The organism is Microbacterium sp. EYE_78 (assembly GCF_023149035.1).
In the GTDB taxonomy this organism is placed as follows: Bacteria; Actinomycetota; Actinomycetes; order Actinomycetales; family Microbacteriaceae; genus Microbacterium.
The window spans coordinates 1,241,994-1,472,679 of the sequence record NZ_JAHXMY010000001.1; the positions used below are offsets into that span (position 1 = coordinate 1,241,994).

205 protein-coding genes, 1 pseudogene and 1 riboswitch (2 of these 207 only partly in view) are annotated in these 230,686 nt (G+C 69.9%); of the genes and pseudogenes, 131 read left to right on the forward strand and 75 right to left on the reverse strand.

All coding sequences use genetic code 11. From position 1 onward, the window contains the following. Positions 1–271 carry the 3' portion of a hypothetical protein gene (locus tag KZX17_RS05905; RefSeq protein WP_248170141.1) on the forward strand. Its footprint begins 26 nt before the window's first position, so only the last 271 of its 297 coding nucleotides appear in the window; its start codon lies beyond the left edge, outside the window; the stop codon is at positions 269–271. On the opposite strand, the gene KZX17_RS05910 is transcribed toward KZX17_RS05905, so the two are convergent. Together KZX17_RS05910 and KZX17_RS05915 are read right to left on the reverse strand one after the other, a co-directional pair. Continuing rightward, complete coding sequence (locus KZX17_RS05910) at positions 255–659, reverse strand: DUF1801 domain-containing protein (protein ID WP_248170140.1); 405 nt, start codon at positions 657–659, stop codon at positions 255–257. The two genes, KZX17_RS05905 and KZX17_RS05910, sit on opposite strands and share 17 nt — an antisense overlap. 26 nt (positions 660–685) lie before the next feature. Beyond that, positions 686–1,261, reverse strand: coding sequence for an HhH-GPD-type base excision DNA repair protein (locus KZX17_RS05915; protein WP_248170139.1), 576 nt, complete (start codon positions 1,259–1,261; stop codon positions 686–688). 50 nt (positions 1,262–1,311) lie between these two features. Here KZX17_RS05915 and KZX17_RS05920 point away from each other — a divergent pair, with 50 nt between their 5' ends. The 8 genes from KZX17_RS05920 to KZX17_RS05955 all read left to right on the forward strand — a co-directional run bounded on the left by KZX17_RS05920 (position 1,312) and on the right by KZX17_RS05955 (position 7,516). Beyond that, positions 1,312–2,742 (forward strand): FAD-dependent oxidoreductase, encoded by a 1,431-nt coding sequence (locus KZX17_RS05920; RefSeq protein WP_248170138.1) that lies wholly within the window; start codon positions 1,312–1,314, stop codon positions 2,740–2,742. A gap of 88 nt (positions 2,743–2,830) precedes the next feature. Beyond that, complete coding sequence (locus KZX17_RS05925; RefSeq protein ID WP_248170137.1) at positions 2,831–3,238, forward strand: hypothetical protein; 408 nt, start codon at positions 2,831–2,833, stop codon at positions 3,236–3,238. After that, positions 3,235–3,645: a phage holin family protein gene (locus tag KZX17_RS05930; RefSeq protein ID WP_248170136.1), complete on the forward strand. Its 411-nt coding sequence runs from the start codon at positions 3,235–3,237 to the stop codon at positions 3,643–3,645. Before KZX17_RS05925 ends, KZX17_RS05930 begins: the two co-directional genes overlap by 4 nt. Continuing rightward, the gene (locus tag KZX17_RS05935; RefSeq protein ID WP_248170135.1) at positions 3,635–3,901 is read left to right on the forward strand and encodes a hypothetical protein; all 267 of its coding nucleotides are present in this window, start codon (positions 3,635–3,637) and stop codon (positions 3,899–3,901) included. Before KZX17_RS05930 ends, KZX17_RS05935 begins: the two co-directional genes overlap by 11 nt. Positions 3,902–4,105: 204 nt before the next feature. Then, complete coding sequence (locus KZX17_RS05940) at positions 4,106–4,933, forward strand: uroporphyrinogen-III synthase (RefSeq protein ID WP_248170134.1); 828 nt, start codon at positions 4,106–4,108, stop codon at positions 4,931–4,933. Positions 4,934–5,002: 69 nt separating this feature from the next. Then, complete coding sequence (locus KZX17_RS05945; protein ID WP_248170133.1) at positions 5,003–5,479, forward strand: hypothetical protein; 477 nt, start codon at positions 5,003–5,005, stop codon at positions 5,477–5,479. Between the two features lie 47 nt (positions 5,480–5,526). Further along, on the forward strand, positions 5,527–6,588 hold the full coding sequence (locus KZX17_RS05950) for an enoyl-CoA hydratase/isomerase family protein (RefSeq protein WP_248170132.1): 1,062 nt from the start codon (positions 5,527–5,529) through the stop codon (positions 6,586–6,588). A gap of 1 nt (position 6,589) precedes the next feature. Continuing rightward, positions 6,590–7,516: a nuclease-related domain-containing protein gene (locus tag KZX17_RS05955; protein WP_248170131.1), complete on the forward strand. Its 927-nt coding sequence runs from the start codon at positions 6,590–6,592 to the stop codon at positions 7,514–7,516. Between the two features lie 21 nt (positions 7,517–7,537). On the opposite strand, the gene KZX17_RS05960 is transcribed toward KZX17_RS05955, so the two are convergent. Next, entirely contained in the window at positions 7,538–9,049 is a 1,512-nt protein-coding gene (locus KZX17_RS05960; protein ID WP_248170130.1) for a hypothetical protein, read from the reverse strand. A 38-nt stretch (positions 9,050–9,087) separates the two neighbouring features. Then, positions 9,088–9,197, forward strand: a riboswitch (TPP riboswitch). Between KZX17_RS05960 and KZX17_RS05965 the strand changes: the two genes are divergently transcribed. From KZX17_RS05965 to KZX17_RS05975, 3 genes are all read left to right on the forward strand, one after another. After that, on the forward strand, positions 9,191–9,829 hold the full coding sequence (locus KZX17_RS05965) for an ECF transporter S component (protein WP_248170129.1): 639 nt from the start codon (positions 9,191–9,193) through the stop codon (positions 9,827–9,829). (Overlaps the previous riboswitch by 7 nt.) 3 nt (positions 9,830–9,832) lie before the next feature. After that, entirely contained in the window at positions 9,833–11,287 is a 1,455-nt protein-coding gene (locus tag KZX17_RS05970) for an ABC transporter ATP-binding protein (protein ID WP_248170128.1), read from the forward strand. Next, on the forward strand, positions 11,284–12,072 hold the full coding sequence (locus tag KZX17_RS05975) for an energy-coupling factor transporter transmembrane component T (protein WP_248170127.1): 789 nt from the start codon (positions 11,284–11,286) through the stop codon (positions 12,070–12,072). The genes KZX17_RS05970 and KZX17_RS05975 overlap by 4 nt, the downstream gene beginning before the upstream one ends. 139 nt (positions 12,073–12,211) lie before the next feature. Here KZX17_RS05975 and KZX17_RS05980 read toward each other — a convergent pair whose 3' ends face one another. From KZX17_RS05980 to KZX17_RS05990, 3 genes are read right to left on the reverse strand one after another with little or no spacing between them, the layout of a single operon-like run. After that, positions 12,212–12,715 carry a GNAT family N-acetyltransferase gene (locus KZX17_RS05980; RefSeq protein WP_248170126.1) on the reverse strand — a complete coding sequence of 168 codons (504 nt, stop codon included), beginning with the start codon at positions 12,713–12,715 and terminating at the stop codon, positions 12,212–12,214. A gap of 9 nt (positions 12,716–12,724) precedes the next feature. Further along, positions 12,725–13,129 (reverse strand): MmcQ/YjbR family DNA-binding protein, encoded by a 405-nt coding sequence (locus KZX17_RS05985; RefSeq protein WP_308194479.1) that lies wholly within the window; start codon positions 13,127–13,129, stop codon positions 12,725–12,727. Between the two features lie 7 nt (positions 13,130–13,136). Then, complete coding sequence (locus KZX17_RS05990; protein WP_248170125.1) at positions 13,137–13,862, reverse strand: aminoglycoside 3'-phosphotransferase; 726 nt, start codon at positions 13,860–13,862, stop codon at positions 13,137–13,139. Between the two features lie 189 nt (positions 13,863–14,051). Between KZX17_RS05990 and KZX17_RS05995 the strand changes: the two genes are divergently transcribed. The 4 genes from KZX17_RS05995 (at position 14,052) to KZX17_RS06010 (ending at position 16,997) form a co-directional block, all read left to right on the forward strand. Continuing rightward, entirely contained in the window at positions 14,052–14,813 is a 762-nt protein-coding gene (locus KZX17_RS05995; RefSeq protein ID WP_248170124.1) for an SDR family NAD(P)-dependent oxidoreductase, read from the forward strand. An 11-nt stretch (positions 14,814–14,824) separates the two neighbouring features. Further along, entirely contained in the window at positions 14,825–15,595 is a 771-nt protein-coding gene (locus KZX17_RS06000; RefSeq protein ID WP_248170123.1) for an enoyl-CoA hydratase/isomerase family protein, read from the forward strand. 38 nt (positions 15,596–15,633) lie between these two features. After that, positions 15,634–16,464, forward strand: coding sequence for an NAD(P)-dependent oxidoreductase (locus KZX17_RS06005; RefSeq protein ID WP_248170122.1), 831 nt, complete (start codon positions 15,634–15,636; stop codon positions 16,462–16,464). Between the two features lie 152 nt (positions 16,465–16,616). Further along, on the forward strand, positions 16,617–16,997 hold the full coding sequence (locus KZX17_RS06010; protein ID WP_248170121.1) for a glyoxalase/bleomycin resistance/extradiol dioxygenase family protein: 381 nt from the start codon (positions 16,617–16,619) through the stop codon (positions 16,995–16,997). 125 nt (positions 16,998–17,122) lie between these two features. On the opposite strand, the gene KZX17_RS06015 is transcribed toward KZX17_RS06010, so the two are convergent. Further along, positions 17,123–17,971 (reverse strand): Cof-type HAD-IIB family hydrolase, encoded by an 849-nt coding sequence (locus KZX17_RS06015; RefSeq protein ID WP_248170120.1) that lies wholly within the window; start codon positions 17,969–17,971, stop codon positions 17,123–17,125. Between the two features lie 46 nt (positions 17,972–18,017). Further along, a complete protein-coding gene (locus tag KZX17_RS06020; RefSeq protein WP_248170119.1) occupies positions 18,018–18,485 on the reverse strand; it encodes a GNAT family N-acetyltransferase in 468 nt (155 codons plus the stop codon). Positions 18,486–18,541: 56 nt separating this feature from the next. Between KZX17_RS06020 and mmuM the strand changes: the two genes are divergently transcribed. Beyond that, the gene (gene mmuM, locus KZX17_RS06025) at positions 18,542–19,465 is read left to right on the forward strand and encodes a homocysteine S-methyltransferase (RefSeq protein ID WP_248170118.1); all 924 of its coding nucleotides are present in this window, start codon (positions 18,542–18,544) and stop codon (positions 19,463–19,465) included. Between the two features lies 1 nt (position 19,466). On the opposite strand, the gene KZX17_RS06030 is transcribed toward mmuM, so the two are convergent. From KZX17_RS06030 to KZX17_RS06040, 3 genes are all read right to left on the reverse strand, one after another. After that, complete coding sequence (locus KZX17_RS06030; protein ID WP_248170117.1) at positions 19,467–20,885, reverse strand: glycoside hydrolase family 1 protein; 1,419 nt, start codon at positions 20,883–20,885, stop codon at positions 19,467–19,469. A gap of 97 nt (positions 20,886–20,982) precedes the next feature. After that, entirely contained in the window at positions 20,983–22,842 is a 1,860-nt protein-coding gene (locus tag KZX17_RS06035) for a beta-glucoside-specific PTS transporter subunit IIABC (protein ID WP_248170116.1), read from the reverse strand. A 221-nt stretch (positions 22,843–23,063) separates the two neighbouring features. After that, a complete protein-coding gene (locus tag KZX17_RS06040; protein WP_248170115.1) occupies positions 23,064–23,948 on the reverse strand; it encodes a PRD domain-containing protein in 885 nt (294 codons plus the stop codon). Between the two features lie 91 nt (positions 23,949–24,039). Between KZX17_RS06040 and rlmN the strand changes: the two genes are divergently transcribed. Then, the gene (gene rlmN / locus KZX17_RS06045) at positions 24,040–25,263 is read left to right on the forward strand and encodes a 23S rRNA (adenine(2503)-C(2))-methyltransferase RlmN (protein WP_248171645.1); all 1,224 of its coding nucleotides are present in this window, start codon (positions 24,040–24,042) and stop codon (positions 25,261–25,263) included. A 58-nt stretch (positions 25,264–25,321) separates the two neighbouring features. Here rlmN and KZX17_RS06050 read toward each other — a convergent pair whose 3' ends face one another. The 3 genes from KZX17_RS06050 to KZX17_RS06060 are packed head-to-tail and all read right to left on the reverse strand — an operon-like array spanning position 25,322 to position 28,172. Continuing rightward, on the reverse strand, positions 25,322–26,083 hold the full coding sequence (locus KZX17_RS06050; RefSeq protein ID WP_248170114.1) for an ABC transporter ATP-binding protein: 762 nt from the start codon (positions 26,081–26,083) through the stop codon (positions 25,322–25,324). After that, positions 26,080–27,156 carry an iron ABC transporter permease gene (locus KZX17_RS06055; RefSeq protein WP_248170113.1) on the reverse strand — a complete coding sequence of 359 codons (1,077 nt, stop codon included), beginning with the start codon at positions 27,154–27,156 and terminating at the stop codon, positions 26,080–26,082. The genes KZX17_RS06050 and KZX17_RS06055 overlap by 4 nt, the downstream gene beginning before the upstream one ends. Further along, positions 27,129–28,172, reverse strand: a complete 1,044-nt coding sequence (locus KZX17_RS06060) for an ABC transporter substrate-binding protein (protein ID WP_248170112.1) — start codon at positions 28,170–28,172, stop codon at positions 27,129–27,131. The genes KZX17_RS06055 and KZX17_RS06060 overlap by 28 nt, the downstream gene beginning before the upstream one ends. A gap of 156 nt (positions 28,173–28,328) precedes the next feature. Between KZX17_RS06060 and KZX17_RS06065 the strand changes: the two genes are divergently transcribed. Together KZX17_RS06065 and KZX17_RS06070 are read left to right on the forward strand one after the other, a co-directional pair. Next, a complete protein-coding gene (locus tag KZX17_RS06065; RefSeq protein WP_248170111.1) occupies positions 28,329–29,342 on the forward strand; it encodes an aldo/keto reductase family protein in 1,014 nt (337 codons plus the stop codon). A 16-nt stretch (positions 29,343–29,358) separates the two neighbouring features. Further along, positions 29,359–29,838 (forward strand): NUDIX domain-containing protein, encoded by a 480-nt coding sequence (locus KZX17_RS06070; protein ID WP_248170110.1) that lies wholly within the window; start codon positions 29,359–29,361, stop codon positions 29,836–29,838. 115 nt (positions 29,839–29,953) lie between these two features. Here KZX17_RS06070 and KZX17_RS06075 read toward each other — a convergent pair whose 3' ends face one another. From KZX17_RS06075 to KZX17_RS06085, 3 genes are all read right to left on the reverse strand, one after another. Continuing rightward, positions 29,954–30,487 (reverse strand): ribonuclease H, encoded by a 534-nt coding sequence (locus tag KZX17_RS06075; protein WP_248170109.1) that lies wholly within the window; start codon positions 30,485–30,487, stop codon positions 29,954–29,956. Positions 30,488–30,582: 95 nt separating this feature from the next. Further along, a complete protein-coding gene (locus KZX17_RS06080) occupies positions 30,583–30,876 on the reverse strand; it encodes a hypothetical protein (RefSeq protein WP_248170108.1) in 294 nt (97 codons plus the stop codon). Positions 30,877–31,058: 182 nt separating this feature from the next. Further along, complete coding sequence (locus KZX17_RS06085) at positions 31,059–32,036, reverse strand: zinc-binding dehydrogenase (protein ID WP_248170107.1); 978 nt, start codon at positions 32,034–32,036, stop codon at positions 31,059–31,061. Between the two features lie 66 nt (positions 32,037–32,102). Between KZX17_RS06085 and KZX17_RS06090 the strand changes: the two genes are divergently transcribed. The 8 genes and pseudogenes from KZX17_RS06090 to KZX17_RS06125 all read left to right on the forward strand — a co-directional run. Further along, positions 32,103–32,711, forward strand: coding sequence for a TetR/AcrR family transcriptional regulator (locus KZX17_RS06090; RefSeq protein ID WP_248170106.1), 609 nt, complete (start codon positions 32,103–32,105; stop codon positions 32,709–32,711). A 57-nt stretch (positions 32,712–32,768) separates the two neighbouring features. After that, positions 32,769–33,440: a GntR family transcriptional regulator gene (locus KZX17_RS06095; protein ID WP_248170105.1), complete on the forward strand. Its 672-nt coding sequence runs from the start codon at positions 32,769–32,771 to the stop codon at positions 33,438–33,440. Beyond that, positions 33,437–34,963, forward strand: a complete 1,527-nt coding sequence (locus KZX17_RS06100) for an MmgE/PrpD family protein (RefSeq protein WP_248170104.1) — start codon at positions 33,437–33,439, stop codon at positions 34,961–34,963. The genes KZX17_RS06095 and KZX17_RS06100 overlap by 4 nt, the downstream gene beginning before the upstream one ends. Beyond that, on the forward strand, positions 34,963–35,862 hold the full coding sequence (gene prpB, locus KZX17_RS06105) for a methylisocitrate lyase (protein ID WP_248170103.1): 900 nt from the start codon (positions 34,963–34,965) through the stop codon (positions 35,860–35,862). The genes KZX17_RS06100 and prpB overlap by 1 nt, the downstream gene beginning before the upstream one ends. Before the next feature lie 22 nt (positions 35,863–35,884). Next, a complete protein-coding gene (locus KZX17_RS06110) occupies positions 35,885–37,075 on the forward strand; it encodes a bifunctional 2-methylcitrate synthase/citrate synthase (protein ID WP_248170102.1) in 1,191 nt (396 codons plus the stop codon). Between the two features lie 129 nt (positions 37,076–37,204). Then, positions 37,205–43,270: a pullulanase-type alpha-1,6-glucosidase gene (pulA, locus tag KZX17_RS06115; RefSeq protein ID WP_248170101.1), complete on the forward strand. Its 6,066-nt coding sequence runs from the start codon at positions 37,205–37,207 to the stop codon at positions 43,268–43,270. 103 nt (positions 43,271–43,373) lie between these two features. Further along, entirely contained in the window at positions 43,374–45,209 is a 1,836-nt protein-coding gene (locus tag KZX17_RS06120) for a hypothetical protein (RefSeq protein WP_248170100.1), read from the forward strand. A gap of 78 nt (positions 45,210–45,287) precedes the next feature. Continuing rightward, positions 45,288–46,490, forward strand: a pseudogene (locus KZX17_RS06125) (thiolase family protein); the annotation flags it as partial. A gap of 61 nt (positions 46,491–46,551) precedes the next feature. Here the strand turns inward: KZX17_RS06125 and KZX17_RS06130 are convergent. After that, entirely contained in the window at positions 46,552–50,274 is a 3,723-nt protein-coding gene (locus KZX17_RS06130) for a choice-of-anchor I family protein (RefSeq protein ID WP_248170098.1), read from the reverse strand. Positions 50,275–50,414: 140 nt separating this feature from the next. Here KZX17_RS06130 and KZX17_RS06135 point away from each other — a divergent pair, with 140 nt between their 5' ends. From KZX17_RS06135 to KZX17_RS06165, 7 genes are all read left to right on the forward strand, one after another. After that, positions 50,415–51,191, forward strand: a complete 777-nt coding sequence (locus KZX17_RS06135; RefSeq protein ID WP_248170097.1) for an enoyl-CoA hydratase-related protein — start codon at positions 50,415–50,417, stop codon at positions 51,189–51,191. After that, entirely contained in the window at positions 51,188–51,592 is a 405-nt protein-coding gene (locus KZX17_RS06140; RefSeq protein ID WP_248170096.1) for a RidA family protein, read from the forward strand. The genes KZX17_RS06135 and KZX17_RS06140 overlap by 4 nt, the downstream gene beginning before the upstream one ends. A 230-nt stretch (positions 51,593–51,822) precedes the next feature. Next, entirely contained in the window at positions 51,823–52,245 is a 423-nt protein-coding gene (locus KZX17_RS06145) for a hypothetical protein (protein WP_248170095.1), read from the forward strand. Positions 52,246–52,260: 15 nt separating this feature from the next. Next, the gene (locus KZX17_RS06150) at positions 52,261–52,668 is read left to right on the forward strand and encodes a hypothetical protein (protein ID WP_248170094.1); all 408 of its coding nucleotides are present in this window, start codon (positions 52,261–52,263) and stop codon (positions 52,666–52,668) included. A 93-nt stretch (positions 52,669–52,761) separates the two neighbouring features. Then, positions 52,762–53,538, forward strand: coding sequence for an electron transfer flavoprotein subunit beta/FixA family protein (locus KZX17_RS06155; RefSeq protein ID WP_248170093.1), 777 nt, complete (start codon positions 52,762–52,764; stop codon positions 53,536–53,538). 34 nt (positions 53,539–53,572) lie between these two features. Further along, a complete protein-coding gene (locus KZX17_RS06160) occupies positions 53,573–54,562 on the forward strand; it encodes an electron transfer flavoprotein subunit alpha/FixB family protein (RefSeq protein ID WP_248170092.1) in 990 nt (329 codons plus the stop codon). Between the two features lie 6 nt (positions 54,563–54,568). Further along, positions 54,569–56,389 (forward strand): cytochrome b/b6 domain-containing protein, encoded by a 1,821-nt coding sequence (locus KZX17_RS06165; RefSeq protein ID WP_248170091.1) that lies wholly within the window; start codon positions 54,569–54,571, stop codon positions 56,387–56,389. Positions 56,390–56,459: 70 nt separating this feature from the next. Here KZX17_RS06165 and KZX17_RS06170 read toward each other — a convergent pair whose 3' ends face one another. Beyond that, positions 56,460–56,969: a GNAT family N-acetyltransferase gene (locus KZX17_RS06170; protein ID WP_248170090.1), complete on the reverse strand. Its 510-nt coding sequence runs from the start codon at positions 56,967–56,969 to the stop codon at positions 56,460–56,462. A 132-nt stretch (positions 56,970–57,101) separates the two neighbouring features. Here KZX17_RS06170 and KZX17_RS06175 point away from each other — a divergent pair, with 132 nt between their 5' ends. Both KZX17_RS06175 and KZX17_RS06180 read left to right on the forward strand, forming a co-directional pair. Beyond that, positions 57,102–57,662, forward strand: a complete 561-nt coding sequence (locus tag KZX17_RS06175) for an acyl-CoA thioesterase (protein WP_248170089.1) — start codon at positions 57,102–57,104, stop codon at positions 57,660–57,662. Positions 57,663–57,705: 43 nt separating this feature from the next. Next, entirely contained in the window at positions 57,706–61,461 is a 3,756-nt protein-coding gene (locus tag KZX17_RS06180) for a bifunctional proline dehydrogenase/L-glutamate gamma-semialdehyde dehydrogenase (RefSeq protein ID WP_248170088.1), read from the forward strand. Positions 61,462–61,698: 237 nt separating this feature from the next. Here the strand turns inward: KZX17_RS06180 and KZX17_RS06185 are convergent, their stop codons facing one another. Further along, positions 61,699–62,448, reverse strand: coding sequence for a hypothetical protein (locus KZX17_RS06185; RefSeq protein ID WP_248170087.1), 750 nt, complete (start codon positions 62,446–62,448; stop codon positions 61,699–61,701). Positions 62,449–62,599: 151 nt separating this feature from the next. Between KZX17_RS06185 and ddaH the strand changes: the two genes are divergently transcribed. The 5 genes from ddaH (at position 62,600) to KZX17_RS06210 (ending at position 68,218) form a co-directional block, all read left to right on the forward strand. Continuing rightward, a complete protein-coding gene (ddaH, locus tag KZX17_RS06190; RefSeq protein WP_248170086.1) occupies positions 62,600–63,475 on the forward strand; it encodes a dimethylargininase in 876 nt (291 codons plus the stop codon). Continuing rightward, complete coding sequence (gene rocD / locus KZX17_RS06195) at positions 63,472–64,692, forward strand: ornithine--oxo-acid transaminase (protein WP_248170085.1); 1,221 nt, start codon at positions 63,472–63,474, stop codon at positions 64,690–64,692. The genes ddaH and rocD overlap by 4 nt, the downstream gene beginning before the upstream one ends. A gap of 69 nt (positions 64,693–64,761) precedes the next feature. Beyond that, positions 64,762–66,450, forward strand: a complete 1,689-nt coding sequence (locus tag KZX17_RS06200) for a circularly permuted type 2 ATP-grasp protein (protein WP_248170084.1) — start codon at positions 64,762–64,764, stop codon at positions 66,448–66,450. After that, positions 66,444–67,376: an alpha-E domain-containing protein gene (locus KZX17_RS06205; RefSeq protein WP_248170083.1), complete on the forward strand. Its 933-nt coding sequence runs from the start codon at positions 66,444–66,446 to the stop codon at positions 67,374–67,376. The genes KZX17_RS06200 and KZX17_RS06205 overlap by 7 nt, the downstream gene beginning before the upstream one ends. Next, positions 67,373–68,218, forward strand: coding sequence for a transglutaminase family protein (locus KZX17_RS06210; RefSeq protein ID WP_248170082.1), 846 nt, complete (start codon positions 67,373–67,375; stop codon positions 68,216–68,218). The genes KZX17_RS06205 and KZX17_RS06210 overlap by 4 nt, the downstream gene beginning before the upstream one ends. A 9-nt stretch (positions 68,219–68,227) precedes the next feature. Here the strand turns inward: KZX17_RS06210 and KZX17_RS06215 are convergent, their stop codons facing one another. The 6 genes from KZX17_RS06215 to KZX17_RS06240 form a co-directional block, all read right to left on the reverse strand. Beyond that, positions 68,228–68,371: a hypothetical protein gene (locus tag KZX17_RS06215; protein ID WP_248170081.1), complete on the reverse strand. Its 144-nt coding sequence runs from the start codon at positions 68,369–68,371 to the stop codon at positions 68,228–68,230. A 235-nt stretch (positions 68,372–68,606) separates the two neighbouring features. Further along, complete coding sequence (locus KZX17_RS06220) at positions 68,607–69,851, reverse strand: four-carbon acid sugar kinase family protein (protein WP_248170080.1); 1,245 nt, start codon at positions 69,849–69,851, stop codon at positions 68,607–68,609. Then, entirely contained in the window at positions 69,844–71,100 is a 1,257-nt protein-coding gene (locus KZX17_RS06225) for a RuBisCO large subunit C-terminal-like domain-containing protein (RefSeq protein ID WP_248170079.1), read from the reverse strand. Before KZX17_RS06225 ends, KZX17_RS06220 begins: the two co-directional genes overlap by 8 nt. A gap of 2 nt (positions 71,101–71,102) precedes the next feature. After that, positions 71,103–73,070, reverse strand: coding sequence for a glycoside hydrolase family 127 protein (locus KZX17_RS06230; RefSeq protein WP_248170078.1), 1,968 nt, complete (start codon positions 73,068–73,070; stop codon positions 71,103–71,105). Further along, positions 73,067–73,729, reverse strand: a complete 663-nt coding sequence (locus KZX17_RS06235; RefSeq protein ID WP_248170077.1) for an aspartate/glutamate racemase family protein — start codon at positions 73,727–73,729, stop codon at positions 73,067–73,069. Before KZX17_RS06235 ends, KZX17_RS06230 begins: the two co-directional genes overlap by 4 nt. Then, the gene (locus KZX17_RS06240) at positions 73,726–76,350 is read right to left on the reverse strand and encodes an alpha-L-rhamnosidase (protein WP_248170076.1); all 2,625 of its coding nucleotides are present in this window, start codon (positions 76,348–76,350) and stop codon (positions 73,726–73,728) included. The genes KZX17_RS06235 and KZX17_RS06240 overlap by 4 nt, the downstream gene beginning before the upstream one ends. Before the next feature lie 140 nt (positions 76,351–76,490). Here KZX17_RS06240 and KZX17_RS06245 point away from each other — a divergent pair, with 140 nt between their 5' ends. Continuing rightward, positions 76,491–77,333, forward strand: a complete 843-nt coding sequence (locus tag KZX17_RS06245; protein WP_248170075.1) for an NAD(P)-dependent oxidoreductase — start codon at positions 76,491–76,493, stop codon at positions 77,331–77,333. 8 nt (positions 77,334–77,341) lie between these two features. On the opposite strand, the gene KZX17_RS06250 is transcribed toward KZX17_RS06245, so the two are convergent. The 3 genes from KZX17_RS06250 to KZX17_RS06260 form a co-directional block, all read right to left on the reverse strand. Beyond that, a complete protein-coding gene (locus KZX17_RS06250; protein WP_248170074.1) occupies positions 77,342–78,250 on the reverse strand; it encodes a carbohydrate ABC transporter permease in 909 nt (302 codons plus the stop codon). 10 nt (positions 78,251–78,260) lie between these two features. Next, positions 78,261–79,142 (reverse strand): carbohydrate ABC transporter permease, encoded by an 882-nt coding sequence (locus KZX17_RS06255; RefSeq protein WP_248170073.1) that lies wholly within the window; start codon positions 79,140–79,142, stop codon positions 78,261–78,263. 82 nt (positions 79,143–79,224) lie between these two features. Beyond that, positions 79,225–80,547, reverse strand: a complete 1,323-nt coding sequence (locus tag KZX17_RS06260) for an extracellular solute-binding protein (RefSeq protein ID WP_248170072.1) — start codon at positions 80,545–80,547, stop codon at positions 79,225–79,227. A 231-nt stretch (positions 80,548–80,778) separates the two neighbouring features. Here KZX17_RS06260 and KZX17_RS06265 point away from each other — a divergent pair, with 231 nt between their 5' ends. Then, entirely contained in the window at positions 80,779–81,795 is a 1,017-nt protein-coding gene (locus KZX17_RS06265; RefSeq protein ID WP_248170071.1) for a LacI family DNA-binding transcriptional regulator, read from the forward strand. A 20-nt stretch (positions 81,796–81,815) separates the two neighbouring features. Here KZX17_RS06265 and KZX17_RS06270 read toward each other — a convergent pair whose 3' ends face one another. The 8 genes from KZX17_RS06270 to KZX17_RS06305 are packed head-to-tail and all read right to left on the reverse strand — an operon-like array spanning position 81,816 to position 90,220. Further along, positions 81,816–83,081, reverse strand: a complete 1,266-nt coding sequence (locus KZX17_RS06270; RefSeq protein ID WP_248170070.1) for a trehalase family glycosidase — start codon at positions 83,079–83,081, stop codon at positions 81,816–81,818. Then, the gene (locus KZX17_RS06275; protein WP_248170069.1) at positions 83,078–84,811 is read right to left on the reverse strand and encodes a hypothetical protein; all 1,734 of its coding nucleotides are present in this window, start codon (positions 84,809–84,811) and stop codon (positions 83,078–83,080) included. Before KZX17_RS06275 ends, KZX17_RS06270 begins: the two co-directional genes overlap by 4 nt. Before the next feature lies 1 nt (position 84,812). Further along, a complete protein-coding gene (locus KZX17_RS06280; RefSeq protein ID WP_248170068.1) occupies positions 84,813–85,568 on the reverse strand; it encodes an SDR family NAD(P)-dependent oxidoreductase in 756 nt (251 codons plus the stop codon). 16 nt (positions 85,569–85,584) lie between these two features. Continuing rightward, positions 85,585–86,433 carry a phosphogluconate dehydrogenase C-terminal domain-containing protein gene (locus KZX17_RS06285; protein ID WP_248170067.1) on the reverse strand — a complete coding sequence of 283 codons (849 nt, stop codon included), beginning with the start codon at positions 86,431–86,433 and terminating at the stop codon, positions 85,585–85,587. Then, on the reverse strand, positions 86,430–87,224 hold the full coding sequence (locus tag KZX17_RS06290) for a TIM barrel protein (protein WP_248170066.1): 795 nt from the start codon (positions 87,222–87,224) through the stop codon (positions 86,430–86,432). The genes KZX17_RS06285 and KZX17_RS06290 overlap by 4 nt, the downstream gene beginning before the upstream one ends. Further along, positions 87,221–87,991 carry a triose-phosphate isomerase family protein gene (locus KZX17_RS06295; protein WP_248170065.1) on the reverse strand — a complete coding sequence of 257 codons (771 nt, stop codon included), beginning with the start codon at positions 87,989–87,991 and terminating at the stop codon, positions 87,221–87,223. The genes KZX17_RS06290 and KZX17_RS06295 overlap by 4 nt, the downstream gene beginning before the upstream one ends. Then, on the reverse strand, positions 87,991–88,461 hold the full coding sequence (locus tag KZX17_RS06300) for a ribose-5-phosphate isomerase (protein WP_248170064.1): 471 nt from the start codon (positions 88,459–88,461) through the stop codon (positions 87,991–87,993). Before KZX17_RS06300 ends, KZX17_RS06295 begins: the two co-directional genes overlap by 1 nt. A 1-nt stretch (position 88,462) precedes the next feature. Beyond that, positions 88,463–90,220 carry a dihydroxyacetone kinase family protein gene (locus KZX17_RS06305; RefSeq protein WP_248170063.1) on the reverse strand — a complete coding sequence of 586 codons (1,758 nt, stop codon included), beginning with the start codon at positions 90,218–90,220 and terminating at the stop codon, positions 88,463–88,465. Positions 90,221–90,391: 171 nt separating this feature from the next. On the opposite strand from KZX17_RS06305, the gene KZX17_RS06310 reads away from it, so the two are divergent. The 4 genes from KZX17_RS06310 to KZX17_RS06325 all read left to right on the forward strand — a co-directional run bounded on the left by KZX17_RS06310 (position 90,392) and on the right by KZX17_RS06325 (position 94,382). Next, complete coding sequence (locus tag KZX17_RS06310) at positions 90,392–90,982, forward strand: carboxymuconolactone decarboxylase family protein (protein WP_248170062.1); 591 nt, start codon at positions 90,392–90,394, stop codon at positions 90,980–90,982. 30 nt (positions 90,983–91,012) lie between these two features. Beyond that, the gene (locus KZX17_RS06315) at positions 91,013–91,750 is read left to right on the forward strand and encodes an FCD domain-containing protein (RefSeq protein ID WP_248170061.1); all 738 of its coding nucleotides are present in this window, start codon (positions 91,013–91,015) and stop codon (positions 91,748–91,750) included. Between the two features lie 201 nt (positions 91,751–91,951). Then, a complete protein-coding gene (locus KZX17_RS06320) occupies positions 91,952–93,811 on the forward strand; it encodes a glycoside hydrolase family 3 protein (RefSeq protein ID WP_248170060.1) in 1,860 nt (619 codons plus the stop codon). Next, a complete protein-coding gene (locus tag KZX17_RS06325; RefSeq protein ID WP_248170059.1) occupies positions 93,804–94,382 on the forward strand; it encodes a TetR/AcrR family transcriptional regulator in 579 nt (192 codons plus the stop codon). Before KZX17_RS06320 ends, KZX17_RS06325 begins: the two co-directional genes overlap by 8 nt. An 18-nt stretch (positions 94,383–94,400) precedes the next feature. Here KZX17_RS06325 and KZX17_RS06330 read toward each other — a convergent pair whose 3' ends face one another. The 8 genes from KZX17_RS06330 to KZX17_RS06365 all read right to left on the reverse strand — a co-directional run bounded on the left by KZX17_RS06330 (position 94,401) and on the right by KZX17_RS06365 (position 107,867). After that, entirely contained in the window at positions 94,401–96,173 is a 1,773-nt protein-coding gene (locus KZX17_RS06330; protein ID WP_248170058.1) for a DUF5605 domain-containing protein, read from the reverse strand. A 21-nt stretch (positions 96,174–96,194) separates the two neighbouring features. After that, positions 96,195–98,987, reverse strand: coding sequence for an alpha-L-rhamnosidase (locus KZX17_RS06335; RefSeq protein ID WP_248170057.1), 2,793 nt, complete (start codon positions 98,985–98,987; stop codon positions 96,195–96,197). A gap of 20 nt (positions 98,988–99,007) precedes the next feature. Next, positions 99,008–100,120, reverse strand: a complete 1,113-nt coding sequence (locus tag KZX17_RS06340) for a serine hydrolase domain-containing protein (protein ID WP_248170056.1) — start codon at positions 100,118–100,120, stop codon at positions 99,008–99,010. Continuing rightward, a complete protein-coding gene (locus tag KZX17_RS06345) occupies positions 100,117–102,525 on the reverse strand; it encodes a glycoside hydrolase family 3 protein (protein WP_248170055.1) in 2,409 nt (802 codons plus the stop codon). Before KZX17_RS06345 ends, KZX17_RS06340 begins: the two co-directional genes overlap by 4 nt. Before the next feature lie 73 nt (positions 102,526–102,598). Continuing rightward, positions 102,599–103,456, reverse strand: coding sequence for an ATP-binding cassette domain-containing protein (locus KZX17_RS06350; protein WP_248170054.1), 858 nt, complete (start codon positions 103,454–103,456; stop codon positions 102,599–102,601). Further along, entirely contained in the window at positions 103,453–105,339 is a 1,887-nt protein-coding gene (locus KZX17_RS06355) for a dipeptide/oligopeptide/nickel ABC transporter permease/ATP-binding protein (RefSeq protein WP_248170053.1), read from the reverse strand. The genes KZX17_RS06350 and KZX17_RS06355 overlap by 4 nt, the downstream gene beginning before the upstream one ends. Further along, positions 105,336–106,277 (reverse strand): ABC transporter permease, encoded by a 942-nt coding sequence (locus tag KZX17_RS06360; RefSeq protein WP_248170052.1) that lies wholly within the window; start codon positions 106,275–106,277, stop codon positions 105,336–105,338. The genes KZX17_RS06355 and KZX17_RS06360 overlap by 4 nt, the downstream gene beginning before the upstream one ends. Before the next feature lie 60 nt (positions 106,278–106,337). Further along, positions 106,338–107,867 carry an ABC transporter substrate-binding protein gene (locus KZX17_RS06365; RefSeq protein WP_248170051.1) on the reverse strand — a complete coding sequence of 510 codons (1,530 nt, stop codon included), beginning with the start codon at positions 107,865–107,867 and terminating at the stop codon, positions 106,338–106,340. 184 nt (positions 107,868–108,051) lie between these two features. Between KZX17_RS06365 and KZX17_RS06370 the strand changes: the two genes are divergently transcribed. Together KZX17_RS06370 and KZX17_RS06375 are read left to right on the forward strand one after the other, a co-directional pair. Further along, positions 108,052–108,732, forward strand: a complete 681-nt coding sequence (locus tag KZX17_RS06370; protein WP_248170050.1) for a TetR/AcrR family transcriptional regulator — start codon at positions 108,052–108,054, stop codon at positions 108,730–108,732. After that, the gene (locus tag KZX17_RS06375; RefSeq protein WP_248170049.1) at positions 108,729–111,140 is read left to right on the forward strand and encodes a glycoside hydrolase family 2 TIM barrel-domain containing protein; all 2,412 of its coding nucleotides are present in this window, start codon (positions 108,729–108,731) and stop codon (positions 111,138–111,140) included. Before KZX17_RS06370 ends, KZX17_RS06375 begins: the two co-directional genes overlap by 4 nt. A gap of 169 nt (positions 111,141–111,309) precedes the next feature. Here the strand turns inward: KZX17_RS06375 and KZX17_RS06380 are convergent, their stop codons facing one another. After that, on the reverse strand, positions 111,310–112,653 hold the full coding sequence (locus KZX17_RS06380) for an MFS transporter (RefSeq protein WP_248170048.1): 1,344 nt from the start codon (positions 112,651–112,653) through the stop codon (positions 111,310–111,312). Next, positions 112,650–113,096: a MarR family winged helix-turn-helix transcriptional regulator gene (locus tag KZX17_RS06385; protein ID WP_248170047.1), complete on the reverse strand. Its 447-nt coding sequence runs from the start codon at positions 113,094–113,096 to the stop codon at positions 112,650–112,652. Before KZX17_RS06385 ends, KZX17_RS06380 begins: the two co-directional genes overlap by 4 nt. A gap of 87 nt (positions 113,097–113,183) precedes the next feature. On the opposite strand from KZX17_RS06385, the gene KZX17_RS06390 reads away from it, so the two are divergent. The 3 genes from KZX17_RS06390 to KZX17_RS06400 are packed head-to-tail and all read left to right on the forward strand — an operon-like array spanning position 113,184 to position 116,000. Continuing rightward, positions 113,184–114,098 carry an alpha/beta fold hydrolase gene (locus tag KZX17_RS06390; RefSeq protein ID WP_248170046.1) on the forward strand — a complete coding sequence of 305 codons (915 nt, stop codon included), beginning with the start codon at positions 113,184–113,186 and terminating at the stop codon, positions 114,096–114,098. Between the two features lie 4 nt (positions 114,099–114,102). Beyond that, positions 114,103–115,152 carry a biotin/lipoate A/B protein ligase family protein gene (locus tag KZX17_RS06395; protein ID WP_248170045.1) on the forward strand — a complete coding sequence of 350 codons (1,050 nt, stop codon included), beginning with the start codon at positions 114,103–114,105 and terminating at the stop codon, positions 115,150–115,152. Next, positions 115,149–116,000, forward strand: coding sequence for a site-specific DNA-methyltransferase (locus KZX17_RS06400; protein ID WP_248170044.1), 852 nt, complete (start codon positions 115,149–115,151; stop codon positions 115,998–116,000). Before KZX17_RS06395 ends, KZX17_RS06400 begins: the two co-directional genes overlap by 4 nt. 13 nt (positions 116,001–116,013) lie before the next feature. On the opposite strand, the gene KZX17_RS06405 is transcribed toward KZX17_RS06400, so the two are convergent. Next, positions 116,014–116,535: a hypothetical protein gene (locus tag KZX17_RS06405; protein ID WP_248170043.1), complete on the reverse strand. Its 522-nt coding sequence runs from the start codon at positions 116,533–116,535 to the stop codon at positions 116,014–116,016. 72 nt (positions 116,536–116,607) lie between these two features. Beyond that, positions 116,608–117,444, reverse strand: coding sequence for an alpha/beta hydrolase (locus tag KZX17_RS06410; protein WP_248170042.1), 837 nt, complete (start codon positions 117,442–117,444; stop codon positions 116,608–116,610). A gap of 128 nt (positions 117,445–117,572) precedes the next feature. Between KZX17_RS06410 and KZX17_RS06415 the strand changes: the two genes are divergently transcribed. The 3 genes from KZX17_RS06415 to KZX17_RS06425 are packed head-to-tail and all read left to right on the forward strand — an operon-like array spanning position 117,573 to position 120,480. Beyond that, a complete protein-coding gene (locus tag KZX17_RS06415) occupies positions 117,573–118,328 on the forward strand; it encodes a 5-oxoprolinase subunit PxpA (RefSeq protein WP_248170041.1) in 756 nt (251 codons plus the stop codon). Further along, positions 118,325–119,878, forward strand: coding sequence for an urea amidolyase family protein (locus KZX17_RS06420; protein ID WP_248170040.1), 1,554 nt, complete (start codon positions 118,325–118,327; stop codon positions 119,876–119,878). Before KZX17_RS06415 ends, KZX17_RS06420 begins: the two co-directional genes overlap by 4 nt. A gap of 26 nt (positions 119,879–119,904) precedes the next feature. Further along, positions 119,905–120,480 carry a hypothetical protein gene (locus tag KZX17_RS06425; protein WP_248170039.1) on the forward strand — a complete coding sequence of 192 codons (576 nt, stop codon included), beginning with the start codon at positions 119,905–119,907 and terminating at the stop codon, positions 120,478–120,480. A gap of 224 nt (positions 120,481–120,704) precedes the next feature. On the opposite strand, the gene KZX17_RS06430 is transcribed toward KZX17_RS06425, so the two are convergent. Then, positions 120,705–123,329 (reverse strand): DUF4062 domain-containing protein, encoded by a 2,625-nt coding sequence (locus KZX17_RS06430; RefSeq protein ID WP_248170038.1) that lies wholly within the window; start codon positions 123,327–123,329, stop codon positions 120,705–120,707. A 308-nt stretch (positions 123,330–123,637) separates the two neighbouring features. On the opposite strand from KZX17_RS06430, the gene KZX17_RS06435 reads away from it, so the two are divergent. The 3 genes from KZX17_RS06435 (at position 123,638) to KZX17_RS06445 (ending at position 131,783) form a co-directional block, all read left to right on the forward strand. Continuing rightward, positions 123,638–127,135 (forward strand): DNA-directed RNA polymerase subunit beta, encoded by a 3,498-nt coding sequence (locus KZX17_RS06435; protein WP_248170037.1) that lies wholly within the window; start codon positions 123,638–123,640, stop codon positions 127,133–127,135. 41 nt (positions 127,136–127,176) lie between these two features. Next, complete coding sequence (gene rpoC, locus KZX17_RS06440) at positions 127,177–131,052, forward strand: DNA-directed RNA polymerase subunit beta' (RefSeq protein WP_248170036.1); 3,876 nt, start codon at positions 127,177–127,179, stop codon at positions 131,050–131,052. A gap of 101 nt (positions 131,053–131,153) precedes the next feature. Next, positions 131,154–131,783 (forward strand): hypothetical protein, encoded by a 630-nt coding sequence (locus KZX17_RS06445; protein WP_248170035.1) that lies wholly within the window; start codon positions 131,154–131,156, stop codon positions 131,781–131,783. A 13-nt stretch (positions 131,784–131,796) separates the two neighbouring features. Here KZX17_RS06445 and KZX17_RS06450 read toward each other — a convergent pair whose 3' ends face one another. Then, positions 131,797–132,417 carry a hypothetical protein gene (locus KZX17_RS06450; RefSeq protein ID WP_248170034.1) on the reverse strand — a complete coding sequence of 207 codons (621 nt, stop codon included), beginning with the start codon at positions 132,415–132,417 and terminating at the stop codon, positions 131,797–131,799. A 233-nt stretch (positions 132,418–132,650) separates the two neighbouring features. Between KZX17_RS06450 and KZX17_RS06455 the strand changes: the two genes are divergently transcribed. From KZX17_RS06455 to KZX17_RS06525, 15 genes are all read left to right on the forward strand, one after another. After that, positions 132,651–133,793 (forward strand): ABC transporter, encoded by a 1,143-nt coding sequence (locus KZX17_RS06455; protein ID WP_248170033.1) that lies wholly within the window; start codon positions 132,651–132,653, stop codon positions 133,791–133,793. Then, entirely contained in the window at positions 133,793–134,263 is a 471-nt protein-coding gene (locus tag KZX17_RS06460) for a DUF6121 family protein (protein WP_248170032.1), read from the forward strand. The genes KZX17_RS06455 and KZX17_RS06460 overlap by 1 nt, the downstream gene beginning before the upstream one ends. A 65-nt stretch (positions 134,264–134,328) precedes the next feature. Next, positions 134,329–134,988: a spermidine/putrescine ABC transporter substrate-binding protein gene (locus tag KZX17_RS06465; protein WP_248170031.1), complete on the forward strand. Its 660-nt coding sequence runs from the start codon at positions 134,329–134,331 to the stop codon at positions 134,986–134,988. Positions 134,989–135,025: 37 nt separating this feature from the next. Further along, positions 135,026–136,456, forward strand: coding sequence for a DUF5684 domain-containing protein (locus KZX17_RS06470; protein WP_248170030.1), 1,431 nt, complete (start codon positions 135,026–135,028; stop codon positions 136,454–136,456). 289 nt (positions 136,457–136,745) lie between these two features. Beyond that, positions 136,746–137,114: a 30S ribosomal protein S12 gene (rpsL, locus tag KZX17_RS06475; RefSeq protein WP_018187369.1), complete on the forward strand. Its 369-nt coding sequence runs from the start codon at positions 136,746–136,748 to the stop codon at positions 137,112–137,114. Positions 137,115–137,119: 5 nt separating this feature from the next. Beyond that, positions 137,120–137,590: a 30S ribosomal protein S7 gene (gene rpsG / locus KZX17_RS06480; RefSeq protein ID WP_018187368.1), complete on the forward strand. Its 471-nt coding sequence runs from the start codon at positions 137,120–137,122 to the stop codon at positions 137,588–137,590. Positions 137,591–137,668: 78 nt separating this feature from the next. Next, positions 137,669–139,783, forward strand: coding sequence for an elongation factor G (gene fusA / locus KZX17_RS06485; protein ID WP_308194476.1), 2,115 nt, complete (start codon positions 137,669–137,671; stop codon positions 139,781–139,783). 146 nt (positions 139,784–139,929) lie between these two features. Next, positions 139,930–141,120, forward strand: a complete 1,191-nt coding sequence (tuf, locus tag KZX17_RS06490) for an elongation factor Tu (protein WP_018187366.1) — start codon at positions 139,930–139,932, stop codon at positions 141,118–141,120. A gap of 310 nt (positions 141,121–141,430) precedes the next feature. Beyond that, positions 141,431–143,395 (forward strand): hypothetical protein, encoded by a 1,965-nt coding sequence (locus tag KZX17_RS06495; protein WP_248170029.1) that lies wholly within the window; start codon positions 141,431–141,433, stop codon positions 143,393–143,395. 146 nt (positions 143,396–143,541) lie between these two features. Continuing rightward, positions 143,542–143,757: an Rv0909 family putative TA system antitoxin gene (locus KZX17_RS06500; RefSeq protein WP_248170028.1), complete on the forward strand. Its 216-nt coding sequence runs from the start codon at positions 143,542–143,544 to the stop codon at positions 143,755–143,757. A 205-nt stretch (positions 143,758–143,962) separates the two neighbouring features. Then, the gene (locus tag KZX17_RS06505) at positions 143,963–145,066 is read left to right on the forward strand and encodes a glycosyltransferase (RefSeq protein WP_248170027.1); all 1,104 of its coding nucleotides are present in this window, start codon (positions 143,963–143,965) and stop codon (positions 145,064–145,066) included. After that, positions 145,063–146,064, forward strand: coding sequence for a glycosyltransferase (locus KZX17_RS06510; protein WP_248170026.1), 1,002 nt, complete (start codon positions 145,063–145,065; stop codon positions 146,062–146,064). The genes KZX17_RS06505 and KZX17_RS06510 overlap by 4 nt, the downstream gene beginning before the upstream one ends. Further along, positions 146,061–147,305, forward strand: a complete 1,245-nt coding sequence (locus tag KZX17_RS06515) for a lipopolysaccharide biosynthesis protein (RefSeq protein WP_248170025.1) — start codon at positions 146,061–146,063, stop codon at positions 147,303–147,305. Before KZX17_RS06510 ends, KZX17_RS06515 begins: the two co-directional genes overlap by 4 nt. Beyond that, on the forward strand, positions 147,302–148,411 hold the full coding sequence (locus KZX17_RS06520) for a glycosyltransferase family 4 protein (protein WP_248170024.1): 1,110 nt from the start codon (positions 147,302–147,304) through the stop codon (positions 148,409–148,411). The genes KZX17_RS06515 and KZX17_RS06520 overlap by 4 nt, the downstream gene beginning before the upstream one ends. A gap of 71 nt (positions 148,412–148,482) precedes the next feature. Next, positions 148,483–149,847: an O-antigen ligase family protein gene (locus KZX17_RS06525; protein WP_248170023.1), complete on the forward strand. Its 1,365-nt coding sequence runs from the start codon at positions 148,483–148,485 to the stop codon at positions 149,845–149,847. Here the strand turns inward: KZX17_RS06525 and KZX17_RS06530 are convergent. Then, positions 149,823–150,782, reverse strand: coding sequence for a glycosyltransferase family 2 protein (locus KZX17_RS06530; RefSeq protein ID WP_248170022.1), 960 nt, complete (start codon positions 150,780–150,782; stop codon positions 149,823–149,825). The two genes, KZX17_RS06525 and KZX17_RS06530, sit on opposite strands and share 25 nt — an antisense overlap. 20 nt (positions 150,783–150,802) lie before the next feature. Then, a complete protein-coding gene (locus tag KZX17_RS06535; RefSeq protein WP_248170021.1) occupies positions 150,803–151,777 on the reverse strand; it encodes a glycosyltransferase family 2 protein in 975 nt (324 codons plus the stop codon). A gap of 237 nt (positions 151,778–152,014) precedes the next feature. Here KZX17_RS06535 and KZX17_RS06540 point away from each other — a divergent pair, with 237 nt between their 5' ends. From KZX17_RS06540 to rplQ, 33 genes are all read left to right on the forward strand, one after another. After that, positions 152,015–154,042 carry a cellulase family glycosylhydrolase gene (locus KZX17_RS06540; protein WP_248170020.1) on the forward strand — a complete coding sequence of 676 codons (2,028 nt, stop codon included), beginning with the start codon at positions 152,015–152,017 and terminating at the stop codon, positions 154,040–154,042. A 28-nt stretch (positions 154,043–154,070) separates the two neighbouring features. Continuing rightward, complete coding sequence (locus tag KZX17_RS06545; protein WP_248170019.1) at positions 154,071–155,996, forward strand: DUF4012 domain-containing protein; 1,926 nt, start codon at positions 154,071–154,073, stop codon at positions 155,994–155,996. 101 nt (positions 155,997–156,097) lie between these two features. Next, entirely contained in the window at positions 156,098–157,576 is a 1,479-nt protein-coding gene (locus tag KZX17_RS06550) for a sugar transferase (RefSeq protein ID WP_248170018.1), read from the forward strand. Between the two features lie 348 nt (positions 157,577–157,924). Continuing rightward, positions 157,925–158,233 (forward strand): 30S ribosomal protein S10, encoded by a 309-nt coding sequence (gene rpsJ, locus KZX17_RS06555; RefSeq protein ID WP_018171443.1) that lies wholly within the window; start codon positions 157,925–157,927, stop codon positions 158,231–158,233. Positions 158,234–158,244: 11 nt separating this feature from the next. Beyond that, positions 158,245–158,904, forward strand: coding sequence for a 50S ribosomal protein L3 (rplC, locus tag KZX17_RS06560; RefSeq protein ID WP_248170017.1), 660 nt, complete (start codon positions 158,245–158,247; stop codon positions 158,902–158,904). Between the two features lie 2 nt (positions 158,905–158,906). Then, positions 158,907–159,569 (forward strand): 50S ribosomal protein L4, encoded by a 663-nt coding sequence (gene rplD / locus KZX17_RS06565; protein ID WP_248170016.1) that lies wholly within the window; start codon positions 158,907–158,909, stop codon positions 159,567–159,569. Continuing rightward, complete coding sequence (gene rplW / locus KZX17_RS06570) at positions 159,566–159,865, forward strand: 50S ribosomal protein L23 (RefSeq protein ID WP_248170015.1); 300 nt, start codon at positions 159,566–159,568, stop codon at positions 159,863–159,865. Before rplD ends, rplW begins: the two co-directional genes overlap by 4 nt. 24 nt (positions 159,866–159,889) lie before the next feature. After that, on the forward strand, positions 159,890–160,729 hold the full coding sequence (gene rplB / locus KZX17_RS06575; protein ID WP_248170014.1) for a 50S ribosomal protein L2: 840 nt from the start codon (positions 159,890–159,892) through the stop codon (positions 160,727–160,729). A gap of 12 nt (positions 160,730–160,741) precedes the next feature. Beyond that, positions 160,742–161,023, forward strand: coding sequence for a 30S ribosomal protein S19 (gene rpsS, locus KZX17_RS06580; RefSeq protein WP_248170013.1), 282 nt, complete (start codon positions 160,742–160,744; stop codon positions 161,021–161,023). A gap of 39 nt (positions 161,024–161,062) precedes the next feature. Beyond that, positions 161,063–161,458 carry a 50S ribosomal protein L22 gene (gene rplV, locus KZX17_RS06585; protein WP_248170012.1) on the forward strand — a complete coding sequence of 132 codons (396 nt, stop codon included), beginning with the start codon at positions 161,063–161,065 and terminating at the stop codon, positions 161,456–161,458. Continuing rightward, positions 161,458–162,207: a 30S ribosomal protein S3 gene (gene rpsC, locus KZX17_RS06590; RefSeq protein ID WP_248170011.1), complete on the forward strand. Its 750-nt coding sequence runs from the start codon at positions 161,458–161,460 to the stop codon at positions 162,205–162,207. The genes rplV and rpsC overlap by 1 nt, the downstream gene beginning before the upstream one ends. Then, the gene (gene rplP / locus KZX17_RS06595) at positions 162,207–162,626 is read left to right on the forward strand and encodes a 50S ribosomal protein L16 (RefSeq protein ID WP_248170010.1); all 420 of its coding nucleotides are present in this window, start codon (positions 162,207–162,209) and stop codon (positions 162,624–162,626) included. Before rpsC ends, rplP begins: the two co-directional genes overlap by 1 nt. After that, a complete protein-coding gene (rpmC, locus tag KZX17_RS06600) occupies positions 162,626–162,940 on the forward strand; it encodes a 50S ribosomal protein L29 (RefSeq protein ID WP_282443345.1) in 315 nt (104 codons plus the stop codon). Before rplP ends, rpmC begins: the two co-directional genes overlap by 1 nt. Then, complete coding sequence (rpsQ, locus tag KZX17_RS06605; protein ID WP_248170009.1) at positions 162,940–163,272, forward strand: 30S ribosomal protein S17; 333 nt, start codon at positions 162,940–162,942, stop codon at positions 163,270–163,272. The genes rpmC and rpsQ overlap by 1 nt, the downstream gene beginning before the upstream one ends. A 3-nt stretch (positions 163,273–163,275) precedes the next feature. Beyond that, positions 163,276–163,644, forward strand: coding sequence for a 50S ribosomal protein L14 (gene rplN, locus KZX17_RS06610; protein ID WP_248170008.1), 369 nt, complete (start codon positions 163,276–163,278; stop codon positions 163,642–163,644). Between the two features lie 2 nt (positions 163,645–163,646). Next, positions 163,647–164,006, forward strand: a complete 360-nt coding sequence (gene rplX, locus KZX17_RS06615; RefSeq protein ID WP_248170007.1) for a 50S ribosomal protein L24 — start codon at positions 163,647–163,649, stop codon at positions 164,004–164,006. Between the two features lie 2 nt (positions 164,007–164,008). Beyond that, on the forward strand, positions 164,009–164,599 hold the full coding sequence (gene rplE, locus KZX17_RS06620; protein WP_248170006.1) for a 50S ribosomal protein L5: 591 nt from the start codon (positions 164,009–164,011) through the stop codon (positions 164,597–164,599). Between the two features lie 134 nt (positions 164,600–164,733). Continuing rightward, positions 164,734–165,132 carry a 30S ribosomal protein S8 gene (gene rpsH / locus KZX17_RS06625; protein WP_248170005.1) on the forward strand — a complete coding sequence of 133 codons (399 nt, stop codon included), beginning with the start codon at positions 164,734–164,736 and terminating at the stop codon, positions 165,130–165,132. 6 nt (positions 165,133–165,138) lie between these two features. Further along, complete coding sequence (gene rplF, locus KZX17_RS06630; RefSeq protein ID WP_248170004.1) at positions 165,139–165,675, forward strand: 50S ribosomal protein L6; 537 nt, start codon at positions 165,139–165,141, stop codon at positions 165,673–165,675. A gap of 2 nt (positions 165,676–165,677) precedes the next feature. Further along, complete coding sequence (rplR, locus tag KZX17_RS06635) at positions 165,678–166,037, forward strand: 50S ribosomal protein L18 (protein ID WP_248170003.1); 360 nt, start codon at positions 165,678–165,680, stop codon at positions 166,035–166,037. After that, complete coding sequence (rpsE, locus tag KZX17_RS06640; RefSeq protein WP_308194475.1) at positions 166,034–166,720, forward strand: 30S ribosomal protein S5; 687 nt, start codon at positions 166,034–166,036, stop codon at positions 166,718–166,720. Before rplR ends, rpsE begins: the two co-directional genes overlap by 4 nt. Then, entirely contained in the window at positions 166,720–166,905 is a 186-nt protein-coding gene (gene rpmD, locus KZX17_RS06645) for a 50S ribosomal protein L30 (RefSeq protein ID WP_020098644.1), read from the forward strand. The genes rpsE and rpmD overlap by 1 nt, the downstream gene beginning before the upstream one ends. Next, a complete protein-coding gene (rplO, locus tag KZX17_RS06650) occupies positions 166,905–167,465 on the forward strand; it encodes a 50S ribosomal protein L15 (protein ID WP_248170002.1) in 561 nt (186 codons plus the stop codon). The genes rpmD and rplO overlap by 1 nt, the downstream gene beginning before the upstream one ends. Positions 167,466–167,565: 100 nt before the next feature. Continuing rightward, complete coding sequence (gene secY, locus KZX17_RS06655) at positions 167,566–168,891, forward strand: preprotein translocase subunit SecY (RefSeq protein WP_248170001.1); 1,326 nt, start codon at positions 167,566–167,568, stop codon at positions 168,889–168,891. After that, on the forward strand, positions 168,888–169,481 hold the full coding sequence (locus tag KZX17_RS06660) for an adenylate kinase (protein WP_248170000.1): 594 nt from the start codon (positions 168,888–168,890) through the stop codon (positions 169,479–169,481). The genes secY and KZX17_RS06660 overlap by 4 nt, the downstream gene beginning before the upstream one ends. Continuing rightward, positions 169,481–170,314: a type I methionyl aminopeptidase gene (gene map, locus KZX17_RS06665; protein ID WP_248169999.1), complete on the forward strand. Its 834-nt coding sequence runs from the start codon at positions 169,481–169,483 to the stop codon at positions 170,312–170,314. Before KZX17_RS06660 ends, map begins: the two co-directional genes overlap by 1 nt. 13 nt (positions 170,315–170,327) lie before the next feature. After that, complete coding sequence (locus tag KZX17_RS06670; protein ID WP_248169998.1) at positions 170,328–171,011, forward strand: thioredoxin domain-containing protein; 684 nt, start codon at positions 170,328–170,330, stop codon at positions 171,009–171,011. Between the two features lie 135 nt (positions 171,012–171,146). Further along, positions 171,147–171,368: a translation initiation factor IF-1 gene (gene infA, locus KZX17_RS06675; RefSeq protein WP_017201569.1), complete on the forward strand. Its 222-nt coding sequence runs from the start codon at positions 171,147–171,149 to the stop codon at positions 171,366–171,368. A 66-nt stretch (positions 171,369–171,434) separates the two neighbouring features. Further along, the gene (gene rpmJ, locus KZX17_RS06680; RefSeq protein WP_005050492.1) at positions 171,435–171,551 is read left to right on the forward strand and encodes a 50S ribosomal protein L36; all 117 of its coding nucleotides are present in this window, start codon (positions 171,435–171,437) and stop codon (positions 171,549–171,551) included. Between the two features lie 147 nt (positions 171,552–171,698). Continuing rightward, the gene (gene rpsM, locus KZX17_RS06685) at positions 171,699–172,073 is read left to right on the forward strand and encodes a 30S ribosomal protein S13 (RefSeq protein ID WP_065570935.1); all 375 of its coding nucleotides are present in this window, start codon (positions 171,699–171,701) and stop codon (positions 172,071–172,073) included. Between the two features lie 34 nt (positions 172,074–172,107). After that, entirely contained in the window at positions 172,108–172,506 is a 399-nt protein-coding gene (gene rpsK / locus KZX17_RS06690) for a 30S ribosomal protein S11 (protein ID WP_248169997.1), read from the forward strand. Positions 172,507–172,629: 123 nt separating this feature from the next. Then, positions 172,630–173,619, forward strand: coding sequence for a DNA-directed RNA polymerase subunit alpha (locus KZX17_RS06695; RefSeq protein ID WP_217528388.1), 990 nt, complete (start codon positions 172,630–172,632; stop codon positions 173,617–173,619). A gap of 54 nt (positions 173,620–173,673) precedes the next feature. Continuing rightward, the gene (rplQ, locus tag KZX17_RS06700; RefSeq protein ID WP_248169996.1) at positions 173,674–174,243 is read left to right on the forward strand and encodes a 50S ribosomal protein L17; all 570 of its coding nucleotides are present in this window, start codon (positions 173,674–173,676) and stop codon (positions 174,241–174,243) included. A 238-nt stretch (positions 174,244–174,481) separates the two neighbouring features. Here rplQ and KZX17_RS06705 read toward each other — a convergent pair whose 3' ends face one another. Next, a complete protein-coding gene (locus tag KZX17_RS06705) occupies positions 174,482–176,428 on the reverse strand; it encodes an acyltransferase family protein (RefSeq protein WP_248169995.1) in 1,947 nt (648 codons plus the stop codon). A gap of 198 nt (positions 176,429–176,626) precedes the next feature. Here KZX17_RS06705 and KZX17_RS06710 point away from each other — a divergent pair, with 198 nt between their 5' ends. After that, the gene (locus KZX17_RS06710; RefSeq protein WP_248169994.1) at positions 176,627–177,469 is read left to right on the forward strand and encodes a universal stress protein; all 843 of its coding nucleotides are present in this window, start codon (positions 176,627–176,629) and stop codon (positions 177,467–177,469) included. A gap of 36 nt (positions 177,470–177,505) precedes the next feature. Then, positions 177,506–178,348, forward strand: coding sequence for a tRNA pseudouridine(38-40) synthase TruA (gene truA, locus KZX17_RS06715; protein WP_248169993.1), 843 nt, complete (start codon positions 177,506–177,508; stop codon positions 178,346–178,348). Positions 178,349–178,513: 165 nt separating this feature from the next. Here truA and KZX17_RS06720 read toward each other — a convergent pair whose 3' ends face one another. Further along, the gene (locus KZX17_RS06720) at positions 178,514–179,077 is read right to left on the reverse strand and encodes a hypothetical protein (RefSeq protein ID WP_248169992.1); all 564 of its coding nucleotides are present in this window, start codon (positions 179,075–179,077) and stop codon (positions 178,514–178,516) included. A gap of 237 nt (positions 179,078–179,314) precedes the next feature. Between KZX17_RS06720 and KZX17_RS06725 the strand changes: the two genes are divergently transcribed. The 3 genes from KZX17_RS06725 (at position 179,315) to KZX17_RS06735 (ending at position 182,740) form a co-directional block, all read left to right on the forward strand. Further along, positions 179,315–179,950 (forward strand): hypothetical protein, encoded by a 636-nt coding sequence (locus KZX17_RS06725; protein WP_248169991.1) that lies wholly within the window; start codon positions 179,315–179,317, stop codon positions 179,948–179,950. A gap of 178 nt (positions 179,951–180,128) precedes the next feature. After that, positions 180,129–180,965: a fructose 1,6-bisphosphatase gene (locus KZX17_RS06730; RefSeq protein ID WP_248169990.1), complete on the forward strand. Its 837-nt coding sequence runs from the start codon at positions 180,129–180,131 to the stop codon at positions 180,963–180,965. 368 nt (positions 180,966–181,333) lie between these two features. After that, entirely contained in the window at positions 181,334–182,740 is a 1,407-nt protein-coding gene (locus KZX17_RS06735) for a glycosyltransferase family 2 protein (RefSeq protein WP_282443406.1), read from the forward strand. A gap of 427 nt (positions 182,741–183,167) precedes the next feature. Here KZX17_RS06735 and KZX17_RS06740 read toward each other — a convergent pair whose 3' ends face one another. Both KZX17_RS06740 and KZX17_RS06745 read right to left on the reverse strand, forming a co-directional pair. Further along, the gene (locus KZX17_RS06740; RefSeq protein WP_248171642.1) at positions 183,168–184,184 is read right to left on the reverse strand and encodes a response regulator transcription factor; all 1,017 of its coding nucleotides are present in this window, start codon (positions 184,182–184,184) and stop codon (positions 183,168–183,170) included. Positions 184,185–184,284: 100 nt separating this feature from the next. Continuing rightward, positions 184,285–185,295, reverse strand: coding sequence for a glycoside hydrolase family 6 protein (locus tag KZX17_RS06745; protein WP_248169988.1), 1,011 nt, complete (start codon positions 185,293–185,295; stop codon positions 184,285–184,287). A 30-nt stretch (positions 185,296–185,325) separates the two neighbouring features. Here KZX17_RS06745 and KZX17_RS06750 point away from each other — a divergent pair, with 30 nt between their 5' ends. Next, positions 185,326–186,021, forward strand: coding sequence for an endonuclease/exonuclease/phosphatase family protein (locus tag KZX17_RS06750; protein ID WP_248169987.1), 696 nt, complete (start codon positions 185,326–185,328; stop codon positions 186,019–186,021). A gap of 6 nt (positions 186,022–186,027) precedes the next feature. Here KZX17_RS06750 and KZX17_RS06755 read toward each other — a convergent pair whose 3' ends face one another. The 6 genes from KZX17_RS06755 to KZX17_RS06780 all read right to left on the reverse strand — a co-directional run bounded on the left by KZX17_RS06755 (position 186,028) and on the right by KZX17_RS06780 (position 194,567). Further along, a complete protein-coding gene (locus tag KZX17_RS06755) occupies positions 186,028–186,582 on the reverse strand; it encodes a cell wall protein (protein WP_248169986.1) in 555 nt (184 codons plus the stop codon). Between the two features lie 101 nt (positions 186,583–186,683). After that, the gene (locus tag KZX17_RS06760; protein WP_248169985.1) at positions 186,684–188,474 is read right to left on the reverse strand and encodes a DUF4012 domain-containing protein; all 1,791 of its coding nucleotides are present in this window, start codon (positions 188,472–188,474) and stop codon (positions 186,684–186,686) included. Positions 188,475–188,509: 35 nt separating this feature from the next. Beyond that, entirely contained in the window at positions 188,510–189,640 is a 1,131-nt protein-coding gene (locus KZX17_RS06765; protein WP_248169984.1) for a hypothetical protein, read from the reverse strand. Continuing rightward, positions 189,637–191,274: a cell wall metabolism sensor histidine kinase WalK gene (locus KZX17_RS06770; protein WP_248169983.1), complete on the reverse strand. Its 1,638-nt coding sequence runs from the start codon at positions 191,272–191,274 to the stop codon at positions 189,637–189,639. Before KZX17_RS06770 ends, KZX17_RS06765 begins: the two co-directional genes overlap by 4 nt. 37 nt (positions 191,275–191,311) lie before the next feature. Beyond that, positions 191,312–192,850, reverse strand: a complete 1,539-nt coding sequence (locus KZX17_RS06775; RefSeq protein ID WP_248169982.1) for a sugar transferase — start codon at positions 192,848–192,850, stop codon at positions 191,312–191,314. Between the two features lie 67 nt (positions 192,851–192,917). Beyond that, positions 192,918–194,567, reverse strand: a complete 1,650-nt coding sequence (locus KZX17_RS06780) for an ATP-binding protein (protein ID WP_248169981.1) — start codon at positions 194,565–194,567, stop codon at positions 192,918–192,920. 88 nt (positions 194,568–194,655) lie between these two features. On the opposite strand from KZX17_RS06780, the gene KZX17_RS06785 reads away from it, so the two are divergent. After that, on the forward strand, positions 194,656–195,024 hold the full coding sequence (locus KZX17_RS06785) for a response regulator transcription factor (protein ID WP_248169980.1): 369 nt from the start codon (positions 194,656–194,658) through the stop codon (positions 195,022–195,024). A gap of 2 nt (positions 195,025–195,026) precedes the next feature. On the opposite strand, the gene KZX17_RS06790 is transcribed toward KZX17_RS06785, so the two are convergent. The 3 genes from KZX17_RS06790 to KZX17_RS06800 are packed head-to-tail and all read right to left on the reverse strand — an operon-like array spanning position 195,027 to position 199,101. Continuing rightward, the gene (locus tag KZX17_RS06790) at positions 195,027–196,706 is read right to left on the reverse strand and encodes a hypothetical protein (protein WP_248169979.1); all 1,680 of its coding nucleotides are present in this window, start codon (positions 196,704–196,706) and stop codon (positions 195,027–195,029) included. Between the two features lies 1 nt (position 196,707). Next, the gene (locus tag KZX17_RS06795; RefSeq protein WP_248169978.1) at positions 196,708–197,598 is read right to left on the reverse strand and encodes a hypothetical protein; all 891 of its coding nucleotides are present in this window, start codon (positions 197,596–197,598) and stop codon (positions 196,708–196,710) included. Between the two features lie 3 nt (positions 197,599–197,601). After that, on the reverse strand, positions 197,602–199,101 hold the full coding sequence (locus tag KZX17_RS06800; RefSeq protein WP_248169977.1) for a polysaccharide biosynthesis tyrosine autokinase: 1,500 nt from the start codon (positions 199,099–199,101) through the stop codon (positions 197,602–197,604). A gap of 84 nt (positions 199,102–199,185) precedes the next feature. Between KZX17_RS06800 and KZX17_RS06805 the strand changes: the two genes are divergently transcribed. Further along, positions 199,186–199,704: a DUF4916 domain-containing protein gene (locus KZX17_RS06805; protein WP_248169976.1), complete on the forward strand. Its 519-nt coding sequence runs from the start codon at positions 199,186–199,188 to the stop codon at positions 199,702–199,704. Here KZX17_RS06805 and KZX17_RS06810 read toward each other — a convergent pair. From KZX17_RS06810 to KZX17_RS06825, 4 genes are read right to left on the reverse strand one after another with little or no spacing between them, the layout of a single operon-like run. Next, positions 199,692–199,958 carry a Dabb family protein gene (locus KZX17_RS06810; RefSeq protein ID WP_248169975.1) on the reverse strand — a complete coding sequence of 89 codons (267 nt, stop codon included), beginning with the start codon at positions 199,956–199,958 and terminating at the stop codon, positions 199,692–199,694. The two genes, KZX17_RS06805 and KZX17_RS06810, sit on opposite strands and share 13 nt — an antisense overlap. Before the next feature lie 21 nt (positions 199,959–199,979). Beyond that, on the reverse strand, positions 199,980–201,002 hold the full coding sequence (locus tag KZX17_RS06815) for a GDP-L-fucose synthase (protein WP_248169974.1): 1,023 nt from the start codon (positions 201,000–201,002) through the stop codon (positions 199,980–199,982). Then, entirely contained in the window at positions 200,960–201,988 is a 1,029-nt protein-coding gene (gene gmd / locus KZX17_RS06820; RefSeq protein ID WP_248169973.1) for a GDP-mannose 4,6-dehydratase, read from the reverse strand. The genes KZX17_RS06815 and gmd overlap by 43 nt, the downstream gene beginning before the upstream one ends. A 31-nt stretch (positions 201,989–202,019) precedes the next feature. Continuing rightward, entirely contained in the window at positions 202,020–203,291 is a 1,272-nt protein-coding gene (locus tag KZX17_RS06825; protein ID WP_282443341.1) for a glycosyltransferase family 4 protein, read from the reverse strand. A 52-nt stretch (positions 203,292–203,343) separates the two neighbouring features. On the opposite strand from KZX17_RS06825, the gene KZX17_RS06830 reads away from it, so the two are divergent. The 12 genes from KZX17_RS06830 (at position 203,344) to KZX17_RS06885 (ending at position 216,619) form a co-directional block, all read left to right on the forward strand. After that, on the forward strand, positions 203,344–203,910 hold the full coding sequence (locus KZX17_RS06830) for an acetyltransferase (RefSeq protein ID WP_248169971.1): 567 nt from the start codon (positions 203,344–203,346) through the stop codon (positions 203,908–203,910). After that, positions 203,907–205,025, forward strand: a complete 1,119-nt coding sequence (locus tag KZX17_RS06835; RefSeq protein WP_248169970.1) for a glycosyltransferase — start codon at positions 203,907–203,909, stop codon at positions 205,023–205,025. Before KZX17_RS06830 ends, KZX17_RS06835 begins: the two co-directional genes overlap by 4 nt. Next, on the forward strand, positions 205,022–206,107 hold the full coding sequence (locus KZX17_RS15185; RefSeq protein ID WP_248169969.1) for a glycosyltransferase family 4 protein: 1,086 nt from the start codon (positions 205,022–205,024) through the stop codon (positions 206,105–206,107). The genes KZX17_RS06835 and KZX17_RS15185 overlap by 4 nt, the downstream gene beginning before the upstream one ends. Further along, positions 206,104–207,420, forward strand: a complete 1,317-nt coding sequence (locus KZX17_RS06845; RefSeq protein ID WP_248169968.1) for an oligosaccharide flippase family protein — start codon at positions 206,104–206,106, stop codon at positions 207,418–207,420. Before KZX17_RS15185 ends, KZX17_RS06845 begins: the two co-directional genes overlap by 4 nt. Next, positions 207,404–208,888 (forward strand): O-antigen polysaccharide polymerase Wzy, encoded by a 1,485-nt coding sequence (gene wzy / locus KZX17_RS06850; RefSeq protein ID WP_248169967.1) that lies wholly within the window; start codon positions 207,404–207,406, stop codon positions 208,886–208,888. The genes KZX17_RS06845 and wzy overlap by 17 nt, the downstream gene beginning before the upstream one ends. A 233-nt stretch (positions 208,889–209,121) precedes the next feature. Continuing rightward, complete coding sequence (locus tag KZX17_RS06855; protein ID WP_248169966.1) at positions 209,122–210,138, forward strand: glycosyltransferase family 4 protein; 1,017 nt, start codon at positions 209,122–209,124, stop codon at positions 210,136–210,138. Positions 210,139–211,321: 1,183 nt separating this feature from the next. After that, a complete protein-coding gene (gene rplM, locus KZX17_RS06860; RefSeq protein WP_248169965.1) occupies positions 211,322–211,768 on the forward strand; it encodes a 50S ribosomal protein L13 in 447 nt (148 codons plus the stop codon). 29 nt (positions 211,769–211,797) lie between these two features. Continuing rightward, positions 211,798–212,283, forward strand: coding sequence for a 30S ribosomal protein S9 (gene rpsI / locus KZX17_RS06865; RefSeq protein ID WP_018187295.1), 486 nt, complete (start codon positions 211,798–211,800; stop codon positions 212,281–212,283). A gap of 7 nt (positions 212,284–212,290) precedes the next feature. Continuing rightward, entirely contained in the window at positions 212,291–213,634 is a 1,344-nt protein-coding gene (gene glmM, locus KZX17_RS06870; protein ID WP_248169964.1) for a phosphoglucosamine mutase, read from the forward strand. Between the two features lie 81 nt (positions 213,635–213,715). Continuing rightward, positions 213,716–214,348 carry a hypothetical protein gene (locus tag KZX17_RS06875; RefSeq protein ID WP_248169963.1) on the forward strand — a complete coding sequence of 211 codons (633 nt, stop codon included), beginning with the start codon at positions 213,716–213,718 and terminating at the stop codon, positions 214,346–214,348. Positions 214,349–215,137: 789 nt separating this feature from the next. Continuing rightward, complete coding sequence (locus KZX17_RS06880) at positions 215,138–215,710, forward strand: TetR family transcriptional regulator (RefSeq protein WP_248169962.1); 573 nt, start codon at positions 215,138–215,140, stop codon at positions 215,708–215,710. Between the two features lie 72 nt (positions 215,711–215,782). Then, positions 215,783–216,619, forward strand: coding sequence for an SDR family NAD(P)-dependent oxidoreductase (locus tag KZX17_RS06885; RefSeq protein WP_248169961.1), 837 nt, complete (start codon positions 215,783–215,785; stop codon positions 216,617–216,619). 220 nt (positions 216,620–216,839) lie between these two features. Here KZX17_RS06885 and KZX17_RS06890 read toward each other — a convergent pair whose 3' ends face one another. The 3 genes from KZX17_RS06890 to KZX17_RS06900 form a co-directional block, all read right to left on the reverse strand. Continuing rightward, the gene (locus KZX17_RS06890) at positions 216,840–217,121 is read right to left on the reverse strand and encodes a hypothetical protein (protein WP_248169960.1); all 282 of its coding nucleotides are present in this window, start codon (positions 217,119–217,121) and stop codon (positions 216,840–216,842) included. Positions 217,122–217,558: 437 nt separating this feature from the next. Continuing rightward, the gene (locus KZX17_RS06895; RefSeq protein ID WP_248169959.1) at positions 217,559–218,542 is read right to left on the reverse strand and encodes an acyltransferase family protein; all 984 of its coding nucleotides are present in this window, start codon (positions 218,540–218,542) and stop codon (positions 217,559–217,561) included. 79 nt (positions 218,543–218,621) lie between these two features. Continuing rightward, positions 218,622–220,085 (reverse strand): glutamate--cysteine ligase, encoded by a 1,464-nt coding sequence (locus KZX17_RS06900; RefSeq protein ID WP_248169958.1) that lies wholly within the window; start codon positions 220,083–220,085, stop codon positions 218,622–218,624. A gap of 109 nt (positions 220,086–220,194) precedes the next feature. On the opposite strand from KZX17_RS06900, the gene KZX17_RS06905 reads away from it, so the two are divergent. The 3 genes from KZX17_RS06905 to KZX17_RS06915 all read left to right on the forward strand — a co-directional run bounded on the left by KZX17_RS06905 (position 220,195) and on the right by KZX17_RS06915 (position 224,090). Continuing rightward, positions 220,195–221,670: an HNH endonuclease signature motif containing protein gene (locus KZX17_RS06905; RefSeq protein ID WP_248169957.1), complete on the forward strand. Its 1,476-nt coding sequence runs from the start codon at positions 220,195–220,197 to the stop codon at positions 221,668–221,670. A 273-nt stretch (positions 221,671–221,943) separates the two neighbouring features. Next, positions 221,944–222,114, forward strand: a complete 171-nt coding sequence (locus tag KZX17_RS06910; protein ID WP_248169956.1) for a CsbD family protein — start codon at positions 221,944–221,946, stop codon at positions 222,112–222,114. Between the two features lie 212 nt (positions 222,115–222,326). Then, positions 222,327–224,090 carry a hypothetical protein gene (locus KZX17_RS06915; protein ID WP_248169955.1) on the forward strand — a complete coding sequence of 588 codons (1,764 nt, stop codon included), beginning with the start codon at positions 222,327–222,329 and terminating at the stop codon, positions 224,088–224,090. 21 nt (positions 224,091–224,111) lie between these two features. Here KZX17_RS06915 and KZX17_RS06920 read toward each other — a convergent pair whose 3' ends face one another. After that, complete coding sequence (locus KZX17_RS06920) at positions 224,112–224,255, reverse strand: hypothetical protein (RefSeq protein ID WP_248169954.1); 144 nt, start codon at positions 224,253–224,255, stop codon at positions 224,112–224,114. Positions 224,256–224,507: 252 nt separating this feature from the next. On the opposite strand from KZX17_RS06920, the gene KZX17_RS06925 reads away from it, so the two are divergent. Then, entirely contained in the window at positions 224,508–229,367 is a 4,860-nt protein-coding gene (locus tag KZX17_RS06925) for a carboxypeptidase regulatory-like domain-containing protein (RefSeq protein WP_248169953.1), read from the forward strand. A gap of 50 nt (positions 229,368–229,417) precedes the next feature. Here the strand turns inward: KZX17_RS06925 and KZX17_RS06930 are convergent, their stop codons facing one another. Next, positions 229,418–230,686, reverse strand: partial view of a GMC family oxidoreductase gene (locus KZX17_RS06930; RefSeq protein ID WP_248169952.1) — the 3' portion only. The gene runs 279 nt beyond the window's last position; 1,269 of the gene's 1,548 nt are visible here — the last part of the coding sequence; the start codon falls outside the window, past its right edge; the stop codon is at positions 229,418–229,420.

Genomic DNA, 230,686 nt, shown 5'->3' on the forward strand with positions numbered 1-230,686 from the left:
CGCGTTCCTGTGCGCGATCATTGCGATCGTGCTCGCGCTGTTGGTCGGTATCCCCGCTGCGGCTGCCGTCGATCAGGATGCCGGTGGCACGCCGCGCGGCCAGGGGATCGCCGCGCTCCTCGTCGTGCTCGGACTCCGCGACGGCGAGATCGTCGATGACGGGGCGGCGTGGGTCGCCCGCGGAATGCTCGCGGCGATCGTGCTGGTGCTCGCTGTCGCGTTCCTCGTCGAACGAGCTGCGCGACCGCGCGCGGTCAATCCAGGACGGTGATCGTCGCGCCGGGCAGCTCGTCGCCGGCGATCCGGCGCTGCGACTCCGACAGGATGCCGCGCAGCACCGTCTCGTCCACAGCGTCGAAGTCCTTCACGTACAGACAGCTGGCTCCCGTCGTGTGGGGGCCCAGATCGGCGAGGGCGTCGGCGTGCGCCTCCGTCCGGTCGAGGTAGATGGTCGTCGAGGTCTTCCGCGGCGAGAAGCCGAGGACGGGCATCTCACCCTCGGTCCCGCTCGCGTACCGGTATCGACAGGCGCCGAATCCGACGATCGAGCCCGACCACATCTCGGGCTCCCGGCCCGACACCTCTCGCATCATCGCGACGAGGGCCGCGGCATCCGCCCGCCGCTTCGCGGGCGTCACCTGCGCGAGGAATTCGTCCACGTCCCGGCCGGTTCGCTCCACGTCGTTCAGCCCTTCGCGGCCTTGGCCGCCGCCTTCGCGGCGCGCTTGTGCTCGCGCACCTTCGTGAGCGACTCGGGCGAGACGATGTCTGCGACCGAGCGGAACGAGCCCTCCTCTCCGTAGGCGCCGGCCGCATCGCGCCAGCCGTCGCCGGTGAACCCGTACTGCTTGCCCAGCAGCGCGAGGAAGATGCGCGCCTTCTGGTCGCCGAAGCCCGGGAGCGCCTTCAGACGCTTGAGGACGGTCGGCCCGTCGGGGTCGTCCTTCGTCCAGAGGGCGGATGCCTCGCCGCCCCATTCGTCGACGAGGGTCTGGCAGAGCGCCTGCACGCGCGTCGCCATCGACCCCGGGAAGCGGTGCACGGCGGGCGTCTCGCCGAAGGCGGCCGCGAACTCGTCCGGGTCGGTCCCGGCGATGCCCTCCGCGGTCAGGCCGCCCGTCCGGTCGCGGATCTTCAGGGGGCCGGCGAAGGCCGTCTCCATCGCGATCTGCTGATCGAGGAGCATGCCGATGAGGAGGGCGAGGGGTTCGTCGGTCAGCAGCGCGTCGGCGGCCTCGTCGCCGGTGATGTGGAGGGCCATGCACCCATGTTCCCACCGTCGGAGCGGCGGGGGTGGGGGAGGATGGGGGCATGAGCTCCGATGCCGCGTCCGAACTGATCCGACACGCGCGCAGCGCGCGGGTGGTCGTCGTCGGCGGTGGCGTCGCGGGGCTCGTCGCGGCCCTCGAGTGCGCGAAGGTCGGGATGCAGGTCACGCTGCTCGAGCGCAGCGACCGGCTCGGCGGACTGGTGGCCTCGGCCGAGCTCGACGGCCGGATGGTCGACGTCGCCGCGGACGGGTGGCGCGTCGCCCCCGGCGACTTCGAGGACCTCATCGACGAACTGGGGCTGCGGGAGCGCGTGGTCGGGGCACGTGCGGGCGACACCTGGGTCGCGGGGTCCTTCGGGACGGCCCTGCTGCCCGAGGCATCGATCCTCGGCATCCCTGCGAGCCCGTTCGACGCGCGCGTGGCGCGCATCATCGGCTGGTCCGGGGTCTGGCGCGCCTACCTCGATCGTCTCCGCCCGCCGCTGACCATCGGCGCCGAGCGCAACCTCGGCGCCCTGACGAGCGGACGCATGGGTCGGCGCGTCCTCGAGCGCATGGTCGCGCCGCTCACGTGGGGCATCCACAGCGTGCCACCGGAGCGGGTCGACGTCGATCGCGCGGCGCGGGGGCTGAACGCCGCCCTCACCCGCACGGGGTCGCTCTCCGGTGCAGTCGCGCAGCAGCTTCCCGACGACCGATCCGCCCCGCCCGCCCGCGCCACGCTTGAGGGCGGGATGTCGGAGCTGATCGATGCGGTTTCGGGGCGGCTGGCGGACCTCGAGGTCGAGGTGCGGACCGGCGTCGACGTGACCGCGATCGACCGACGGGTCGCCGGTTTCGCGGTCGAGGCGACGGGCCTGGACCCGGATGCCGGGGGCGAGCCTGTGGAGGCCGATGCGGTCATCGTCGCGACGCCCGAACCCGCCGCGCGGCGGCTGCTCGCGCCACTCCTCGCGGACGCGGGGGGCCCGCGGCTGTCGCCCGCGGACCTCGACGTCGTGACTCTCGTCCTGGACGCGCCCGCCCTCGATGCCCGCCCCCGCGGTCACGCGGTCTACGCGGTGCCGGACACGGCGGCGGCGACCGCCGTCATCCACGCCACCGCCACGTGGCCGCACACGGCAGGCGACCCGCACGTCGTGCGGGTGACGACGCCCGCGCGCGGCGGGTCGGACGCCGAGGTCATCGCCGCGTCCACGGACGCCGCCACCGAGCTGCTGGGCGGCGACATCGGTCGCGTCACGGCCGTGCACCGTGCGACGTGGACGCCCGCGCTGCCCTCCTCCGCGCTCTCGCCCGAGCGCGACGAGCTCCGAGTGGCGCTGCGGCGCGATCCGCGCATCGGGGTCACGGGCGCCTGGATCGACGGCACCGGCATCACCCGCGTCGCCGCGGACGCGAAGACCGAGGCCGAGCGCGTCCGGTCCGCACTGCTGTGGGGCGGGTCCGCCGGCGACAGTGCCTCGGCCTGAGCCGCCTGTCAAGGGTGGATGCCTCGAACGGCATGCGCCGATACGCTGGGGCCTCGGCACCACATCGCTTCGAACGTGAGGAATCGCCATGAAGGGCAAGATCGGAATCGTCGTCGGACTGACCGCGGGCTACGTGCTGGGCGCCCGCGCGGGCCGTCAGCGCTACGAGCAGATCAAGGACGCCTACCTGCGCGTGTACAACCAGCCTGCCGTCCAGAAACAGGTCGCGAAGGTCACCGAGCTCGGCAAGTCCGCCGCCTTCGCCGTGCCGAGCGTCCTGTGGGACGGCGCCGTCAAGGTCACGCGCGCAGCGACCACGAAGGGCACGGCCGGTGAGAAGCTCGACGCCGCCCTCGACGCGTCGAAGGACGCCGCGGAGGACGTGAAGGACGCCGCTGAGACGACCGCCGACGCCGCGTCGGCCAAGAAGTCGTCGTCGAACGGCCGCGCCACCACCGGCGGTGCGACCGGCAAGAAGTCCTCGACCGCATCATGAGCACACCCCGCGGTTTCCGGGATCGCCGCGAGGCGAGCCTGCTCACCCTCGTCGGCGAGCTCCCCGAGCTCGTCAAGAACCTCATCACGGCGGAAATCGACGCCGCGAAGAAGTGGGCGACGCGCACGGGGAAGGATGCCGGCGTCGTCGGCCTCTGGTTCGTCCTGGCACTGTTCGTGCTCTTCTGGACGCTGCCGGCGATCGGGGCATTCACGGTCATCGGGCTGTCGTCATGGATGGCTCCCTGGCTCGCCGCGTTGATCCTCGTCGTCCTCGGACTGCTGCTCGTCGTGATCTTCGCCCTGCTGGGGATGCTCCGCGTCAAGCGGATGAAGAACCGCGAGAACCCCGCGAAGGCCATCAAGGCCGACGCCCAGATCGTGAAGGACGTGGCAGATGAGTTCTGATGTCCCCCGCACCGCCGTCCCCCTCGGGATCAGCGATCCGGTCGAGCGCGCCCGCGCTGAGCTGAAGGCGGCGCTGGCCGCCATCGAAGAGAAGGCGAACGTCCCCAAGCGCGCCGCGCGCGCCACACGTCGCGCCCAGGTCGAGGCCCGCAGCTTCGCCGACCGCAATCCCACCGGAGCGGCCGCTGCCGCGGTCGGTGTGGCGGTCGCCGTGGGCCTCATCGTCTGGGGAGCCGTCCGGCTGTACACCCGCTGACGGGCGACCCCCGGCATCCCGTCCTCTCCGGTCGCCGCGTCGTCGGAGGGTCCGACGCCGGGGGTATGCTCGTCCACAGGCAGCGGCGATGATGCGGATGCTGCCGGCGATGCGGTCCCGAAACGCACGTAGCCGCGTGCTTTCGTCTGTACGTCGGTCGTCTCGCATTCCGGGGTGGCCGACCGCCTACACGAGAGTCGAACCATGAACACATCCGCTGCGGCAGCACCGAAGCCCCTGAAGGGCTGGCGTGTGCTGGTGCCGCGCGGAGGTCCGTGGGGTGACAGTGTCGCCGCAGCGCTCCGGGCGCAGGGTGCGACGCCCGTCATCGCACCGCTCATCAACTTCGCTCCGTCCGAGGACCCGACCGACCTCGAGTCCGCACTCCGCGAGCTGGCTGAGGGCGTCTTCGACTGGGTGACCCTCACGAGTTCGACGACCGTCGATGTCCTGCACGCCTACCGCGCCGAGATCCCGGCGTCCACCCGCGTCGCCGCCGTCGGCGAGACGACGGCCGCCGCGCTCACTGCGGTGGGCTACCGCGTCGACCTCGTCCCCGACGACGACAACTCGGCGGCAGGCATGGCCGCGCAGCTCATCGCCCTCGAACCCGAGCCGACCCGGGTGCTGACGCTTCGCAGCGAGCTCGCCAAGCCGGTGCTGACGCGGCTGCTCGCCGAGGCTGGACACGACGTCCGCAGCGTCGTGGCGTACCGCACCGTGGGGGTGCCGGTCACTGAGAAGGTGGCGGGCGACGTCCGTTCCGGGCGCATCAACGCGATCCTCGTCACGAGCGGCTCGGTGGCGGAGCAGGTGCACGAGCAGTTCCCCGACATCCCCGCCGAGACCGTCATCGCCGCGATCGGTCCGCGCACCGCCAAGGACGCCCGCCGCGCGGGGCTCGGGGTCAGTGTGATCGCGAAGGAGCAGACGGTCGACGGCCTCATCGCCGCGGTCGGGCAGTTCCCGTTGCCCCACGCGATCGACGAGTTCGCACCGCCGACCGGCTCCATCCCCCGCCTGCAGGGCTGACCATGGCCGAGACCGGATCGTTGCCGGGGCGGCATCGGGCCGGGCGGTCCGATTTGGCAGACTGATCCCATGGTCACGCTGCTGCTGGATTCGACGCGCTTGGAGATCGCGCTCTCGTTCACCGAGCGTGCCCTGTCGTTCCGGAAGGACGACGTGCGAGTCGATCGCGCGCACATCCGCAAGGTGCAGCTGGTCGATGATCCGTGGACGTGGCTGCGCGGCGTCCCGACCCCCGGCACGGTCGTGCCGCGGACCATCGCCATGGGCGTCTGGCGCTCGGCGGGCGGCGATGACTTCGTGCTGGTGCGCCGCAGTCGGCCGTCCGTGGTCATCGATCTCGAGGGCGATCCCGAATTCCAGCGGCTCGTGCTGACGACCCGCCACGGACTGGCCCTGGTCCAGGCCCTGCAGCTCGACGTCGACGACCGCGAACCGGTCGACGTCGTCGAGCTCGCCACCACCGAGATCCCGGTCGTCCCCGCCGCATCGCCCGAGGCGACCGGGCGTCCCGGACGTCGCAGGGCGCCCCGTCCCGCGCAGGCCTGACAGGACGCTCGGCGGGCCGAGAGGCGCCTCCCGGTAACGTTGCGCGGGTGAGCGAACCCGCGGCATCCCACCTCATCGTCCGATCGGAATCGAGTGTGGGGCGCATCACGCTCGACCGCCCCCGCGCGATCAACGCCGTCGACGTCGACATGATCCGCGGCATCGCCGAGGCGCTCGATCGCTGGGAGCGCGACCCCGACGTGGCGCTCGTCCTGCTCGACGGCGCCGGTGATCGGGGCTTCTGCGCCGGCGGCGACGTCCGCACGCTCCGCGAGCAGATCCTCGCCGGCGACGAGGATGCCGCGATGGCCTTCTTCCGGGACGAGTACGCCCTGAACGCACGCATCGGCGAGTACTCGAAGCCGATCGTGGTCTTCGCCGACGGCGTCACGATGGGTGGTGGCATCGGCCTGGCGGGGCACGCGGCCGTCCGCATCGTCACGGAGAGGTCGCGCCTCGCGATGCCCGAGGTGCGGATCGGCTTCACCCCCGATGTGGGCGGGTCCTGGCTGCTCGCCCGCGCGCCGGGTCGGCTCGGCGAGTATCTCGCGCTGACGGGCGACTCGATGGATGCCGCGGATGCGATCCACGCCGGCTTCGCCGACCACCTGGTGCCGTCCGAGCGGCTGGGCGACCTGCGGCACGCGCTCATCACGCGGGCCGACCCGCAGACGCCGACCGAGATCGCCCTGCTCTTCGACGACACGGCCGGGTCGTCGCGGCTCGCAGCCGCGCAGCCGTGGATCGACGATGCGTTCGCGGCCGACACGGTCGCGGAGGTGCTGCAGCGGCTGCGCCGGCGCGAGGAGACGGATGCCGCGGCCACGGCGGACCTGCTCGAGACGCTCCCGCCCACGGCGCTGACGGTCACCCTGGCCGCCGTACGATCGGCGCGCCGCCTGCCGGGGCTGCGGGCGGCCCTCGCGCAGGAGTACGGCCTCGTGGAGTGGTTCGGGCGCACGCAGCCCGACCTCGTCGAGGGGATCCGTGCGCAGATCGTCGACAAGGACCGATCGCCGCGGTGGAATCCCGCCGCGCTCGCAGACGTTGCACCGGATCTGGCGGAGGAAGCCCTCGCCTTCACCCCGACCGCCCCGCTCTGGAGCTGATGTGTTCGACAGCCCTCTCTCCGACTCCGCCTACGAGGTGCTCGGAGTCGCCGCCGACGTCGACGACGAGGAGCTGCGTCGCGCCTACCGGCTGCGACTGCGGCAGACCCACCCCGACACCGGCGGCGACGCGGCGCAGTTCGTGCAGGTGCAGCGCGCATGGGAGCTCGTCGGCACGGCCGACGCGCGAGCGGCCTACGACCGCGGTCACGGTTTCGGCGCGACCGCCTCGTACAGCCCCGATGCGCCGGCCTGGCGTCCGCCGACCCGGCCCGCCGACACCCGTCCGAAGGCGCGCTCGTTCGGGCAGCCCGGCGGCTGGCGACGCGAGCGGTACCTCGACCTGATGCGCGAATGGGCCGGTCGCGGCGTGGAGCTGGCCGACCCGTACGATCCGGCCCTCGTGCGTCGAGCCCCGCACGAGATCCGGCGGCTGCTGGCCGACGCCCTCGCCGAGGAGGCGACCGCCCGCATCGTGTCGGAGCTGGGGATGGGGTTCACGATCTGGCACGACGTGGCCGCCGACCCGCGCGACCCGGACGTCAAGCTCGACCACATCGTGCTGAGCCCCAGCGGGCTCTACGCCGTGCTCTCGGAGGACTTCGGCGCGCCGGTCCGTACACGTCGAGGCGAGCTCATCGGCGACGCCGTCGTGGGCGCCCCCGTGGCGCAGCTCGTGCTCGCCTCGCGTGCGCTCGGCCGGGCGGCGAAGGTGAAATTCAGCGCCGCGGTCGTGGTCCTCCCCGACGACGATGTCGCCGTCGTCGCCGAGGAGCTCGGCAAGGTGAAGGGGCTCCCCGTCGTCGTCGTCGCCCGCAGCGCGCTCGCCGGCGTGCTGCGCCGCGGGGTCAGCGGTGCGCGCGAGATCGGCGGCAACGAACTGTTCGACGTGCGCACCCGTCTGCAGCACACCGTCCGCTTCGTCTGAGAGGGGCGGCGACAGGGCGGGTCAGTCCGCGACGCCGAGCAGCTGGAGCGGATGCGTCAGCCGCCACCAGGCGTCGGGGCCGGGCAGGGCATCCTGCAGGCTGACCGGCACGTCGACGCTGCCTGCGGGACCGGTGAGGGTGAGCGAACCGGCATCCGCTCCCGCATCGCGGTCATCGCCGAGATCGACCGACGGCTCGGTCTCGGCCGTCGTGCCGTTCCACAGGATGAGGGATGCGTCGTCGTCGGTGACGACCGGCGTCGCCGCTCCCCACGCGGTCGTCACGGTCGCCACCACGGAGCCGGCGGGGAGGGTCGAGGGCTGGGCGAGCTCGGCCGCCGCGGCGTCGAGCAGACGCGCCGTCTCGGCGACGCGGTCGTCATCGGTCGGCTGCGCCGCGACCGAGACGACCAGCTCGAGCTCGGTGCCCTGCGCCTCGACGCCACGGGTCGCGACGAGGTTGTACGAGCCGAGGTAGCTGCCGGTCTTGAGGCCGTCGACGCCGTCGGTGCCGAGCAGTTCGTTCGTGTTCTCGAACTCGCCCGCCCCGGGGAGCTCCGCCGACGCGGTGGCGACGATCTCGGCGATGACGGGGTTCGCGATCGCCTTCTCGGCGAGGGTGACCATGGCCGCGGGGGTGGCGACGTTGTCGCGGTCGAAGCCGGAGGCATCCGCCACCGTCATCCCGTCGATGCCGTTGTCGGCGAGCCACGCATTCGCCGCGGCGGTGTACTCCTCGATCGAGCCGAACGCGTCGGTCGCCAGGCGGTCGGCGTAGTTGCTCGCCGAGGCGATGAGCATGCCCTGCAGCATCTGATACTCGGTGAGCGAGCCGCCGTCGGGGACGTTCAGCGCGGACTGGTTCTGTGCGACGTAGGTCCAGTACTCCTGGCGGTCGGCGAAGTCGAAGTCGTACGAAGGGCCGGGGTCGCCGACCTCGAGGGGAGAGCGGTCGAGGAGCACCAGGGCCGTGACGAGCTTCGTGGTGCTCGCCATCTGCGCGGGCTCATCGGACGACGCAGCCGTGGCGAACCCGGCGACGCCGACCCCCGCTTCTCCCTCGCCGGGCCACGTGAGGGCCGATGCCGCGCCGCGCAGGGCGGTGTCCTCGGACGCCGTGACCGTCGGCTCGACCGACGACAGCGGCCACAGCAGCATGGCGGCGGTGTACGCCACCGCGAGGGCGACGACCGCGAGTGCGGGGACGGCCACGACGCGGCCGCGCACACGTCGGCGGCGGCGCAGCGGGGGGAGGAGATCGAACGAGGCCGTGGGGGTAGCGCCAGAGGCAGTGAGTCCGTCGACATCCACCCAGCCGAGCGCGATGCGTCCCGTCGTCGACAGGGGCTCGTCCTCGCGGGCCGGACCGGCGGCCGCCGAGCGGTCCACCGCCGTCAGCGCCGAGACCGGCAGCGGCGACGGCTCGCCGAGACGCGAGGTGACGGCATCGTCGGTTCCGAACTCCGCGGATCCGTCGCTGTCGGTGCGCTCCCGCATCTCGCGGCGCGTCAGAGGGGCGTCTCCCAAGGTCACCGACCCACGGTAGCGCGCCGTCGCTGTGGCTATACTCGACGCACACCCACGGGAGTCCGGTGAGCCGGGCTGAGAGGAAGCGATCCACGCTTCGACCGTCGAACCTGATCCGGATCATGCCGGCGCAGGGAGGAGAACGAAATGCACGCTGTCGCGTCCCCGTCCACGCAGACCGAGCGGACGTCCGCTCCCGGCAATCGCTTCCGCTGGCGCGTCGTCGACATCGTCGTCGCCAGTGTGCTCGGCGTGGCATCCGGACTCATCTTCCTGCTCTGGAACATCGGATACCTGGGCCCGAAGACGCTGCTCGAACCGCTCCTGCCCGGTCTCCAGGGACTCCTCGACGGGCCGTGGCTCTTCGCCGGTGTGCTCGGCGCACTCATCATCCGCAAGCCGGGCGCGGCGATCTACACCGAGACCCTCGCCGCCGTCGTCTCCGCCCTCGTCGGCAACACGTGGGGCGGATTCCTCACCATCGAGGCGGGTCTGGTGCAGGGGCTCGGCGCGGAGCTCGTCCTCCTGCTGTTCCTCTACGGGCGCTTCAGCCTCCCGGTGGCGGTCCTGGCGGGAGCCGGCGCCGCACTGGCCGGTGGCATCAACAACCTGATCCTCTGGTACGCGGGGGCCGACGCCGCCTTCACGGCGGTCTACCTCGCCTCGACGATCCTCTCCGGTGCCGTCATCGCGGGGGCGCTGTCCTGGTTCCTCGCACGCGGACTCGCCGCGACCGGCGCCCTCGACAGGTTCGCGATCGGGCGCGATGCGCGCAACCGTGTCTGAGGGATGACGCAGCCCGCCGCGGTCGAGGTCCGCTCCTGGGGATGGCGCCACGCGTCACGACGCGCGTGGGCCGTGCGGGGAGTGGACTTGACGATCGCGCCGGGCGAGCGTGTCCTGCTCCTCGGGGCGTCCGGTGCGGGCAAGTCGACGCTGCTCCACGGCCTGGCCGGCGTGCTCGGCGGCGCTGACGAGGGGGAATCGGAGGGCACGATCCTGCTCGACGGTGACGCCGCTGCGGCAGGTCGCGGTCGCGCCGGTCTCGTGCTGCAGGATCCGGACTCGCAGGTGATCCTGGCCCGTGTGGGTGATGACGTCGCCTTCGGTTGCGAGAACTTGGGTGTGCCGCGCGACGAGATCTGGCCGAGAGTCGATGCGGCGCTCGTCGACGTCGGGCTGGACGTGCCGCGGCACTGGCCCACCAAGGAACTGTCGGGCGGGCAGAAGCAGCGCCTCGCGCTGGCCGGCGTCGTCGCGATGCAACCCGGGCTCGTCCTGCTCGACGAGCCCACAGCCAACCTCGACCCCGACGGTGTCGTCGAGGTGCGCGACGCCGTCGCGCGGCTGCTCGACGGGCACGGCACGACCCTGGTCGTGGTCGAGCATCGCGTCGACGTCTGGCTGCCCGTCGTCGACCGCGTCGTCGTCCTCGTCGGAGGCGGATCGCCTGGCGTGATCGCCGACGGCAGGCCCGCGGAGATCCTCGGTGTCCACGGCGAGCAGCTGGCGCGGGCAGGCATCTGGGTGCCGGGGCATCCGCCCCGCGAGCCGGGCGCCCCGGCGTCCGCGCCGGGGGAGCTCCTCCTGTCCGCGCGGGACCTCGCGGTGCAGCGGGTCGCGGGCCACCCGATCGCCGACGGCATCGACCTCGACGTGCGTGCCGGAGAGATCCTCGCGGTGACCGGGCCGAACGGGGCCGGGAAGTCGACGCTCGGCCTGACCCTGGCCGGACTCCTTCCCCCGGCATCCGGCGAGCTGCGTGCGCAGCCCACGCTCGCGAACGGCATCGGTGCGCGACCGATCGACTGGTCCTCCCGAGAACTGCTTACCCGCATCGGCACCGTGTTTCAGGAGCCTGAGCATCAGTTCCTCTCGCGGACGGTGCGCGCCGAGCTCGAGGTCGGGCCGAGGGCACTCGGGATGCCGGCGGAGGTGATGGATCGGATCGTCAACGACCTCCTGCGCCGGATGCGGCTGGATCACCTCGCCGCGGCCAACCCGTACACGCTGTCGGGCGGAGAGCAGCGCCGACTCACAGTCGCCTCGATGCTCGCGACAGCGCCGCGGGTGCTGATCCTGGATGAGCCGACCTTCGGGCAGGATTCCACGACGTGGGCGAGTCTCGTCGCGCTGCTCTCCGAGCTGCGCGACGGCGGGTCCGCGATCGTCGTCGTGACGCACGATCTCGATGCCGTCCGCGCGCTGCACGCGCGCGAGTTCCGACTCCGGGGGCGACCGTGACACTCCTCGACGGGACCGCCAGAACCGGCGCAGTCGCTCGCATCAATCCGGTCGCGAAGCTCGCGGCCAGCGGGCTCATCGCGATTCCGCTGATCTTCACCCTGGACTGGGTGTCCGCCGCAGTCGCGCTGGTCCTGGAGTGCCTGCTCATCCCGTTCGCGGGGCTCCGGTGGACCGAGTTCTGGCTACGCACCTGGCCGGTCTGGCTGGCCGCGCCGTTGACGGCCGTGACCATCGCGCTCTACGGCGAGGCGGATGGCCGCATCTACGTGGAATGGCTGCTGATCGGGGTCAGCGACGGCTCCATCGAACTCGCCGTCGCGACGCTGCTGCGGGTCCTCGCCGTCGCGCTGCCCTCGGTCGTGCTGTTCGTGACCGTCGATCCGACGGACCTCGCCGACGGCCTCGCCCAGATCGTGCGACTGCCGGCTCGGTTCGTCCTCGGCGCCCTGGCGGGCCTGCGGATGATCGGCCTCTTCGTCGACGACTGGCGCTCCCTCGAACTCGCCCGCCGCGCCCGTGGCGTCGCCGATCGAGGGCGACTCGCGCGATTCGCGGGAATGGCCTTCGCGCTCCTCGTGCTGTCGATCCGGCGGGGCTCGAAGCTCGCGACCGCCATGGAGGCTCGTGGCTTCGGCGCCCCGGGGCCGCGCACCTGGGCGCGGACGTCGGTGTTCGGCATCCGGGAGTGGGTGCTCGTGGGGATCGGGGCGGGAATCGCGGCCGTGGCAGTCGCTGCGGCGGTGCTCGCCGGCACGTGGAACTTCATCCTCGGTCCATCCTGATCGCCGCGACTTCACCCGCGCGACCGCATCCGACGCGACGTCCGCACGATCGCCGGTGCGGATGTCGTGTCGCGCGCCGCTGCAATCGACTCCTGCACCGCGGGTCGTGCGTTCGTCGCGCGACCGGGCCGGACGGGTGTCAGAACACGAACGCGAAGCAGATCGAGCGCGGCATCGTCTCGGCGTAGGGCTCGTAGACCGGGATGCGGACGAACCCCATGGACTCGTAGAGCGCGATTGATTCCGGCTGCGGGATGCCGGTCTGCAGGATGACGCGGTCGGCGCCGCCCGCGCGAGCCCGGTCGAGCGCGGCCGTCACGAGCGAACGGGCGATGCCGCGGCCCCGCGCCGACGGGATGACGACCAGGCGCTTGATCTCCCATTCCTCGCCGAGCCGGCGGAGGATCACGTGCCCTGTCGGGCGGTCGCCCTCATCCACCGCGATCAGCGTCGCGACGACCTCGTCCGGGTGCATCGCGAGTGCGCGGGACCGGGCGGCGCGGCGCTCGGCGGGCTCGTCGCCGTGGAAGCCGTCGTAGCGGGCGCCGAGGTCGGCATCCAACTCGTCGCGCAGGGATGCCGCACGGGCGTCGTCCCACGCGACGTCGATGATCCGGGACCCGGTGCTCGTCCGTTCGCTCACCGGACGAGCCTACGTCCGGCCGTCCTCCTCGAGGCGACGCACGAGTCGTCGCGTCGCGGTCCGTCGGAAGGACGCATCGAGCAGCTCGGCGAGCTCGGTCTCGTCCGTGTCGACGAGGTCGATCCCGAGCCACCCGTACGGTCCGAGGTAGGCGGGCGTCCAGAAGCGGGGGTCCTGTCGCAGCGCGGGCTCGTCGTCCGGATCCGGCATCACCATGACGCCGGCGTCATGCCGATCGAACTCGCCCGGCCCGCGTCTCACGGAGCCGCCGAAGTACGCGAAGACCCTGGTGGTGAAGAACGCCGGCCGCCCGTGGCTGATCTTCTCCTGCGCGCCGGGCAGCGCGAGGGCGTGGCGGCGGACGATCGCCAGCAGCGGATCGTCGTCGCGGAACATCAGCGGGTGCTCGGCCACCGCCCCATCATGTCGCGTTCCAGAGGTCGCGGTAATAGGCCAGCCGCTCCTCGTCCGGCTCGACGCCGTACGCCTCGAGCAGCAGTCCGTCCCACCCCGGGCCGTAGTTCCACCCGGTGCTCATCGCCGCGATGGCGATGTCGCCCCAGCGGTCGCCGAGGCCGAGCTGGCCGAGGTCGACGTGCCCGCTCCACCGGCCGTCGTCGCCGACGAGCGTGTTCGGCACGCACGCGTCGCCGTGGCAGACGACGAGCTCGTCGATCTCCGGCGCGACGCGCAACCGCTCGGGCACGACGACGCCCCGTTCGGCCGCGTTCGCGATGCGCGACGGAACGGTCCAGTCGAAGGGGCAGGATGCCACCGGCAGCGACTCGTGCATCGCCCGCAGTCCTTCGCCGACGGCGCGCACCGCGAGCGCGGGCCGCGCGACCCAGTCGGGATGCACCGCCGACCGTCCCGTGATCGCGCGGGTGACGAGCCACTCGGTCTCGCCGTCGTCCCCCTGCTCGACGACGGTCGGGACGCGGATGTACGGCGCCGCCCAGGCCATCCGCTCGGCCTCGTCGGCCATCGAGGTCTCGAGATGGACGGGCCCGATCTTGATGTACCGGTCGTCGTCGGTCGCGAACGTCGTCCCGCCCAGCTTGTTGGTCCACACCGGGCGCAGGTCGGCTCCGCGGGCGAGACGCCGGATGATGGGCGGGACGGGGGCGTCGGGGAGCGGGATCGACATCGCCTCCCATCCTCTCGTCGGATGCAGCGGGGCGACACCCCGGCGCACCGATCGTCGCCCGACGCGCAAGCCCCGGCATCCGTCGCCGTGTCGTGCCCGGGGCGTCGGGCGGCTACCCTGGAGGCATCCCCTGACCGTGGCACCCAGTCGCACGCGAGGCGGGACCCGATACCGTTCGAAGGAGAGCGCATGGACATCGTCGGAGCATCCGCCCTCGTCACCGGGGGCGCGAGCGGCCTCGGGCTCGCGACCGCTCGCCGCCTGTCCGCGCAGGGCGCCCATGTCGTCATCGTCGACCTGCCGTCGTCCGCCGGCGCCGACATCGCGGCAGAGCTCGGCGGCACCTTCGCCGCCGCGGATGTGACGGACGCCGCGCAGGTCGAGGCGGCCGTGGCCGCGGCATCCGCCGTCGCCCCCCTGCGCGTCGCGGTGAACTGCGCCGGCATCGCCCCGCCCGCGAAGGTGCTCGCCCGCGACGGGTCGCCCAACCCGGTCGCCGACTTCGAACGGATCGTCCGCATCAACCTCATCGGCACCTACACCGTCGTCGCGCACACGGCGGCGGCCATGGCTGCGACGGAGCCCACGGCATCCGGAGACCGCGGCATCATCGTGAACACGGCGTCGGTCGCCGCCTTCGATGGGCAGATCGGCCAGCCGGCGTACGCCGCGAGCAAGGGCGGCGTGCACGCGATGACCCTGCCGATCGCGCGGGAGCTGGCGCGCTCCGGCATCCGCGTCTGCACGATCGCACCCGGGATCATGGAGACCCCGATGCTCGCCGGTCTCCCCGCGGCCGCGCAGGAGTCCCTCGGCCAGCAGGTGCCGTACCCGGCTCGGCTCGGCAGGCCGGATGAGTATGCAGCGCTTGTGGAACACATCGTCGAGAACGGTTACCTCAACGGTGAGACGATCCGTCTGGACGGATCGATCCGCATGGCACCGAAGTGAGCGGAGACCCGATGAGCGACACGATCCTGCTGCAGCGCGACGGCGCCCTCGCGCGGCTGACCTTCAACCGTCCGGCATCCCTCAATGCCATGGACTTCGAGATGGGCACCCGCTGGCGCGACCTCGCGCACGAGCTGACGGCCGACGACACCGTGGGTGCGATCGTGCTGGATGCCGCGGGCCCGGCTTTCTGCGCCGGCGGCGACGTCGTGCAGATGGCGACCTCGGGCGGCAGCGGTGGCACGATCACCGAGATGGCCGGTGTGATCCACGACGGCATCCGGACGTTCGTCGAGTCCTCCATCCCGATGGTCGCCTCGGTGCAGGGGGCGGTGGCCGGTGGGGGACTCGGCCTGATGCTGACGGCCGACTACGTCGTCGCTGCGCCGCGGGCCGTCTTCGTCAGCAAGTACGCGAACATCGGGCTGACGCCCGACCTCGGCGTCTCGACCCTGCTGCCGGCCGCGATCGGACAGCGCCGCGCGCTGCAGCTGCTGCTCACCGACACCACGATCGATGCCGCCACCGCGCTCGACTGGGGGCTGGTGGCCGAGGTCGTCGATCAGCCGGGCGACCGCGCCGAACAGATCGCGCGAGCCTGGCTCGACGGCGCGACCGATGCGTTCGGCCAGGCGAAGCGACTCGTGCGCACCGGCGCCCACCGGCCGTTCGCCGACAACCTCGACGATGAGGCGCGCACGATCGGTGCCGCGTTCGACACCGAGGGCTCGAAGACCCGCGTCGCCGCGTTCGCCGCGGCATCCCGTTCCCGTCGCAGCTGACCTCCCGCAGCCGACGCCATCATCCCGCTGGAGAACCCATGACCCTCGCCGGAAAGACCATCCTCATGTCGGGCGGCAGCCGCGGCATCGGCCTCGCGATCGCGCTTCGCGCCGCCCGCGACGGCGCGAACGTCGCCCTGCTCGCCAAGACCGACACCCCGCATCCCAAGCTCGAGGGCACCGTGCATTCGGCGGCCGAGCAGATCCGTGCGGCCGGGGGGCAGGCGCTCCCCATCGTCGGTGACGTCCGCGACGACGGCGCCATCACCGAGGCCGTGCTGAAGACGCAGGGCGAGTTCGGCGGCATCGACGTCGTCGTCAACAACGCGTCGGTCATCGACCTGTCGGGCTCGCTCGATCTCGCGGCGAAGACCTACGACCTCATGCAGGACGTCAACGTGCGCGGGACGTTCATGCTGTCGCGGGCGGCGCTGCCGATGCTCAAGGATGCCGAGAACCCCCACATCCTCTCGCTGTCGCCGCCCCTCAACCTGTCGCCCAAGTGGCTCGGCGCCCACACCGGTTACACCCTCGCGAAGTACGGCATGACGATGGCGACCCTCGGCATGGCCGCGGAGTTCGCGAAGGACGGCGTCGCCGCCAACACCCTCTGGCCGCAGACGACGATCGCGACGGCCGCCGTGCAGTTCGCCCTCGGCGGCGACCGCATGATGAAGGTCAGCCGCACCCCCGAGGTCTACGCCGACGCCGCCTACGAGGTGCTCTGCAAGCCGGCCCGCGAATACACGGGCCAGACCCTCATCGTCGAGGACGTCCTGCGGGATGCCGGTGTGACCGACTTCTCGCGCTACGCCGCGACCCCGGGAACGCCCGACACCGAGCTGTTCCCCGACATCTTCCTCGACTGACCGGTTGACCGGCGGTCGCGGATGCAACGGATCCGGGCCGACACGCCGCGGATCCCGAGCGGATGCCGGGGTGTCGCGCGCGGTCCATTGCATCCGCGTACGGCAGGCCGGGGTGCTACCGGGCCCGACCGCCTCGGCGTATCGTCCCGGCCATGACGGTGACCTCCCTGTTCCCGATCCTCGCGACGCGCGACCTGCCGCGCATCGTCTCGTTCTACGAGCAGGTCCTCGGGGCGACGATCGACTACCGGTTCCCTTCGCCGGAAGGGGAGGGCGACGCCTATGTGAGCCTCCGCTTCGGGGCTGCCGGCGCGCTCGGCGTCGGCTCGGATCCCGACGCGGCACCCGAGGTCCCGCACGACCGCATCGCACTGTGGTTCTACGTCGATGATGTGGATGCCGCGTTCGCAGCCGCCCTCCGCGCCGAGGCATCGGAGGAGCGCGCACCGACAGACATGCCCTGGGGTGAACGGGTCGCGCAGGTGCGCGAACCCGACGGCAACCTCGTGAACCTCGCCGCGCCGCCCCACTGACCGGCGGTCGCGGATGCAACGGATCTGCGCCGACACGCCGCGGATCCCGAACGGATGCCGGGGTGTCGCGCGCGGTCCATTGCATCCGCGCACGCGCGGCGGGCGCACGCGGCGCGGCGCGGGGATCAGACCAGGCCGAGCTTCACGAACGCGTTCCATACCCCGTCGTCGAGCACGTCGGTGGTGACGTTGCCGGCGCGCTCTTTGAGCGCGGGGTCGGCGTTGCCCATGGCGACGGGCGAGCCGACGACGTCGAACATCTCGGCGTCGTTCCAGCTGTCGCCGATGCCGACCGCGTCGGCGGCGTCGAGCCCGAGGATGTCGAGCACCCGCACGATCGCCGACCCCTTGGTCGTGCCGCGCAGACCGATCTCGCCGTTGGAGCCGCCGGGCAGCGGGATGCTGCCGGGGATGACGTGGAAGCGATCGCCGAGGTCGGTCTGGGCTTTGTCGACGCTGTCGGAGCGCTTGCTGATGAACGTGGTCTTCGCGATCGCGTCGAGGTCGGCCTCGGCGACGGGACGGTAGGTGACGATCGGCTTCGGCTCGACGACGTCGGTCTGCCCGAGGCGGCGGGCGTCCTCAAGGTGACGCTTGCGGCGCTCGGCGAAGTACTCGTCGAGCATCGCACCGACACCCTCGCTCGCGTAGACCGCCTGGTCGGACTGCAGGAAGTAGTCGATGTCCTCCGACTCGAAGTAGGCGATGAGCCTGTCGGTGTCCTCGCGGGGCATCGGGTCGGCGAACAGCAGATCGTCGCCGCGGACGGCGTACGCGCCGCCGTTGGTGATCGCACCGTCGTAGCCGATCTCGCGGACCTTGGGGTGGATGTCGCCCGCGGCGCGCCCGGTGCAGAGATAGACGAGGTGCCCGTTCTCGCGTGCCGTCCGGATGGCGGTGATGGTCGAGTCGGCGATGGCCGTCCCGTGCTCCAGGATGGTTCCGTCCACGTCGAGAAAGGCGATGCGCGTCATAGGACCATTCTCCCGGACGCGGATGAACGCCCGGTGCGAGCGGCGGTCAGAGCTGCTTGCGCAGAAAGACCTGCTCGGTGCCGTCGTCGCCCGGGACCCGCTCGCTCTCCTCGTATCCCTCGCGTTCGTACAGGCGCAGGTTCGCCTCGCTGAGCGAGCCGGTGAACAGCTCGGCGGTCGTCGCCCCGGCATCCCTCCCTCGCGCCTCGACGGCGGACAGCAGCGAGGTGCCGAGCCCGGAGCCTTGCTGGTCGGGGGCGATCGCGATGCGCCCGATGAGCAGCAGGTCGCCGTCGACGCGCGCGCGGACGCACCCCACGATGCGCGCGCCGTCGAGGGCGACGCAGCCGAGGTTGTCCTCGAGCTCTGCCCGGACCTCGTCGAGCGTCTGGGTGAGCGGCGGCATGTCGACCGCGTCGTAGATCAGCGCCTCCTGCACGAAGGCCGCCCGCTGCAGGGTGAGCACCTCGCCCGCATCGTCGACGGAGATGGGACGGATGCTGGGGTGAGTCACATCATCCAGCGTAATCGGCGCCCGGCGGGCGGCTGCCGGGCGCCTAGAGTGACCGCATGCCCGACCTGCGCACCGCGATCGCCGATCGGCCGCTCCTCCTCGACGGCGGACTCGGAACGATGCTCGAGACCCGCGGGCACGACCTCGCGGGGGCCCTGTGGTCGGCGGGCGTGCTCATCGACGCGCCCGGCGACATCCGGGAGGTGCACGCCGAGTTCGTCGCCGCCGGTGCCCAGGTGGTGACGACCGCCTCCTACCAGATCGGCTATGACAACCTCGGCGCGGCGGGGTACGACGCGGCGGCCGTGGACGGGCTGCTCGCGCGCTCGGTCCGTCTCGCCCGCGAGGCGGCGGGCGGCCGGGCCCGGGTCGCGGCATCCGTCGGTCCCTTCGGAGCGGTGCGCGCCGACGGCAGCGAGTACATCGGCGACTACGGGCTGACCGTCGCCGAACTCACCCGCTGGCACTGGCGCCGCATCCGGGTGCTGGCAGACGCCGCGCCCGACCTGCTCGCCATCGAGACGATCGCGTCGCCCGCCGAGGTCGAGGCCGTCGTCGCGGCGCTCGACGGCGTTGGCGTGCCCGCCTGGATCGCCCTATCCGCCGCGAGCACGGCGTTCGATCCCGCGGGGATCGCGTCGGCCCTCGCCATCGCCGCCTCCGGGGCGGAGGTCGTCGCGGTCGGGGCGAACTGCTGCCCACCCGAGCTCATCCCCGCCGTTCTCTCGCACGTGCCGGCCGGGGTCGCCGCCGTCGTCTACCCGAACAGCGGAGAGCGGTGGGATGCGGCATCCCGGACCTGGCGCGGCGAACCCGGGTCCGCCTTCACGGCTGTCGACGACTGGGTGGATGCCGGTGCCCGCCTCATCGGTGGGTGCTGCCGCACGACGCCCGCCGACATCGCGGCGCTCGCCGCCCGGCTCGCTGGTCGCGGGAACAGCGATGCGGCCGTGGCGAACCACGACCGCATCGGAGGTTGAATCAGCGCGAGAGCGACGCGCCGTTGGTGCGGATGACCTCGGCGTACCAGTCGAACGACTTCTTCTTGAAACGATCGAGCGAGCCGCTGCCGTCGTCGTTCCGGTCGACGTAGATGAAGCCGTACCGCTTGCTGAGCTGGGCGGTCGACGCCGAGACGAGGTCGATGCAGCCCCAGGTCGTGTAGCCCATGAGGTCCACGCCGTCGGCGATCGCTTCACCGACCGCCTCGAGGTGGGCCTGCAGGTAGGCGATGCGGTAGTCGTCGACCACGGTCTGCACACCGTCGACCTCGACGAGCTGGTCCTTCGCGCCCAGGCCGTTCTCGACGATGAACAGCGGCTTCTGCCAGCGGTCCCAGAACTGGTTGAGCACGAGGCGGAGGCCCACGGGGTCGATCTGCCAGCCCCATTCCGACTCCTTCAGCGTCGGGTTCTTGACGCCGCCGAAGAGGTTGCCCTCGCCCAAGACGCGCTTCGACTCGTCGGTCGTCTCGCAGATCGAGGAGTAGTAGCTGAACGACACGAAGTCGACGGTGTTCTCCTTGAGGAGCGCGCGGTCCTCGTCGGTGATCTGCAGCTCGACACCCTGCTCGCGCAGGCTCCGCAGGTAGTAGCCGGGGTACTCGCCGCGCACGTGGATGTCGCCGAAGGCGAGGTTCACGCGCTCGGTGGTGAGTGCTGCGAACACGTCGTCGGGGTTCGGCGTCAGCGGGTAGACCGGCATCGACAGCACCATGCAGCCGATCTGCGCGTTCGGTGCGAGCTCGCGGGCCACCTTGGTCGCGAGCGCCGATGCCACGAGCTCGTGGTGGATCGCCTGGTACAGGTCCGTGGGCGACAGCTCGTCCTTCGGGGTGTTGATCCCGCCCGACATGAACGGCGCGTGCACGATCGAGTTGATCTCGTTGAAGGTCAGCCAGTACTTCACACGCGCGCCATAGCGCGAGAAGAGCGTCCGCACGTAGCGCTCGTAGAACCCGATCATGTCGCGGTTGACCCAGCCGTCGTAGGTCTCGGCGAGGTGCAGCGGGGTCTCGTAGTGCGAGATCGTGACGAGCGGCTCGATGCCGTGGCGCTCGAGCTCGTCGAGGACGCGGTCGTAGAAGGCGAGGCCGGCTTCGTTGGGCTCGGTCTCATCGCCCTTCGGGAAGATGCGGCTCCACGCGATCGAGAACCGGAAGGTCTTGAAGCCCATCTCGGCGAAGAGGGCGATGTCCTCGGCGTAGCGGTGGTAGAAGTCGATGCCGACCTGCTTCAGGTTGTCGTCGGTCGGGCCGGCGCTCCGCGGGGTCATGATGCCCTGCGGCATCACGTCCTGGATCGACAGGCCCTTGCCGTCTTCGAGGTACGCGCCCTCGAGCTGGTTCGCGGCGGTCGCGCCGCCCCAGAGGAAGCCGTCGGGGAACGAGATGGTGCTCATGAGTCGCTTTCGTGTCGTGTCGTGTGTGTTCCAGGGGGACGAGGGGATGCCGGGTGCCGCCGCTTCGGGTGCGGCGGCACCCGGCATCCGGATCGGGTCAGGCCGTGACGGCCGCGGACTCGACCGAGACCGCCGTGAACAGCGGGTCGCCGTGACCGATGGGACCCGAGGCGCGGTCGGTGATCGCCGGGTAGAGCTCGCCGTTGGTGACGACGATCGGCGTGGTCAGGTCGTAGCCCGCCCGCTCGATCGCGTCGCCGTCGAACTCGACGAGCAGGTCGCCCGCCTTCACCTGCTGGCCGGTGGTGACCTTGACGTCGAAGTGCTGCCCACCGAGCTTCACGGTGTCGATGCCGATGTGGATGAGCACCTCGGCGCCGTCCGCGTGGCGCAGTCCCAGCGCGTGACCGGTCGGGAACGCGGCGGCGATCGTCGCGTCGAACGGGGCGTACAGGGCTCCGCTGCGGGGGAGAATCGCGACGCCGTCGCCGAGCGCGCCCTCGGCGAACGCGGCATCCGGGGTCTCGGAGAGCGGCAGGACGGTGCCGTCGATCGGGCTCAGGACGACGAGGTCGTTCTCAGCGGTCGCCGGGGTGGGCGCGGCATCCTCGGCGGGCTCGACGAAGCCGATGATCACCGTGAGCAGGAACGGGACGATGATCGCGACCGCGAGGCCGAGGGCGAGCATGACCATGTTCCCGTTGCCGAGGAGCGCCGGAAGGGCGAGACCCGAGGGGACCACGAAGGCCTTCGCGAACACGCCGCCGAGACCGATGATCGCGCCGCCGATGGCGCCGCCGACGATGCCGAAGGCGAAAGGGCGCTTCAGGGGCAGGTTGATGCCGTAGATCGCGGGCTCTGTGATGCCGGCGAGGAAGCCCGAGAGGGTGGCCGGAGCCGCGAGCGACTTGAGGTTCTTGTTGCGCGCGCGCACCCAGACGCCAGCCACGGCGGCGGCCTGCGCGAGGACGGCGGCGAAGACCGGGCCCACGAGCGAGATCTGGCCCGTGGTCTGGAATTCCAGGGTGAACAGCGGCACGAGGCCCCAGTGCAGGCCGAAGATCACGAACACCTGCCACAGGCCGCCCATGATGGCGCCGCCGGCCCAGGACGCGTTCTCGAAGACCCAGCCGATGCCGCGGCCGAGCCCACCGCCGAGGAGGTCCGAGATCGGGCCGATCACGACGAAGACGAGCGGAACGGCGATCAGCACGACGATCATCGGGGTCATGAAGCGCTTCACGGCACCGGGCAGGACGCGGTAGAGGAACTTCTCGGCGTGGCTCTGCAGCCAGACGATGACGATGATCGGGATGACGCTCGAGACGTAGCTGACCATCGTGAAGGGGATGCCGAAGAAGGTGAGTCCCGGCTGGCCGACGAGGCCCGCCACCGTCGGGTAGACGAGGGCGCCGGCGATGGCGAGCGAGGTCCACTCGTTCGCCTTGAAGTAGCGGGCCGCTGTGATCGACAGGGCGATCGGCAGGAAGTTGATGAACGCGTCGGACAGGGCGTTGAGGACCGCGTACGTCGACGTGTCGGTCGCGATCCAGCCGAAGGTGACGGCTGCAGCGAGGAACGCCTTCAGCAGACCCGTGCCGGCGAGCGCCCACAGGACCGGCGTGAAGATCGCCGAGATCATCGAGATGAAGCGGTTGAAGAGGTTGCCCTTCGGAGCGTCGCTCGCGGCGCCGTCGGCGGAGGCCGCGCCGAGCTTCGAGATCTTGCCGATCTCGGCGAAGACGTCGGGCACGTCGTTGCCGATGACGACCTGGTACTGGCCGCCGGCCTGGGCGACCGTCACGACGCCCGGGGTCGCCTTCACCGCGGCGCTGTCGGCCTTCGACTCGTCCTTGAGGACGAAGCGCAGGCGCGTCGCGCAGTGCACGAGCGAACTGACGTTCTCTTCTCCGCCGACGCCCTTCAGGACGCCGGCCGCGGTCTTCGAGTAGTCCATCGGGACACGCTCTTCCTTGCCGCATCGATGCGGCACATCTCGGGTGGGAACGCGCCGTGCCCTGTTTCCGGGCAACAAAAAAACCTGAACTCGTTCATCGCTCGTCGAGCGATGTGAGTTCAGGTTTTGCCTGCTGCCGCAGTAACAATCCGTCGCGTTCGCAGGTCTGCATCGGCCTGCGATCGGTCACGTTAGCATGCATGCGCATACGAGCGCCAGTGTCATCGCTCCGGAGGCGGCGGTGCGACCTGCGACGCCAGGCGCTCGACGTGCACGATGACGTACAGCAGCTCCTCGTCGGTGAGCTCGGACTCCGTGGCCGCGCGGACGTACGCCTTGACCTCCTGCGCGATCGCGAACGAGCGCGGGTAGCTGTGCTTGGCGAACTCGAAGAACGAGCTGTCGGCGCTCCGGAGCATCGAGCGCGACACGAGCCGCTGCAGCAGGAACTGCACGTGCAGGACGAACCGGGCGTAGTCGGGGCTCTCGACGTCGAGCTTCACGCCGAGACCGTTCTCGACCGTCATGACGACGTGCTGCACCCGGCGGAACAGCAGTGCGGCGGTCCCGTTGGGCTCGTCGCGGGTCGCGTTCAGCAGGTGCATCGTCAGGAAGACGGCCTCCTCCGCGGGCAGATCGGTGGCCAGGGCGGTCGAGATCGACTCCGCCATGGCCTTCGCGGCGGCGAACTCGGCGGGATGGAGGACGCGCAATTCGGGCATGTTCGCCGTGGGGATCCGGATGCCCTGCTCGAGCCGCTCGAGCACGAACTGGACGTGGTCGATGACGGCCATCGTGAGCCGTCGCCCGAGGTGGTGGCCGAGGCTGCGCTCGGCCTGGTCGACGGCGCGCGAGACTGCCTCGACGATCGCGTAGGGGGTGTCGGTCAGCATCCGCCGTTCGCGTTCGCCGTCCTCGCCCGTCTGGAGGATGAACGTCTTCTCGACCTTGGCCGGGTCGAGTGAGTCGGTGGGCTTCAGCTGGAACCCGAGGCCACGGCCCATGAGGACGCGTTCGCGGCCCTGCTCGTCGAGCGAGATGACGACGTTGTTGTTGAGCACCTTGTGCACGACCGTCCCGCGCCGCTGCGGAGCCCCTTCCGTCATGGCGACGAGTCTAGAGCCGCCCGGCATCCGCCCAGCCCCCGCCGGTACCCTGGGGACCATGACCGAGTCCACTTCCGCGCGCCCTGAGGGCATGTCCGCCGTGCGTACGACGACGCCCAAGCAGGTGCGGCCCGCGACCGAGGGGTGGACGCAGGCGAAGGATGCCGAGGGCCGCCCGCTCCTGCAGTTCGCGAGCCCCAAGCGCGGCAAGCCGCCGGTGCACCTCGCCGACCTCGATCACGATGCGCGCGTCGAGAAGCTGAAGGAGCTCGGGATGCCGGGCTTCCGCGCCGGCCAGCTCGAGAAGCACTACTTCCAGCACTACACGTCGGACCCCTCGCACATGACCGACCTGCCGGCGGGGAACCGCGAGGAGCTCGTCGGCGGGCTCCTACCGAACCTCATGACCGAAGTGCGGCGGCTCGAGACCGACGGCGGCGACACGATCAAATTCCTGTGGCGTCTGCACGACGGCGCCCTCGTGGAGTCGGTGCTCATGCGCTACACCGGCCGCATCACGCTGTGCGTGTCGAGCCAGGCCGGCTGCGGCATGAACTGCCCGTTCTGCGCCACCGGGCAGGCAGGGCTCACCCGCAACATGTCGGCGGCCGAGATCGTCGACCAGGTCGTCCGCGCCAACCGCCTCATCGCCGAGGGCGGCCTCGGCGACCCCCGCAAGGTCGGACACAAGGACGAGCGCGTCACGAACATCGTCTTCATGGGGATGGGCGAGCCGCTCGCGAACTACGCCCGCGTCATGCAGGCCGTCCGCACGATGGTCGACAAGAAGCACGGTCTCGGCATGAGCGCCCGCGGCATCACCGTCTCGACCGTCGGCCTGGTGCCCGCCATCCGCAAGCTGAGTGCCGAGGACATCCCGGTGACCTTCGCGCTGTCCCTCCACGCGCCCGACGATCACCTGCGCGACGAGCTCATCCCGGTGAATTCCCGGTGGAAGGTCGACGAAGCGCTCGACGCCGCGCGCGAGTACTTCGAGAAGACCGGCCGCCGCGTCTCGATCGAGTACGCCCTCATCAAGGACATGAACGACCACGCCTGGCGCGCCGATCTCCTCGCCGAGAAGCTCAACTCCCGAGGCCGCGGCTGGGTGCATGTGAACCCGATCCCGCTCAACCCGACTCCCGGCTCGATCTGGACCTCGTCCGATGTCGACGTGCAGAACGAGTTCGTGCGACGCCTCAACGACGCCGGCATCCCGACGACCCTCCGCGACACCCGCGGGAAGGAGATCGACGGCGCCTGCGGGCAGCTCGTCGCGACCGAGGACGATCAGGTCGCTGCCGCGTCGGTCTGACCCGGGGGCAGGCCAGCGGTCCGTCTGATCGATTGCGAACAGACCGGTGTGATCCGCCTCACTCGGGCGGTGCGAAGGCGATCGTTGGACGCCCTCCGTCGACGGTGACGCGGCAGCGGACGCCGTAGACCTCCTCGATGAGGCCGTCCGTGAGGACCTCGGCGGGCGGGCCGGCCGTGACGGCGCGGCCGGCGGCCATGACGAGCACCTCGTCGCAGAACATCGCGGCGAGGTTCAGATCGTGCAGGGCGACGACGACAGTGACGGGCAGGCTGCGCACGAGGCTCAGCAGCTCGAGCTGATGCCGGATGTCGAGGTGGTTCGTCGGCTCGTCGAGGAGCAGCTCCCGCGGTTCCTGCGCGAGGGCGCGGGCGATCTGCGCACGCTGCTGCTCGCCGCCCGAGAGTGTGTGCCACCGATCGTCGGCCTTCGTCGTCAGCCCCGCCTGCGCGAGGGCGGCGTCGACGATCTCGTCGTCGCGGACCCGGTCCGGGCCCCAGAGCGAGGCGTGGGGCGTGCGGCCGAGGCGCACGACGTCGCGGACGGTCAGGTCGACCTCCGTCGTCGCGTGCTGGGTCACGGCGGCGACGCTCCGCGCCACCTCGCGACGTCCACGGTGTCGGATGTCGGAGCCGTCGAGCAGGACGCGTCCCTCGTCGGGCTTCGCGATGCCCTGCAAGAGGCGCAGAAGCGACGATTTGCCTGACCCGTTGGGGCCGAGGAGGCCGACGACGGACCCCGGCGTCGGCGCGAGCGAGACGTCGTCGACCACGAGCGTGCCGCCGCGGCGCCACGAGACGTGCTCTGCGGTGAGACTCATGCACGCCTCCGACGTCGGACGAGAAGGGCGACGAAGACCGGCACCCCGATCAGCGCGGTGCCGACGCCCACGGGGAGCGGCACCGGTGCGAACGCGACCCGGGAGACGGCATCCACCGCGATCATGAAGATCATGCCGAGCCCGATCGTCACGGGGATCACCCGGGCGTGACGCGAGCCGACCAGCAGCCGCGCGGCGTGGGGAAGGACGAGTCCGACGAATCCGATCGCGCCGGCGACGCTGACGAGGGCCGCGGCGATCAGGGCGGTCAGGACGAGCAGCAGGATCCGGGTCCGTGCGACGTGGATGCCGAGGGATGCCGCGACCTCATCGCCGAATGCGAACGCGTCGAGCGGGCGCACCGACGCGAAGGCGACGACCGCGCCGACCAGGACGACAGCGGCGCAGAGGATGACGTCGTCCCACCGGACGCCTTCGAGCGAGCCGAGGAGCCAGAACATCACGCCGCGCGTTTCGTCGGAATCCGCGAACGCGAACACGGCGAGCGAGGTGAGCGCGGAGAAGAACTGCGTCGCAGCGATACCGGCCAGGATGAACGACGCGGTGCCCCCACCGGTGAAGCGCGAGATGACCAGGACGAGCCCGAACGCGACGAGCGCGCCGAGGAACGCGCCGCCCGAGAGAGTGAGGGCGCCGCCGCCGATCCCGAAGACGCCGAACAGGACCGCGCCGGTCGAGGCTCCGGACGAGACGCCGAGGACGAACGGATCGGCGAGGGGGTTTCGTAGGAGCGACTGCAGGATGACGCCGCAGAGCCCGAGACCGGCGCCGCACGCCGCGGCGACGAGCGCCCGCGGCAGACGCTCCTGCCAGACGATCGCGTCGGCGGCGACGCGCACGGGGATGTCGGTCAGGCCGAGATGGTTCGTCACCACGTCGCGGACATTCACGAGCGACACGTTCGCCGGCCCCAGTGTCAGTGCGACGGCGACCGTCAGGACGATGAGACCCACCGACAGTGCGACGGCGACGACGGCGAGCGGGATGCGGCGGGCCCGGCGCCGGGGCAGCGCCGCGGTGGCGGTCAGCGCCCCGCCTCGTTCTCGTCCCACCAGGTGCGGATCTTCTCGAGACCGTCGACGAAGCGGATCGACGGGTTCATCTCGGCGCCGTGCAACGCGATGAAGCGCTTGTTCGTCACTGCATCGAGCGAGCGCGTGACGGGGTCGCTTTCGAGGAAGGCGATCTTGTCGTCGAGCCGGTCGCCGGGGAAGCGGTCCCGCTGCAGGTCGCCGAGGACGATGACGTCGGGGTCGGCCTCGACGATCGCCTCCCACGAGGTGGCGGGCCAGTCATCCGTCTGATCGGGGAAGGCCCCGACCATGCCGGTCTCACGTGCGAGGATCGCCGGGGCGCCGCGTCCGCCGGCGACGTACGGAGTGCGGGTGTCGGCGAACCAGAAGAGGACCTTCTCCCCGCCGAAATCGACACCCCCCACGGCCGCTGCGGCGCGCTCCTTCAGCGACGCGATGAGCGCGTCACCTCGGGAGGGGACGTCGAAGATCTGGGACAGCTCGCGGATCTCCTGGTACAGGTCGTCGATCGTGAGCGGTGTGGTCCGCGTGCCGCCGCCGTTGACACTCCGATCGTCGGAGCAGTCGGTGGGGGAGAGGTAGGACCCGATCCCGGTCTCGTCGAGGCGATCGCGTGTGACGACTCCGCCCTCGGCGTAGTGGCGCCCGAACGAGGCGGTCGCGAAGTCGGGGTCGGCGCCGAGTACGACCTCGTAGGTCGGGGCGTTGTCGGCCAGACGGGGGACCTTCTCGTTCGACTGGGCGAGCGAGGGGAGCACGGGGTCCGTCCACGACGCGGTGCCGACGATGCGGTCGGCGAGGCCGAGGGACAGCAGGATCTCGGTCGAGTTCTGATCGAGCGAGACCACCCGCTGCGGGGCCTCGTCGACCTCGACCGTGCGCCCGCAGTTTTCGATCGTGAGCGGGTAGCTCGTCGATTCCTCACCGGATGCGACGGCTTTCTGCGTCACGACTTCCGAGGCGCCGCACCCGGACAGAGCGAGGGCCGCGGCGCTCAAGGTGGCCAGCAGGACGAAACGGCGGGGGAAGTGCATCGATGGTCTCTCGTCGGGGGCGGGACGTCGATGATCGACCTTAGCAAGGCAAGCCTTACCTTCTTGAATCCGCCGGCGACGCCTCCGATTCCGCTGTCGGCGTGACCGTGTCAAGGCCTCCGGAATCCGGACAGCGGCGAGAGTAGCGTCGAGGACATGGTCAACTATCGATTCCTGGGCAACAGCGGCCTCAAGATCACCGAACTCACCTACGGCAACTGGCTCACCCACGGCTCGCAGGTCGAGAACGACGCGGCGATCGCGACGGTCCACAAGGCCCTCGACCTCGGCATCAGCTCGTTCGACACCGCCGACGCCTACGCCAACACGGCGGCCGAGTCCGTCCTGGCGGAGGCGCTCAAGGGCCAGCGCCGCGAATCCCTCGAGATCTTCACGAAGGTCTATTGGCCGACCGGTCCCAAGGGGCCGAACGACCACGGTCTGTCCCGCAAGCACCTGCTCGAGGGCATCAACGGGTCGCTCAAGCGACTGAACACCGACTACGTCGACCTCTACCAGGCGCACCGCTACGACTACGAGACCCCGCTCGAAGAGACGATGCAGGCGTTCGCGGACATCGTCCGCCAGGGCAAGGCGCTCTACATCGGCGTCAGCGAGTGGACCGCGGAGCAGCTCCGCGCCGGACACGCGCTGTCGAAGGAGATGGGCTTCCAGCTCATCTCGAACCAGCCGCAGTACTCCGCATTGTGGCGGGTCATCGAGGGCAAGGTCGTCCCGACCTCTGAGGAGCTCGGGATCTCGCAGATCGTCTGGTCGCCGCTGGCGCAGGGCGTTCTCACGGGCAAGTACCAGCCCGGCCAGCCGGCGCCCGAGGGATCGCGCGCGACGGACGAGAAGGGCGGCTCCGACATGATCAAGCGCTTCATGAAGGACGAGACCCTCACCGCCGTGCAGAAGCTGCAGCCGATCGCCGAGGGCGCGGGCATCACGATGCCGCAGCTCGCCCTCGCCTGGGTCCTGCACAACCCGAACATCGCCGCGGCGATCATCGGGGCATCGCGTCCGGAGCAGCTCGAGGACACCGTGAAGGCCTCGGGCATCGAGCTCGACGACGACACGTACGCCGCGATCAACGAGGCGCTCGCGCCTGTCGCCGTCACCGACCCGGAGGAGACGTACTCGGTCTCGCCGAAGTCCCGCCTGATCTGACGAGCACCGCCCGTCCGTGGCCACGCACAGCGCCGGCATCCTGCTGTACCGTCTCGACGGCCAGGGCGGGGTGTCGGCGTTCGTCGCTCATATGGGCGGGCCGTACTGGACTTCGAAGGACGTGGGCGCCTGGTCGATCCCGAAGGGCGAGGTCGAGGACGGCGAGGAGGCGTTGGATGCCGCGAAGCGGGAGTTCCGCGAAGAACTCGGCGTCGACGCACCGTCGGTCGACTACGCCGAGCTCGGCACGTTCGCATACTCGTCGGGCAAGCGGGTGACCGTGTTCGTCGCCGACGGCTCGGGCTTCGACGCGACCGGGTTCGTCTTCGGGGAGTTCGAGATGGAGTGGCCGCCGAGGTCGGGCCGGACGGCATCCTTCCCCGAGGTCGACCGCGCCGAATGGATGCCGCTGGCCCAGGCCCGTGAACTGGTCGTGAAGGGTCAACAGCCCGCGCTCGACCGGCTGGCCGAGCTGCTGAGCGTCGCGGATACCTGACGGTCCCGGCCACAACTGCGGACTTATCGGCGTGCGATGCCGGTCGGAACCGGTTCCCGGGGTCGATCGCGACGAAGACTCCTCGCTCCGTGCCGTGCCGTGCGCAGTGAGTGGGTCAGCGCTTCTTCTTGGGTGCTTCGGTCACGTCGAGCTTCTCGTGCTTGCCGCCGAGCGACGACCATGCCGATTCCTTGCCGGATGCCGCGTGTTCGGCTCCGCGCACGGCGCGCTCGTCGGCCCACTCGTTGAGGACGTGACCGCGGTGTCCGCGTACGTGCTCGAGCACGACGTCGGGAAGACCCGCAGCCCGACGAGCGTCGCGCGCCACGATCAACTGCTCGAGCAGATCGACGTTCTTCGTCGGCGCACCGGTCGACGTCTTCCACCCGCGGCGGCGGTGACCGTCCATCCACTTCTCGTAAGTGTCGATCGCGTACTTCGAATCGGCCTGCACGACGAGCTCGCGCACGTCCGCGTGATCCTCGATCGCCTTCAGGAGTCCGAGCAGCTCGCCGACGTTGTTCGTGCCCTGGATGACGGAGCCGGCCGCCCAGTGGCCGTCCTCGCCGACCCAGGCCCAGCCCGTCGGTCCGGGATTGCCTTTGCAGGCGCCGTCGGTGGCCACGACATAGCGGGAGGTTTCGGTCACCGCTCCACGGTACCCGCGCAGCCGGCCCGCCCGATGCCCACTGGACTCTGCGGGCTCTTGCGGGAGATGCGGCTGCCGCTTTCGAGCCCGACGGACTACGAGTACGTCAGGCCGAAGACGGTGGACCCCAGCATGAGCGCCACCACGGCGACGATCGCGCTGGCGGCCCTCGTTCCGGTGGGACCGCGCCGGATAGCGACGACACCGGAGGCCAGAGCCGCGATCATCGTTGCGAAGCTCGCGTAGCGAATCGTCGTGGCTGGCGATCCCCACACCGTCGACAAAGCCGCGAAGATCAGCAGCGCCACGGCGAGTCCAGCAACCACGAGACGACTGGCGGAGCCCCGCCGCTTCGACGCGACAACTGCGTAGTCTCCCGAAGTGCTCATCAAATCCCCCTGACGTCGCCCGAAACCGTCGAAGCCAGATTCGCACCTCGACGATGCCGACGCAACGATTCGCGGCTTTTGTCGGGGATGCATCGAAGTTCAGGCTGGAAAGTGGCTCTCGGGAGGCGCGACGGAGGGGTGGGAGCGCTGAGCGCCACCACCCCTCCGTCGATGCCCGTCGCTTACGGGCGGAGGAGGACCTTGCCGACGCGGCCGGCGGTCAGGCTCGCGCGGGCGGCGTCGCGCGCCTGCTCGAGCGGGAAGGTCGCCGACACCGGCAGGGTCAGGACGCCGGACGAGAGGTGCTGAGCGAGTTCACCGAACAGCTGGCCGCGCTTGGCGGCATCCATCTCGGTGCTCACCTTGCTGCCCCAGAAGCCCTTGATCGTGATGTGGCGGAAGATGACCGGGCCCGAGGCGAGCTCCATGACCGGGGCGTCCATCGCACCGAAGACGACGAGGGTCGCGTTCTCGCCGAGGAGCGAGAGGACGTGGCCGCTCGACTCGCCGCCCACGGAGTCGACGCCGGCGATGACCGAGGCGCCGCCGGTGATCTCGGCGACCTTGTCGCGCCAGTCGTCGGTGTCGACGGCGACGATGCGGTCGATGCCCTGCTCGGCGAGCTCGGCGACGGCGGCGCTGCGGCGCACGAGGCCGACGACGTTCAGGCCGCGGGCGCGACCCATCTGGGCGACCATGCGGCCGACGGCGCCGTTGGCGGCGTTCTGGACGATCCAGTCGCCGGGCTTCAGGTCGAGGAAGTCGATGAGGCTGATGGCGCTGAAGGGCATGGAGACCAGCTGCGCGGCCTGCTCGTCGGGAAGGCCCTCGGGGACGGGGATCAGGCCTGCTGCGCGGGCGACGAACTGCTCGGCCCAGACGCCGAAGGTGCCGCCGGTGGCGACGCGCTGACCGATCTGCAGGTTCTCGACGCCATCGCCGAGCTCCTCGACGACACCGACGGCCTCGGTGCCCGCGCGGGCGGGGAGTTCCGGCTTGAACCCGTAGGTGCCGCGGATCGTCCACAGGTCGTGGTTGTGGATCGGTGACGCGAGCAGCCGGACGCGGACCTCGCCGGCGCCGGGCGTCGGGTCGGGGGTCTCCGTGGTCTCCAGGACGTCGGCCGGTTCGCCGAAGACGGGGTGGGTGACTGCGCGCATGTTTCCTCCAAGCGTCATTTTGTAACGATCGGTTCACTATACTCTGAGTGACCGAAAGGATCCACCATGGGCCGCACCAGCGCATTCGACCGCGACGACGTCATCCGCGCCGCCCGCGACGTCTTCTGGGCGCGCGGCTACGCCGAGACCGGTGTCGCGGAACTCGAAGATGCGACCGGGCTGAAGCGCTCGAGCATCTATCACGCGTTCGGCAGCAAGAAGGGGCTCTTCGAGGCCGTCGTCGCACGCTACCTCGACGAGGTCGTGCGGTCGCGCATCGGCCCCCTGCGGGATCCGGGTGCCGGCCCCGAGGCGCTCGAGCGGTACATCGCCGAGATGCGGAGCGCGATCGCCAGCCGCACGCCGCGTGCGCAGGCAGGATGCCTGCTGCTCAATGCGGCCTGCGCTCCCGTCGTCGACGACGACCCCGACGTGCGCGCGCTCGTCACGGGGTACACCGACGAGCTCCGGGCGGCGATCGCCGCGGGTGTGAACTCGGCTCGGCCGGAGGTCTCTTCAGCCTCGCGCGCCGCACTCTCGGAGGTCTGCGCGTCGCTGGTCATCGCCGCGCTCGCCGTGGCGAGGGTGGATCCGGATGCCGCCGATCGCAGCCTGGAGGCCGTCCTCACCGCGGTCGCGTCGTGGGATGTCGGCGCAGCACCTGTGTATACATAATCCGGTCATCTTCTCTTTTTCGACCACGATTGGGCGTCCTGTGCATACACTGAGGTCATGACCGATGCTCCCGCGCGGTACGCCGGCGTTCGCGCGTACGAGACGCTGCTGCGCGAGATCCAGGACGGGACGCTTCCTCCGGGGGCAGTGCTGGCCGAGGTCGAGCAGGCAGCGCGACTCGGCGTGAGCCGGACGCCGCTCCGCGAGGCTCTGCGCCGGCTCGCCGCAGACGGGCTCGTCGAACAGGCCTCCGCGCGCGTGACCGTCGTCACTCGGATCGACGCATCCGACATCCAGGCCCTGTTCGCCGTGCGCCGCGCGCTCGAAGAGACCGCCGCTCGGCTCGCGGCCCAGGCGGACGACCGCTCCGTCTTCGGTGCGCTGGCGGCGGATTTCGCGGCGACGCAGACATCGGGCGGACCGGCATCCGATGCCGACGCGTACTACGCGCTCATCGCCCGCTTCGATGCCGAGCTCGACGCCGCCGTCGACAACGATTATCTGGCGTCGGCGCTGCGCACCGTCCGCACCCACCTCGTGCGGGTCCGCCGCCTCGCCCGTGACAATCCCGAACGGCTCGCGGCATCCGTCGCGGAGCACCGCCTCATCGCGAGTGCCATCGCCGGCGGCGACGTGGACCTCGCCGCTCACGCGACGCACGTGCACCTGCACAACGCGCTGACCTCGATCCTCGACTCCCTGTCCGACACCCCGGAGGAAACGACATGACCGTCACCCATCACGTCCGCGTCTACCGCAGCGACGAGCCCCTGGCCCGCGAGGAGCAGCTCGCCTACAAGATCGCGCAGGTCGCCGTCGATCCGGTCGCCGTCGAGGACGACGTCGTCGACATGATCGTCAACCGCATCATCGACAACGCGGCGGTTGCAGCGGCATCCCTCACCCGTCGCCCGGTCAGCGCGGCGCGCTCGCAGGCGCTGTCGCACCCGGTATCGGCGAACGGCCACGGCGGGACCGTCTTCGGCGTCGACAACGAGACCCGCACGAGCCCCGAGTGGGCGGCATGGGCCAACGGCGTCGCCGTCCGCGAGCTCGATTACCACGACACGTTCCTCGCGGCGGAGTACTCGCACCCCGGCGACAACATCCCCGCCATCCTCGCCGTCGCCCAGCACGTCGGCGCCGACGGCGCCTCGCTCGTCCGCGGGCTCGCGACCGGCTATGAGATCCAGGTCGACCTCGTCCGCGCGATCAGCCTGCACAAGCACAAGATCGACCACGTCGCCCACCTCGGGCCGTCCGCGGCGGCCGGTATCGGCACCCTGCTCGGTCTCGACGTCGACACGATCTACCAGGCCGTCGGCCAGGCGCTCCACACGACGACCGCGACACGTCAGTCGCGCAAGGGCGAGATCTCCACGTGGAAGGCGCACGCCCCCGCCTTCGCCGGGAAGATGGCCGTCGAAGCGGTCGACCGCGCGATGCGCGGCGAGACCTCGCCGTCCCCCATCTACGAAGGGGAGGACGGCGTCATCGCCTGGCTCCTCGACGGCAAGGACGCCGCCTACGACGTGCCGCTCCCCGCAGCCGGCGAGCCGAAGCGCGGCATCCTCGACACGTACACGAAGGAGCACTCGGCCGAGTACCAGGCGCAGGCCTGGATCGACCTCGCCCGCAAGCTCGGCACCGAGCGGCCCGAGCTGCGCAACCCCGCGAACATCGCCGCCGTCGTGCTGCACACGAGCCACCACACGCACTACGTGATCGGCTCGGGCGCGGGCGACCCGCAGAAGTACGACCCGACGGCATCCCGCGAGACCCTCGATCACTCGATCCCGTACATCTTCACGGTCGCCCTGCAGGACGGCGGATGGCACCACGTCGACTCCTACACGCCCGAGCGCGCCGGCCGCCCCGACACGGTCGATCTCTGGCAGAAGGTCACGACGGCCGAGGATGCCGAGTGGACCCGCCGCTACCACTCCGAGGACCCCGACGAGAAGGCGTTCGGCGGCCGCGTGGAGATCACCCTCACCGACGGCTCGACCGTCGTCGACGAGATCGCGGTCGCCGACGCGCACCCGTTGGGCGCCCGTCCGTTCGCGCGGGCGGACTACATCCGGAAGTTCCGCCTGCTCGCCGAGCCCGTGCTCGAGCCCGCCGAGGTCGAGCGCTTCCTCGAGCTCGTCCAGCGTCTGCCCGAGCTGACGGCAGACGAGGTGCGGCAATTGGACGTCGTCGCGACCGCCGGCGTCCTCGAGTCCGCACCCGCCCCGACGGGACTGTTCTGATGCTGTACGCGCAGACCCCGGCGCACGAGAAGCGCCGCCTGTTCCGCGAGCGGCTCGCGACGGGGGAGCTGCTGCGCTTCCCGGGCGCGTTCAACCCGCTGTCGGCGCGGCTGATCGAGCGGAAGGGGTTCGAGGGCGTCTACATCTCGGGAGCCGTGCTCTCGGCCGATCTCGGGCTCCCCGACATCGGACTGACGACGCTCACCGAGGTCGCCGCCCGCGGCCAGCAGATCGCCCGCACGACGGAACTTCCCGCGATCATCGACGCCGATACGGGCTTCGGCGAGCCCATGAACGTGGCCCGGACCATCCAGACCCTCGAGGACGCCGGGATCGCAGGCGCCCACATCGAGGACCAGGTGAACCCCAAGCGGTGCGGCCACCTCGACGGCAAGGCGGTCGTCGACGAGGACACGGCCCTGAAGCGCATCCGTGCCGCGGTCGACGCGCGTCGCGACCCGAACTTCCTCGTGATGGCACGTACCGACATCCGGGCCGTCGACGGACTGGATGCCGCGACCGACCGCGCCCGCAAGCTGGTGGATGCCGGGGCCGATGCGATCTTCCCCGAGGCGATGCGCACCCTCGAGGAGTTCGCCGCGGTGCGCGCGGCCGTCGACGTCCCGATCCTCGCGAACATGACGGAGTTCGGGAAGAGCGACCTCTTCTCGGTCGACCAGCTGCGGGACGTCGGGGTGAACATCGTCATCTGGCCGGTGTCGCTCCTGCGCATCGCGATGGGCGCCGCCGAGCGTGCGCTCGATACGCTGATCGACGAGGGGCACCTCACGTCCCGCCTCGGCGAGATGCAGCACCGCGCCGACCTGTACGACCTCATCGACTACGAGTCGTACAACCACTTCGACACGAACGTCTTCACCTTCCGCATCGACCGCTGACGGTCGACGAACAGGAGCGAACATGAGCGACCCCGACATCAAGAAGGGCCTCGCCGGCGTCTACGCCGACACGACCTCGATCAGCAAGGTCAACCCCGAGACGAACTCGCTGCTGTACCGCGGGTACCCGGTGCAGGAACTCGCCGCGACGCAGTCGTTCGAGGCGGTCGCCTTCCTGCTGTGGCACGGCGAGCTGCCGACGGACGACCAGCTCGCCGAGCTCCGAGCGGTCGAGCGGGCGAACCGGGCCCTTCCCGAGGACGTTCGCGCATTCATCGACGCGATGCCGACGGCCGCCCACCCGATGGACGAGGCACGGACGGTGATCAGTCTGCTGGGCTCGTTCGAGACGGCCGGGATCGCGAACGTGCTGGATGCCGCGGGCACCCCGGCGGAGAACCTGGACCGCAGCATCCGCCTCTTCGCGATCCTCCCCGCCGTCGTCGCCTACGGGCAGCGTCGTCGTCGCGGCGAGGTGATCGTCGAGCCGCGCGAAGACCTCGGCTACGCCGCGAACTTCCTCTGGATGACCTTCGGCGAGGAGCCCGATGAGACCGTCGTCGACGCGTTCAACCGCTCGATGATCCTCTACGCCGAGCACTCGTTCAACGCTTCGACGTTCACGGCGCGGGTGATCGCCTCGACGCTGAGCGACCTGTACTCGTCCGTCGTCGGAGCGGTCGGTGCGCTGAAGGGGCCGCTGCACGGCGGTGCGAACGAGGCCGTCATGCACATCTTCGACGAGATCGGCACGGCCGACGGCGTCGTTCAGTGGCTCGACGAGGCGCTCGCCGCGAAGCGCAAGATCATGGGCTTCGGGCACCGGGTCTACAAGCGCGGCGACTCGCGCGTGCCGACGATGAAGGCCGCGCTCGACGCGCTCGTCGCCCACTACGACCGCCCGGACGTCGCGGAGCTGTACGAGACCCTCGAGTCCGAGTTCGTCTCGCGCAAGGGCATCTACCCGAACCTCGACTACCCGTCGGGTCCCGCGTACAGCCTCATCGGCTTCGACACGCTGACCTTCACGCCGCTGTTCATCGCGGCACGCATCACCGGGTGGACGGCGCACATCATGGAGCAGCAGGGCGCCAACGCCCTCATCCGCCCGCTCTCCGCCTACGACGGGCCGGATGAACGGCACATCGACGGCTACGTGCCGGATGCTGCCGAGGTCGACGCACTCGAGCGTCCGGAGGAGGCTGCGGGCTGACGCCTGCGGAAGGCCCTCGTCCGGACCGATTCCGGATGAGGGCTTTCTCATGCGTGGCTGTGACCGGTATCCGTAACGTTGCCGGCACAGCATCGGGCACACCGTCGTGCCCGGGACACAGGAGCCCCCATGCCGAAGTCCCCGTCGTCGCGCTCTCTGCCGCCGTACCGCCGCGTCCTCGCTGCCGCGACCTCCGGCATCCTGCTCTCGAGCGCGCTGGCGCTGACCGCACCCGTGGCCGCCGCGGCCGACCCCCGCTCGTTCGCCCTCGTCGGCGACCTGCAGAGCGAGCTGGGCTGCTCGGGTGACTGGCAGCCCGACTGCACCGCGACCGAACTCGCTCCGACGTCCACCCCGGACGTCTACGCCGCGGAGTTCGAGATCCCGGCGGGGTCGTTCGAGTACAAGGTGGCCGTCGACGACTCCTGGGACGAGGCCTACGGTCTCGACGGCGGCGGCGACAACATCCCGCTCACCGTCGCAGGACCGACGACCGTGCGCGTGATCTTCGACGACGTCCAGCATCGGGTCGGGCTCGAGGTCCTCTCGCTCCGCGGCGACTACGCCGCCGAGGACGACGCGCTCGTCGCCGACCCGGTGCGCCAGCCCGGCGACGGCAAGCAGTTCTACTTCGTCATGACCGACCGGTTCGCCAACGGGGACGCGTCGAACGACACCGGCGGGCTGACCGGGGACCGGCTCGCGACCGGCTTCGACCCGACGTCCACCGGCTTCTACCAGGGCGGTGACATCGCGGGCCTCCGCGAGAACCTCGACTACATCAAGGGACTCGGGACGACGGCCATCTGGTTGACGCCGAGCTTCATGAACAAGCCCGTGCAGGGCGAGGGTGCGAACGCGAGCGCCGGCTACCACGGGTACTGGAGCACCGACTTCACCCGCATCGACCCGCACCTCGGGACGAACGAGGAGCTCAAGTCGTTCATCGACGAGGCGCACGCCGAGGGCATCGACGTCTACTTCGACATCATCACGAACCACACGGCCGACGTCATCGCGTACGAGGAGGGCGAGTACTCGTACATCGACCAGAAGACCCGTCCGTACACGGATGCCGCCGGCACACCGTTCGATCCCGCCGACTACGCGGGCACCGCGGAGTTCCCCGAGCTCGACGCGGCCACGAGCTTCCCCTACACGCCCGTCGTGACCGAGGCGGAGAAGGACGTCAAGGTGCCGGCGTGGCTGAACGACCCCACGCTGTACCACAACCGCGGTGATTCTACGTATTCGGGGGAGTCGACGACGCACGGCGACTTCTCCGGCCTCGACGACCTCATGACCGAGCACCCCGACGTGGTCTCGGGCTTCGTCGAGGTCTACGAGGACTGGATCGACCTCGGCATCGACGGCTTCCGCATCGACACCGCCAAGCATGTGAACTTCGAGTTCTGGGAGCAGTGGACCACCGAGGTGCGGGAGTATGCGGCATCCGTCGGCAAGGACGACTTCTTCATGTTCGGCGAGGTCTACGACGCCGACCCGGCCGTCCTCGCGCCCTACGTCCGCGACAGCGACATGAACTCGGTGCTCGACTTCGGGTTCCAGTCCGCGGCGACGAGCTTCGCGAAGGGCGGCAAGGTCGACGTCCTCGCGAAGATGTTCGCCGGCGATGACCGGTACACGACGCCCGACTCCTCGGCGACGGCGCTGCCCACCTTCCTCGGCAACCACGACATGGGCCGCATCGGGTACTTCCTGAAGGGGACGGCGGACGCCCTCGAGCGTGACCGTCTCGCACACGACCTGATGTTCCTCTCCCGCGGTCAGCCGGTCGTCTACTACGGCGACGAGCAGGGCTTCGCCGGTGCCGACCCGGGCGGCGACAAGGCCGCGCGGCAGTCGCTGTTCGGCACGCAGGTGCCCGAATACCGCGATCAGCAGCTGATCACCGGCGAGACCGTTGGCTCGGCCGACCGGTACGACACCTCCGCCCCCGTGTACGCGCATGTGGCCGAGCTGTCGCAGCTGCGCGCAGAGCACCCGGCGCTCGTCGACGGTGCGCAGATCGAGCGGTACGCCGCCGACGGCGTCTACGCCTTCTCGCGTGTCGACCGCACCGAGCGCATCGAGCACCTCGTCGCGCTCAACAACACCGCGTCGGCGCAGACGGTCGAGATCCCGACGCTGACCGCCGACGCGTCGTTCTCGTCCCTGTACGGCGCCGAGGGCTCGGTGTCGTCGGATGCCGCGGGCACCGCCTCCGTGGAGGTCCCCGCCCTGTCGGCGGTGGTGCTCCGCGCCGACGGCGAGGTGACTGCGCCGGCCGCCGCCGCCCCGCTGACCGTGTCGGCTCCTGCGCCGGGGGCCGGACTGCAGGGCTCCACCCGGATCAGTGCAGCAACCGACGCCTCGTGGCGGGAGACGAGCTTCGCGTGGCGTGTCGCGGGCGGCGACGAATGGACTCCGCTCGGCACCGCCGAGGACACGACGCCCGGCGTCTTCGCCGACGTCCGCGGGCTCGGGGAGGGGACGCTCGTCGAGTACCGCGCGGTGTCGACGGATGCCGCCGGGCAGCGGTCCGCGGCATCCACCTACGCCTCCGTCGGCAACCGGGTGAACCTCGCGGTCGAGACCGAGCCCGAGCAGCCCGAAGAGCCGACCGTCTACGACGCGGTGAGCATCCCCGGCAGTCTCAACACCGAGTTGGGGTGCGGATCGGATTGGGCGCCGGATTGCGACCAGGCGCAGATGACGCTCGTCGACGGGAAGTGGCGGCTCAGCGTCGACCTGGCCGCGGGCACCTACGAGTACAAGGTCGCGACCGAGAAGAGCTGGGACGAGAACTACGGCGCCGACGGCGTGCCGGGCGGTGCCAACATCGTCGTCACCCACCCCGGTGGCCCGATCACCTTCTTCTTCGACCCGCTGACGAAGCGGGTGCAGTCCTCGTCCGAAGGCCCGGTCGTGACCCTGGCGGGCTCGTTCCAGAGCGAGCTCGGCTGCGCGGCGGACTGGTCGCCCGACTGCCTCCGGGCGATGATGTTCGACGGCGATCGCGACGGCGTGTACGAGTTCTCCACGAAGGGCATCCCCACGGGGTCCTACGAGGTGAAGGTCGCGCACGGCCTCAGCTGGGACGAGAACTACGGCGCCGACGGCGTCCGCGGCGGCGAGAACATCGCCTTCACGGCGACCGCGGGCAAGGCCGTCGTCTTCCGCTACGACTCCGAGACGCACGTGCTCGAGATCGATGTCGCCGACCCGCCGCTCGCCGGCACGGGTGAATCGCGGGCGCACTGGATCGACGCCGAGACGCTCGCGTGGCCCGGCGACCTGGGCGGTGCCGACGCCGGCGCGAGCTGGTCGCTGTACGGCTCCGCGGACGCACAGCTCGCGGTCACCGACGGGACCGTGGCCGGCGGTGAGGCGATCGAGCTGTCGCCCGTCGACGGCGGCCTCACCGACGAACAGCGCGCGCGCTTCCCCGCCCTGGCGGAGTTCACCGCACTGCGGCTCGACGACGTCGACCGGGACGCGGTGGCCGAGCTGCTGCGCGGACAGCTGCGCGTCGCCGAGCGCGACGCCGCCGGCGCGCTGACCGCCGTCACGGGCGTCCAGATCCCCGGCGTGCTCGACGACCTCTACGCCGACGCCGTGGCCGACGACGCCCTCGGCGTCTCGTTCTCGGGCAAGGGCGCCAAGGCGAAGACGACCTTCCGCCTGTGGGCACCGACCGCGCAGTCCGCGACGCTGCTGACGTGGGATGCCGGGGGCACCGGCGATCCCGTCCGCCACGACGCGTCGTTCGACGCGGCATCCGGCACCTGGACCGCCACGGGCGGGCGGGCGCTCATCGGCGACGAGTACCTCTGGGAGGTCGTCGTCTTCGCACCGAGCACCGACGAGATCGAGACGAACACGGTGACGGATCCGGCATCCGTCGCCCTCACCGAGAACTCGACGCGGTCCGTGGCGATCGACCTCGCCGACCGCTCGTTCATGCCGAAGCAGTGGCAGAAGGCGAAGCCGAAGCCGGTGCAGCGGAACGTCGACCGCGCGATCTACGAGCTGCACATCCGCGACTTCTCGATCAGCGACGAGACCGTGCCCGCCGCCGAGCGGGGGACGTACGCCGCCTTCAGTCGGAAGAGCGCAGGCACCGCGCAGCTGCGACAACTCGCCGAGGCGGGCATCAACACGGTGCACCTGCTGCCGTCGTTCGACATCGCGACGATCGAAGAGGAGCGGGCGGCGCAGGAGACGCCCGACTGCGACCTCGCGTCGTTCGGACCGGCATCGCCCGAGCAGCAGGCCTGCATCGCGGAGGTCGCGGACACCGACGGATTCAACTGGGGCTACGACCCGTTCCACTTCACGACCCCCGAAGGGTCGTACGCGCTGCGACCCGATGGAGGTGCGCGAGTGGCGGAGTTCCGCGGGATGGTGGGCGCCCTGCACGGGATGGGTCTGCAGGTGGTCCTCGATCAGGTCTTCAACCACACCGCCGAATCGGGGCAGGGGGCGAAATCGGTCCTCGACCGGGTCGTCCCGGGCTACTACCACCGGCTGAACCTCGCGGGCGCCGTCGAGACCTCGACCTGCTGTCAGAACATCGCGACCGAGCACGAGGTCGCCGAGAAGCTCATGGTCGACTCCGTCGTCACGTGGGCCCGGGACTACAAGGTCGACGGGTTCCGGTTCGACCTGATGGGTCACCACTCGAAGGCGAACATGCTCGCCGTGCGCGAGGCGCTCGACGCGCTCACCGTCAAGAAGGACGGCGTCGACGGGGCCGCCGTGCACCTCTACGGCGAGGGGTGGAACTTCGGCGAAGTGGCGGACGACGCCCTGTTCGAGCAGGCGACGCAGGGGCAGCTCGGCGGCACCGGCATCGCGACGTTCAACGACCGCCTGCGCGACGCGGTCCACGGCGGCAGCCCGGTCGACAGCGGGTCGACGTTCCGTCAGGGGTTCGGGACCGGGCTCGGCACCGACCCGAACGGCGACCCGATCAACGGATCGACCGACGAGGCCCTCGCGGACCTCGCCCGGCAGACCGATCTCGTGAAGCTGGGACTCGTCGGGAACCTGCGCGAGTTCGAGCTGCCGACGGCGGACGGGTCCGTCAAGGCGGGCTCCGAACTCGACTACAACGGCCAGTCGGCCGGATACGCCGACGAGCCCGACGAGGTGATCAACTACGTCGACGCGCACGACAACGAGACGCTCTACGACCTGTCCGTCCTCAAGCTCCCGGTCGAGACCTCGATGGACGACCGGGTGCGGATGAACACGCTCTCGCTCGCCACCGTGACCCTGTCGCAGTCGCCGTCGTTCTGGCACGCCGGGACGGAGCTGCTGCGCTCGAAGTCGCTCGATCGCAACAGCTACAACTCCGGCGACTGGTTCAACCGGATCGACTGGACAGGTGAGGAGTCGACGTTCGGTTCGGGTCTGCCGCCGGCGGCAGACAACGAAGAGAAATGGCCGGTCATGGCACCGCTCCTCGAGAACACCGCCCTGAAGCCGGGTGCCGCCGACATGGCGGCCGCCGAAGCCGCCGCCCTCGACCTGCTCCGAGTGCGCTCCGAGGTCGGCCTCCTGCGGCTCGGCTCGGCGGAGGCGATCGCCGAGAAGGTGTCGTTCCCGAACAGCGGCCCGGACGCCGATCCCGGGGTCATCGTGATGCGGATCGACGACACCGCCGGCGCCGCGGACGCCGACCGCCGGCTCGACGGCGCGCTCGTCGTCTTCAACGCCTCCCCGGAGGCGACGACGCAGACGATCGACGATCTCGCGGGGCGCGGTTTCGCGCTGAGCGCCGCCCAGGCACGCGGGTCCGATGCCGTCGTCAAGACGACGACGTGGGATGCCGCGACAGGCACCGTGACCGTGCCGGCCCGGTCGGTCGCGGTCCTGGTCGATGCGGCGCCGGTTGCGACGGCGGTCGTCGCCGTGCCGACGCCGCCGGTCGCGAAGCAGGGTGCCGCGGTGCGGATGACCGGCAAGGTCATCGCCGTCGACGGCAGCACGCCGGTGGGCACGGTGACGGTGATGGAGGGATCGAAGACGCTCGCGAGCGGGGCGATCGAGGCATCCGCGAAGGGCCGCATCGATCTGCCGCTCCCGAAGCTCGGCAAGGGCGTCCACGTCCTCCGCACGAGCTTCACCGGCGCGGGGGAACACGCGGATTCGCGGTCGCTCGTGCCGATTCCGCTCCTCGTGTACTGAACCGAGGCGGATCGGCCGCGTTCGTGGTATCCAAGGATCCTGCGTGTCCGGCCATCAAGCCCATGCGTCCGGGCAGCACGCACACCGATCAAGGGGGAATCACATGACCGAACGACCCGCGCGCACGTCGAGGGCGGCGCGCATCGCTCTGACCGTCGCCATGACCGGCGGCCTCATCGGCTCGTTGGCGGTGAGCCCGGCGTACGCCGTCTCGGAGAACCCTGAACTGTTCTGCGACCTCCCAGGCCAAGAGCTCGCGATCTCCCCGGTGGCGGATCTCCAGGACGGCGAGCAGGTGACGTGGCAGTCCGCCGTGAAGGGCACGGCGCCCACGACCTTCACCGGTGAGTACGTCGGCAAGCTCGACAACGGGCTCGGGGCGGACGCCGACGGCAACCCCCGCGACCTGCTGCTGGTCAAGCTGGACGGCGATGTGGTCAACGGCTCCGCCGGCTCCCTCGCGGCAGGGGTGTGGGCGGGTGCATCGGGCTCACCGGTCTACGACGCGGACGGCGCACTCATCGGCGCCGTGTCGTACGGGTTCAGCTTCCTGCCGGACAACGTGGCGGGCGTCACGCCCGCGGCCTACATGAAGACCATCGGGAAGCTCCCCGCCAGCAAGACGCTGAGCGGAACCGCGAAGCAGCAGGTCGCTCGGATGGCGGACGAGACCGCCACCGGCCGGACCAGCACCCTCCGCCGCATCGAACCCGTCCGCGTCACCGTCGGCGCGACCGCGGCGGAGCTGGATGGCGTCAACGCCGACCTGGCACAGCGAGTGAAGGGGTTCCGCGGTGCGGCGGCCTCCGGACGGGCGGTGCCGGGCGGCGACAGCCTCAGCTCCGACTTCCCGATCGTGACGGGCGGCAACATCGCCGTGTCCTACGCGTACGGGGCTGTGACCGAAGCCAGCGTCGGCACCGTCACCGCGATCTGTGGCGACGAGGTGTTCGCCTTCGGGCACCCCGGGAGCTGGAACTCGAAGCTGTCCGCCAGCATCCACGGTGCGTCGGCGGCTCGGATCGTGCCCGACCTGACAGGCGCGTACAAGATGGTGAGCGCCATCGGCAAAGTGAAGGGGACGCTCGTCGACGATCGACTGGCGGGGGTCCGCGCGGTGCTCGGCGACGGGCCTGCAACGGTGCCGGTGCGGACGACGGGCATCGTCGGCGACCACGAGAGCACCTCGGTGACGCGGGTCTCCGAGAAGCAGCTGATCGCCGCGGCGGTCTACACGCAGGTGGGCAACGAGGCGACGCGCATGCTCGACAACGGCCGCGAGGGGTCCGCTCGCCTGGGATGGTCCATCAGCTATGTCCGTGAGGACGGGCGCACCGGGACGCTGTCGAACCAGGACCGGTACGCCGATCCGAACGACCTTCCCGGGATCGTCGGCATGGGCGTCGCCGATGACGTCGCGATGCTGCAGGGGAATCCCTTCGACGACGTCCGGATCACCGCGGTCAGTGTCCGTGCGCGCTTCGTCGAGGGCTATCGGGCGGCGCGTCTGGCCGGTGTCCAGATGTGGAAGAACGGGGCGTGGAGCACGGTCACGCCTGGGAGCACCACGAAGGTCGCACGCGGCAAGGCCTACGACTTCCGCGCGGTGCTGGCACCCCTCCCCGGCACCGAGCGCGTCACGGAGTACAGCCCGTTCACCGTCACCGTCCCGAAGAGCCTCCAGAAGGGCTATCGCGTCATCCTGAGCGCACCGACGGGTGAGGAGGAGGAGTACCCCGCGCCCCCGCGCGACTTCGCCGAATACCTCGCGGTGCTCGACGACAACGCGCGCTCCGACGTCATGACGCGCTCGATCATCTACCACCCCGTCCGCGGCGCGCGGGTCTCGCGCTCGGCGTCGGTGAGTCTGCCGACGGTCATCCAGCCCGACGGCAAGACGGTGATGTTCCGTCTCGAGGCGCCCGCGCTGAAGCGCTGACACCGCGGGGCCACCCGTCGCGCCGCAGCCCCGTGCAGGGACTGCGGCGCGACGGCTTCCTGCCCTCACGCGAGGCGCGTCTGCGAGCATGAGGGCATGACTGAGCAACGCATCGCCATCGTCGCCGGTGCCCGCACCCCGGTGGGGCGGTTCGCCGGCGCATTCCGCGAGACGCCGGCGCACGAACTCGGAGCGCAGGCCGTGACCGCTGCGCTCGCGCGCTCGACCGTCGATCCCGCGCGGGTCGGCGAGGTCGTCATCGGCACGATCGGACAGGTGGCGGGCGACGCCTACATCGCGCGGCGCATCGCATTGGCGGCCGGGCTCGACGAGGACACCCCCGCGTTCACCGTCAACCGGCTGTGCGGTTCTGGGCTGCAGTCGATCTGGTCGGCGGCGCAGGAGCTGCGCTGGGGAGGTGTGGACGTCGCCGTCGCCGGCGGTGCCGAGAACATGACCCGGATGCCGTTCTACGACATGGACGCTCGGTCCGGCGCGACGCTGGGACACCGGCAGCTGCTCGACGGCACGCTCGCGATGCTCACCGATCCGTTCAGCGGAAGGCACATGGGCACCACCGCGGACGCGGTCGCGGAGCGGTTCGGCGTCTCGCGCGCGGAGCAGGACGCCTACGCCCTCGAGTCGCAGCGTCGGGCGGCGACGGATGCGGCGCGGGCGGCTTTCGCCGAGGAGATCGTTCCGGTCACGACCGGCGGTCGCCGTCCCGTCGAGGTGACAGCCGACGAGCATCCGCGGCCGGACACGACCCTCGACGCGCTTGCGTCGCTTCGTCCGGCGTTCACCGCGGACGGCACCGTGACCGCAGGGAACGCGTCGGGGATCAACGACGGTGCTGCGGCCACGGTGCTCATGCGCGAGGCCGATGTCCGCGCCGAGGGCCTGGATGCACTCGCGACGATCGAAGCCGTCACGACGGCCGCACTCGACCCGGCGATCATGGGGTACGCGCCGACGCTCGCACTCCGGAAGCTGTTCGCGCAGACGGGGCTGAGCCCCGCGGACGTGTCGACCGTCGAACTGAATGAGGCGTTCGCCTCGCAGGTCATCGCGGTCATGCGCGACACGGGACTCGACCCCGAGCGCACCAACCCGTACGGCGGCGCGATCGCCCTCGGGCATCCGGTCGGCGCGACCGGGACGATCCTGACGGTCCGTGCCGCGCTCACGCTGCAGCGGACAGGCGGGGAGTACGCCATCGTGACCATGTGCATCGGCGGGGGGCAGGCGCTCGCTGCGCTCCTGCGTCGTTGGGACGCCTGACGTCGATCCGCAGACGGCAGCGGCCCCCCGCCCGGAGGCGGGGGGCCGCTGCCGCGGAGGGTCAGGCCTCCTGACGGCGGCGGCGCAGCAGCACCGCGCCGAGCACGACGAGGACGCCTGCTCCGCCCAGGAGCGCCACGAGCGGTACCGCGTCGCCGCCGGTGCTCGCGAGGCTGCCCGCGAGGGCGACCGTGACCGGCACGCGGATGTCGTCCTCGCCCTCGGTCGACAGCACGAGCGTGTGCGCGCCGACCTCGAAGTCCGCCGGGACGGTGACATCGAACGCGATCCGGCCGTCGGCATCCGCTGCCGGGATGCCGCGGATCACGAGCGGGTCGCTGAAGAGCGTCGCCTCGACCCGCTGTGCCGCCGACAGCCCCGACAGCTGGACGCGGAAGGACCCGCCCTGCTCGACGGTCGTCGCGCTGAGCTCGACGACGGCCCACGACTCGCCGCCGCCGTCGCCGGGCTCCGTCGGCTCGCCGGGCTCGCCGGGCTCGCCGGGCTCGCCGGGCTCGCCGGGCTCGGCGGGTTCGGTGACCTGCACCGCGCGGCCGACCGCCGCCGGGTCGACGACGTCGCGCGACGCGAAGTACTCCACGGTGGCCGCGAGGTCGATCTGGCCCGTGTCGGTGCGGACGGTGCCGTCGGCGAAGGCGGAGAAGCCGTCACCGCCGGCGGCGAGGAAGGAGTTCGTCACGACGGTGAAGACGTCGTCGGGCCGGATCTCCTCGCCCTCGAACGTCATCGAGGTGACCTCGCCCGCACGTCCGACGCTCTCGCCGGCGAGCGGCGCGGCCTCGGTGTATTCGTAAGCGAACCCGTCAGAGACGCCGAGGTGCAGTTTCGGGCGCTCGCCCTCCGCCTTCCACTGCTGCTCGAGGACCTGCTCGATCTGCGCTCCCGTCAAAGGGACCGTGACGAGGGTGTTCGCGAACGGCTGCACCTCAGCGGCCTCCTTGTAGGTCACGACCCCGTCCTCGCCCTGCACCAGGTCCGCGCGCAGACCGCCCGGGTTCATCAGGCCGATCTGGGCGGGCGTGCCGCCGTAGGCCGCGTTCGAGGTCGCCCAGAGGTAGACGTCGGCGACCCAGTTGCCGAGCGTCGACTCGACACCGCGGTCCGAGCCCGCTGTGCCACCGCGGAGGATGTCATCGCTGATCCGGCCGACGGGCTTCGCGCCCTCTTTCTCGGCGACGGCGGCGGCATCCGACACGATCTGCGCAACCGTGGGGTCCGGAGTGAACCCGCCGCCCAGAAGGGTCGAGGTGCTGCCGGTGACGGACAGGAGCTCCTTCGAGCCGCGGTCGACCTGCAGTTCGAGCCGGCCCATGGCCGTGCCGTACTCCGCGGCCTGAATGACCGGTCGAGCGTCGCCGCCCGGTGCGGGGACCTCGCATGCGTACGTCTGGTGCGTGTGCGCCGAGACGACGGCGTCGATCTCGGCCGACGCGCCGCGGACGAGCTTCCCGAAGTCCGACGGGTCGGATGCCACGACCCCGCAGTCGTTCGAGGTCGCCGTGCCCGAGTGGGTGAGCAGGATCGTGACGTCGGCGAGGTCGCCTCCGGCGATCTTCGCCGCGACGCGGTTCGCCGCCGCGAGCTGATCGCCGAACTCGATTGCCGCGATGCCGTCGGGGCTCACCATGGTGGCGGTGTCCTCGGTGACCGTGCCGATGAAGGCGACCCGGACGCCGTCGACCGTCTTGACCGTGTACTCGGCGAGGGCGGGTGTCGTCGTGCCCTTCCGGTAGACGTTGGCTCCGAGGGCGAACTCCTCGCCGCCGAAGCGCGGGATGACGCGGTCCGTCAGGTCGTCGAATCCGCGGTCGAACTCGTGATTGCCCGCCGCCGAGACGTCGAGGCCCGCGGCCTTCAGTGCATCGATGGTGGGGTCGTCCTGCTGGATGAAGGACGTGAACGTGGATGCCCCGATGTTGTCGCCGGCGGAGACGAAGAGCGTGTTCGGGTTCTCCGCCTCGGCCGCATCGACGGCTCCGGCGAGCACCGCGGCGCCCACCTGGTTCGCCGAGCTTCCCGTGCCCGCTTCGATCCGACCGTGGAAGTCGTTGATGGTGAGGATGTCGATGTCGATGGGGTCGAGTGCGTCCTCGATCTCGAACACGGTGGTCGTGCCCGACACCTCGTTGCCGACAGCCAGCAGCGGACGCCCGTTCGGGGAGTCCTCAGCGGGGATGAACGCGATGCTCTCCGGGCCCAGGTCGCCCGCGGCCCGGAGGTCGCCGCCGTCCTCGACGGACTGGGCGAAGTCGCGGTTGTTCACGTAGGTGACGAATGAGGGGGAGGCCGGCCCGCTGATGTCGTACGCTGCGACGCCGCCGACGCGCTCGAACCCGACGAATGCGTACGTGCGGCCGCTCAGCTGGCCGATCGTCACGCTCTCGGGCTCGGGACCCTTGTCGTCGCTGCGCCCCTCGAGGTTCGACTCCGAGTGGTTGGAGTTGACGAAGCCGGGTGCGGCGACGGCGGTGACCTTCTCGAAGCTCGAGCCGGAGTCCCAGACCAGGTCGCCGCCGGTCGTCCAGATCGCGAACGACCGGCCGCCGAAGGCGTAGAGCTCGTCGTAGCAGCCGCGAGCCTCATCCAGCCCGTTCTCGAGCGTGACGTTCAGTCGGCCGAGGTCCGCGTCGCCGAGCGCGTTCGCGAGCGGGCTGTCCGTGCAGACCGGCGGCAGTCCCTTCTTGCCGAGATCCTTCGCGCGGACGCCTTCCGCGTAGTCACCCCACTCACGCGCGTCGCCCTCGTTCGCGGTCACCAGGTAGGTCGTCCCGCCGGCGGTGTACGAGTCGATCGCGTCGGGCATGTACATGCCCTTGAGACCCGCGTACGTGCGGAGCTCGACCTTGCCGTCGCGGTCGCTCGGGTCGAGCGCGTTGCGGGCGAGGCCGTGGTCCTTGAAACCGAGGGCGTGGATGTCGGTGACCGTCGCCGACGCGAGGTCCACCACCGCGATGGCGTTCGCCTCCTGCAGCGTCGCGTACGCGGTGCCGCCGACGACGGTGACGTACTCCGGCTCGAGGTTGCGGCTGACGGGGTGATCATCGCCGTGCGGCCGCGGCCCGAAGACCCGGACGTCCTCGTCGAGCGCGCCCTTCGCCTCGAACGCGTGGAAGTCCGCGGTGCGGACGGCGCCCGCTGCCGGTGCCGTCTTGCCGATGGGAAGGGCGACGACGCCGATGGAACCCTCCGGGTCGGCGGAGAAGTCGTCCGCGGGCTCGCCCTCGTTGGCCACCACGGCGTAGGCGCCGTCCTCCGAGATGGTGACCATGTCGGGCAGTGCGCCGACGGTGACGGTTCCGAGCGGAGCGGATGCGGCGGCTGCGGCATCCGCGTCGAAGAAGGCGAGCCGGCCGGGCGCCGTCTTGTCCGTGTCCTCGACCGCGATGACGCCGAGACCGTCGTCGCGGATCGCGACGGAGTTCGCGATGCCGTCCGAGGCGATCGAGAAGAGCTTCACGGGCTTCGTCGGGTCGGCGTTGTCGAGGACGTCGACGACGCCGGCCTTCGCATTGACGACGAACAGGCGATCGCCGTACGCCGCGACGATCTCGGCGGCGGACTCGTCGAACACGCCCGTCTCGTAGGAGCCGACAGGGCGCAGGGTGAGGGCGGCCCCGTCGGCGGAGGTCGAGATCGGCTGCGGGACGACGGCCGCGGTGGCTGCGGTGGTCGCTGACACGGCCAGTGTGCTGGCCAGCGCCGCGACGACACCCAGGGCGAGGGAGCGTCGGACGACGGCGCGATGGAAGGCGTGCGAAGGCATCGGATTCCTTTGGTCGGGATGGCGCGAGGTGCGCGCATCCGTCCTATCGACATCAGGTGGCCGCGCCGTGACCGGCGGTGGACGGCGGGTGAACGGGGCGTGACCGGCGGCGGCCGGCATCCGTCTGCGAGCATGAGGGGATGACGGACTACAAGACCATCCTCACTCGGACGCAGGGACGCGTCGGGTGGATCACCTTGAACCGACCCGAGGCGCTGAACGCCCTGAACTCGCAGGTCATGCGGGACGTCGTCGCGGCGGCGGAGGCCTTCGATGCGGATGCCGGGATCGGCGCCATCGTGGTGACGGGCAGTGAGCGGGCGTTCGCCGCGGGCGCCGACATCAAGGAGATGGAGGCGATGAGCGGCAGCGAGATGCTCATGGCGGGCCATTTCGGCGGATGGTCGCGGTTCACCGCGGTGCGGACGCCGACGATCGCCGCGGTCGCGGGCTACGCGCTCGGAGGCGGCTGCGAGCTCGCGATGATGTGCGACGTCATCCTCGCCGCGGACACCGCGACGTTCGGCCAGCCGGAGATCGGGCTGGGGGTCATCCCGGGGCTCGGCGGGACCCAGCGGCTCACCCGCGCGATCGGGTCGTACAAGGCGGCGGAGCTCGTCCTCACGGGTCGGCAGTTCTCGGCCGAGGAGGCGGACCGGGCAGGACTCGTGTCGCGCGTCGTACCCGCGGCGGAGTTGCTCGACGACGCGCAGCGGACGGCTGAGGTGATCGCGTCGAAGCCGCTGCCAGCGCTCTATGCGGCGACCGCCGCGCTCGACGTCGCTGCCGAGACGACCCTGGCTGAGGGTCTGCGCTTCGAACGTCAGGTGTTCGCGGGGCTCTTCGACACGGCGGATCAGAAGGAGGGCATGGCGGCCTTCCGTGAGAAGCGCGCTCCGGAGTTCCGTCACCGATGAGCGCCGTCCGTCTCATCCGCGCCGGCGCGCTCGCGGCGGCGCCGTACGCGTACGCCGCGGCCGTCGACCCGGGAGCGGACGTGATCTTCCTCGCGGGCGCGTGTCCGCTCGCGGATGACGGGACGACGGTGGCGGTCGGTGACGTCGCCGGGCAGGCGAAGCGGTGCGTCGAGACGATGACGGTCGCCTTGGATGCCGCGGGTGCATCGCTCGAGGACGTCGCCTATACGCGCGTGCTGGTCGCCTCGGCGGCGCAGGCCGATCTCGTCGCGGCGTGGGACGTGGTGCGCGCCGCCTTCGGTGCGCACGACGTGCCGAGCACGCTGATGGGGGTCGCGGCGCTCGGGTACGCGGACCAGCTGGTCGAGATCGAGGCGGTCGCGGCGGTGCGCCGCGCCTGACGAGGGCGGGGTCGGAGGACACCGGATTCGGAGGAACGCACCGGACTCGGATCAGAACACCCCGCGCCATCCGAATCCGACGACATCCTCCGAATCCGACGGCACCGCCGGAGGGAGACCGCCGGAGCCAACCCTCGAGACCTCCTCCACAGCGCCCTCTTCCGCCCCTCGCGACCGCGCACCATCCACAGCCCCGCGACGCGCGTCCCCGCGTCACTAGCGTCTGGGTCGTGTCCCCGCTTCCCATCCTCGTGCGAGTCGCGTCGTTCATTCTCGTCGGCGCCGCGGCCGGCTTCGTCGCCGCCATGGAGGGTGCCAAGACGTGGGGCGGCGGCGAGGTGCCGTGGGAGCTCATGATCGTCGGCGGTCCTTTGGGAGTCTTCACCGGGTCGTCGATCGCGGTGAAGCTGTGGGGTGTGATCAACGCGGTCGCCTCTGTGCGGCGGCCGACGAGTCGCGGCGCACCGGTCGTTGCTGTCCTCGTCACCACCGCGCTCTGCGCGTGGATCGGACACGACCTCGGGCCGGATGAGTCGCAGATCGCTCTCCAGGTGTTCCTCGCACTCCTCGGCCTGACCGGCTCGACGATCGAGGTCCGGTCCATCCGGGCCGATCGCCTCCGAGCCGCATCCTTCCGAGCACCGCCGCAGTGACGCTAGATTCGCGGCATGCAGCGGATCCAGCCCGGCGGGCGACTCGCGGTCTTCGCGATCGTCGGTGCCCTCGCCGGCATCGCCGCCGCGACGCTGAGCGTGACAGCGTCCCGGGATGCGCCGAACTGGGGCACGCTCCTCTATGCCGCGCCCGTCGGCGCCGTCGTCGGTGCGCTGTGGGCCGCGGCGGTGTGGCTCCTGGTCGGGATCGTCGTGGCATCCTCTCGTCGACTCCGTCCCTCATGGATCGGGCCTGCGGCGGCCGTCGTCGTCGGGACGGGGATCTGCACCGCGGTCGGTCTCGCTCCGAATCCGCTCGAATCCTCGATGGCCACAACGGTGCTGGTCGCGCTGCTGGGGCTCGTGGGGTCCTCCGTCGAAGCTGTCGTCAGATCGCGTGAGCTGCCAGCTCGCGCCGCGTGATCCGCGCCTCGACGACACTCGATGTCGTCTGCGGCAGCACTCCGTCTCATCGCGGACGACCGTAGACTCGATCTGAACGCCGAGGAGGAGTCAATGAAGATCGTCGTCCTGCTGAAAGAGGTGCCGGACACCTACGGCGACCGCAAGCTCGATCTCGAAACCGGGCTGGCCGATCGCGATGCGTCCGAGCGCGTGCTCGACGAGATCGGCGAGCGCGCCCTCGAAGTCGCGCTCACGCATGCCGAGGCGACGGAGGGCACAGAGGTCGTCGTCATGACGATGGCGTCGGATGCCGCAGCCGCCTCGCTGCGGAAGGGGCTCGCCATGGGCGCGGCGTCCGCCGTGCAGATCGCCGACAACGCGCTGCGAGGTGCCGATCTCGGCGTCACCGCGCGGGTCCTCGCTGCCGCACTCCGCCGCACCGGCTTCGACCTCGTCATCACCGGCAACCTCTCGACCGACGGTGTCGGGGGAGTCCTGCCTGCGATGCTCGCCGAGCACCTCGGCGTTCCGCAGGCCACGGCGCTCGCGGCCGTCGAGATCTCGGCCGACGCCGTCTCGGGAACCCGCGCGACCGACTTCGGCACCGCCTCGGTGTCGGCGACCCTGCCTGCGGTGATCTCCGTCACCGAGGCGCTCCCCGATGCGCGGTTCCCGAATTTCAAGGGCATCATGGCCGCGAAGAAGAAGCCGTTCGAGACGCTGTCGCTCGCCGACCTCGACGTCGACGTCGATCCGGCGTCCGCCGCCCAGTCGATCATGACCGCGATCAGCGCGAAGGCGCCGCGGCAGGCCGGTGTCAAGATCACCGACGAGGGGGATGCCGGTCAGCAGCTCGCGGCGTTCCTCCTCGAGAACCGACTGGCCTGACGGCTCCGGAATCCAGAAAGCGCAGGAGACACGCATGACCGATTTCGCCGCAGACGCCGTCCTCGTCTGGCTCGACGTGACCCCGGCGGGTGAGCTCGCCGCGTCCGCGCCCGGGCTCCTCGGGGCGGCGGCCGCCATCGGCACCCCCGTGGTCCTGATCGTCGCGGACGACGCTCGCCACGCCGACCTCACCGCCGCGGCCGGGGCGCTCGGCGCGCAGACCGTCCTCACGGCTGCGCTCGGTGGGGCCGACACCACGCTGACGGTCCCGGTGGTCGACGCGCTCGCCGCGGCATCCATTCTCGTCCGTCCCGATGCAGTGCTCGTCTCGAACTCGATCGAGGGGAGGGATGTCGCGGGTCGGTTCGCCGCGCGGACCTCGGCGGCGCTGTGCGTCGATGCCGTCGGCGTCTCGCGCGACGACGACGGCGTGCTCGCGCAGCACTCCGTGTACGGCGGGTCCTACACGGTGACGGCCGCCGCCACCTTCGGTCCCCTGGTCGTCACACTCCGTCAGGGCTCCGTGGACGCGCGCGCCGGCGCCGTGGACGCACCGGTCGTCGTCCCCCTCGAGGTCGAGGCCTCGGGGGCGGCGGCAGCGACCATCACCGGCTTCGACGAAGCGGTCGCCGAGTCGTCGCGACCCGAACTCCGCGGCGCCGCAAAGGTCGTCTCGGGTGGCCGTGGCCTGGGCTCCGCCGAGAAGTTCGCGCTGGTCGAGCAGCTCGCCGACGTCCTCGGCGCGGCGGTGGGCGCATCCCGTGCCGCCGTCGACGCCGGGTACGTCCCGTACTCCTTCCAGGTCGGTCAGACGGGCGTCTCGGTGTCGCCGCAGCTGTATGTCGCGCTCGGCATCTCGGGCGCCATCCAGCACAAGGCCGGCATGCAGACGGCGAAAACGATCGTCGCGGTGAACAAAGATGGAGATGCACCGATCTTCGACATCGCCGACTTCGGTGTCGTCGGGGACGTGTTCACCGTCGTGCCGCAGCTGATCGCGGCGCTCGAGGCGGGGAAGAAGTAGGAGCGGATGGCGACATACCCGCGTTCCGTGCGCCGCGGGCTGCCGCGCGCCCGAGGTGGCGAGCCCTGGCCGCCTGCGGTCGAACTGGACGCTCCGGGAATCGCGGGAGCCGCATCCGTCGCCCCTGAGCGACAGGACGCGTCCCCGGAAGGCGTGACGGCCGTGGTCGACGCCGCTCCGGAGACTGCGGATGCCGCATCCGTTGCCGCTGAGCGACAGGACGCGTCCCCGGAAGGTGTGACGGCCGTCGTCGACGCTGCTGCGGGGACTGCGGATGCCGCATCGGCTGCCGCCGAGCGACAGGACGCGTCCCCGGAACGGCCGACGCGCGTCCGTCGAGGCCTGCCGCGCGAGTCCGGCGGGCAGCCCTGGCCGCCGACGACGGATGCTGCTGCCCCCGCGCCGGCCGACGCCGCGCCCGCGCCGGTCGACGCCGCACACGCGCCGGTCGACGCCGCACTCGCGCGGGTCGACGAGCAGACGGAGGCCTCCGCGGCACCCGCGGAGTCCGCCCCGGGGACCTCGGCCCCGAGGGCGGCGGAGCCCGCCGAGACCTGCCACGACGCGGATGTCGCTCCCGCCGGATCCGCACGGCGCGGATTGCCCCGCGTCGCCGGCGGGGACCCCTGGCCTCCCGCCGAGACCACGCCCGCCCCGCGCGCCGCGCTGCCGCTTCGCGAGACTGCACGTGGCGGCCCAGACAGCGATCTCGCGCCGCAGTCTCGACCTGCGCGTGCAGTCTCGGCGTCCCCGGCGTCCTCGGCGTCCCCGGAGCCCGCCCCCGCCCCCGCCCCCGCGACGGTGCCGGACGCGCAGCCCGACCCGCGTCGGTCGCCGCTCCACGAGCGTCCGCTCGCGCACGCGGGCGTCGCGCGTCGCCCGGCACCGCGTCCCGAGCCCACGCGGATCGGACCCTTCACCAAGGGACAGTGGGCGGGGATCGTCGTCATCGGCGGTGGCGCGCTGCTCTACGCCGCCGCGATGGCCGTCTTCGCGGTCCGCTGGATCCTCAGCCTCGAGCCGATGCAGGACTTCCTCACGACCTACCCCGGCGAGTACCACCTGCCCGAGGGGGCGCCGGTCGGGTTCCCCGCATGGCTGAATTGGTCGCACTTCCTCAACGCGTTCTTCATGGTGCTGATCATCCGCACCGGTCTGCAGGTGCGCTCTGAGAAGCGCCCGTCGGCGTTCTGGGTCTCGAAGAAGCACCGCAAGCGCAAGATGAGCCTGACGCTGTGGCTGCACCAGGCCCTCGACGTCCTCTGGCTGACCAACGGCATCCTCTTCGTCGTCCTGCTCTTCGTGACCGGACAGTGGATGCGGGTCGTCCCCACCTCGTGGGAGGTCTTCCCCAACGCGCTCTCGGCCGCCCTGCAGTACGTCTCGCTCGACTGGCCGACCGAGAACGGGTGGGTCAACTACAACGCGCTGCAGCAGCTCGCCTACTTCGCGACCATCTTCATCGCGGCACCCGTGGCGGCGATCACCGGGTACCGGATGAGCGCCCTGTGGCCCAAGAGGGCCGCGAAGCTGAACGAGCTCTACCCCGTCGAGTGGGCGCGCAAGCTCCACTTCCCGACGATGCTGTACTTCGTGGTGTTCATCGTGATCCACGTCGCCCTCGTGCTCTCGACGGGGGCGCTCCGCAACCTGAACCACATGTACGCCGCGCAGGGGTCGGTCGACCCGGGTGCCTACGCCGACAACTGGACGGGCTTCTGGCTCTTCGTCCTGTCGATCGCGGTGACGGTCGCCGCCTACGTCGCGATGCGCCCGCTCGTCGTCGCGCCGATCGCCCGGCTCTTCGGCAACGTCAGCAGCCGCTGACGTCCGCGCACAGGCCGACGGCGCGGCTTCCGAAACGGGAGGCCGCGCCGTCGAGTCTCGCGATCGTGCGTCAGCGCACGAAGCGGACTTCCGTCAGCGTCTCGCCGAGGAAGGGTTCGGTGTGGCTCGCCCCGTCGAGGGTGAAGCCGTTGCGCGTGTAGAACCGGTGCGCGCGGGGGTTGTCCTCTGCGACCCAGAGGTACAGCTCGGTGTCGTCCTCGGGCACGACCGCGTCGAACAGCCGCTGGCCGATGCCGGTGCCGTGCCATGCGTCGAGGAGGTAGATGAAGTACAGCTCGCGCATGCGCGGGGCGTCGCGGTCGCGGGCGGGACCCGAGCCGGCGAAGCCGACGATCTCGCCGCCGGCGAGGGCCGCGACGATGTGGAAATCGGGGCCCTGCTGCGCCCAGTGCGTCCACAGCTCGGCGAGCCGGCGAGCCGACACGTTCTCGAGCGCGGCCTTGCTGATGAGGTGGTCGTAGGTCTCGTGCCAGCACGTGGCGTGCACTCGGCCGAGGGCCTCGGCATCCACGTCGCGAACGGGACGGACGACGATGTCGGTCTGCTGTTCGGGGTCCATGGCGAGACTCTACGCACGGCCTGCCCGATCGTGAAATCGGCTCAAGGACGGCGATCGCAGGCCGGTGCGGACTGTCGATGGACGACAACGGATGCCGCACTGTGCGCGTGATCATGGCTAGGCTCACGGCTCGTGAACGTGTGGTGGCGGACCCTTCTGACCCTGATGCGCGCGCGAGTGCTCTACCGCCGTCGGGGGGCTCTCCCCCCCGACGCCGTGGGCCGCATCCGGCTGCGCACCCTCCCGACCGACATCGATCTGCTCGGGCACATGAACAACGGCCGCTACGCGTCGCTGTTCGATCTCGGCCGGTTCGACCTGCTGACCCGGACCGGCATCTGGCAGGCGATGAACGAGCGCGGCTGGTACGGGGTGGTCGCGAGCGAGTCGGTCACCTTCCGGAAGTCGCTGCAGCTGTGGCAGCGCTTTACGGTCGAGACTCGGATCATCGGCCACGACGACAAGGCCGTCTACCAGATGCACCGGGCTGTCGTGGGCGGCGAGGTCTACGCCGAGATGGTGCTGCGCGTCCGCTTCCTGCGTCGCTCCGGCGGCATCGTGCCGATGGAGGAGCTCTTCGCCGCGCTGCACCGGCCCGACACCCTGGCGCCCCTGCCGCAGTGGATCCACGACTGGGCCGAGGCGTCGGCGCTGCCGTCGACCCGCTCCGAGGCGCCCAGCATCTGGCCCTAGCGTGTCCCGCCCGCGGGGCCGGGTGCGCGCATAGGCTGAGCCCATGTCGGACAGCTCTGTCGCGCCACAAGCGCTCTCCTCCGACCTCGCCGAGCGGGCCATCGCCCTCGCGGAGCGCTGGGTCGCCGAATCCGCCGAGGTCACCGTCGACCCCGCCGCCGAACGGCTCGCGGGGGTGCTGAAGGACCCGAACGGACTGCCCTTCACCCTCGGCTTCGTCGACGGCGTCATGCGTCCCGAGTCCCTCGTCGCGGCCGCCACGAACCTCCAGCGCGTCGCGCCGCTCGCGCCCGGCTTCCTGCCCTGGTACCTGAAGGCCGCCGTCCGAACCGGCGGCGCCGTCGCTCCCGTGCTGCCGGCCCCGGTCGTCCCGATCGCGCGGCGCGTGCTGCGCGAGATGGTCGGGCACCTGATCGTGGACGCCCGGCCCGACAAGCTCGGCCCTGCACTCCAGACCCTTCGCGAGTCCGGCGCCCGGCTCAACCTCAACCTCCTCGGCGAGGCCGTGCTCGGTGAAGCCGAGGCGCTGCGACGCCTCGAGGGCATCCACGAGCTCGTCCGCCGCGACGACGTGGACTACGTCTCGGTCAAGGTGTCGGCCATCGCCAGCCACCTGTCGATGTGGGCGTTCGACGAGATCGTCGACCGCGTCGTCGAGCGCCTGCGCCCGCTGTACCTGTCGGCGGCCGAGGACGGCACATTCCTCAACCTCGACATGGAGGAGTACCGCGACCTCGACCTCACGATGGCCGTGTTCATGCGCGTGCTCGACGACCCGCGCCTGCGCGACCTCGAGGCGGGCATCGTCCTGCAGGCCTACCTGCCCGATGCCCTCCCCGCGCTCCAGACCCTCACCGCGTGGGCGCGCGAGCGCGTCGCCGCCGGGGGAGCGCGCATCAAGATCCGCCTCGTCAAGGGGGCGAACCTCGCGATGGAGCACGTCGACGCGGTCATGCACGACTGGCCGGCTGCGCCCTACGACACGAAGCTCGACACCGATGCGAACTACGTGCGCTGCCTCGACGAGGCCCTCCGGCCCGAGAACACCCGGGCCGTCCGCATCGGCGTCGCCGGGCACAACCTCTTCCACATCGCCTACGCGTGGCTGCTGGCCGGTGAGCGCGGCGTGCAGCGCGACGTCGAGGTGGAGATGCTGCTCGGCATGGCGCAGGGCCAGGTGCAGGCGGTCGCCCGCGAGATCGGGCACGTGCTGCTGTACGTCCCCGTCGTGCGTCCGGATGAGTTCGACGTCGCCATCAGCTATCTCGTCCGCCGCCTCGAGGAGAACGCGTCGAGCGAGAACTTTCTCTCCGCAGCCTTCGACCTCGCCTACGACCGGGCAATGTTCGTGCGCGAGCGGGACCGGTTCGCCGCCTCGATCGAGCGTGCGGGCGATCGTGCCCTGACCGTCGGACCGCGCCGCCGACAGGACCGGACTGTGACCGACACGGGCGACCCGGACCCCCGCCGATCGGACGCCCCCGCCTCGGACGGCGAGGCCGGGCTGACGCAGGTGGTCCTCGGGATCGCCTCGGGTGGCGGCGGCGGCGGCGGCGGTGGCGGCGGCGGCGGCGCGTCGCTCGACGAGACGCAGCCCGCGGATGCCGAGGGCCGCCCCGGCCTCTTCGGCGGCGAGGCGTTCGTCGAGACCGCCGTCTTCTCGTCGCGCGAGACGTCCTCGGTCGCAGGCGCCCCCGGGTTCCGCAACACTGCCGACACGGATCCTGCGCTGCCCGCCAACCGGGCGTGGGCTCGCGACATCCTCCGCCGGGTACCCGCATCGACCGAAGGGCGGCGGACGATCGAGGCGGCGCTCGTCCGGTCGGAGTCCGACCTGCAGGCGACCCTCGCGCGGGTGCGCTCGGCCGCCGACGTCTGGGGGGCGATGCCCGCGGCCGACCGCGCGGACGTGCTGCTGCGCGCCGCGGGTGCACTGGAGCGTCGCCGCGGAGCGCTCATCGAGGTCGCGGCATCCGAGACGGGCAAAGCCCTCGCCGAGGGGGACGTCGAGGTCAGCGAGGCCGTCGACTTCGCCCGGTACTACGCCGCGACCGCCCGCGAGCTCGACAGCGTCAGCGGCGCCGTCTTCGTCCCCGCGAAGATCACTGTGGTCACCCCGCCGTGGAACTTCCCCGTGGCGATCCCGGCGGGCGGCGCGCTCGCCGCCCTGGCCGCCGGATCCGGTGTGGTCTTCAAGCCGGCGCCGCAGGCGCGCCGGTGCGCGGCCGTTGTCGCCGAGGCCCTCTGGGAGGCGCTCGACGAGGCGGGCGTGGGGCGCGACATCCTCGCTCTCGTCGACATCGACGAAGGCGGACTCGGGCGACAGCTCATCACGCATCCCGATGTCGATCGGGTGATCCTGACCGGCTCCTTCGAGACGGCGGCGCTGTTCCGCTCGTGGCGGCCCGACCTCGCCATGCAGGCCGAGACGAGCGGCAAGAACGCGATGATCGTCATGCCCTCGGCCGACCTCGACCTCGCGGCATCCGATCTGGTGCGCTCCGCGTTCGGGCACGCCGGGCAGAAGTGCTCGGCGGCGTCGTTGGCGATCCTCGTCGGGCCGGTCGCGCGCTCCGAGCGCTTCTCGCGGCAGCTGGTGGATGCCGCCACGTCGTTGCGCGTGGGGCGACCGAGCGATCCGCTGACCGAGGTCGGCCCGCTCGTCGAGGCGCCGGCCGGCAAGCTGCAGTGGGCGCTCACGACTCTCGAGGAGGGTGAGTCCTGGCTGGTCGAGCCGCGTGAGCTCGACGACCCGGAATTCCCCGGCCGGATGTGGACCCCCGGCATCCGCACCGGCGTGAAGCCCGGCTCGCGGGTGCACCGCGAGGAGTTCTTCGGCCCCGTCCTCGGCGTCATGCACGCCCGCTCGCTGGCTCACGCCATCGAACTGCAGAACGCCGTCGACTACGGGCTGACGGCAGGCCTGTACACGCAGAACCCCGATGACCTCGCCCTGTGGCTCGACCGCGTCGAAGCGGGCAACCTCTACGTCAATCGCGGCACCACTGGGGCGATCGTGCAGCGCCAGCCGTTCGGCGGTTGGAAGCGGTCGTCCGTCGGCGGCGGATCGAAGGCCGGGGGTCCGAACCACCTCATCGGTCTCGGCTCGTGGCGTCCGACGGCGGGGTCGGTGCAGTCCTCGACCCTGCACCTCAAGGGACTCGACACCTCGATCGCGCGCGTCATCGAGGCGGCGCAGCCGGCGCTCGGTTACGACGCCTTCGAGTGGCTGCGCCGGGCGGCGCTTTCGGACGCGGTCGCCTGGGACCGCACCTTCGGCAAGGTCGCGGACGTCTCACGGCTGGGGGTCGAGCGGAACCTCTTCCGCTACCGCCCGGCACGCGTCGAGATCCGGTCCACCGTCGACGCCCCGCTCCAGCTGCTCGTGCGCGCCGTCGTGGCCGCGGTCCGTGCTCGCTCCGGATTCGTCGTGAGCACGCCGTCCGGGCTCCCGGCGACCGTCCGGCAGCTGCTGAGCGAACTCGAGGTGCCGGTGTTCGTCGAGACCGATGCGCAGTGGATCGCCCGCATGTCCGCGCATCGTGAGCCGGGCCAGGACGACACCGGTGCGCCGCCGCGCGCGGACCGGGTCCGGTTGATCGGCACGCCGGAGGCCGCGGCCGCGGCGCGGCGCGCCCTCGCCGAGGCGATCGCCGGCGATCCCGACCTCGCGATCCACTCGGACGAGGTGACGCAGGCGGGTCGGATCGAGCTCCTGCCCTTCTTGCGCGAGCAGTCCGTGACGATCACCGCGCACCGGTTCGGCAACCCGGATCGGTGGAGCGAAGCCGTCATCTGACCGATTCAGCTGAATTCATCCATCCGATGCAGAAAACAATTTATCTTTCTGGCATCGCGGCGACAGCGGTTGCTTCAATGGACACAGCGCTTCTGGGGAGCGCATCACGGGTGCCCGAACAGTCCGTCTGCACGGGCTCCGTGCAAAGAGCACTTCGGGGGGAGTGTGGCTCCGGGGCCGAGGCATCCGACTCGGTCTCGGAGCATCTTTGCGTGCAGGGTCCTGCGGACCCGTGGCTCACGACCAGACGGGCAACCGGACGGGCGCGTCGGGGTCGGCGTCCTCGCGCGGCACCATGAACGACGCCACGAGGGCGCGCACGGTGAGGCCCAGCAGCGTCCAATCCCCTTGGGGCAGGCCGTCCTCGCCCGAGAGGGTGAAGGTGGGATGCTCGAGGCGCTCGAGCGCGCGGATCGCGTACCCCTCGGCGAGCGCCGCCATCGCCTCGGCGAAGTCCTCGATCGTCAGACCCGCGCGCAGCCGCATGCCGTAGGCGTCGATGACCTCCTGGTAGAGCACCGCGAAGGCGTCGATGGACTCGCGGTGGCGCTGGTGACTCGCCTCGGTGAGCTCCGGCCAGGTGTCCGCCGTCGTCCGCAGGGCGAGCGCCACTCGGAAGGACTGCGCGTCGAGGAGGTCCGTGGGGTCCTCCGAGTCCAGGTTCGCCGAGCGGACGTGTGCCAGCGCAGCGCCGCGCACGAGCTCCTCGCCCGATGCACCCGACGCCGCGAGCTGCTCGACGGTCGACCGCATGACGTCTGCGGAGCCGATGACCCGCATCCGGACCATCGCGACGGCGAGGTCGCGGTGGTAGTCGGACTGGTCCGCCCACAGGCGATAGGCGGCGCCGGTGGTCAGGCCGGTGCGACGCAGGACGTCCTGGAGGCGGATGTGCTGGACTCCGGCGCTGACACCGCGCTCCAGGAGCATCTGCATTCCGGCGCGCAGCAGCAGTGCCCGCGTCTGTTCCCCCGTGCGACGACTCATGACGGCATCCTGTCATCGACCGGGGCGATTCGCCCGCCGCCCCCACGGTCCGCTCTGGCAAGATGAGCTACGGCGTGCCCGGTTCGTCGGCTCTGCAGAGCTCCGCCGGGCCTCTGGACAGCGTCCGCCGCCCCTTGACCGAGGAGCGAGAATGTCCACTCCGAACGACACGGCGATCCGAACCGCGACGGAGCGGAAGGCGCATCGGCGCCGGTATCTGATGTGCCGGCCCGAGCACTTCACCGTGCGGTACAGCATCAACCCGTGGATGGTGCCCGCGAATCCGACCGACACCGCGAAGGCCGTCGCGCAGTGGCAGGAGCTGTACGACACGTACGTCTCCCTGGGTCACGAGGTCGAGCTGATCGATCCCGTCCCGGGCCTGCCCGACATGGTCTACACCGCGAACGGCGGATTCGTCATCGACGGGCGGGCGCTCGGCGTGAAGTTCCGGATGCCCGAGCGCAGCGGCGAGGAGCGGCCGTTCATGGACTGGTTCGCCCGGAACGGCTTCGAGGTGGTCGAGCCCGTCGAGGTCCAGGAAGGCGAAGGCGACTTCCTGCTCGTGGGCGACACGATCCTCGCCGGCACCGGCTTCCGATCCGTCGGGGACAGCCACCGAGAGCTCGCCGACGTCTTCGACCGCGAGGTCGTCTCGCTCCGCTTGGTCGATCCCCGGTTCTACCATCTGGACACCGCGATCACCGTGCTCGACCCTGTCGTCGGCGACGGCGTCGAGCGGGCGAACATCGCCTACCTGCCGTCTGCCTTCGACGAACGCTCGCAGCGCATCCTCGCGGAGCGCTACCCGGACGCGATCCACGTCTCCGACGAGGACGGCGCGGTCTTCGGGCTGAACGCCGCGAGCGACGGCACGCACGTCTTCATGTCGCCGCGGGCGACGGGATTCGCCGCGCAGCTCGAGGAACGCGGATACACCCCCGTCCCCGTCGACCTGTCCGAACTCCTGCTGGGGGGCGGCGGCATCAAGTGCTGCACCCTCGAGTTGCGCGGGGGTGCGCGATGACCGACATCGACCTCACCGCCGCGACCGCCGGTCTCATCGACGCCGAGGCCGAGCACGTCGCGCACAACTATCATCCGCTCCCGGTCGTCGTGGCCGAGGGCGAGGGGTCCTGGGTGACGGATGTCGAGGGTCGCCGCTACCTCGATCTGCTGTCCGCCTATTCGGCGCTGAACTTCGGCCACCGGCATCCGGCCCTCGTCGCCGCCGCCACCGAGCAGCTCGGTCGGCTGACGCTCACGAGCCGCGCATTCCACAACGACCGACTGGGCGCCTTCGCGTCGGCGCTGTCGACGCTCTCGGGCAAGGACATGGTCCTGCCGATGAACACCGGCGCTGAGGCGGTGGAGACCGGCATCAAGGTCGCCCGCGCCTGGGCGTACCGGGTGAAGGGCGTGCCCGAGGGCGCCGCCGAGATCATCGTCGCCGCCGGCAACTTCCACGGCCGCACGACGACGATCGTGGGCTTCAGCGACGACCCGCAGGCCCGCGACGGGTTCGGTCCGTTCACGCCCGGCTTCACGATGGTGCCGTACGGCGATGCCGCGGCGCTCGCCGCCGCCATCGGCCCGCACACGGCGGCCGTGCTCATCGAGCCGATCCAAGGGGAGGCGGGCGTCGTCATCCCGCCCGAGGGCTATCTGCGGGAGGTGCGCGAGCTCACGCGCGCGCAGCAGGTGCTCTTCATCGCGGACGAGATCCAGTCGGGACTCGGCCGCGTCGGCACGACGTTCGCGTGCGATCGCGAGGAGGTCGTGCCGGACCTGTACCTCCTCGGCAAGGCGCTGGGCGGCGGCATCCTCCCGCTGTCCGCCGTCGTCGGCGACCGCGACGTGCTGGGGGTCATCCACCCCGGCGAGCACGGTTCGACGTTCGGCGGCAATCCCCTCGCCGCGGCCGTCGGCGCCGCGGTCGTCGACCTGCTGGCCACCGGCGACCTGCAGCGGCGTGCCCTGGCCCTCGGCGAGCACCTGCGGGCGCAGCTCGAGCCGCTCATCGGATCTGGGGTGACGTCGATCCGCGTCGCGGGCCTGTGGGCGGGAGTCGACATCGATCCCGCCGCGGGCACCGGCCGCGAGGTCGCCGAGCGGCTGCTGGCGCGCGGGGTGCTCGTGAAGGACACGCACGGCCAGACGATCCGGATGGCGCCGCCGCTCGTCATCCGCGCGACCGAGATCGACTGGGCCGTCGAGCAGCTGAAGCTCGTCCTCGCGGGCTGACCGGCCGCGCCGGTGTCAACAGCCGGGACGGAAACACTCCCGCAACACCGCCCGGATTAGGCTCATCGCATGGGTGACCTCTTCGACGGATACGGCTCCACGCTGGCGCCGCGCAAGACCCCGTCCGGTGTCCCGGCGTTCGACGAGATGTTCGCAGACGTCGCGCATCCGGGGGAGGCGGCGCAGTCGCGATCGTCGTACCGCGAGCTCTATCAGGCGCTCGCGCAGATGACGCAGGAGGAGCTCCGCGGGCGCACCGAGTCGCTCGCCAGCTCGTACCTCGCCCAGGGCGTCACCTTCGACTTCGCGGGCGAGGAGCGGCCGTTCCCGCTCGACGCCGTGCCGCGGGTGATCGCCTACGACGAGTGGTCGCGGGTCGAGAAGGGCGTGCAGCAGCGCGTGCGCGCGCTCGAGGCGTTCCTCGACGACGCGTACGGGCATCAGCACGTCGTCCGCGACGGGGTGCTGCCGGCGAAGCTGATCGCCTCGTCGCAGTACTTCTACCGGCAGGCCGCGGGCATCCGCTCGGCGAACGGCGTCCGCATCCAGGTCGCCGGCATCGACCTCATCCGCGACGAGCACGGCGAGATGCGCGTGCTCGAGGACAACGTCCGGGTGCCGTCCGGTGTCAGTTACGTCATCTCGAACCGCCGCGTGATGGCGCAGACGCTGCCCGAGCTGTTCGTCTCGATGCGGGTGCGTCCCGTCGGCGACTACCCGAACAAGCTGCTGCAGGCGCTGCGGAACTCGGCCCCGCCCGGCGTCGACGACCCCAACGTCGTCGTCCTCACCCCCGGCGTCTACAACTCGGCGTACTTCGAGCACACCCTGCTCGCGCGGCTCATGGGCGTCGAGCTCGTCGAGGGGCGCGACCTCGTCTGTCAGGGCGGCAAGGTCTTCATGCGCACGACCCGCGGGCCGCGTCGTGTCGACGTCATCTACCGCCGGGTCGACGACGACTTCCTCGACCCGCTGCAGTTCCGCGCCGACTCGATGCTCGGCGCCCCCGGGCTCATGCTCGCTGCGCGCCTGGGCAACGTGACGATCGCCAACGCCGTCGGCAACGGCGTCGCCGACGACAAGCTGCTCTACACCTACGTCCCCGACCTCATCCGCTACTACCTCGCCGAGGAGCCCATCCTCAAGAACGTCGACACCTGGCGGCTCGAGGACCCGGGCGCGCTCGAAGAGGTGCTCGACCGGCTCGACGAGCTCGTCGTGAAGCCCGTGGACGGCTCGGGGGGCAAGGGCCTCGTCGTCGGACCCGACGCCAGCCCGGCCGAACTCGACGCGCTCCGGACGAAGCTGCAGGCGGATCCGCGGGGGTGGATCGCGCAGCCGGTGGTCATGCTCTCGACGATCCCCACCCTGGTGGACGACGGGATGCGTCCGCGTCACGCGGACCTGCGTCCCTTCGCCGTCAACAACGGCGACGAGGTGTGGGTGCTCCCCGGTGGCCTCACGCGCGTCGCGCTCCCCGAGGGGCAGCTCGTCGTGAACTCGAGCCAGGGCGGCGGATCGAAGGACACCTGGATCGTCGGCGGCGAGGCGCCCGGACGAGGTGAGTACGGGCAGTCGCAGTCGCTGGCGGGACTCGTCGCCGAGCAGGCCACGGCGACCTCGGCGATCCCGATCATCTACGACGCGCAGGACGAGCCGACGCACTCGCCGCAGGACCGGCCGCGCAGTCCCGCCGAACAGCAGGAGCAACAGCAACAGCAGCAGCAGTCGGTGGAGGGCGGTGACGAGGGATGCTGAGCCGCATCGCCGAGAGCCTGTTCTGGATCGGGCGGTACATCGAGCGCTCGGACGGGACCGCCCGCATCCTCGACGTGCACCTGCAGCTGCTGCTCGAGGACCCGTGGATCGACGAGGACACCGCGTGCCGGTCGCTCATGGGCGTGATGGGCACCGTGCCCCCGCGGACCGACGCGCCCGTCACCCGCGGCGACGTGCTCACCGTGCTCGCCGTCGACCGCACCAACCCGTCGTCGATCGCCTATTCGCTGCAGGCCGCGCGTGAGAACGCCCGCCGCGCCCGCGAGATCGTCTCGACCGAGCTCTGGGAGACGCTGAACACGACCTACTCGCGGATGCCCCGGAGGCTCAACGACGAGAAGGTGCACGAGTTCTTCCAGTGGGTCCGCGAGCGGGCCGCGCTCGCCGTCGGGGTGACCGACGGATCCACCAGCCATGACGAGCCGTGGCAGTTCTTCACCCTGGGCCGCGCCATCGAGCGCACCGACATGACGGCGCGGATGCTCGCGACGAGGTCGCTGACCGAGGCATCCGGTCCGTCCTGGACGACGATCCTCCGCTCCTGCGGCGCGTACGAGGCGTACCTGCGCACCTACCGGGGGATGCCGAGCTCGCAGAACGCGGCGGAGTTCCTGCTGCTGGATCGACTGTTCCCGCGCTCGATCATCCACTCGATCCGGGTCGCGGAGCAGTGCATGAGCGCGATCGACCCGGTCGCCGACCGCGTCGGACACTCCAACACCGTGCTGCGGGCGCTGGGCCGCATCCGCAACGAACTGGAGTACCGGCCGATCGAGGAAGTGCTCGCCGAACTCCCCGAGCACATGCACAGCGTGCAGGCCGTCACGCGGGAGGCATCCGAGGCGATCCGCGGCCGGTTCTTCCCCACCCATGCCGAGCCCAGCTGGATCGGAGAGACCTCATGAAGCGCCTGCGGATCGAGCACACGACGGGCTTCGACTACCCCGGCGAGGTCGGGGCTTCCTACAACGAGGCGCGGATGCTGCCGTCGACCAGCGACAGCCAGTTCGTCCTGAACTCGCAGCTCGACATCGAGCCCTCGACGAACGTCAACTATTACGTGGACTACTTCGGCACCCGCGTCGCCGCCTTCGACGTGCTGGGCAAGCACTCCGCCCTGCAGATCACCGCGCGGTCGCTCGTCGAGGTCCGCGCGCGGCCGCTGACGCATCCCGACACCACGTTCGAGGCACTGCGCCGCGACGCGCAGCGCTCCATCGGCACCGTCGAGATGCTGTCCCAGACGGCGCGCACCGAGCCGCACGAAGAGGTCGTCGCCATGGCGTCGGCCATCGCCGCACAGCACGAGAACCCCTCGCACGCGGCGCTCGCGATCGCGACGGCCGTGGGCGAGGCGGTCGAGTACGTGCCCGGCGCGACCGAGGTGCAGTCGACGGGCGCCGAGGCGTGGGTGGAGCGCAAGGGCGTCTGCCAGGACATGGCGCACATCGCCCTCGGCGCACTGCGCTCGGTCGGCATCCCGGCGCGCTACGTGTCGGGCTACCTGCACCCGAACCCCACCGCCGAGGTCGGCGTGCCCGTCGTCGGGGAGTCCCACGCGTGGATCGAGTGGTACGCCGGCACATGGCACGGCTTCGACCCGACGAACGACGCCGAGATCGGCGACCGTCACGTCACCGTCGGACGTGGGCGCGACTACAACGACGTGCCGCCGCTGCGCGGCGTGTACGCCGGCCCGTTCAAGAGCCGCCTCGCGGTGCAGGTGACGATCACGCGCGAGGCCTGACGGGCCGCGTCAGGCGGGGGAGTCGTCGGGGTCGAGGGTCTTGAGCGTGTCCTCCTCGACGGCATTGTCGGCGTCGAGCTGGCTCTCGGTCCGCTCGTCGCCGCCGGTGGGGTCGTCCTGCTCGGGCGCGGAGTCCTGCTGTCGATCGGTCATGGCGGCACGCTACGCGCGGTGGGGCCCGGCATCCGCCCCCTTGACAGGTCGGGGCGCGCTCGAGGGACGCGATGCGTCGTGCGGAGCTGTGGTCCGCGGCATGACGCGTCCCCGGAGTAGTCGACCGATGTGTCCGAGGGACGCGACCGGTCGCGCGAGCCCGCGCGAGGCGACCATTCGAGTCCCTCGAGCCCTGACCGGGGACGATGCGCGGCTCAGCGCTCGGGTGCGTTCCTCACGACCCTGCGCGACGGACGGTCTCGAACAGGTCGTCCGCGCCGACCTGGCCGCCCTTGAGCAGCAGCTCGACCCCGTCCACCGCGGCGTCGTCGCTGTGCGCGCGCAGCAGCACGACGTTGCCTCCCAGACGGGCGGCGAGCGACAGCGACGTGACACCCAGCATCCGAACGACCCTGCTGGACGTGTCGCCGCCGGACACGACGACGCGACGGGTGAGCCCGTCGTCGAGCGCGTCGCGCACCGCGGATGCCGCGGCCCGGGCGATCGCCTCGACCGGCTCGCGTCCGCCGAACGTCAACGCGTCGTCGTCCGCCGTGAGCGCGACGCTGCGACCGGCCCGCAGCGACGCCCGCACGTCGTCGCGGACCCCCGGGGCCAGGCGGAACGCCGACCAGCCCGCCGCGACGGCCGCATCGAACTGGCGCCGTGTGGCGGGCGACCGGCTGCCCGAGACGACGAGCACGGGACCCGATGCCGCCGGTCGGCCGACGTCCTCCTGCCCCGAGCCCGGCCGGGCGAGCAGGAGGGCGCGCGTCAGGCCGCCGGAGCCGAGGACGAAGCCGGGTGCGGGCGACCCGGCCACGACGGCCGCGCCAACAACGGCGAGGTGGTCGTCGTCGAGGGCGTCGAGCACGAGCGCCGCCTCGGAGGCATCCCGGATCCGGTCCCGCAGGACGCCCGTCGAGGTGTAGTCGGTGAAGGGCACCGACCCGATCGGCAGCGCGGTCTGGCGGGCGAGGAACCGGGCGAGGTCCGCCTCGTCGATCGGCGTGGAGGGATGTGCCGACATCGTGGGCTGCCGGTCGAGGCGGTGCACGGTGCCGTTCTCGGCGGCGAAGTGCGTGCCGAACGCAGTGAAGCGGCCGAAGTCCGGCTGCGCGAACAGCAGCGGCACCGGCGCCTCGCCGAAGACCTCGCGCCCGATCTCGAGGACCCGTCCGAGGCTCCCGATCGCGGGCGAGGAGTCCGCCGTGGAGCAGGCCTTGTACTGCACGACGGGAGCGCCCGCGTCGCGGAGGGCCGTCAGGGCGGGCCGGACCTCCGCGTCGAGCTCGAGTGTGGGCAGCGACCGCCCGATGCCCGCGACCCCGACGACGTCGACGGCCTGCGCCGCGCCACGGAGATCGGATGCCGACGGTCGCCCCACGAATAGCCGGCCCGTCCTCCCGAGCCTCGCCGCCTGCAGGAGGACGTCGACGCTGCCCGTCACGTCGTCGCCGTAGAAGGCGAGCTCAGCCACGCGGCTCGCCGAACTGCGAGGCCGCCCGCCGGAACGGAGGGCTCGCGGCGAGTGCCGCGCGCACGTCCTCGCCGCGCTCGGCCGACGCCCACGCATCGCGCATCGACGCGACACCGCCGGCGGGACCGTCGGGGTGCCCGTGGATGCCGCCTCCGGCGAGCACGAGCAGGTCGCTCGTACCGGTCGCCGCCCGCGTCGCGTGGGCGAGGCCCGCCCACTGCCCGGAGGACAGGACGGGAACGGTCGTCTCGAGGCCGAGCAGGGGTGCGCGGACGTCGGCGACGGCGGTGAGCACCTGCTCGTCGGACTCGTAGAACTTGTTCGAGATGCCGTTCGTGTGCAGGTGGTCGGCCCCGCAGAGCCGCGCGAGCTTCTGCCAGGCGCGGAACGCCACACCCACCTGGTCGGACCGGCTGACGGCGCCGAACATGGCGCGGTGGCCGTGGATCGGCACCTGCGCGAACCTGTTGAGGTGGGCGAGGCCCGCGAGGCCCACCATGTTGATGCACGCCATGACGCAGGTCCCGCCCGCGCCGACGACGAGATCGTGGTTCTCCTCGAGCACGTGGATGTCGTCGGTGATGTTGAAGGCGTACATCGGCATGCGGCCGGTGCGATCGGCGTGACGGTGGAGCACGGGCATGACCGCCGCGACTCGCTCGGCCAGCGGGGAGTGAGGCGCGTTCCCCTGCAGCTCGTCGTCTTTGATGAAATCGACGCCCGCCGCGACGAGCTCCTCGACGACCTCGGCCAGCTCTGCGGGTGACAACCCGATGCTCGGTTTCACGATCGTGCCGATGAGCGCGCCAGACGGTCGTCCCATGAGCTCGCGGGTGCCGTCGAGTCCGTACCTCGGGCCGGCGTAACGATCGCCGAAGGCCTGCGGCAGGTCGAGGTCGAGGAGCTTCACCGCGGCGAGCTCCTTGATCTCGAACAGGTTGCCCGCGACCGCGGCCTGCAGGTTCGGGATCGACGGGCCGAAGTTGTCGAGCGGGAAGCTCAGCCGCAGGACGGCTCGACGGCGCACGGCCGGATCGCCGACGGCGCCCGGTAGCGGCGCCGAGCCGGTGAGCGGCACCTCGGTCACGTCGACGACCTGCGCGGCGAACCTGGCGCGGACGTCGTCCGTCTCGCGCGCGACGCGCACGAACGTGCCGGTCGACTGCTCGCCGGCGAGGACCTCAGCGGCGTGCTCGAGCGGCAGCGACGTCTCGATCGCGTACGTCGCGACGACCCGGTCATCCGCCACGGTCACCACACCACCGGGAGCCACACCGACATCTCGCCCGGACCGCGGTTTGCCCACGCGAAGTAGGGCACGAGTCGGACGGATGCCGCGCCCACCGGCGCGGTCGACAGGTCGTCCCACAGGGCGTCGCCGGACTCGGGCAGCACGGCGAGCTCGGTCTCGAGGACGGTCATCCGGGTGCCCGCGATCTCGGCCTCCTCGGCGCGGAACTCCGAGCCGCGCCGCAGCGCCGCCTGCTCGAGTCGAACGCCGGGCGGGAGGTCCGCGCTCTCGACGCAGTAGACGACCGGGCCGCGCTGGATCGCGACCTGGCCGGTCGCCTCCTCGACGAGACGGTGCCCGCGCAGCATCCTCACCGGCATCGGCAACTCCAGGACGACCTCGTCGCCCGCGGACCACGCACGGTCGAGCCGCGTGTACGTGCCGGCTCCGGTGACCGGCACGGCCTCGCCGTTCACGCGGACGGTCGCACCGCGGGACCAGCCGGGGATGCGCAGGTGCAGCGGCAGCCCGCCGCCCTGTGCCTCGGTCACCGCGAAGACGATGCGGCCGTCCCAGGGGTAGTCGCTCGACTCCCGCAGGGCGAGTGTGTGGCCGTCCTCGCCCGCGACCCGCACCTCGCTACCCCCGTACTGGTGGACGAAGACGCCCTCGGCACCGACCGACGCCGCGCGCTCGTGGAATCGCGAGAGGGTGCGGGCCGTGTTCGGCGGACAGCAGAAGCAGCTGAGGTACCGCTCGCGCAGCCGTTCGTCGGAGGGCGGCGGAGCCGGCACCGGGTGGAGGCCGGTGTCGCCCGGGCGGCGGAGCTCGAACGGCAGATCCCGCACCTGGCGGAGGGCGTTCGTGTAGAAGTACTCGCGCCCGTCGAGTGAGATCCCCGCGAGCAGCGCGTTGAAGGCGACCTGCTCGATGACGTCGGCGTACTTCGCGTCGCCGGTGACCGCCAGCATCCGCTCGCTCCACAGGATCATCCCGATGTTCGCGCAGGACTCCGCGTGCGCGGTCGTGTGCGGCAGCTGATAGGCGCGTCCGTAGGCCTGATGGATGCGGCTGATCTCCTCCTGCCACGGATGTCCGTCCGGGGACGCCCCGTCGTACAGCGCGCCGCATCCCCCGGTCAGGTACAGCTTCGTGTGCACGACGTCGTCCCACAGGTGCTCGAGGACGCCGCGGAGCGCGGTATCGCCGGTCTCCGCGACGAGATCCGCCAGGCCGGCATACAGGTAGTTCGCCCGCACCGCATGCCCCGCGACGACCGTCTGGTCGAAGACGGCGAGGCGGTCCTGGTTGTCGTCGCCGCCCTCGTCGAACTCGTCGCGGACGCGGAGGAATCCACGCGCGAGGTCGAGGTACCGTGCCTCGCCGGTGGCGCGGTAGAGCTCGAGCACCGCCATGTAGTGGGAGGGGCAGATCGCGCTGCGGGCGAGTTCGACCGGCTTCTCGGTCGCGAGGGACTCGAGGAAGCCGGCCGCCCTGCGCGCGACGTCGAGCAGCACGCTCGAGCCGGTCACCTCGTGGTGGCGCACGCCCATGGTGATCAGGTGCCCGAGGTTGTACGTCTCGAAGTGGAAGCGGTCGGCCAGGGGCGCCGCGCCCTCGTGGTGACGCTGCGCGATCAGGGTCGCGGTGTGCAGGTAGCCGTCCTCGCGCTGGACGGACGCGATGAGCCGCGCGAGCTCGTCGACCGTCTCGGCGAGCCACGGCTCAGGGTGGGTCTCCAGCTGGGCGATGGCCGCTTCGAGCCACTTGTAGAAGTCACCGTCCATGAACGGCGGGCCGGCGTGGTCGCCGTCCTCGAGTCCGGCGGCGATGCGGAAGTTCCGGAGCGCCGGACTCGCGTCTGGGTCGCGCAGCGCCTGCCACATGTCGGGCACGGTCACGGTGCGCGTCCGTTCGCCCACCGACCCCCAGAATCCGCTGGGCCAGCTCGCGCCCCCGGCGCCCACCGGGGTGAGTGCGGTCGTCATCGGTCGTCTCCTCGGAGGTCGGCGAGCAGGTCGGCGAGTCGGCGCACGCCCGGGTCGATGCTCGAGAACACCGGGACGGCGACCGCGGCGGACGCGGCGGCGGACGCCATCGACGCCTGCGCCAGCACGACGACGTCGCTCGCGCCCGCCGCCTGCTCGATCTGCGCCACGACGAGCGCGTCGTGCGCGGCGCGATCACCCGCGGCCACGGCGGCGAAGGCACCGTCCACCAGGTGCTCGCGGATCTCGACCTCGGCGCCGGCCCGCTCGGCGCGCTCGCGGATGAGGGCGACGGTGGGTCGCAGCGTCGCCCTGAGCGTGGCGATGACCGCGATGCGGCGGTGCGCGACGGCGTCGTCCGCCATCGCCTCGTCGATGCGGAGCACCGGCACGCCCACGTCGCGAGAGGTCGGTGCCGCCAGCTCGGAGATGGACGAGCACGTGAGCATGACGGCGTCGGCCCCGCCCCGCCTGGCCGCCCGCACCAGGTCCGCGACCCGGTCGGGGACGGATGCCGCCCGCGTCGGATCGCCCAGGTCGGCGACGATCCGGTCGTCGAGGTAGTTCACGACCGTCGCATCCGGGATCGCGTCCCGGACCCGTTCGGACACCGGTCCGATGACGACGGCTCCCGTGTGCACCAGCGCCACCCGCGTCATGCGACGACCGCCGTCCGGACCGCCGCCAGGACCCGCTCGTGACGACCGTGGCCGACCTCCTCGGATTCGGCGCCGGGGAGCTCGAGCACGCCCGTCGCCCCCACGGGCACCTCGATCTCGACGCGCAGGCGGTCGCCCTCGAGCGTCCAGGCGATCGAGGCATCGCCGTACGGCGTGCGGTGCCGGGCGGACGCCGAGGTGAGTCCGCCGCCGGGGCGCGGCGCGAAGCGGATGCGCGAGTACCCGGCATCCGCCGGAGCGAGACCGGCGATGACCCGGTGCATCCAATCGGCCACGGCGCCGAGGGCGTAGTGGTTGAAGGACGTCATCGAGCCCGGGTTGACCGTCCCGTCGGGCAGCATCGAATCCCACCGCTCCCAGACCGTCGTGGCGCCCATTTCGACCTGGTACAGCCACGACGGGCTGCGCCGTTCGAGGAGCAGGTCGTACGCGGTGTCGAGCTGGTCGTTGCCGCTCAGCGCATCGGTGACCAGGGGCGTCCCGACGAATCCGGTCGCGATCCGGTTGCCGTCGCGGCGGACGAGCTCCGCCAGACGTTCCGCCGCGGGCGCACGATGCGCCTCGGTCAGCAGGTCGAACTCGAGCGCCAGGGCGTATGCGGTCTGGGCGTCGGAGCTCATGCGGCCGTCGCCGCGGATGTACGTGCGGCGGAAGGCCTCGGCGACCTCGTCGGCGAGGCTCCGGTACCGCGCGGCATCCGCGTCGTCGCCGAGCACCTCGGCTATCTGCGAGACCACGCGCGCCGACCTCGCGAAGTACGCGGTCGCGACGAGGTAGCGGTCGGTGCGTCCCGCGGCCGGGTCGTGCGGGGGAGCGGCCGGGTCCAGCCAGTCGCCCAGCTGATACCCGCTGTCCCACAGCCGAGAGGGGCCGGCGATGTCGGCGATGAGGTCGACCCAGGCCCGCGCCCCGGCGTACTGGTCGCGGAGGACACCGGTGTCGCCGAAGCGCTCGTAGAGCGTCCACGGGACGACGGTCGCGGCATCCCCCCACGCGGCCCCCGGGCGCTGCGGGGTCCACATGGTGTCGGCGGGGATGACCGGGACGAACCACGGCACCGTGCCGTCGGGCAGCTGCTCGGCGGACAGATCGCGCAGCCACCCGGTGAGCATGCCCGAGCAGTCGTAGAGGAAGGATGCCGTGGGCGCGAACACCTGGATGTCACCGGTCCACCCGAGGCGCTCGTCGCGCTGGGGGCAGTCGGTCGGCACGTCGACGAAGTTGCCGCGCATGCCCCAGACGATGTTGCGGTGCAGGCGATCGAGCATCGGGTCGGACGAGGAGAACCAGCCGGTCCGCTCGAGATCGGTGTGGAGGACACGGGCGGTGAAGGCGCCTGCCGCCGCGTCGGCGTCGAGGTCGCCCGGCCAGCCGTCGACCTCGACGTACCGGAAGCCGTGGAACGTGAACCGGGGCTGCCACTGCTCGCCCTCCGGTCGTCCCGCGAAGACGTAACGATCGGTGGAGACGGCGTCGCGGAGGGGTCGGGTGTACAGCTCGCCCTCCTGCAGCACCTCGGCCGTCCGCAGTGTCACGGTGTCGCCGCTTGCACCCCTGCCGCGCAGGCGCACGACGCCGACGAGGTTCTGGCCGAAGTCGAGGATGCGCCGTCCGCTCGGCGTCGTCAGCACCGCGACGGGGGCGACGTCCTCGACGACCCGGACCGGCGGCGCCGTGGGCGCGACGAGGGTCGCCGGGTCGCGGCGCCGCAGCTGCACGCGCTCCCACCCGGTGTCGTCGAACCCCGGCAGCGACCACCCGGCCCGTTCGTCGCGGGCGTCGTACGTCTCGCCGTCGTACAGGCCCGAGGTCACGATGGGGCTGGGCGCCGCACGCCAGGTCGTGTCCGTCGCGACGACGTCGGTGGTGCCGTCGGCGTAGACGAGCTCGAGCTGGGCGAGGAACGACAGGTCGTCGCCGAAGAGGTTGCGGAAGCCGCCGCGCCACCCGAGCCGCCCGCGGTACCAGCCGTCGCCGAGCCAGGCGCCCACGACGTTCTCTCCCGCGGTGAGCGCGGAGGTGATGTCGTAGGTGTAGTACCGCAGGCGCTCGCGGTAGACGGTCCATCCCGGCGAGAGCACGTCGTCGCCCACCCGCCGGCCGTTGACCTCGGCCTCGTAGACGCCGTGCGCCGTCGCATACAGCCGCGCGCGCACGAGGCCGTCCCGGACGCGGAACGCGCGTCGCACAAGAGAAGGGCGGCGGGTGTCGGTCATGGGGTTCTCGTTCCAGAGCGCTCCCACGGGGCCCGCGACCCAGTCGGCGGCATCGAGCAGACCGGTCTCGACGGTCGCCCACGCCCCGGGAGCGCTCCACGCTCCGTCCTCGCCGCGGACGCTCACCCGCACGCGAGCGATGTCCCGCGAGCGCAGCGGTGCGGCGGGCCAGGCGACGAGGATCTGCGCGGCATCCTCGCGCTCGTGGACGTCGACTGCGCCGCCGCGCTCGATCTCGATACGGGATGCGGTCTGCGTCCAGCCTGCCGGTGCCGACGTGATCGTCCACGACAGACGCGGCTCGCTCTCGCCGATGCCCAGCGGCTCCCGGTGGTGCTCGAATCGGGTGGCCGACACGATCGGCGTCATGGTGTGCTCCTGCATGCTCGAAACGTTTCAGAGTAAAGAGGTGTTGTGGCTCGCGTTCGCGCGGCCCTAGAGTTGTGACGTTTCAATAACCCGTGCGGTGCCGCATGGATGCCGCGCCGTCGGCCCTCGGCCCCGCGACCCCCGGAGGCCCAGGAATGCGCAGCGCCAAGACCATCGCCGTGACCGGCAGCAGCGGAACGCTCGGACGCGCCGTCGTGGAGCGCCTGCTCGCGGACGGTCACGCGGTGATCGGCTTCGACCTCGCCGGGCAACCCGGCCCCGGGTTCACCCGCGTCGACCTCACCGACTACGGCCAGACCCTCGATGCGATGCTCGGGGTCACCGCCCGGCACTCGGGCATCGACGCCCTGGTGCACCTCGCGGCGATCCCGGTGAACGGACTCGTCCCCGACGTCGCCACCTTCGAGAACAACGTCCTCGTGAGCTCGCACGTTCTGTTCGCGGCACGTCGCGCCGGCATCCGCGCCGTCGTGCTGGCGTCGAGCATCACCGCGGCGGGCTTCCCGTTCGACGTCGCGCCGCCGCGGCTCCCGGTCGACGAGACCTACACGGGCGCGTTCACGACCTACGGGCTCGGCAAGGTCGTCGAGGAGGCCATGGCGGCTCAGCTCGTGGGCTGGGACGACGACCTCTCCATCACCGCCCTGCGGTTCACGAACGTCGTGGCGCCGGATGCGTACGACACCTTCGAGCGCGCCGCCGAACCCGACTACCGGCGTGACCTGGTGGGCTCGTGGATCGACGCCCGCGACGGCGCCGAGGCGGTGGCGCTGGCACTGTCCGCAGCGCAGCCCGGCTTCGAGGTCTACAACGTCGCCGCTCCCACCTCGGGCACCGCGACCCCGTCGCGCGAGCTCGCGGAGCGCTGGTTCCCCGGCACGCCGGTCGCCGATGACCTCGGCGAGTTCGAATCCCTGCTGTCCACCCGCCGCATCCGGGAGCGTCTGGGATTCACCGCTCGCCACGACTGGCGCTGACGCGGTCGTCATCCCTTCACCGCGCCGGCCGCGAGGCCCTTCATGATGCGCTGGTTGAGGAACAGGTAGAGGAACAGGATGCCGAAGACCGTGATGCAGATCGCGGCGAACAGCGGCCCGTAGTTGATCGCGCCGTACTCCCCGGAGAAGTTCAGGAGGCCGACCTGGATGGTGTTGAGGCTGCGCTTGCCGCCGAAGACCAGGGCGATCAGCAGGTCGTTCCAGATGAGGAAGAACTGCACGATCGCGACCGTCAGGATGGCGTTGCGCATCATCGGGAACCCGATCGAGAAGAATGCCCGGATCATCGAGGCGCCGTCGATCGTGGCGGCCTCGAAGATCTCGCGCGGGATCGCCCGGAAGTAGGTCGCCATCATGAAGACGGTGAGGGGCAGGCCGCCGGCGATGTAGATGAGGATCATCGGCAGGTGCGAGCCGTTGATGCCGAGCTCGAAGAACGTGTTGAACAGCGGCAGGATGATCATCTGCCCGGGGATCATGATGCCCGCGAGGAACAGCAGCAGGATGCCCCCGCGGCCCCGGAAGACGAGCACCTCCAGCGCGAACCCGGCTGCGGTGCCGAACAGGACGATGAACACCAGCGACGGCACGGTCACGATGACGGAGTTCATCACGGTGGTCGAGAGGTTGCCGGTCTCCCAGGCGTTGGCGTAGTTGTCCCACCGCCACTCCTCGGGGAACGTGTAGGACGGGTTGTTCAGGAAGTCGCTGTTGGACTTCAGCGAGTTGATGAACATCCAGAACAGCGGATAGGCGGTCACGAGGATCAGGAACGCGATCGTCAGCCAGGTGGGGATCTTGCCGAGGAGTCGCGCGGCGGCGGCGCCGCGCGACTGCCGCTGGGGGATGAAGGCGTGCGGGGTGTGGACGGCGGTCGTCTCGAGAGTGGAGGTCATCGGTCGCTCCTCAGACGGTGTTGTCGCGGCGCGACGAACGGAAGATGGCGAGGGTGACGAGCAGGCACATGATCGTCAGCAGCAGGGCGATCGTCGAGCCGTACCCGAAGTCGCTGTACTGGAACGCGGTCCGGTACATGTACAGCGTCAGCGGGGTGGTCTGGTTGCCGGGCCCGCCGCCGGTGAGGGCGAAGACCGAGTCGAAGACCTTGATCGTCCCGTTGATGCTGAAGATGAACGACGCGAACAGGATGGGCAGCGACATCGGCAGGATGATGTGGCGGAACAGCCCGAACCGCTGCGCCCCGTCGAGGCGGGCGGACTCGATGATGTCGTCGGGGATGTCGAGCAGGCCCGAGAAGACGAGGACGCCGTAGAAGCCGACGGAGCGCCAGACGTCCATGATGACGACGACGTAGAAGGCCGAGTCGCCGGCGCCGAGCCAGTCGACCGATGAGAGCCCCACGTTCACGAGCAGCTCGTTGGCGAGCCCATCGTTCGGGGCCGACTGGAAGATCTTCTGGTACAGGATGCCGATGGCCACCGTGGGCAGCACGACGGGGAAGAAGACGAGGGTGCGGACGATCACCGACGACCGTCGCAGCACGTACTGGTAGAGCAGGGCGAGGCCGTAGCCGATGACCACCTGCAGCAGGGTCACGACGAGCGCGTAGCGGACGGTGAACCAGAACGCATCCCAGATGTAGGGGTCCGTGGTCAGGCGGGTGAAGTTCTCGACGCCGTTGAACTCGAAGCCGCCGAGGATGCTGCCCGTGAAGAACGTGAGGCCGAAGGACCACGCCACCGGCACGACCATGATGAGCGTGTAGACGAGCAGTGCGGGGGTGAGGAGGAGGACGATCGCCTTGCGGTCCCCCAGGACGGACTTCATGGGTGGCGGCCTTTCGGGTGCGGGTGCCGAGGATGGGACGACCCGGGGCCCGCCGCAGCGGGCGCCCGGGTCGCGGTGCCGATCAGCCGGCGTCGAGGGCGTCCTGGACGAGCTTCATGAATTCCTCGGCCGAGAGCTGGCCCGTGGCCAGCAGCGCCGCGTTGGTGGAGGAGATGCTCGATGCCTTCGCGTTGAAGAGCGCCTCGAACCAGAGAACGCTGTCGGTGGCCGTGGCGATCTCGTCTGCGACCGTCTGCGAGATCTCGGGCAGGTCGGCCTCTTCGTCGGAGATGAAGCCGGTGATCTGGCCCTGCTTGAGCGCCTCGGTGCCGTAGTTCTCGACGATGCAGCCGAGCCAGTCGCCCACGCCGTTGTCGGCGGAGTAGGTCGCCGCGTTGAAGGTGGCCGGGAGGCCGACGTTCGACGGGTACTCGTCGATCGATCCGGCACCGCCGTCGACGGCCGGGAACTTGAAGAACCCGACGTTGTCGGCGCCGATCTGGTTGCCGTCGCCGTTGATGTTGCCGAGCAGCCAGCTGCCCATGTAGATCATCGCGGCCTTGCCGGTGAGGAACTCGTTCGAGGCGGCGTCGTAGTCCAGCGATGCGACGTTCGACCCGAAGTAGCCCTCAGCGCCGAGGTCGGCGATCGCCTGTGCGGCCTCGACGTACTCGGGGTCGGTCAGCTTGGCGTCGCCGTCGGCGACCTTCTGCAGCGCGTCCGCGCCGAGGGAGCGGAACAGGTAGCCGCTGACGAGGCGCGTGAGGGGCCAGCCCTGCTCGCCCGACGCCGCGAAGGCGGTGAGGCCCGCGCTCTTGGCTTCGCCGGCGACCGTGAGCAGGTCGTCCCACGTCTCGGGGACGTCCCAGCCGTTCTCCTCGAAGACGGCCTTGTTGTAGAAGATGCCCTCGATGTTGTACTGGAAGGGCAGGAACGTGAACTCGCCGCCGTACAGCTTCTTGATCGTCGAGACGGCGCCCTCGGCGACCTTGTCGCGGACGCCGAGCTCTTCGAGCGCCTCGTCAAAGTCGACGAGGTAGCCGCCCTCGGCGAGCTTCGCACCCTCGGCGGGGTTGCCGCCGGCGGAGAACATCGGGGGCAGGCCGTCCTGCGTCGCCAGCAGCTGGATCTGCGCATCGAGCTCGGCCTGCGGGATCGAGCTGACCTCGAGCGGCATGGCGTCGTTCTCTGCCTCGCAGGACCCGGCCACCAGGGCATCGAGGACCGGCTCGGTCGTCGTGTTCTCGGCGTTCTTCAGGAACTCGAGGGACGAGGGTGCCTCGACGTTGCCGCCGCCCCCGCCTCCGCCGCCCGAGCACCCGGCCAGGACCAGGACGCTCGCGCCGATCAGTGCTGCGGTTCCGGCGATGGGCCCGCGGAGACGCCGCCCTTGTGCTGTGAACACATTTCCTCCTTGAAAGTGGCGTCTCGGCTTTGAGACGTTTCAAAGAGGATGCTAGGGCGAGCCGCTCATCAGGTCAAGGGTGAGTTGCCGGCCGTCACCGAACCGTGTCCTCACGCGGGACGCGAGCGCATCGCACCAGGCTGACTCACGCGCCCGCGATCTTGAAACGTCCCAAACCATACGGTGCTGAGTTACTCTGGTCGACACTGCCGGGAACGAAGGAGCCACCGCATGGCCAGAGTGGGCATCCGCGATGTCGCGGTCCTCGCGGACGTCGCCGTCGGCACGGTCTCGAACTACCTGAACCACCCCGACCGTGTCTCGGCGCCGAAGGCCGATCGCATCCGCGCGGCGATCGACACGCTCGGGTTCGTGCCGAGCAACGCGGGGCGTCAGCTGCGCCTGGGCACCAGCCAGGTCATCGGCTACCTGGCGCCGGATGTGAGCAACCCGTACTTCGCGGGCATCGCCGAGCGGGTCGAGCGGCGAGCCGACGAGCGGGGGGTCACGGTCTTCCTCGCGAACTCGCATCGCAGTCGCGAGCGTGAGGACGCTTACCTCGAAGTCTTCGAGCAGCACCGCGTGAAGGGCATGCTCGTCTCGTCCCATCTGCCGATCGAGGACCGCCTCGCACAGCTGCACCGTCGCGGCACCCCGTCGGTGCTGGTGGGTCAGCGGGCGCGAGGCGACGAGCAGGCCTCGGTCTCGCTCGACGACGTGTCGGGCGGGCGTCAGGCGATGCGGCACCTGCTCGATGTCGGATGCCGCCGGATCGCCTTCGTGGGTGGGCCGCTCGGCATCCCGCAGGTCGCCGATCGCCTCAGCGGATCGAGCGGCGAGGTGCGGCTGCACGGGTCCGCCACCCTCGAGGTCATCGATCAGCCCGACCGCACCGTGCAGGGCGGTCTCGAGGTGGGCCGGGCGCTGGCGGCTCGCCCCGCCGCGATGCGGCCCGACGGCATCTTCGCCGTCAACGACCTGCTCGCCATCGGCATCATGCAGCAGCTCGTCCTGGGCGGGGTGTCCGTTCCCCGCGACGTCGCGATCGTCGGCTACGACGACAACGAGTTCGCCGAGGCATCCCTCATCCCGCTCTCGAGCGTCCGCGGACGGCACGAGGGGTTCGGTGTCGCCGTCGTCGACCTGCTCTTCGATGCGATCGAGCGGCGGGAGATCGCGGAGCCGCACCGGATGTTCGACCCTGAGCTCGTCGTCCGCGCGAGCTCGACCGGCTTCGGCGTCGGCTGAGTCCGGCGCCCGTCGACGCGTCAGAACTCGGCGACGACGGGCCTGCCCTCGAGCCACGCGATCATGTTCAGCACCAGGAAGTTCCAGTTCTGAAAGTTCCTCGTCATGATCGGCTCGCCGGTGTCGGGGTGGTAGTACTCGTGCAGGCAGCCGCTCGTCTCGAGGTCCCGTCCGAACAGCGTGACCGTCTGCTCCGCGAGCGTGCGGGCGTCGTCGGCGAAGCCGTACTTCACGAGTCCCCGGAACACGAGGTAGTTGCTGATGCCCCACACCGGACCCAGCCAGTTCGACGGGTTGTTCGAGGCGCGGAGGTCGTACTGCTGCTCGAGCGCGGAGAGGGTGCGGACGCCGTAGGCGGCCCGGAAGGTGCGTCGCTCCTGCAGTCGCTCGCGCATGCGGTCGGCTCGCGCCTGCGTCGGAATGCCCGCCCAGAGCGGCAGGAAGCTCGACCAGTTGTCGACGCGGAGGAGGACGGACGACCAGGCGCGCGGCGCGCCGCGATGCAGCCAGTCCTCGGTGTCGACGGCCCGCAGGTTGAGATCGGCGCTGTAGAAGGTGCCGTCCCGCTCGTCCCACAGGTGGCGGTTCACCGCGTCGGCCAGATCCTGCGCCCGGCGGCGCCAGTGCACGGCCTCGTCGACCCTGTCGGCGTCCTCGAGCAGCGACCCGAGGGCGAGGAGCTCGCGGTACAGGAGCGAGTTGAGGTAGATCGACGCGGTGCTGCCGACCGGTCGGTAGTAGACCGACGGATCGTTGTCGACGCCGATCGCGAAGTCGCTCTGCCAGAAGGCGAGACCCGTCTCTGCGTGCACGTGGCTCTCGAGGTACCGCGAGACGAAGCGTTCGATGACCGGCAGGGCATCGCCGACCCACGATCGGTCCGGCGTCCGCCGGGCCAGGAGGGCCGTCTGCTGGGCGATGACCGGCTTGTGCATGTTCTCGGTGAATCCGGCCGCGCGACTCGGGTCGGCGTGCAGCACGGGGCCACCGGGTTTGAGCAGGATCGGCATCACGCCGTCGTCGTCGGTGTGATCGAGGAAGTTGAGGATCGTGCCCCGCTCGTACGCGGCGAACCGCCCGGGCTCGCCCCGGTCGAGTTCGATCTGCCCGAGGACCGCGCTGATGAACCACGAATCCCAGTCCCATAGCGCCGAGGAGTAGTACGGCGAGTCGGGTGAGCTCGGCACGGTGTACGGGTGCCGGAGGATGCCGGAGGGTTCGCGCGTCATCTGCGCCCCGTGTTCGTGCACGTGGTCGGTCAGCGCCCGCATCCAGCGCTCGATCATGTGGTCTCCTCCTCGTGAAGGTCGACGCGGCGGAAGGCGGCTGCGGCGACGTCGATCGTGCGCGTGCCGGCGTGCACGGCGACGGTCACCGAGCGCGCCGCGCGGTCGAGGTTCGCGACGAGCAGCGTCGTGCGACCGCCCCGTCGGTGTCCGATCGCCCAGACCAGCCCGTCGGGGCTGTCACCCCAGAGCAGGTCGCCGCCGGAGTCGGCGGCGAGCTCGCGCAGCGCGGATGCCACGGGCAGGTCGGTGCCGTCCGAGGACCGGATGCCCCGAGGTCCCCACTCCTCGAAGAACGACAGTGAGGCGACTCCGGGGACGGCGAGCGCCGCCGCGCTCGCAACCGTCCACGCGGCGAGTTCCGGCGCCGACTGACGGGTGTCCGTCGTGCCGGTGAACTCCGCTCCGTAGCCCTGCGACAAATCGCCGCGGGTGGGCGCAGGTTGCGGACCGGTCGCGACGTCGTTGAAGCGCGGTCGCAGCGAGACCGGCCCGATGTGCACCGGTGTGCCGTCGGCGTACCCCACCGCCTGGGTCGCGACGAGCCGCTGCACGGCGACGGACTCGACGAGCTGCTCGGTGCCGGTGGCGTGGAACAGCGGGGTGACCGTCGTGAGGATGCCGTCGAGATCGCTCGGCAGCCGGTGCCGTTCGCGATTCAGCTCCGTGAAGTGGGACCGCGAGCCGCCGGTGACGGGCAGACGGATGCCGGCGCGGTCCAGCGCCGCGCGGAGCGCGGCCGTCGCCGGGGCGTCCGACACGTGGCGCGCGTCGCCGTCCGGCTGGAACGCGGCGACGCGCAGCACGTCGAGCCCTCGCAGCGCGGCGGCCGCGGCATCCAGCGCATCGGCGTCGTCGCCGAGGATGACCCGCACATCCAGGGGCACCGCGGATGCCGCGGCCCGGGCCAACGCGGCGGGCCACGTCGGGGTGCCGAGGTCGAGCTCGACGACGATGCCGTCGCCGACGGGCGCCACTGCGGGGGCCGGGTCCGGCGCGGTCGCCGCGCCCAGCAGGATCTGCGGAAAGCGTCCGCCGTCGCGCAGCGTGAGCACGTCGCCGTCATCCGTCCCGGCTGCGGCAGGCTCACCCGCCACCTCGATCGTCACCGATTGGCGCACGCGCTCGCCGGCCTCGACGCGGTAGGGGAACGGCAGGTCCAGCGGGCGGCTGTAGGTCTTGTACGAGGCGTCGGTCCAGTTGCGCTGGTCCTCCATCTCGAAGACGTCGCCGTCGAACGCGACGTCGACCGTCGCGCCCGGTACCTCCCACGTGAGCCCCGCGATGTCCCGCACCGGCTGGTGCGGGCTGATCGCGCGCGGGAAGGCGGTGCGCTCGCCGGTGCCGTCGGGATGCCGCACCTCGGCGGGCACGCCGGCCAGGGACGGCGGGTGCAGGACGACCAGGCCCGTGCGGTTCGTGTCGAACGCGGCACCCGCTTCGAGGTCGAGCAGCACCCGCAGCCCCGCGGGCCGGGCTTCGACGCGGACGACGCCCGAGAACGACGACCCGAGCCCCTCCGAGCGCACATGCAGCGTCAGCGTGACGTCGGTGCTCCGCACGCGGTCCACGACGAGGTTCGCGGTGTTCCAGTCGGCGTCGCGGACGACGGCGCGGATGCTGCGCAGCACCACCTTGCCGTGGGCGGCGATGTCGGCCAGCTCGTCGCCCCGCAGCTCGAGCGACCAGGGGCCGCTCCGCCACGACGGATGCTCGGTGTGCCAGACCATGTCAGAGCGAGGTCATCCCGCCGTCGACCTGGAACGTCGCCCCGGTCGCGAACGATCCGTCGTCGCTCGCGAGGTAGACCATGATCCCGGCGACGTCGTCCGGCGTCCCTGCGCGGCCGATCGGGATGCGGCTGACGATCGCGGCGCGGGACTCGGGGTCCTCACTGATGGCCGACACGAGCGGCGTCTCGGTGTAGGCGGGCTGCACCGTGTTGACCCGGATGCCGCGGTCGGCGTACGCCGCCGCGACCGTGCGGGAGAGCCCGTGCATCCCCGCCTTCGAGGCGCTGTAGGCGGTGAAGTCCTTGCCCTCGCCGTTGACGGCGGTGGGGCTGCCGGTGAGGATGATCGATCCGCCGCCGAGGGCGAGCATCGTGCGGACGGCGTACTTCACAGTCAGGAAGGCGCCGGTCAGGTTGACGTCGATCGTGCGGCGCCAGACGTCGAGGTCGAGGTCGGCCGCCGGCGCATCCTGACCGAACAGTTGGATGCCGGCGTTGGCCACCACCACGTTCGGTGCCCATCCGGCATCCGTCGCCGCCGCGAACCCCGCTTCGACCGACGCCTCGTCGGAGATGTCCATCGTCACCGCCATCGCGGCCTCGCCGATCCGCGCGGCTGCGGCTGCCGCGCCGTCGCCGTTGCGGTCGGCGAGGATCACGCGGGCGCCCTCGCGGGCGAAGCGCTCGGCCACCGCCGCGCCGATGCCGAGGGCGGCGCCGGTGACGAGGGCGGTCCTGCCGTGCAGTCGTGCCATGTCGCTCATCTCCGGGTCAGCGCTCGATGTGGTCGAGGTGCAGCATGCGCGCGAGGTTCTTGTCGAGCTCGTCGTCGCGGAAGATCTTCTTCCAGTCCTCCTTGATGATGCTCTCGCGACCGTAGTCCATCGCGATCAGGCACGCGTCGCTGAACGGGTTGTCGCCGCGCAGGCCGTTGGCGAGCGCCACCTGGGTGTGCCCGTAGAGGATGCTGCGCGCCGCCGCCTCGGGGACGCCCATCGTGTGGATCGCCTCGTCGAGCGCTTCGTTCAGGAGCGAGCCGATCATGCAGGCGACGGTCTCGACGAGCGTCGGCTCGAGCTGGGCGAGCTGCTTCACGGTGACGAAGTGGACGTCGATGACCGGTGCGTAGATTGCGCGGACGGTCTCCTCGACGATGCGCGCGTGCTCGGGGTCGTCGGACTCGACGGCGGCGATGGCGTCCTGCGGGGCGGCGATGCCGCCGAAGGTGTCGGCCCACTCCTCCTTCGTGGTGCGCTCGAGGAACACCGACGGGTGGCACGGGTGCGCGACGGCCTGGATGACGTCGTCACGGGTCGTGAGGAGCCCGGCGTACGCGGCGGCGGGGTCGAGCGTCAGCACGATCGCGCCGGTCTTCAGCTGCGGGACGAGCTCGGCCGTGACGGCGCCGAGGGCGAGGTCGGGGACGGCCAGGACGACGATGTCGGCGTCCGCGACGGCGACGGATGCCTCGGTCAGCTCCCGTCCTGCGTCGAGGGTCCGTTCGCGTCCGCCGGGGGAGTTTTCGACGTAGTGGACGGTGTGGTCGGTCTTCACGAGGTTGTTGGACACGCGCATGCCCATCTTCCCTCCGGCACCGATGACGGCGATGGTGTGGCTCATTCGAAGCTCCTCAGGTGGTCGAGGGTGGCGCGGGTCCATTCCCGCTCCGTGCGGATGGTGGTCTCGGGGTCGCCCTGCCAGGGCAACCAGTGCTCGACGATCTCGTTGATCCCGCGCTCCCGCGGGCGGACCGTGTCGAGCAGGTGTCGGTAGTCGTGCAGGCCCGTGCCCATGCGGGCGCCCGAGTAGGTGAAGCCGACCCAGCCGGGCTGCCGGTCGAACGCGAAGTCCTTCGCGTGCACGTTCACCACCGCGGGGGCGGTCTGCTCGACGCACGTGCGCGGGGATTCGAGCCGCGCGACGACGTTGGCGGGATCGAGGCAGATGCCGAGGTGCGTGCTGTCCACGTCGCGCACGAGGCCGAGCAGGTCGTCTGTCGCGACCTGCTCATACGTCTCGAGGGCGAGTGCGACCCCGGCCGACTCGTACGAGGGGAGGATGCCGCGCAGCAGCGCGCCGGCCTCGGCGAGCGTCGGCCGGGAGTCCGGCCCGAACACCATGCTGCGCACGAGCCGGGCATCGAATGTCTCCGCGAGCGCGAGGAAGCGTTCGAGGTGGTCGTGCTCGATGCCTTTCGTCCCGAGTTCGATGCGGAGCCCCAGCTCGCGCGCGGCGCGGGCGGCATCCCCGACCTCCCGGTCCGACATCTCGGTCAGGGGGGCGTAGTCGCAGATCTGGAACAGCTCGACGCCCAGCTCGCGGGTGCGCTCGAACGCGCCGACGAGCGAGAGCGGGTCGGGGGAGCGGTCGGAGTGCTCCCAGAAGAAGGCGTACGTCCCGAGCCCGATCACGGCGCGCTCCGTCGGAGCGCGAGGGCGTGCGCGTCATCGAGGACCGCGGCGAACGCCGACGGGTCGTGTGCGAACCGGCCGAGGAAGAGTCCGTCGACGGCGTCGCCGAGTTCGCCGAGCAGGCCGGGCCCCGCCGAGCCTCCGTAGATGACGCGCGAGCCCGCGCGGTCCGGGTCCGCGTCGAGCGCCGCGCGCAGCGCGCGGGTCACCGTGGCGATGTGGGGAACGGGCGCGGGTGAAGGGGCGCCGATCGCCCAGACCGGCTCGTACGCGACGACGACCGGTCCCGCCGGGGCGCCCGCGAGGTCGCGCGCGAGCTGGGCGACCGTGGCCGTCGCGGCGGACTCGGCATCCTGCCGCTCGTCCTCGCCGACGCACAGCACGGGCGTCACGCCGTGGCGGAGCGCCGCGGCGGCCTTCGCGGCGACGACCTCGTCCGACTCGCCGAACAGCCGACGCCGCTCGGCGTGGCCGACCTCGGCATACGCGACGCCGGATTCGGCCACCTCCGCGGCGGTCACCTCACCCGTGAACGGGCCAGGCTCGTGCGCCGAGACGTCCTGCACGCCGAGGCGAGCGGGAGTCCCCGCGAACGCGCCGGCGGCGTCGTCGACCTGCAGGTAGGTGGGGATGACGAAGACCTCGACGGCGCCGCTGCGCACACCCTCGTGGGCGCGCAGCGCGGCGGATGCCTGCGCGAACCACGCGCGCGCCTGACGCCGCCCGAAGTACGCCTTCAGGCTGACCCCCACCGTGACCTGCGTCATCAGCAGGATCCGGTGCTCTCGTACTCCCCGATGACCGCGACCTTCGACGCCGAGGCGGAGGACGGGTCGAACCGGTAGGTCAGCCACTCGCGCACGAGCCGGCGGGCGAGCTCGATGCCGACGACCCGCTGCCCCATCGTGAGCACCTGCGCGTCGTTGGAGAGCACGCCGCGCTCGACCGAGAACGAGTCGTGCGCCGTCACGGCGCGGATGCCCGCCACCTTGTTCGCCGCGATCGCGACGCCCAGCCCGGTGCCGCAGATGAGCAGCGCCCGGTCGGCCTCGCCGCGGGCGACGCGCTCGGCCGCCTCGATCGCGACCTTCGGGTACGGCGTGTGGCCGTCGGCGGCGACGCCCACGTCGACGACCGACGCGACGCCCTCGCTCTGCTCGAGGTCGTGCTTGAGGATCTCCTTGTAGTCGAAGCCGGCGTCGTCGCTGCCGACGATGATGCGCAGGGGCTCGGTCATGTCAGTTCCTCTCGGGGGTGTCGGCCGATGCGGACCGACTGATGACGGGGGCCGCGGCGAGGGTCTCGCCGACGGCGGTGACGATCAGGGCGAAGGAGTGGGCGCCGGCGTCGACCGTGCCCACGGCGTGCTCGCCGTGTGTGCGGGCCCGACCCTTGCGAGGGAGCAGGTCGGCCGTCGCGGCGGCCGCGGCGGTCGCCGCCACGGCCGCGGTACGCCAGGCATCCGCGAGACGCGCACCCGCCGCGACGTCGCCCGTGAGCGTCTCGGTGAAGGGGAGCAGCGCGTCGACCATGGTCTTGTCGCCGCGTTCCGCCTTGCCGTGCGAGACGACGGCGCCGACGCCCGCCGCGACGCCGTCGGCGATGCGCGTCGCGTCGGGCCGGCCGGCGTCGCCGAGACGGGACGCGAGTTCGGCGAGCAGCAGACCCCACAGGGCACCCGAGGTCCCGCCGGCGCGGTCCGACCACGCGTCGGCCGCCCGGGTGAGCGTCGTCGCCGCACCGGCACCCGCGTCGGCGGCCTGCCGCGCGGCGCGGACGGCGGCGCGCGATCCGCGCTGCATCCCGATCCCGTGATCGCCGTCGCCCGCGACCGCGTCGATGCGTCCGAGCTCGTCGACGTGCTCGTCGATCGTCCGCGCGACGGTGTCGAGCGCGGCCACGACGGTCGATGCGAGCAGGACGGATGCCGCGTCGCCGGCGACCTCGTCCGCCGCGGCCGCCGAGGCGGTGCGTCCGGCATCCCGCCGCTCCGTCGTCGGGGCCGCGCCGCGGCGGTACGCGGGGGTGTCGACGGGGGTCTCCCACAGGTCGGCGAGCTCATCGTCGAGCCAGAACAGGGTGAGCGATGTCCCCGCCATGTCGAAGCTGGTGCAGTACTCGCCCACGTGCGGGTCGACGATCTCGAGCCCCGCCTCGTCGAGGAGGGCGGCGACCCGGCGGTAGACGACGAACAGCTCCTCGTATTTCAGTGAGCCGAGGCCGTTGAGCAGCGGGACCACGCGGCCGTCGGCACCGTCGGGCCGTTCGGCGAGCAGCCGTGCCACGAGCATCTCGGCGAGGCCGTCGGCGGTCGGGATGTCGGTCTCGTCGATGCCGGGTTCGCCGTGGATGCCGAGGCCCACCGCCATGCGACCGTCGGGCACCGAGAACAGCGGAGCGTCCGCGCCGGGGAGGGTGCACCCCGTGAAGGCGACGCCGAAGGAGCGGGTGCGGTCGTTCGCGAGGCGTGCCACGCGTGCCACGCCCGCGAGGTCGTACCCGGCGGCGGCGGCGCCGGCCGCGGCGCGGAAGACGGTGAGGTCGCCTGCGATCCCGCGGCGACGATCGCGCTCGGCGGGGCCGGCGCTCGCGATGTCGTCGGTGACGACGACGGTCTCGCAGGGGATGCCCTCAGCGCGCAGGCGTTCTTTGGCCGCATCGAAGTTGAGCACGTCGCCGGCGTAGTTGCCGTAGCTCAGCAGCACCCCGCCGCCTGCGTGCGCCGCCTGTGCGACGGCGTGGACCTGCTGCGTCGAGGGGGAGGCGAAGAGGTTCCCCATGGCAGCGCCGTGCGCGAGGCCCGGCCCGACGAGGCCGCCGAAGGCCGGGTAGTGCCCGGACCCGCCGCCGATGACGACGGCGACCTGACCATCGGGCACGCGGGTGCTGCGGACGACGCCGCCCGTGACGCGCTCGACGTAGCGACCGTTCGCGGCGACGAAACCGTCGATCATCTCGTCGGCGAAGTCCGCCGGATCGTTCCACAGGCGCGTCATCGCGGGCTGCTCCTCGGGTCGGGGGTGCGGGTGTCCCGCATCGCCATTGTGCACAACCGGTTGACCAATTGCAAGCCTGGCGGTGGAGGCGCGGACGGGGCGCGACGGTGGTGGATCCGGCCGCGGGGGAGTAGGACGGACGCAGTGTCCCACCGACGCAGGGAGGCCCTCATGATCATCCGCACGCCCGATCCAGACGGTGCCGACGGTGCCGTCGCCGAGATCTACCGCGACGACCTGGACGACGACGGGTTCGTGTTCAGTCATACCCGGGCCATGGCGGTGAATCCCGAAGCGCTCGCGGCCTTCGAGACGCTCATCCGCGCAATCGTGCCCTCGATCGGCGTCCGCACCTACGAGCTCGCAACGCTCGCCGCCGCGGGCGCGCTCCACTCCCGACACTGCCTGCTGGCCCACGGTCGCAAGGCGCTGCGCGCCGGCGCGCTCGACGACGACCAGCTCGAGGCCGTCGCACTGCGGGGCGACCACCCCGACCTCAGCGCCGCCGACCGTGCGGTCATGCGGTACGCGCGGCGACTGTCGACGCACCCCGGCGACATGACCGACGCCGACAGTCAGGAGCTGCGCGACGCGGGCTTCGACGACCGTCAGATCGTCGACATCACCCTCGCTGCTGCGGCGCGGAACGCCTTCAGCCGCACGCTGCAGGCGCTCGCCGTGCCGGTCGAGACCGAGCTCGCCGGGCTCAGCCCCCGCCTGCGCGACGCGCTGATGGCATCCGCGTGGAGTGATTCCGATTGACGGCAGGGGGCCGTCCCGTATGTTGAAGCCGTGCCCGCGTACCCGTCCGACCGCTCCGCCGACATCACGGCGTCCCTCGGCGTGCTGCCCTCCGGCACGCCGGTGTCCGAGGTCGCGCGCCGGCTCATGGACCTCTTCACGAGCGGAGACCTCGAGCCCGGCACGCGCCTGCCTCCCGAGCGCCAGCTCTCGGTCACGCTCGGCGTCGGCCGCTCGGCTGTGCGCGAGGCGCTCGCCGCCCTCGAGATCCTCGGCATCGTCGACGTCCGACCCGGCTCCGGCACCTACCTCCGGGGGACGGCGAGTGACCTGCTGCCGCAGACCCTCCGCTGGGGCCTGCTGATCGGCCGCCGCAGCACCGACGATCTGCTCGACGTCCGCTCGGGACTCGAGATCTACTGCGCCCGCCTCGCGGCGTCGCGGGCGGGCGCGGCAGACACCGCTCGGCTGGCCGCATCCCTGCAGCAGATGCGAACCGCCGACGACGATCTCGCCGCCTTCGCCCGAGCGGATGCCGCATTCCACGACGCGCTCGCCCGCGCCGCCGGCAACGCCGCGCTCGTCGACCTGCTGCACGTGGTGCGTTCGCTCCTGCAGGTGTACGCCGACCGGGCCGTGCACGACGCCGACGCCGCGCGCCTGGCGATCGCCGAGCACGACGCCGTGTTCCGCGCGGTCGAGGCGAAGGACGAGGACGCCGCGGCGTCCGCGATGGCCGCGCACATGGCGACCGCGGCCGCGCGACTGGCGGGGACGTCCGCGGGCTGACCCCGCCAGCGCTCGAGCCGGCCTGGTCGCGGTTCCGGGGACGCAATGTGTCGCCCGAGCGCTCGCCCGGCAGGTTGCGTCGCTTGAGCCGGCCCGTCCTCCGCAGCACCCTCTTGCGCCAACCACTGAACGTTATTTAGTCTTCTCGTGCCCGGGTCGAGGCTGATCCGGCACGCCACGACGACGTCGCAGGAGACCGCAGTGACCGCATCCCTTTCCACCGCCCCCGACGGCACGCGGTACCGCGATCTCAATCGCAACGGCGTCATGGACCCGTACGAGGACCCGCGGCTCCCCGTCGCCGAGCGCGTCGCCGATCTCGTCGCACGGCTGTCGGTCGAGGAGAAGGCGGGCCTCATGATCCAGACGATCGTGTCGACGACGACCGACGGCGAGGTCGACGGTCCCGCGATGATGCCTGGGCGCACGACGGCGCGCGAGTTCATCGAGCGATCGCACGTCACGCACCTGAACATCCACCAGATCCCGGACCCGCGCGCCATGGCCCGCTGGGTGAACGGGCTGCAGCGCGTCGCCGCGGCATCGGGTCACGGCATCCCCGTGACGATCTCCACCGATCCGCGGCACTCGTTCACCGAGAACTGGGGCGCATCCTTCACGGCGGGGCACCTCTCGGCGTGGCCCGAGCCGCTCGGCCTCGGCGCCATCGCCGACCCGGGCTTCGTCCGGGAGTTCGCCGACATCGCACGTCGCGAGTACCTCGCGGTCGGCATCCGCTCGGCCCTGCATCCGACGCTCGACGTCGCGACCGAGCCGCGCTGGGCGCGGCAGTACAGCACATTCGGGCAGGATGCCGACCTCGTCGCGCGGCTGGGTGTCGCCTACGTCGACGGGTTCGAGGGCGGCGACCGTCTCACCGCCGCGAGCGTGGCGTGCATGGCCAAGCACTTCCCCGGCGGCGGTCCCGAGAAGGACGGTGAGGACCCGCACTTCCCCTACGGGACCGACCAGGTCTACCCCGGCGGCATGTTCGAGTACCACCTCGAGCCGTTCCGTCGCGTCATCGACCGCGGCGTCCCGGCCATCATGCCGTCGTACGGCGTGCCGCGAGGGCTCGTCCTCGGCGGCGAGGCGGTCGAGGAGGTCGGCTTCGGCTTCAACCACCAGATCATCACCGGGCTGCTGCGCGAGACGCTCGGCTTCGACGGCGTCGTCTGCACCGACTGGGGGCTCATCACCGAGTCGCGCATGATGGGCAAGCAGCTGCCGCCGCGGTCGTGGGGCGTCGAGCACCTGAGCGAGACCGAGCGGGTGCGGAAGGCCCTCGACGCCGGCTGCGACCAGTTCGGCGGCGAGGACGACCCGGAGCTCATCCTCGAGCTCGTCCGGTCGGGCGCCGTGCCCGAGTCGCGCCTCGATGTGTCGGTCGCGCGCCTGCTGAGGGTGAAGTTCGAGCTCGGCCTGTTCGACGACCCGTTCGTCGATGAGGATGCCGCGGCCGAGGTCGTCGGCAGCGCCGAGTTCCGTGCGGTCGGCACCGCGGCCCAGTCGCGATCGACGGTGATCCTTCCCGGCGCGGCGGCTGCGGCATCCGTTCTGCCCCTGCGCACCGGAGTCGCGGTGCACGCTCCGGAGATCTCCGACGAGGCGCTGCGCGAGGCGGGGCTCACCCCGGCGGCTGCGGCGGCGGACGCCGACGTGGCGATCGTGCGCGTGGCGCCGCCGTTCGAGCCCCGCGACCGCTTCATGCTCGAGTCGAGCTTCCACGCAGGTTCGCTCGCGTTCCCCGACGAGGTCGTGGCGAGCGTCGCCGAGGTCGCCGCCGTCGCGCCGACCGTGGTCACGGTGCACCTCGAGCGGCCGCTGCTGCTCGCCCCGCTCGTGACCCACGCCGCTGCCGTCGTCGCGACGTTCGGGGCGTCGGAGTCCGCGATCCTCGACGCGCTCACGGGACGCGTGCCCGCCGAGGGGCGCCTGCCGTTCGAGATCCCGCGCGATGGCGACGCCGTGCTCGCCGGTCACTCCGACGTGCCGGGCGGGACGGTCGACCCGGTGTTCGAGGGCGGGCATCCGACGCTCGACGTCCGTGCCGATGCGTGAGCGTCGCGTCTCGGCGCAGGGGCGGGAGAGCCGCGAGCTGATCCTCGACACCGCGCTCGAGGTGATCGGGCGCCGTGGCTACGGCGCGACGTCGCTGCGTGACATCGCCGGCGAGGTCGGCATGACCCAGGCCGGCATGCTGCATCACTTCGGCACGAAGGAGAACCTCCTCGTCGAGGTGCTCCGTCGGCGGGATGCCGCGACCCGGGAGGCACTCTCCGAGCAGGCCGACGCCGAGCCGCCGTCCGTCCGCGTCGCTCGGCGCAACGCCGAGACGCCGGATCTCGTGCACCTCTACTCGAATCTGCTGGTCGCGGCATCCGCAGCAGATCACCCTGCCCGCGCGTTCTTCGAAGAGCGTCAGGAGGGCGTGCACGCGGTCGTCGCGGCGGACATCCGCGCGCGGCAGGAGGCGGGCGCGATGCCCGCCTCCCTCGACGCCGACATGGCGGCCACCGTGCTCCTCGCCCTCTCGGACGGCCTGCAGCTGCAGCGGGGCGTCGACCCGTCGATCGACATCGCCGCAGTGCTCGCCTGGACGTGGAAGCGGCTGGCGGGATCGCCCGGCTGACCGGCGGCCCCGCCCCGCTCAGTCGAGCCGCGTCAGTCTGATCGCCAGGAACTGCCGGCCCGGGAGGTCGACGCGCACCTGGCCGCGATGCGTTCCGGGTACCTCCTCGATCGTCGTGTTCCAGGTGTCGACGACCTCGACCCGCCACTCGCCCTCGTCGAGGATGACGTTCCGGAACCGGGGTCGGTTGAAGCCGAAGTAGCCCACCTTCACCCGGCCGGCGACGCCGCCCCACGGGACGTCCCAATCGCTCGGCAGCGGATCCCAGACACCGTCCGGCGCTTCGGCCTGCAGCCGCTCGAGGAAGGCGATGCGGCTCGGTGACGTCCCGTGCAGGGTGCCGCCCTTCGCCCACCACAGCACCTCGTCGTCGTCGCCGAACGAGCCGCCGCCGTCGAGCGCCGGCGGGTAGTAGGTCTCGCCGTGACCGACGTACCCGCCGCGCACGGCGCCCTCCCAGAACCTCCGCGTCATCTCCTCGCCGGTGATGTTGCCCCAGCCCTGGTCGATGTCGCCCTCGTACGCGCATTCGTCGATGACGACGGGCTTGCCCCACTGCTCGCGCCACTGGTCGGTGTTCTCCGCCGTCCGGTAGACGTCGACGCGCTGGATGCTCACGTGCGTGATCCACGGCTTCGCGTAGTCGTACACGGGGCGGCAGTTGTGGATCGAGTTGAGGTGGCCGAAGGCATCCTCCTCGCCGACGACCTCGGCCAGGCGCTCCCAGTCTGCGATGTCCTTCGACCAGAGCAGGTCGTACTCGTTGGCCATCGACCACCAGACGTTCGCGAACCCCGACAGGCGCCGGACGACGTACCGCAGGTAGCGCTCGTCGACGGCGGGGCCGAGGTCCGCGAAGCCCCACCGGTCGTACGCGTGGAACAGGATGAGGTCCGCTTGGATGCCGAGGGCCGCCAACTGCGCGATGCGCGACTCGAGGCGGCGGAAGTGCGCGGGGTCGAACCTCGTCAGATCGAAGCCGTCCGCGAGGCTCCCGACGAAGGGGAAGTCCGCCGGCTCGTTGGCGTTGTAGAGGTACGACTTCGGGAAGACGCACATGCGGATCTTCACGAACGGCGCATCGGCGAGGGTCGCCAGCGTCTGCTCCTGCAGCTCCTCGGGCTGGTGCGTCCAGACGTACGACGTCGTGCCGACGGGGCGGTGGCGGGTGCCGTCCGCGTGGCGGAAGTGCAGGCCGTCCACCCGCACCGGGCCGTGCGAGCCTTCGCGCGGCGCGACGACCTCGACCGCGCCGGTGATGCCGTCGAGCGACCGCGCCGTCGAGCGCGTCTCGAATGTCCATGTCCCGACGACGTCGGCGAGCGCACGGACCGCGTAGCGGCCGTCGCCGTCGTAGAACCCGCCGACCCGGATCTCGTCGCCGCCCCGGCGGAAGACCGCGTCGAGCTCGACGTCGACGAAGGGGTTGCCGTGGGACGGGCCCGCGAACACCAGCTCGAGCGGGTCCCACTGCGGCGTCGGCGCGGGCACGGTCACCTCCGCCGAGCCTCGCGCGACCTCCTCGCCCTCGTAGGCGGGGTCGGGGTCGACGGCGGGGGCGTACGGCGGCCTGCCGCCGCCGGAACCGACCTCGGCCAGCGCGGCGAAGAAGCGCTCGCGCTCCTGCAGGTCCTCGAGGGCCGGCACGAGTGCGACCAGCTGCCCCAGTCGACCGCCGCGGAACTGCGTCGCCATGGGGGAGGCGGCGATCCCGGGCAGGTAACGCTCCAGGATCGCGCGGGCGGCGGGGTCGTCGAGGGCTTCGCCGAAGGTGGTGGCGCGGTCGAACATGGCTCTTCTCCGAGGGGTGTGTCAGACGGATGCCGTCGCGCGCCGGATCGCATCGTCGACCGATGCGAGCAGGGCGGGAGGCGTGAACATGAGGGCGGTCGTGACGGGCCGGCGAGCACCCCACCGCGTCTCGGATCTGATGGTCGCAGCGCGCGCCGGGTCGACGGCGGCGATCGTGTCGATCAGGGCGGCGTACGCGCGGGGGTCATCGATCACATCGGCCAGCGAGGCGCCCACGCCGTCGAGCGCGGGTCGCGCGGCGGCAGCCGGCGCCGGGACGCGCCACGTGTGCCGACCCGAGCCGACCCGCGTCGAGACGCCGGGCAGCGCGACCTCGGCGTCGGTGTTCGGCGGAACGACCGCCGTCACGACGATGTCCGCGCCGTCGCGATGCCACTGCACCGACGCCTCGCCGTAGGGCGTGCGGTGCCGCGCCGAGGCGGATGTCAGCGCCTCGAGCGGCTGCGGTGCGATGCGCAGCCGCCGGTACCCGGGCGCGGCGGGGGCGAGGCCGGCCACCGTCCGGTGCAGCCAGTCGGCGACGGCACCGAGGGCGTAGTGATTGAAGGAGGTCATCTCGCCCGGGTTGACGGTGCCGTCGGGCAGCAGCGAGTCCCATCGTTCCCACACCGTCGTCGCGCCTTGGGTGACGGGGTAGAGCCACGACGGGCACTCGGTCTGCGTCAGCAGGCGCTCGGCGGCATCGAGGTGGCCGCCCCGGGTGAGGGCGTCCGCGACGAGCGGCGTTCCGACGAAGCCGGTGCCGATGCGATAGCCGCCCTCGCGCACCAGGTCCGCGAGGCGATCGGCGAGCGACGCCCGCACGGCGGGGTCGGTGACGAGGTCGAACTCGAGCGCGAGCGCGTACGCGGTGGGCGCATCGCTCACCATGCGCCCGCGCGGCGTCACGTACTCGGCGACGAATGCCTGCCGGCTGCGCTCGGCGAGCACGCCGTACTGCGCGGCATCCGCTTCGAGACCGAGGATGCCGGCCGCCTCGGCCACCTGCCGCAGCGACCGTGCGTAATACGCCGACGCGACGATGTCGCTGTCGACCTTCGCCTGTCCCGGCTTGTCGGGCGGCGCGGCCGGGTCGAGCCAGTCGCCCAGCTGCATCCGCCCCGCCCACAGGCCGCCCTCGCCCGCGTCGCGGCCGACGGCATCCACCCAGTCGCGCATGCTGTCGTACTGCGCGGCGAGCACGTCGCGGTCGCCGTACCGCTCGTGCAGCACGGTCGGGACGACCGTCGCGGCATCCCCCCATGCGGCCGGGGAGACACCCCCGAACGACGCGAACCCGCCGAGCGCCGAGGGGATGACGACGGGGACCGAGCCGTCCTCGCGGGCCTGCTCGTGGGCGAGGTCCCGCAGCCACGAGGCCAGGAACCCGGCGCTGTCGTAGAGGAACGAGGCGGTCGGAGCGAAGACCTGCAGGTCGCCGGTCCAGCCGAGTCGCTCGTCGCGCTGCGGGCAGTCGGTGGGGATCGAGAGGAAGTTGCCGCGCATGCCCCACACGACGTTCTCGTGCAGGCGATCGATGAGCGGGTCGGATGCCTCGAACCACCCGGTGCGCGTCATGTCGGTGTGGAGCACGACGGCCTCGACCGCGCTCGGGTCGGCGTCGATGCCGGTCACCTCGGCGTACCGGAAGCCGTAGAAGGAGAAGCGGGACTCGAGCACGTCGTCGCCGCCGGAGAGGTCGAAGGTCGCGGTCGCCGCGGCGTTGCGGAGGGGGCGGAGGGCGAGCTCGCCCTCGTCCAGCACTTCAGCGTGCCGGATCGTGACCCGGGTGCCCGCGGCGCCGCGGACCCGGAGCCGCAGCCGGCCGACGAGGTTCTGCCCGAAGTCCAGGATGCGGCCGCCCGAGGGCGTCTCCACGACGTCCGCGACCGGCAGGGACTCGATCCGCCGCACCGGCGGCGCGATGCGCGCCTCGGGGACGGGCACCGCCTCGTAGCCGGGCTTCGCGGCGGCTCCCACGCGCACGGGCGCGAAAGCCGACACCTGGCGGCGGAGGTCCTGGTGCTCGCCGGCGTAGATGCCGCTGTCGACGGTGGGGCCGTCGGAGGACGCCTCCCACCCGTCGCCCGTCGCGGCGACCGTGGTCGTCGTGCCGTCATCGAAGGTCACGCGCAGCTGCGCGAGGAACGAGGGCTGGGTCCCGTAGAGCCGGTCGGCGAACGCGAAGAAGCCGTACTTCTCCGTGTACCAGGCGCCGGCGACGGTCGCCGAGAGCACGTTCTCGCCCTCGCGGACGAGGGCGGTGACGTCGACCGTCTCGTGGACGAGACGGTCGCGGTACGCGGTCCATCCGGGTGAGAGGACGTCGTCCGACACGGCCGTCCCGTTGACCTCGGGCTCCGCCACGCCGAGCGCCGTCCAGAAGAGCAGTGCGCGCGTGACCGGCCGCCCCAGACGGAATCGCGTCCGGACGACGGTGGGCTGCGCCTCGCGTGCCGGCTCGGCGAGCCCCACGGGCTGCGCGACCCACTCGCCCGGCGCGAGGAAGCCGGCATCGACGGCCAGCGGTTCCGACCAATCGGTCCAGGTGCCGGATGCCGCCTGCGCCCGCACGCGCACGCGGCGCCGCTCGCCCGCGTCGAGCGGCGCGAACGGCCACGCGACGAGCACGCTGGCGTCACCCGGCAGCGCGACGACGCCGGTGCCGTCGTCCGCCTCGGCGGCCACCTGCATCCAATCGTCCTCGTCGGTCGCGACCGTCCAGGTCAGGCGCGGCGCGGCGGTGGCGACGAACGGGGTGTCGTCGCGGAGCTCGGCACGGAGGGTGGCGATGCGGGATGCGGGCTCGGTCACGGGGTGCTCCGGTGTCGGGTTCAGGCGAGGGTGCGGCCGAGCTCGGCGGCGAGGGCGACGGCGCGCGGGTCGGCGCCGCCCGGCCACGGGCCGCGCGCGATCGTCCACGCGAAAGCGATGCCGGTGTCGGGGTCGACGCACGCGAGGGCGCCGGCGGCGCCGTCGTGGCCGAACGAGCGGGGACCGCCGAAGGCGAGCTGCTGCGACGGCTTCTGGAAGACGATCGCGTGAGCGCGGTCGTGCTGGTGCAGCACCTCGTCGTACCCGCGGATCTGCTGCTGTCCGATCTGCGCGACCGTGTCCGCGCCCAGGAACGGCGCCGAACCGTCGACACCGGTGACGGCCGCTGCGAACAGCCGAGCGAGACCGCGGGCGCTGCCCGTGCCGCTGCCGCCGGGGTGACCGTAGCGCCAGCTGCGGGGCGAGTTGCCGAGGTCGACGTCGCCGCCCATCGACCCGAACACGAGGGGGCCCAGAGCGGAGTTCGAACGGACGAGGGTGTCGGAGACGGGCTGGATCATCGGCAGGACGTCGGCTCGTCGTTCTTCATGGTCCGCCGGCAGTCCGAGGAAGAAGTCGATGTCGTGCGGGGCGCGTATCTCCTGCTCGTAGAACTCGTGGAGGGTACGCCCGGTCACCCGGAAGACGAGCTCGTCGCCCAGGTTGCCGATCGTGATGGCGTGGTACCCGAAGGCGCTGCCGGGGTGCCAGAACGGGGTGGAGTCCGCGAGTCGCGCTGCCGCCGCGTGGTGATCGAGCAGATCGTCCCACGTGAGCACGGTGTCGGCCTGCGGCAGGCCCGCCTGGTGCGAGAGCAGCTGGCGCACGGTGACGGCGCCCTTGCCCTTCGCCGCGAACTCCGGCCAATACGTCGCGACGCGTTCGTCGAGGTCGAGCAGACCGCGCTCGACCAGCAGGCCGACCGAGAGGCCGATCGTGTTCTTCGTCACCGAGTAGGGGACGATCACCGCATCACGATCGAGGTGCGGCCCACCCCAGGCATCCAGGACGAGGTCGCCCCGGTGGTAGGCGGCGACCTGGAACGAGAGGTCGGGGTCGGCGGTGAGCCAGCCGTTCAGTCGGTCGGCGACGCCCTCGAGGCGGTCGTCGACCGTGCCCTGCAGCAGGCTCACGCGCCGGCCTCCCACTCGAGCTCGAGCGGCAGATCCACGACCGAGGCTCCCGCGCGCAGCGTGAACGCCCCGGGCTCCACCGCCCAGCCGCCGTCCCAGTGCGCGAAGCGACGGGCGTCGAGGGCGATGGATGCCGTCGCCGACCCACCCGCCTCGGCGCGGACGACGGCGTGCCCGACGAGCCAGCGGACCGGGCGCTCCACGGCCGAGTCCGCGCGCTCGGCGTAGACCTGCACGACCTGCTTGCCCGCGCGATCGCCGGTGTTCCGGAGCGCGATCTCGAGCGAATCGCCACGTCGTGCCGCGGCATCCCAGGCCCACGTCGTGTAGCCGAGTCCGTGGCCGAAGGGGTAGGCCGGCTCGGCGCCGGAGCGGAGCCATGCCCGGTAGCCGATGTGGATGCCCTCGGTGTAGCGGAGGACGCCGTCGTCGGGGACGACCTGCGTCACCGGCACGTCGGAGAGCGCGGCCGGCCACGTGGTGGGCAGGCGCCCGCCGGGCTCGGCGGCACCGGTGAGGATGTCGGCGACGGCGTGGCCGAATTCCTGGCCGCCGAAGTAGCCCTGCAGCACCGCCGCCACGTCGTCCGCCCACGGCAGGGCGACGGGGGAGCCGGCGTTGACGATGACGACGACGGGGGTCCCGGTGGCGGCGACGGCGCGGACGAGGTCGTCCTGCTCGCCGGGCAGGTCGAGGTCGGTGCGGTCGTACCCCTCGGACTCGACCTTCGCGTTGGTGCCGACGACGACGATCGCGACCTCGGCGGCGCGGGCGGTCTCGACGGCGCGCGCGATGAGCTCGGCGGGGTCGGTCCGCTCGGGGGCGATGCCGACCGTCGCCGACATGGCACCCGACAGCGCGCCTGCGTCGGCGCGGGAGAACTCGACGCGGACGTCGATCGCGGTGCCGGCCTGCACGGGCACGGTCGCGGTCAGCGACGGCGGGTTGAGGAACGCGGCGCCGAGATCGGTGCCTTCGATGACGGGCGCGTCGTCGAGCAGCAGTGCCCCGTCGACGATGAGGCGGCCCGGGTTGGCGCCGGCGAAGCCGAGTTCGACCTGCCCGGTCGATTCCGGCGTGTAGCGGGTCTCGAAGACGACGGTGCGGCTGGCGGCGATGGGGGCGTCGCCGCCGAACCAGACGAGCGCGCTCGAGCGCCGGTCCTCGGCGAAGAGCTCCTCGCCGTCGTCGCCGACGAAGGTGACGCGCAGTCCGGGCTCGCCCGTGACGGGGTTCGTCATCCGGTCGAGGGGGAGCTCGGCGACGCCCTCCTGGACGACCGCGCCGATCTCGTAGACGACGTCGGCACCCGGCAGCGCCTCGCGGATGCCCTCGAGCGGTGACACGGTGCGCTCGGGCAGCACCGTCGCCGACCCGCCGCCCTGGGTGCGGGCGTCGCGCGCGTTCTGGCCGATCACCGCGACGCGGCGCAAGGCCGCGGCATCCAACGGGAGCACTCCCTCGTTGCGCAGCAGCACCGACCCTTCGATCGCCGCCTCTCCGACGAAGGCGACGCCGTCGATGGTCGCCGGCGTCACCGCAGGCGAGCCCTCGAGCGCGCCGACGCGCTCGGCGAGGAGCAGGATGCGCAGCACCTTGCGGTCGAGGTCCGCTTCGTCGACGCGGCCGTCGCGGATGGCCTCGACCAGGTCGGCCCATGCCGGAGCGGGCCCCGGCATGGCGAGGTCCTGTGCGGCCGGGATCGCGTCGAGCGATCGCACGGCGGTCCAGTCGCTGACGACGACGCCGTCGAAGCCCCACTCGCTGTTCAGGGGGGTCTCGAGCAGGTCGTTCTCGGTCATCGTGACGCCGTCGACGGAGTTGTAGGAGCTCATGATGCTCCATGTGCCCGCCTCGACGGTGCGTTCGAACGGGGCGAGGTACAGCTCGCGGAGCGCGCGCTCGTCGACCTGCACGTCGACGGTGAAGCGGTCGGTCTCCGCGTCGTTCGCGACGTAGTGCTTCGGGGTGGCCGCGACGCCGTTGTCCTGCAGGCCGCGCACGTACGCGGCGCCGAGTCCGGCGCTCAGTTCGGGGTCCTCGGAGAAGCACTCGAAGTGCCGGCCGCCGAGGGGGGAGCGGTGCAGGTTGATGGTCGGGCCGAGTACGACGTCGACGCCCTTGCGGCGGGCCTCTGCGGCGGCGGCGGCGCCGTAGCGGTGGGCGAGGTCGACGTCCCAGGATGCAGCGAGCGCCGAGCCCGACGGCATGTTCAGCGACGGATCGCGCTCGTCCCAGCGGGGGCCGCGGACGCCCGCGGGGCCGTCCGACAGGGTCATGGCCCGCAGCCCGATCTCGGGCAGCGGAACGGTCGTCCAGAAATCCGCACCCTGGACGAGCGCGGCCTTCTGCTCGAGGGTCAGCTTCTCGAGGAGGGGGCGGAGGTGGTCTGCGGACGCGGTCATGCGATCTCCCGGTGTCGGAGGAAAAGGGGGATGGGGGATGCCGGCGCGCGAGCGTCTGCGCGCCGGCATCCGGTCAGGCTGCGCCCAGCGTCGAGGCGCCGGCCTCGGATGCGAGGAAGGCCCGCCGCGCGGCGCGGCGCTCCTCCTGCTTGTCGGGGTCGGGCACCGGTGCGGCCATGAAGAGGCGCTGCGTGTACGGGTGCTCGGGCTGCGAGGTCACCCGGTCGCCGTCGCCGTACTCGACGATCTCGCCCCGGTACATCACGGCCACGCGGTGGCTGACGTGGCGGACCACGGCGAGGTCGTGGGTCACGAACAGGTAGGCCACGCCGGTGCGCTCCTGGATCTCGACGAACAGGTCGAGGACGCGCGCCTGCGTCGACAGATCGAGCGCCGAGACCGGCTCGTCGCAGACGATCAGCCGCGGCTCGAGCGCGAGCGCGCGCGCGATCGCGACGCGCTGCCGCTGTCCGCCCGAGAACTCCCGCGGCAGTCGGCTGCGTGCGTCGGAGGGCAGGCCCACCTGGTCGAGCAGATCGCGCACCCGGGTCCGCGCCGTCGCCTTGGCGACCCCCGCTGCGGTCAGCGGCTCGATGAGGATCTCCTCGATCGTCATCGACGGGTTCAGCGACGAGTACGGGTCCTGGAACACGACCTGGATCTCGGAGGTCAGCGAGCGACGCTGCCGCCGGGTCAGGTGCGAGATGTCGCGTCCGTCGTAGGTGATCGTGCCCGCCGTGACCGGCGCGAGGCCGAGCGCGGCGCGGCCGAGCGTGGTCTTGCCCGAGCCGGACTCTCCGACGAGGCCCACCGTCTCGCCGGGGAGGATGTCGAGCGAGACACCCTTCAGCGCGCGGAACGGCTCGGCACGGAAGCCCTTGCCGGGGTATTCGACGACGAGGTCCTTCACCTCCAGCAGCGACGCGGTCATGCCCCTGCTCCCTTCGCGGCCAGCGGCGCCCGGGCGGGACCCTCGTCGAGGATCGCGCCCAGCAGCGCCTGGGTGTACGGGTGGCGTGCCTGGTGGAAGATGCTCCGCACCGGCCCCTGTTCGACGAAGACGCCGTTCTGCATGACCGTCACGCGGTCGCACAGGTCGGCGACGACCCCGAAGTTGTGCGTGACGAGGAGCATCGCCATGTGCCGCTCGGCCTGCAGGTCGCGCAGCAGGTCGAGCACTTCGGCCTGCACCGTCACGTCGAGCGCGGTGGTCGGCTCGTCGGCGATGATGAGGTCCGGGTCGGTCGAGACGGCGCCGGCGATCAGCACGCGCTGCGCCATGCCGCCCGAGACCTCGAACGGGTACGCGTCGAAGGTGCGCTTGGGCTGCGGGATCCCGACGCGTGCCAGCAGGTCGAGCGAGCGCTCCGTGGCATCCTTCTTCGACAGGCCGAGGTGTGCGCGCAGCGGCTCGACGAGCTGGCTCCCGATCGTGAACGACGGGTCGAGGTTGCTCATCGGCTCCTGCGGGATGTACCCGATGCGCTTGCCGCGGATGCCGGCGTAGGTGCGATCCGACGCGTCGGCCAGCTCGGTGCCCTCGTAGAGGATCGAGCCGCCCGTGACGTGTCCGCCGCGGGGGAGGAGGCCGAGCACCGCGAACGCGGTCTGGGTCTTGCCCGATCCCGATTCGCCGATCAGGCCGTGCACCTCGCCCTTGCGGATGTCGAGCGAGACGCCGTGGACGACCTCGATGTGCGACCCGTCGGGCTGGTCGTAGCCGACGCGCAGGTCGCGCACTTCGAGCACCTTCTCGGTGGCCTTCGTCCGGCGGGAGTCGTCGGGATGCCGGATGGTGCCCTGGTCTTCGATCACCGGCAGCTCGTCGAGGTCCTCGATCGGCTCGCCGCCGCTCGTCGAGACCGACGTGGTGACGGCCGCGACCGAACCCGTGGCGGTGGTCACGGCGCGACGACGCTTGCGACGGACCGAGACGGTGCGCTCGAGCTCGTCGCGCATGACGTTGGCGAGCAGGGTGAGCGCGATGCAGGTGAGGGCGATGGCGAGCGAGGGCCAGATGAGCAGGAGTGGCGTCCGGGCGATGTTCTTGAAACCGTCGTTCAGCATCGAACCCCAGGTGGGGACCTTCACGTCGCCGAGGCCGAGGAACTCGAGCCCGGACTGGATCGCGAGGGCGATGCCGGCGATGATCGCCGCCTGGATGATGATCGGCGCACGCACGACCGAGAGGACGTGGCGCCCGATGATGCGGGTGTCGCTGAGGCCCGACACGCGCGCCGCGTCGACGTACAGTTCGCTGCGCACCGCGGTGACGGCGGCGTAGACGAGTCGGAAGAACGACGGCGCGAGCAGGATGCCGAAGATGAACATCGAGATCCAGACGGAAGGGCCGAGGACGGCCCGCGCCGCGAGCAGGATCACGATGCCCGGCAGCGCCATGTTCAGCTCGGTGACCCACGTCGCGACCGCGTTGAACCAGCCCTGGTAGTAGCCGGCGATGAGGCCGCTGATGACGCCGATGACGATCGCGACGACGACGGCCAGCAGCGCGGCCAGGACGCTCGTCTGGGTGGCGACGAGCAGGCGCGACCAGACGTCGCGACCGCTGCTGTCGGTGCCGAGCAGGTGCCCGCCGCCCGGGGCCGCGAGGACGTTCCGGATGTCGGCGTAGTTCGGGTCGAGGGGGGCGATCGCACTGCCGATGACGGCGATGACGACGATCAGCAGCAGGAACAGGGCGGCTCCGACGCCGACGGGGCGCTTGAGGAGCCGTCGCGCGAGGTGCATGCGCACGGGCGCGGCATTGGCAGGCGGGAGGGAGAGGGCCGGGTTGGCCGCGGTTGCTTCGCTCACGAGAGCCTCACCTTCGGGTTCAGAGCGGCCTGGGCGAGGTCGATCAGGAGGTTGACGATGACGACGAGGATCGCGAACGCGATCACGAGGCCCATCACCACGGGGATGTCGCCGAGCACGGTCGAGCGGACGCTCAGCTGACCCATTCCGGGGATGGAGAAGATCTGCTCGACGACGACGGCGCCGCCGAGGAGACCGACGAACTGCAGGGCGAGGACGGCGAGTGCCGGTCCGCCGGCGTTGCGCAGCACGTGCTTGTAGATGACGGACCCTTCGGAGAGGCCGCGGGCGCGCAGCGTCCGGACGTAGTCGCGGGAGGTGGCGTCGATCACCGAGCCGCGCACCTGCACGGCGACCGAGGCGATCGCCCCGATCGAGAGGGCGATGATCGGCAGGGTGACCGATGAGACCCAGCCGCTGAACGACGTCGCGATCGGCACGTACCCGGTCGCCTTGAACCACTGCAGGTTGACGGCGAAGACGAGCACGAGGATCAGCGCGATGAGGAAGCCCGGCACCGCGAAGCCGATGAGCGAGAGGATCTGGATCGTCCCGTCGACGGCGCCGCCGCGACGGGCGGCGAGGACGCCGATGACGACGGCGATCACGGCCGAGATGAGGGTTGCGCCGAGGACGAGCGAGAGCGTGACCGCGAGGCGGTTCGTGACGCTGACGCTGACCAGTTCGCCGGTGAACCAGCTCCGACCGAGGTTGCCCGTGATCGCGGAGGTCAGCCAGTCGGTGTACTGGGTGAGCAGCGGACGGTTGAGGCCGAGCTCCTCGGTCTTCTTGGCGACCGTCTCGGCGGTCGCGTTCTCACCGAGGATGCGGCGGGCGATGTCGCCGCCGCCTGCGTAGAGCAGGAGGAACGCGACGGCGGAGATGACCGCGACGAGGACGACGCCGGACACGACGCGTCTGATGATGAATGACAGCATGATGACCTTCCCGGGTGACCGGCGGGTGGCAGGCGGGATGCCCGCCACCCGCCGGATCGATCAGTTCTTCGGCGAGAAGTCGAAGATCGACGGGTAGGCGTTGGTCGGCCAGAAGGCCAGGTCCGTGTTCGTGTCCACGGCGAACGAGCCCTGGACGCGGAAGAACGGTGCGAACCAGGCCTGGTCGACGATGTACTTGTTGAGCTCCTTGACCGCGGCGGTCGCTTCTTCCTCGCTGCCGCGCTGGATCGTCTCGATGTAGCCGTCGACGGTGTCGTCCTGGTACTTGAAGGGGTTGAACGTCGCGCTCGGCGCGATCATGAAGTTGATCAGCTGCCAGTCGGGGTTCTGCTCCAGGGCCATCCAGGTCGCCGGGTACTTCGGGGCGAGCATGTCGGTGATGAAGTTGCCCGTGCCGGGGTCGGTGTAGTTCACGGTGATCCCGATGTCGGAGAGCTGCTGAGCCACCAGGTCGAACGTGGTCTGGAAGGCCGGCGTCGACATCATGTTCAGCGTGAAGCCGTCGGGGTAGCCCGCGTCGGCGAGGAGGGCCTTGGCGGCATCCGGGTCGTAGGCGTAGGTGCCGTCGAGGGACTCGTCGTACGCCTCGGACGTGGCGGGGAAGACCTGCTCGGTCACCGTGCCGTACCCGGACTGCAGCGACTGCAGCAGCGCCTCGCGGTCGAAGGCCATGTTGATCGCCTGGCGCACCTTCACGTCGGCGAGCTCGGGGGCCATCGTGCCGGCGCGGTCGAGCAGCAGCAGGCCCTGGAAGTCGAGCTCGTTCGACTCGATGGTCCAACCGGCGCCCTCGACCTCGGCGATGGTGTTGTTGTCGGCGATCTTCGCACCGTTCGCCTCGCCCGCCTTGATGGCGTTGAGGATGGCGGTGGTGTCCTCCATCACGTTGATGGTGAGGTTCTCGTACTTGACCGCGTCGGCGTTCCAGTAGTCGGGGTTCGCCGTGTAGTTGTACGTGGTGCCGGTGACGCTCGACGCGGAGTCGAGGATGTAGGGACCCGAGCCGACGGGCGTGGTGGCCGAGTTCTCGTCGTCGAAGCTGGAAGGGGCCTGTACGAGGCCGGGAGCGATGGAGAGCAGGTTCTCGAGCGACGGGTCGGGTGCATCCTGCGTGATGGTCACCGTGGTCGCGTCGGGTGCCGCGAACTCCTTGCCGGCGAGGGTCGCCGCCTGCGGCGACGTGCCGTCGCGGAACCGCTCGAGACTGCCGACGACGGCCTCGGCGTCGAGCGGGGTGTCGTCGGTGAAGGTGACGTCGTCGCGGAGGGTCAGTGTGAGGACCGTGTTGTCCTCGTTGTACGACCACTCGGTCGCGAGGTTCGGCTGGATCTCGCCGGAGGAGTCCTTGCGGAGGAGCGTGTCGAAGACCGCCTCGAAGAACTCGCTGCGGTTGCCCCACTCGGCGCCGGCGCCGATGTCGTAGCTGGTCGGGGCCGCGATCGAGATGAGGGTCAGCCGGTCGGCCTTCCCCCCTTCACCGCCGGTGCCCGGGGTCTCACCGCCGGCGCAGCCGGCCAGTGCGAGTGCGGCGACGACGGCGACGGCTGCTGTGGCCTTCCATCGGAACATCTTTGTCCTCATTTCAGGTGGCGATACCCCTGCGGATCGCTCTGGCGTCGGACGCTAGCACCAATTCCGAGCGAGGACTAGGTTTTCAAAACAAAAATCTAGTAATCGCTAGGTTTTCGTTATCGAACCGTGCAGACTGGCCCGGGACGGCCGCCGACGGGGATGGCCGGAGAGAATGACGGTGATGACGAAGACGAGCACCACGCCGGCGCCCACGAGGCGCCCGCGCGGGACGTATGCCAAGACCGAGGCGACCCGACAGGCGATCCTGGATGCCGCGCTGGAGGTGTTCTCCGGGTCCGGCTACCGCGCGGGGTCGCTGCGCGAGATCGCGGTCCGCACGGGCATGAGCGAGGCGGGCCTGCTCCACCACTTCCGCAACAAGAGCGCGCTCCTCGAGGCCGTCCTCGAGGAGAAGGACGAGCGGGCGAGGACGATCGTGCCCACCGGGTCTGACGACGGGGCGGCCGTGCTGCGCGGCCTCGTGGAGCTGGCCGAGTACAACGCCTCCATCCCCGGCGTCGTCGAGCTCTTCGCGACCCTCTCGGCCGAGGCCACCGCGCCCGACCATCCCGCCCACGCCTACTTCGTCCGCCGCTACGAGTTCACGCGGTCGACCATCGAGCGAGCCCTCACCAACCTCGAGCGGGACGGACGGCTGCGCCACGGCATGACGCCGCGCCGTGCCGCCATCACGATCATCGCCATGATGGACGGACTCCAGGTGCAGTGGCTGCTCGACCGGTCCGTCCTCGACATGGCCGACGAGCTCCGCGCGCTGTTCATGACGTTCGCCGACATCGAGTGGCGTCCCGAGTCGTCCCGCGACGCGGATGAGGCATCCCTCGTCGAGGCATCGTCGTGACCAGGACGACCCTGCACGACGGCTGGACCGCCGGTCCGAAACTGGGCCCGTTCGAGTCTCCCGCGCCGGGCAGGGGTCCCGTCGAGGTCGTCCTGCCCCACGATGCGCTGCGGGACCTGCCGCGCTCGGCGGACGAGGTGCAGGGGGTGCATGCGGGCTACACGCCGGGCGGCGCGTTCGAGTACGTGCGCACGCTGGACGTGCCCGAGTCCTGGCGTGAGAAGACCGTCCGGCTCGAGTTCGAGGGCGTCTACCGTGACGCCGTCGTCTTCCTGAACGGCGAGGTCGTCGTCCACGAGGCGAACGGCTACGCCGGGTTCGTCGCCGAGCTCGACCCGTTCCTGCGCTTCGGTGAGCCCAACCGCCTGACCGTCGAGGCGAGGGCGCACCGCGACAGCCGGTGGTACAGCGGGGCGGGCATCTACCGCCCGGTGCACCTGGTGGTGTCCGAGCCCGTCCACATCCCGGCCCACGGTGTCGTCGTGACGACTCCCGACATCGACGCCGACCGTGCGGTCGTCGAGGTCGCCGTGACCCTCCGGAACGCGGCGCGGCACACCCGGCAGACGCGCGTGGACTGGGAGGTCGTCGATCCGGGCGGCGCCGTGGTGGCGGCGGGCACGTCGCCGGTGACGGTGCTCCCCGGTTCCGACGCCGTGGCCCGCGCCCGGCTCGCGGTCGCCGACCCGCAGCGCTGGCACCCCGACCGCCCCCACCTCTACGTCGCACGGACGACGGTGACGGATGCCGCCGGTGCGGCGCTCGACGAAGAGACGACCACCTTCGGCATCCGGACCCTGCAGCTCGACCCCGCGCGCGGCCTGCGCATCGACGGCGAGGTCGTCAAGCTGCGCGGCGCCTGCGTGCACCACGACAACGGACCGCTCGGCGCGGCCACGTTCGACGACGCGGAGGACCGCCGCGTGCGACTGCTGAAGGCCGCAGGGTTCAATGCCCTCCGGAGCGCGCACAACCCGATGAGCCGCGCGATGCTCGACGCCTGCGACCGCCACGGTCTGCTCGTCATGGACGAGCTCGCCGACGCGTGGACCCGCGCGAAGGCCCCGTTCGACGCGACGGTCACGTTCCCCGAGCGGTGGGAGCGCGATACCGCCGCCCTCGTGGCGAAGGACCGCAACCACCCGAGTGTGGTCATGTACTCCATCGGCAACGAGATCCTCGAGCTCGGCACCCCCATCGGGTCGACGTGGAGCCGGCGCCTCGCGGAGCGCGTCCGCGCGCTCGACCCGACGCGGTTCGTGACGAACGGCATCAACGGCATCATCGCCAACCTGCCGCGGATGGCCGAGGCGCGGGAGCAGGTCGAGGACGCGAACACGATGATGGCGAACATGGGCGAGCAGATGGGGCTCATGAACGCCTCGCCGCTCGTGAGCGCCTCGATCGAGGAGTCCGCCGCTGTGCTCGACGTGGTCGGCTTCAACTACGCCGATTCGCGATACCGGCAGGATGCCGTCGACCACCCGAACCGCGTGATCGTGGGGTCCGAGACGTTCCCCGAGCGGATCGACGTGATGTGGGCGCTCGTCGAGGAACTGCCGCACGTCATCGGCGACTTCACCTGGACCGGGTGGGACTACCTCGGCGAAGCCGGCATCGGCCGCGTCGACTACACCGACGTGCCCGGGTACGAACCGACCGGGACGGCCGGCCCGTACCCCTACCGCCTCGCGGAGTCGGGCGACCTCGACATCACCGGCCACCGCCGCACCATCTCGTACTACCGCGAGATCGTCTACGGCCTGCGCGCCGACCCGTACATCGCGGTGCACCGTCCGCAGCACCACGGCCGACCGACCGCGACGACGCCGTGGTCGTGGACCGACACGGTGTCGACGTGGAGCTGGGATGCCGAATCCGGCACCCCCGTCACGGTCGACGTCTACGCCGATGCCGACGAGGTGGAGCTCCTCCTTGACGGGCGTGCGGTCGGGGTCGCCGCGGTCGGCGCCGACAAGGCATTCCTGGCGCGCTTCGAGACGACCTGGCAGCCCGGCCAACTGGTCGCCGTCGCCCGCCGCGACGGGCTCGAGGTCGGTCGCCACGTCCTGCGCACGGCCGGCACGCCTCGGCTGCACGCGCGCGCCGAACGCGACGAGGTCGCGGTCGGCGGGCTCGCCTTCGTCGGCATCACCCTCGCGGACGACGACGGCATCGCCGTCGCCGACCGCGACCTGCCGGTCGAGGTCACGGTCTCGGGCCCGGCGGTGCTCGCCGGGCTCGGCTCGGGCCGGGCGCGTACCGAGGAGTCGTTCGGGGCATCCGCGTACACGACGTACGACGGACGGCTGCTGGCGGTCGTGCGCGTCGACGGCCCGGGCGAGGTCGTCGTCACGGTCGCCGCCGACGGGTACGCACCCGTGTCGACGTCGGTGACCGGCGTCTAGCGACCGCCCGCGCCCGGGGTGCGGCGCGGCATCCGTCTCACGCGGTGCCGTTCCGGGGGCGTATCTCGTCGCCTCGCGCCGACCTGCGCGGCAGGTTGCGTCCCCTGAGCGAGGGATGCCTCGCCCGCAGCGCGCCCGGCGCGACCCGCGCGCCCGGCCCGACCCGCGCTCAGCTCCGCGCGACGTCCTTCTGCTCGGGTAGGCGGATCGGCGTCGTCGCGGCGACCTCGTCGCTGAACTCCTCGGGGGCGACGACGGTGATCGGTCGGGTCTCGTCGATCGTGAGCGCGAATCGGCGCGACTCGTGCCGGTGCAGGCGGCCCGAGAGCAGCAGCCAGCCGCCGCCGACCGCGAAGGCGATGAGCGCGGCAGCGGCGCCGAGGAGGATCGCCGCCCGCGGGCCGAAGGCGTCGGCGGCCCAGCCCACGATGGGGGCGCCGAACGGCGTGCCGCCCATGAGGATGGCCATGTAGAGCGCGAGGACGCGCCCGCGCAGCGCCGGCTCGGTCGTCGTCTGCACGTAGCCGTTCGCCGTCGTCAGGGTCGTCACGGTCGCGAAGCCGATGAGCATGAGCGTCGCGGCGTAGAGGATGTAGATCGGCATCGCCGCCGAGAGGGCCGACGCCACGGCGAACAGCCCGAGGCCGCCGATCACGAGCCGCAGGCGCGCGCGGTCCCGGCGGGCGGCCAGCAGCGCCCCGGCGAGTGAGCCGATCGCGAGGATCGAGCTGAGCACGCCGTAGCCGTCGGCCTCCTGGCCGAACTCGAGCGCCATCGTCGAGGCGAGGATCGGGAAGTTCATCCCGAACGCGCCGAGCAGGAACACCATCACGAACGTGACGATGAGGTCGGGTCGACCGCCGACGTAGCGCAGCCCGTCCGCCATGCGCGCGGCGCTCCGCAGTTTCGGCCGCGGAACGAGCTCGCCGGATCGGATGAGGATCAGCGCCACGAGCATGGCGAGGAACGTGAGCGCGTTCAGCAGGAACACCCACCCGGTGCCGACGGCGACGATGACGAAGCCTGCGACGGCGGGGCCGATCATCCGCGCGGTGTTGAAGGACGCTGCGTTCAGGGCGACGGCGTTCGACGCGTTCTCGCGGGCGACGAGGTCGGAGACGAAGGCCTGCCGGGTCGGGTTGTCGAACGCGGCGACGACGCCGAGTCCGAACGCGAAGGCGTACATCGTCCAGAGGTTCATCGCGCCCAGCAGCAGCAGGATGCCGATGACGAGGCCGAGCAGCATGAGCAGTCCCTGGGTCAGGAACAGCAGCTTCCGCCGGTCGAAGCGGTCGGCGACGAGGCCGGTGACCCCGACGAGCAGCAGCGGCGGCGCGAACTGCAGCGCCATGGTGATGCCCATGGCGGTCGCGTCGTTGTCGGTGAGCTGCGTGAGGACGACCCAGCTCAGCGCCGTCGCCTGCATCCACGCGCCGACGTTCGAGACGAGGGCACCGATGAACCAGACGCGGTAGTTGAAGACCGAGAACGAGCGGAACATGGCGGAACTCATCGCCCGGCCACCTCCTGCATGATCGCGGCGGCCTTCGCGAGGGTCGACCGCTCTGCGGCCGAGAGGTCCTCGAACGCGTGCTCGAGCCAGGAGTCTCGGCGCCGGACCGTCTCGGCGACGACCTCGCGGCCCGTCTCGGTGAGGTCGATGACGACCTTGCGACGATCGTGCTCGTCGGGCGTGCGGCTCAGGTACCCGAGCTCTTCGAGGCAGTTGACCGTGCGGTTCATCGACGGGGCCGACACGCGCTCGCGCTCCGCGAGCTCGCCGAGCGTGTGCGGCCCGTGGACCTTGAGGCCGGCGAGGACGGCGAACTGCCCGTCGCTCATGGTGTCGACGGCGCGCTGCGACCGCAGACGGCGCGCGAGCCGGAAGGTCGCCATGCGGAAATCGGATGCCGCATGGGCGAGGTCCGGGGTGGTGTCGTCGTTCGCGTCGCTCATCGTTTTCGTTAGCCTAGCTCATTAGTCTGGCTAACGGCTTGGAGCGAGCATCTCTCTCAGCTCGTCTGCGGCTCTAGGATTCGAGCCATGCCCGAGTTCATCGATGCACACGGCATCGCGATCGTCTACGACGTCCACCCCGCGCAGGGGACCCCCCGCGGCGTCGTTCAACTGCTGCACGGCGTCGGCGAGCACGCCGGCCGCTACGGCGACCTCATCGCCGCCCTGACCGCCGACGGATTCACCGTCTACGCCGACGACCATCGCGGCCACGGCCGCACGGGCCTCCGCCAGCACGGGGGCGATCACTCCCGCCTGGGCCGCCTCGGGCCGGGCGGACTGCGCGCGGCAGTCGCCGCGTGCCGCCGGCTGACCGGCATCATCCGCGACCGGCATCCCGGGCTGCCGCTCGTGCTGCTCGGGCACTCCTGGGGCTCGTTCCTCGCGCAGAAGCTGGTGAACGCGTCGCCCGACGCCTACGACGCGCTCGTCCTGTCGGGATCCTCGCTCCTCTGGCCCGGCGCCCTGAACGCCGCCCCGCTCAACAAGCGGTGGGCGGGCGAGGGCGCGAGCGGGGTCGAGTGGCTGTCGACGGATGCCGCGGTCGGCCGCGCGTTCCTCGACGACCCCCTGACGACCGTCGTCCCGCTGCCGCGGCTGTTCGGTCCGATCGACACGCTGCGCCTCATCGGCAAGCCCCGTCGGCACCTCGGCGTGACGCTGCCGGTGCTCCTCATGGTGGGGCGGGACGACCCGGTGGGCGGCCCGCGGAGCGTCCACCGTCTCGCCGACGCCTACCGCTCGCGGTCCGGCCTGACCGATGTGACCACGCTCGTCTACCCGGACGCGCGCCACGAGATCTTCAACGAGCACTGCGCCGCCGAGGCGCGTGCCGACCTGCTCGCATGGCTCGACGCGCGCATCGCGCGGCGCGACGCGGCATCCGTTCCCGAAGGGTCGCCCGCCGCCGCGACCGCGGCCCCTGTGGACGCGCCAGAATAGGACCATGCACGGCGAGTACAAGGTCCCTGGCGGCAAGCTGGTCGTCGTCGACCTCGAGGTGGAGGACGGCCGCATCGCGGACTTCCACCTCGCGGGCGACTTCTTCCTCGAACCCGACGATGCGCTCGCCGACATCGACGCGGCGGTGACGGGGCTCCCGACCGAGGCCGACGTCGCGACGATCGCCGCCGCCGTCCGCGGCGCGCTCCCCGAAGGGGCGCAGCTGCTGGGCTTCACGCCCGAGGCCGTCGCGACCGCCGTGCGCCGCGCGCTCATCGTCGCGCCCGGGTGGGCCGAGTTCGAGTGGGAGGTCGTCCACGAGAAGGCGGTCTCGCCAGCGATGAACCTCGCGCTCGACGAGGTGCTGACCACCCGCGTCGGCGACGGACGGCGCAACCCGACCCTGCGCATCTGGGAGTGGGACGAGTCCGCGGTGGTCATCGGGTCGTTCCAGTCGCTCCGCAACGAGGTCGACCCCGACGGGGCGGCGAAGCACGGCTTCCAGGTCGTCCGCCGCATCTCGGGCGGCGGTGCGATGCTCATGGCGGCCGGGTCGATCGTGACCTACTCGCTCTACGTCCCTGCATCCCTCGTCTCGGGGATGACGTTCGCGGACTCCTACGCGTTCCTCGACGACTGGGTGCTGCACGCGCTCCGCTCGCTCGGCATCGACGCGACGTACCAGCCGCTCAACGACATCGCGTCGTCGAAGGGCAAGATCGGCGGCGCCGCGCAGAAGCGGCTCGCCAACGGGGGAGTGCTCCACCACGCGACCCTCAGCTACGACATGGACGGTCAGGTGCTGACCGAGGTCCTCCGCATCGGCCGCGAGAAGCTCTCCGACAAGGGCACCGCCTCGGCGGCGAAGCGGGTCGATCCGCTCCGCAGCCAGACCGGCCTCCCGCGGGCCGAGATCATCGAGCGGTTCACCGAGACGTTCACCTCGCTCTACGGGGCGAAGCCGGGATCGATCTCCGAGGAGGAGTACGCCGAGGCCGAGGCGCTCGTCGAGTCGAAGTTCTCGACGGACGCCTGGCTGCGCCGCGTCCCGTGACCGTCGAGATCCACCTCGGCGACAACCTCGAGGTCGCCCGGCGCCTGCCGGACGCCTCGTTCGCCCTCGTCTACCTCGATCCGCCCTTCAACACCGGCCGCACGCAGGAGCGGGCGATCGAGTCCGCGGTCCGTGCCGGTCTCGCGCCCGACCCCGATGCGCCGGCGGGCCCGGTGAAGGGCGGCTTCCGCGGCACGTCCTACGCCCGCACGCGCGGCGCGCTGAAGCTCTACGACGACCGGTTCGACGACTACTGGGGCTTTCTCGAGCCTCGGCTGCGCGAGGCATGGCGGCTGCTGCAGGACGACGGCACCCTGTACCTCCACCTCGACTACCGCGAGGCGCACTACGCGAAGGTGATGCTCGACGCGGTGTTCGGCCGCGACTGCTTCATCAACGAGCTCATCTGGGCCTACGACTACGGCGCGAAGTCCCGCAAGCGCTGGCCGAGCAAGCACGACACGATCCTGGTCTACGTGAAGGACCCGACGGCATACTTCTTCGACTCGGATGCCGTGGACCGGGAGCCGTACATGGCTCCGGGTCTCGTGACGCCCGAGAAGGCCGCGCGAGGCAAGCTGCCGACCGACGTGTGGTGGCACACGATCGTCCCGACCTCGGGACGGGAGAAGACGGGCTATCCGACGCAGAAGCCCGAGGGGATCCTCCGGCGGATCGTGCAGGCGTCGAGCCGCCCGGGCGACCGCGTGCTCGACCTCTTCGCGGGTTCGGGCACCACCGGGGCGGTGGCCGATGCGCTCGGACGCGATGCGGTGCTCGTCGACCACAGCGCCGACGCGCTCGCCGTCATGCGCACGCGCATCCCCGACGCGGTCGTCGTCGGCTGAGCCGTCGCTGTCGTCAGGGGCGACGGATGCGGGGCGCCGCCGCGCGCAGCCGGGCGACGTCGGCGTCGTCGAGCAGCTCGCGCGGCAGGATCATCGCGGGCCCGGTCAGCCCCTGGATGCGCACCATGACCGAGTGCGGCGCCGTCGAGATGCGCCAGATGACGGATGCCGCGACCGTGAGGCTCGTGGCCGAGGTGGTGACCGTGAGGCCGGTGTCTGTGACGGTGACCGTCACCCGGTCGCCGACGGGGTAGAGCCCTTCGGTGATGCGCGTGAGCTTCTGCGTTCCGAGGTGGCGGATGGCGACGAACCCGATCACGATGACCACGATCCAGAACGCGGCCAGGACCAAGGACCGGACGTTCCCATTGAGCGCGAACGTTCCCCCGCCGAGCAGCACCACCAGCAGGATCCCGCTGATCCACAGCCCCGTCTGCTTCGTCCGCTGATGATCGCGGGCCAGCCGCCCCGCAAGTCCCCGGTCGACCACCATGGTCTTCCCCGCCGTCGTGTCCCGCAGTGCGGCATCCGTCATCGCGACCCCCTCGCCCGTGCCCTCACACTGGCACGCGCTGCGGATCGCGCGCCAGTGCGAGGGCGGGGACCCTCAGTCCTGCAGGAACGCGAGCAGCGCCTCGTTGACCTCCGCGCCGTGGGTCCAGAGCAGGCCGTGCGGAGCGCCCTCGATCTCGACGTAGGTCGCCTCGGGGAGGAGCTCGCGGAACTTCCGGGCCGTCGCGTCGATCGGCAGGATGTTGTCCGCCGTGCCATGGACGATGAGGGCCGGCACCGTGACCGCAGGGATGTCGCCGCGGAAGTCGGTCGGCCAGGTCAGGGGAGCCGCTGCGATCGCGGCGTTGCCGGCCTGGTTCGCAACGGCGACGGATGCGTCGACAGCCTCCTGCGAGATGCGGTCGCCGAGGAACTCGTCGAGGTTGTAGAAGTCCTTGAAGAAGCCCGACAGGAATGCGTAGCGGTCGTCTGCGACGGCCGCGGCAGTCCCGTCGAAGAACGCCTGATCGCCGGCGCCATCGGGGTTCTCGTCGGTCTTCAGCAGCCACGGCTCGAGCGAGCCGAGGAACGCGACCTTCGCGATGCGGTCCGCTCCGTAGCGCGACAGGTAGCGCGCGATCTCGCCGGTGCCCATCGAGAACCCGACGAGCACGGCGTCGGTCAGTTCGAGGTCCTCGACGAGGGCGTGCAGGTCGGCGGCGAAGGTGTCGTAGTCGGAGCCCGACGCGGTCTTGGTGGAGGCGCCGAATCCGCGCCGGTCGTAGGCGATGACGCGGTACCCCGCCTCGAGCAGCGCCTTCTGCTGCTTGCCCCACGACTCCCCGTTCAGGGGGAAGCCGTGGATCAGCACGACCGGCTGTCCCGACCCCTGGTCGGTGTAGAAGATCTCGACGTCGACCGAGTTCTCGGTCCCTACGGTGATGTACGCCACGGTGGCGCTCCTTCCTGCCGGAGCGCTCCTCCGACGAGCACGACGATACGGATGCCGCCGGTCGCCCCGAAGCCCTTGACGAGTCCTTCGCCCACTGTTCACGCGCTCGTCCCCGCTACCGTTGCTGCATGCGCTCGATCGACCTGAACGCCGACCTCGGCGAGACCGTCGACGGCGTCGCCACGGCCGACGACGAGGCGATGTTCGCGGTCGTCTCGAGCGCCTCGGTCGCGTGCGGCGGGCATGCCGGCGATGCCGACTCGATGCGGGATGCCGTGCGCCGGGCGGCGGCGCGAGGAGTCGCTGTCGGTGCGCATCCCTCGTACCTCGACCGACCCGGCTTCGGACGCGTCGCGCTCGCCGTCGTCCCCGAGGTCCTGCGGACGCAGGTGCGGGAGCAGATCGAAGCCCTCGCCGACGCCGGGGCGCTGCTCCGCTACGTCAAGCCGCACGGCGCGCTGTACCACTCGGTGGGCACCGACGCCGCCGCGGCCGACGCGGTCGCCGCCGCGATCGCGGATGTGTCCGACGGCCTCGGGCGCCCGCTGCCCGTCCTCGGGCTCCGCGGCGAGATCGCCCGGGCCGCCGCGGAGCGCGGGCTGCCGTTCGTCCGCGAGGCCTTCCTCGACCGCGGGTACCTGCCGACCGGCGACCTCGTGCCGCGCGGTGCCCCGGGCGCCCTGCTGCACGACCCGGAGGAGGTCGCCGCGCGCGCCGTCTCGCTCGTCCGCGACGGCGCGGCGACGGCGGTCGACGGCACGCGGGTGCGGGTGGACGCGGCATCCCTCTGCGTCCACGGCGACTCGCCCGGAGCGGTGGCGATGGCCCGCGCCGTCCGTGCCGCGCTCGACGCCGCCGGGGTCGTGGTGCGCTCGCCGTGGTGATCCGCCCGTTCGGCGATCGCGCGTTCCTCGTCGAGCTGGCGACGATCGACGAGGTGAGCGGCCTGCACGCGGCGCTGGCCGCGTCGCAGCCGCCGGGGATCCGCGACGTCGTGCCGGCTGCACGCACCGTGCTCGTCGTGCGGGATCCGGCGGTCCTCTCGGATGCAGCGGCCCGCGCCTGGGTGCGCTCGGCGCGTGCGACACCGGGCGCGGGCGACGCCCCGCCGCACCGCACCGTCGAGGTGCCGGTCGTCTACGACGGTCCGGACCTCGGCGACGCGGCATCCGCGGTCGGGGTCGGTCCCGATGCGCTGGTGGCGCGACACCTCGCGGCGAGCTGGTCGGTCGCCTTCACGGGCTTCGCGCCGGGGTTCGGCTACCTCGTGAGCGCGGAGTGGCCGTTCGACGTGCCGCGCCTCGAGAGCCCGCGCCCGCGCGTCCCCCGCGGGTCGATCGGGCTCGCCGGGGAGTTCAGCGGCGCGTATCCGCGCGAGACCCCGGGCGGCTGGCGGCTGATCGGCAGGACGGATGCGCCGCTGTTCGACCCGGCGGGTGTCGAGCCGGTGCTGCTGACGCCGGGGACGACCGTGCGCTTCCGCCCGGTCCGGGCGGCGGCCGAGGTGGCTGAGCCGCAGCCTGTCCGCACCGCAGGTCCGACGGCGTTCACGGTCGTCGATCCCGGGCCGCTCGCCACGGTGCAGGATCGCGGGCGCCCCGGGCGGCAGGCGGACGGCGTCGCGCCGTCGGGCGCGGCGGATCGGGGCGCTCTGCAGACCGCGAATCGCCTCGTCGGCAACACCGCCGACGCGGCCGGGGTCGAGGTCCTGCTCGGCGGGTTCCGCGCCGTCGCCGACCGCGACCTCTGGGTCGCCGTCACCGGGGCGTGGGGCGCGATCCGCATCGGCGGACGCGTCGTCGACCCGTACGCGCCGGTCCGGTGGCCGGCGGGCGACGAGCTCGAGCTCGATCGCTTCCGCGCAGGAGTCCGCGCCTACCTCGCCGTCCGCTGCGGGCTGGGAGGTCCGGCGGTCTTCGGGTCCCGCGCGACCGACACGCTCGCCGGTCTCGGGCCGGCGCCGATGCGCGCGGGCGACGCCGTCGCGACGGCGGATGCCGAGGGGCATCCGATCCCGGTCGTCGACGCGTTCCCGTGGACGCCCCCTGGCGGGGCCCTCGACATCTCCGCGGCGCTCGAGATCCCGGTCGCCCCCGGCCCCCGGGCCGACTGGTTCGCACCCGCAGCGCACCGCGCGCTGTTCGAGGCCGACTGGGTCGTCGGCGCGCAGGCCGATCGTGTCGGTCTCCGACTCGACGGCCCCGTCCTCGACCGGACGGCCGTCGCGACGGGACGCGAACTGCCGAGCGAGGGGATGCTGCCGGGTGCCCTGCAGGTGCCACCGGAGGGCCGGCCCGTCGTCCTCGGCCCCGACGGCCCGGTGACGGGCGGCTACCCGGTCATCGGCGTCGTGACCGACGCGGGCCTCGACCTGCTCGCCCAGGCGCGGCCGGGCACGCATCTGCGACTGCGGCGCGCAAGGCCCCTCGCCTGACCGGCGCCGCGGCGTAGCGTGAGGGCATGCTCCGCATCACCTCGGCGATCGCCGCACTCGTTCTGGCCGCGCTCGTCATGACCGGCTGCGGCGGACGTTCCGACGCCGAGACGCCGCCCTCGGCCACTTCGGATCTGCCTGCGATCGCACCCGCCGACGGCGAGACGGTGGCGGGCGAGGCGTACGGATTCACGCTGCCGCAGGGCTGGGGCTTTCCCGATGGGGCGCCCGACACCTTCGACGAGACGACGTTCGCGGCATTCCTCGACGACCAGGACGACTTCGCCGACAACCTCAACATCATCACGTCTCCGGCGGGGGAGGTCTCGCCCGAGCAGGTCGAGTCGGTCGGCGTCGATGAACTCGAGGGTGCGGGCGCGACCGATGTGACGGTCCTCGACCGCGTCACCGCGGCGGGGCAGGAGACCGCGCACCTGACGGCCGGGTTCGAGCAGGACGGCGTCGAGTACCAGATCGACCAGTACTACCTCACCGACGCGGGCCAGACCTACATCGTGACCTTCTCGTTCAGCCCCGACGTGTCGCAGGAGGATCGCGATCAGATCGCGCAGTCGGTGCTCGCCACCTGGCAGTGGCGCTGACCTCACCGCCCAGATGAGAGAGATCTCATCGACACATCACGACCTATCTGATGACGTCGTGAGGGCCGGTCCCTAGAGTCGAACCGACGTCGACCGGTACCTCCCCGGACGGCGTCGAAGCGGCTCGGCGCCCACGCATTCGGGAGCGAAGCGGCGCCGCCTCCACCGACTCGGGATCCCCCCGGGCCGGTGGAGTGCCCGCCGACCGGCCGACCCGCTGACCGTCACCACCGGCGCATGGCCTCGCGCGCCGTCGCCCGCTCCCGCTCGGGCAGCGCCCGCGCCACGGCTTCGGCGATGGTGAGGTCCGCGCCGGCGGCTTCGCCGGCAGCCACGTCGTCGGGGTGCTCCGCGCGTGCGCTGTCCAACGACAGGGCGTGGACGGTGAACGCCTCGACGTCGAAGACGCCGACCCGGTGGCGGATCGACGTCGCCGCGGCCGACAGCTCTCCCGCGCGCCGCGCCTCCCCGCGCGCGGCGGCGACCGCGCAGAGGCCCTCGAGCCCGTAGGCGATGCCCTCCTCGTGGTGCAGCCGCAGCGAGTCGAGGAGTGTGCGGACGAACACCTGCTCCGCTTCCTCCACGCGCCCACGCACCATGAGCAGTCGGCCCCGCTGGTTGCCGGCCACCGACCGCGTGAACAGGTCACCCCCGGCATCCGCGATCGTCGATGCGCGCTCGAGGTGCACGGCGGCGTCGTCGACCGAGCCGCGCAGCCACGCCACGCGGGCGAGGGAGACGCGCGAGATCGCCTCGCCCCATCCGTTCCCGACGGCGTGGAGCCGGTCGACGGCCTCGCCCAGCTCCTCCTCGGCGAGATCGATGTCGGATGCCGACAACTGCACGCGTGCGGTCGCCCGGGCCGCGAACGCCATCGCCGCGGCATCCTCGTCACCGCTCTCGGTGAACAGCCGCACGACCTCGCCGAGCCCCGCGACGACCTCCTGCGCAGGGCGCTGCCACATCTCGCCCCACAGCGCGAAGAACCACGCGATGGCGCGGGTGTGTGGCAGAAGCGGCTGGTCCTTGCCGAGCAGCTCCAGCATCCAGACGCGGACGCCGGCGAACAGCCCCGTGATCCACCAATAGATGAGGAGTGACCACGCGAGGTCCGCGGCGTCGTCCAGACGGTCGATGTGGATGAGGTGGCGCACCGTGGCGCGAAGGTTCGCGTGCTGCAGCCGCAGTTCCGCGATCGTCCGCTCCTGACCGGACCCCCGCAGCCCCGGCGCGAGCTCGGCCACGAGGCCCCGGTAGTAGTCGGCGTGGGCCGCGCGCAGGGCGTCGGCCTCGCCGCGCTCCTTGAGGCGGCCGATCGCGTACTCCCGCACGATCGCCAGGAGCGACAGGACGCTCCGGCCGTCGACCTCCGTCTGCGCGACGAGCGACCTGTCGATGAGGGATGCCAGGGCCTCCATCGCCTGCCCGTCCCACGCCCGACCGCGGCCGAGCGCCTCGACGGCCTCGACGGTGAAGCGCTCGGCGAAGACGCCCAGGTCCTCGAGCAGCGCCCGGTGCTCCGGCGGCAGCAGGCTCGCGCTCCATTCGAGCGTCGCGCGCATGGTCCGATGGCGGTCGGGCAGGTCGCGGACCGCCGCCGTCAGCAGCGGCAGCGCGTGGCCCAAGCGTTCCGCGATGGCGTGGACCGACAGCATCCGCACCTTCGCCGCCGCCAGCTCGATCGCCAACGGCAGCCCGTCGAGCCGGCGGCAGACGTCCATGACGGCGCCGGCGTTCTCGGCGGTCAGCGCGAAGCCGGGCTTGGTCGCGCGGGCCCGATCCTCGAACAGCAGGCACGCGGTCGAGGCGAGGGCGCGGTCGAGGGCCGCGGGCGCGTTCGGCTCGGGGGTGCGCAGCGCCGGCACCTCGAAGACGCGCTCCCCTCGGACCCGCAGCACGATGCGGCTCGTGACGAGGAACGAGGCCTCGGGCGCGATCCCGAACAGGCGCATCAGGACGGGCGCGGCATCCACGATCTGCTCGAAGTTGTCGAGGACGAGCAGCACATGCCGGTCCTCCAGGGCGCGCGCGAGGCGCTCCTCGATCGAGGCCTCGCCGTTGTCGCGGATGCCGAGGGAGTACGCGATCGTCGGCAGCAGGAGACCTGACTCGAGGACGTTCTCGAGCGCGATGAAATAGACGCCGTCGCGGAAGACCCCGGACGCCCGCCGGCTCACCTCGATCGCCAGGCGGCTCTTGCCGATGCCGCCGGGCCCGATCAGGCTGACGAGCCGCTCGCCGCCCGAGAGCAGCCCGGTCACCGCCTCGATGTCGTCGTCCCGGCCGATCGTCGCCGAGTAGGGCGTGGGCACCCGTGCCGCCAGCAGTGGCGCCTCGGGGGCGTCGTCCGGTCGGCTCTCCCGCCTCGACTCGTCGAAGCGCTCCGCGAGCAGGGTCGCCAGGTCGCCCGCCACCCGCTCGCCGAGCTCGTCCGGGTCGTCGAAGGGCAGGTAGGCGGCCGTGTCGTCGGTGCGGATCCGGTCGATCAGCTGCTCGAGCCGCTCCTCGCGCGCGATCCCGCGCTTGACGTAGATCAGCTTCGGCATCCCGCGGGGCGCGAGGCGGTACTCGTCCTCGAGGCCCGAGATGTCCTCACCGGGGGCCACCCAGCCGTAGCTGCCGGCGTAGATCCCCACGAACACGTCGCTCTGCTCGAGGTACGAGCGGTAGAGGTCGCGGGGCGGATGCGGCCTCGCACCGAGCTCGAACATGACCGGCGCCATCCCGAGTCGCTCGACCGCCGCGCGCACCGACGCCCGCTCGGTCGCGAGCTCGCGCAGCGTCGAACTCACGAAGACGCGGATCCGGTGGTCGGGGGTGCGGATCACGCGATGCGAATCCCCGGACATGCAGACATCCTGGTGGGAAGGATGCCCCCGCACCAGGGGTTTCGTCCCCTTTTCGGGGGACATGGATGGGTGATCGCGCGGGTTATACCGCAGCAGCCCGACGTCGTCAACGATCCGGGTGGACACGGCGCGTCGTCTGTCCTATAGTAGGTAGTTGCGCTCCCCTCTACTTGCCCTCATATGGTGGTCGGCTTGTGCCTGCGCCCCCGACGGTTCCCGTCGGCGCGCGCCGCAGGTGTCGGATGCGGGAGTACTCCACCTGACGACAAGGAAAACCAGCCCTCCCCGGGCTCACGGAGGTAATTCCCTTGGCTGCTGCGCGCAACGCAACTTCCACCACCACCCCCAAGAACGGCCGCGGAGCATCCCGCCTCTCGTTCGCCAAGATCTCCGACACGCTGACGGTCCCTGACCTGCTGGCGCTGCAGACCGAGTCGTTCGACTGGCTCGTCGGCAACGAGGCCTGGAAGGCTCGCGTCGCCGAGGCGCAGGCCGCCGGTCGCACCGACGTCCCCGAGGTCAGCGGTCTCGAGGAGATCTTCGAGGAGATCTCGCCGATCGAGGACCTGGGCGAGACCATGCAGCTCTCGTTCACCAACCCCTACCTCGAGCCCGAGAAGTACTCCATCGAGGAGTGCAAGGAGCGCGGCAAGACCTACGCCGCCCCGCTCTACGTCGAGGCCGAGTTCATGAACCACCTCACCGGTGAGATCAAGACGCAGACGGTCTTCATGGGCGACTTCCCGCTCCAGACCGCCAAGGGCACCTTCATCATCAACGGCACCGAGCGTGTCGTCGTCTCGCAGCTCGTCCGGTCGCCCGGTGTCTACTTCGACAAGACGCCCGACAAGACCAGTGACAAGGACATCGTCTCGGCCCGCGTCATCCCCAGCCGCGGCGCCTGGCTCGAGTTCGAGATCGACAAGCGCGACCAGGTCGGCGTCCGCATCGACCGCAAGCGCAAGCAGTCGGTCACCGTCTTCCTCAAGGCCCTCGGCCTCTCGAGCGAAGACATCATGCAGGAGTTCGCCGGCTTCAGCTCGATCGAGGAGACCCTCGAGAAGGACACGATCCTCACCAAGGAGGACGCGCTCCGCGACATCTACCGCAAGCTCCGTCCGGGCGAGCAGGTCGCCGCAGAGGCCGCCCGCGCGCTGCTGGACAACTTCTACTTCAACCCGAAGCGCTACGACCTGGCCAAGGTGGGTCGCTACAAGATCAACCAGAAGCTCGGCATCGACAAGCAGCTGACCGACTCGGTCCTGACCGTCGAGGACATCGTCGCGACGATCAAGTACCTCGTCCGTCTGCACCGCGGCGACGTCAGCTACGACGGCGTCCGCAGCGGCAAGGCGGCCGAGATTCGTCTCGACGTCGACGACATCGACAACTTCGGCAACCGCCGCATCCGTGCGGTCGGCGAGCTCATCCAGAACCAGGTCCGCACCGGTCTGTCGCGCATGGAGCGCGTCGTCCGCGAGCGCATGACCACGCAGGACATCGAGGCGATCACGCCGCAGACCCTGATCAACGTTCGTCCCGTCGTGGCGGCGATCAAGGAGTTCTTCGGCACCTCGCAGCTGTCGCAGTTCATGGACCAGAACAACCCGCTCGCGGGTCTGACCCACAAGCGTCGCCTGTCGGCGCTCGGCCCCGGCGGTCTGTCCCGTGAGCGTGCCGGCGTCGAGGTCCGCGACGTCCACCCCTCGCACTACGGCCGCATGTGCCCGATCGAGACGCCCGAAGGCCCGAACATCGGCCTCATCGGCTCGCTCGCATCATTCGCGCGCATCAACGCGTTCGGCTTCATCGAGACGCCGTACCGCAAGGTCGTCAGCGGCAAGGTCACCGAGCAGATCGACTACCTGACCGCTGCCGAGGAGTCCGACTACATCGTCGCGCAGGCCGGTGCCGAGCTGAAGGCGGACGGCTCGTTCGTCAACGACCGCATCCTCGCCCGCCGCGGCCAGGGTGGCGAGGTCGACCTGTTCCCGGTCGACGAGATCGGCTACATGGATGTCTCGCCGCGCCAGATGGTGTCGGTCGCGACCTCGCTCATCCCCTTCCTCGAGCACGACGACGCGAACCGCGCCCTCATGGGTGCGAACATGCAGCGTCAGGCCGTCCCGCTGCTGCGCAGCGAGTCGCCGATCGTCGGCACCGGTATGGAGGGCTACGCCGCCATCGACGCGGGTGACGTCATCACCGCCGAGAAGGCCGGTGTCGTCTCCGAGGTCTCGGCCGACGTCGTCACCGTGCAGCTCGACGAGGGCGGCACGCAGGACTACTTCCTGCGCAAGTTCGACCGCTCCAACCAGGGCACGTCCTACAACCAGCGCGTCGTGGTCTCGGCCGGCGACCGCATCGAGGCCGGCGAGGTCATCGCCGACGGCCCCGCCACGGAGAACGGCGAGCTCGCGCTCGGCAAGAACCTCCTCGTCGCGTTCATGACGTGGGAGGGTCACAACTTCGAGGACGCCATCATCCTCAGCCAGGAGCTCGTGAAGAACGACACGCTCTCCTCGATCCACATCGAGGAGTACGAGGTCGACGCCCGCGACACCAAGCTCGGCAAGGAGGAGATCACCCGTGACCTCCCCAACGTCAGCCCCGACCTGCTGAAGGACCTCGACGAGCGCGGCATCATCCGCATCGGCGCCGAGGTGCGTCCCGGCGACATCCTCGTCGGCAAGGTCACGCCCAAGGGCGAGACCGAGCTGTCGGCCGAGGAGCGCCTGCTCCGCGCGATCTTCAACGAGAAGAGCCGCGAAGTCCGTGACACCTCGCTGAAGGTGCCCCACGGCGAGCAGGGCACGATCATCGCCGTCAAGGAGTTCAACGCCGAGGACGGCGACGACGAGCTCGGCTCGGGCGTCAACCGCCGCGTCGTCGTCTACATCGCCCAGAAGCGCAAGATCACCGCGGGCGACAAGCTCGCCGGCCGTCACGGCAACAAGGGCGTCATCGCGAAGATCCTGCCCGTCGAGGACATGCCGTTCCTCGCGGACGGCACGCCGGTCGACGTCGTCCTGAACCCGCTCGGCATCCCCGGTCGAATGAACTTCGGCCAGGTCCTCGAGACCCACCTCGGATGGGTCGCGAAGCAGGGCTGGAAGGTCGACGGCTCGCCGGAGTGGGCTGCGAAGCTGCCCGAGCAGGCCCGCGAGGCCGCGCCCGGCACGAAGGTCGCGACCCCGGTGTTCGACGGCGCGTTCGAGGAGGAGATCGCGGGTCTGCTCGACTCGACGAACCCCACCCGCGACGGTGACCGCCTCATCGACAGCTCGGGCAAGGCCGCGCTGTTCGACGGCCGTTCGGGCGAGCCCTTCCCGGCTCCCATCTCGGTCGGCTACATGTACATCCTGAAGCTGCACCACCTCGTGGACGACAAGATCCACGCCCGTTCGACCGGCCCCTACTCGATGATCACGCAGCAGCCGCTGGGTGGGAAGGCGCAGTTCGGCGGCCAGCGCTTCGGTGAGATGGAGGTGTGGGCACTCGAGGCCTACGGCGCCGCGTACGCGCTGCAGGAGCTCCTGACGATCAAGTCCGACGACATCGTGGGCCGCGTGAAGGTCTACGAGGCGATCGTCAAGGGCGAGAACATCCAGGAGCCCGGCATCCCCGAGTCCTTCAAGGTCCTCATGAAGGAGATGCAGTCCCTCTGCCTGAACGTCGAGGTCCTCTCGGCCGACGGCACCGAGGTGAACCTGCGTGACAGTGACGACGAGGCCTTCCGCGCTGCGGAGGAACTCGGCATCAACATCTCCACCCGGTTCGAGTCGACGTCGATCGACGAGATCTGACCCGTACCGGCAACGAACAGAATTCCGACACAGGAGAATCAGTGCTCGAGTCACACACCTTCGATCAGCTTCGCATCGGTCTCGCCACCGCCGACGACATCCGTCGTTGGTCCTTCGGCGAGGTCAAGAAGCCCGAGACCATCAACTACCGCACGCTGAAGCCCGAGAAGGACGGCCTCTTCGGAGAGCAGATCTTCGGCCCCTCCCGCGACTGGGAGTGCGCCTGCGGCAAGTACAAGCGCGTCCGCTTCAAGGGCATCGTCTGCGAGCGCTGCGGCGTGGAGGTCACCAAGTCCTCCGTCCGTCGTGAGCGCATGGGCCACATCGAGCTCGCCGCACCCGTCACCCACATCTGGTACTTCAAGGGCGTGCCCTCGCGCCTCGGGTACCTGCTCGACATGGCGCCGAAGGACCTCGAGAAGGTCATCTACTTCGCCGCCTACATGGTGATCTCGGTCGACGAGGAGGGTCGTCACCGCGACCTCCCGACGCACGAGGCGAACCTCCGCCTTGAGATCAAGAACATCGCCGACCGCCGCGACGCGCGCGTTGCCGACCGCCTCCAGAAGCTGGAGGAGGAGCTCGCCGCGCTCGAGGAGGAGGGTGCCAAGGCCGACCAGAAGAAGAAGGCCAAGGACGCCGCCGAGAAGGAGATGGCCACCATCCGCAAGCGCGGCGACGAGCAGGTCGCCAAGCTCGAGCGGATGTGGGACGAGTTCCGCAACCTCGAGGTCGGTCAGCTCAAGCAGGAAGACGACATCTTCCAGGAGCTCCAGGACCGCTTTGGTCAGTACTTCGAGGCCTACATGGGCGCGGAGTCCATCAAGCGCCGCCTCGAGGCGTTCGACCTGGCCGCCGAGGCCGAGTCCCTGCACCTGCAGATCTCGGAGGGCAAGGGCCAGCGCAAGATCCGTGCGATCAAGCGCCTCAAGGTCGTGAACTCGTTCCTGTCGACCGGCATGAGCCCGGCCTCGATGGTGCTCGACGTCGTCCCGGTGATCCCGCCGGAGCTGCGTCCGATGGTCCAGCTCGACGGTGGCCGTTTCGCCACGTCCGACCTGAACGACCTGTACCGCCGCGTCATCAACCGCAACAACCGTCTCCGTCGCCTGATCGACCTCGGTGCCCCCGAGATCATCGTCAACAACGAGAAGCGGATGCTGCAGGAGGCCGTCGACGCACTGTTCGACAACGGCCGCCGCGGTCGCCCCGTCACCGGTACCGGCAACCGCGCCCTCAAGTCCCTCAGCGACATGCTGAAGGGCAAGCAGGGTCGCTTCCGCCAGAACCTGCTCGGCAAGCGCGTCGACTACTCGGGCCGTTCGGTCATCATCGTCGGCCCGCAGCTGAAGCTGCACCAGTGCGGTCTGCCCAAGCAGATGGCGCTCGAGCTCTTCAAGCCGTTCGTGATCAAGCGCCTCATCGACCTCGGTCACTCGCAGAACATCAAGGCCGCCAAGCGCGCCGTCGAGCGCACCCGTCCCGAGGTCTGGGACGTGCTCGAGGAGATCATCCGCGAGCGTCCGGTGCTCCTGAACCGCGCCCCCACCCTGCACCGCCTGGGCATCCAGGCCTTCGAGCCGCAGCTCGTCGAGGGCAAGGCGATCCAGCTGCACCCGCTCGTCTGCGCCGCCTTCAACGCGGACTTCGACGGTGACCAGATGGCCGTGCACCTTCCGCTGTCGGTCGAGGCTCAGGCCGAGGCCCGCATGCTGATGCTCGCGTCGAACAACATCCTGAAGCCGTCGGACGGCCGTCCGGTGACCCTGCCCTCGCAGGACATGATCATCGGTCTGCACCACCTGACGACCCTCAAGGAGGGCGCGTCCGGTGAGGGCCGCGTGTTCGGCTCGGTCGCCGAGGCGATCCTGGCGAAGGACGAGGGCACCCTCGACCTGCAGGCCAAGGTCCGCATCCGGATCCCCGGTCTGACCTTCCTCGAGGGCGAAGCCCCCGAGGGCTACGAGCGTCACGGTCTCGTCGACGCCTCGCTCGGCCAGGCGATCTTCAACGACACGCTCCCCAAGGGCTACCCGTTCGTCCGCGAGCAGGCCGACAAGGGCAAGCTGTCGCAGATCGTCAACAAGCTGGCCGAGGAGTACCCGAAGACCGAGGTCGCGGCATCCCTCGACCGGATCAAGGACGCCGGCTTCTACTGGGCCACCCGTTCTGGTGTGACCGTCGCCCTCAGCGACGTCCTCACCCCGCCGAACAAGGCCGAGATCATCGCCCGCTACGAGAAGCTCGCCCAGCGCGTGCAGGGCCAGTTCGAGAAGGGTCTCGTCTCGGACTCCGAGCGTCGTCAGGAGCAGATCAAGATCTGGACCGAGGCGACCGACGAGGTCCAGGCGGCCATGAAGGCGAACTTCCCGGCCGACAACACCATCAACCGCATGGTGAGCTCGGGTGCTCGTGGTAACTGGCTGCAGATCCGGAACATCGCCGGTATCCGAGGCCTCGTCAACAACACCAAGGGCGAGATCATGCCCCGTCCGATCATCTCCTCGTACCGTGAGGGGCTGTCGGTGGCGGAGTACTTCACCGCGACGCACGGTGCCCGGAAGGGTCTGGCCGACACGGCGCTCCGTACGGCCGACTCCGGATACCTCACGCGTCGTCTCGTGGACGTCTCGCAGGATGTCATCATCCGCGAAGAGGACTGCGGCACGACCAAGGGTCTCGAGTTCGTCATCGCCGCGCCCGGCACGGACGGCTCGCTCGTCCGTGACGCGAACGTCGAGAACTCGGTGTTCGCCCGCACCCTCGCCGCCGACGTGGTCGACGCGCAGGGCACCGTCCTGGCCGAGGCCGGCGACGACGTGGGTGACGTCCTCATCGACAAGCTGGTCGCCGGTGGCATCGAGACCATCAAGGTCCGCTCGGTCCTGACCTGCGACTCGGCCGTCGGTGTCTGCGCGAAGTGCTACGGCCGTTCGCTGGCCAGCGGCAAGCTCGTCGACATCGGCGAGGCCGTCGGCATCATCGCGGCCCAGTCGATCGGTGAGCCCGGCACGCAGCTGACGATGCGTACGTTCCACACCGGTGGATCGGCGTCGGCGGACGACATCACCCAGGGTCTGCCCCGTGTGCAGGAGCTGTTCGAGGCGCGTACCCCCAAGGGCGCGTCGCCGATCGCCGAGGCCGACGGTGTCATCAAGATCGATGAGACCGAGAAGGCCAAGAAGCTCATCCTGACGCCGGACAACGGCGACGAGCCGCACGTCTACCCGGTCCTCAAGCGCGCCACCCTCCTCGTCGAGGACGGCCAGCGCGTCGCGGTCGGCGAGCCCCTGCAGGTCGGCACGCTCGACCCCAAGGAGGTCATGCGCGTCATGGGTGCCCGCGAGGTGCAGAAGTACCTCGTCGGCGGTGTGCAGGGCGTGTACCGCTCGCAGGGTGTGCCGATCCACGACAAGCACATCGAGGTCATCGTGCGCCAGATGCTGCGCAAGGTCACGGTCGTCGACCACGGCGAGACGGACCTGCTGCCCGGTGAGCTGGTCGACTTCAAGCGCTACCAGCAGATCAACCGCGAGGCGGTCGGGTCGGGCAAGCGCCCGGCGTCGGGTCGTCCCGAGCTGATGGGTATCACGAAGGCGTCGCTCGCGACGGAGTCGTGGCTGTCGGCTGCGTCCTTCCAGGAGACCACCCGCGTCCTGACGCAGGCGGCCATGGAGGGCAAGAGCGACCCGCTGGTCGGTCTCAAGGAGAACGTCATCATCGGAAAGCTCATCCCCGCCGGCACCGGCCTTGCGAAGTACCGCAACGTCGTGGTCGAGGCGACGGAGGAGGCCAAGAGCGAGCGGTACCCCAACCGCATCTTCGCCTCGGACGGCGCGTACAGCGACGCCGACCTGAGCTACGTCGACTTCGACAGCTTCTCGACCGACGACTTCACCCCCGGCAGCTATAACTGATCCAGGTGTGATCGTCTGACCGAAGGCCCCCGGGACATGTTCCCGGGGGCCTTCGGCGTTCCGTCGCGGATGCGGGGGAGCGCGCCCATACGCTGGGTCGCATGGCACGTGTGGGGGGACGCAACTCGGCGTTCGCGTGGATCGTCGGAGTCGTCAGCGCGGCAGTCGTGGTCGCGCTCCTCGTCTTCGCGGTGCCGATGTTCCCGGCGGCGACCGGTTGGATCACGGATGCCGTCGGTCAGGCCCAGCGCGCCATCGACCCGGACGCAGCTGCACCCGTGGCATCCGAGCCGTCACCGTCGAACGGTGCGATCACGGGCTCGCAGTACTGTCGCGAGCTCTACGACGCGGCACTGTGGGCAGAACTCGACCGCGCGCCCGGCGCAGAGCGGTCGGCGACCTCCGACGCCCCTGCGTCGACGGCGACCGAGCTGGTCGCGGCGCTCGAGCCCGCGGTGACCATGACGTGTCTGTGGACATCCGAGCTGGGCGAGGTGTCGACCACCGTCGCCACGGTGCCGACGGATGCCGGGGCGATCGCCGCGGCCGCGTTGCCGCGCGACGGGTTCGAATGCGAGTCGGGCCCGGGGCGCACGCGGTGCGAGCGCACCGACGGCGACCTGCTCGAGACGATCGAGGCCCGCGGCGACACCTGGGTGTCGACGTCGCAGCATGCGTGGCATCCGACCCGCTACGCGGACGAGGTCGCGGGCGCCGTCTTCGCCGACTGATCGGCTCGGCGGGTCAGCCCCAGAGGGCGTCGACGATCGCGGCGGTGTAGCCCTGCGGCGCGAGGTTGGCGTACTGCGTGTCGATCGCGACCCCGTCGCGCCAGTAGACGGTGCGTCCCTCGGGCAGGCCGAGGGGCCCGTCCTCCCAGGTCTTCTCGCAGCGCAGTCCGTCCTCGGGCTCGTAGCAGAGGTACCCGTCGTCGACGCCGAGGAGGTACAGCGCATCGCGGGCCTCGCGCTCGGGCGCGTACCCGACGACGGTCACGAGGCGCGTCATGCTCGCGCCCGGGTCGGCCCACACGCAGACGCGGCTGCTGTCGGGCCGGATGCCGCCGCCCATCCCGGGTGCGTTCACCGGGATGCCCTCGAGGGTCGCGAGGATGTCCCCGGTCAGGATGCTCTCGCAGTCGGACGGCAGCGGCGTCGTCGACTGCGACGGGCCGAAGGGGAAGTCCGCGATCGGCACCGGGGTCGGTGTGGGTGTCGGGATGCCGGTGGTCGCCGGCGTCGTCGGGCCGGCGGCGTCGGGCTCGGGTGCACACGCGGTGATGAGAACGCCCGTCAGGGCGAGCAGCGCGACCGCCGCCGCTCGCACGATCCGCCCCGTCCCCGACATGCCCTTCACGATACGCATCGGAGCATGCTTCCCCCGCCGCGCCCCGCCGCATCCGGGGACCCGATCGGTCGCCCGCGACCGCGCGGCCCGTCGCGACGCGTCCCCCGAACGCCCGACCCGCCGCTCCGGCAGGGCTCGCCGGCGCCGACCCGGGGTCGAGACACGTCGGGGCGCCTCCGAGGGCGGCACCCATACCCGGACTACGCTCGGTCCCGCGGTGGCGGGTGCCCCGCGTGAGGAGTGACACGGCAATGAGCGATCCCACGTCTGGAGAACGCGACCGCGACGGCCGCGAGCCCGCCTACGGCGAGCCGGTCGAGGACACCACCTCGCACGAGCAGCGCCCCGCCGTCGACGAGGTCGTCGGCAACGCGAACAGCAGCCTTGCCGAGGCCGAGGCGGCCTCCCGCACGTCCGACGACCGCCCGCGCGGCGACTCGTCCTTCAGCTTCGCCGACCGCGGGTCGGACCTGAGCGTCGACTACGGCAAGTACAGCGACCCCGACGCGCCCGTCACGGCGTCCGCCGTGAGCGAGGAGCCGCTCTACCGCCCCTCCGTCGATGAGACCGAGGCAGGCCGCGCCCGCACGGACGAGGCGGATGCCGACGCCCCCCGCGCGGCGACGGCGGACGAGACCCCGACCACCGCGCACACGGCGGCCGCGCCCGCCGTCGCCACTGAGGCGTACTCGCACGCCGACCAGACGCCGTCGACGGTCACCGCGAGCGAGCCCGCCGCGCATGAGCAGCACCGTCCGGTGTCGCAGCCGGCTGCGTCCGAGTCCGGCTCCTCCGAGGCATCCGCGCCCACGGCCGTGTACTCGCAGCAGCCCATCTTCGTCCAGGCGCCAGAGGCGCCGCGCCCCCGCGGCAACCGCGGCGCCGCAGGCGCCATCGGCCTCCTGGCCGCGCTGCTGTTCGCCGTCCTCTACCTCGCTGCGGGCGTCGGCATCGCCGCCCTGAACGGTGAGGTCACCGTCGCCGATCTCGGCCAGCGTGTCCTCGACACCGTCACGACGTGGGGCTTCTGGGTCCCCGTCGTCGTCTTCTTCCTCGGATTCTGGCTGCTGGGCGCCTTCATCAACCGCGGTCGGTGGGGCCTCTGGGTGATCCTGGGTCTCCTCGTCGGCGCGGTCTCCTACGGCGGTCACCTGCTCGGGCAGCTCTTCGAGGCGCCGTTCTGGTCCATCGCGCCGTCGCAGGCCGGTCAGCTCGTGGGCGAGCAGCTGCTTGCGCCCCTGGCCGTCATCGCCTTCATCCTCGGTCGTGAGATCACGATCTGGTTCGGTGCGTGGGTCGCCGCGCGCGGCCGCCGCGTCACCGAGCTGAACGCCGAGGCGCAGCGCGAGTACGAGCGCACGCTCGAGGCCGGTCCGCAGCTCCACCAGTACTGATGTCCGCACCCGGCGACGGGGTGCGCCCGCCCGTCGCGGCGTTCTTCGCGACGGTCGGCTTCGCTGCGCTGGCGATCTGCGGCTTCGGCTTCACGAGCCTGCTGACCGACACCGACGTCCTCGCGACGCCGGGGCTCGGGCAGGGGGCGGGCATCGGCGCGATGCTGCTGGCTGCGCTCGCGTTCGCTCTCACCGCGCTCGGTGCGACGCGTCGCGGACGCTACCCCGCCGTGATCTGGGTGACGGTCGCCACGCTCGGCGGTTACCTCCTCGGCGTCGTCCTCGGCGGCGCGCTGACGGGGGTGGACATCGCCCGGGCGATCGGCGCTGCCGGGACCTTCGCGGTGTCCTGGTACACCGTGGTCCTCGTGGTGGCTGCCGTCATCGCCGCCTGGGCCGGAATCGCCCTCGTCCGCACCCGGGCCTCGCGGCCGGAGTGGCCGTGGGAGCGCGGTGACGACGAGGAATGACGGCCCGCGGCATCCATCGGCGCTGAATACCCCCGATCGGGCCGTATCTCCGCGACAATGAGAGCGTGGAGCGCTCGCTCGAGACGCAGGTGAGCCAGGCCGTCGAGGCCTGGCTCCGATGGCTGCCGCGCTGGGAGCCCGCGACGCACCGCGGGCGGGTCGCGCCATGCCGCCGATGCCTGGGGTCCCCGGTGCTCTCGGCCGCCGGGCTCGGGTCCGACGTCCCGCACGGTGTGCAGCACGGTCTGTCGACCCGGATGAAGACCATCGTCGACAATGCGGTGGCGCAGTACACGTCCGTCAACCTGCCCATGCTGCAGGCTGAGCTCGACCACCAGGCCGACCGCAACCGATCGCGCAGCTACCGTCCCGGTGAGGGCCTCGAGCCGGAGTTCGACGGTCTGCCCCTCGATCCCGACCCGGTTCCGGGCGCGCCGTTCCTGTTCACGATCTCGGGCCTCGCAGACGAAGCGGATGCCGCGGTCCCGGCGCTCCCGCCGCTCTCCGACGACGCCAAGGCGGCGCTCCGTCAGGAGGTCCGGCTCGCCGACGAGTACGCGAGCATGGTCGGGCGTGACGTGTGCACCATGCTGCTCCGGCACCGCCTGCGCATCCAGACGGCGGTCGCGCAGTACGTCGAGCCGCAGATCGCCGCGATGCTCGAAGAGCTGACGCGCTCGCTCGACGCGCCGTTCGATCGCGGCGAGGGGCTGAACGGGGTCTGAGACCCGTCCGCACGGGACTGCTCACTAGGGTGGTCCCATGAGTGTGGGTGTCGACAGCGGTGCGGGTGTCGTCCTGGGTCTTCTCGCCTTCATCCTTTCGGTCGCGGTCTACGTCTGGATCGCGTTGGCGCTGTCGGCGACCTTCCGCAAAATGGGTGAGGAGCCGTGGCGGGCCTGGGTGCCGTTCCTGAACGTCGCGACGATCCTGCGGTGGGGCGGGCTCTCGCCGTGGTTGGTGCTGTTCGCACTCGTGCCCGGGGTCGGCCCGATCGCGGTGTGGGTGCTCGTCGTCATCGCCGTGAACCGCATCAATCCGGGGTTCGGCTACGGTACCGGGCTCACGGTGCTCGCGGCGTTCCTCTTCCCGGTCTGGGCCACCCTCGTGGGGTTCGGTCCCGCGCAGTGGCGCGGCGCTCGCCCCGCCCGTCCGGTGCCCGCGGCTCCCGGCACGGCGCCCGGGGTGTCTCACGTGCTTCCGCCGCTCCCGCCGCCCGGCCTCGACGAGGCAACCTCCCGCGCGTCGGTCTTCGCCGCGCCGGCCAGCCCGGCGGACCAGCGGGCGGCCGCCGATCCGCCCGCGGCCGGGCCGTCCGTCGCCGCGCAGCCGTGGGCGCCGCCGTCGGCTCCCGCCGAGCGCCCCGTCTCCGCGGCGCCGTCGATCCCGTCCCCTGCGGCGCCGGATGCCGACGAGCAGCCCGATCCCACTGCGCCGACCCCCACCGTCCGTCCCGAATCCGCCTGGCAGAGCGACATGGACGAGGTGTCGGCAGTCTCGCCCGCGCCGTTCCCGCCGAGCGCCGCATCCGGTGCGCGTCCCTCGGTGAGCCCGCCGGTCGCAGCGGGGGAGAGCGGCATCATCTCCTCCGTCCCCGGACGGGAGGGCCACGACGCCCCGGTCACCCGCCTGCGGCCGCCGGTGGCGCCGACCGACCGCGACGACCGCGACGTCTTCCCCGAGCTCACAGGCGAGGTGTCCGCCGTCGTCGGGTCACCCGCGGCGGGGGCCCCGGTCGCGGCGACATCGTCGGTGTCGGCGCAGGAACGCGAGCGTGAGGAGCGCGCGGCAGCGGCGGCGCAGGCTCCGGCCGACGAGGATCTCGAGCGCACCGTCATCGTGCGGCGCGGACGCGTCCGCTGGGAGCTCGTTCCGCCGGCGGGGACCCCGGTTCCGCTGACCGCCGACGTCGTCATCATCGGCCGGAACCCCGCCGCCGATCCGTCTCGGCCGCACGCGCAGCTCGTCCCGATCGCCGACGCCACCCGGACGGTCTCGAAGACGCACGCCCGGCTCGAGCGCCGGGGTGACGTCTGGCACATCACCGACCTGGACTCCACGAACGGCGTGCTGCTGCCGAGCCTGCTCGGGACGGACATCGAGGTCGAATCGGGGACGGATGCCGAACTCGCCGAGCGCTTCCTCCTGGGGGATGCCTCGCTCCGCATCCAGCGCGTCGATCCCGGTGCCTGAGTGCCACCGGTGAGTCCTGGCCTCGTTTGACCGGTTCTCGTCATACCGCGTATCATTGAGCGGGTGTGCGCGCTCGCGCGCCTTGTGATGTGCCTCGGCATCGAACAGGGTGCGAGGACCCGCGCACCAGGGACAGGACCTGCGAACAGGTCACCCCCACGGCATATCCATCACCCACAGCTCGTCGCAGTCGCGGCGCGCCGATGGATCTGTGGTGAAACCACGAACGCTGTCACCGTGCAGCACCTGTGCGAGGCGAGAGCCGCGTGCAGATCGACAAGGAGAGAACGTGCCAACCATTCAGCAGTTGGTTCGCAAGGGTCGCTCGCCCAAGGTCACCAAGACCAAGGCGCCCGCCCTGAAGGCGAACCCGCAGCAGGCGGGTGTCTGCACCCGCGTGTACACGACCACGCCCAAGAAGCCGAACTCGGCCATGCGCAAGGTCGCCCGTGTGAAGCTCCGCAACGGCACCGAGGTCACCGCCTACATCCCCGGCGAGGGCCACAACCTGCAGGAGCACTCGCTCGTGCTGGTCCGCGGTGGTCGTGTGAAGGACCTCCCGGGTGTGCGTTACAAGATCGTCCGCGGCGCCCTGGACACCCAGGCTGTCAAGAACCGTAAGCAGGCTCGCAGCCGCTACGGCGCCAAGAAGGGTTGAGCTAGATGCCTCGTAAGGGACCCGCACCCCGCCGCGTCGTCGTCAACGACCCGGTCTACGGTGCTCCGATCGTCACCCAGCTGGTGAACAAGATCCTCGTCGATGGCAAGAAGTCCATCGCCGAGGCCATCGTCTACAACGCCCTCAAGGGTGTCGAGGCGAAGAACGGCCAGGACGCCGTCGCGACGCTCAAGAAGGCGCTTGACAACGTCCGCCCCACCCTCGAGGTCAAGAGCCGCCGCGTCGGTGGCTCGACCTACCAGGTTCCCGTCGAGGTCAAGCCGCACCGCGCGAACACGCTCGCGCTGCGCTGGCTCGTCTCGTACGCGAAGGGTCGCCGTGAGAAGACCATGACCGAGCGCCTCCAGAACGAGATCCTGGATGCCTCGAACGGCCTGGGTGCCGCGGTGAAGCGCCGCGAGGACACCCACAAGATGGCCGAGTCGAACCGCGCCTTCGCGCACTACCGCTGGTAATCAGCCTCCGGTGGCCGGCCGACGCACCCCGTCGGCCGGCCACCCCCTGACATCCGTCACAACAGATAAGGACACCCCGTGGCACAGGAAGTGCTCACCGACCTCAACAAGGTCCGCAACATCGGCATCATGGCGCACATCGATGCCGGCAAGACGACGACGACCGAGCGCATCCTCTTCTACACGGGTGTCAACCACAAGCTGGGCGAGACCCACGACGGTGCCTCGACCACCGACTGGATGGAGCAGGAGAAGGAGCGCGGCATCACGATCACGTCTGCCGCCGTGACCTGCTTCTGGAACAAGAACCAGATCAACATCATCGACACCCCCGGTCACGTCGACTTCACCGTCGAGGTGGAGCGCTCGCTCCGCGTCCTCGACGGCGCCGTCGCCGTCTTCGACGGCAAGGAGGGCGTCGAGCCCCAGTCAGAGACCGTGTGGCGTCAGGCCGACAAGTACGACGTCCCCCGCATCTGCTTCGTCAACAAGATGGACAAGCTGGGCGCTGACTTCTACTTCACGGTCGACACGATCGTGAAGCGCCTCGGAGCCAAGCCCCTCGTGCTGCAGCTCCCGATCGGTGCCGAGAACGACTTTGTCGGCGTCATCGACCTCGTCGAGATGCGCGCGCTGGTCTGGCCCGGCGATGCCAAGGGTGACGTCACCATGGGCGCCAAGTACGAGGTCCAGGAGATCCCCGCCGACCTCAAGGACCGTGCCGACGAGTACCGCCAGCAGCTGCTGGAGACCGTCGCCGAGTCCGATGAGGAGCTCCTCGAGAAGTTCTTCGGTGGCGAGGAGCTCTCGACCGCCGAGATCAAGGGCGCCATCCGCAAGATGACCGTCGCCGGCGAGCTCTACCCCGTGCTCTGCGGCTCCGCGTTCAAGAACCGCGGCGTTCAGCCGATGCTCGACGCGGTCGTCGACTACCTGCCCTCGCCCCTCGACGTGCCCGCCATCGAGGCGCACGACCCGAAGGACGAGGAGAAGGTCATCGAGCGTCACCCCGACGCCAACGACCCGTTCGCCGCGCTGGCCTTCAAGGTCGCCGTGCACCCGTTCTTCGGTCGCCTGACCTACATCCGCGTCTACTCGGGTCAGCTCGACTCGGGTGCGCAGGTCATCAACTCGACCAAGGGCAAGAAGGAGCGCATCGGGAAGATCTTCCAGATGCACGCCAACAAGGAGAACCCGGTCGACGCGGTCACCGCGGGCAACATCTACGCCGTCATCGGCCTGAAGGACACCACCACCGGTGACACCCTGGCTGACCCGGCCGAGCCCGTCGTCCTCGAGTCCATGACGTTCCCCGAGCCCGTCATCGAGGTCGCGATCGAGCCGAAGACCAAGGCCGACCAGGAGAAGCTGGGTGTCGCCATCCAGAAGCTCGCCGAAGAGGACCCGACGTTCCGCACGGAGCTCAACCCCGAGACCGGCCAGACCGTCATCAAGGGCATGGGCGAGCTGCACCTCGACATCCTCGTGGACCGCATGAAGCGCGAGTTCCGCGTCGAGGCCAACGTCGGCAAGCCGCAGGTCGCGTACCGCGAGACGATCAAGAAGACCGTCGAGCGTCACGACTACACGCACAAGAAGCAGACCGGTGGTTCGGGTCAGTTCGCGAAGATCCAGTTCGCCCTCGAGCCCCTCGAGGTCACGCCGGACAAGATCTACGAGTTCGAGAACAAGGTCACCGGTGGCCGCATCCCGCGCGAGTACATCGAGCCCACCAACCAGGGCTTCCAGGACGCCATGCAGGTCGGCGTGCTCGCCGGCTTCCCCATGGTGGGCGTCAAGGCGATCCTGACCGATGGTGCGTCGCACGACGTCGACTCGTCCGAGATGGCGTTCAAGATCGCCGGCTCGATGGGCTTCAAGGAGGCCGTCCGCAAGGCGAACCCCGTGCTCCTCGAGCCGCTCATGGCGGTCGAGGTCCGTACTCCCGAGGAGTACATGGGCGACGTCATCGGCGACCTGAACTCGCGTCGTGGCCAGATCCAGTCCATGGAGGACGGTGCGGGCATCAAGATCGTGCGCGCGCTCGTCCCCCTGTCGGAGATGTTCGGCTACATCGGTGACCTGCGCTCGAAGACCTCGGGTCGTGCGGTCTACGCGATGGAGTTCGACAGCTACTCCGAGGTCCCCCGTGCGGTGGCCGACGAGATCGTCCAGAAGACCAAGGGCGAGTAACACCGCTCTTCGGATGCCGGGGGCCCGGCCCTCGGCATCCGCCCAAACTGAATATCGTCACGTCAACTACACTGACAACATCCCCGTAGAAGCTCGGTCGCAATCCAGCGCCCGGATGACTACACGACAGTCCTGAGGAGGACCCAGTGGCCAAGGCCAAGTTCGAGCGGACCAAGCCGCACGTCAACATCGGAACGATCGGTCACGTCGACCACGGCAAGACCACGCTCACCGCTGCCATCTCGAAGGTGCTCGCCGACAAGTTCCCGTCGGCCACCAACGTGCAGCGTGACTTCGCGTCGATCGACTCGGCTCCCGAAGAGCGTCAGCGTGGTATCACGATCAACATCTCGCACGTCGAGTACGAGACCCCGAAGCGTCACTACGCACACGTCGACGCCCCGGGTCACGCTGACTACATCAAGAACATGATCACCGGTGCTGCCCAGATGGACGGCGCGATCCTCGTGGTCGCCGCCACCGACGGCCCGATGGCGCAGACGCGCGAGCACGTCCTGCTCGCCAAGCAGGTCGGCGTGCCGTACCTGATGGTCGCGCTCAACAAGGCCGACATGGTCGACGACGAGGAGATCCTGGAGCTCGTCGAGCTCGAGGTCTCCGAGCTCCTCGCCTCGCAGGGATTCGCTGAGGACGCCCCGGTCGTCCGCGTCTCGGGCCTCAAGGCGCTCGAGGGCGACGAGAAGTGGGTCCAGTCGATCCTCGACCTCATGGAGGCCGCGGACGAGAACATCCCCGACCCCGTGCGTGACAAGGACAAGCCGTTCCTCATGCCGATCGAGGACGTCTTCACGATCACCGGTCGTGGCACGGTCGTCACCGGTCGCGCCGAGCGTGGCACGCTCGCCATCAACTCCGAGGTCGAGATCGTCGGCATCCGCCCGACGCAGAAGACCACGGTCACGGGTATCGAGATGTTCCACAAGCAGCTCGACGAGGCGTGGGCCGGCGAGAACTGTGGTCTGCTCCTCCGTGGTCTCAAGCGCGACGACGTCGAGCGCGGCCAGGTTGTCGTGAAGCCGGGTTCGGTCACGCCGCACACCAACTTCGAGGGCACTGCCTACATCCTCTCGAAGGAGGAGGGTGGCCGTCACAACCCCTTCTACACGAACTACCGCCCGCAGTTCTACTTCCGCACCACGGACGTCACCGGCGTCATCTCGCTGCCCGAGGGCACCGAGATGGTCATGCCCGGTGACACGACGGACATGACGGTGGAGCTCATCCAGCCCATCGCCATGGAAGACGGACTCGGCTTCGCAATCCGTGAGGGTGGCCGCACCGTCGGCGCCGGCACGGTGACCAAGATCATCAAGTAAGTCCTCGGACTTCATCGACAAGGGTCGGGCCTTCGGGCCCGGCCCTTCGTCGTTGATGCACAGACCGGTTTCTCCATTTGTTAGGCTGACCCGGATCGTGATCGGGAGCGAGGCTTCTGCGCGAGTCCGCTGGGGGGCGGATCTCCCTCCCATGAGCCCAAAAGGAACCCGCATCGTGTCGGCATCGCTTCGCCCTGTCCATCTCTCTCGAAGAACTCGCCTTCGCAGCCTGGCTGCCGTCGTCATCGGAGCACTCGCCGCGGGATCGGTCGTCGCGACCGCGTCCGACGACGCTTCTGCGGCCGGTCCGATGGCGAGCTCCGGAATCGTCGCCGGGGCGACGTCGGCGTCCTCGGTCGCCCTGCCCCGCACGGCCCGCGCGGCTGGTGCCGTCACCGGCTGGAAGCTCGCCGGAGCCGAGACCATCGCCGAAGTGTGGCCCGAAGCGGGTCGGGCGCAGAACGGCAGCGTGTCGCTCGGCATCGACGCCCCGTACGTGCCGGCCAAGCGCACCGCGGCATCTGCCGCCGTCCGCGTCACGCCGTCGACGTCGTACACCTTCGAGGCGTACGTGCGGGTCATGTCGAAGACGGCGAAGTCCGTGCCGGCGTGGTTCGCGATCGGAAGCACCGCCGTCACCCTGCCGAAGGTCAACGCATCGTGGAAGCGCGTGACCGGGACGATCACCACCGGCGCCGACGCGACGTCCACGACTGTCGCAGTGCGGGTGTCCAAGGCGGTCCGCGGTCTGTCGATCGACAACGTGCGCCTGTACGCGTCCGCCGACCCGGCGAAGAAGAATGTGGTGCCGAACGGGTCGTTCGAGACGGTGACGGGCGCGAAGCGCATCGCCAACACGTCGCTCGTGATGACGACGCCGACGGCGGCGATCGCCGTGGCGCAGCCCGCCGGTCGCATCACCTGGGAGGTCTCGCGCAGCGGCAAGCGGATCAAATCCGGCACGCTCTCGAGGACCGGTGCGCTGACCGCCGTCTCGCTGAGCGGCGTCTCGCAGGGCTACTACACCTTCAAGGTGCGGGGGAGCGACGGAAAGCTGACCTCGACTCCCATCGCGATCGTCGACAGCCCGAACGCCTGGATCACGCCCGACTCGCGCTTCGGGGTCGGCACGCACGTTGAGAACGCCACGTACAAGGATGCGGCCCGGCACGCCCGCACCCTCGGACTCACCGGCATCCGGAACGACGTCTTCTGGAACGGGGTCGAGACCAAGAAGGGCGTGTACGACTTCGGACCGTACGAGGCGCCGTTCACGCGTGCCCGCCTGCAGGGTCTCGACATCATCGGGATCGCCGGGTACGGCAACCCGCTCTACGGTGCGGCGAACGCGGCGGCTCCTCGGAACTCGACCGGCGTCAAGGCATACGGCAAGTATGCGGCGGCCATCGCGAAGCGCTTCACGCTGAGCGGTCTCGAGGTCTACAACGAGTTCAACCACCCGCCGAAGAACACGTCCGGGTGCACCAGCCCGTCGTGCTATCTGCCCCTCCTCAAGGAGGTCGATGCATCCGTGGGCAAGGTCAAGCCGTCGCTCCCGATCATCGCCGGTGCCACCGCTCGTTACCCTGCCTCGTGGTTCCGCGACCTGTGGAAAAGGGGCGGCCTCCGCAACGCGAACGTCATGAGCTTCCATCCCTACGAGATCACTGGCAAGCCCCACGAGCTTGGCGGTATCGTCCGCAATGCTCGGTCGGACATGCAGAAGTACGGCGGCACCACGCGTCCCGTGTGGATCACGGAGCTGGGAACGTCGTCCCGCACCGGCAACCGCACGACGACGCAGCAGGCGTCGATTCTCGTGCAGGCGGCCGTATCGGGGTTCGCGACGGGCGCCCGCAAGTTCTATTGGTATGACCTCATCAACGACACTCCCAACGCGGCGGATCAGGAGGGCAACTTCGGTCTCTACTCGAACCCTGCGAAGAGCCCCGCGGCGCTCGCGCCGAAGCCGGGAGCATTCGCGCAGGCGCTGCTCATCACGCAGCTCGGCGGCCGCTCGTACCGCTCGACCGAGTACCTCGGGTCGGGTGTCGTGACGAAGTCGTTCGGGACGTCCTCCAACCTCGTCCGCGTGGTGTGGGCGCCGGAGGGCAAGAAGATGGCGACGATCCGCACGTCGAAGCCCGTCGTCGTGGTCGGATTCGACGGTGTGAAGCGCACGGTCAAGCCGAGCAACGGTGTCGTCCGAATCTCCGCGACCACGCAGCCGGTCTTCGTCCGGAGCGGCGCAGCGACAGCGGGGGTCACTCGCTGAGCGCGTGAGGTCACCAGCGAGAGGGTCGGGCCTACGAGCGCGGCCCTCTCGTCGTCGGCAAGGGGGTGCGATGCCTCATCGGGCGTCCTAGACTGACCGCGCCGCGGACGCCGCGGCGCTTTGACGTACCGGATGAAGGGAACCCTATGGGCATCGACGACGTCGTCAATAAGGGCAAGCAGTTCCTCGAGCAGCACAAGGAAGAGATCGACCGCAACCTGAAGTCCGACAAGGCGGAGGATGTCAGCGACAAGGTGCTCGACGCCGCAGCGGAGTTCGTGAAGAAGGTCGCGCCGGATTCCGTCGACGCGAAGGTCGACGAGGTCCGCGACAACGTGGATCGACGCATCGGCAACGAGTAAGCCTGCGTGCGAGGGGCCGGATGCGGACGCGTCCGGCCCTTCGTCTTGTCCGGAGGTGTTCGGAAAATGGGGCTGGTCGGGTGCTCGGCGTGCGGTCTGCGAGAATGAGGTGTTGTACCAAGGGGGAGTGCATGGGGTTTTCGCTTGTCTGCGCGATGTGTCACGCGGGGCTGTCCGGTGACGATGCCGCAGGCGGCATCCGCTGATGGCGGGCATCCTGGTCCATGAGTGGCTGTCGCCCCGTGGAGGATCTGAGAACGTCTTCGAGGTGCTGGGTGAAACCTTTCCCGACGCGGAGCGCTGGTGCCTGTGGAATGCGAGCGAGGGGCGGTTCTCTGATGTACAGGAGACCTGGCTTGCGCGCACTCCGCTGAAGGGACGGAAGGCACTGTCTGTACCGCTGATGCCGCTTGCCTGGCGTTCCCTGCCAGCGCGTGACGCCGACTGGGTGCTCACCAGCAGTCACGCGTTCGCCCATCACGCGAAGTTCCGCGGGTCCGCGCGAGACGCCCCGAAGTTCGTCTACGCGCACACGCCGGCACGGTATGTATGGGTCCCGGAGGCCGATGGCCGCGGTGACGGGTTCGCAGCCCGCACGCTCTCCACCATGCTGAAGCCGCTCGATCGTCGCCGGGCGCAGGAGCCCACGGCGATCGCCGCGAACAGCCGGTTCGTCGCACAGCGCATCGCCGACACCTGGGAGCGGGAGGCGTCAGTCATCCACCCCCCGGTCGATGTCGCGCGGTTCGCCGTGCCTCGTCACCTCACCGATGCGGATCAGCGGATCCTCGACGGGCTCCCGGCCTCCTTCATCCTCGGTGCGTCACGGTTCGTGCCGTACAAGCAGCTGGAACAGGCCATTCACGCCGGGTCGGCGTCGGGATCGCCGGTCGTGCTCGCCGGTGGGGGGCCCGATGAAGCGCGGTTGCGGGAGCTGGCGTCGGAGGCGGGCGTTTCGGTGATCTTCGTGATCGACCCGTCGCAGGAGCTTCTGGCGGCGATCTACGAGAAGGCTGCAGTCCTCGTGTTCGCCGCCGTCGAGGATTTCGGGATCATGCCCGTCGAGGCGATGGCGGCCGGAACCCCCGTCATCGTCAACACCGAGGGTGGGGCCGGTGAGTCTGTCGTGGACGGCGTGACCGGCGTTCACCTGGGAGAGTGGCAACGAGCACCCTTAGCCGACGCCGTGGCGAAGGCGCTCTCGTTGAACACGGATGACTGCCGTTCGCGAGCACGGGAGTTCTCCGTCCCGGCCTTCGAGGAGCGGGTCAGCGAATGGTTGAGCGCCCGGCTGGCGGATCTGAAATGACCTCGGGTACGCCGTCCCTGAAAATCGACACCCGGTGGGACGGCAGTCACGGGATCGGGCGCTACGCACGCGAGGTCGTGTCCCGGCTGGCGGTGCCCTGGGAGGACCTGGGCGCTATGGGATCGCCGTCCTCGCCGAGGGAGGCGTGGCGTCGAGATGCGGGTCTCGCGTCGTCTGACGTCGTCTATTCGCCTGGGTACAACGCTTCGCGGGTCTCGCGCGCGCTGCAGCTCGTCACCGTCCACGACCTGATTCACATGGCGGTCGGTGGTCCGAAGGGTGCGCTCTATCGCGTCTACTACGACGCCGTCGTGAAGCCGATCATCAAGCGGGCACGGTCTGTCATTACCGTGTCTGAGACATCCGCTTCAGCGATCCGGCAGTGGGTCGACGACGACCACGTCGAAGTCGTCAATGCCGGCATCGGAGTGTCGGATGCGTTCGTTCCGGACGGACCGGTGTTCGAGGCGGAAAGGCCGTACGTGATGTACGTCGGAAATCTGCGCGCGCACAAGAACACGGCGACGCTCTTCGAAGCCGTCGCGCACACCGACTTCGCCCTGACGTTGCTCCTCCCGTCCGCTGAGCACGAGGCCGCATCGCACGCGGCCGAAGCGGCAGGCATCGCCCATCGGTGCGAGATCCTCAGCGGCGTCTCCGACGGCGAGCTCGCGCGCCTCTACCGTGGCGCATCGGTGACCGCCATGCCGTCGCTCGTCGAAGGCTTCGGTCTGCCTGCCCTCGAAAGCTCGATGTCTGGCACCTCCGTCGTCTACTGGTCGGGCTGCGCGGCGGTCGCGGAGAGCGCCGGGGCTTCGGGAGTACCCGTCGCCAGTGCGACCGATGCTCGCGAGTGGGCCGCGACGCTCGTCGCGGCCGCACACGCCGGCCCCTCGGTGCGCGGCGATCGCGCGAGCTTCGACTGGGAGCGGACCTCTCACGTCGTCGGGAAGGCTCTTCTGTCCGTGGGGGCATCTGTCTCGGGGCGCCGTCCGTGACGCGCGGGGGCGAAGCCGGGCTGACCGGAAGACTCATCTCCTTCTCCACCTTGCCGTTCATTTCGCTCGTCATACCGCTCATCGCGCTGCCCATCGTGGCCCGAGTCGGGGGAGTGGACACATGGGCGGCGCTGACCGTAGGGCAGGCCCTCGGTGGGTACGCGGTCGCCGTGTCCTTCGCGGGCTGGAATGTCCTCGGAACGCCTCGGATCGCGCTGGCGAAGCCGGAGGCCCGGCGGCCGCTGTACGAGCTCTCGTTCGCGGTGAGGCTGTGTGTGTTCGCCGTGATCGCTCCGATCGCAGCCCTCGTCGGCTGGCTGATCGCTCCCGACGGCGGCAAGGTGATGGCGGTGTTCGCGGTGATCTCGTCCGCGCTCCCCGGCCTCGGCGTCGCGTGGTACGCCGTGGGGGCGTCGTCGCCGATGATCATCGCAAAGTATGAACTGGTGCCCCGCGCGATCGCGTCGGTGGCTTCGATTCCCCTTGTGTTGCTGACGGGCGTCGTGGAGATCTACGTCATCTGCTTGGTGATAGGCCCTCTCCTCGGTCTCGTTGTTTTCAACGTCAAGGAGGTCGGTCGTGCTGTGCCGCCCTGGCCAGGACGATCGCAGATCACGGAGAACATGCGGGATCACCGAGGCGCCTGGATGCTCGAGGCATCCGGAAATCTGTATGCCGGCGCACCTGTGCCGATCGCGGGCGCGCTGTCGTCGCCGGCGCTCGCTGCGAGTTACGGGTCTGCCGACAAGGTCTACAGGTACGCCCTGTTCTCCGTCGTCGCTTTCGGAAACGCATTGCAAGGCTGGGTGCTGGGGACACCGTCGCGCCGCTCGCGGCACACCACGGCGATCGTCCTGATGGCTACCCTCGGCGTGCTCGGCGGATCAGTGATCGCCTTCGGCGGCAGTGCTCTGTCCGCGCTCCTGTTCGGCGCGAAGGTGGCTGCGACGTCCGACACGATGCTCTGGCTCGGGCTCGCTTTCGCGGCGGTGGCGATGTCGACTCCCCTCATTCGCAATGTCCTGGTGCCTTCACGGCGCGAGAAGCAGGTGCTCATCGCGACTCTCTGCAGCGCGGTGGTTGGCGTGACGAGCATGGTCATCCTCGGCCTTGCCTGGGGCTCCGCGGGTGTCTCGGCAGGGCTTGCCATCAGCGAGTGCACGACCCTGGCGGCCTGTGTCGCGCTGGTCGCAACTCGCAACCGAACGCGACCATCGTCCGGAAGCGAGCAGCCCGCATGACGGAATCCGATGGTCGCAGCCGCCGCGTTCACATCCTCCTCCTCGGACCGTCCGCGACGCCGGTCGGTGGATACAAAGTGGCGTACGAGTACGCGAATGCCCTTACCGAAGCGGGCGAACGTGTCACGGTATGGCACAGCACGGCCTTCTTCGCCGAGATGGTGGAGGGCAGTCGCGTTATCAAGCGTGCGAAAGCGCACGTGAGGTCTTTCCTCTCTCGTCTCTCCTTCCGGCGAGGGCTCGCACCGTGGATGACTGTCCATCCGGCTGTGACGATGCGGCTGACGGGCGGTCTCCCTCGGCCGCGTGTGCAGGCCGGCGACATCGTTCTCGCGACCGCTGTCGAGACGGTCCGTCACGCGGCCCGCATCGCTCGAGCTGGCGATGCTGCTTCGGTCGCACTCATGCAGCACTTCGAGACCTGGGCCGCGAGTGGCGATCAGATCATCGAGGCCATGCGTGAGGTCGATGTCCGTGTGGTGATCGCGCCCTGGCTCGGGGAGATTCTCGCCGCGCACGGTATGGCGTCTGTTCTCCTGCCCAACGCGATCGATGCGGGCGCGTTTCCGCTCGGACCACCACTGGATCGTCGCGGGGAGGTCGTGCTCACGCTGCTGTCCCGACACAGCTATAAGAGGCCGGACGTCGTGATCGCGGCGCTGCAACAGATCCATGAGCGTCTTCCGTCCGCACGACTGGTCGCATTCGGCCAGGACGAGCGGCCGACAGACCTCGCCGACTACGTCCAATACACGCGAGACCCCGCACCGCCCGAGCTTCGGTCGTTGTATCAGCAGGCGACGGTCTACATGTGCGGCAGCGACGCCGAAGGCTGGCACCTGCCGCCGGCCGAAGCGACCCTCAGCGGCGCGTCGGTCGTGTCGACCGATATCGGCGGAGTTCGTGTGTCCATGGAGAGCGACGCGCTGTACGCGCCGACGGGAGACGCCGCTCGGCTGGCTGAGCTCGTCGTGGTTGCGCTTCGGCAACGCGCGGAGTCGCAGGAGCGCGCGGACCGGGCACGTGAAAGACTCGTCGCCAGGACGCTCAGGGGAAATGCGCTCCTCTTGTCTCAGGCCTTCGATCGAGCGCGGGGGAAAGAATGATCGGGTCGGCTGCTTCGTTCACTCAATCGCTCGACCCTGTCGGCTGGGCCGGTCTGGTCGTTGCGGCGATCGTGTTGATCGCTGCGCTCGCCTGGGCGTCCCTGCGCGTGCCCCCGCGGCTCCTCCTCGGTCTCGCTCTGGCGCTGTCGCTCCTGCAGTTCTTCGGCCCACTCGGATTCATGTCGGGTGCCCTCTTCATCCAGGCCGGACTCCTCCCGGGACTCCTAGTGCAGTACCGTCTGCTCCTTCGCCGTTGGTGGCCCGTAGCCCTCCTCGCACTCATGGTGTGGCAGCTGGTCTCTGTTGCATGGTCGTTCTCGTTCGGCTCCGCCGCGTACGGCGTGCTGACGAGTGCTGCACTGCTGACCTTCGTCCTGCTCACGCTCGCGGCTGTGGACTCCGGTGCCGGACTCGTCAAAGCGCTGTGGATCCCGGCCCCGATCGTCGTCGCGCAGGCGCTGCTCATCATCTCGTTCCGGGCCTTCCCTGCTCTTGAAGAGACATACCTGCGGTCATCCATCGCACGCGTCCTCAGCGAGCCCGGGGTGGACGTGCTCTACGCGGGCGGGTACGAGAACGTGCTCGATCCAGGCAAGGCGGGAGGGCTGCTCCTCAACGGCAACACAGCGTCGCTCTTGATGGCGCTCTGCGCCTGCGTGCTGCTGGCTGCCGCGCTCGGCGAAGCGGCGGTGAATCGCACATTCGTCGGCATCGCAGGCCTGGCGCTTGTCGCGTCAGTGGCGACCGGTTCGAAGACCCCGCTCGTCTTGGGGCTCGTGTTGCCGGTGATCGTGCTCGTTCTTCTGGTCGCCCTCCGGCGTCCTCGGCGGGGCCTCTCTATGGGGGCCGGGGTTGCCATCCTCGCGGCTTTGGTGCTGGGCGCGGTGTGGTGGGTGCGACCATCGACATTCGACGAGGCCGTCCGGACGACGCAGGAGCGATTCGTCCTGTGGGGGCTCGTCTTCGAGCAGGTCCCTCAGCATCCCTTCTTCGGCCTCGGATTCGGCAACTGGCGCCAGCTCATGGTGGACCGAGTCGTGAACAATCCGCAGCTGGCCGGCGACCCCACTCTCCGCGTACTGCCACCCCACAATTTGCTCCTGCAGGCGTGGGTGGACGCCGGCATCGTGTCGTTCCTCCTGACCGCAGTCCTCGCCATCCTGCCGATCGTGATCGTCATCCACTCGCTGGTGGCGGCGAAATCAGAGCCGATCCTCTCGAAGGTGAATCTCGCACGCTGCAGCGTGCTGTTGGGTCTCTGCTGGACGTTCCTTCACGGCATGACGGACACGACGATATTCTCCGGTGACAATCACACCCTGGGCTGGTACGGAGTCCTGGTGGGGCTCGCACTCGCGCTGCGCAGTGTCGATGGCGCGGCGGATCGTGCCGAGAGCATCGAGGTGACGAATCAGGCCGCCCCCCACGGCCGCTGATGCGTCAGCATTCGGGCTACAACGGAAGCGGAGACCCGACGCGTCCGCTGGATCGTCCGACGGCTCTTGAGCCCATGTTGCACGAGTAGCGCGAGCCCCTGACCCGCCCCCACGACGGCGTCGCGGCCCCGGCCCGTGCGCACGGCGTTCGCAAGAATCATGACGTACAACAGGATCGCCCGGGGGATGGCCCGGGTTGCCACGGTGAGCGGCAGGTTCCGCCAGAACAGCGTGGGCAGGTTCCGGAAGGTTTGGCGGGTCGTGAAGCCCGGCACCTTCGCGCTCGAGGCGCCCCGTGCATGGTAGGCGCGAGCTTCTTTCACGTACTGGAAGGTATGTCCTTTCAGCTGGCCTCTGAAGCTCAGGTCGACGTCCTCGAAATAGGCGAAGAACCGCTCGTCAAAGACGCCCACGTCTCGGAAGAACGTCGTTCTGTAGAGCGTGCCACCGCCCGAGGCTCCGAACACCGGTCCGCTCTCCGGTGCAGCCGCGGTGCGGTCACCGCGGTTGCGGGGGTAGGGCATACCCCACCACGAGAAGAAGTCACCTGTGCTGTCGATGGTCTCGCCATCGCCGCTGAGGAGGAGGCCGGTCGCGACGGAACTTCCGGTGACGACCATACGGTGCACGAGTTGTGACACCCACTCCCGCTCAGGGAGGGCGTCATTGTTGATGAGGGCAACTGCGTCGTAGCCGGCGTCGAGCGCATAGGCGATCCCGACGTTCACACCTCCGGAGAAACCGAGGTTCTCGCTGTTTCGTAGAAAGGTGATCTGCGATGAGTCCTCGAGGGCGGTCAGCCGACGGATGCTGTCATCAGTCGAAGCATTGTCGACCACCACGATGTCCAGCGAGGGGTAGTCCTGGGCGAACAGGTGCTCCAGGCACGAGATGGTGTCGTCGATGCCGTTCCAATTCAGGACGACGGCGAGCACGCTGAGCTCCGATTGCATGCTCATGACGCGTCCCGCTGAGCCCAATACCCCGGCAATCGCATCCTGAGGGACGCGCGCAGGGAGATGGACTGGGCGAGCCGGGCCAAGGGCACAGTCCGCCTCGGCAGCCCTTTCCCCTCGCGCCACCCTTCCGCGCGGCCGATGAGCGACTGCAGATCTCGATCGCGAATCGCGCTGAGCATGCACACGAGCGCCTCCGTGAAGGCGGCGCGAAGGGCGTAGCGGCCGCGGAGCACGCCGTATACGCGGAGCGTGTAACCGCGCCCGAATCCGGCGAGTCGACGCTGCCGTCGCGAACCGCGCCCGGCGCTTGCTGCACCGATATGCGAGCCGAGCGCCCGCGGAATTGACGCGCACGCCCACCCGCTGGCGGCGAGACGGAAAGCCAACTCGAGCTCCTCGCCGTACATGAAGATGTTCTCGTCGAGGAGGCCTACGTCTTCGATAGCCGTCCGGCGGTATCCAGCGAGGGCTCCGTATGGCCCGATCGAGATCGGATCGTTCGAATCGACGCGCTGCGCGTCTGCGCCGTGGAACCGGACGAATCCCGCAAGTGTCGGGTCCGCAGTCACTCCGTATGCGTCGACGCGACCGTCCGGCTGGAGAAGAAGCGGAGACGAGCTGCCGGCGCGCTCATCCCGAGCGAAGGAGCGAGCAATGGTCTCGGCCATGTCTGGTGCCGCCTCGACATCGCTGTTGACCAGGATCACGACTTCGCCATGGCCAGCGCGAATACCGGCATTGCACGAGCGTGCGAATCCGGAGTTCTCGTCGTTCCGCAGAACTGTCACGCCCGGGAAGTGAGCCTCGATCCTGTCGGCCGTGTCATCAGGCGACGCATCGTCAACGACGAAGACGGTCACAGGGTGGGACTGGGAGAGCAGGCTGTCGATGCAGGGTTCGACGTGAGTCCACCCCCCGTACACAGGGACCACCACGTCTACTGACGGCAAAGACATATTGGAGTCAGGCATCGGAGACATCCTGACACAGCGCGGCGAGACGACTTCCTGATCGCCACGCGGGCGCGGACCCTTCGCGTACACTCTGGACCGGGGGTCCCGGCGGGTGTCGGGAGTGGCGCTTCGTCATCGGGGGAGCGCCCGTCTTGCAGCACGTCCCCCATCCGACCGCATCAGAAATGGGGATCGATCGTGTCGTTCAAGAAGAGCCGCCACCACCTACGCCCGAAGATGCGGCTCGCGGGAGCAGTGCTGGTCGCCGTCGCTCTCACCGTCGGCTCGGTCGCCTGCGCCCCGGAGCCGTCTGTGACGGCTGAGACGCCCACGCCGAGTGTGCAGCGCTCGGCTTCCGCGAAGCCTCTGTCGCTACCACGCACGGCTCGGGCCGAGGCGACCGTCGATCACTGGCGGCTCGCGGCGCCCGAGGCGATCGCCGAAGTCGCCCCCGAGGTCGGCTACGCCCGCGCCGGTGCACTGGCGCTCGGCATCGACGCCCCTGTCATTCGGAAAGCGCAGGAGGCGGCGTCCGCTTCTGTGGACGTTCAGCCCGGCACGGTCTACGACTTCTCTGCGTGGGTTCGCGTGGCTTCCGTGAAGGCGCTCTCGCTGCCTGCCTCGTTCACTGTCTCGACGTCGAGCATCGGTCTCGGCAAAGTCGACTCCAAGTGGAAGCGCATCACAGGCACGTACACCACCGGCGCGGCGGAGCACTCCCTCCGGGTGGGGGTCAAGGTGACCGGTGCCGTGCGTGGAATGTCCGTAGACGGTGTCTCACTCATCGCCCGTTCGGGGACCGCTGCGGGGGTTGATGTCGTCCCCAACGGTTCGTTCGAGGGCGTCGGAGCGAAGCGTGGCATCCTCAATCGTTCGCTCGTCATGACCACCCGTACGGCGTCGGTCGCCGTCGCACTCCCGGCGGGAACGACCACCTGGGAGGCGAAGCGGTCAGGAAAGCGGGCTGCCGGCGGGTCGGTCAAGTCGTCCTCGAAGATCACCGCGCTGCCGCTGTCCGGTCTCGCCCAGGGGCTGTACTCGCTCACGGTCAAGGCCAGCGACAAGAAGACGGTCTCGACAACGATCGCGGTCGTCGACAGCCCGAATCCGTGGATCACGCTGGATCGTCGCTTCGGAGTGGGCCTGCACGTCGAGAACGCGATCTATCGGGATTCCGGCCGGCACGCCCGCGCGCTGGGGATCGCGGAAGCTCGGAACGACATCTATTGGCAGCTCGTCGAGAAAAAGAAGGGTGCGTACGACTGGAACGTCTACGCGGCTCCGCTCGACCGGCTCGCGGCGCAGGGCGTGAAGACGTTGGGCATCGTCGGCTATGGCAACGCCCTGTACGGCAATCAGTACGCTCCGCGCTCGAAGGCGGCCATCGCTGCTTACGGGAAATACTCCGCGGCCGTCGCGAAGAGGTTCGACCTCGTGGGCATCGAGGTTTTCAACGAGTTCAATCACAAGCCGAAGAATCCTTCGGGCTGCACCACCGCGGCCTGCTACCTGCCTCTCCTTCGGGCGGTGGACAGCAGTGTCGGGAAGGTCGATCCGAAGCTTCCCATCGTGGCTGGGTCGACCGCCCGTTATGACGCGAAGTGGTTTGATGACCTCTGGAAGCGAGGCGGGCTGAAGCACGCGGATGCGGTCAGCTTCCATCCCTACGAGACGACTGGGAACCCCGAAGCGCTGACGGGCATCATGTCGAAGTCGCGCGCGAGTATGAAGAAGTTCGGCAAGGCCAACCGACCGGTGTGGGTGACGGAGCTTGGTACGTCCTCCCGCACCGGCAACCGAACCCAGACTGAGCAGGCATCGGTTCTCATGCGATCCTCGGTGACCGCCCTCGCGAGCGGTGCCAAGCAGTTCTACTGGTACGACCTCATCAACGATGGTCCGAATCCGCGCGATCAGGAAAGCAACTTCGGGCTCTACGAGCACCCGAAGAGTTCCGTGGCCGGCCTCGCCCCCAAGCAGGCGGGTTTCGCGCAGGCCCTCACAATCACCCAGTTGGGGGGCCGGTCGTACCGAGCGGCTGACAAGGCTGGCGCCGGTGTCGTGTCGCGCGCGTTCGGACCCGCCAACGACACGGTCCGCGTCGTCTGGTCCCCGAAGGGCAAGAAAACTGCGACCATCAGGACGACCTCACCGGTCGTCGTCGTCAACTTCGACGGTTCGAGTCGGACCGTCAAGCCGAAGAGCGGAGTCGTGAAGGTGCAAGTCACGACGAACCCCATCTTCATCCGCAGCGGCAAGGCCACGGCAGGTGTGACGAAGTAGCTCGAATGCGCGCAGGACGACCCGGTGCATGCGTGCATCGGGGCGTTCTGCTGGGCGGCCACACCGAGGAGGAGGTCGTCGTGCGGGCCGGACGCCTCAGGGTGATGTGGAAGAATCCCCTGGGCGTTCAGCGTGCGAGTCGCGGCCCGACACATCTCCCCACCACCACTCGCGAACAAGGACAAAAATGACTCCGCCGACGCGCCGCGAAGCACGCCTGCAGCGAGAAACTGATGGCACCCGGCAGAAACTGACGACTCGACGCCGTGTCGGCATCATCGTCGGCGCGGTCGTCGTCGCTCTCCTTGCTTGCGCGGTGTGGATCGGCTTCAAAGCACTGAGTGTGAAGGGGTCTCTAGAGTCCGCGCAGTCCGCGTTGGCAGCTGCGCAAAGCGGGGGGGACATTCCTGAGGCGATCGAAGCGTTGAGCGCCGACGCGGGGGATGCGGCCGCGGCCGCGAATGACCCCCTCTGGCGTGCCGCTGAGATCGTGCCGTTCCTGGGCGACAACCTCCGCGCCGTTCGAGTCGTCTCCGAAACGCTGGACGCCGTCGCCAACGACGTCGGGGGTCCCATCTTCGCCCTCCAGTCGGATGGGGAGGGGGCACTCCTCCGTCGGGCGCTTCCGATGCTCGAGGCGCAGACGCCACGCCTGCAGAGCCTGGCAGGAGAAGTGAGTGCGCTGTCTGACAACACCGCACTCGTCGGCCCGGTGGCGGACGGCGTCGCGCAGGTCGATGAGGTGCTCACGGCGATCGGGCCGACACTCGACATCCTTCCCTCCCTGCTGGGCGCTGACGGCGCAAAGAACTATTTGCTGGTCTTCCAGAACAATGCGGAGACGCTGGCGTTGGGGGGCTCCGCGGCTTCCGAGACGATGATCCGCGCCGACAATGGCGACCTCGCGATCACCGGCCAGGCGAGCAGCGCGATCTTCGACCGTGACACGCGGTCGATCGGCGTCGAGATCCCCGAAGGAACGCAGGCCATCCACGGGCCCAATTACGGCAAGCGCGTCAACCTGTCGACCAGTCGCCCTGACTGGCCGGGTGCGGCGCAGATGGTCGCAGCATTCTGGAACAGAACGATCGATGACACCACGATCGACGGAGCCATCTCGATCGACCCCATCGCTCTCTCGCGCATCCTCCTCGCCACTGGGCCCATCACCGTCCCAGGCCCAGACGGCCCTTTCGAGCTGAACAGCGAGAACGCCGTCGACGTCCTGCTCAGCAAGTCCTACGAATGGTGGGATGCCTACACGCCGGCCGGCGCGAAGGCATCCGACGCATTCTTCGCGACTGTTGCCAGCTCGGTGTTCACCGCGATCTCTTCGGGGAACGTCAACATGAAGGACATGGTCTGGGCCATCACCGAGAGTGCACAACAGGGGAGTGTGTACGCCTGGATGGCGGACGACAAGGCGCAGACGATGATCGAGAACGCCGGACGCATCGCAGGCATCCTTCCGAGGGACAACTCCGACACGACGACCATTGGGATCTACCCGCGCGACGTATCCGCCTCGAAGATCGACTACTACCTCGACGCGACGGTCGGGGCGACGATGAGCTGCGCAGACGGCGAAACTCGGGTGACGGGGACGGCGACCTTGAAACTCGATCTGTCGCAAGAGCAGGCGGATTCGTTGCCGGATTATGTGAAGAGCTTCGACAACGGCAGCGATTTCTTCTCCAAGCACGTCTTCATCTACGCGCCTCCGGGCATGGAGCTTGAGAGCGTCGACATGCAGGGCGACCGAGTCTCCACGTTCCGTGAGGGCAACGATGATCTCGGCCGTGTCGTCGCCCCCTTCCAGGCGCGCCTCTCGCCGGGGGAGTCGATGACCGTGACGGCCACCTTTGTCGGCACCGGCGACTTCGGTCCCCTCGACGTGCGCACGACGCCGACGGTCCGCGGCACCGATGTGACGGTCGACGACACCTGTCGCTGAACCCCGTAACCTGCCTGTTACGCAAATCGCGTTAGTATCGGCTTTGAGGTTGCTGAGCGTTCGCGTTCGGCGGGGGACCTCTGTTCCGCCGAGGGGGGCTCATGAAGAAGGCTGAGACGCGCGCGCGCACCGCAGCGAGAGTGGTGCGCGCACGGCGCTCCAGCCGTGATTGGCCCCGCCTGTACGGGCGCGGGCTCGTCGTCACCGACGCTCTGGTCATCCTCCTCACCCTCGCGATCTTCCGCGCCGCGGTCGTGCCGCCCGAGCCGATCGTGCTCACCTGGCCCGATCCCGACGACTCATGGGGCTGGTTCCCGCTCGTGATCGTCGGAGCACTCTGGCTCGCGTTCCTCACGATGGCCGAGAGTCGTGAGCGTCACATCGTCGGCAATGGTTCGACGGAGTACCGCCGCGTCGTCAACGGCTCGGTGATGATGCTGGCGGTGCTCATCGCCGTCGCCTTCTTCTTCCGGCTCGAGGTCCAGCGGGCGCTCTTCCTCATCGCAATCCCCGTCGGGATCGGTCTGCTCGTCCTCTCGCGCTGGGGGATGCGGCAGTGGCTGCGTCGCCAGCAGTCAGCCGACAAGTACGTCTACCGCACGGTCGTCATGGCCGAGCCTGAGAACGCGGCACACGTCATCGAGTCCATCCGGCGCACGCACGGCACGGGCTTCGACGTCGTCGGCGTCGTCACGAGCGGCCGTCCCTCCGAGAGCATCCGCGGGGTCCCCGTGATCGGCGGGTTCGGCAACGTGATCGAGGCCTTCGACATCGCCGACGCCGACACCCTGATCATCGCGGGCAGCGACGAAATCGACCCCCGCGCGATGCGGCGCATCGGGTGGGAGATCGCCGACCGTGACGCCAACATGGTCGTCGCGCCCGCACTCACCGACGTGGCGGGTCCCCGCATCCACGCGACCCCTGCCGCCGGACTGCCGTTCATCCACATCGAATACCCGCAGCTCGAGGGCGGCAAGCGGTTCTTCAAGCGAACGTTCGACATGATCGGCTCCGCTCTGCTCATCGCCCTCGCGAGCCCGATCATGCTGATCACCGCCATGGCGATCAAGGCAGACTCCTCAGGCCCCGTGTTCTACCGCCAGGTGCGCATCGGCCGCGGTGGGCGCGAGTTCGGCATGATCAAGTTCCGTTCGATGTCCCAGGACGCCGATGATCAGCTCGCGAGCCTCCTCGACCTCCAGGGCAAGAGCGACCAGCCGCTGTCGAAGGTCGTCGACGACCCGCGCATCACGCCGGTGGGCCGCTTCATCCGCAAGCACTCCATCGACGAGCTGCCGCAGCTGTTCAACGTCCTCCTCGGCCACATGAGCCTCGTGGGTCCCCGTCCGCAGCGCGACCACGAAGTGGCTCTCTATGACGACGACGCGCACCGCCGCCTGCTCGTGAAGCCCGGGATGAGCGGCCTCTGGCAGGTCAGCGGGCGGTCCTCGCTCGACTGGGAGGACGCTCTGCGCCTCGACCTCTACTACGTCGAGAACTGGTCGTTCGTGCAGGACCTGCACATCCTCCTGCGCACCGTGAAGGCCGTCGTCGCGCCCGGCGCGACCGCCCACTGAGCCCCGTAGTGCATCGCGACACGCCCGGGTTTGCGACACGCCCGGACGGCACGTAGACTGTACAGGTTCCACATTCCTGCGCTTGCGCGCGGGATCACTGCCAGGGCAGTGCATAGGCGAGCAGCCTAGGCCGCGGGCAGCAGAACATCACATCCCCACACCCCACCCGGAAACGGATCCGCACGCGTGCGTGCGTGGGGGAGAGGATGCCGCGGGTCCTCCCGCGGATTGACATCAGAACAGCGGTGCAGCAACCCCGCCTCCGGGTGGGAAGAAGTGCCCGGCGCGACAGCGCCCCGTGCGTCCAATGCCCCCGAGGTACGACGCGAGAAAGAGAGTGAGCAGACAATGGCGGGACAGAAGATCCGCATTCGCCTGAAGTCGTATGACCACGAGGTCATCGACTCGTCGGCACGCAAAATCGTCGACACCGTGACCCGTGCGGGCGCGACGGTCGTGGGCCCGGTGCCCCTTCCGACCGAGAAGAACGTGATCGCAGTCATCCGTTCGCCCCACAAGTACAAGGACAGCCGCGAGCACTTCGAGATGCGCACCCACAAGCGCCTCATCGACATCATCGACCCGACGCCCAAGGCCGTCGACTCGCTGATGCGTCTCGACCTCCCGGCCGACGTCAACATCGAGATCAAGCTCTGAGGTCGATCATCATGGCTGACATCAACTCCAAGGTTTCCAAGGGCCTGCTGGGCACCAAGCTCGGCATGACCCAGGTCTGGGACGAGAACGGCAAGGTCGTTCCCGTCACCGTCATCGAAGTCGCCCCCAACGTGGTGACCCAGGTGCGCACGCCCGAGCGCGACGGCTACAACGCCGTGCAGATCGCTTACGGCCAGATCGACCCCCGCAAGGTCAACAAGCCGCAGACGGCCCACTTCGAGGCTGCCGGTGTGACCCCGCGCCGCCACCTCACCGAGGTGCGCACGGCGGATGCCGCTGACTACTCACTCGGTCAGGAGCTCACCGTCGATGCCACCTTCGAGGCCGGCCAGCTGGTCGACGTCGTCGGCACCAGCAAGGGCAAGGGCACCGCGGGTGTCATGAAGCGTCACAACTTCAAGGGCGTCTCCGCTTCGCACGGTGCGCACCGCAACCACCGCAAGCCCGGCTCGATCGGCGCATCGTCGACCCCGAGCCGCGTCTTCAAGGGCATGCGCATGGCCGGCCGTATGGGTGGCGAGCGCGTGACCGTCCTCAACCTCACGGTGCACGCCGTCGACGCCGAGAAGGGTCTGCTGCTCGTCAAGGGCGCCGTCCCCGGTGCTCGTGGCCGCATCGTCTACGTCCGCAACGCAGTGAAGGGTGCCTGAACATGGCTGACTCGACTCTCGCGCTCGACGTCGTGAAGGCCGACGGCTCCAAGGCCGGTTCCGTGAACCTGCCCGCCGAGGTCTTCGACGTCAAGACGAACATCCCCCTCATCCACCAGGTCGTCGTCGCGCAGCTCGCGGCGGCTCGCCAGGGCACCCACTCGACCAAGCGTCGTGGTGAGGTCTCCGGTGCCGGCCGCAAGCCCTTCAAGCAGAAGGGCACGGGTAACGCCCGCCAGGGCTCGATCCGCGCGCCGCACATGACCGGTGGTGGCATCGTCCACGGTCCGAAGCCGCGCAACTACTCGCAGCGCACCCCCAAGAAGATGGTCGCCGCCGCCCTGCTGGGCGCGCTCAGCGACCGCGCTCGGGGCAGCCGTCTGCACGTCGTCGACTCCTTCGGCATCGAGGGTGCACCGTCGACCAAGGCCGCCGCTGCGGTGCTGTCGGCGCTCGCGCCCACCAAGAACGTCCTCGTGGTCATCACGCGTGACGACGAGCTGAGCGTCAAGAGCGTCCGCAACCTCGCGTACGTCCACGTGCTCACGTTCGACCAGCTCAACGCCTACGACGTGCTCGTCTCCGACGACATCGTCTTCACCAAGGCCGCCTACGACGCGTTCGTCGCCGCGAAGGCCGGCTCCACCGAGGAGGTCTCGGCATGACCAGCGTCAACAAGGACCCGCGCGACATCATCCTGAAGCCGGTCGTCTCCGAGAAGAGCTACGGGCTCATCGACGAGGGCAAGTACACGTTCCTCGTGGACCCCCGCGCCGACAAGACCGAGATCAAGCTCGCCATCGAGAAGATCTTCGGCGTCAAGGTGGCTTCGGTGAACACGCTGAACCGCCCGGGCAAGGCCCGCCGCACCCGCTTCGGCACCGGCAAGCGCAAGGACACCAAGCGCGCCATCGTGACCCTGAAGTCGGGCACCATCGACATCTTCACGGCCGTCGGCTGACAGCTGGGATAGAGGACTAGAGACATGGCTATTCGCAAGTACAAGCCCACGACCCCCGGTCGTCGCGGTTCGTCGGTCGCCGACTTCGCTGAGATCACGCGATCGACGCCCGAGAAGTCGCTCCTTCGCCCGCTGGCGAAGACCGGTGGTCGCAACAACCAGGGCCGCATCACGACCCGTCACATCGGTGGTGGCCACAAGCGCCAGTACCGCGTCATCGACTTCCGTCGCAATGACAAGGACGGCATCAACGCCAAGGTCGCTCACATCGAGTACGACCCCAACCGCACCGCGCGCATCGCGCTGCTGCACTACTTCGACGGTGAGAAGCGGTACATCCTCGCCCCGAACAAGCTGTCGCAGGGTGACATCGTCGAGTCGGGTGCCGGCGCTGACATCAAGCCCGGCAACAACCTGCCGCTGCGCAACATCCCCACCGGTACGGTCATCCACGCCATCGAGCTCCGCCCCGGCGGCGGCGCGAAGATGGCGCGTTCGGCCGGCGCGTCGGTCCGCCTCGTCGCAAAGGACGGCCCCTACGCGCAGCTGCGTCTGCCCTCGGGCGAGATCCGCAACGTCGACGCGCGCTGCCGCGCGACCGTCGGCGAGGTCGGCAACGCCGAGCAGTCCAACATCAACTGGGGCAAGGCCGGCCGCAACCGCTGGAAGGGCATCCGCCCGACCGTGCGTGGTGTCGCCATGAACCCGGTCGACCACCCGCACGGTGGTGGTGAGGGGAAGACGTCCGGTGGTCGTCACCCCGTCACTCCTTGGGGCCAGGCTGAGGGTCGTACCCGCCACCCCAACAAGGAAAGCGACAAGTTGATCGTTCGCCGTCGCAACGCCGGCAAGAAGCGGAAGTAGGAGTAGAGGAAGATGCCTCGCAGCCTGAAGAAGGGCCCCTTCGTCGACGAGCACCTGCTTCGCAAGGTCGTCTCGCAGAACGAAGCGGGTTCGAAGAACGTCATCAAGACCTGGTCGCGCCGTTCGATGATCATCCCGGCCATGCTGGGTCACACCATCGCGGTGCACGACGGACGCAAGCACATCCCCGTGTTCGTGTCCGAGACCATGGTCGGCCACAAGCTGGGCGAGTTCGCGCCCACCCGCACCTTCCGCGGCCACGAGAAGGACGACAAGAAGGGCCGTCGCCGCTAACGCGGTGACGCTCTCAGAGAGAGGAAGAGGAGGAGACAAATGGTGGAATCCATCGCACGTGTGAAGCACATCCGCGTGACCCCTCAGAAGGCTCGTCGTGTCGTCGCGCTCATCAAGGGCAAGCAGGCTCAGGAGGCTCTCGCCATCCTGAAGTTCGCTCCCCAGGGTGCCAGCGAGCCGATCTACAAGCTCGTCGCCTCGGCCGTCGCGAACGCTCGCGTCAAGGCCGATAAGGACAGCGAGTTCCTGGACGAGCAGGACCTGTACGTGAAGAACGCCTACGTGGACGAGGGCACGACGCTGAAGCGTTTCCAGCCCCGCGCCCAGGGTCGCGCGTTCCAGATCAAGAAGCGCACCAGCCACATCACCGTGGTGCTCTCGACCCCCGAGGTCGCTGACACCGCTGCGGCTGACACCAAGAAGGCGAGCAAGTAATGGGACAGAAAGTCAACCCGTACGGCTTCCGCCTCGGCATCACCACCGACCACGTGTCGCGCTGGTTCTCGGACTCCACCAAGCCCGGGCAGCGGTACGCCGACTACGTGGCGGAGGACGTCAAGATCCGTCGCCTGCTGACGACGTCGCTCGACCGTGCCGGCGTGAGCAACATCGAGATCGAGCGCACGCGTGACCGCGTCCGCGTCGACATCCACACCGCCCGCCCGGGCATCGTGATCGGTCGCCGCGGCGCCGAGGCCGAGCGCATCCGCGCCGACCTCGAGAAGCTCACCGGCAAGCAGATCCAGCTGAACATCCTCGAGGTCAAGAACCCCGAGGCCGACGCTCAGCTCGTCGCGCAGGGCATCGCCGAGCAGCTCTCCGCACGTGTGGCCTTCCGCCGCGCGATGCGCAAGGGTCTGCAGGGCGCGCAGCGCGCAGGCGCCAAGGGCGTCCGCATCCAGGTCTCCGGCCGCCTCGGCGGCGCCGAGATGAGCCGCTCGGAGTTCTACCGCGAAGGCCGTGTGCCCCTGCACACCCTCCGCGCGAACATCGACTACGGCTTCTACGAGGCGAAGACCACCTTCGGCCGCATCGGCGTGAAGGTCTGGATCTACAAGGGCGACCTGACCAACAAGGAGCTCGCTCGCGAGCAGGCCAACCAGAAGCCCTCGCGCGACCGTGGCGGCGACCGCCGTCGTGGCCCGCGCGCGGAGGCTCCCGTCGCAGAAGGAGCGTCAGCCTGATGCTTATTCCCCGCAAGGTCAAGTACCGCAAGCAGCACCACCCGAAGCGTGACGGTGCGGCCACCGGTGGCACCAAGGTCAGCTTCGGCGAGTTCGGCATCCAGGCCCTCACCCCCGCGTACGTGACGAACCGTCAGATCGAGTCCGCTCGTATCGCCATGACGCGTCACATCAAGCGTGGTGGAAAGGTGTGGATCAACGTCTACCCCGACCGTCCGCTCACGAAGAAGCCTGCTGAGACCCGCATGGGTTCCGGTAAGGGTTCGCCCGAGTGGTGGGTCGCCAACGTCAAGCCGGGTCGCGTCCTCTTCGAGGTCGCTGGCGTCAACGAGGAACTCGCTCGTGAGGCCCTGACCCGTGCCATTCACAAGCTGCCGCTCAAGGCACGCATCATCAAGCGCGAGGAGGGCGACGCGTAATGGCTGTCGGCACCAAGACGCTCGCCCCGAGCGAGCTGGACACGTTCGAAGACCAGCGCCTCGTGGAGGAGCTGCGCAAGGCCAAGGAAGAGCTGTTCAACCTGCGCTTCCAGTCGGCCACCGGCCAGCTCGAGAGCCACGGCCGCATCCGTGCGGTCAAGCGCGACATCGCGCGGCTCTACACCGTCATCCGTGAGCGCGAGCTCGGCATCCGTGCCACTCCCGCTCCGGCCGAGACGGCCACCAAGGCGAAGAAGAGCAAGGCCAAGAAGGCGGACGAGTCCGCTGAGGCCGCGAAGGAAGAGGCCGAGTGATGGCTGAGAAGAAGGATGCCGCGAAGGCGACCGTGGCCGCTGGTCACGAGTCGGCCGAGCACGACGTCCGCGACGTCAACGCCCGTGGGTACCGCAAGGCCCGCCGTGGCTACGTCGTCAGCGACAAGATGGACAAGACGATCGTCGTCGAGGTCGAGGACCGCGTGAAGCACCCCCTCTACGGCAAGGTCATCCGCCGCACGTCGAAGGTGAAGGCTCACGACGAGCAGAACACCGCCGGCATCGGCGACCTCGTCCTCATCAACGAGACCCGCCCGCTGAGCGCCACCAAGCGCTGGCGTCTGGTCGAGATTCTCGAGAAGGCGAAGTAAGCAATGATCCAGAACGAGTCTCGCCTCAAGGTCGCCGACAACACCGGCGCCAAGGAGCTGCTCACGATCCGCGTGCTCGGTGGTTCCAACCGCCGCTACGCGGGTGTGGGCGACATCATCGTGGCGACCGTCAAGGACGCGATCCCGGGCGGCAACGTCAAGAAGGGCGACGTCGTCAAGGCGGTTATCGTCCGCACGGTCAAGTCGACCCGTCGTCCCGACGGTTCGTACATCAAGTTCGACGAGAACGCCGCCGTCATCCTGAAGAACGACGGGGAGCCCCGCGGCACCCGCATCTTCGGACCGGTCGGTCGTGAGCTTCGTGACAAGAAGTTCATGAAGATCGTCTCGCTGGCCCCGGAGGTCATCTGATCATGGCGAACATCAAGAAGGGTGACCTGGTTCAGGTCATCAGCGGCCGCAAGCAGGACAAGGGCGGCGACCGCGGCAAGCAGGGCAAGGTCCTCGAGGTCCTCGTCGAGCAGAACCGCGTCGTGGTCGAGGGTGTGAACTACATCACGAAGCACTCCCGCGTCGGCCAGTCGCAGCGCGGCACCAAGACGGGCGGCATCGAGACGATGGAAGCCCCGATCCACATCTCCAACGTGGCGCTGGTCGACCCGTCGACCAAGAAGCCGACCCGTGTCGGCCACCGCGTCGAGGAGCAGACGAAGGACGGCGTCAAGCGCACCGTCCGCGTCCGCTACGCAAAGAAGAGCGGCAAGGACCTCTGAACATGAGCAACGCAACTGCCGTGGAGGCTGGCAAGATCCAGCCCCGCCTGAAGCAGAAGTACCAGGCCGAGATCAAGAAGGCGATGCAGGACGAGTTCGGCTACCCGAACGTCATGCAGATCCCCGGTCTCGTCAAGGTCGTCGTCAACACCGGTGTCGGTGAGGCTGCGCGCGACAGCAAGGTGATCGAGGGTGCGGTCGACGACCTCACGAAGATCACCGGCCAGAAGCCGGTCGTCACCAAGGCCCGCAAGTCCATCGCGCAGTTCAAGCTGCGTGAGGGCCAGGCCATCGGCGCGCACGTCACCCTCCGTGGCGACCGTGCGTGGGAGTTCGTCGACCGTCTCGTCAACCTCGCCCTGCCCCGCATCCGCGACTTCCGCGGTCTGTCGGACAAGCAGTTCGACGGCAACGGCAACTACACCTTCGGTCTCCAGGAGCAGTCGGTGTTCCACGAGATCAACCAGGACCGCATCGACCGCGTCCGCGGCTTCGACATCACGATCGTCACCACGGCGAAGACGGATGCCGAGGGTCGGGCGCTGCTGAAGCACCTGGGCTTCCCGTTCAAGTCGGCTGACGCCCAGGCGTGATCCGATAAGATCGATCGTTCGGCCTCGGGGCGTGCTCCGGGGCCGAACGACTGCACAACTGAATATCGATCATTCATCGAAGGTCGCCTGTCGTGTAACGGCAGTCGAAACCTCATGACTAAAGGACATCACCCATGACGATGACAGACCCGGTCGCAGACATGCTGACCCGTCTGCGCAACGCGAACTCGGCGCACCACGACGCCGTCGCGCTGCCGAGCTCCAAGCTCAAGACCCACATCGCCGAGATCCTCCAGCAGGAGGGCTACATCTCCGGCTGGGAGGTCTCCGACGCGCGTGTCGGTCAGACCCTCACCCTGACGCTCAAGTACGGCCCGAACCGCGAGCGGTCGATCGCCGGCATCAAGCGCGTCTCGAAGCCCGGTCTCCGCGTGTACGCGAAGTCGACCGAGCTCCCCCGGGTCCTCGGTGGCCTGGGCGTCGCGATCCTGTCCACCTCCTCTGGCCTCCTCACGGACCGCCAGGCCGAGCAGAAGGGCGTCGGCGGGGAAGTCCTCGCCTACGTGTGGTGATCTGACATGTCGCGTATTGGACGTCTTCCCATCGACATCCCCGCCGGCGTGACCGTCACGGTCACCGGCCAGGACGTCGTCGTCAAGGGCCCGAAGGGCGAGCTCTCGCTCACCGTCGCGCGCCCCATCGAGGCGAAGGTCGAGGAGAACCAGGTACTGGTCTCCCGTCCCGACGACGAGCGCGAGTCGCGTGCACTGCACGGACTCACTCGCACCCTCATCAACAACAACATCATCGGCGTGACCCAGGGCTACTCCAAGGGCCTCGAGGTCGTCGGCACCGGTTACCGCGTCGCACAGAAGGGCACGTCGGTCGAGTTCGCGCTCGGCTTCTCGCACCCCGTCCTGGTCGAGGCTCCCGCGGGCATCACGCTCACCGTCGAGGGCAACAACAAGGTCACCGTCGCCGGTATCTCGAAGCAGGCCGTCGGCGAGGCAGCTGCCAACATCCGCAAGATCCGCAAGCCCGAGCCCTACAAGGGCAAGGGTGTGCGGTACGCGGGCGAGGTCGTTCGCCGCAAGGCCGGAAAGAGTGGTAAGTAACGATGGCTCTGAAGTCGAAGTCCGACGCACGTTCGCGTCGTCATGCCCGTCTTCGCAAGAAGATCGTGGGCTCCGAGGCGCGTCCGCGTCTCGTCGTGACCCGCTCCGCCCGCCACGTCTTCGTCCAGCTGGTCGACGACGCCAAGGGCTTCACCGTGGCTTCCGCCTCGACGCTCGAAGCGGACCTGCGTTCGTTCGAGGGTGACAAGACCGCCAAGGCCCGCAAGGTCGGCGAGCTCGTCGCCGAGCGTGCGAAGGCTGCGGGCATCGAGTCGGTCGTGTTCGACCGCGGCGGCAACCGCTACGCGGGCCGCGTCGCTGCGATCGCCGACGGCGCTCGCGAAGGAGGTCTGAACCTGTGACCGAGAACAAGGAGAACGAAGTGACCGCGACCGAGCAGCCCGCTGCGGCTGCGGCTACGGCCGAGGCGCCCGCCGAGCGCGAGCGTGAGCCGCGTCGCGGTGGCCGCGAGCGCAGCCAGACCCGCGACCGCAACTCGCGCGACCGGGGCGACAACCAGTTCCTGGAGCGCGTCGTCACGATCAACCGCGTGTCGAAGGTCGTCAAGGGTGGCCGCCGCTTCAGCTTCACGGCGCTCGTCGTCGTGGGTGACGGCAACGGTCTCGTCGGCGTCGGCTACGGCAAGGCGCGTGAGGTCCCCCTCGCCATCTCGAAGGGTGTCGAAGAGGCCAAGCGCAACTTCTTCCGCGTGCCCCGCGTCGGCTCCACCATCCCGCACCCGGTGCAGGGTGAGGCAGCCGCCGGTGTGGTGCTGCTGCGTCCGGCCGCTGCCGGTACCGGTGTCATCGCCGGTGGTCCGGTCCGCGCCGTGCTCGAGTGCGCCGGTATCCACGACGTCCTGTCGAAGTCCCTCGGATCGTCCAACACGATCAACATCGTCCACGCGACGGTCGAGGCGCTGAAGCAGCTCGAGGAGCCCCGTGCGGTCGCCGCGCGCCGTGGCCTGGACTTCGATCAGGTCGCTCCGGCCCGTCTGGTCCGCGCCGAGGCCGAGGCTGCCAAGGCTGCGAAGGTTGGTGCATGATGGCCGCCCGTCTGAAGGTGACCCAGGTCAAGTCCAAGGTGAGCGAGAAGCAGAACCAGCGCGACACGCTGCGTTCGCTCGGTCTGAAGCGGATCAACGACTCCGTCGTTCGTCCCGATGACGCGCAGACGCGCGGGTACATCAAGACCGTCGCACACCTCGTGAAGGTTGAGGAGATCGACTGATGGCTGAGAAGAAGGACGCGACGGTCGAGGCCGTCGAGCCCAAGGCCAAGAAGCCGGCGACCAAGAAGGCTGCGGCCAAGCCCGCTGCCGACAAGGCCGCCCCGAAGAAGGATGCGGCGCGCCCCGGCGTGCTGAAGGTCCACCACCTGCGTCCGGTCCCCGGTGCCAACGTCGCGAAGACCCGTGTCGGTCGCGGTGAGGGCTCGAAGGGTAAGACGTCGGGCCGCGGTACCAAGGGTACGAAGGCTCGCTACCAGGTGAAGGTGGGCTTCGAGGGTGGGCAGATGCCCCTCCACATGCGTACGCCGAAGCTGCGCGGGTTCAAGAACCCGTTCCGCGTCGAGTACCAGGTGGTCAACCTCGACAAGCTCGCCGAGCTGTACCCGACCGGTGGCGACGTCACCGTGGGCGACCTCGTCGCCAAGGGTGCCGTCCGCAAGAACGAGAAGGTCAAGGTGCTCGGCACCGGCGACATCTCGGTCGCGCTGACGGTCTCCGTCGACAAGGTCTCGGGTTCCGCCGAGCAGAAGATCGTCGCCGCAGGCGGTTCGATCAAGTAATCACGTGCCAGGGGCCGGAGGGGAACCTCCGGCCCCTGTTGCCGTATGTTGGAATGCGGCGCGCTCCGACGCGCCCGGCATCCCACTGGAGGAAATCCCTTTGTTCAGCGCTATCGCGCGGGTCTTCCGCACTCCGGATCTGCGTCGGAAGATCGGCTTCACGCTCGGCATCATCGCGATCTACCGATTCGGTGCGCACATCCCGGCGCCGTTCGTCGACTTCCCGAACGTGCAGTCCTGCCTCGAGCAGACGAACTCGACCGAGGGTCTCCTCTCGCTCGTGAACCTGTTCTCGGGCGGCGCACTGCTGCAGCTGTCGATCTTCGCGCTGGGCGTCATGCCGTACATCACGGCCACGATCATCGTGCAGCTGCTGCGCGTCGTGATCCCGCACTTCGAGACGCTGTACAAGGAGGGTCAGGCCGGTCAGGCCAAGCTGACCCAGTACACCCGGTACCTGACGATCGCGCTGGCGCTCCTCCAGTCGACCACGCTCGTCACCGTCGCCCGCTCCGGGCAGCTGTTCGGCATCACCGGCATCGCCGAGTGCGAGCAGCTCCTCACCGACGAGGCGTGGTGGGCGCAGCTGCTCATGATCATCACCATGACCGCCGGAACCGGCCTCATCATGTGGATGGCCGAGCTCATCACCGAGCGCGGCATCGGCAACGGCATGTCGCTGCTGATCTTCACGTCCATCGCGGCGACCTTCCCGTCGGCGCTGTGGAGCATCAACCTCGCCCGCGGCTTCGAGGTCTTCCTCCTCGTCCTGGTCGTCGGCATCGCGACCGTCGCGCTCGTCGTCTTCGTCGAGCAGTCGCAGCGGCGCATCCCTGTGCAGTACGCCAAGCGCATGGTCGGTCGCCGCACCCTCGGCGGCTCGAACACCTACATCCCGATCAAGGTGAACATGGCCGGCGTCGTGCCCGTCATCTTCGCGTCGTCGCTGCTGTACATCCCGGCCCTCATCGCGCAGTTCAACGCGAACCCCGCCGCCGACGGCAGCGTGCCCGAGTGGGTCTCGTGGATCCAGTCGAACTTCACGACAGGTGACCACCCGCTCTACATGGCGGTCTACTTCCTGCTCATCATCGGGTTCACCTACTTCTACGTCGCGATCACGTTCAACCCTGTCGAGGTCGCCGACAACATGAAGAAGTACGGCGGGTTCATCCCCGGCATCCGTGCGGGTCGTCCCACCGCCGAGTACCTCGACTACGTGCTGACGCGCATCACGCTGCCGGGCTCGATCTACCTGGGCCTCATCGCCCTGCTCCCGCTGATCGCCCTCGCGACCGTCGGTGCGAACCAGAACTTCCCGTTCGGCGGCGCCTCGATCCTCATCATCGTCGGTGTCGGTCTCGAGACGGTGAAGCAGATCGACGCCCAGCTCCAGCAGCGCCACTACGAAGGACTCCTCCGATGACGCAGACCCCCGCCCGCCTCCTGATCATCGGTCCGCAGGGCTCTGGCAAGGGGACGCAGGGGGCTCGGATCGCCGAACGATTCGGCGTGCCGGCCGTCTCGACGGGCGACGTCTTCCGCGCCAATGTCAAGGAGGGCACCGAGCTGGGTCTCAAGGTCAAGGCGATCATCGACGCCGGCGACCTGGTTCCCGACGAGCTGACGAGCGAGATCGTGCGCGACCGCCTCGAACAGTCGGATGCCGCGACCGGCTTCCTGCTCGACGGGTACCCCCGCAACCTCGGCCAGGTCCGTGACCTCGACGCGTTCCTCGACGGACGCGGCGAGCCCCTGACCGCCGTCATCGAACTCTCGGTCCCGCGCGACGAGTCGATCGCCCGCCTCTCGCGCCGCGCCGCCGAGCAGGGTCGTGCCGACGACAACGAGGAGTCGATCGCGAAGCGTCTGTCGATCTACGAGTCCGAGACCGCGCCGATCCTCGACGTGTACCGCGAGCGCGGCGTCGTCGACGAGATCGACGGTGTCGGATCGCTCGACGAGATCACCGAGCGCATCACGGCGGCACTCGCCGCGCGCGGCGTCACCGCCTGATGGCCTTCCGCCGCTCGATCTACAAGTCGTCGGCCCAGCTGCGGGCCATGGTGGAGCCCGGTCTCATCACGGCTGCGGCCCTCGATGCGCTGCGGCCCTCGGTGGTCGCGGGTGTGACGACGGCCGAGCTCGATGCCATCGCCCACGACACGATCGTCGCCCGCGGCGCCGAGTCGAACTTCCAGCTCGTCCGCGGCTACCGGCACACCACGTGCATCTCGGTCAACGAGCAGGTCGTGCACGGCATCCCGGGGGAGCGCGCGCTCGCGCCCGGTGACATCGTCTCCATCGACTGCGGTGCGCAGTTCCAGGGTTGGAACGGCGACTCGGCGATCACCGTCGTCGTCCCCGACCCCGACCGGCCCGACCTCGTCGCAGCGCGTCAGCGTCTCTCCGACGTCACCGAGGGCTCGCTCTGGGCGGGTGTGGCGGCGCTTGCGAACGCCCGCCGTGTGGGCGAGATCGGTGATGCCGTGCAGACCTACATCGAGTCGTCGGGGGAGGGCTACGGCATCCTCCGCGACTACGTCGGGCACGGGATCGGGCGAAAGATGCACGAAGGCCCGACCGTCTTCAACTACCGGGTGTCGGACCTCGGCCCCGAGGTGAAGCCAGGCCTCTGCGTCGCCATCGAGCCGATGGTCGTCGCGGGCGACGAGGCCACCCTCGTCGAGGACGACGACTGGACCGTCAGCACGGTGGACGGCACCGACGGCTCTCATTGGGAGCACAGCGTCGCAGTGCACGATGGAGGCATCTGGGTGCTCACCGCACCCGACGGCGGTGCCGCGAAGCTCGCCGCGTTCGGCGTCACGCCGACCCCCATCTCCTGAGAGGACCTGCACCATGGCCACGGCCGCCCCGAAGACCAACTGGTTCGCGATCTGGATCAGCGCGGGGGTGGTGGTGGCGCTCGTCGCCGTCGTGGCCGTCGTCGCACTCCTCAACAACTCGGCGACCTCGGTCACGCCCGTCGAGGCTCCGGCCGCGGGCCAGATCAACGAGGAGACCGGCGCGATCTCGTTCGGCGACGGCCCCGACACCGTCGCGACGTACGTCGACTTCATGTGCCCCTACTGCGGGCAGTTCGAAGAGACCGAGGGCGAGACCATTGCGGGTCTCATCGAGGACGGCAGCATCACCCTCGAGGTCCACCCCGTCTCGATCCTCGACCGCGCGTCGCAGGGCACCGAGTACTCCAGCCGCTCGGCATCCGCGATGTACGCCGTCGCCGAGGCCGACCCCGACAACGCGTACGCGTTCTTCGTCGCCCTCTACGACAAGCAGCCCGCCGAGGGCACGCCCGGCCTGACCGACGAGGAGCTGGTGCAGCTCGCGAAGGATGCCGGCGTCGACGTGACCGCGGACCTCGAGAAGTCGATCCTCGACCACGAGTTCATCGATTTCGCGAAGCAGCAGACGCTGCCCGAGGGCGCGAACGGCACGCCGACCCTGATGGTCAACGACCAGCTGGTGCCGGTGACCTTCGACCCCGAGACCGACATCCTCGCGAACCTCACCTCGCGGTGAGCCGACGTTCGCCTCGAGTGGCGTGACGCTCCGATATCACGTACACTACATCTTTGGTGCCTTGCGCCTTTTTCGGCGTGTCACCACAATCCCACCCACCGCAGACCGACCGGTCTGCCAACTGTAAGCGAGCGTATGGCGAAGAAAGACGGTGTCATCGAGATCGAGGGCGTGATCTCCGAGGCTCTGCCGAACGCGATGTTCCGCGTCGAGCTGAGCAACGGTCACAAGGTCCTGGCCACGATCTCCGGAAAGATGCGGCAGAACTACATCCGCATCATCCCCGAGGACCGCGTCGTCGTGGAGCTCTCGCCCTACGACCTCACGCGTGGTCGCATCGTCTACCGCTACCGCTGAGACCGGTCGAGAAGTAACGCCGCGCGCGACTGCGCGTGTCGGCGAAGACAGCGAATCAGGAACATCATGAAGGTCAACCCCTCCGTCAAGCCCATCTGCGACCACTGCAAGGTCATCCGTCGCCACGGTCGCGTCATGGTCATCTGCAAGTCGAACCCGCGTCACAAGCAGCGCCAGGGCTGATCGGATGCCGCGCCCCGCGCGGCATGCAAGCTCACAACTCAATACATCTCGGCAGGATCAGAACCCGCTCCGGCGGGGGACACCTCGGGTCGGAGGCCCGAGCACCGATCCTGCTCCACACCTCCACTACCTCCTAGGAGACATCGCATGGCACGTCTTGCCGGCGTAGACATCCCGCGCGACAAGCGCGTGGTGATCGCCCTCACCTACATCTACGGCATCGGCCGTACCCGCTCCGTCGAGATCCTCAGCGCGACCGGCATCGACGAGTCGATCCGCGTCAAGGACCTCTCGGACGAGCAGCTCGTCGCACTCCGCGACCACATCGAAGGCACGTACAAGGTGGAGGGTGACCTTCGCCGCGAGGTCGCCGCCGACATCCGCCGCAAGGTCGAGATCGGCTCGTACGAGGGCATCCGCCACCGTCGCGGCCTGCCCGTGCGCGGCCAGCGCACGAAGACCAACGCTCGTACCCGCAAGGGCCCGAAGCGCACCGTCGCCGGCAAGAAGAAGGCGCGCTAAAGCGCGGCCGCCACAGGTTTAGGAGAACACTCACATGGCACAGGCCAAGTCCTCGGCGCGCAAGCCGCGTCGCAAGGAGAAGAAGAACATCGCGCTGGGCCAGGCCCACATCAAGTCGACGTTCAACAACACGATCGTCTCGATCACCGACCCCTCGGGCGCCGTCATCAGCTGGGCCTCCTCGGGTGGCGTCGGCTTCAAGGGCTCGCGCAAGTCGACCCCGTACGCCGCCGGTATGGCTGCCGAGTCCGCTGCGCGCCAGGCGCAGGAGCACGGTGTCAAGAAGGTCGACGTCTTCGTCAAGGGTCCGGGCTCGGGTCGCGAGACCGCGATCCGCTCGCTGACCGCTGCAGGTCTCGAGGTCGGTTCGATCCAGGACGTGACGCCGCAGGCCCACAACGGCTGCCGTCCCCCGAAGCGCCGCCGCGTCTGATCCTCTTTTCGGATGCCGGTGGGCGCCGTGCCACGGTGCGCGCCCCCGGCATCCCGGACACAACTCAACACCTCACCAACTGCACGTGTCATATAGCGGTCACGTGACTGAAAGGAACACATAGTGCTCATTGCACAGCGTCCCACTCTGACCGAGGAGAAGGTCGGCGACTTCCGCAGCCGATTCGTCATCGAGCCCCTCGAGCCGGGCTTCGGCTACACGATCGGCAACGCGCTGCGTCGCAGCCTGCTCTCCTCGATCCCGGGTGCCGCCGTCACCAGCATCCGCATCGACGGCGTGCTGCACGAGTTCAGCACCGTCCCGGGCGTGAAGGAGGATGTCACCGAGATCATCCTCAACATCAAGCAGCTGGTGGTCTCCAGCGAGCGCGACGAGCCGATCACCGCGTACCTGCGCAAGACCGGCGCCGGTGAGGTCACCGCCGCCGACATCTCCGCTCCGGCGGGTGTCGAGGTGCACAACCCCGACCTGGTCATCGCGACGCTCAACGACTCGGCGAAGTTCGAGCTCGAGCTCACGATCGAGCGAGGCCGCGGCTACGTCTCGGCGACGCAGAACCGCAACGAGTACGCCGAGGCCGGTCAGATCCCGATCGACTCGATCTACTCGCCCGTGCTCAAGGTCAGCTACCGCGTCGACGCCACCCGTGCCGGTGAGCGCACCGACTTCGACAAGCTGGTCCTGGACGTCGAGACCAAGTCGTCGATCAGCCCTCGCGACGCCGTCGCATCGGCCGGTCGCACGCTGGTCGAGCTGTTCGGTCTCGCCCGCGAGCTGAACGTCGAGGCCGAGGGCATCGAGATCGGCCCCGCGCCGGTCGCCGAGGTCCTGACCAACGAGCTCTCGATGCCGATCGAGGACCTCGACCTGTCGGTCCGGTCGTACAACTGCCTCAAGCGCGAGGGCATCAACACGGTGTCCGAGCTCGTCGCCCTCTCGGAGACGCAGCTCATGAACATCCGCAACTTCGGTCAGAAGTCGGTCGACGAGGTCAAGGACAAGCTTGTCTCGCTCGGTCTGTCGCTGAAGGACTCGGTTCCCGGGTTCGACGGCGCGCACTTCTACGGCGGCTACGACGACGAGACCGTTTGAGCCGGTCCGGTCTTCCGGTCCCTCGACTGACTTTTTTCACCTGGAGTAATTGACATGCCCAAGCCCACGAAGGGTGCCCGCCTCGGTGGCGGCCCCGCCCACGAGCGTCTTCTGCTGGCGAACCTCGCTGCCGCGCTGTTCACGCACAAGTCGATCACCACGACCGAGACCAAGGCGAAGCGCCTGCGTCCCTTCGCCGAGCGTCTCGTCACGTTCGCGAAGCGCGGCGACCTGCACGCCCGCCGTCGCGTCCTCTCGGTCATCGGCGACAAGTCCGTCGTGCACGAGCTCTTCGCCGAGATCGCGCCGCTGGTCGCCGAGCGTGAGGGTGGCTACACCCGCATCACGAAGGTCGGCAACCGCAAGGGCGACAACGCGCCCATGGCCGTGATCGAGCTCGTCCTCGAGCCCGTCACCCCGAAGGCGAAGTCGACGAAGAAGGCTGCTCCGGCTGCGGCTGCGCCGGCCGCTGAGGAGCCCGCCGCGGACGAGACCGAGGTCGAGACGCCCGCTGAGGACGCCACCGACGCCGGTGCCGAGTCGCCCGAGGAGGGCGCCGCGGCCGAAGCCACCGCCGAGGACGCCGTCGCGTCCGAGGACGAGAAGGCCGACGAGGCCAAGTAAGGCTCCCTCTTCGGAGGGAATCCGAGGGCCCGCCCCCGTTTCGGGGCGGGCCCTTTCTCGTGCCCTCACGGGCGTCGCGTCGGGGCATCCTCTCTGTGTCCAGATCATGTTCTCCGGACGAGAGCACACGCTGCGGACCGTTCGGGATGGGTGCAGTCGTCCGGAGCACATGATGTGGACCCGCTGGCGGGGGTGCCGACGCACGGGCCACGTGCGCGGAGCGGGGCCGACGAGCGGGTCAGGGGCGGGTGAAGGTGTCGCCGACGGCCCACTGCGCGAGCTCGAGGCGGTACTGCAGCTCGGCGCGGCCGTTCTCGACATCCTCGATGGCGGTCGAGACGGCGTCGGCGTAGATGTCGCCGCCGGCTCGTCCGGGGTGGATGCCGTCGCCCGCCAGCAGGTCCGTGTGCCGGCCGATCGCGGCCGACCAGTCCGCCACGACGACGCCGGGTGTGTGGCTCGCGAAGGCCTCGAGGTCGGCGTTGACTCCGGGGATCCAGTCTCGCGGCGCGTACGCCGTCACGAGGACGAGGGTGCGGTCGTGTCCGATCTCCGAGCGGATGCGGCTGAGGTCGTCCTCGGAGATCGCGCCGTTCGTCCCGAGCCCGACCACGACGTAGTCGCCGAGGTCTCCGGCATCCGCGAGTCGCGACAGGATGCCGACGCCCGCCGACATCGGGCGTGACACCTTCGCGTCGATCTCGACGCCCGGCATCCGCTCGAGCAGGCTCGGCGCCGAGGCGAGCATGACCGAGTCGCCGACGGCGGTGACGCGGTCGCCGGCGACGCGTGCCGGCGCCGGGGGAGCGGGGCGACCATCGGGCGCCGTGCAGAGCCCTTCGTCATCGGACAGGTTCGCGGTCGGGCACTGCGGCCGCAGCACCGGGTCCTCGCTGCGGACGGCGGCTCCGGGCAGTGTCTGGGCGTGCGAGGCGCGGGTGCGGGATGCCGCGTCCAACGCCTCGCGACCGTGCTCGACGACCGCCTGACTCGAGGCGACGGTCGGCGCGTCGGCGACGGCGGCGGACGTGCCCGCGATGAGCAGCGCACCCGCGGCGACCGCGGCGGTCGCGGCGAGGCGGCGCGCCGGGCCTGCGCCGAACGCGCGTGCCGCACCTCGCAGCGTCGCGCGCAGGCCGCGACGGCGCACGGGCTGCTCGACGAAGCGGTACGAGAGCTCGGCCACGATGAGCGACAGGGCCAGCGTTATGGCGCCGACCGGGAGCGGCACCTCGACGTCGGGCGAGACCCCCGTCGTCGCGACCGTCATGAGCACGACGATCGGCCAGTGCCAGAGGTAGATGCCGAACGACCGCTCGCCGATCCACTGCAGCGGCGCGACGTCCAGCGCGCGCCCGAGCGGCGATCCGGGGCGCACCGCCGCGGCGATCGCGACGGCGGACAGGACGGATGCCGCCACCAGCAACCCTGGGAACGTCGCCGCATCCGTCCCCGGCGTGACGAACGCGAGCGCGACGACACCGGCGACGGCGGCGGCGCCGACCGGCGCGGGGACGCCCTTCGCGTGGGAGGCAGGGCGCAGGAACGCGAGTGCGACCCCGAGGAGCAGACCGAACGCGTGGGTGTCGGTGCCGTAGTAGACGCGGGTGACGTCGCCGGCGAGCAGGACGGCGAGCCCGGCGGATGCCGCGGCCAGCCCGACGGCGACCGGAGTGCGCCAGCTCCGCAGCGCGAGGACGGCCGGCAGCAGCAGTGGCCAGAGCAGGTAGAACTGCTCTTCGACGGCGAGCGACCAGAGGTTGCGGAAGAGCTCCGGCGCGGTCGCGTCGAACGATCCGCCGCCGAAGTACGACGAGCCGGCGGCGATCGCGACCCAGTTGTAGGCGAAGGTCGCGGCGCCCAACAGCTGCCCGCCGACGCCCACGAGCACGTCGCCGCCGATCAGCCACGCGATCGAGCTGCAGACGAGCACCATCACGGCGATCGCGGGCAGCAGGCGTCGAGCCCGGCGCCGCCAGAACGAGGCGAGCCCGATGCGGCCGTCCTGTTCGCGCTCGCGCATCAGCAGCGTCGTGATGAGGAAGCCGGAGATCACGAAGAACACGTCGACGCCGAGGAATCCGCTCGGAAGCGCCGGGAAGAGGTGGTACACGACGACCAGCAGGACGGCGACGGCTCGGAGTCCGTCGAGTCCTGACAGGCGCGCGGAAGTGGTTCGTGTCATGGCGGGGCAGACCGGAAGAGGCGACCGGTTGGGGGGTGGATCGCGGCATCCATTCTACGACGGACCCGCCGACGTCCCCGGATCCACCCTCCCGTCGCGGCGCTCGGCGGGATAGGTTGGCAGTACCGAGACACGGACGACCGCCGCAGACGTCACCGCGATCCGGCAGGCGCGTCGGCCCCAGAAGGGACGTGCAGCATGGCTGGGAACATCATCGTCGGGGTCACGGGCGCGAAGGTGTCGCGCCGGGCCGTCGATTGGGCCATCCTCCGCGCAGTGCAGCGCCGCCAGGCGATCGAGCTCATCTCGGTCGTGGGCGGCGCGATCGGCACGGTCGGCGAGGCGGAGGTCCTCGGGGCCGCGCAGACGGCGACGCAGCAGCTGCTCGACGCCGAGGCTCGACGGGTGACGGATGCCGGGGTCTCGGTCACGACGCGGGTCGAGTCGGGCAATCCGGTCACCGCACTGATCGAGGCGGCGGCCGGGGCATCCCTGCTCGTCATCGGCAGCGACTACCGCGGCGCGGGGACCGGGCCTGCGCGCGGGGTGCACGGCATCCGGATCGCGGCGGGCGCGAAGTGCCCCGTCGTGGTCATCCCTGACCGTGACCTCGGTGAGGGGATGGGTGTCGTCGTGGGCATCGACGGCTCGAGCGTCTCGGAGCACGCGATCGAGTTCGCGGCGTCCGAGGCCGATCGCCTGAACGAGCCGCTCATCGCGGTGAGCGCTTGGACGCCCCTGCACACCCCGCGGAACGCGATGGAGGTCTACCCCGACCTGTACCTCGCGAACATGCAGTCGACGACCGAGGAGGTGCTCTCGCTGTCGCTCGCTGGGCTCTCGTCGCGCTATCCCGACCTGAAGATCACCCGTCGCGCCGAGCGCGGCCACCCCTCGCACGTGCTCGGCACGATCGGCGGCGACGCCCGCATGGTGGTCGTCGGCACGCACGGTCGCGGCGCGGTGGCGCGGTTCCTGCTCGGGTCGATCAGCCAGGAGCTGCTCTCGCACCTGCCGACGGTCACCGCCGTCGTCCGCTGACCGTGCGCGTGCCGCGCCGGCGGTTAGGCTGAGCCGGTGCGCCTGCGGATCGATCTCGCCTACGACGGCACCGACTTCAAGGGCTGGGCGCGTCAGCCGAACCTCCGCACCGTGCAGGGCACGCTCGAGGCGGCGATCGCACGCATCCTCGGCGGCGATCCGCGGCTGGTCGTCGCAGGGCGGACGGATGCCGGTGTGCACGCGTCGGCGCAGGTCGCCCACCTCGACCTGACCGAATCGCAGGAGCGGCGGCTGGCCGCCGGCCGGAACCCGGAGCCTGCCGCGCTCGCTGCGCGGCTCAACGGCGTGCTCGGCCCGTACCCCGACCTGTCGGTGCACCGCGTGGACGTGGCCCCCGACGGATTCGACGCCCGCTTCTCCGCGGTGTGGCGGCGCTACGCCTATCGCATCGCCGACCGGACGACCGGCTACGACCCGTTGGCGCGGGTACGGACGACGTGGGTCCCGGCGCACCTCGACGTCGCCGCCATGGACGAGGCCGCGCGGAGCCTGCGCGGCCTGCACGACTTCGCCGCGTACTGCAAGCCGCGCGACGAGGCGACCACGATCCGCACGCTGCTCGAGTACGACTGGCGGCGAGACGAGTCAGGCGCCCTCATCGCGAACGTGAAGGCCGACGCGTTCTGCCACAGCATGGTGCGCGCGCTCGTCGGCGCCTGCGTCGCCGTCGGCGAGGGGCGCGTCGACATCGCGCGGGTGGCGGCGATCCGCGACGAGCTCACCCGCACGAACGAGGTGAAGGTGCTCGCCGCGCGCGGGCTGACGCTCACCGAGGTCGGCTACCCCGCCGACGACCTGCTGGCGGCGCGCGCCGAGCAGACCCGTGCACGCCGCGAGCTGGGGGCCGTGGGCGAGTAGCTCGGCGCCCCTGAGCGATTGCAACGGATGCCGGGCGACACCCGGCATCCATCGTCCGTCAGGCGGCGCGTCGCCCGCGATCTGTTGCAATCACGCACGCCGACAACGACGAACCCCCCGGGCCGTGGCCCGGGGGGTTCGTCGTTGCGATGGTTCGCGAGTGCCTTATGCCGACTGGCGCGTGCGGCGGACCGAGGTCGCGACCGCGATGCTCGCACCTGCCAGGACGAGCAGACCGCCGCCGACCCAGAGGCCGAGGAGCGCGTCGCCCTCGAAACCGGTCGAGGGGAGTCCGCCGCCACCGGCGCCGCCCGTCGCCGCGACCGTGATGGTCACGTCGTCGGCAGCACCGCTCGTCTCGCCTTCGGCGGAGAGGGTGTAGGTGCCCGAGGCGTTGTCGGGAAGCGTGACGGTCGCCGAGGCGACACCTTCGTCGTTCGCGTCCTTGACCTCAGTGGTGGAGTCGGTGGAAGCCGAGAGGGCGACGAAAGCAAGGCTGTCGTCGGTCACGCCCGCACCGGTGAGGGTGAAGGTGACGGTCTCGTTGGGCTCGAAGCCGGAGAACGGGAACGTGCCCGACTCGCCCGGAGCAATCGTGACGGTACCGTCACCGGGGGCGGAGGGGGTGTAGCCGTCGGCAACGTCGGCGCTCGCGACGGCCGGAGCCGCGAAGACCGCCGCTGCGGCAACGACGAGAGCCGCCGCGGCCTTGCTGATCTTGTTCTTCATGGTTTCTGCTTTCGGTCGTCGTGCGTCGGGAGGCGTGAACGAGCAGAAACATTCCAACCCGTCGGCCCCCCGTTGGTTGGACTCTGCCAGTATTCAGGAATCCCTCAGGTAAGGCAACTTATGGGGGTTTCGAAAAGGTTAACTCTGACGCACGCCGACATATCGGCGGGAGCCGAGCAGACACGGCTCGCGACGGCATCCCCACTAGACTCGGTGGCACCGCGGGGAGGGGTCAGGATGCGGAGATTCAAGGTGCGTCTGGCTGCGGCCGCGACCGCCGTCAGCGCCGTCGCCCTGCTCGCGGGATGCGGGCCGTCGCCCTGGGCGCTGCAGAGCCCCTCGCCGACCGCCCCCACCGTCGTCGAGGAGACCACGCCCGTCGTGGTCCCGCCGCCCGTCGAGAACGACCTCTCCAGCGGCTCCACCGAGCGTCGGCTGACCGCAGGCGCCGTCACCGCCAGGGTGAACTACTGGTCGGAACTGCGGATGGACCGCTGGACGGCCACCGCCGTGAAGCCGGTGAGTCTCTCGCTCGTGACGCGGGTCACGCCGAACGACGGCCAGAAGGTCTACCTGCAGAAGGCGACGATGCTCGCTGTCCCCGGCAACGCCGAGACGTCGTTCGAGGCGCTCGCGCCGCAGACCGACGAGGCGAGTGTCAAGAACGGCTACCTCGTGCTCAGCCCGTACAGCTACTCGCAGACGTTCAACGTCGGTCAGGTGCCCGCCGAGGCGACGTTCGTCACGCTGCAGTTCACGTACGACTTCCTCGTGCAGACGAAGCCGAAGGCCGACGAGTACGCCAAGCAGACGGCGACCGACACGGTGACGGTCGCGATCGCGCAGCCCGAGGCATCCGACACCGACGAGTGATCGCCGCCCGTGGCGGGCAACCTCAAGAACCTCAAGATCAGGTAAAGGGCCGCGCGAGGCTTCGCGAAGTCGTGTATCCGGCGCGATGGCGCCCCCTACGGTGAGAGACGTACCACCGGCGGCGGAACCCGAATCCGCCGCCGGTCCTCACCCTTCACACCAGATCGAGGTTCGTCGCATGTCCACCCTGCGTCCCACCCGCCGCCGGCTCGCGGCGCTCGCCGTGGTCACCGCCGCCGCCCTGTCGATGACCGGCTGCTCGCAGGTCGTCGAGGCGTTCAACTCCATCTCGGGCCAGCAGAACGCCGCCGCAGCGACGCCGGCACCCAACGCGACGCCCGCCACGGGCGAGGTCGAGATGCCCTTCGATTCGCAGTTCACCTACGACGGCTCGGTGCAGATGACGTACGAGATCGCCGACGGGCTGCAGATCATCCTCGACTTCTGGGCCGTCGACTCCAAGCGCACGCGCGAGTGGTACCCCGACGCCGCCAAGACGTTCGGCTTCGCCGTCAACGTCAAGGACACCCGCGTCGACGAGAAGGCCGTCCTCAAGCAGAAGCGCCGCGTCTTCCTCTCGAACGTGTCGATCTCGTCGCAGACCGCCCAGTCCTCGAACCAGGTCAGCTCGCCGTTCCAGTTCAGCGCCGACCCGCGCACCCTGGTGCCGACCGACACGATCCGCTCGAGCAAGGGTCTGCTCATCAACAGCTACCAGGGCGGTCTGCTCGTCCCCGAGACGACCATCAACCAGCTGCCGCAGGACACCTACGGCATCACGCTGCAGTTCGCGCTCGACATCTGGGTGGAGGGCACCGCCAACGACGCGAAGAGCTTCGCGCAGCAGACGGTCTACCCGGTCATCCCCATCGCGATCTATCCTCGTGAGACAGAGACCGAAGGATCCACGGGGGGCGCGACCGACGGTTCGTCCTCGGACGACGGCTCCCAGGGCACGACCGGCACCGACGGGTGGACCACCACCCCCGGCACCGGTGGTCCCACCACCCCGTAAGTTCGACGTCCATTCGAGGAACCGACGTGACGACTCCGTACATCCCCGGCCCGCAGGGCTGGCAGCCGGCGCAGCCGGCGCCGGTCGGCGAGCCGCAGTGGCAGGGCCAGCCTCAGTGGCAGCCCGCCGCGCAGTTCCCGGACGCTTCGCAGCAGAACGGGTACCCGCAGGCTGCGCAGTACCCGCAGTGGCAGCCTGCTGCGCCGCAGGGCTCTTGGCAGGACCAGACCGGGCAGCACCCGGCATCCGGCTACCCCGTCCCCGCCCCGGCGTACCAGGGCTCGTGGCAGGGGACCGCGCCCGCCGGCTCGTGGCAGGGCGGCGTCGACGCGGTCGACTACGCCCCGGTCGGCGGCGGCCAGGGCGACCTGGTTCCCGTCGACGAGTTCGCGGACGACTTCGCCTCGGTGCTCGAGAACCACTCGGTGCACCGGTCGACGATCGGATGCATCATCCCGGCCTACAACGAGGCCGAGTCGATCGCCGACGTCATCCGCTCGCTCCTCGAGCAGAGCCGCGTGCCCGACGTCATCCACGTCGTCGTCAACAACACGTCGGATGACACGGTGAAGATCGCGTCCGAGTTCTCGGGGCCCCACGAGGTCGAGACCGAGCTGGGCCTGCAGTTCACCGAGGTGTTCGTCCACGACATCGGCAAGAACCCCGACAAGAAGGTCGGCGCGCTGAACTACGGCTACGCGCTCGTCGAGGGGTACGACTACCTGCTGGGCGTCGACGGCGACACCACCGCCGACCGCCGCGCGGTCGAGTACCTCGAGAACGAGGCCGTGTCGGACTCGCGCATCGGCGGCATCTCGGCGATCTACACGATCGACGACCGCCCGATCAAAGGCTTCATCGCGAAGTGGCTGATCGCCGGTCAGCGCACCCAGTTCGCGGCGTTCAACATGCAGAACCTGCTGCGCGGACGCAACATGGCCGTGCTCGGCGGGCAGTTCTCGATCTTCTCGACGACGGCGCTCCGCGACATCATGAAGGAGAACCACCAGAACTCCCCGTGGGTGAAGGACTCCGAGGTCGAGGACTCGCTGCTCTCGCTGCAGATCAAGTCCGCCGGGTATCTGACGAAGATCAGCCCGTTCGCGCGGGCCGATGTCGGCGGCATGACGACGCTGAAGGGCTACGACGCGCAGCAGGTGAAGTGGACCTACGGCGCGATCGAGCTCATGTGGCCGGGCCAGCGCGGTGACACGAAGGGGCAGCCGTTCCACCCGAACCTGCGTCTGCGCTGGTTCGAGCAGTTCTCGATGCTCACGAACTTCTTCGTCCGTGTCGCGTTCCTGACGCTGCTCGTCGCGTCGCTGTCGATCAACGCGTTCGTGTTCTCGCCGTGGTGGCTGATCCCGCCGCTGATCGCGGCCGCGCTGAACTTCCGCATGGCGCGCGCGATGGAAAAGTCGAACACGCGGGATGTCGCGTTCGCCGTGCTGCTGTTCCCCGCGGAGATCTTCATGTGGATCCGCATCAGCCACTTCATCAGGTCGTGGACCCGATTCCTCTCGAAGAAGAAGGTCGACAACTGGGCGCTGCAGGCGCGCGCCGAGAAGGGTGGCGTGAGCTTCGGCCACTGGACGCCGTTCATCATCCTCGCCATCGTCGCCATCGCGATCGCCGTGATCTGGAACCTGCTCGACCCGATCACCCAGTCCGCCATCCTGTGGGTCGGCTGGCCGATCGTCGGTGTCGTCACGGTCCTGCAGACCCTCACGATGGCCATCAAACTGTTCCAGCGACACCAGGGCTACAAGGTCTGACCCCGAATCGGCCGCCCTGCCGCAGACCCCCGGAGGTGATCCTCCGGGGGTCTGCTGGCGTTCGGGGCGGGGATGGGGTGTGTCGGATTGCAATGGATCGTGGGCGACACGCCGCGTGCCGGGTGGCGGCGCGGGGTGTCGCGCGGCATCCATTGCAATCGCGGACGGTGGACGGATGCCGGGCGGCGGGCAATGGGCAGACGGGCCGGTTGCAGGCAGGCGGGCCGAAACGCGGAGATCCAGGGCGGCGCGCCGTGTGTCGGAGGCGGCGCCGTGTGTCGGGCCGAATCTCCGCGATGCGGTGCAGGGGGTCGGATGCCGCGGGGCGGCGCGCCGTGCGCGGCCGCATACCGCCGGCGCCTCGAGTCCCGGGTCCGACGTCGTGCACGAGCCGCGCGGCAGCCGCGCCGCCTGGCGCGCCCGAGGGTCAGGCGGTGGCGCCGGTCTCGGAGGTGAGGCGGTAGCCGACGCCGCGCACGGTCTCGATGTACCGCGGATTGTTCGGGTTGTCGCCGAGCTTGCGGCGCAGGTTGGTCATGTGCGCCTCGATCGCGCGTTTGTCGGCCTCGCCGACGAAGTAACTCGTGACGTAGGACTCCCCGCGCAGCACGAGCGTCAGGTCGGCCTTGCTGCGCACGCGCCGCTTGGACTCCATGAGGGTCGAGAGCAGGTCGAACTCGGTGCGCGTGAGGGTCAGCTCGCGGCCGCCGACGAGGACGACGCGGTGCTCGCCGTGGACGGCCAGGTCGCGGTGCACGGACCATCCCGGTCCGCCGACGGGCGGGGTCGCGGATGCCGGTGCGGCGGCGTTGCCGGGCTGGTACCCGGCCGGCGGGCCGCCGAACTGCGGGCCCGCGGACTGCGGCACGACCACCGCGCTGCCGCCCTGGTACGGCTGCTGCTGCGGGGGAGCCTGCTGCGGCTCGGGCTGCTGCGGGTAGACCGGCGTCTGCACCCGCTCGTCGAACACGGGTGAGGTGGGCGCGAGGTCGGGCTGGGGAGCCGCGGCGGGCCGGGCGCCCGGGAACGACGGGCCGGCGGCATCCTGTCTCGGCGCAGTCGCGGCGGCCGAGCCGGTCGCGCGCGGGCGGCGCAGCAGCGACTCGACGCGGGCGCGCAGCTCGCGGGGACGGAAGGGCTTCACGACGTACTCGTCGGCGCCGGCGCCGAGGCCGAGCACGACGTCGGCCTCTTCTTCGAGGCCGGTGATCATGATGATGTAGGTGTCGCTCTGCGCACGGATGCGGCGGGCCGCCTCGAACCCGTCGATGCCGGGCATGTTGACGTCGAGCGTCGTGATGAGCGGCTGGTACGAGAGCACGGCGCGGACGCCGTCGATGCCGTTGCCGACCGAGACGGTCGAGAAGCCGGCGGCCTCGAGCACCTCGACGATCAGGTGACGGATGTCGGGATCGTCCTCGACGATGACCGCAGTCTTGTGCATCGACATCGAATCACTCATCGACGTTGGCCCCCCGCATCTGGTGATTGTCGGCTCTCATGCTACACAGCGAACGCTCAGCCTGAGACGCGTGGGACAGGAGTCAACGGGCGTCGCTCGTGAGCTCGACGGCAGCCTCGGGCCAGAAGACGCCCGCAGCGGGTCCGCCGTTGCAGGTGCCGTCGCTCTCGCCGGGCGGTTTGATCCACAGGTTCGTGTCGACCACGTCGTCGTGGAAGGTGCCGCCGGGCTCGCCGACGAGCTGCCCCGGCGGGTTGCACCACTCGCCGCCCGAGGTGGCGGCGCCGCTGCGCGAGGTGTCGACGATCGCGTGCGCGCCGTCGACGAGCGGCGACAGGGCTGCCGCGTAGGCGAACTCGTCGGCCGCGGACTGGTAGTTCGAGACGTTGGTGGCGAAGCCGCGCACGCGGTCGATGACGCCGATCTGCCGGATGAGGTCGGCCATCTGGTCGGGCGGCAGCCAGTTGCTGTGGCCGCCGTCGATGTAGATCCACGTGTTCGGCGTGCTGATGCGGTCGACCGCGTCGCCGAGCTGGCGGGCGCGGTCGGCGATGTTGCCGCAGTCGGGGGCGAGCGCGATCGAGTCGGGCTCGAGGATGACGACTTTCCGCACCTCGGGCGCGGTGTCGAGCGCGGCGCCGATCTCGTCGAGCCACGTCGGGTAGTCCTCTTCGGACAGTCCGCCCGAGGAGTGGTTGCCGCAGTCGCGACCGGGCAGACCGTAGACGACCATCGCGACCGAGCGGTCCTGCTCGCGCGCCTGCGCGATGAGGCTCAGGACGGTGTCGCCCGCCTCGCCGATCGGGTCCTGCTCGGGGGTGAGCCAATAGGCGGTGGGCTGCGCGGCGAGGTAGTCGGCGGCATCCTTCTGCTCGCCGGAGAGGTCGCGCGCAGCGGCTGCGGCCTTCGCCTCGGCGGGCGCGACGACCTCGGTGCCTTCACCCGGGGGCTGCGCCGTGAGGGCGTGGATGCCGCGGGTCACGGCGCTTCCGATGACGCCGACCAGGACGAGCACCAGGACCAGCGCGGACACGATGGCGATGGGCACGAGTACGCGGGCCGGCGGCATCCGCAGCTTCTTCCTGGGAGCCACTCTTGCACTCTAGTCATAGGCTGATGCTCGATGATCACCGTCGTCTCGTACAACCTGCGCAAGCATGCCGCGGCGGGCGAGCTCACCGAACTCGTGAGCCGCTACGACGTCGATGTGTTGTGCCTGCAGGAGGTCGACACCACCGACATGCCCGAGCGCATCGGCGGCCTCGTGCTCGCCGACGCGACCCGGTCGAACCGGCTGGGGCTCGCCATCTATTACCGCGAGAACGGCTTCCGCGCGGGAGCCAGCCGCACCTTCTCGCTGAAGAAGTCGCTACATGACATCGTGCTGAAGCCCGCCGATGAGCGGATGCTGGGCCTCCATCTGCGTGACATCGACGACGGCACCGACTTCATCGTGGCGTCGTTCCATGCCGCGCCCCTTACGGCGCTCAACTCGCTGCGGCGCCACCAGATCCGCGCGGCACTGCGGGAGCTGTCGACGCTCGGCAAGGGCGACCCGATCCTCATGGTCGGCGACTTCAACTACCCGGTGTTCAAGGAGAACCTCGGGCAGGTGGTGCGCGAGAGCGGCTACGAGCTGAGTCTCAGCGACGCGCGCACGTACACGCGCTACAAGTTCTTCAAGGGCTACTACGACTTCGCGACCTCGAGCGGGTTCGAGATCGAGCAGGTGAAGACGCTGCCGCAGGGCGCGAGCGATCACCTGCCGATCCTCGTGACGGCGAAGCCGATCGTGAAGCGCAAGCCGTCGGCGGCCTGAGACGCTTCAGTCGTCGTTCTGCGCGCGGTGTCGGCGGAGCGCTGCCGCGACCACGACGACCACACCGGCCGCGAGCAGCGCGCCGGCGCCCACCCACAGCCCCATGAGCTGCCCGCCGTCGAAGCCGGCGCGCACGAGCACGTCGTCGCTCTGGCTGGCGTCGATGACGGCGCTCGCCGTGCCGCCGGCGGAGCTGGCCGAGACGGCGGCGATGTTGTAGACGCCGCGGGCGTCGGAGGGCAGCGTGATGGCGATCTCGGGGAGTGCGCCGTCGGCGTCGGACTCGGAGACGGTGCTCGCGGTGGAGACCTCGGTGCGGAGCATGCCGAAGCTCGCGCCGGCGCCGTTCTCGCCCGTCACGGTGACGGTCACGGATTCATTGGGCGCGAAGCTGTTCGCCTCGCACGAGAAGGCGATGGTGTCGCCGGGTCCTGCTCCCTGCGCCGTGGACGAGCACGCGTCGACGGGCGGGTAGATCGTGGATGCCTGGGCCACCGCGGGCGCGCCGACGAGGGCGGCGGCGAGGAGGGCGGCGGAGAGGGGGAGGGTCGTGCGGCGCATGGTGCTGCTTTCGGCCGGGCGGGGGTGCTTACGCGAGTGTAACCGAGGGTGGCGCGGAACCGGGTTTCGGCCGGATGACGTTCGGCTGAACGCGGACCCGGTCAGCCGAGGATTCCGGCGCCGGCGCAGCTGTTGCGGACGACCGGCGAGACCTTCGCATCGGCCGTCGGCGTCACCCAGGCCTCGGCTTCGGTGATGTCGGTGTCGGCGCGCACCGAGATGGTGACGGTCTCGCTCTGACCCGGCTCGAGGTCGACCGTGTACGCGAGCACCTGGCGGCCGTCGACCATGCCGCCGGCGAAACCGCGGCCGGTGGAGATGAGTGCCGTCGTGACCTCGAAACCCTCGGGAAGGTAGATCTCGCCGACGGTCCGCGTGATTCCGGCCGGCACGCCGTTGCCGCCGCCGCCGGTGATGTATTCCGGCAGCGATGTACGGGCGTCGGCCGGTGCGTCGTTCGTGAGGGTCACCTCGAGGTCCAACGTCCGCGGAGTCGAGCCGGTGCCGCACCCGGACCACCCGACCTGGACGTCCGGCGCGATGTAGTAGTCCATCTTCGAGCCCGTGCCGTCGTTGAAATAGACGCCGAAGCGAGCGGTGTCGTCGTCGTTGCGGGGCGGTGCGCCCGCGAGCGTCGTCTCGGCGAGGATCTGCTGCTCGCGCTCGTCCGCGCTCCAGAGCAGGAGGCGATGCTCCGTGCCGGCGCGACCGAGGGCGCCGATCAGCGCGCCGGGGTCAACACCGCCTGTGGTCAGCGCCTGGAACACGGCCGCGGCGGCGGACGCGAAGACCGCATCCTGTGCGTCGGGGTCGTCGTATCGCAGATAGACCTCGTTCATCAAGAATTGCGCCGCGTTCTCACTCGTGAGCTCATCGCCCGTCGGCAGCTGGAGGGGACCCGTGGCTTCGAGGAGATACGACAGCGCGACGGGGTCGATCGAGATGACGCTCGAGACGTCGACGCCCTCGCGCGCCATGAACTCCCTGCTCAGCTCCGCCGTCAGGGCGAAGTCGGGGACCTGCGTCACGTTCTGGAGGAAGCGGCCCGGCTTCGCCTGATAGATGGCGGCGTATTCGCCGAGATCGAGGATGGAGTCGGCGTACTGCTCGACATCCCGAGCCGCGACCTGCTCACCCAGCTCGATGCGGCCCGCGTCGGCACGCAGTGGCGTCGCCGCGCCGACGATGCCGCCGAGCGAGCGCCATTCCGCATTGTTCTGCACGAGCAGGAGGTGGTCGCGGGGGCCGTCGGAGCCGAGCATCGTCGGCAGGAGCGCGCTCGCGCGGGCGAGGGCGTCGGTGCCCGAGGCGACCTGCGACACCAGCGCGTCGACGTCGTCCACGGCGCCGGCGAGCGGCGCGACGAGCGGGGCCCGGTCGATGTCGGCGAGCTCCGCCTGCGCACGTGTGGCGACGTCGGCGGCACCCGTCGCCGGCTCTGCGAGTGCGGCGAACACCGCGGTGTCGATGCGTCCGTCGACCGGGATGAACGCCTCGACGCCGAAGCCGTCGGCGACGGCGGCGATCGGCTTCGCCGTGCCGGTGACGACCTCGTCGAGCGCCTCGGCGACGTCGGCGACAGCGGCGAGCTGGGGGCCCATCCACGGGACGCCCTCCGCGCCCTGCCAGATCGGGTCGGAGGTCAGCTCCCGCGCCTGGCCGGTGTGGCCGGCGAGCTCGTCGATGGCGTCGCTCGCGGCCGAGAGGTCGCCGATCTGCTCGGCGATGGCAGGTGCCTTCTCCTGCGCCGACGCGAGGTGGCTGTAGGCGAGGAACCCGCGGACGCCGATCCACCCGATCGCCAGCACCGCGAGGACGATCGCAGCGACGGCGATCCACAGCACGATGCGTCCGGCGGTGCGCGCGGCAGGGGGCAGGAAGGTCTCGGGCATCGGGTCGATCCTAGACGGCGCGTGTGTCGGCCGAGTCAGCTGGCGAAGACGGCCCGCTCCCAGCGATCGCCGCCGGAGATCTGCGCGTGCTCGGCGGCGTCGGCGGCCGATGCGCGCAGGCGACCGAGGTCGTAATCGGCGAGCGGGGCAGCGGCGACGCCGATGCTCGCCGACAACCGCACGGGTACCGCCTGCTGGTCGGTGACGGTGGCGATGCGCTCGAGCAGACGCGACAGCAGGCCGCGCACCGCGGTGTCGGGGCGGGGGAGCAGCACGAGCACCTGGGTCGGCGAGACGCCGTGGATGTCGGCTTCGGGCGGCATGATCGCGCGGATGTCCTCGGCGAAGCGTGTGGTCACACGGTCGAAGGCGCGACCGCTGGATGCCTCGAGCAGCTCGGCCGGGTCGTCGAGCCGCACGTCGAGCAGCGTCCACCAGCGATCGCCGGCCGCCTGCGCGCGATCGAGTCGTTCCTGCGCCACTGCGGCGAAGTCGACCGTCTCGCGGGTGCGGATCTTCGCGTCGCCCCCGCGCGCGAGGGCGAGAAGGGTCACCAGGGCGCAGACGAGGTAGACGCTCGCCACCAGCTCGTTGAACGGCAGCAGGGGGAGGAGCGACGGCTCAGTGCGGGTCAGTGAGCCCGAGAGGGCGGAGATGACGGCGTCGATGACGAAGGAGATCGACAGGACGGCGAAGCCGAGGGCGGCGACGACGAGGGGCATGACGAGTCCGCGCAGCGGCTTCTCGACGCGGGCGAGCTCGGTCGCGGACAGCACTGATCCAACGGCCGCGACGACGAAGATGATTCGGTAGAGCAGGCCGTACCATTCGGTGTCGGCGAGCAGGACGAGACCGGCGGTCAGCACGCAGAACACGAGGATCGTCGGCACGAGGAAGATCGGTTCGACGCCGCGGCGGGCCCGGAGCCCGACCCACAGCAGCGCCACCGCGCAGAGGATGGGCCCGTGCGCGAGCGCCCGCAGGAGCGACGACTCGAGCACGTCGGCGGCGACCAGGAGGTAGCTGCTCACCATGGCTGCGGCGAACGCCCCCGACCAGATCGAGATCGCTCGGCCCGGGAACGGCAGGAAGCCCAGCCCGATGATGATGAGGGTGCAGAGGGTCGCGAGTGCGACGAGCACGACCGTCACGTCGAGCGTGTTCACGTCGGACCCCCCTCCGCAGTGTCAGCGGACGGCAGCAGGACGGTGATGGTCGTCCCGCGGCCGAGCACGCTCTCCACGGCGATGCTCCCGCCGTGCGCTTCGACGATATCGCGCGAGATGCCCATGCCGAGCCCGGTGCCGCTGATGCCCTCGTCCTGTACGCTCTGCGCGCGGAAGTACGGGGTGAACACGCGCTCGACGTCTTCGGGCGACATCCCGATGCCCTCATCGGCCACCGCGATCGCGACGGCGCCGTCGTCGTCGAGGCCCGCGACCACCCGGACCGTGCCGCGGTCGCTGTACTTGATGGCGTTGCTCACGATGTTGTCGATGACCTGTCGCATGCGGAACTCGTCGCCGCGCACCGGCAGGGGGCCCGCGACGGTCCCGTCGATGCGCAGCTCCGATGCCGCGGCTGCCGGCTCGAACGCCTCGATCGACGCGGCGACCAGGCCGGCGGCGTCGAACGACGCTGCGGAGTCGTCGGCATCCTTCGTCTGGGCCAGCAGCCCCTGGATGAGGGTGAGCATGCGCTCGCTGGCCGATTCGATGACCCCGAGGTGATCGCGCTGCAGGTCGGTGAGGCCGTCGCTCTCGAGCAGGAGATCGGCGTGGCCCAGGATGGCCGTGAGGGGGTTGCGCAGCTCGTGCGAGACGACCCTGGTCAGGGTGGGCTGCTCGCGCTGCGCCTCGGAGATCGCGGTGAGGTCCTCGAGCTCGATGAGGAACGTCGGCTCGCCGAGCGAGTTGGCCTCGGCGGGACGGATGGCGAGGCCGAGCGCGCGCCAGGTGCCGGTGCGGTCGAACAGCCAGAGCCGTTCGTTCTCAACCGTCTCACCGCGCCCCGCTCGGGCGACCGAGGTCTCGGACGGACCGAGTGCGCGACCGCGATGGTCGGAGTACTCGATCGCGCCGCCGGTGGAGAAGCGCAGGTCGCGCGGGTCGAGGGAGTACAGCTTGCGGTACGCGGCGTTCGCCGAGACGATCTCGCCCCCGGCGCCGATGCGGGCGAGGCCCACCGTGATCGAGTCGAAGACGGCGTTGACCCGCCGCTCGGCGGCCTGCACGCGTTGCAGGGTGCGGTCGAGCCGGTTCGCCTGGCGCCGTGTGAGATGCCGGAAGGCGCGGGTGCGGCGCGCGCCGACGATGATCGTGATGCCGAGGAAGGTGAGCGCGAGCAGGACGATGAGCAGCTCGAGAATGACCGCCGCCGGAAAGCCCCAGTGCGTCGGGTCAGAGATGCCCATGACTGCGACGATCACGAGCGAGACGACGAGCTCGGGGATGCCGTAGTAGGTCGCGACCCACGCGATCGGGAAGACCCAGAGGAACCCGAGGCTCGATTCGGCCATCGCGAGGAACCCGATCGCGACCACGTCGACGACGGGCAGGAGGAACGCCGCCGACTTGGGGTACCTCGCCCACGGCAGCACGAGCGCCGCGGCCGACACGGCGACGATGAGGATGAGTCCGACCAGAAAACCCGGGCTGACCATCAGTGCGACGTCGAGGATCGCGACGACCACTGCGATGACCACGACGCTGAAGGTGAAGATCAGCTGCCACTGCCACACCGAACGCACACGGGTTCCGATGAGCTGACTGTCAGCCCAACGGCTTTCGTAAATCGGCATGAGGAGCCTAAGTGTAACGAGGAGCCGACCGGGCAGGTCAGAAGGCGGTGTCGCCGGGCAGCAGGGCGGCGCGCGCGGTCTTGAAGAGGATGACCACGTCGCCGACGAGGGTCCAGTTCTCGACGTAGGACAGGTCGAGGCGCACCGATTCCTCCCACGACAGCGACGAGCGCCCGCTGACCTGCCAGAGCCCCGTGATCCCGGGCTTCACGAGGAAGCGCCGGTGCACGTGGTCGGCATACAGCTCGACCTCGCGGGGCAGCGGCGGACGGGGTCCGACGAGCGACATCGAGCCGCCGATGACGTTGAACAGCTGCGGCAGCTCGTCGAGGCTCAGCCGGCGCATGATGCGCCCGATCGGGGTGACGCGCGGGTCGTGCTTCATCTTGAAGAGCACGGCGTTGCCGGCATCCCGCTCCTGGTCCATGAGCGCTGCGAGGCGTGCTTCGGCGTCGACGACCATCGAGCGGAACTTCAGCATCGTGAACTCCCGGCCGCCGTGGCCGATGCGCTGCTGGCGGAAGAACACCGGGCCGGGGCTGGAGAGGCGGATCGAGAGGGCGAGGAAGGCGAGGACCGGGCTGATGAGGATGACGCCGACGACGGCGGCGACGACGTCGACGATGCGCTTGAGTACGCGCTGGCCGCCGCTGAAACGCGGCGTCTCGACGTGCAGCAGGGGCAGGCCCGCAACCGGGCGGCTGCTGATGCGGGGTCCCGCGATGTCGGCGATGCCCGGGGCGAGCACGAGGTGCTGACGGCCGGCCTCGAGTCCCCACGAGATCTGCTTGACCTTGTCGGCGGGCAGCTCGTCGGTGCTCGTCACGACGACCGTGTCGGCCTTCGAGACCTCGAGCGCGGTGGGCAGCGCCGAGATCGACCCCATGATCGGGATGCCGGTGCCCTCGATCGTGTCGGCGACGGCCCCGCCCGGGACGCAGGCGCCGACGACGTGGTAGCCGGCGCTGGGGGTGCGGAGCAGCTCGTTGGCGATGTCGACGACCGACCGGCGCGACCCCACCAGCAGCACGCGAGCCGAGTACGCGCCCGAGCTGCGCTTCGCGATCAGCCAGTGCCGCCAGAGCCAGCGCTCGAAGAGCAGGATCAGGATGCCGAGGGGCAGGCTCAGCAGCAGGAAGCCGCGCGCGACCTCGATCTGGGTGAGGAAGGCGATGATCGCGATGACGCCGAAGAGCGTCACGCTCGACCGGGCGATGCGGGCGTACTCGGCGCTGCCCGCGCCGATGACGCGGTGGTCACGGGTGTCGGCGAGGCTGAGCGCCAGCATCCAGACGATGATGAGGGCGGTCGACGCGGCCCAGTACGAGACCTCGCCGTCGACGAGCCCGCCTTCGATGGCGAGGTCGGCGGCACCGAACCCGAACCAGGCGATCTGCGTGCCGAAGACGACCCAGACGAGGACGAGCAGATCGCTCATCCAGAGCCGGCGGGCGTAGATACGGCGCCAGTTCTCGACGGGCTCGTCGCGACGGGCCACCGGCACTGTGCGCTCGGGGCCGCGGTCGTCCGTCGATTCCGCCGTCACGGTGCTCGCTGCGCCTCGGTCGTACCCCACCTGGAGCCCCTTCCCCCCGCCGGGGAGGCTAGCAGGAGGATGTGACACCCGTGTGTCGCGGAGGTCATCACGAGACACTCACGTCGGCGGGGGCGGCGGGCAGGCTGAGCACTGCCGTGACGCCGTGACCCGGCCGGGAGTCGATCGTCACGTCGCCACCGTTGCGACGGGCGAGATCCCGGGCGCTTGCGAGGCCCAGACCGAGGCCGCCGGCGCTGCGTCCCTCGGCCTCGCGGCCGCGGTAGAAGCGTTCGAAGGCGTTCGCGAGCGTCTCGGGTGACATCCCCGGTCCGTCGTCGATCACCGAGATCTCCACGTGGTCGCCCGACCGAGCCGCCGAAATCGTGACGACGCCGGCTTCGGCGAACGTGACGGCGTTCGAGACGAGGCTCCACAGCGCGCGTCGCACGTCGGCGTCGTCTGCGAGCGCACGCTCCTCGGTCGGCACGACGCGTATCTCCGTGCGGCGGGCCGTCGCTTCGGGTGTGTGGGCGGCGCGGGCGTCGGCGATCACCGCGTCGAGCGGCACGACTCCGCGCTCGCCGCCGGCGCGCTCGATCGCGAGGTCGTCGAGCAGTCCGGTGAGGCGACCGGCACCTCGGCTGATCGCGTCGGCCCAGCTGCGCTGCTCGTCGTCGAGTGGCGAATCCTGCAGCAGGTCGGTGTACCCGACGATGTTTGTGAGGGGTGTCCGGAACTCGTGGCCGGCGACGGTGGCGAAGTCCTCGCGCTGGCGCTCGAGGTCGAGCTGTTGGGCGAGTGCTGCGGCGCGTGCCCGCTCGGCGACGGCGACGTCCTCTGCCGCCCGCACGGCCAGGAGCGCGGTCCGGCGTGCGTCGTACCGTGCGGCGGCGACGAGCAGGGTGAACACCGCGACCGAGCTCATGAACACCACGAGGGTGACGGCGGACGCGGTGCGGTCGAGGTCGCCGAAGGAGAACGTGCCGCCGGCCGTGATCGTCAGCAGGAGGATGGCGACGCACACGACGAGCGAGAGCGCCACCGACACCCGGAACGGGAACCGCAGGCACCCCGCTGCGAGCACGGCGAAGACGAGGAAGGAGAGGTGCGCGTACGCCACGGGACCGAAAGCCACGGCGATGGTGAGACCCACCGTGACGCAGAAGATCGCGACCTCGAGGGGGCGGACGGGGAGGGGGCTGCGCGGCGGGAGGATCGCCAGACCTCCGATGAGCATGATCGCCGAGCTGTGCGAGGCGAAGGCGACGACGGAGACGGGGAAGAATGTCGAGCCCAAGAAGAGGACGCTCAACGTGCCGACGACCGTCCCGAGCACGGCGGCGCCGACGAAGGATGCCACGACGAAGCGCACCGCGTGGGTGAGGTCCATGAGCCGGAAGCCATCGCGAGCGCGGCCGAGCGCACCGATCACGACGGCGGCCTCGAGGGTGTTGGCGAGACCGAAGAGGAGGGCCAGGGGCCACGGGCGCCCGGCGACGGCGTTCGACGCGGCGGTCGCCGCGAAGATCGCGACGAGCGCCCAGGCCCGCTGAGACGGCGCCGAGCGCAGCGCGAACCACACCGACAGGCCTGCGGCCGGCCACCAGATCGCGATCGGAAGGTCCGGCGCGCGCAGCGTGAGGCCCGCGATGCCGAGCGCGAAGATCCCCAGGGGAACGGCGATCCAGAAGATCCACGGCCGCCGCCGGCCGCCGCTCCGAACGCGCTCGATCGGCGGCGCGGAGGGGGTCGTCACGCGTACACCGTACAGTCCTGCGCGCCCACGTGTATCCTCATCGCATCGCCGATGTCTCGTTCGGCTAGTGATCCCGAGGTGGCCGCCCATGGCGCATGTCCTGGTGGTGGAAGACGACGCCGATGTCGCGTCGCTCCTGCAGCACGTCCTCTCGGGTGTCGGGCACGAGGTCGACGTCGCCCCCGACGGCGGTGCCGGCCTCGCGGCGGCGTACCAGCGGCATCCCGACATGGTCATCCTCGACTGGATGATGCCCATCAAATCGGGCATCGAAGTCTGCTCGACGCTGCGGTCGGATCCGCACTTCTCGCAGACGCGCATCATGATGGTGACGGCGCGCTCGTCGCCGCAGGACGTCTCGCGTGCGAAGGCCGCGGGCGTCGACGACTACGTCGTCAAGCCGTTCACGCCGCGGCAGCTGCGAGAGCGCGTCGCGACCCTTCTCGGCGCCGTCTGATCTCAGCGCGCCTGCCCGAGCGAGGCGGGCACGTCGAAGACGCCGCGGAGGACGACGTCGTCGCCGTCCTGTCGGATGGTGGTGTGCGCCGCACGTGTGCCGAGCCCTGATGTCAGCGCCTCTGTCGCGAGCTCGCCCGCGCTGCGGATCTGGACGGTGAGGCGTGCAGCGACGCGGTCGATGTCGATACGGGCCGCCCGTGCGCCGGAGTGCTTGACCGCGTTGACGAGTCCTTCGTTGACGAGCGCTGCGGCGGCATCGCCGAGCGAGGGGAGGGCCAGCGCGTCCCGGGCGTCGGGCGAGACCGCGAGGTCGACGTCGAGGGCGACGGACCACGCGTCCACGAGGTCGTCGACGCTTTCACCGGTGGTCGCGACAGTCGCCGCCGACCGCACCTCGTCGAGGATCTCATCTGTCTGCGCGCGGAAGCCGGCGAGCGTCGCATCGTCGGGGGTGTGTTCGTCCGCGTGCGCGGCGAGGATGACGCAGCGACCCTGCAGGCGGCCGTGCAGCAGGTCGGTGGCGCGGCGCATCGGCGCCCGCGCCGCCTCGACGGCGGCCGCCAACGTGCGCGCCGATTCGCGGAGCACAGCCGTCGCGCGCGCTTCTTCGGCCCGCGCCCGCCGATAGGCGTCGACCGACAGGCTGATGACGACGGCGATGAGCGGCACGCCGACGAGCGGCACGAGGCCGAGGGCGCCGACGTCGGGCACGAGCGCGTACGTGAGTGCCAGGACGCCGAAGCCCGCGACCAGCCACGTCGCGAGGAAGACGAGCCCTCGGAGCCGCGGCGGCGCCGGGCGCGCAGCGCGGTTCAGGGCACCGGCGGCCAGGTCGAGCGCGGCGCAGGCGAGCACCGCTGCCACGGCGACCGACGGGCCGCCGTGGGCGAGACCGAATGGAAGCGTGGCGGCGACGTAGGTGAGTCCGACGGTGAGGGGTGGGGTGGTGCCGAGTCTGCCGAGGACCGGGATGCGCTGGCTGCCGCCGACGGCGAGGTCGGCGGCCGGCGCATGAGGCGTCGCGACGAGGGTGTCGACCCGGTGGCTCGCGTCGCGCACCCGGGCGGAGTACGCGCTGACCGAGTCGTAGTCGACCGTGCCGGCGAGCATCCGGTCGCGGGTGTCTCGCAAGTCGTCCGCGACGTCGCGAAGCGTCGCCGCCGACTCGTCTCGCGAGCGTGCGGCGTCGGCGATGCCCGCTCGCATCCGGGCCCCGGCGAGCCGCAGGCGGAGGGTCGTGGCGCGCAGCCGGCGGTGGTAGGTGACGGCCACGGCGCAGACGGTGAAGAGCACCGTGCAGGTGACGATATTCGTGGCGATGCGGGTCGGCCAGTTGGCTCCGGTCGAGACGCCGAACAGCGTCGTGCTCACGGCATCGTTCAGGAACGGTCGGCCGGCGGACACGGCACCCAGCGTCGCGACGACGACAGCGGCGCGCACTGCGGCCGACGCGACGCGTCGCTCGGCCCACGCGGCACCCAGGCCGAGGAGGATGAGCGGGGGACTGCCCGCAGCGGCGACGGCGACGCCGCGCAGGTATCCGACGAACGACGCGTCGCCGACGCTGGGGACGGACAGGAACGTGCCCACCGTGAAGGCGAGCAGCAGCGACCAGCGGGTGAAGTACTGACCGCTGACGAACGGTGCCGTCAGGACGCGCAGCGCACGAGCCGGCCGCATGTCAGCGCGCCGTCACGGTCAGCTCGTCTCCCGCCCACAGTCGGATGGCGTCGGAGGACAGGGCCAGGGCCGCAGGGGAGGATACCTCGGCCGACACGCATTCGAGGTCGGCCGGCTCGGGTGCCAGCGCCGCGAGCTGCACGCCGTCGCAGTCGGGGGTCACCAGTGCCGCGACGACGTCGCCGTCCAGCACGTCGAGCGCGATGACGCCGTCGCCGAGCTCGCTCGTCTCGCCGCTCTCGATCGCCCAGGCGGTGCCGTCGCAGATGAGCGCGGCGATGTCGCCGCCGGCGCGGAGCGACCACGGCGTCTCGCAGGGGGCGTCGACCGGCTCGCCGTCGATCACCGCGGTCGCCCCGTCGAGGTAGGTCGACTCGGGCAGCAGCTCCTCGTAGGGCGACCAGAAGGTGCCCTGCGTGAAGGTGCGCAGCGCCTGCGTCTCGCAGTCCGCGTCGACGTCGGCGACGAGGTCGGCCTCGGTCTCGGCGAAGGGCAGCAGGTCGCGGACCTGCGCGATGCCGCGGTAGGTGGGGGTGACGTCGACCCAGCTCTCGCCGTCGTCATCCGATCGCTCGACGGTGGGTGCGGTGTCGCCGCACGCGCCGGCGGTCGCGCGCCAGAGGGTGTCGGTACCCGCGGCAAGAAAGCGCTCGTCAGCGCCGGGTGCGGCGATGGGTGAGGCGGTCGCTTCGGGTGTCGGGGACGCCTCGGCGTCGGGTGTCGTGCCCGGTGTGAGGGTTGGCAGGGGACGGGCCTCGCGAACCGTGTTATCGCCGCGCCCCCGGTCGAGGGCGAGCGCGACGAGGCCGGCGACCCCGACCGCCAGCGCGACGACGAGGACGGCGACGACTGCTGAGGGCAGTCCGCGGCGTACCGGTGACCGGCGTGCCATGGGTCAGCGGGGGGCGTCGGTGGCGTCGCGCGCCTCGCGGCGCGAGCCGAGGTCGCCGATCGCGGGCGCGGTGTCGGGGACGACGGCGACGGGCGTCTTGCGCTTGCGTCCACGGGCAGCCTTCGGCTGCTCCTGCATGTAGCCGTAGCCGCCGTATCCGTAGCCGTATCCGTACCCGTTGTAGTACGAGTCCGGTCCGCGGGTGGGCACCATCGACATGACGAATCCGGCGACCTTCGCGCCGACCGTCTGCAGCGCCTCGACGGCGCCTTCGAGCTGGTGGCGGGTCACCTTGCCGGCCGAGGCGACGAGGATGGCGCCGCTCATGCCGCGCGCGAGGATCGCGGCGTCGGTGACGGGCAGCAGCGGGGGCGCGTCGCAGAGGACGACGTCGAAGTCGCGCTCGAGCACGTCGAGGAGGGTCGACATCTGCTTCGAGCCGAGCAGTTCGCTCGGGTTCGGCGGGATCTTGCCGGCGGGCAGGACGAAGAGGCTGCGGCCACCCCAGGGGAGCATGACGTCGCCGACGCGGACGCGCCCGATGAGCACGTCGGTGAGGCCGACGCCGCCCTCGATGCCGAGGTACTCGGCGACCTTGGGCTTGCGCAGGTCGGTGTCGAGGAGCGCCACCTTCTTGCCGGCATCCGCGAGGGCGATGGCGAGGTTGATCGTCGTGGTCGACTTGCCCTCGCTCGGGACGGAACTCGTGATGACGAAGCTGGCGCGCCCGCCCATGTCGAGGAACTGCAGGTTGGTGCGAAGGGCGCGGAACGACTCGGCGCGAGGGCTGAGCGGATCGGCGTGGACGATGAGCGGCCGCTCTTTGGCCTTCGCGTCGTACGCGATGGCGCCGAGCGAGGGTGCGGAGGTGATCTGCTCGGCCTCGCGCGGGGTGCGCACCTTGTTGTCGAGGACGGTGCGGAGCACGGCGACACCGATGCCGAGTGCCAGGCCGACGAGCGCGCCGAGCGCGAGGTTGAGCGGCACGTTGGGGCTGGCGGGGGCGAGGGCGGGCTGCGCGTCGGAGATGCGGGTGATGCGGATGGGGCTGCCGCCCTCGCCGATCTCGGGCTCGATCTCCGGCACGACGGTCGACAGACTCGCGGCGATCTGGTTGGCGAGGTCGGCGGCGGCGACCGGGTCGGGGTCGGACACGGTGATCGAGACGATCGTCGTGTTGAGCGCGGAGGACGCGCTGACGCTCTCGGCCAGCGTCTCGGCGGTGACGCCGAGGTCGAGCTCAGCGATGACCGGGTTGAGCACGATGGGGGTGGTGACCAGCCCGACATACGTGTTGATGCGGGTCTGCGCGAAGTTCGCACCCTGCTGGATGTCGGAAGCCGTGCCGCCGGTCTGCGTCGAGACGGCGACGCTGCTCGACGACTCGTATATAGGAGTGCGGGTCAGCGAGTAGGCCGCTGCAGCTCCCAGTCCGACGAGCGTGAGCACGACGATGATGAGCCAGTTCTTGCGGAGGACGCGGATGTAGTCGCTGAGCTCCATGGTGCCTCTCGTGCCTCCGCCCGGGTGGGGCGTCCGAACATTGCGGTTCAGTCTGCCATAGGGGTGTGTCGGGCACGTGACGCGGTGGAGTCCGCACGGCTGCGCCAAGATCGTCGAGTGACGTATCTGCCGGACGATGTCTACGCGCTCATCGAGGGATCCGTGCCGATCCTGTGTGTCGACTTCTTTCCCTTCGAGGTCGCGCCCGAGGGCGGTGAACGGGTGGGCTTGATCCTGCGGCACTCGCCGTTCGGCGACGTGTGGTGTCACCTCGGCGGTCGTGTGCATCGTGGTGAGTCGCTGCGCGCCGCGGTCGATCGGCACGCCCGCGACACTCTCGGCGTGTCTGTCGAACTCCCGTGTGATCAGCCGGACTACGTCTACCAATGGTTCCCCGCTGACATCGCGCCGACCGACGGCACGGCTCACGGCGACGACCCGCGCAAGCACTCCGTCGGGCTGACGTACCTGACGCGGTTGGCCGGTGCCCCGACGCCGCGGAACGAAGCGCTGGACTTCCGCTTCTTCCCGGTAGACGCGCTGCCCTCGCCGATGTGGCCGGGTTCCGCCGATCTCCTCGAGCGAGTGCTTCAGGCGCGGTAGTCGCCGATCCACCAGTCCGAGATCTCGGCCATCCGGGCGGCGACGTCACGATGACGCGGGTCTGTGCGGAACGCCGCGAACGCGTCCTCATCGGCGAACGTCGCATCTTCGATCAGGATGCGGCCCTTCCGCTCGTCGAGCGACCGCGCGATGCGCCAGTCGTCAACGCAGGGCAGGTCGGCCAGCGATTGCAGGGCGTCGACCGCGCGCGTCACGTCGTGCTCTTCCACGTCGTCATGGATGCGGAAGAGCACGACGTGACGGTAGGTCACTGCTTACTCGCGGATGGTGTCGACGTGGTCGCGGTACCAGCCGACGGTGCGCTCGAGGCCTTCCTGCAGGCTGATCTTCGCGGTCCAGCCGGCTTCGGCGAGCTTGGAGACGTCGAGCAGCTTCTGGGGCGTGCCGTCGGGCTTCGAGGTGTCCCATTCGGTCTCGCCGGAGAACCCGGTCACGCCGGCTATCGTCTCCGCGATCTCGCGGATGGTGACGTCGGTTCCGGTGCCGACGTTGACCTGGTCGGGTCCGTCGTAGTGCTCCATGAGGTGCAGCACCGCGTCGGCCATGTCGTCGGAGTGCAGGAACTCGCGGCGAGGCGTTCCCGTGCCCCAGTTCGTCACGGCGTCGGCGCCGGTCTTCGCGGCGTCGTCGTAGCGGCGGATGAGGGCGGGGAGGACGTGCGACCCCTTGGGAGAGAAGTTGTCGTTCGGGCCGTACAGGTTGGTCGGCATCGCGCTGATCCAGGGCAGCCCGTACTGGCGGCGGACCGCCTGGGTGTGCAGGATGCCGGCGATCTTCGCGATCGCGTAGGCGTCGTTCGTGGGCTCGAGGTGCCCGGTGAGCAGCGAGTCCTCGCGGATGGGCTGTTCGGCGAACTTCGGGTAGATGCACGACGAGCCCAGGAACGCGACCCGCTCGACGTCGTTCGCCAGGGCGGCGTCGAGGACGTTCGTCTGGATGCGCATGTTGTCGGAGAGGAAGTCGACCGGGTAGGTGCTGTTGGCGAGGATGCCGCCGACCTTCGCCGCCGCGAGCACGATGTACTTCGGCTTGGTCTCCGCCATGTAGGCGAACACATCGTCACGGTCCTTCAGATCGAGCTCTGCGGAGCTCTTGCCGACGACGTTCGTGAAGCCTCCCGCTTCGAGCTTGCGGACGATGGCCGAGCCGACCAGGCCGCGGTGGCCGGCGACGTAGAACGTCGCGTCGCGGTCGAGTTCGCCGGGGGTGTAGGTGACGCCGTCAGAGGCGGCGGTCACTTGGTTCCCCACGACGCGAGGTTGACGGTGTCGATCCATGCCGGACCCTTTTCGAGTGCTTCCACGTCGGCGTCAACCATCAGCTTCGCCAGTTCCTTCCCGTCGATGGTGGGGACCCAGCCGAGTTTGTCGGCGGCCTTCGACGGGTCGCCGATGAGGGCGTCGACCTCGGTGGGGCGCAGGTAACGCTCGTCGAACTTCACGAACTCCTGCCAGTCGAGTCCGACGTGCCCGAAGGATGTCTCGAGGAAGTCCTTGATCGTGTAGCCGACACCGGTGCCGAGGACGAAGTCCTCAGGCTCGTCGACCTGCAGCATCCGCCACATGCCCTCGACGTATTCCGCGGCGTAGCCCCAGTCGCGGATCGAGTCGAGGTTGCCGAGGTAGATGTCCTTCTGCACGCCGGCCTTGATGCGGGCGACGGCGCGGGTGATCTTGCGGGTCACGAAGGTCTCACCGCGGCGAGGGGACTCGTGGTTGAAGAGGATGCCGTTGACGGCGAACATGTCGTACGCCTCGCGGTAGTTCTTCACGATCCAGTACGAGTACAGCTTCGCGACGCCATAGGGGGAGCGCGGGTAGAAGGGCGTGTCCTCGCCCTGCGGGGGCGGGGTCGCGCCGAAGAGCTCCGAGGTGGATGCCTGGTAGAACCGCGTCTTGATGCCCGAGAGGCGCACCGCCTCGAGCAGGCGGATGGTGCCGGTGCCGGTGGTGTCGGCGGTGTGCTCGGGCTCGTCGAACGAGACGCGCACGTGCGACTGCGCGGCGAGGTTGTAGACCTCGTCGGGGTTGATCTCGCTCATCAGCGTGACCATGCGGGCGCCGTCGCTGAGGTCGCCGTAGTGGAGGAAAAGCTTCGCGGACGGGTCGTGCGGGTCGACGTACAGGTGATCGATGCGGTGCGTGTTGAAGGTTGACGCGCGACGGATGAGACCGTGCACCTCGTAGCCCTTCGAGAGCAGCAGTTCGGCGAGGTAGGAGCCGTCCTGTCCGGTGATGCCGGTGATGAGTGCGCGCTTGGTCACGTGAGCTTTCCCCCTGGGCTTGTCGAGGCTCTCAGCTCGCCGACGCGACGGTCCGCGGAGGCCGCGCACGGTCTCCGTCGATGAGCGTTCCGAGAAGAGTAGCGAACGATTCGATCGCGAATGTTTCGTCGAGCACCGTCTCGCGGTAGCGCTTGCCGTTCGCGCCGAGTGCGGTCGCACGATCGTGGTCGCGGCCGAGGTCGAGCGCGGCATCGAGGAGCATCCGGGGGTTCGCCGCCGGTACGACGACGCCGGCGCCCGCAGCGCGGATCTCGTCGGCGGTGATTCCCTTCACATCGGTGGCAGCGAGCACCGGACGTCCGCTGGAGAAGTAGGACGTGAGCTTGCTGGGAACCGCCATCTCGCTGACGCCCGGGTATTCGTTAACGAGCAGGATGTCCGCCGCGGCCAGCGCTGCAGAGAACTCAGCATCGGGGAGCGGGTCGATGAACTGCAGCGAGGCGACGCCTTCGCCCAGCTGCTTCAGCCGATCGCGCTCGCCGCCGCCGCCCATGAGCACGAAGCGGACTTGATCGCCACGTTCGTCGGCGAGCTCGGCCGCGTCGACGACGTTGCCGAGGCCCTGCTTGATCCCCATGTTTCCCGCGTGGAGGACGACGATCTCGTCGCCCCAGCCGAGCGCGGCTCGCGCCGCAGCGCGGTCGACCGGTGCGGAGGGGGCGAGGTGCGTCCAGTTGCGGACGACATGGATGCGCTCGCGAGGGATGTCGAAGTCGGCGCTGACCCGGTCGGCGAAGCGGTCGTGGATGACCACGACGCCGTCGGCTTCCGAGAGCAGCCACTTCTCGGTTGCGCGGATGACGCGGCTGCTGAGCCCGCCGTCCTGCCCGGTCTCGCGCAGTCCGAGCCAGTAGAGGTCCTGCACCCACACGACGAGCGGCGTGCCGCGGTGGAGCAGCTTCATGCGCAGTGCAGCCGCTGCCGACGAGAAGAGGGCCGGCGAAACGGCGACGACCGCGTCTGGGGTTTTGAACGGGGCGAACAGTAGGCGCGCGCCGAAGCTGAGCTCTGACAGCAGGCGACGGATGCCGCTCGGCTTGCGCGGCACGTAGTGACGGACGCGGTGGGCGCTGATGCCGTCGAGAAGTTCCTTGCGCGACCACTGTCCGTAACCTGGCGATACACGCCACTCCGGATAATGAGGATGCGTCGTGACCACGTGCGTCCGGTATCCCAGCCTCGTCAGGCCACGCGACATCGCACCGGTGTAGGGGGAGATGCCGGTCGGTTCTGGAGGGTAATTGACTCCAAGTACAGTGACTGCGGGGGCGGGACGCGACATGCACACGACCCTAGCCGCGCGACGGTTTCGGTCTGGTTTCGGAAGGTGGACGATGTCTGACATCCCGGTGATCGATCTCTCGAAGGCTCCCGGTGAGCGCGCAGCATGGGATCGTCCGGCGTGGGTCGTCTACCTCTGGGCTGTGTGCGAGCTGCTGTTCGTCACGAATCCGTGGCAGATCAGTTCGGGGTTGCGGGTTCGCGTGCTGCGGGCTTTCGGGGCAGACATCGGAGCAGGTGTCGTTTTTCGCCCACGTACGAGGGTCAAATTCCCATGGAAGCTATCGGTTGGCGATCGCTCCTGGATCGGTGAGGGCGTATGGTTTCACAATCAAGACTGCATCGCAGTGGGAGCCGATGTCGTCATCTCGCAAGAGACCTTCCTGACGACGGGGAGCCACCAACATCGCGCTGATATGGCTTTGGTGACGAGGTCGATCGTCGTCTCTGATGGGGTGTGGATCACCTCGCGATGCGTCGTGTTGGGTGGCGCGATTGTCGGTAGATCGGTCCTAGCTAGACCGCTCACCGTGGTACAAGGTCGCATTCCTGACAACGTGATTGTGTCCGGACCGGACTGCAAGATCGTTGGAAGTCGTTTCAAGGCGGAGGCTTCGTGAAGATCGCCCACGTGGTGACCTATAACTCGCCCGACGGTGCGTTCGGCGGCCCCACGACGGTTGCCTTCGCGCAAGCGCGTGCTTTGGCTGAAATGGGCCACGAAGTCACGGTGTTCGCGGGGGGGCCGATTGCCTCTCCTCAAGAGGGTCGCGTCGGAGATGCTCGGTTGCTGGAGTACCCGGCGCGACGGCTAGTTGGGACCACGGGTTTTGCCTTTATGGCATCGCCATCGATGTATCGGGCCCTGCGCCGCAAGATTTTTGATTTCGACGTCGTTCATATCCATTTGGCCCGAGACTTAGTGATGGTCCCAGCGTCTCTAGCCGTTCTTCGGTCCTCGACGCAATTCGTAGTCCAGCCACACGGCATGGTCGACCGACCGACCCGGTTCCTCGCGACGCTTATTGACTTTGCGATCATCCGTCGGGTCCTCAAACGCGCGTTCGTCGCTTTCGCTCTGACCGAAACCGAGCAGGAGACGCTCATCGACCTTCAGCCCCGCGCGCGCGTGGAGCGGATCCGAAACGGAATCAACGCGGGACCTTCTGCCGACGCGTGCTGGACTGCCGACGGACCGGTGCTTTTTATGGCGCGATTCCACGCTCGGAAGCGACCCGATGCCTTCGTGCGCATGGCCACCCTCATCCGAGCCAGCGACCAATCTGCGCGCTTCCTCATGGTTGGACCGGACGAAGGGGAGCGAGAGCTCGTAACGGCCGCGATCAGGCAAAGCGGATCGCAAGACTCATTTGAGATCCGCGACGGCGTTAGTCCTCTCGCTGCGAGTCGGATCATGGCGTCCGCAAGTGTTTATGTACTGCCATCCGTCGGCGAGGTCTTCCCCATGACCATACTCGAAGCCTTCGCCGCCGGGATCCCTGTTGTGAGTACGCGATCCTTGGGAATAGCGGAGCTTTGCGAGGAGTTCGGTGCCGCCGTCCTTACGGATGGGACGCCTGAAGAGCTGGCGGCTGCCGTGGTGCGCATTCGTTCGGATCGTGATCTAGCGGAATCGCTGACGAGGGGAGGACGGGCACTCCTCGAAGCCGAGTTAGGTATCCGTCAGGTCGCCAAGAAACTCGCCAGTGTCTATGAGATGGCGCTCGAGCCGTGAGCCGACTCACGATCATTCAGCCATACGTGCCGACCTACCGGCTCCCCTTCTTCGAAGCGGTCAGGGGATCGCTTGCCGACGTGGGTGTCGAGATGGAGGTTATCGCTGGCGAGCCTGCGGGGTCGCAGGCCGCGCGGCTAGATGCGGTGGACGCCCCCTGGTTGCGAACAGTCCGTCAAAGGCGTGCATCGCTGTTAGGTAGATCATTCGTGGTGTCCAATTCGAGTCGCTGGTGGGCGAATTCCGATGCCGTCGTAGCCCCCCTTATGGGTAGCTCGCCAGATGCCCTACTGCTCGCAGCTTCAAAACGCCGGCCTTTCGCCCTCTGGGGGCATGTTGGTTCGTATACATCCCGTGCCAATGCGGTCGATCGGCGCATCGAACGTTGGATGATGAAGAGGGCAAGTGCGGTGTTCGCCTACACGGATTCAGGTGCTCGATGCGCTATTCAAAGTGGGATCCGCGCGGAAAATGTTTTCACGCTGAAGAACTCGATTGACACGCGAGCTTTGGAAGGCGCGTTGCGCTCCGTGTCAGCGGATGAGTGCTCTGACTATAAAAGAATTAGGGGCATTACGGCAAAGAACATCGCGCTCTTTATAGGCGGGATAGATTCCAGCAAGCGCATCGACCTCCTAGTTCGGGCGCTGCCCTTCATTCCGGATGACATTCATCTCATCGTGGCGGGCGAGGGAGAGGAGAAACACCTCCTCAGCTCGATCCCAAGTGAGCGGATTACCCTAGTCGGTGCCGTGTCGGGTCGGGAGAAGGCGATTCTTCTCAAGATTGCGGATGCAATCGCAAACCCGGGCCGAGTGGGGCTCCTGGCGGTTGACGCTCTTGTAGCTGGCGTTCCGGTAGTGACCACGAACTGGGAGTTTCACGCTCCCGAGATCGAGTACCTCGAAGAGGGCATAAGCCTGTTCAAGAGTGCTGATTCCGAGCATGACTTCGCCGAGATGCTGACACGTGTCACCCGCATGCCTCGGATGGGCGGTGTCTGGTCTCACCCCTCTCTTGAGAACATGGTTGACCAGTTCGTCGCGGGAATTCGCCACACGCTGAATGGCGCGGCGGTTTGATTAGACAGCTGTCGGGTGTCTTCGGATGGAAACTATTTGCTTCCGCCGCCTCGTTTGTTTGCAACCTTGCTATCACGCGGATCCTCCTTGAGAACTATGGAGTATCGCAGTACGCGGCGATCTCAGTATTACTGTCATTACCGGCCCTGATCCCGTTTGCGGACCTGGGGCTTGGCTCGGTTGCGGTGAATGCCGCGGCAGACTTGAAAGACGGTCGGGCCATCCAAGAAGCGCGCCGTTCACTTTCCGCTGTCCTCCGGCTGCTAGCGGTTTCGGGTCTTGTCATCATGGTGGCAGCCGTGCTCCTACTGGCGTCGGGCGCTTGGCCAAGCCTCTTAGGCCCAGCCGTCGCGGACGTCTCGACTGTTGGTATCGGCGCCACAATCGCACTGTGCCTAGTAGGCGTCAATGTGGTTATAGCGCTCGCGGGTCGAATCCTTCAGGGGTGGCGACGTAACGCACTCATGATCGCCCTGTCGGTCGTAGGGCCACCACTTTCGCTTGTGCTCGTAGTCTTGTTCGTCGGGGCAGGAACCGATCCTGGCTTGATGGCAGTGCCAGCTTCAATCTCCCTGGTAGTGGTTAGCCTGCTGACATGGGTCGCAGTGGCACGAATAGATCCTGCGACGGTGAAGCTTGCGTTGAGGACCACCCCTCGAAGGGGTGACTTTTCAGATGCGCTCCAGATCGGCGCGGGTGGGATGCTGGTCGCGATTCTTGTGGCGCTTCTGATGCAAGCAGACAGACTTTCCCTTAGCTTCCTGGCGTCTCCGGAAGCGCTGGCGGCTTACGCTCTAGTCGCGCCGATTTACCTCGCGGGGTGGGCTCTGTTGAATCCGCTCGCGATGAACCTCTGGCCGGTCTACAGGCAGGAAATCTCGGACGGCACGTTCACTAGGCGCCGGCTATTGAGAGATGTGGGTCTTTTCGCTGCAATCGGCGGCATGGCCGGCTGTGCACTCTTCGTTGGTGGACCCATCGCCGTATCGCTCGTGGCTGGGTCTAACGCCGATATCGTGCCGCTAAGCGTCTATGTCGGCTTCGCGCTGTTGCTTCTACTGCAGGGTGCCGCCTTGCCCGCAGCGATGGTCTTGACCGACAAGAAGGGCTTCCGCTATCAGCCCATTCCATTCGCGCTCGCCGTGATCCTCAAAGCAGTGTCATTGCCCTACTGCGTCGCAGTCGCCGGGCCTGCCGGACCAATCTTCGCAAGCGTCTTCGGTATTCTCGTTGGTCAATTTCCGCTGATGCTTCGGAAGGCCAGTCAGCGCGCAACCGCAGGCGAGGAGGATCTCGATGACGAAGCTCGCTGAGCGTCGCCGCTTGCGGATACCTGGTCCCAGACCCACCGCTATTGCCGCCTACGTTGCGGTGCTTGTCGCGTACCTCCTTGTGGGCTTGTCCGTATCATCGGACCCGTCGCTCACCGCGGCGTATGGCGTAATCGCAGTATGTGCGCTGTCGATCGCGATCCTCGGCTTGCGGTCTCCCGTTGACAAGAGCGATCCCTTGGTCTGGATGAACATCGCTTTCGCGGTTATGTTCGGTCTGCATCCGATCGCGATGATCGAAACTGGAGTCCTCGAGCAGGCATACCACTTCCGGTTCTTTCTTGTCCCCACCTATCCTCAGGCAGCGGCTCTGGCTCTCCTCGCTACCATCTCGTTCAACCTCGGATACTGGATCCATCGTGCATCCACGAGGGGAGGGGCAGGCATCTCCGCGCTGCCTCTCTTGCACTCCGGGAGCGAGGCCGTCGATCTCTTGCGCTCTCGACTCGCGTCGAGGCTGGCCTGGTTGACTTTGCTCGTTTCTCTCGTTGCCTATAGTGCATTCGCGATCTCGGTGGGAACAAATCCAATCGCCGCAATTCTCGGGGGGGCGCGAAGAGGTGAGGAGACCTCGTCAACGGCCTACCTGTATTACGCACCGCAGATGATCGGTCCGGCCACTCTCCTATTTTTGTACGCGGCACTGATTAGGCGGAAGTTCCCCCTCGGGGCTGTCGTGCTCGGCGCGGTTCAGTTGATTCTCTTTCTTCCAGGAGGCCAGCGCCTCGTCCTCCTGTTAACCCTTGTTCCCACCTTCCTTGCTTACTTCATGCTACAAAGGAAGCGTCTCGCGACGGGATTGCTGGTCGCTGGCACTCTGCCAATTTTGACGCTCGTGATCGCTATGCGTGATCTTGGGGCCAATGTCGAGCTCGACATCTTTTCGGCTGTCGCGAGATTTGTTTCCAACCCGCAGGAGCAACTACTCGAATTTGCCACCGGTGACGACACTGAGATGCTGGACGCGCTCGCGGTAGAACTCCAACTGGTTCCGTCGGCCATCCCCCACAGTCCGCTGTCCGTTCTTACATCGACTCTTGCTGCGCCTATACCTAGCGCGTTCTGGTCAGGAAAGCCCCAGCCCGCCGACAGTCTGTTGAATGCGATCATCGTCGGGACGGACGCGAATAGCGCAGGGTTGGCTTACTCATTTGTGGGCGAGCTGTTCTACGATTCATCCTACTTCGGTGTGATCATCGGATTCCTCGTCGCCGGCGCTATTGCCGCTGGATCGCGTGACTGGGTTCGCCGCGCGCAATCACCCGCGACGATCCTGATCTATTGTGCCCTGGTCCCTACATTCATCTCCCTGGTAAGGGGAAGCCTGGCATACGCGCTAGCGCGTGCTCTCTTCACAGTTGGCCCACTAGTTGCGTACTCAATTGTCGAGCGTCGCCGTTTGTCGAGCCTGTACGCAGCCGACAACAGGAGTCAGAAGGTAATGTCTTGATTCGGACTTTTGTAGCGAATGCTGGCACTCACCCAGAGCCCATAGCGGCAGCAGCAGCCCTGGCGGTGAGGGGTGAGTTGGACCGATTAGCAACCGCGTCGATGTGGGCCCAGGACAGCACCCTCGGCCGCCTTGCGGAGTCCGCGACGCAGACGCGACCAGGCGAGGTCCTACGCCAGCGCGCCCTGCCGAGCGCGATAGCCGGATCGCACGTTCTCACAAGCGGCCTGCGCATGGAGTTCGTTTTCCAGATTCTGCTGCGCCTCAATGCGGGTGCGGCTGGGCGGATGTTGACGCGCCGCAATTCCATATTCCACCGCGGGGTGGCGCGGTACTTGTCCGTTAACAGCGCGGACTTGATCATTGCGCAGTCGACGTCCGCGCTAGCTGCTTTCGAGTCGTCAACTTCCGATACTTTCAAGGTGTTGCTCTATCCCCTGCCTGATCCTCGCTGGGTCAGGAATTATTTCGAGGAGGAGGCCCGCGCAAATCCGGGCTGGGCCCAGCACTTGCAGGGCCGGCGGGACAGTGAGCACCGCGTGAGGCTCCTGGAAAGAGAGATCGACATGGCCGATCTGATTGTGACGCCCAGCACTTTCGCGGCTAGGTCCTTCGAGGGCCGCGGATGGACAAAGCCCGTTGTAGGAGTTCCTCTCGGCTGCGGCGTTCCTGATGCTGAGTTGCCGGTTCGCTCGGATGCCCGGGGTAAGTTGCGAGTGCTGTTTGCAGGCCAGTTCAATCAGCGCAAGGGAGCCAGCTACCTGCTTGAAGCATTCCGTGCAGTCGCCTCGCCTGGAGACGAATTGTGGATAGCCGGCCGCGTCCCTTCAGATCTGTTGCCGCTGCTCAGCGCAACCCGCGGTGTGCGGGTTCTCGGAGCTTTGCCTCAAGCGGAGCTGCGTCGGCGCATGGCAAGCGCCGATGTGCTTGTCTTGCCTACCCTGGCCGACGGGTTCGGTCTGGTCATCTCGGAGGCCATGAGTGTAGGTACACCGGTCATCACGACTCCCCACAGCGGAGGACCTGATGTGATCACCCATGGGATGGACGGCCTGATCGTCCCACCCCGCGACTCCTCAGCGCTCGCTGACGCTCTTGCCCTGCTCCGCGACGCGCCCCTCAGGCTGAAACTGTCGTCCAACGCGGCGCGAACTGCCGCAAGAAGGTCATGGGATGTTTATGGCGATGAGCTTCTTGGCGCTATCGAGGCTGCGAGAGGCGCGATCGAGGGTGGAGGTGTTGACGAGTGAAGCGATCCCAGCCTGAGGTGTTCGTGTTCGACCCCAATTCGTTCAATTCCTACGGGCTTGAACTCGCGGACGTTCTGAGCGACGACGGTTTCGCGGTCACGCACCTCGGACACCGCGCATCCGAATTGCGTCCGAGGTCAGCGAGGTCATGCGTTGTGTTCGGGTCGAAAGTCCCGATCCGTGGTCTGGTCAGCGTTGCTGCGCGGATGTCGCGGACGCGGAACGCGACGCTCATCGTCGCTTGGGCTCCCACCCCCGCGCACGTCCTTCTGGCACGTGCCCTCAGCTCGCTTTGTTCTCGTCTATTCATCGTGGAACACAATCCGCGGTCGGGGAGAGACAACTCCGCCCACGATCAGTCCTTCCAGAAGCTCACACTTTCTCCTAGGGCGAGTGTCGTTCGACACGGAGCAGAGCGCGAGCTTTCGATGGGCGAAGTTGGGCATCCGGCCTACTCCACCTTCGCTTCCGTTTATGGGAGCGCGGGACGTTCCGCAGCCCCTCGGTGGGACTACATCTTTTTTGGCACCGCCAGGCGAGATAAGGGTGTCCAGCACCTTCCGCGCCTGGCGCGGGAGCTACGAACTGTGGGTAAGTCTCTTGCGATTCGTGTGGGGCGCTGTAGCCCGCAGGAAGCGCAGTTCTTGAGAGCAATTGCCGATGCGGATGTGGTCGTTGGTGAGACCACCCATATCTCCGAACGCCGACTTGCGGCCGACCTTGAGCGCTCGGGGGCGATTCTGGCGCCGTATTCCGAGGTGACCACTTCGGGTTCCGCCATCCTTGGGGCGACGTTCGGACTGCCCGTCCTGATGCTGGAATCACCGAGCATGCGGTGGTTGTTGGGACATGACATGCCTGACGATGTTGACATGCTCGTCAGCAGGGCGACTTCGGGGCAGGCGGTGTCCGCTCGCCTGAGCGCAACGGGCATCAATGAGAGGTGCGCTTCGAGTTGGAGGCAACTGCTTCCCCCTCCGGTCGGAGAAAGGGCCCCAGCGGGCGTCATCGATTGAGTTCGTACCCGTCTAGAGGGTACACTGCTAGCTGATGCCTGCGCCCTGCTGGCCTGGCACCGCGAACGTGAGCCCTCCACTGGCGTGTTCGACCGGCATCCCGAGCGAACCACCCCGGAGTGGGATTCACGAACCTCTCCGTTCGAATCAATGAAAGCAGCACTACAGTGACGCGCACATTCACGCCCAAGGCTGGTGAGATCACCCGCGAGTGGGTGGTCATCGACGCAACCGACGTCGTCCTCGGCCGCCTCGCCTCGCACGCCGCGACCATGCTCCGCGGCAAGCACAAGCCCACCTTCGCGAACCACGTCGACACCGGCGACTTCGTGATCATCATCAACGCCGACAAGGTGGCCCTGACCGGCCAGAAGCTCGAGCAGAAGAAGGCCTACCGCCACTCGGGTTACCCGGGCGGCCTCAAGTCGGTCACCTACTCCGAGCTCCTCGAGAAGAACCCGGTCCGCGCCGTCGAGAAGGCCGTCCGCGGCATGCTCCCCAAGAACAGCCTGGGTCGCCAGCAGCTGTCGAAGCTGAAGGTCTACCGCGGTGCCGAGCACCCGCACGCGGCCCAGCAGCCCACCACGTACACCTTCGACCAGGTCGCCCAGTAAGCGCCGCCGAGAAGAACAAGGATCATCTAATGGCGAAGATCGCTGACTCCCTCGACCAGACTCCCGAGAACTACTCGACCGAGACGCCGGCTGCCGCTGAGGCCGCCCCGGCACGTCCCGTGCTCTCAGTCCCCGGTGCCGCCGTCGGCCGCCGCAAGCAGGCCATCGCCCGCGTGCGTCTGGTCCCCGGCTCGGGCACCATCACGGTGAACGGCCGCACGATCGAGGACTACTTCCCCAACAAGCTGCACCAGCAGCTGATCAACGACCCGTTCACGGTCCTCGGCCTCGCCGGTGGCTACGACGTGATCGCCCGCATCTCGGGTGGTGGCCCCTCGGGCCAGGCCGGCGCCCTGCGCCTCGGCATCGCGCGGTCGCTGAACCAGATCGACGAAGAGAACAACCGCCCGACCCTGAAGAAGGCCGGCTTCCTCTCCCGTGACGCTCGCGTCAAGGAGCGCAAGAAGGCCGGTCTCAAGAAGGCGCGTAAGGCTCCTCAGTACTCGAAGCGTTAATCCTTCGATGGCACTGTTCGGGACGGACGGTGTGCGGGGCCTCGCGAACGGCCCCCTCACCGCCGATCTCGCGCTCACCCTGGCCCAGGCGACCGCGGTCGTCCTGGGCCAGGGTCGTATCGCGGACGCTCGCAAAGCCTCGGGCAGGCGGCTGACCGCCGTCGTCGCGCGTGATCCGCGCGTGTCGGGGCACTTCATCTCGGCCGCCGTCGCGGCCGGCCTCGCCTCATCCGGCGTGGACGTGCTCGACGCCGGCGTCTTGCCGACCCCGGCAGCTGCGTTCCTCGTCGGCGACATCGACGCCGACTTCGGCGTGATGATCTCGGCGTCCCACAACCCGGCGCCCGACAACGGCATCAAGATCTTCGCGCGCGGCGGCGTCAAGCTGCCCGACGTCGTCGAGCAGCGCATCGAAGAGGCCATGACCGGGCCCAAGCTGCTGCCCACCGGGGGAGCGGTCGGCCGCATCAGCCGCTTCTCCGACGCCGAGGACCGCTACGTCGTCCACCTGCTCGCATCGCTGCGCACGAGCCTGCGCGGCCTGCACGTGGTGCTCGACTGCGCCAACGGCGCCGCCTCGGGCGTCTCGCCGGAGACCTTCCGGGACGCCGGGGCCAAGGTCACCGTCATCGGCGCCGACCCCGACGGCCTCAACATCAACGACGGTGTCGGGTCGACCCACCTCGACCACCTCGCCGCTGAGGTCGTCCGCACCGGAGCCGACCTCGGCATCGCCCACGACGGTGACGCGGACCGCTGCCTCGCCGTCGACGCCGATGGCCGCATCATCGACGGCGATCAGATCATGGCGATCCTCGCCGTCTCGATGAAGCAGCGCGGGCTGCTGCACGACGACACGCTCGTCGCGACGGTGATGAGCAACCTCGGCCTCCACCGCGCGATGGCCGAGCACGGCATCCATCTTGAGACGACTGCCGTCGGCGACCGCTACGTGCTCGAGCGGATGAACCAGGGGAAGTTCTCGCTCGGTGGCGAGCAGAGCGGCCACGTCATCATGAGCGAGTACGCCACCACCGGCGACGGCTTGCTGACCGGTCTGCACTTGGCGGCGGAGATCGCGCGGACGCGCAAGCCACTGTCGGAGCTCGCGAAGGTGATGACGGTGTTCCCGCAGACGCTCGTCAACGTGAAGGGCGTCGAGCGGTCGCGGGCGACGGACCCGGATGTGGTCGAGGCTGTCGCTGCGGCTGAAGCCGAACTTGGAGAATCCGGTCGGGTGCTGCTGCGTCCGTCGGGGACCGAGCCGCTCGTGCGCGTCATGGTCGAGGCGTCGTCGGAGACGGCGGCGTACCGCGTTGCGGAGCGACTGGCGGAGATCGTGCGGGGCTGACCCGGCGTGCGCCGGCGACGGCGGGAAATGGCCCGGCCTCAGTGCCGCTAGGTTGTGCCTATGAGACATCGCTGTGCGGTCATGTTCGCCGCCGCTTTACTCGTGCTGACCGGATGCACCGCCGTTGGTACGAATGGAGCCGGCTCGCTCTCCTCTGGCGCCATCCCGTCATCGGCCGCCAGCTCACCTAGCCCGACGCCGACCATCGATCCTGGGCCGGTTGAGCTTTCAGCTGAGGAGGCCGCCCGGCGATACCTCGCAATCATGTGCGATCGGAACGCAGCCGTTCATCGTGTCGGCGACGCCTTCGCTGACCAAGAAGACGCTTACTGGGCGGGCGACGCCACAGATGTGGCACCTGTCAACGACGCTGCAGCGGACGCGCAACTCGTGGGTCGCAGGACTGTTGAGCTCATCGACGACTCGTACTACGTGTGGCCTGAGGGGATCTCGGAACATCTAAAGGTGCTGAGGGCATCGGAGCTCGCGGATGCGGTGATTCTTGACGCCTGGGCTTCCGCGCGTTCGTTCGACGAAGCTATGCAGCTTGAGTGGCCGACCTCGGACGCGGCGGCTAGCGCGCAGGAGATTCGATACCTCCTGGACCTCCCCGCGAACACAGATTCGTCATGCGCAGGGTTCGAAGGCGCCGGCAAGAAATTGCACAGTGAGATGTTGGAGCGAGAAGAGTACTTGGCTCAGTTCGCCGAGTGAGTCTTTTCCCGGGCATCTGTGATGGACGGACGACTCACCAGTTGATTCATCGCGACGCCCCGTTCGCCCACGGCGCCACCGGCGACCGCGCGACCGCGACCCCGCTCGCCGTCGACCCGATGAGCCCGATACCAGCGCCGCCCACTTGTCGAAGCCGTCGATGAGGAACGGCGCCCACAGGATCGCGCCGTGTGTCAGGACTACCACGAATCCGATCCGTGCGACCCTGGTGAAGATCGCGCCGGCACGTCCCCACGGCACGGCACGCGCCAGCAACGTCAGGGCGGCCGCGAGCAGCACGACGCCGATGAGCCCCCGTTGCGACAGGCGCAGGCGCAGTTGGATGTGATGCGCGGCCCCGCCGTCGGCGACGACAGCAGCGCGGGGATTGCGGAGCATGGTCGAGGCGTCATCGGAGACGGCGGCGTACCGCGTTGCGGAGCGACTCGCGGAGGTCGTGCGCGGCTGACGCAGCTTGCGCCCGCGACGGCGGGAGGCAGGAGGTCGACGCGCCTCCCCAGGGAGCGGCGACCTCATCCGGCGACCAGCGGCGACGGTGCCGGCGGCTTGCGGAGCCTCCCCTCGAGGCCGACGCTACGCCTGTTCTGCCCCACAAGATAGGGACAGCGGCGCGCGGGAGCGACGACCCTACGGTGGGCCCTGTGGGAGCCCCGTCTTCTGGGCCAGCGCGTCCCCCGTGCGCCGGCCGGCGGGGTTCCCACCTCGGCCGGATGATGAGCCGAGAGCCAGGGATGGCAGTTTCTGCCATCGGGGCGTAGCGTCGGAAGCGTGCACCCCCTTGCAGCTGTCAAGCCCGCCCGACTGCGCGCCGCCGAAGCCTGCTGCGAGTTGTACATCCGTCGCAACACCACCGACCTCACGATCGCCGAGATCTCGAGCGAGATCGGCATCTCGCAGCGCAGCTTCTACCGGTACTTCGCGATCAAAGCAGAGTCGATCGGGCCGGTGTTCGACTGGACCACCGCCGCCTTCGACGCCGCGGTGGAGAGCGCCGACCAAGATGCGGACATCCGGGACGTGCTGCAGGACGGGTGGCGTGCGATGCTCGGCGGCGACAACGCCGATCGCACACGCCGCCTCTTTCCGCTCGTCTTCGCCGATGCGGAGATGTGGTCGCTGTTCCTGCGCAAGGTCCACGACGGTGAGCGTGCGCTCACGCCGATCCTCAGCGCACGCCTGGGCCTCGACGCGGAGTCGCCGCGTGCACGCGCCGCATCCGCCGCCGTCGCCAGCGCGACCCGCATCGCTCTCGAGCAGATGGTCACCGCCGGCGCCGATGCCGAGGCGGCCTTCATCAGCCTCATCGACGCCTTCAGCGGCGACCTGCTGCGCTCTCGGTAGCACCCACAGCGTCCCGCAGGGCTCGGCGGGCGAATGTCACCACGAAGACGGGCCACGACGAAGGGAAACACCATGGCAGGACTGCTCGAAGGCAAGGTCACGATCGTCACCGGCGGCACGAGCGGCATCGGCCGCGCGACCGTCGAGCGCTACGTCGCGGAGGGCGCGAAGGTCGCCATCGCCGATATTCAGGATGCCGCCGGCGCTCAGCTCGCTGACGAGCTCGGCGACGCCGCGATCTACGTCCACACCGACGTCACCGACGAAGCCGACATCGAAGCCCTCGTCGCGAAGACCGTCGACGCATTCGGAAAGCTCGACGTCATCTACAACAACGCCGGCGCGCAGGGCGACCCGTCTCCCATCCTCGAGATCGGGAGCGATGGCTTCGACAAGACGCTCGCGCTGCTGACCCGGAGCGTCGTCCTCGGTCACAAGTACGCCGCCCGCCAGTTCCAGGCGCAGGGGACCGGCGGATCCATCATCAGCACCGCCAGCGCCGCGGCGCTGCAGGGTGGATGGTCGGCAGCCGGCTACACCATCGCGAAGCACGCCGTCGTCGGCGTCGTGCGGCAGTCGGTCGCTGAATTGGCTCCCCTCGGCATCCGTTCGAATGCCATCGCCCCGGGCATCATCATGACCCCGATCATGGCGCGCAGCTTCGGTGTGCAAATGGACGAGGCCGAGCAGTTCGCCGACTTCCTCGCCGAGCGCCTCGCCGGGTCGCAGCCGATCGGCCGCACCGGCACACCCGACGACATCGCGAAGGTCGCGACCTTCCTCGCGAGCGACCTGTCGGAGTTCGTGGTGGGAGCCGTGCTGCCGGTCGACGGGGGAGCGACCGCGGTCACCCAGGGATCGTTCGCCGCCGACGCGGCGGCCGCGGCCCAGGCGTACCAGAACCGCTGAGCGGTGCCCGACCTGCGGTGCTCCCGTTCCTGAGCGGACGGGGGCGCCGCTCCGCGGTCCGGGGCGGCTCGGCGCTCAGCACCGTCGCCCATGCCTTTCACCCGCCGACGTATGGCGCTCACTCGGGCCACGGGGCACAGAGAACCGCCCCGTCGCCTCACACGAGGTCGACGGGGCGCTGTGCTCGTTCTCGGCACTCAGCGCGTGGGAGCTGGCGGGGTCACGCGTCCTTGTCTTCGTGCCCGCGGGTGCCGGCCTTCGCGATTCCTCGGCTGACGATGTATGCGGCTGTCACGATCGCGACATACTGCCACGCGTGGTCAGCGCCGAAGCCCTGGCCGTCCTCGCCGTTGTCGGTGACGGCTGCGGCGATGAGAATGGCGATCGATACGACGAGCCAGGCGTAGAACTCTGTCGCCTTGAACGCGGACTTCGTCTCCGTGGCGATGCGGCGAGTGACGTTCGACGTGTGGTGGGCTGCGCCCTGGTTGGGGTTGGACATGCTGGATCTCCTTGAAGTAGGGGCGGAACAGAGACCGCCCTCGAGCAGGACCGCCGATCACATCAGAACGTCTGACGTGCGGGTTGGGGTGGGTGCTGCCTTGTCCGGACCGTAGACCCCGCCCGGGACGCTGCCAGGGGGATTACCGCCGGCCTGAAAAGGTGCAGGGTCCGCAACGACGAGCCGAGACTCGCGCGGCCGCAGATGCGGCGATGCGGACGGGGATGCCGGCGTATCGGGACCGGTTCACCGAGCAGCCGTCAATGGTGGCGGGTGAGATGCGTCGTGGCAAGGGGGATCCCGGGGCACGCGAGGCTGCGTACGTTCCCGCTCGGCGGCGCCCCCGTGACTGGCCTGGTGTACCAGGGGCGCCGCCGCCACGCATACAACGGCAGGCGGCCGCCGCGCCAGGGCTTGCCCCTGGATCGTGCGGAGCATCAACCGAATCGGATTGGGTGCGACCGCACGGCGGCACCTGGCATCCCCGTCGCCCATTCCGCCGCCGGCGTCCGCGCCACCACGAGCCCGATCACCGTCGACCCCACCAGCGCGATCACCAATGCCGCCCACTTGTCGAAGCCCTCGATGAGGAACAGCGCCCACAGGATCGCGCCATGTGTCAGGATCACGACGAAGCCGATCCGGGCGAAGCCGGTGAGGACCGCGCCGGCGCGGCCCCAGTCGACGGCGCGCGCGAGCAGGACCAGGCCCCACGAGATCGCGGTCGCGTTCAGGGCGGTGAGCACCGGCATCCCCCAGTCGCCCTGCTTGATGTCGAGCGGTGGGACCGCGCCGGTCGCGACCATCGCCGCTGCGACGAGCAGCAGCGCCGCCCCGATGGCGGCGCGCCACCTCGGCGACAGCCGGGGCTCGATGCGGCGTGCGGCGCCACCGGCTGCGACGAAGAGCAGCGCGGGCACCGCCGATCCGATCGCCAGGGGAGTCGACGCCAGGAACTCGCCCGCGAGAATCGACGCCGCGAGCGCTACGACGAGGGATGCCGCGAGCACCCAGCGCGGTGCGCTCTGCAGCACGCGCCACAGCACCGCCACGGCGAAGAGCGTGAACACGAACCAGAAGGCGGTGAACGGCTTGTGCGCGAAGACGCCGCCGTACACCGGGCCGAGCAGATTCTCGACGCTCGGGCCGGTCGTCAGCGTGTAGGGGACGTAGATCACGGCGATCACCGCGAACCAGAAGACGTACGGGCGGCCGAGGCTGCGCCAGCGCGTGCGTGCCTCATCGAGGACGCTCCGCCGCCGTGAGACCAGATAGCCCGACAGGAAGAAGAACACCGGCACGTGCCACGAATACAGCCATACGTGCACCGGCTCGTCGATCCACACATGGCCGACGACGATCGCCACGATCCCGATCGAGCGAACGACGTCGATCCCGGCGTCGCGCGTGGTGGCAGCCATGCATCCAGGCTAGGGACGGTCGCTTTCGCGGTGACTGGGTTGCCTGCGGCGGCGCTTCGTGCTGGCGGCTCGGACCGGGCTAGGCCCAGGTGTGCACCGGCTCGTTCGTATGCATCGCCTCGCGGTACTCGAGCAGGGTCGCCCGGAGCGCGTCGTACCGCTCCATCTCGCTGCGCGCGCGCATCTTGCGGGCGAACCACTCGGCGCCGTTCGTCTTCGTCACGCAGCGCTGCTCGATGATCCCGAGGTAGCGGTCGCGCTCGTCAGCGGACACGCCCCATGCCTCGAGACCCTCGTGTGCGAGGGGGAGCAAGGTCCGCAGCGTCAGGTCGGTCGCCGGCACCTGGCCCTCGCCCGGCCACGACAACCGCGCGTCGATGCCGAGACGCGCGCCCGACTGGAAGTTCTCACGCGCGGTCGCGAACGACATCTGCGACCAGATCGGGCGCTCGCTGTCTGCCAGCGCCCGCACGAGGCCGAAGTACAACGCCGCGTTCGCGACGGTGTCGGCCACTGTCGGACCGGCCGCGAGCACGCGGTTCTCGACCCGCAGGTGCGGGACGCCGTCGGCGATGTCGTACACCGGACGGTTCCACCGGTAGACGGTGCCGTTGTGCAGCTTCAGCTCGGCCAGCGACGGCACGCCGCCGTCGTCGAGCACGGCGAGCGGGTCCTCATCGTCGACGATCGGCAGCAGCGCCGGGAAGTACCGCACGTTCTCCTCGAAGAGGTCGAACACCGACGTGATCCACCGCTCGCCGAACCAGACGCGGGGGCGCACGCCCTGCGCCTTCAGTTCCTCACTACGCGTGTCGGTGGCCTGCTCGAACAGGGGGATGCGGCTCTCGCGCCACAGCTCGCGGCCGAGCAGGTACGGCGAGTTCGCCCCGAGCGCGAGCTGCACGCCCGCGATCGCCTGCGATGCGTTCCAGTACTGCGCGAACTGCGCGGGGGAGGTCTGCACGTGGAACTGCGCGCTCGTGCACGCCGCCTCGGGAACGATCGAGTCGGCCGTGGTCTCGAGGCGCTCGCGTCCGGCGATCGAGATGGCGATGTCCTCGCCGCGGGCATCGAGCACCTGCTGATTCAGCAGGTCGTAGCGCGGGTCCGCGCTGATCGCGGAGCGGCTGAGGTGCCGGTCGGCGAGGGTGGGGAGGATGCCGATCATCATCAGGTGCGCACCGAGGGGGTTCGAGCGCGCCTCCGCGTCGTTGAGTCGCTGCCTGAGGTCGGCCTCGAACGTCGTCAGGCCGCCGCTGCAGAGCCGTGCGGGCGGGACGTTGATCTCGACGTTGAAGCGGCCGAGCTCACTCACGAACGCCGGGTCCGCGATCGCCCGCAGCACCTGCTCGTTGCGCATCGCCGGGTCGCCGACCTCGTCGACGAGGTTCAGCTCGAGCTCGAGCCCTGTCATCGGGTCGTCGGTGTCGAAGCGGGCTTCGCCCAGCATCCGCTCGAAGACATCGAGGTTGCGGCGGATCTTCTCGCGATGGCGGGTGCGATCGGCCCCGGTGAACTCCTGCGACTCGACTGTTTCTCCCACCCCGCCACGATAGGTCGGGGTGGAGTCGGGCTCGGGGTGGTTGACAAGCACTTGTCCACAGGGGTGCGAATCTTTGTTCGAATGTCGGAGGAGGGTGGGATGCTGGAGCATGACCTTTTCGAGCGACCTTCGAGACCGGATGGCGGCGTTGGGCGCCGTCGCCGAGCTCGATGTCGCTCGGGCTGAGCTGCCGGGGTCGCTGCTGTCGTTGTCGGATGCCGCGGTGCGCGATCTGATCGCCGACGTCGGCGCGCTGGCCCGCGACGTCGGGCTGCTGCAGACCGCGCTCGCCGGGGTGGCCGCGCGCCGCTCGGGTCGCGAGCGCGGGGCCGAGGGGCTCTCGGCGGCGACCGGGCACCGCACGCCGGTCGAGCTGATTCAGGCGACGACGGGTGTCTCGCGGGCTGAGGCGACGCGCGCCGTGCGGGTGGGGGAGTCGCTGCTCGACGGCGTCGAGCGGGGGCCGGTGGTCGCGGTGTGGCATGCGGCGGTGGACGCCGCGCTGCTCGCGGGGCGGGTGACGTCGGCGCAGGCCCACGCCATTATGGGCGGGTTGGGTGAGCCGCCTGCGGCAGCGGTGGCGGACGCGTGGGGTGCGGCGGCCGAGCGGCTTGTGCGCGAGGCATCCGACTGGTCCGTGGAGCAGCTCACCGCGCAGGCGCGGACTCTGCGCGACATGCTGGATCCCGCCGGAGCAGAGGACCGGTTCGCGCGCAGGTTCGAGCGGAGGTCGTTCCGGCTGTGGGCGGATGCCGACGGGCAGCAGCGGGGGTCGATCACCTTCGACGACGAGATGGCGCCGTGGATGCGGGCGGTGCTCGACGCGGCCCTGCGGCCGCGCCGGGGCGGACCCCGGTTCATGACGGACGCCGAGCGGGCGGACGCTGCGGCGCTGGTGGACGATCAGCGGACGAACGAACAGTTGTCGTACGACCTGCTCGTGGATCTGGTGCGGGCCGGCGCGCTCGCCGACGCGAAAGATGTCTTCGGAGCGCGCGAACCGGGTGTTCGGGTCGTGGTGACCGCGGGTGGCGGGCGCGACCTGCTCGGCCGGCTCGGTGCGACCGGTGCCGTGGAGGACGGCGGCACGGCAGTGCCGGGGTCGGTCATCGATCGCGCGCAGTGCGTGGCCGGTCGGGTCGAGGTCACCGTCGACGGATGCGGCAACCCGCTCGCGGTGGGCCGTGACGAACGCCTGTTCTCGCGTCGGCAGCGGCTCGCGCTCGCCGTGCGGGACGGCGGATGCCTCTGGCCCGGGTGCGAGCGGCCGCCGTCGCACTGCGAGGCGCACCACACCGTGCCGTGGGCGGAGGGCGGCGAGACCGACTGCGACGTCGGGGTGCTGCTGTGCCGGTTCCATCACCTGACCCTGCATAACGGCGGATGGTCGATCCGCGGGACGGCGACGTCCGGGTTCTTCTTGCACGCACCGCCCGGGGGTGACGGTGGGCGTGGTGACGGGGCGGCGGGCGGGGCGGCGACGGGCGGCGCGCCGCCGGTGCCGTTGCGGTCGAAGTCGCCGCTCCGGTGGTTGTGGGATCCGCCGCCCGATCGGGTGGGCTGGCGGGTGGCGCCTGCGGCGTGAGGGCGCGGGGCAGGGGGCGGGTACGCCGGGGGCGGGTGCGCGCGGGCGCCGCGTGGGCGGGTGTGTGCGGGGGCCGCGGCGTGAGGGTGGGTTGAGTCGGGCATGAACGCTGGCGTTGGTGTGCCCGGCTGGGAGGGTTCGGGAGAGCGCGAGCTTACGGCGTAACCCATCCGGGGCGAAAGCGCCAGAGGCTCCCTGAAACGGGCTCGCGTTCGTAGCGTGGAGGCATCCGGAACGCGCCGCTTCCGGAGAGATCGACGGAAGGACCAGACCATGGGACTCGACGACAAGATCAAGAACGCCGCTCAGGACCTGCTCGGCAAGGGCAAGGAGCACACCGGCAAGGCGACCGGTGACGAGCGCCTCGAAGCCGAGGGCCACAAGGACCAGAGCGCAGCGAACCTCAAGCAGGCCGGCGAGAACGTGAAGGACGCCTTCAAGTAAGCCGACCCACCACCACGCCCCGGGCCCCGCAACGGGCCCGGGGCGTGTCGCGTGTGCGGGCGCGTCACGCCCGCGAACGGCCGCGGACTCCCCGCTAGACTCGGCTCGGGCTGCAGCAGCCCGTTCTGGGGAGAAAAGGTATGTCCCGGCGAGGTTCAGCACTCGTCGCAGGTCGACGAACACGGCTCGGCGTCCACGTCTGGTGGGACGCCGTGACCAGTGGTGCCTTCTTCACGCGCGCCTCACTGTGGATCAGCCTGCTCATCGCTGTCACCGTCATGGCGCCGTTCCAGCACTTCGCGGACGCGGGCGACCACGTCTGGGTCCTCACCGTCGGGTTGCTCGGCTGGGCGGTGCTCGCGTCGGCACTCGTGCCGGTCGCGATCGCGGAACGCCGGATGCGGAACCGCACCGCCCGTGGCGCGCTCGTCATCGGGGCGGTGGCGATCGCAGCGATCGCCCGTCCCTTCGTCAACGAAGGCTTCTTCGTCGCGCTCTTCGGTGTCGCCCCGGACTTCGTCGGTCTGCCCGCACGCATCAGCTCGAACCTGGTCGTCTGGATCGCGGGCCTGTCGATCATCGCCATCACGGTTCGATCGATCGCGCTCACGCGCGGCACTCGCGGACGCCTCGCCGACGCGATCGCCACGCTCACCGCCGGCCAGCAGCGCCTCGCCCGCTACGAGGGCGAGAACCGCGACACCCTCGCGTGCCTCATCGCCGACCTGCGCGAGCAGCGTGAGGCGATGCTCGCAGGCACGATCGACTTCGCCGCGGTCCGCGACTACTCCGAGACGGTCCGCTCGGCCAGCCACCGCCTCGAGGAGCGCTCCAAGTTCGACCTGCGCGTCGCCGCGGTGCAGACCGAGTCGGGGCCGGATACCGCCGCCCGCCGCTCGGTGCTCGCAATGCTGCGCCCGCCGCCGTATCTGCTCGTGGGGCTCGTGTTCATGGCCGGCGCGGTTCCCTACGCGCACGGCGTCGGCGGGCTGACCACCGCGCTCTGGGCCGTCGCCGTCGGCGTGCCGATCACCCTCGCCGCCGATCTCGCGACGCGGCTGCTCGCGCGCGGGCGCAGCGCCGCAAGGCGCGGCGCGGTCATCGTCGCGGCGTGGGTGGCGGCAGGCATCCTCATGACCGTCCTCGCCGACGCCCTCGTCGCGTCGGACGACCCATCGCGGTTCGTGCCGCTCGTGTCGGTGCCGATCGTGGCGATCGCGCTCGCCGCCTGCACCGACGCGATCGCCCGGGCGGCCGTCAGCGCGCAGCGGCTCGAGGCGGTGCTCGCCCTCGTCGCCCGGACGCTGACCGCGAAGACCGCACGCGCGCGGCGCCCGTTGCGCAATGCCGCGCACGTGCTGCACGGACGCGTGCAGGGACGCTGCGTCCTGCTCGCCGCCGCGGCCGACGAATGGGAGCTGACGGAGAAGGACGTCGAAACGTTCCGTCGAGACACCGACGCGGCGTTCGACGGCATCATCGCCTTCATCGCCGAGACGGATGCCGCGAGCCTCGAGCACCTGGTGCAGTCCGCGCACGAGGACCTCTCCGAGCTCGTCGCGACGTGGAGTGCCGTGCTCGAGGTCTCGAGCGAGATAAGCCCCGCCGCGGCCGACGCCCTCGTCGACCCCGAACTCTCGCGCAACGTCGCGACCGTCGTGAACGAGGGCTTCGTCAACGCGGTGAAGCACTCCGAGGCCAAGGCCGTCTGGCTGTCGATCGGCGTCGAGGCCGACGCGCTGCTCGTGCGGACGTGGTCGACCGGCACGCTCGACCGAGCGCCGGTCCTCGGCACCGAGACCCGCGGCATCAGCGTGCTCGGCATCGGCGCCCGCATCTTCCAGCGGGCCGAGTCCGTCGTGCTCGAGGTTCCCGTTCCGCTCCGGGAGACACAGCCCGACGTCGCGCCCATCGCACGGCTGCCGCGCCGCGCGTGGTGGGGACGCCGGGCGCCCGGGCACTCGCAGGCCGGCTGAGGACGCGCGGCGCTCAGCGGGTCAGAACTCGAGCATCGCCGCGACGACCAGCCCTGCCGCCACGACGGCGACGGCGATGAGGATGACGTATGCCCACCAGCGCACGCCCGGCGGCTTGGGTGCCGAGCGCTTGCGTGAGCGGCGGTGAGACGCGCGTGCGAACATCGATTCCTCCAGCAACAGCGACGCATCCGCGCCGAGGCCCCTCCCAGCCGGCGCCGTTGCCGAGAACCTGCCGCTCACGCTAGCGGAGGCGTGCAGGCGGATGGGGTCGCGCGTCGCAGGGGTGTGTTAATTCTTCGCGACGGGCCGAGTTGGTGGGTGCATGCCGCTTCTGCCATGCTGAGCCCGAGGGGCCCTGGGGTGGGCTCACGGGGGATCTATCGGCGCGGGGGCGCCTGCAGGGGGTTACGCGTGATGCGTGCAAAGAAGGGCGCCGTCGTGCGCGCCGTCGCCGTCGTGGTGGCGTGGATCGTGGCTCTGGCCGGGCTCGTCATGGTGCCGCAGGCGGCATCAGCCGCGGAGGGCGCGGCCTCGATCTCGGGAACCGTTGTCGGGCCGGACGGCGAAGCGGTCGACGCGTCGGTCGAGCTGTACCAGGTGGAACGACAGGACGGCTGGACCGAATTCAGAATGGTGAATGAGCGGCCGACGGATTCGGCTGGTGCCTTCTCGTTCCCGCAGCTGGAGGCGGGCGAGTACACGCTGAGGACGACGCCCTCAGACCGCGCCTTGGCGTTCCAGTGGTGGGGAGGCAGCGCCACAGAGCAGGGCGCCGAGGCGTTCATGCTCGCGGCCGGGGCATCCAGGGCCGGGCTGAGCGTCCGGCTCGCGCACGCTGCGCAGCTGCAGGGCGTCGTCACCGATGACCGCGGGGCGCGCGTCGAGGGTGCCTCGGTCTGGGTCGTCGTGCCGCTCGACGACGGTGGGCACGAATTCGTGCGGTGGGGATCGACCGATGAGTCGGGCGCCTACGACATCACCGGATTGCCGGCGGGACGGTACGCCGTCCAGGCGAGCGGTCCCTGGGACGGCGACCTGGTAACGCAATGGTGGAGCGGGAAGACTCGATTCGAGGTCTCCGATCGGATCACCCTGACGGCGAAGGGCACCGGCGTCGCTGATTTCTCGCTCGACCGCGGAGCGACGATCTCGGGCACCGTGACGCACGATGGTCGGCCAGTCGAAGGCGTCCACGTCCGCGTGAGCGAATGGGACGACGAGGAGTGGAGCGGCGTCGGATCGGAGACGACGGGCAAGGACGGCGAGTACTCGGTGTCGCTCCTTCCGCCCGGCCGGTACAAGGTCAGCTTCTCAGCCGGCGACTACTTCGACGCCTGGTGGGGCGGAGACTCGCAGCAGAGCGCAGCGATCATCGACGTCGCCGCCGGCGAAGTGGTCACGGGGGTGGACGCGCCGCTCGTCCGATCCGCGTCGCTCAGCGGCATCGTCCGCGACGAGGCCGGACAGCCCGTCGAAGATGCGACCGTGACCACATGGTTCAACGTGGGTCCCTCGCAGCACGGGCACGGCGTCACCACCGACGATGCTGGTCGCTGGCGCATCTCGGGCCTCGAGGGCGGCGAGTATCGCGTCCAGGTGGAGGCGCCCTCAGGCGCCAACCTCATCGAGCGGTGGTGGGACAACGCGTCGACCGAAGCCGAGGCAACGCCGATTCAGCTGAAGGCGAGCACTGACGTCGACGGCATCGACGTCGCGCTCGCCGCGGGCAACATCGTGTCGGGCCGTGTGACGAGCACCGACGGAGCGCCCATCGCCGGCGTCCGCATCAGCCTGCAGTCCACGTCGAACAGCGGCGCGTCCTGGCCGCGCTCGACGCGCACGGACGAAGACGGGCGTTACACCCTGCGCGGCATCGCCGATGGCGCGTACACAGTCCATGCGTACACCGACTCCGTCGTCAACTTCATCGATGCGCCGTGGACCGGCGATCAGCCCGGAGGCGAGCCCAAGGTCATCGACCTCTCCGATCGAGCTGAGCGATCCGGCATCGACCTGCGACTGGCGCCGGGTGCGCGGCTGAGTGGACGCGTGACGGACAGGGCCGGAAAAGGTGTTGCCGACGTCTCCGTCGATGTCTGGGGTGAGCGGGACTTCGCGTACGGATGGGCATCCACGGACGAAGACGGGGTGTGGCAGATCTTGGGTCTCCCCGCGGACGGCTACACCGTGGCTTTCCGTGGCCAGCACCAGGGGTTCATCCCCGAGTGGTGGAAGGGCGCGTTGTCGCGCGACACCGCGACAACGGTCGATGTGCCCGCGGGCGGGCATGTGGACGACATCGACGCGACGCTGCGACAGGGCGCGACGATCTCGGGAACCGTGAGTGTCCCGGCCGGCGGCGGCGGCGCCGACGTCGATGTCGAGGTCTGGGCCCGGGACGACGAGGGCTGGTCGGTGTTGGCCAGCGCGTCCGCCGACAGGGATGGCTCCTACGCCGTGAAGGGTCTGCCCAACGGCTCGTACCTCGTTCGCTTCTCCACCTTCGGCGGAAATGCCGCGGACGAGTGGTGGCGGGATGCCGCATCCCGGCGCGCGGCGACCGCGGTGACCATCGTGGACGGACGAAGCGTCACGGGCGTCGACGCGCAGCTCGAGGCCGGCGCGACGATCAAGGGCACCGTCACACACCCGTCGGGCGCGATGGACTGGCTGTCCGTCAGCGCGTACCGCCTCGAGGGCGGGGAGTGGGAGCCCGCCGGGTGGTCAGACGTTGCCGACAACGGCGAGTATTCGGTCCGGGGCCTTCGGGCCGGCACGTACACGCTGTCCTTCGCAGGTGAGGCCGGGCAGTCCTCGCTATGGGAGTGGTGGAAGAACAAGCCGGACCAGACGACGGCGACGAAGTTCGACGTGGCTGCAGGTGGCACCTTGACGGGCTTCGACGCCGCCCTCGGCGACGTGGAGGTCGAACAGCCGGTGCTCTCCGGTTCGGGTCAGGTCGGAAGCGTGCTCGCGGTCGATCCTGGTGGCTGGTGGACCGGAGTCACTCTCGACATCCAGTGGTTCGCCGACGAATCACCCCTGCCCGGCGAGACGGGCTTGGAGCTCGCGCTGCGTCCGCAGCACGCGGGCTCGCAGATCAGCGCGCGCGTCATCGGGACCGACGCGGTCTCGGGCTCGAGCACGCGCTGGAGCAACGTCGTGACCGTGACCCCCGGCGTGCTCGATGCCGCGACGCCGACCATCTCGGGCGAGGCGAAGGTCGGCAGCACGCTGTCGGCAGCGACCGGCACGTGGACGACCGGGTCGACGCTCTCCTACCAGTGGTCGGTCGGTGGTGAGATCATGGCCGGTGCGACGTCCTCGACGTTCGTGGTCCCGGCATCCGCGGTGGGCAAGACCATCACCGTCACGGTGACGGGGTCGCTCGGCGGCTACCAGACGGACTCGCGCACGTCCGGCGCCACCGCAACGGTGCCGAGCCAACCGCTCGCGGCGGGGACGCCGTCGATCTCCGGCGAGGTCAGGGTCGGCTCGACCCTCACGGCGCAGCCGGGAAGTTGGACGCCGGGGACGCAGTTCGCGTACCGGTGGTCGATCGGTGGGGCGGATGCGGGGGCGAACCAGACCCTCGTGGTCCCGGCATCCGCGGTGGGCAAGACGATCACCGTCACGGTGACGGGGTCGCAGGCAGGGTTCACCAGCGAATCGCGCACCTCCGGCGCAACGGCCGTCGTTCCGAACCAGGGACTCGCGGCGGGGACGCCGTCGATCTCCGGCGAGGTGAAGGTCGGTTCGACGTTGACTGCGGTGCCGGGGAGTTGGACGCCGGGGACGCAGTTCGCGTACCGGTGGTCGATCGGTGGGGCGGATGCGGGGGCGAACCAGACCCTCGTGGTCCCGGCATCCGCGGTGGGCAAGACGATCACCGTCACGGTGACGGGGTCGCAGGCAGGATTCACGAGCGAATCGCGCACCTCCGGCGCAACGGCCGTCGTTCCGAACCAGGGGCTCGCGGCGGGGACGCCGTCGATCTCCGGCGAGGTCAAGGTGGGGTCGACCCTCACGGCGCAGCCGGGGAGTTGGACGCCGGGGACGCAGTTCGCGTACCGGTGGTCGATCGGTGGGGCGGATGCGGGGGCGAATCAGACCCTCGTGGTCCCGGCATCCGCGGTGGGCAAGACCATCACCGTCACGGTGACGGGGTCGCAGGCAGGATTCACCAGCGAATCGCGCACCTCCGGCGCAACGGCCGTCGTTCCCAACCAGGGGCTCGCGGCGGGGACGCCGTCGATCTCCGGCGAGGTGAAGGTCGGTTCGACCCTCACCGCGCAGCCGGGGAGCTGGACACCGGGGACGCAGTTCGCGTACCGGTGGTCGATCGGTGGGGCGGATGCGGGGGCGAATCAGACCCTCGTGGTCCCGGCATCCGCGGTGGGCAAGACGATCACCGTCACGGTCACCGGGTCGCTCGGCGGTCACAACTCCGAGACGCGGACGTCCGGCGCCACCGGCACCGTGCCGAACCAGACGCTGACGATCGGGCGACCGACCATCTCGGGAGCGGTGAAGGTCGGCGCCACCGTGACGGCGCAGCCCGGGGACTGGACGCCCGGCACGCAGCTGTCGTACGACTGGCGGATCGACGGCGTCTCCGCCGGCACCGGGCAGACCCTCGTCGTCCCGGCGTCCGCCGTCGGCAAGGCGCTCGCCGTCACCGTGACGGGCTCGTTGGCCGGATACGACACCGCGCAGCAGAGCTCGGCGTCCACGGGCGCGGTGCCGCCGCGCGTGCTCACCGCGCCCACCCCGACGATCTCGGGCACGGTGAAGATCGGGTCCGCGCTCACCGCGAAGCCCGGCGCGTGGACGAAGGGCGCGAAGCTCGGTTACCAGTGGCTCGTGGCGGGCAAGGCGGTGAAGGGCGCCACGAAGACCACCTTCGTGATCCCGGCATCGGCCGCGGGCAAGGCCGTCTCGGTCCGCGTGACGGGGTCGTCACCGTCCTACGCCACCGCGGCGAAGACGTCGAAGGCCACCGCGAAGGTGCTGAAGTCGGCGACACCGACGATCAGCGGCACCGCCAAGGTCGGTCGCACCCTCGCCGCCAAGCCGGGGGCGTGGACGTCGAAGACCGCGTTCTCGTACCAGTGGTACGCGAACGGCAAGGCGATCGCGAAAGCGACGAAGGCGTCCTACAAGATCCCGGGGTCGCTCCGCGGCAAGAAGATCACCGTCAAGGTGACCGGGAAGAAGAGCGGACACGCGACTGTCGCCGTGACCTCGAGGGCCACGAAGGCCGTCGTGCGCTGATCCGCAGGAGGCGGCCCCGGCATCCATGCGATGCCGGGGCCGTTCCGCGTTCAGCGCCCGGCGAGCATCCGGTCCGCGGTCCGCAGCGCGAGCGCCATCTGCGTCAGCGCCGGGTTCGCGCTCAGCGCGCTCGGGAAGGTCGAGTTGTCGCAGATCCAGAGGTTCTCGACCTCGTGCGAGCGGCCGGATGCGTCGACGACCCCGTCGTCCGGGTCGTCGCTCATCCGGGCCGTGCCGAGCGTGTGGCACGAGCGCTGCATCACGCGGGTGCTGCGTGCGCCGGCGGCGCGGAGGATGCGCTCCATGACCGCGACGCCGTGCCGGTTGATCGCGGCCTCGTTCTCGCCCTGCGTGAAGGTCACCTCGGCCCGCGGCATCCCGTCCTCGGCGAGTTCGTCGCTCAGCGTGAGTCTGTTCGCGTCGGACGGCAGGCACTCGCCGTTCATGCCGACGCCGGCGCTGAACGGGTACTCGTCGACGGCCGACATCAGGTCATCGCCCCACAGACCCGCGCCGCGCACGAGCTGGGTGCCGAAGTTCAGCGGCATCACGCCGAGGCTCTGCAGCAGGTAGCCGCCGACGAAGTCGGCGTCGCCCGGGCGGACGAAGTCCTCGGAGATGATCGACGACGGGTAGCCGCGGTACCCGCGGATCGGCTCGTCGAACGTGCCCCACACCTGCACGCCGCCGTGCGCCATGAAGCCGCGCCCGACCTGTCCGTTCGCATTGGCGACGCCGGTGTGCAGCAGCAGTCGCGGCGTCTCGACGCCGCCCGCCGCGAGCACGAGCTGCGCGCACCGCTGCCGGTGATCGACGCCCCCGCGGCGATAGACGACGCCGGTGACGCGACCCGCGGCATCCCGCTCGATGCCGTGGACGAACGAGTCCGGCCGCACCTCGGCGCCGGCGGCCACCGCGGCCGGGATGTACGTGATCGCCGTCGTCGCCTTCGCGCCGAAGCGGTCGCCCTGATGGATGTCGCCGTTGTCGAGCGTCGCGCGGCGCCGCCCGTAGTGCGGCTGATCGCGGTCGCGGGTGAGGATCGCGGCGGGGCCGTCGGTCGCGGTGATGCCGAGGGCATCGCACCCGCGGATCATCGCGTCGGACGAGCCGTTCCGGCGCACCGGCGGATACAGATACCGGCGCGACGGGTCCCGCGGATAGTGCTCGGGACCGCTCACGCCGATGTCCGCCTCGACCTCGACGATGTAGCGGATGAGCTCCGCGTGGTCGACCGGCCAGTCGCGGCCCTCGCCGGTGTCGCTCCGCAGCCGGAGGTCGCGCGCGTCGGGGCGCGGCGTGAAGGCGCCCCAGTGCAG

Excerpts from the sequence above, each read along its gene's own strand:
- KZX17_RS05915 (WP_248170139.1), bottom strand. The coding sequence starts at position 1,261 with ATGGCCCTCCACATCACCGGCGACGAGGCCGCCGACGCGCTGCTGACC.
- KZX17_RS05920 (WP_248170138.1), top strand. The coding sequence starts at position 1,312 with ATGAGCTCCGATGCCGCGTCCGAACTGATCCGACACGCGCGCAGCGCG.
- KZX17_RS05925 (WP_248170137.1), top strand. The coding sequence starts at position 2,831 with ATGAAGGGCAAGATCGGAATCGTCGTCGGACTGACCGCGGGCTACGTG.
- KZX17_RS05930 (WP_248170136.1), top strand. The coding sequence starts at position 3,235 with ATGAGCACACCCCGCGGTTTCCGGGATCGCCGCGAGGCGAGCCTGCTC.
- KZX17_RS05935 (WP_248170135.1), top strand. The coding sequence starts at position 3,635 with ATGAGTTCTGATGTCCCCCGCACCGCCGTCCCCCTCGGGATCAGCGAT.
- KZX17_RS05940 (WP_248170134.1), top strand. The coding sequence starts at position 4,106 with ATGAACACATCCGCTGCGGCAGCACCGAAGCCCCTGAAGGGCTGGCGT.
- KZX17_RS05945 (WP_248170133.1), top strand. The coding sequence starts at position 5,003 with ATGGTCACGCTGCTGCTGGATTCGACGCGCTTGGAGATCGCGCTCTCG.
- KZX17_RS05965 (WP_248170129.1), top strand. The coding sequence starts at position 9,191 with ATGCACGCTGTCGCGTCCCCGTCCACGCAGACCGAGCGGACGTCCGCT.
- KZX17_RS05970 (WP_248170128.1), top strand. The coding sequence starts at position 9,833 with ATGACGCAGCCCGCCGCGGTCGAGGTCCGCTCCTGGGGATGGCGCCAC.
- KZX17_RS05990 (WP_248170125.1), bottom strand. The coding sequence starts at position 13,862 with ATGTCGATCCCGCTCCCCGACGCCCCCGTCCCGCCCATCATCCGGCGT.
- KZX17_RS05995 (WP_248170124.1), top strand. The coding sequence starts at position 14,052 with ATGGACATCGTCGGAGCATCCGCCCTCGTCACCGGGGGCGCGAGCGGC.
- KZX17_RS06000 (WP_248170123.1), top strand. The coding sequence starts at position 14,825 with ATGAGCGACACGATCCTGCTGCAGCGCGACGGCGCCCTCGCGCGGCTG.
- KZX17_RS06005 (WP_248170122.1), top strand. The coding sequence starts at position 15,634 with ATGACCCTCGCCGGAAAGACCATCCTCATGTCGGGCGGCAGCCGCGGC.
- KZX17_RS06010 (WP_248170121.1), top strand. The coding sequence starts at position 16,617 with ATGACGGTGACCTCCCTGTTCCCGATCCTCGCGACGCGCGACCTGCCG.
- KZX17_RS06015 (WP_248170120.1), bottom strand. The coding sequence starts at position 17,971 with ATGACGCGCATCGCCTTTCTCGACGTGGACGGAACCATCCTGGAGCAC.
- mmuM (WP_248170118.1), top strand. The coding sequence starts at position 18,542 with ATGCCCGACCTGCGCACCGCGATCGCCGATCGGCCGCTCCTCCTCGAC.
- KZX17_RS06030 (WP_248170117.1), bottom strand. The coding sequence starts at position 20,885 with ATGAGCACCATCTCGTTCCCCGACGGCTTCCTCTGGGGCGGCGCGACC.
- KZX17_RS06035 (WP_248170116.1), bottom strand. The coding sequence starts at position 22,842 with ATGGACTACTCGAAGACCGCGGCCGGCGTCCTGAAGGGCGTCGGCGGA.
- KZX17_RS06040 (WP_248170115.1), bottom strand. The coding sequence starts at position 23,948 with ATGACGGAAGGGGCTCCGCAGCGGCGCGGGACGGTCGTGCACAAGGTG.
- rlmN (WP_248171645.1), top strand. The coding sequence starts at position 24,040 with ATGTCCGCCGTGCGTACGACGACGCCCAAGCAGGTGCGGCCCGCGACC.
- KZX17_RS06050 (WP_248170114.1), bottom strand. The coding sequence starts at position 26,083 with ATGAGTCTCACCGCAGAGCACGTCTCGTGGCGCCGCGGCGGCACGCTC.
- KZX17_RS06060 (WP_248170112.1), bottom strand. The coding sequence starts at position 28,172 with ATGCACTTCCCCCGCCGTTTCGTCCTGCTGGCCACCTTGAGCGCCGCG.
- KZX17_RS06065 (WP_248170111.1), top strand. The coding sequence starts at position 28,329 with ATGGTCAACTATCGATTCCTGGGCAACAGCGGCCTCAAGATCACCGAA.
- KZX17_RS06080 (WP_248170108.1), bottom strand. The coding sequence starts at position 30,876 with ATGAGCACTTCGGGAGACTACGCAGTTGTCGCGTCGAAGCGGCGGGGC.
- KZX17_RS06085 (WP_248170107.1), bottom strand. The coding sequence starts at position 32,036 with ATGCGCGCAGTCACCCACCCCGTCTTCGGCGAACCGGCCGACGTCCTG.
- KZX17_RS06090 (WP_248170106.1), top strand. The coding sequence starts at position 32,103 with ATGGGCCGCACCAGCGCATTCGACCGCGACGACGTCATCCGCGCCGCC.
- KZX17_RS06095 (WP_248170105.1), top strand. The coding sequence starts at position 32,769 with ATGACCGATGCTCCCGCGCGGTACGCCGGCGTTCGCGCGTACGAGACG.
- KZX17_RS06100 (WP_248170104.1), top strand. The coding sequence starts at position 33,437 with ATGACCGTCACCCATCACGTCCGCGTCTACCGCAGCGACGAGCCCCTG.
- prpB (WP_248170103.1), top strand. The coding sequence starts at position 34,963 with ATGCTGTACGCGCAGACCCCGGCGCACGAGAAGCGCCGCCTGTTCCGC.
- KZX17_RS06110 (WP_248170102.1), top strand. The coding sequence starts at position 35,885 with ATGAGCGACCCCGACATCAAGAAGGGCCTCGCCGGCGTCTACGCCGAC.
- pulA (WP_248170101.1), top strand. The coding sequence starts at position 37,205 with ATGCCGAAGTCCCCGTCGTCGCGCTCTCTGCCGCCGTACCGCCGCGTC.
- KZX17_RS06120 (WP_248170100.1), top strand. The coding sequence starts at position 43,374 with ATGACCGAACGACCCGCGCGCACGTCGAGGGCGGCGCGCATCGCTCTG.
- KZX17_RS06130 (WP_248170098.1), bottom strand. The coding sequence starts at position 50,274 with ATGCCTTCGCACGCCTTCCATCGCGCCGTCGTCCGACGCTCCCTCGCC.
- KZX17_RS06135 (WP_248170097.1), top strand. The coding sequence starts at position 50,415 with ATGACGGACTACAAGACCATCCTCACTCGGACGCAGGGACGCGTCGGG.
- KZX17_RS06140 (WP_248170096.1), top strand. The coding sequence starts at position 51,188 with ATGAGCGCCGTCCGTCTCATCCGCGCCGGCGCGCTCGCGGCGGCGCCG.
- KZX17_RS06150 (WP_248170094.1), top strand. The coding sequence starts at position 52,261 with ATGCAGCGGATCCAGCCCGGCGGGCGACTCGCGGTCTTCGCGATCGTC.
- KZX17_RS06155 (WP_248170093.1), top strand. The coding sequence starts at position 52,762 with ATGAAGATCGTCGTCCTGCTGAAAGAGGTGCCGGACACCTACGGCGAC.
- KZX17_RS06160 (WP_248170092.1), top strand. The coding sequence starts at position 53,573 with ATGACCGATTTCGCCGCAGACGCCGTCCTCGTCTGGCTCGACGTGACC.
- KZX17_RS06165 (WP_248170091.1), top strand. The coding sequence starts at position 54,569 with ATGGCGACATACCCGCGTTCCGTGCGCCGCGGGCTGCCGCGCGCCCGA.
- KZX17_RS06170 (WP_248170090.1), bottom strand. The coding sequence starts at position 56,969 with ATGGACCCCGAACAGCAGACCGACATCGTCGTCCGTCCCGTTCGCGAC.
- KZX17_RS06180 (WP_248170088.1), top strand. The coding sequence starts at position 57,706 with ATGTCGGACAGCTCTGTCGCGCCACAAGCGCTCTCCTCCGACCTCGCC.
- KZX17_RS06185 (WP_248170087.1), bottom strand. The coding sequence starts at position 62,448 with ATGAGTCGTCGCACGGGGGAACAGACGCGGGCACTGCTGCTGCGCGCC.
- ddaH (WP_248170086.1), top strand. The coding sequence starts at position 62,600 with ATGTCCACTCCGAACGACACGGCGATCCGAACCGCGACGGAGCGGAAG.
- rocD (WP_248170085.1), top strand. The coding sequence starts at position 63,472 with ATGACCGACATCGACCTCACCGCCGCGACCGCCGGTCTCATCGACGCC.
- KZX17_RS06200 (WP_248170084.1), top strand. The coding sequence starts at position 64,762 with ATGGGTGACCTCTTCGACGGATACGGCTCCACGCTGGCGCCGCGCAAG.
- KZX17_RS06205 (WP_248170083.1), top strand. The coding sequence starts at position 66,444 with ATGCTGAGCCGCATCGCCGAGAGCCTGTTCTGGATCGGGCGGTACATC.
- KZX17_RS06210 (WP_248170082.1), top strand. The coding sequence starts at position 67,373 with ATGAAGCGCCTGCGGATCGAGCACACGACGGGCTTCGACTACCCCGGC.
- KZX17_RS06215 (WP_248170081.1), bottom strand. The coding sequence starts at position 68,371 with ATGACCGATCGACAGCAGGACTCCGCGCCCGAGCAGGACGACCCCACC.
- KZX17_RS06230 (WP_248170078.1), bottom strand. The coding sequence starts at position 73,070 with ATGACGACCGCACTCACCCCGGTGGGCGCCGGGGGCGCGAGCTGGCCC.
- KZX17_RS06235 (WP_248170077.1), bottom strand. The coding sequence starts at position 73,729 with ATGACGCGGGTGGCGCTGGTGCACACGGGAGCCGTCGTCATCGGACCG.
- KZX17_RS06240 (WP_248170076.1), bottom strand. The coding sequence starts at position 76,350 with ATGCAGGAGCACACCATGACGCCGATCGTGTCGGCCACCCGATTCGAG.
- KZX17_RS06245 (WP_248170075.1), top strand. The coding sequence starts at position 76,491 with ATGCGCAGCGCCAAGACCATCGCCGTGACCGGCAGCAGCGGAACGCTC.
- KZX17_RS06250 (WP_248170074.1), bottom strand. The coding sequence starts at position 78,250 with ATGACCTCCACTCTCGAGACGACCGCCGTCCACACCCCGCACGCCTTC.
- KZX17_RS06255 (WP_248170073.1), bottom strand. The coding sequence starts at position 79,142 with ATGAAGTCCGTCCTGGGGGACCGCAAGGCGATCGTCCTCCTCCTCACC.
- KZX17_RS06265 (WP_248170071.1), top strand. The coding sequence starts at position 80,779 with ATGGCCAGAGTGGGCATCCGCGATGTCGCGGTCCTCGCGGACGTCGCC.
- KZX17_RS06270 (WP_248170070.1), bottom strand. The coding sequence starts at position 83,081 with ATGATCGAGCGCTGGATGCGGGCGCTGACCGACCACGTGCACGAACAC.
- KZX17_RS06275 (WP_248170069.1), bottom strand. The coding sequence starts at position 84,811 with ATGGTCTGGCACACCGAGCATCCGTCGTGGCGGAGCGGCCCCTGGTCG.
- KZX17_RS06280 (WP_248170068.1), bottom strand. The coding sequence starts at position 85,568 with ATGGCACGACTGCACGGCAGGACCGCCCTCGTCACCGGCGCCGCCCTC.
- KZX17_RS06285 (WP_248170067.1), bottom strand. The coding sequence starts at position 86,433 with ATGAGCCACACCATCGCCGTCATCGGTGCCGGAGGGAAGATGGGCATG.
- KZX17_RS06295 (WP_248170065.1), bottom strand. The coding sequence starts at position 87,991 with ATGACGCAGGTCACGGTGGGGGTCAGCCTGAAGGCGTACTTCGGGCGG.
- KZX17_RS06300 (WP_248170064.1), bottom strand. The coding sequence starts at position 88,461 with ATGACCGAGCCCCTGCGCATCATCGTCGGCAGCGACGACGCCGGCTTC.
- KZX17_RS06305 (WP_248170063.1), bottom strand. The coding sequence starts at position 90,220 with ATGACGCGCCTGTGGAACGATCCGGCGGACTTCGCCGACGAGATGATC.
- KZX17_RS06310 (WP_248170062.1), top strand. The coding sequence starts at position 90,392 with ATGATCATCCGCACGCCCGATCCAGACGGTGCCGACGGTGCCGTCGCC.
- KZX17_RS06325 (WP_248170059.1), top strand. The coding sequence starts at position 93,804 with ATGCGTGAGCGTCGCGTCTCGGCGCAGGGGCGGGAGAGCCGCGAGCTG.
- KZX17_RS06330 (WP_248170058.1), bottom strand. The coding sequence starts at position 96,173 with ATGTTCGACCGCGCCACCACCTTCGGCGAAGCCCTCGACGACCCCGCC.
- KZX17_RS06345 (WP_248170055.1), bottom strand. The coding sequence starts at position 102,525 with ATGACCGCGTCCGCAGACCACCTCCGCCCCCTCCTCGAGAAGCTGACC.
- KZX17_RS06350 (WP_248170054.1), bottom strand. The coding sequence starts at position 103,456 with ATGACCGCGTCGCTGCTGGAGGTGAAGGACCTCGTCGTCGAATACCCC.
- KZX17_RS06360 (WP_248170052.1), bottom strand. The coding sequence starts at position 106,277 with ATGCTGTCATTCATCATCAGACGCGTCGTGTCCGGCGTCGTCCTCGTC.
- KZX17_RS06365 (WP_248170051.1), bottom strand. The coding sequence starts at position 107,867 with ATGTTCCGATGGAAGGCCACAGCAGCCGTCGCCGTCGTCGCCGCACTC.
- KZX17_RS06370 (WP_248170050.1), top strand. The coding sequence starts at position 108,052 with ATGACGAAGACGAGCACCACGCCGGCGCCCACGAGGCGCCCGCGCGGG.
- KZX17_RS06380 (WP_248170048.1), bottom strand. The coding sequence starts at position 112,653 with ATGAGTTCCGCCATGTTCCGCTCGTTCTCGGTCTTCAACTACCGCGTC.
- KZX17_RS06385 (WP_248170047.1), bottom strand. The coding sequence starts at position 113,096 with ATGAGCGACGCGAACGACGACACCACCCCGGACCTCGCCCATGCGGCA.
- KZX17_RS06390 (WP_248170046.1), top strand. The coding sequence starts at position 113,184 with ATGCCCGAGTTCATCGATGCACACGGCATCGCGATCGTCTACGACGTC.
- KZX17_RS06395 (WP_248170045.1), top strand. The coding sequence starts at position 114,103 with ATGCACGGCGAGTACAAGGTCCCTGGCGGCAAGCTGGTCGTCGTCGAC.
- KZX17_RS06405 (WP_248170043.1), bottom strand. The coding sequence starts at position 116,535 with ATGACGGATGCCGCACTGCGGGACACGACGGCGGGGAAGACCATGGTG.
- KZX17_RS06415 (WP_248170041.1), top strand. The coding sequence starts at position 117,573 with ATGCGCTCGATCGACCTGAACGCCGACCTCGGCGAGACCGTCGACGGC.
- KZX17_RS06425 (WP_248170039.1), top strand. The coding sequence starts at position 119,905 with ATGCTCCGCATCACCTCGGCGATCGCCGCACTCGTTCTGGCCGCGCTC.
- KZX17_RS06430 (WP_248170038.1), bottom strand. The coding sequence starts at position 123,329 with ATGTCCGGGGATTCGCATCGCGTGATCCGCACCCCCGACCACCGGATC.
- KZX17_RS06445 (WP_248170035.1), top strand. The coding sequence starts at position 131,154 with ATGGCACGTGTGGGGGGACGCAACTCGGCGTTCGCGTGGATCGTCGGA.
- KZX17_RS06450 (WP_248170034.1), bottom strand. The coding sequence starts at position 132,417 with ATGCGTATCGTGAAGGGCATGTCGGGGACGGGGCGGATCGTGCGAGCG.
- KZX17_RS06455 (WP_248170033.1), top strand. The coding sequence starts at position 132,651 with ATGAGCGATCCCACGTCTGGAGAACGCGACCGCGACGGCCGCGAGCCC.
- KZX17_RS06460 (WP_248170032.1), top strand. The coding sequence starts at position 133,793 with ATGTCCGCACCCGGCGACGGGGTGCGCCCGCCCGTCGCGGCGTTCTTC.
- KZX17_RS06470 (WP_248170030.1), top strand. The coding sequence starts at position 135,026 with ATGAGTGTGGGTGTCGACAGCGGTGCGGGTGTCGTCCTGGGTCTTCTC.
- rpsG (WP_018187368.1), top strand. The coding sequence starts at position 137,120 with ATGCCTCGTAAGGGACCCGCACCCCGCCGCGTCGTCGTCAACGACCCG.
- KZX17_RS06495 (WP_248170029.1), top strand. The coding sequence starts at position 141,431 with ATGGCGAGCTCCGGAATCGTCGCCGGGGCGACGTCGGCGTCCTCGGTC.
- KZX17_RS06500 (WP_248170028.1), top strand. The coding sequence starts at position 143,542 with ATGGGCATCGACGACGTCGTCAATAAGGGCAAGCAGTTCCTCGAGCAG.
- KZX17_RS06505 (WP_248170027.1), top strand. The coding sequence starts at position 143,963 with ATGGCGGGCATCCTGGTCCATGAGTGGCTGTCGCCCCGTGGAGGATCT.
- KZX17_RS06510 (WP_248170026.1), top strand. The coding sequence starts at position 145,063 with ATGACCTCGGGTACGCCGTCCCTGAAAATCGACACCCGGTGGGACGGC.
- KZX17_RS06520 (WP_248170024.1), top strand. The coding sequence starts at position 147,302 with ATGACGGAATCCGATGGTCGCAGCCGCCGCGTTCACATCCTCCTCCTC.
- KZX17_RS06535 (WP_248170021.1), bottom strand. The coding sequence starts at position 151,777 with ATGCCTGACTCCAATATGTCTTTGCCGTCAGTAGACGTGGTGGTCCCT.
- KZX17_RS06545 (WP_248170019.1), top strand. The coding sequence starts at position 154,071 with ATGCGTGCATCGGGGCGTTCTGCTGGGCGGCCACACCGAGGAGGAGGT.
- KZX17_RS06550 (WP_248170018.1), top strand. The coding sequence starts at position 156,098 with ATGAAGAAGGCTGAGACGCGCGCGCGCACCGCAGCGAGAGTGGTGCGC.
- rpsJ (WP_018171443.1), top strand. The coding sequence starts at position 157,925 with ATGGCGGGACAGAAGATCCGCATTCGCCTGAAGTCGTATGACCACGAG.
- rplC (WP_248170017.1), top strand. The coding sequence starts at position 158,245 with ATGGCTGACATCAACTCCAAGGTTTCCAAGGGCCTGCTGGGCACCAAG.
- rplD (WP_248170016.1), top strand. The coding sequence starts at position 158,907 with ATGGCTGACTCGACTCTCGCGCTCGACGTCGTGAAGGCCGACGGCTCC.
- rplW (WP_248170015.1), top strand. The coding sequence starts at position 159,566 with ATGACCAGCGTCAACAAGGACCCGCGCGACATCATCCTGAAGCCGGTC.
- rplB (WP_248170014.1), top strand. The coding sequence starts at position 159,890 with ATGGCTATTCGCAAGTACAAGCCCACGACCCCCGGTCGTCGCGGTTCG.
- rpsS (WP_248170013.1), top strand. The coding sequence starts at position 160,742 with ATGCCTCGCAGCCTGAAGAAGGGCCCCTTCGTCGACGAGCACCTGCTT.
- rplV (WP_248170012.1), top strand. The coding sequence starts at position 161,063 with ATGGTGGAATCCATCGCACGTGTGAAGCACATCCGCGTGACCCCTCAG.
- rpsC (WP_248170011.1), top strand. The coding sequence starts at position 161,458 with ATGGGACAGAAAGTCAACCCGTACGGCTTCCGCCTCGGCATCACCACC.
- rplP (WP_248170010.1), top strand. The coding sequence starts at position 162,207 with ATGCTTATTCCCCGCAAGGTCAAGTACCGCAAGCAGCACCACCCGAAG.
- rpmC (WP_282443345.1), top strand. The coding sequence starts at position 162,626 with ATGGCTGTCGGCACCAAGACGCTCGCCCCGAGCGAGCTGGACACGTTC.
- rpsQ (WP_248170009.1), top strand. The coding sequence starts at position 162,940 with ATGGCTGAGAAGAAGGATGCCGCGAAGGCGACCGTGGCCGCTGGTCAC.
- rplN (WP_248170008.1), top strand. The coding sequence starts at position 163,276 with ATGATCCAGAACGAGTCTCGCCTCAAGGTCGCCGACAACACCGGCGCC.
- rplX (WP_248170007.1), top strand. The coding sequence starts at position 163,647 with ATGGCGAACATCAAGAAGGGTGACCTGGTTCAGGTCATCAGCGGCCGC.
- rplE (WP_248170006.1), top strand. The coding sequence starts at position 164,009 with ATGAGCAACGCAACTGCCGTGGAGGCTGGCAAGATCCAGCCCCGCCTG.
- rpsH (WP_248170005.1), top strand. The coding sequence starts at position 164,734 with ATGACGATGACAGACCCGGTCGCAGACATGCTGACCCGTCTGCGCAAC.
- rplF (WP_248170004.1), top strand. The coding sequence starts at position 165,139 with ATGTCGCGTATTGGACGTCTTCCCATCGACATCCCCGCCGGCGTGACC.
- rplR (WP_248170003.1), top strand. The coding sequence starts at position 165,678 with ATGGCTCTGAAGTCGAAGTCCGACGCACGTTCGCGTCGTCATGCCCGT.
- rpmD (WP_020098644.1), top strand. The coding sequence starts at position 166,720 with ATGGCCGCCCGTCTGAAGGTGACCCAGGTCAAGTCCAAGGTGAGCGAG.
- rplO (WP_248170002.1), top strand. The coding sequence starts at position 166,905 with ATGGCTGAGAAGAAGGACGCGACGGTCGAGGCCGTCGAGCCCAAGGCC.
- KZX17_RS06660 (WP_248170000.1), top strand. The coding sequence starts at position 168,888 with ATGACGCAGACCCCCGCCCGCCTCCTGATCATCGGTCCGCAGGGCTCT.
- map (WP_248169999.1), top strand. The coding sequence starts at position 169,481 with ATGGCCTTCCGCCGCTCGATCTACAAGTCGTCGGCCCAGCTGCGGGCC.
- KZX17_RS06670 (WP_248169998.1), top strand. The coding sequence starts at position 170,328 with ATGGCCACGGCCGCCCCGAAGACCAACTGGTTCGCGATCTGGATCAGC.
- infA (WP_017201569.1), top strand. The coding sequence starts at position 171,147 with ATGGCGAAGAAAGACGGTGTCATCGAGATCGAGGGCGTGATCTCCGAG.
- rpmJ (WP_005050492.1), top strand. The coding sequence starts at position 171,435 with ATGAAGGTCAACCCCTCCGTCAAGCCCATCTGCGACCACTGCAAGGTC.
- rpsM (WP_065570935.1), top strand. The coding sequence starts at position 171,699 with ATGGCACGTCTTGCCGGCGTAGACATCCCGCGCGACAAGCGCGTGGTG.
- rpsK (WP_248169997.1), top strand. The coding sequence starts at position 172,108 with ATGGCACAGGCCAAGTCCTCGGCGCGCAAGCCGCGTCGCAAGGAGAAG.
- rplQ (WP_248169996.1), top strand. The coding sequence starts at position 173,674 with ATGCCCAAGCCCACGAAGGGTGCCCGCCTCGGTGGCGGCCCCGCCCAC.
- KZX17_RS06705 (WP_248169995.1), bottom strand. The coding sequence starts at position 176,428 with ATGACACGAACCACTTCCGCGCGCCTGTCAGGACTCGACGGACTCCGA.
- KZX17_RS06710 (WP_248169994.1), top strand. The coding sequence starts at position 176,627 with ATGGCTGGGAACATCATCGTCGGGGTCACGGGCGCGAAGGTGTCGCGC.
- KZX17_RS06720 (WP_248169992.1), bottom strand. The coding sequence starts at position 179,077 with ATGAAGAACAAGATCAGCAAGGCCGCGGCGGCTCTCGTCGTTGCCGCA.
- KZX17_RS06725 (WP_248169991.1), top strand. The coding sequence starts at position 179,315 with ATGCGGAGATTCAAGGTGCGTCTGGCTGCGGCCGCGACCGCCGTCAGC.
- KZX17_RS06730 (WP_248169990.1), top strand. The coding sequence starts at position 180,129 with ATGTCCACCCTGCGTCCCACCCGCCGCCGGCTCGCGGCGCTCGCCGTG.
- KZX17_RS06740 (WP_248171642.1), bottom strand. The coding sequence starts at position 184,184 with ATGCACAAGACTGCGGTCATCGTCGAGGACGATCCCGACATCCGTCAC.
- KZX17_RS06750 (WP_248169987.1), top strand. The coding sequence starts at position 185,326 with ATGATCACCGTCGTCTCGTACAACCTGCGCAAGCATGCCGCGGCGGGC.
- KZX17_RS06755 (WP_248169986.1), bottom strand. The coding sequence starts at position 186,582 with ATGCGCCGCACGACCCTCCCCCTCTCCGCCGCCCTCCTCGCCGCCGCC.
- KZX17_RS06760 (WP_248169985.1), bottom strand. The coding sequence starts at position 188,474 with ATGCCCGAGACCTTCCTGCCCCCTGCCGCGCGCACCGCCGGACGCATC.
- KZX17_RS06770 (WP_248169983.1), bottom strand. The coding sequence starts at position 191,274 with ATGCCGATTTACGAAAGCCGTTGGGCTGACAGTCAGCTCATCGGAACC.
- KZX17_RS06785 (WP_248169980.1), top strand. The coding sequence starts at position 194,656 with ATGGCGCATGTCCTGGTGGTGGAAGACGACGCCGATGTCGCGTCGCTC.
- KZX17_RS06790 (WP_248169979.1), bottom strand. The coding sequence starts at position 196,706 with ATGCGGCCGGCTCGTGCGCTGCGCGTCCTGACGGCACCGTTCGTCAGC.
- KZX17_RS06795 (WP_248169978.1), bottom strand. The coding sequence starts at position 197,598 with ATGGCACGCCGGTCACCGGTACGCCGCGGACTGCCCTCAGCAGTCGTC.
- KZX17_RS06800 (WP_248169977.1), bottom strand. The coding sequence starts at position 199,101 with ATGGAGCTCAGCGACTACATCCGCGTCCTCCGCAAGAACTGGCTCATC.
- KZX17_RS06815 (WP_248169974.1), bottom strand. The coding sequence starts at position 201,002 with ATGGATCGACACCGTCAACCTCGCGTCGTGGGGAACCAAGTGACCGCC.
- KZX17_RS06825 (WP_282443341.1), bottom strand. The coding sequence starts at position 203,291 with ATGTCGCGTCCCGCCCCCGCAGTCACTGTACTTGGAGTCAATTACCCT.
- KZX17_RS06830 (WP_248169971.1), top strand. The coding sequence starts at position 203,344 with ATGTCTGACATCCCGGTGATCGATCTCTCGAAGGCTCCCGGTGAGCGC.
- wzy (WP_248169967.1), top strand. The coding sequence starts at position 207,404 with ATGACGAAGCTCGCTGAGCGTCGCCGCTTGCGGATACCTGGTCCCAGA.
- KZX17_RS06855 (WP_248169966.1), top strand. The coding sequence starts at position 209,122 with ATGGAGTTCGTTTTCCAGATTCTGCTGCGCCTCAATGCGGGTGCGGCT.
- rpsI (WP_018187295.1), top strand. The coding sequence starts at position 211,798 with ATGGCGAAGATCGCTGACTCCCTCGACCAGACTCCCGAGAACTACTCG.
- glmM (WP_248169964.1), top strand. The coding sequence starts at position 212,291 with ATGGCACTGTTCGGGACGGACGGTGTGCGGGGCCTCGCGAACGGCCCC.
- KZX17_RS06875 (WP_248169963.1), top strand. The coding sequence starts at position 213,716 with ATGTTCGCCGCCGCTTTACTCGTGCTGACCGGATGCACCGCCGTTGGT.
- KZX17_RS06885 (WP_248169961.1), top strand. The coding sequence starts at position 215,783 with ATGGCAGGACTGCTCGAAGGCAAGGTCACGATCGTCACCGGCGGCACG.
- KZX17_RS06890 (WP_248169960.1), bottom strand. The coding sequence starts at position 217,121 with ATGTCCAACCCCAACCAGGGCGCAGCCCACCACACGTCGAACGTCACT.
- KZX17_RS06895 (WP_248169959.1), bottom strand. The coding sequence starts at position 218,542 with ATGGCTGCCACCACGCGCGACGCCGGGATCGACGTCGTTCGCTCGATC.
- KZX17_RS06905 (WP_248169957.1), top strand. The coding sequence starts at position 220,195 with ATGACCTTTTCGAGCGACCTTCGAGACCGGATGGCGGCGTTGGGCGCC.
- KZX17_RS06910 (WP_248169956.1), top strand. The coding sequence starts at position 221,944 with ATGGGACTCGACGACAAGATCAAGAACGCCGCTCAGGACCTGCTCGGC.
- KZX17_RS06920 (WP_248169954.1), bottom strand. The coding sequence starts at position 224,255 with ATGTTCGCACGCGCGTCTCACCGCCGCTCACGCAAGCGCTCGGCACCC.
- KZX17_RS06925 (WP_248169953.1), top strand. The coding sequence starts at position 224,508 with ATGCGTGCAAAGAAGGGCGCCGTCGTGCGCGCCGTCGCCGTCGTGGTG.